General features: G+C 63.5%; 207 protein-coding genes, 1 tRNA gene, 1 other RNA gene and 1 pseudogene (2 of these 210 running past the window's edge). 107 read left to right on the top strand and 103 right to left on the bottom strand.

The features are described 5' to 3' along the window. Positions 1-736, top strand: partial view of a uroporphyrinogen-III C-methyltransferase gene (gene cobA, locus BWP39_RS11525; protein WP_096720228.1) — the 3' portion only. It extends 26 nt beyond the left edge of the window; only the last 736 of its 762 coding nucleotides appear in the window; its start codon lies off the left edge, out of view; it ends in the stop codon at positions 734-736. Between the two features lie 93 nt (positions 737-829). Here cobA and BWP39_RS11520 read toward each other — a convergent pair whose 3' ends face one another. Genes BWP39_RS11520 through lptF form a run of 3 tightly spaced genes read right to left on the bottom strand, consistent with a single transcriptional unit; the run spans position 830 to position 3,482 of the window. Then, a complete protein-coding gene (locus tag BWP39_RS11520; RefSeq protein ID WP_096720226.1) occupies positions 830-1,210 on the bottom strand; it encodes a sirohydrochlorin chelatase in 381 nt (126 codons plus the stop codon). Between the two features lie 10 nt (positions 1,211-1,220). After that, positions 1,221-2,378 (bottom strand): LPS export ABC transporter permease LptG, encoded by a 1,158-nt coding sequence (lptG, locus tag BWP39_RS11515; RefSeq protein ID WP_096720224.1) that lies wholly within the window; start codon positions 2,376-2,378, stop codon positions 1,221-1,223. A 3-nt stretch (positions 2,379-2,381) separates the two neighbouring features. Beyond that, on the bottom strand, positions 2,382-3,482 hold the full coding sequence (gene lptF / locus BWP39_RS11510) for an LPS export ABC transporter permease LptF (RefSeq protein ID WP_096720222.1): 1,101 nt from the start codon (positions 3,480-3,482) through the stop codon (positions 2,382-2,384). A gap of 125 nt (positions 3,483-3,607) precedes the next feature. Between lptF and BWP39_RS11505 the strand changes: the two genes are divergently transcribed. The 3 genes from BWP39_RS11505 to BWP39_RS11495 all read left to right on the top strand — a co-directional run bounded on the left by BWP39_RS11505 (position 3,608) and on the right by BWP39_RS11495 (position 6,185). Then, positions 3,608-5,116, top strand: coding sequence for a leucyl aminopeptidase (locus tag BWP39_RS11505; RefSeq protein WP_096720220.1), 1,509 nt, complete (start codon positions 3,608-3,610; stop codon positions 5,114-5,116). Positions 5,117-5,162: 46 nt separating this feature from the next. Next, on the top strand, positions 5,163-5,579 hold the full coding sequence (locus tag BWP39_RS11500; protein WP_096720218.1) for a DNA polymerase III subunit chi: 417 nt from the start codon (positions 5,163-5,165) through the stop codon (positions 5,577-5,579). 87 nt (positions 5,580-5,666) lie between these two features. Further along, a complete protein-coding gene (locus BWP39_RS11495) occupies positions 5,667-6,185 on the top strand; it encodes a DUF2486 family protein (RefSeq protein ID WP_096720216.1) in 519 nt (172 codons plus the stop codon). Between the two features lie 43 nt (positions 6,186-6,228). Here BWP39_RS11495 and BWP39_RS11490 read toward each other — a convergent pair whose 3' ends face one another. Then, positions 6,229-6,561 carry a c-type cytochrome gene (locus BWP39_RS11490; protein ID WP_096720214.1) on the bottom strand — a complete coding sequence of 111 codons (333 nt, stop codon included), beginning with the start codon at positions 6,559-6,561 and terminating at the stop codon, positions 6,229-6,231. A gap of 122 nt (positions 6,562-6,683) precedes the next feature. Further along, positions 6,684-8,357: a dihydroxy-acid dehydratase gene (gene ilvD, locus BWP39_RS11485; RefSeq protein WP_096720212.1), complete on the bottom strand. Its 1,674-nt coding sequence runs from the start codon at positions 8,355-8,357 to the stop codon at positions 6,684-6,686. Between the two features lie 132 nt (positions 8,358-8,489). Here ilvD and BWP39_RS11480 point away from each other — a divergent pair, with 132 nt between their 5' ends. Then, positions 8,490-9,485 (top strand): LysR family transcriptional regulator, encoded by a 996-nt coding sequence (locus BWP39_RS11480; protein ID WP_096720210.1) that lies wholly within the window; start codon positions 8,490-8,492, stop codon positions 9,483-9,485. 64 nt (positions 9,486-9,549) lie between these two features. After that, a complete protein-coding gene (gene lgt, locus BWP39_RS11475; RefSeq protein ID WP_096720208.1) occupies positions 9,550-10,455 on the top strand; it encodes a prolipoprotein diacylglyceryl transferase in 906 nt (301 codons plus the stop codon). A gap of 139 nt (positions 10,456-10,594) precedes the next feature. Here the strand turns inward: lgt and BWP39_RS11470 are convergent, their stop codons facing one another. From BWP39_RS11470 to BWP39_RS11450, 5 genes are all read right to left on the bottom strand, one after another. Beyond that, a complete protein-coding gene (locus BWP39_RS11470; RefSeq protein ID WP_096720206.1) occupies positions 10,595-11,326 on the bottom strand; it encodes an SIMPL domain-containing protein in 732 nt (243 codons plus the stop codon). A 226-nt stretch (positions 11,327-11,552) separates the two neighbouring features. Continuing rightward, positions 11,553-12,011, bottom strand: coding sequence for an EVE domain-containing protein (locus BWP39_RS11465; RefSeq protein ID WP_096720203.1), 459 nt, complete (start codon positions 12,009-12,011; stop codon positions 11,553-11,555). Positions 12,012-12,136: 125 nt separating this feature from the next. After that, positions 12,137-12,318: non-coding RNA, 6S RNA (gene ssrS, locus BWP39_RS11460), on the bottom strand. Positions 12,319-12,401: 83 nt separating this feature from the next. Beyond that, entirely contained in the window at positions 12,402-12,716 is a 315-nt protein-coding gene (locus BWP39_RS11455; protein WP_096720201.1) for a cell division protein ZapA, read from the bottom strand. Further along, positions 12,713-13,084 (bottom strand): ATPase, encoded by a 372-nt coding sequence (locus tag BWP39_RS11450; RefSeq protein WP_096720199.1) that lies wholly within the window; start codon positions 13,082-13,084, stop codon positions 12,713-12,715. Before BWP39_RS11450 ends, BWP39_RS11455 begins: the two co-directional genes overlap by 4 nt. Before the next feature lie 458 nt (positions 13,085-13,542). On the opposite strand from BWP39_RS11450, the gene BWP39_RS11445 reads away from it, so the two are divergent. The 5 genes from BWP39_RS11445 to cobC are packed head-to-tail and all read left to right on the top strand — an operon-like array spanning position 13,543 to position 17,886. After that, entirely contained in the window at positions 13,543-14,580 is a 1,038-nt protein-coding gene (locus BWP39_RS11445) for a FecCD family ABC transporter permease (protein WP_096720197.1), read from the top strand. After that, complete coding sequence (locus BWP39_RS11440; protein ID WP_096720195.1) at positions 14,577-15,428, top strand: ABC transporter ATP-binding protein; 852 nt, start codon at positions 14,577-14,579, stop codon at positions 15,426-15,428. Before BWP39_RS11445 ends, BWP39_RS11440 begins: the two co-directional genes overlap by 4 nt. 34 nt (positions 15,429-15,462) lie before the next feature. Continuing rightward, positions 15,463-16,518: a nicotinate-nucleotide--dimethylbenzimidazole phosphoribosyltransferase gene (gene cobT / locus BWP39_RS11435; protein WP_096720193.1), complete on the top strand. Its 1,056-nt coding sequence runs from the start codon at positions 15,463-15,465 to the stop codon at positions 16,516-16,518. A 28-nt stretch (positions 16,519-16,546) separates the two neighbouring features. Then, entirely contained in the window at positions 16,547-17,305 is a 759-nt protein-coding gene (locus BWP39_RS11430; RefSeq protein ID WP_096720191.1) for an adenosylcobinamide-GDP ribazoletransferase, read from the top strand. Next, a complete protein-coding gene (gene cobC, locus BWP39_RS11425) occupies positions 17,290-17,886 on the top strand; it encodes an alpha-ribazole phosphatase (RefSeq protein WP_096720189.1) in 597 nt (198 codons plus the stop codon). Before BWP39_RS11430 ends, cobC begins: the two co-directional genes overlap by 16 nt. 43 nt (positions 17,887-17,929) lie before the next feature. Here the strand turns inward: cobC and BWP39_RS11420 are convergent, their stop codons facing one another. The 4 genes from BWP39_RS11420 to cobU form a co-directional block, all read right to left on the bottom strand. Next, positions 17,930-18,868: a cobalamin-binding protein gene (locus BWP39_RS11420; RefSeq protein ID WP_207556758.1), complete on the bottom strand. Its 939-nt coding sequence runs from the start codon at positions 18,866-18,868 to the stop codon at positions 17,930-17,932. Between the two features lie 71 nt (positions 18,869-18,939). After that, positions 18,940-20,070: a threonine-phosphate decarboxylase CobD gene (gene cobD, locus BWP39_RS11415; protein WP_096720185.1), complete on the bottom strand. Its 1,131-nt coding sequence runs from the start codon at positions 20,068-20,070 to the stop codon at positions 18,940-18,942. Next, entirely contained in the window at positions 20,063-21,004 is a 942-nt protein-coding gene (gene cbiB / locus BWP39_RS11410) for an adenosylcobinamide-phosphate synthase CbiB (RefSeq protein ID WP_096720183.1), read from the bottom strand. Before cbiB ends, cobD begins: the two co-directional genes overlap by 8 nt. Continuing rightward, positions 21,001-21,546, bottom strand: coding sequence for a bifunctional adenosylcobinamide kinase/adenosylcobinamide-phosphate guanylyltransferase (cobU, locus tag BWP39_RS11405; RefSeq protein WP_096720181.1), 546 nt, complete (start codon positions 21,544-21,546; stop codon positions 21,001-21,003). The genes cbiB and cobU overlap by 4 nt, the downstream gene beginning before the upstream one ends. A 175-nt stretch (positions 21,547-21,721) precedes the next feature. On the opposite strand from cobU, the gene BWP39_RS11400 reads away from it, so the two are divergent. Further along, a complete protein-coding gene (locus BWP39_RS11400) occupies positions 21,722-23,218 on the top strand; it encodes a cobyric acid synthase (RefSeq protein ID WP_096722448.1) in 1,497 nt (498 codons plus the stop codon). A gap of 117 nt (positions 23,219-23,335) precedes the next feature. Further along, positions 23,336-23,752: a DoxX family protein gene (locus tag BWP39_RS11395; RefSeq protein WP_096720179.1), complete on the top strand. Its 417-nt coding sequence runs from the start codon at positions 23,336-23,338 to the stop codon at positions 23,750-23,752. 93 nt (positions 23,753-23,845) lie between these two features. Here BWP39_RS11395 and BWP39_RS11390 read toward each other — a convergent pair whose 3' ends face one another. Further along, positions 23,846-24,265, bottom strand: coding sequence for a PaaI family thioesterase (locus BWP39_RS11390; protein WP_096720177.1), 420 nt, complete (start codon positions 24,263-24,265; stop codon positions 23,846-23,848). 153 nt (positions 24,266-24,418) lie between these two features. On the opposite strand from BWP39_RS11390, the gene BWP39_RS11385 reads away from it, so the two are divergent. Then, on the top strand, positions 24,419-25,048 hold the full coding sequence (locus BWP39_RS11385) for a ParA family protein (protein ID WP_096720175.1): 630 nt from the start codon (positions 24,419-24,421) through the stop codon (positions 25,046-25,048). Between the two features lie 60 nt (positions 25,049-25,108). On the opposite strand, the gene panD is transcribed toward BWP39_RS11385, so the two are convergent. The 4 genes from panD to BWP39_RS11365 form a co-directional block, all read right to left on the bottom strand. After that, complete coding sequence (panD, locus tag BWP39_RS11380; protein ID WP_096720173.1) at positions 25,109-25,495, bottom strand: aspartate 1-decarboxylase; 387 nt, start codon at positions 25,493-25,495, stop codon at positions 25,109-25,111. Between the two features lie 98 nt (positions 25,496-25,593). Next, on the bottom strand, positions 25,594-26,427 hold the full coding sequence (gene panC, locus BWP39_RS11375) for a pantoate--beta-alanine ligase (protein WP_096720171.1): 834 nt from the start codon (positions 26,425-26,427) through the stop codon (positions 25,594-25,596). An 81-nt stretch (positions 26,428-26,508) separates the two neighbouring features. Then, complete coding sequence (locus tag BWP39_RS11370; RefSeq protein WP_096720169.1) at positions 26,509-27,381, bottom strand: segregation and condensation protein A; 873 nt, start codon at positions 27,379-27,381, stop codon at positions 26,509-26,511. Between the two features lie 2 nt (positions 27,382-27,383). Then, entirely contained in the window at positions 27,384-27,569 is a 186-nt protein-coding gene (locus BWP39_RS11365) for a DUF3460 family protein (RefSeq protein ID WP_091010846.1), read from the bottom strand. Positions 27,570-27,879: 310 nt separating this feature from the next. Between BWP39_RS11365 and BWP39_RS11360 the strand changes: the two genes are divergently transcribed. Then, positions 27,880-29,733 carry an autotransporter assembly complex protein TamA gene (locus BWP39_RS11360; RefSeq protein ID WP_207556756.1) on the top strand — a complete coding sequence of 618 codons (1,854 nt, stop codon included), beginning with the start codon at positions 27,880-27,882 and terminating at the stop codon, positions 29,731-29,733. Between the two features lie 40 nt (positions 29,734-29,773). Continuing rightward, positions 29,774-34,006, top strand: coding sequence for a translocation/assembly module TamB domain-containing protein (locus tag BWP39_RS11355; RefSeq protein ID WP_096720167.1), 4,233 nt, complete (start codon positions 29,774-29,776; stop codon positions 34,004-34,006). A gap of 75 nt (positions 34,007-34,081) precedes the next feature. Here BWP39_RS11355 and metG read toward each other — a convergent pair whose 3' ends face one another. Together metG and BWP39_RS11345 are read right to left on the bottom strand one after the other, a co-directional pair. After that, positions 34,082-36,223, bottom strand: a complete 2,142-nt coding sequence (gene metG, locus BWP39_RS11350) for a methionine--tRNA ligase (RefSeq protein ID WP_096720165.1) — start codon at positions 36,221-36,223, stop codon at positions 34,082-34,084. Positions 36,224-36,726: 503 nt separating this feature from the next. After that, positions 36,727-37,377: an OmpA family protein gene (locus BWP39_RS11345; protein WP_096720163.1), complete on the bottom strand. Its 651-nt coding sequence runs from the start codon at positions 37,375-37,377 to the stop codon at positions 36,727-36,729. A 289-nt stretch (positions 37,378-37,666) separates the two neighbouring features. Between BWP39_RS11345 and apbC the strand changes: the two genes are divergently transcribed. From apbC to BWP39_RS11320, 5 genes are all read left to right on the top strand, one after another. Continuing rightward, entirely contained in the window at positions 37,667-38,755 is a 1,089-nt protein-coding gene (gene apbC, locus BWP39_RS11340; RefSeq protein WP_096720161.1) for an iron-sulfur cluster carrier protein ApbC, read from the top strand. Positions 38,756-38,876: 121 nt separating this feature from the next. Then, positions 38,877-39,410, top strand: coding sequence for a superoxide dismutase family protein (locus BWP39_RS11335; RefSeq protein WP_096720159.1), 534 nt, complete (start codon positions 38,877-38,879; stop codon positions 39,408-39,410). Between the two features lie 202 nt (positions 39,411-39,612). Continuing rightward, entirely contained in the window at positions 39,613-40,182 is a 570-nt protein-coding gene (gene dcd, locus BWP39_RS11330; protein WP_096720157.1) for a dCTP deaminase, read from the top strand. A gap of 82 nt (positions 40,183-40,264) precedes the next feature. Beyond that, positions 40,265-42,550: an arginine/lysine/ornithine decarboxylase gene (locus tag BWP39_RS11325; RefSeq protein WP_096720155.1), complete on the top strand. Its 2,286-nt coding sequence runs from the start codon at positions 40,265-40,267 to the stop codon at positions 42,548-42,550. A 2-nt stretch (positions 42,551-42,552) separates the two neighbouring features. Further along, the gene (locus BWP39_RS11320; protein ID WP_096720153.1) at positions 42,553-43,263 is read left to right on the top strand and encodes a lysozyme inhibitor LprI family protein; all 711 of its coding nucleotides are present in this window, start codon (positions 42,553-42,555) and stop codon (positions 43,261-43,263) included. A gap of 33 nt (positions 43,264-43,296) precedes the next feature. Here the strand turns inward: BWP39_RS11320 and BWP39_RS11315 are convergent, their stop codons facing one another. Beyond that, on the bottom strand, positions 43,297-44,238 hold the full coding sequence (locus BWP39_RS11315; RefSeq protein ID WP_096720151.1) for a bestrophin family protein: 942 nt from the start codon (positions 44,236-44,238) through the stop codon (positions 43,297-43,299). 286 nt (positions 44,239-44,524) lie between these two features. On the opposite strand from BWP39_RS11315, the gene BWP39_RS11310 reads away from it, so the two are divergent. After that, on the top strand, positions 44,525-45,340 hold the full coding sequence (locus BWP39_RS11310; protein WP_096722444.1) for a helix-turn-helix transcriptional regulator: 816 nt from the start codon (positions 44,525-44,527) through the stop codon (positions 45,338-45,340). Between the two features lie 113 nt (positions 45,341-45,453). Then, complete coding sequence (gene argH, locus BWP39_RS11305; protein ID WP_096720149.1) at positions 45,454-46,860, top strand: argininosuccinate lyase; 1,407 nt, start codon at positions 45,454-45,456, stop codon at positions 46,858-46,860. A 75-nt stretch (positions 46,861-46,935) separates the two neighbouring features. Here argH and BWP39_RS11300 read toward each other — a convergent pair whose 3' ends face one another. From BWP39_RS11300 to BWP39_RS11285, 4 genes are all read right to left on the bottom strand, one after another. Further along, complete coding sequence (locus BWP39_RS11300) at positions 46,936-47,913, bottom strand: class I SAM-dependent methyltransferase (protein ID WP_133116858.1); 978 nt, start codon at positions 47,911-47,913, stop codon at positions 46,936-46,938. Between the two features lie 59 nt (positions 47,914-47,972). Then, the gene (locus BWP39_RS11295) at positions 47,973-49,040 is read right to left on the bottom strand and encodes a hypothetical protein (protein ID WP_133116857.1); all 1,068 of its coding nucleotides are present in this window, start codon (positions 49,038-49,040) and stop codon (positions 47,973-47,975) included. Positions 49,041-49,709: 669 nt separating this feature from the next. Continuing rightward, positions 49,710-50,354: a response regulator gene (locus BWP39_RS11290; RefSeq protein ID WP_096720143.1), complete on the bottom strand. Its 645-nt coding sequence runs from the start codon at positions 50,352-50,354 to the stop codon at positions 49,710-49,712. 12 nt (positions 50,355-50,366) lie between these two features. Beyond that, complete coding sequence (locus BWP39_RS11285) at positions 50,367-51,764, bottom strand: cache domain-containing protein (RefSeq protein ID WP_096720141.1); 1,398 nt, start codon at positions 51,762-51,764, stop codon at positions 50,367-50,369. Positions 51,765-52,012: 248 nt separating this feature from the next. Between BWP39_RS11285 and BWP39_RS11280 the strand changes: the two genes are divergently transcribed. Together BWP39_RS11280 and mctP (BWP39_RS11275) are read left to right on the top strand one after the other, a co-directional pair. After that, on the top strand, positions 52,013-52,210 hold the full coding sequence (locus BWP39_RS11280) for a DUF3311 domain-containing protein (protein ID WP_096720139.1): 198 nt from the start codon (positions 52,013-52,015) through the stop codon (positions 52,208-52,210). After that, complete coding sequence (gene mctP / locus BWP39_RS11275) at positions 52,207-53,685, top strand: monocarboxylate uptake permease MctP (RefSeq protein ID WP_096720137.1); 1,479 nt, start codon at positions 52,207-52,209, stop codon at positions 53,683-53,685. The genes BWP39_RS11280 and mctP (BWP39_RS11275) overlap by 4 nt, the downstream gene beginning before the upstream one ends. A gap of 63 nt (positions 53,686-53,748) precedes the next feature. Here mctP (BWP39_RS11275) and ppc read toward each other — a convergent pair whose 3' ends face one another. After that, the gene (ppc, locus tag BWP39_RS11270) at positions 53,749-56,904 is read right to left on the bottom strand and encodes a phosphoenolpyruvate carboxylase (protein WP_096720135.1); all 3,156 of its coding nucleotides are present in this window, start codon (positions 56,902-56,904) and stop codon (positions 53,749-53,751) included. 394 nt (positions 56,905-57,298) lie between these two features. Here ppc and hemC point away from each other — a divergent pair, with 394 nt between their 5' ends. Genes hemC through BWP39_RS11250 form a run of 3 tightly spaced genes read left to right on the top strand, consistent with a single transcriptional unit; the run spans position 57,299 to position 61,595 of the window. Continuing rightward, positions 57,299-58,282, top strand: a complete 984-nt coding sequence (gene hemC / locus BWP39_RS11260) for a hydroxymethylbilane synthase (RefSeq protein ID WP_096720131.1) — start codon at positions 57,299-57,301, stop codon at positions 58,280-58,282. Positions 58,283-58,338: 56 nt separating this feature from the next. Further along, entirely contained in the window at positions 58,339-60,402 is a 2,064-nt protein-coding gene (gene hemDX, locus BWP39_RS11255) for a fused uroporphyrinogen-III synthase HemD/membrane protein HemX (RefSeq protein ID WP_407944797.1), read from the top strand. Between the two features lie 2 nt (positions 60,403-60,404). Continuing rightward, positions 60,405-61,595, top strand: a complete 1,191-nt coding sequence (locus BWP39_RS11250; protein WP_096720127.1) for a heme biosynthesis protein HemY — start codon at positions 60,405-60,407, stop codon at positions 61,593-61,595. A gap of 85 nt (positions 61,596-61,680) precedes the next feature. Here BWP39_RS11250 and BWP39_RS11245 read toward each other — a convergent pair whose 3' ends face one another. The 3 genes from BWP39_RS11245 to BWP39_RS11235 form a co-directional block, all read right to left on the bottom strand. Then, positions 61,681-63,000 carry an MFS transporter gene (locus tag BWP39_RS11245; RefSeq protein WP_096720125.1) on the bottom strand — a complete coding sequence of 440 codons (1,320 nt, stop codon included), beginning with the start codon at positions 62,998-63,000 and terminating at the stop codon, positions 61,681-61,683. Between the two features lie 156 nt (positions 63,001-63,156). Then, complete coding sequence (locus tag BWP39_RS11240) at positions 63,157-63,915, bottom strand: SDR family oxidoreductase (protein WP_096720123.1); 759 nt, start codon at positions 63,913-63,915, stop codon at positions 63,157-63,159. A gap of 66 nt (positions 63,916-63,981) precedes the next feature. Further along, the gene (locus BWP39_RS11235; protein WP_096720121.1) at positions 63,982-65,421 is read right to left on the bottom strand and encodes an aldehyde dehydrogenase family protein; all 1,440 of its coding nucleotides are present in this window, start codon (positions 65,419-65,421) and stop codon (positions 63,982-63,984) included. 173 nt (positions 65,422-65,594) lie between these two features. On the opposite strand from BWP39_RS11235, the gene ppa reads away from it, so the two are divergent. The 4 genes from ppa (at position 65,595) to BWP39_RS11215 (ending at position 68,728) form a co-directional block, all read left to right on the top strand. Beyond that, positions 65,595-66,122, top strand: coding sequence for an inorganic diphosphatase (ppa, locus tag BWP39_RS11230; RefSeq protein WP_096720119.1), 528 nt, complete (start codon positions 65,595-65,597; stop codon positions 66,120-66,122). Positions 66,123-66,307: 185 nt separating this feature from the next. Continuing rightward, positions 66,308-66,568 carry a hypothetical protein gene (locus tag BWP39_RS11225; protein WP_096720117.1) on the top strand — a complete coding sequence of 87 codons (261 nt, stop codon included), beginning with the start codon at positions 66,308-66,310 and terminating at the stop codon, positions 66,566-66,568. 353 nt (positions 66,569-66,921) lie between these two features. Further along, on the top strand, positions 66,922-67,125 hold the full coding sequence (locus tag BWP39_RS11220) for a hypothetical protein (protein WP_096720115.1): 204 nt from the start codon (positions 66,922-66,924) through the stop codon (positions 67,123-67,125). A gap of 100 nt (positions 67,126-67,225) precedes the next feature. Further along, positions 67,226-68,728, top strand: a complete 1,503-nt coding sequence (locus BWP39_RS11215) for a carbohydrate porin (RefSeq protein WP_096720113.1) — start codon at positions 67,226-67,228, stop codon at positions 68,726-68,728. Positions 68,729-68,815: 87 nt separating this feature from the next. Here the strand turns inward: BWP39_RS11215 and BWP39_RS11210 are convergent, their stop codons facing one another. From BWP39_RS11210 to BWP39_RS11190, 5 genes are all read right to left on the bottom strand, one after another. Further along, the gene (locus tag BWP39_RS11210) at positions 68,816-70,714 is read right to left on the bottom strand and encodes a potassium transporter Kup (protein WP_096720111.1); all 1,899 of its coding nucleotides are present in this window, start codon (positions 70,712-70,714) and stop codon (positions 68,816-68,818) included. A gap of 304 nt (positions 70,715-71,018) precedes the next feature. After that, entirely contained in the window at positions 71,019-71,630 is a 612-nt protein-coding gene (locus tag BWP39_RS11205) for a ParB-like protein (protein WP_096720109.1), read from the bottom strand. A gap of 125 nt (positions 71,631-71,755) precedes the next feature. After that, positions 71,756-72,079, bottom strand: coding sequence for a GIY-YIG nuclease family protein (locus tag BWP39_RS11200; protein WP_096720107.1), 324 nt, complete (start codon positions 72,077-72,079; stop codon positions 71,756-71,758). Between the two features lie 126 nt (positions 72,080-72,205). Next, a complete protein-coding gene (locus BWP39_RS11195) occupies positions 72,206-73,231 on the bottom strand; it encodes an aldo/keto reductase (protein ID WP_096720105.1) in 1,026 nt (341 codons plus the stop codon). A gap of 64 nt (positions 73,232-73,295) precedes the next feature. Continuing rightward, positions 73,296-74,477, bottom strand: a complete 1,182-nt coding sequence (locus BWP39_RS11190; RefSeq protein ID WP_096720103.1) for a GNAT family N-acetyltransferase — start codon at positions 74,475-74,477, stop codon at positions 73,296-73,298. 146 nt (positions 74,478-74,623) lie between these two features. Between BWP39_RS11190 and BWP39_RS11185 the strand changes: the two genes are divergently transcribed. Both BWP39_RS11185 and glnK read left to right on the top strand, forming a co-directional pair. Beyond that, the gene (locus BWP39_RS11185; RefSeq protein WP_096720101.1) at positions 74,624-76,312 is read left to right on the top strand and encodes an NAD+ synthase; all 1,689 of its coding nucleotides are present in this window, start codon (positions 74,624-74,626) and stop codon (positions 76,310-76,312) included. A 98-nt stretch (positions 76,313-76,410) separates the two neighbouring features. Next, the gene (gene glnK / locus BWP39_RS11180) at positions 76,411-76,749 is read left to right on the top strand and encodes a P-II family nitrogen regulator (protein WP_074265470.1); all 339 of its coding nucleotides are present in this window, start codon (positions 76,411-76,413) and stop codon (positions 76,747-76,749) included. A 172-nt stretch (positions 76,750-76,921) separates the two neighbouring features. Here glnK and BWP39_RS11175 read toward each other — a convergent pair whose 3' ends face one another. The 4 genes from BWP39_RS11175 to BWP39_RS11160 form a co-directional block, all read right to left on the bottom strand. After that, complete coding sequence (locus BWP39_RS11175; protein ID WP_096722442.1) at positions 76,922-78,052, bottom strand: porin; 1,131 nt, start codon at positions 78,050-78,052, stop codon at positions 76,922-76,924. Positions 78,053-78,646: 594 nt separating this feature from the next. Further along, a complete protein-coding gene (locus BWP39_RS11170; RefSeq protein ID WP_096720099.1) occupies positions 78,647-79,426 on the bottom strand; it encodes an ABC transporter ATP-binding protein in 780 nt (259 codons plus the stop codon). A 5-nt stretch (positions 79,427-79,431) separates the two neighbouring features. Beyond that, the gene (locus BWP39_RS11165) at positions 79,432-80,145 is read right to left on the bottom strand and encodes an ABC transporter permease (protein ID WP_096720097.1); all 714 of its coding nucleotides are present in this window, start codon (positions 80,143-80,145) and stop codon (positions 79,432-79,434) included. Next, complete coding sequence (locus BWP39_RS11160; RefSeq protein WP_096720095.1) at positions 80,142-80,831, bottom strand: ABC transporter permease; 690 nt, start codon at positions 80,829-80,831, stop codon at positions 80,142-80,144. The genes BWP39_RS11165 and BWP39_RS11160 overlap by 4 nt, the downstream gene beginning before the upstream one ends. Before the next feature lie 531 nt (positions 80,832-81,362). Here BWP39_RS11160 and BWP39_RS11155 point away from each other — a divergent pair. After that, a complete protein-coding gene (locus tag BWP39_RS11155; protein ID WP_096720093.1) occupies positions 81,363-82,061 on the top strand; it encodes a pirin family protein in 699 nt (232 codons plus the stop codon). Positions 82,062-82,169: 108 nt separating this feature from the next. On the opposite strand, the gene BWP39_RS11150 is transcribed toward BWP39_RS11155, so the two are convergent. Then, on the bottom strand, positions 82,170-82,712 hold the full coding sequence (locus BWP39_RS11150; protein WP_207556753.1) for a periplasmic heavy metal sensor: 543 nt from the start codon (positions 82,710-82,712) through the stop codon (positions 82,170-82,172). A gap of 223 nt (positions 82,713-82,935) precedes the next feature. Between BWP39_RS11150 and BWP39_RS11145 the strand changes: the two genes are divergently transcribed. Continuing rightward, complete coding sequence (locus BWP39_RS11145; RefSeq protein WP_096720089.1) at positions 82,936-83,661, top strand: response regulator; 726 nt, start codon at positions 82,936-82,938, stop codon at positions 83,659-83,661. After that, complete coding sequence (locus BWP39_RS11140; protein WP_096720087.1) at positions 83,645-84,961, top strand: ATP-binding protein; 1,317 nt, start codon at positions 83,645-83,647, stop codon at positions 84,959-84,961. The genes BWP39_RS11145 and BWP39_RS11140 overlap by 17 nt, the downstream gene beginning before the upstream one ends. Positions 84,962-84,996: 35 nt before the next feature. Here BWP39_RS11140 and BWP39_RS11135 read toward each other — a convergent pair whose 3' ends face one another. Together BWP39_RS11135 and BWP39_RS11130 are read right to left on the bottom strand one after the other, a co-directional pair. Next, the gene (locus BWP39_RS11135; protein ID WP_096722440.1) at positions 84,997-85,263 is read right to left on the bottom strand and encodes a double-stranded DNA-specific endonuclease; all 267 of its coding nucleotides are present in this window, start codon (positions 85,261-85,263) and stop codon (positions 84,997-84,999) included. Between the two features lie 154 nt (positions 85,264-85,417). Further along, entirely contained in the window at positions 85,418-87,094 is a 1,677-nt protein-coding gene (locus BWP39_RS11130) for a sensor domain-containing diguanylate cyclase (RefSeq protein ID WP_096720084.1), read from the bottom strand. Between the two features lie 559 nt (positions 87,095-87,653). On the opposite strand from BWP39_RS11130, the gene BWP39_RS11125 reads away from it, so the two are divergent. Next, on the top strand, positions 87,654-89,405 hold the full coding sequence (locus tag BWP39_RS11125) for an ABC transporter permease (protein ID WP_096720082.1): 1,752 nt from the start codon (positions 87,654-87,656) through the stop codon (positions 89,403-89,405). Between the two features lie 23 nt (positions 89,406-89,428). Continuing rightward, on the top strand, positions 89,429-90,772 hold the full coding sequence (locus BWP39_RS11120) for an ABC transporter ATP-binding protein (protein WP_096720080.1): 1,344 nt from the start codon (positions 89,429-89,431) through the stop codon (positions 90,770-90,772). Between the two features lie 67 nt (positions 90,773-90,839). Here BWP39_RS11120 and BWP39_RS11115 read toward each other — a convergent pair whose 3' ends face one another. The 3 genes from BWP39_RS11115 to BWP39_RS11105 all read right to left on the bottom strand — a co-directional run bounded on the left by BWP39_RS11115 (position 90,840) and on the right by BWP39_RS11105 (position 93,262). Then, the gene (locus BWP39_RS11115) at positions 90,840-91,376 is read right to left on the bottom strand and encodes a hypothetical protein (RefSeq protein ID WP_096720078.1); all 537 of its coding nucleotides are present in this window, start codon (positions 91,374-91,376) and stop codon (positions 90,840-90,842) included. Next, positions 91,373-91,942, bottom strand: coding sequence for a hypothetical protein (locus BWP39_RS11110; protein WP_207556752.1), 570 nt, complete (start codon positions 91,940-91,942; stop codon positions 91,373-91,375). Before BWP39_RS11110 ends, BWP39_RS11115 begins: the two co-directional genes overlap by 4 nt. 261 nt (positions 91,943-92,203) lie before the next feature. Next, the gene (locus tag BWP39_RS11105; protein ID WP_096720076.1) at positions 92,204-93,262 is read right to left on the bottom strand and encodes a sigma-54 interaction domain-containing protein; all 1,059 of its coding nucleotides are present in this window, start codon (positions 93,260-93,262) and stop codon (positions 92,204-92,206) included. 262 nt (positions 93,263-93,524) lie between these two features. On the opposite strand from BWP39_RS11105, the gene BWP39_RS11100 reads away from it, so the two are divergent. The 6 genes from BWP39_RS11100 to otsA all read left to right on the top strand — a co-directional run bounded on the left by BWP39_RS11100 (position 93,525) and on the right by otsA (position 98,089). Beyond that, the gene (locus BWP39_RS11100; protein WP_096720074.1) at positions 93,525-93,842 is read left to right on the top strand and encodes a DUF883 family protein; all 318 of its coding nucleotides are present in this window, start codon (positions 93,525-93,527) and stop codon (positions 93,840-93,842) included. A gap of 36 nt (positions 93,843-93,878) precedes the next feature. Continuing rightward, positions 93,879-94,118, top strand: a complete 240-nt coding sequence (locus BWP39_RS11095) for a hypothetical protein (protein WP_096720072.1) — start codon at positions 93,879-93,881, stop codon at positions 94,116-94,118. Between the two features lie 279 nt (positions 94,119-94,397). Then, the gene (locus tag BWP39_RS11090; protein ID WP_096720070.1) at positions 94,398-95,804 is read left to right on the top strand and encodes a sigma-54-dependent transcriptional regulator; all 1,407 of its coding nucleotides are present in this window, start codon (positions 94,398-94,400) and stop codon (positions 95,802-95,804) included. Between the two features lie 67 nt (positions 95,805-95,871). Beyond that, a complete protein-coding gene (locus BWP39_RS11085; protein WP_096720068.1) occupies positions 95,872-96,084 on the top strand; it encodes a hypothetical protein in 213 nt (70 codons plus the stop codon). A 159-nt stretch (positions 96,085-96,243) separates the two neighbouring features. After that, positions 96,244-96,456 carry a hypothetical protein gene (locus tag BWP39_RS11080; protein ID WP_096720066.1) on the top strand — a complete coding sequence of 71 codons (213 nt, stop codon included), beginning with the start codon at positions 96,244-96,246 and terminating at the stop codon, positions 96,454-96,456. Between the two features lie 208 nt (positions 96,457-96,664). Next, the gene (gene otsA, locus BWP39_RS11075; protein WP_096720064.1) at positions 96,665-98,089 is read left to right on the top strand and encodes an alpha,alpha-trehalose-phosphate synthase (UDP-forming); all 1,425 of its coding nucleotides are present in this window, start codon (positions 96,665-96,667) and stop codon (positions 98,087-98,089) included. 67 nt (positions 98,090-98,156) lie between these two features. Here otsA and BWP39_RS11070 read toward each other — a convergent pair whose 3' ends face one another. From BWP39_RS11070 to BWP39_RS31955, 6 genes are all read right to left on the bottom strand, one after another. Then, the gene (locus BWP39_RS11070) at positions 98,157-99,527 is read right to left on the bottom strand and encodes an MFS transporter (protein WP_096720062.1); all 1,371 of its coding nucleotides are present in this window, start codon (positions 99,525-99,527) and stop codon (positions 98,157-98,159) included. 115 nt (positions 99,528-99,642) lie between these two features. Further along, the gene (locus BWP39_RS11065; RefSeq protein ID WP_096720060.1) at positions 99,643-100,146 is read right to left on the bottom strand and encodes a YbhB/YbcL family Raf kinase inhibitor-like protein; all 504 of its coding nucleotides are present in this window, start codon (positions 100,144-100,146) and stop codon (positions 99,643-99,645) included. 145 nt (positions 100,147-100,291) lie between these two features. Next, positions 100,292-100,786, bottom strand: coding sequence for a very short patch repair endonuclease (locus tag BWP39_RS11060; protein ID WP_096720058.1), 495 nt, complete (start codon positions 100,784-100,786; stop codon positions 100,292-100,294). Beyond that, complete coding sequence (dcm, locus tag BWP39_RS11055) at positions 100,786-102,045, bottom strand: DNA (cytosine-5-)-methyltransferase (RefSeq protein ID WP_096720056.1); 1,260 nt, start codon at positions 102,043-102,045, stop codon at positions 100,786-100,788. Before dcm ends, BWP39_RS11060 begins: the two co-directional genes overlap by 1 nt. Positions 102,046-102,373: 328 nt before the next feature. Then, positions 102,374-102,658, bottom strand: coding sequence for a hypothetical protein (locus BWP39_RS11050; RefSeq protein WP_096720054.1), 285 nt, complete (start codon positions 102,656-102,658; stop codon positions 102,374-102,376). 101 nt (positions 102,659-102,759) lie between these two features. Beyond that, entirely contained in the window at positions 102,760-102,897 is a 138-nt protein-coding gene (locus BWP39_RS31955) for a hypothetical protein (RefSeq protein WP_170043851.1), read from the bottom strand. A gap of 273 nt (positions 102,898-103,170) precedes the next feature. Between BWP39_RS31955 and BWP39_RS11045 the strand changes: the two genes are divergently transcribed. The 3 genes from BWP39_RS11045 (at position 103,171) to BWP39_RS11035 (ending at position 104,436) form a co-directional block, all read left to right on the top strand. Further along, the gene (locus BWP39_RS11045; protein WP_096720052.1) at positions 103,171-103,497 is read left to right on the top strand and encodes a DUF4148 domain-containing protein; all 327 of its coding nucleotides are present in this window, start codon (positions 103,171-103,173) and stop codon (positions 103,495-103,497) included. Positions 103,498-103,845: 348 nt separating this feature from the next. Next, positions 103,846-104,142, top strand: a complete 297-nt coding sequence (locus BWP39_RS11040) for a transposase (protein ID WP_207556751.1) — start codon at positions 103,846-103,848, stop codon at positions 104,140-104,142. 111 nt (positions 104,143-104,253) lie between these two features. Continuing rightward, positions 104,254-104,436 carry a rubredoxin gene (locus BWP39_RS11035; RefSeq protein WP_096720050.1) on the top strand — a complete coding sequence of 61 codons (183 nt, stop codon included), beginning with the start codon at positions 104,254-104,256 and terminating at the stop codon, positions 104,434-104,436. Positions 104,437-104,466: 30 nt separating this feature from the next. Here BWP39_RS11035 and BWP39_RS11030 read toward each other — a convergent pair whose 3' ends face one another. Then, a complete protein-coding gene (locus tag BWP39_RS11030) occupies positions 104,467-105,213 on the bottom strand; it encodes a class I SAM-dependent methyltransferase (protein ID WP_096720048.1) in 747 nt (248 codons plus the stop codon). Between the two features lie 224 nt (positions 105,214-105,437). On the opposite strand from BWP39_RS11030, the gene BWP39_RS11025 reads away from it, so the two are divergent. Next, positions 105,438-105,512, top strand: a tRNA-Arg gene (locus BWP39_RS11025). A gap of 128 nt (positions 105,513-105,640) precedes the next feature. On the opposite strand, the gene BWP39_RS11020 is transcribed toward BWP39_RS11025, so the two are convergent. Continuing rightward, a complete protein-coding gene (locus tag BWP39_RS11020; protein WP_096722436.1) occupies positions 105,641-105,940 on the bottom strand; it encodes an addiction module antidote protein in 300 nt (99 codons plus the stop codon). A gap of 24 nt (positions 105,941-105,964) precedes the next feature. Continuing rightward, positions 105,965-106,261 (bottom strand): type II toxin-antitoxin system RelE/ParE family toxin, encoded by a 297-nt coding sequence (locus BWP39_RS11015; RefSeq protein WP_096722434.1) that lies wholly within the window; start codon positions 106,259-106,261, stop codon positions 105,965-105,967. A gap of 271 nt (positions 106,262-106,532) precedes the next feature. Between BWP39_RS11015 and BWP39_RS11010 the strand changes: the two genes are divergently transcribed. The 5 genes from BWP39_RS11010 (at position 106,533) to BWP39_RS10990 (ending at position 114,685) form a co-directional block, all read left to right on the top strand. Beyond that, entirely contained in the window at positions 106,533-106,934 is a 402-nt protein-coding gene (locus BWP39_RS11010; protein WP_096720046.1) for a DUF4399 domain-containing protein, read from the top strand. Between the two features lie 232 nt (positions 106,935-107,166). Further along, positions 107,167-109,101 carry an ATP-binding cassette domain-containing protein gene (locus BWP39_RS11005; RefSeq protein ID WP_096720044.1) on the top strand — a complete coding sequence of 645 codons (1,935 nt, stop codon included), beginning with the start codon at positions 107,167-107,169 and terminating at the stop codon, positions 109,099-109,101. 190 nt (positions 109,102-109,291) lie between these two features. Then, positions 109,292-111,277, top strand: a complete 1,986-nt coding sequence (locus BWP39_RS11000) for a DNA topoisomerase IV subunit B (protein WP_096720042.1) — start codon at positions 109,292-109,294, stop codon at positions 111,275-111,277. Positions 111,278-111,353: 76 nt separating this feature from the next. Next, positions 111,354-113,678, top strand: a complete 2,325-nt coding sequence (parC, locus tag BWP39_RS10995) for a DNA topoisomerase IV subunit A (RefSeq protein WP_096720040.1) — start codon at positions 111,354-111,356, stop codon at positions 113,676-113,678. Between the two features lie 548 nt (positions 113,679-114,226). After that, complete coding sequence (locus tag BWP39_RS10990) at positions 114,227-114,685, top strand: CopD family protein (RefSeq protein ID WP_096722432.1); 459 nt, start codon at positions 114,227-114,229, stop codon at positions 114,683-114,685. A gap of 119 nt (positions 114,686-114,804) precedes the next feature. On the opposite strand, the gene BWP39_RS10985 is transcribed toward BWP39_RS10990, so the two are convergent. Beyond that, the gene (locus tag BWP39_RS10985) at positions 114,805-115,767 is read right to left on the bottom strand and encodes a LysR family transcriptional regulator (RefSeq protein WP_096720038.1); all 963 of its coding nucleotides are present in this window, start codon (positions 115,765-115,767) and stop codon (positions 114,805-114,807) included. Between the two features lie 169 nt (positions 115,768-115,936). On the opposite strand from BWP39_RS10985, the gene BWP39_RS10980 reads away from it, so the two are divergent. The 3 genes from BWP39_RS10980 to BWP39_RS10970 all read left to right on the top strand — a co-directional run bounded on the left by BWP39_RS10980 (position 115,937) and on the right by BWP39_RS10970 (position 119,682). Continuing rightward, positions 115,937-117,283, top strand: a complete 1,347-nt coding sequence (locus tag BWP39_RS10980) for an MFS transporter (RefSeq protein ID WP_207556750.1) — start codon at positions 115,937-115,939, stop codon at positions 117,281-117,283. A gap of 29 nt (positions 117,284-117,312) precedes the next feature. After that, positions 117,313-118,572 carry a Zn-dependent hydrolase gene (locus BWP39_RS10975; RefSeq protein WP_096720036.1) on the top strand — a complete coding sequence of 420 codons (1,260 nt, stop codon included), beginning with the start codon at positions 117,313-117,315 and terminating at the stop codon, positions 118,570-118,572. 81 nt (positions 118,573-118,653) lie between these two features. Next, positions 118,654-119,682 carry a histone deacetylase family protein gene (locus BWP39_RS10970; protein ID WP_096720033.1) on the top strand — a complete coding sequence of 343 codons (1,029 nt, stop codon included), beginning with the start codon at positions 118,654-118,656 and terminating at the stop codon, positions 119,680-119,682. A gap of 73 nt (positions 119,683-119,755) precedes the next feature. Here BWP39_RS10970 and BWP39_RS10965 read toward each other — a convergent pair whose 3' ends face one another. The 6 genes from BWP39_RS10965 to BWP39_RS10940 form a co-directional block, all read right to left on the bottom strand. Beyond that, the gene (locus BWP39_RS10965) at positions 119,756-120,967 is read right to left on the bottom strand and encodes a chromate transporter (RefSeq protein ID WP_096720031.1); all 1,212 of its coding nucleotides are present in this window, start codon (positions 120,965-120,967) and stop codon (positions 119,756-119,758) included. Positions 120,968-121,134: 167 nt separating this feature from the next. Then, positions 121,135-123,513 (bottom strand): putative bifunctional diguanylate cyclase/phosphodiesterase, encoded by a 2,379-nt coding sequence (locus tag BWP39_RS10960; RefSeq protein WP_096720029.1) that lies wholly within the window; start codon positions 123,511-123,513, stop codon positions 121,135-121,137. 401 nt (positions 123,514-123,914) lie between these two features. After that, the gene (locus BWP39_RS10955) at positions 123,915-124,814 is read right to left on the bottom strand and encodes a PhzF family phenazine biosynthesis protein (protein WP_096722430.1); all 900 of its coding nucleotides are present in this window, start codon (positions 124,812-124,814) and stop codon (positions 123,915-123,917) included. 160 nt (positions 124,815-124,974) lie between these two features. Next, complete coding sequence (locus BWP39_RS10950) at positions 124,975-125,448, bottom strand: RidA family protein (RefSeq protein WP_096720026.1); 474 nt, start codon at positions 125,446-125,448, stop codon at positions 124,975-124,977. 46 nt (positions 125,449-125,494) lie between these two features. Next, positions 125,495-126,691 (bottom strand): aminotransferase-like domain-containing protein, encoded by a 1,197-nt coding sequence (locus BWP39_RS10945; protein WP_096720024.1) that lies wholly within the window; start codon positions 126,689-126,691, stop codon positions 125,495-125,497. 86 nt (positions 126,692-126,777) lie between these two features. Further along, positions 126,778-127,467, bottom strand: coding sequence for a VOC family protein (locus BWP39_RS10940; RefSeq protein WP_096720022.1), 690 nt, complete (start codon positions 127,465-127,467; stop codon positions 126,778-126,780). A 299-nt stretch (positions 127,468-127,766) separates the two neighbouring features. Between BWP39_RS10940 and BWP39_RS10935 the strand changes: the two genes are divergently transcribed. From BWP39_RS10935 to BWP39_RS10920, 4 genes are all read left to right on the top strand, one after another. Then, the gene (locus BWP39_RS10935) at positions 127,767-129,233 is read left to right on the top strand and encodes an aminotransferase-like domain-containing protein (protein ID WP_096720020.1); all 1,467 of its coding nucleotides are present in this window, start codon (positions 127,767-127,769) and stop codon (positions 129,231-129,233) included. A gap of 88 nt (positions 129,234-129,321) precedes the next feature. After that, positions 129,322-131,220, top strand: coding sequence for a molecular chaperone HtpG (gene htpG / locus BWP39_RS10930; protein ID WP_096720018.1), 1,899 nt, complete (start codon positions 129,322-129,324; stop codon positions 131,218-131,220). Positions 131,221-131,413: 193 nt separating this feature from the next. Then, on the top strand, positions 131,414-132,097 hold the full coding sequence (locus BWP39_RS10925) for a chorismate--pyruvate lyase family protein (protein WP_096722428.1): 684 nt from the start codon (positions 131,414-131,416) through the stop codon (positions 132,095-132,097). After that, positions 132,097-132,582, top strand: a complete 486-nt coding sequence (locus BWP39_RS10920) for a DNA-deoxyinosine glycosylase (RefSeq protein ID WP_096720016.1) — start codon at positions 132,097-132,099, stop codon at positions 132,580-132,582. Before BWP39_RS10925 ends, BWP39_RS10920 begins: the two co-directional genes overlap by 1 nt. Positions 132,583-132,613: 31 nt before the next feature. On the opposite strand, the gene BWP39_RS10915 is transcribed toward BWP39_RS10920, so the two are convergent. The 3 genes from BWP39_RS10915 to BWP39_RS10905 all read right to left on the bottom strand — a co-directional run bounded on the left by BWP39_RS10915 (position 132,614) and on the right by BWP39_RS10905 (position 134,208). Next, a complete protein-coding gene (locus BWP39_RS10915; RefSeq protein WP_096720014.1) occupies positions 132,614-132,892 on the bottom strand; it encodes a YlcI/YnfO family protein in 279 nt (92 codons plus the stop codon). A gap of 82 nt (positions 132,893-132,974) precedes the next feature. Beyond that, on the bottom strand, positions 132,975-133,670 hold the full coding sequence (locus BWP39_RS10910; protein WP_096720012.1) for a P-loop NTPase family protein: 696 nt from the start codon (positions 133,668-133,670) through the stop codon (positions 132,975-132,977). A gap of 247 nt (positions 133,671-133,917) precedes the next feature. Beyond that, positions 133,918-134,208, bottom strand: coding sequence for a DUF1330 domain-containing protein (locus tag BWP39_RS10905; protein ID WP_096720010.1), 291 nt, complete (start codon positions 134,206-134,208; stop codon positions 133,918-133,920). A gap of 333 nt (positions 134,209-134,541) precedes the next feature. On the opposite strand from BWP39_RS10905, the gene BWP39_RS10900 reads away from it, so the two are divergent. Together BWP39_RS10900 and BWP39_RS10895 are read left to right on the top strand one after the other, a co-directional pair. Then, complete coding sequence (locus tag BWP39_RS10900; RefSeq protein WP_096722426.1) at positions 134,542-135,636, top strand: porin; 1,095 nt, start codon at positions 134,542-134,544, stop codon at positions 135,634-135,636. 108 nt (positions 135,637-135,744) lie between these two features. Then, complete coding sequence (locus tag BWP39_RS10895) at positions 135,745-136,668, top strand: class I SAM-dependent methyltransferase (protein ID WP_096720008.1); 924 nt, start codon at positions 135,745-135,747, stop codon at positions 136,666-136,668. A 16-nt stretch (positions 136,669-136,684) separates the two neighbouring features. On the opposite strand, the gene BWP39_RS10890 is transcribed toward BWP39_RS10895, so the two are convergent. Beyond that, positions 136,685-137,419, bottom strand: a complete 735-nt coding sequence (locus BWP39_RS10890) for an SDR family oxidoreductase (RefSeq protein ID WP_096720006.1) — start codon at positions 137,417-137,419, stop codon at positions 136,685-136,687. A gap of 112 nt (positions 137,420-137,531) precedes the next feature. Between BWP39_RS10890 and BWP39_RS10885 the strand changes: the two genes are divergently transcribed. The 4 genes from BWP39_RS10885 (at position 137,532) to BWP39_RS10870 (ending at position 141,831) form a co-directional block, all read left to right on the top strand. Beyond that, positions 137,532-138,443 carry a LysR family transcriptional regulator gene (locus BWP39_RS10885; protein WP_096720004.1) on the top strand — a complete coding sequence of 304 codons (912 nt, stop codon included), beginning with the start codon at positions 137,532-137,534 and terminating at the stop codon, positions 138,441-138,443. 226 nt (positions 138,444-138,669) lie between these two features. Beyond that, positions 138,670-138,918 (top strand): DUF3311 domain-containing protein, encoded by a 249-nt coding sequence (locus tag BWP39_RS10880; RefSeq protein ID WP_096720002.1) that lies wholly within the window; start codon positions 138,670-138,672, stop codon positions 138,916-138,918. Next, entirely contained in the window at positions 138,918-140,468 is a 1,551-nt protein-coding gene (gene mctP, locus BWP39_RS10875) for a monocarboxylate uptake permease MctP (protein WP_096720000.1), read from the top strand. The genes BWP39_RS10880 and mctP (BWP39_RS10875) overlap by 1 nt, the downstream gene beginning before the upstream one ends. Before the next feature lie 124 nt (positions 140,469-140,592). Continuing rightward, positions 140,593-141,831 (top strand): FUSC family protein, encoded by a 1,239-nt coding sequence (locus BWP39_RS10870; RefSeq protein ID WP_096719998.1) that lies wholly within the window; start codon positions 140,593-140,595, stop codon positions 141,829-141,831. 12 nt (positions 141,832-141,843) lie between these two features. Here the strand turns inward: BWP39_RS10870 and BWP39_RS10865 are convergent, their stop codons facing one another. From BWP39_RS10865 to BWP39_RS10850, 4 genes are all read right to left on the bottom strand, one after another. After that, positions 141,844-142,263 (bottom strand): VOC family protein, encoded by a 420-nt coding sequence (locus BWP39_RS10865; protein WP_096722424.1) that lies wholly within the window; start codon positions 142,261-142,263, stop codon positions 141,844-141,846. Positions 142,264-142,509: 246 nt separating this feature from the next. Further along, on the bottom strand, positions 142,510-143,460 hold the full coding sequence (gene tal / locus BWP39_RS10860; RefSeq protein ID WP_096719996.1) for a transaldolase: 951 nt from the start codon (positions 143,458-143,460) through the stop codon (positions 142,510-142,512). A 249-nt stretch (positions 143,461-143,709) separates the two neighbouring features. After that, positions 143,710-144,885, bottom strand: a complete 1,176-nt coding sequence (locus tag BWP39_RS10855; protein WP_096719994.1) for a vWA domain-containing protein — start codon at positions 144,883-144,885, stop codon at positions 143,710-143,712. 20 nt (positions 144,886-144,905) lie between these two features. Next, the gene (locus tag BWP39_RS10850; protein WP_096719992.1) at positions 144,906-145,748 is read right to left on the bottom strand and encodes an AAA family ATPase; all 843 of its coding nucleotides are present in this window, start codon (positions 145,746-145,748) and stop codon (positions 144,906-144,908) included. A gap of 320 nt (positions 145,749-146,068) precedes the next feature. Between BWP39_RS10850 and BWP39_RS10845 the strand changes: the two genes are divergently transcribed. After that, on the top strand, positions 146,069-146,437 hold the full coding sequence (locus BWP39_RS10845) for a c-type cytochrome (RefSeq protein WP_096719990.1): 369 nt from the start codon (positions 146,069-146,071) through the stop codon (positions 146,435-146,437). Between the two features lie 60 nt (positions 146,438-146,497). Further along, entirely contained in the window at positions 146,498-146,878 is a 381-nt protein-coding gene (locus BWP39_RS10840) for a c-type cytochrome (RefSeq protein WP_096719955.1), read from the top strand. A gap of 212 nt (positions 146,879-147,090) precedes the next feature. Here BWP39_RS10840 and BWP39_RS10835 read toward each other — a convergent pair whose 3' ends face one another. The 3 genes from BWP39_RS10835 to rsxB form a co-directional block, all read right to left on the bottom strand. Beyond that, positions 147,091-147,525, bottom strand: a complete 435-nt coding sequence (locus BWP39_RS10835) for a DUF1841 family protein (protein WP_096719953.1) — start codon at positions 147,523-147,525, stop codon at positions 147,091-147,093. A 97-nt stretch (positions 147,526-147,622) separates the two neighbouring features. Then, complete coding sequence (gene nth, locus BWP39_RS10830; protein ID WP_096719951.1) at positions 147,623-148,267, bottom strand: endonuclease III; 645 nt, start codon at positions 148,265-148,267, stop codon at positions 147,623-147,625. A gap of 10 nt (positions 148,268-148,277) precedes the next feature. After that, entirely contained in the window at positions 148,278-149,198 is a 921-nt protein-coding gene (gene rsxB / locus BWP39_RS10825; RefSeq protein ID WP_096719949.1) for an electron transport complex subunit RsxB, read from the bottom strand. A 325-nt stretch (positions 149,199-149,523) separates the two neighbouring features. Between rsxB and BWP39_RS10820 the strand changes: the two genes are divergently transcribed. Beyond that, on the top strand, positions 149,524-150,156 hold the full coding sequence (locus tag BWP39_RS10820) for a TetR/AcrR family transcriptional regulator (protein ID WP_096719946.1): 633 nt from the start codon (positions 149,524-149,526) through the stop codon (positions 150,154-150,156). A gap of 81 nt (positions 150,157-150,237) precedes the next feature. Here the strand turns inward: BWP39_RS10820 and BWP39_RS10815 are convergent, their stop codons facing one another. After that, positions 150,238-151,524: a polyhydroxyalkanoate depolymerase gene (locus BWP39_RS10815; RefSeq protein ID WP_096719944.1), complete on the bottom strand. Its 1,287-nt coding sequence runs from the start codon at positions 151,522-151,524 to the stop codon at positions 150,238-150,240. A 194-nt stretch (positions 151,525-151,718) separates the two neighbouring features. After that, positions 151,719-153,596: a glycoside hydrolase family 15 protein gene (locus BWP39_RS10810; protein WP_096719942.1), complete on the bottom strand. Its 1,878-nt coding sequence runs from the start codon at positions 153,594-153,596 to the stop codon at positions 151,719-151,721. 157 nt (positions 153,597-153,753) lie between these two features. Here BWP39_RS10810 and BWP39_RS10805 point away from each other — a divergent pair, with 157 nt between their 5' ends. Continuing rightward, a complete protein-coding gene (locus BWP39_RS10805) occupies positions 153,754-153,999 on the top strand; it encodes a hypothetical protein (RefSeq protein WP_096719940.1) in 246 nt (81 codons plus the stop codon). A 107-nt stretch (positions 154,000-154,106) separates the two neighbouring features. On the opposite strand, the gene BWP39_RS10800 is transcribed toward BWP39_RS10805, so the two are convergent. Continuing rightward, on the bottom strand, positions 154,107-154,265 hold the full coding sequence (locus BWP39_RS10800) for a DUF3096 domain-containing protein (protein WP_096719938.1): 159 nt from the start codon (positions 154,263-154,265) through the stop codon (positions 154,107-154,109). Between the two features lie 337 nt (positions 154,266-154,602). On the opposite strand from BWP39_RS10800, the gene BWP39_RS10795 reads away from it, so the two are divergent. Beyond that, the gene (locus BWP39_RS10795; protein WP_096719936.1) at positions 154,603-155,763 is read left to right on the top strand and encodes a lactonase family protein; all 1,161 of its coding nucleotides are present in this window, start codon (positions 154,603-154,605) and stop codon (positions 155,761-155,763) included. Between the two features lie 61 nt (positions 155,764-155,824). On the opposite strand, the gene BWP39_RS10790 is transcribed toward BWP39_RS10795, so the two are convergent. Both BWP39_RS10790 and BWP39_RS10785 read right to left on the bottom strand, forming a co-directional pair. After that, a complete protein-coding gene (locus tag BWP39_RS10790) occupies positions 155,825-159,730 on the bottom strand; it encodes an FtsK/SpoIIIE family DNA translocase (protein WP_096719934.1) in 3,906 nt (1,301 codons plus the stop codon). Positions 159,731-159,891: 161 nt separating this feature from the next. After that, positions 159,892-160,419, bottom strand: a complete 528-nt coding sequence (locus tag BWP39_RS10785; RefSeq protein WP_096719932.1) for an META domain-containing protein — start codon at positions 160,417-160,419, stop codon at positions 159,892-159,894. Positions 160,420-160,726: 307 nt separating this feature from the next. Here BWP39_RS10785 and purT point away from each other — a divergent pair, with 307 nt between their 5' ends. The 3 genes from purT (at position 160,727) to BWP39_RS10770 (ending at position 162,677) form a co-directional block, all read left to right on the top strand. Next, positions 160,727-161,950, top strand: a complete 1,224-nt coding sequence (gene purT / locus BWP39_RS10780) for a formate-dependent phosphoribosylglycinamide formyltransferase (RefSeq protein WP_096719930.1) — start codon at positions 160,727-160,729, stop codon at positions 161,948-161,950. A gap of 95 nt (positions 161,951-162,045) precedes the next feature. Then, the gene (locus BWP39_RS10775; protein WP_096722422.1) at positions 162,046-162,228 is read left to right on the top strand and encodes a DUF6726 family protein; all 183 of its coding nucleotides are present in this window, start codon (positions 162,046-162,048) and stop codon (positions 162,226-162,228) included. Positions 162,229-162,308: 80 nt separating this feature from the next. After that, a complete protein-coding gene (locus BWP39_RS10770) occupies positions 162,309-162,677 on the top strand; it encodes an MliC family protein (RefSeq protein WP_096719928.1) in 369 nt (122 codons plus the stop codon). Positions 162,678-162,700: 23 nt separating this feature from the next. Here BWP39_RS10770 and BWP39_RS10765 read toward each other — a convergent pair whose 3' ends face one another. Further along, positions 162,701-165,367 (bottom strand): hypothetical protein, encoded by a 2,667-nt coding sequence (locus tag BWP39_RS10765; protein WP_133116856.1) that lies wholly within the window; start codon positions 165,365-165,367, stop codon positions 162,701-162,703. A gap of 589 nt (positions 165,368-165,956) precedes the next feature. On the opposite strand from BWP39_RS10765, the gene BWP39_RS10760 reads away from it, so the two are divergent. The 3 genes from BWP39_RS10760 (at position 165,957) to BWP39_RS10750 (ending at position 171,133) form a co-directional block, all read left to right on the top strand. Next, complete coding sequence (locus BWP39_RS10760) at positions 165,957-167,609, top strand: acetolactate synthase large subunit (protein WP_096719924.1); 1,653 nt, start codon at positions 165,957-165,959, stop codon at positions 167,607-167,609. Positions 167,610-167,777: 168 nt separating this feature from the next. Further along, on the top strand, positions 167,778-169,214 hold the full coding sequence (locus tag BWP39_RS10755; protein WP_096719922.1) for an aldehyde dehydrogenase family protein: 1,437 nt from the start codon (positions 167,778-167,780) through the stop codon (positions 169,212-169,214). Positions 169,215-169,660: 446 nt separating this feature from the next. After that, complete coding sequence (locus tag BWP39_RS10750) at positions 169,661-171,133, top strand: DEAD/DEAH box helicase (RefSeq protein ID WP_096719920.1); 1,473 nt, start codon at positions 169,661-169,663, stop codon at positions 171,131-171,133. Between the two features lie 26 nt (positions 171,134-171,159). Here the strand turns inward: BWP39_RS10750 and gluQRS are convergent, their stop codons facing one another. Next, positions 171,160-172,059, bottom strand: coding sequence for a tRNA glutamyl-Q(34) synthetase GluQRS (gene gluQRS, locus BWP39_RS10745; protein WP_096719918.1), 900 nt, complete (start codon positions 172,057-172,059; stop codon positions 171,160-171,162). A gap of 172 nt (positions 172,060-172,231) precedes the next feature. After that, complete coding sequence (locus tag BWP39_RS10740; RefSeq protein WP_096719916.1) at positions 172,232-173,095, bottom strand: sulfurtransferase; 864 nt, start codon at positions 173,093-173,095, stop codon at positions 172,232-172,234. 272 nt (positions 173,096-173,367) lie between these two features. Here BWP39_RS10740 and dnaE point away from each other — a divergent pair, with 272 nt between their 5' ends. Together dnaE and BWP39_RS10730 are read left to right on the top strand one after the other, a co-directional pair. After that, positions 173,368-176,967, top strand: a complete 3,600-nt coding sequence (gene dnaE / locus BWP39_RS10735) for a DNA polymerase III subunit alpha (protein ID WP_096719915.1) — start codon at positions 173,368-173,370, stop codon at positions 176,965-176,967. 58 nt (positions 176,968-177,025) lie between these two features. Continuing rightward, positions 177,026-178,096: a glycosyltransferase family 4 protein gene (locus BWP39_RS10730; protein WP_096719913.1), complete on the top strand. Its 1,071-nt coding sequence runs from the start codon at positions 177,026-177,028 to the stop codon at positions 178,094-178,096. A gap of 10 nt (positions 178,097-178,106) precedes the next feature. On the opposite strand, the gene BWP39_RS10725 is transcribed toward BWP39_RS10730, so the two are convergent. Together BWP39_RS10725 and BWP39_RS10720 are read right to left on the bottom strand one after the other, a co-directional pair. Continuing rightward, positions 178,107-178,883 carry a glycosyltransferase family 2 protein gene (locus tag BWP39_RS10725; RefSeq protein WP_096719911.1) on the bottom strand — a complete coding sequence of 259 codons (777 nt, stop codon included), beginning with the start codon at positions 178,881-178,883 and terminating at the stop codon, positions 178,107-178,109. Between the two features lie 55 nt (positions 178,884-178,938). Beyond that, entirely contained in the window at positions 178,939-179,934 is a 996-nt protein-coding gene (locus BWP39_RS10720) for a glycosyltransferase family 2 protein (protein WP_096719909.1), read from the bottom strand. A gap of 150 nt (positions 179,935-180,084) precedes the next feature. Between BWP39_RS10720 and BWP39_RS10715 the strand changes: the two genes are divergently transcribed. Together BWP39_RS10715 and msbA are read left to right on the top strand one after the other, a co-directional pair. Continuing rightward, entirely contained in the window at positions 180,085-181,356 is a 1,272-nt protein-coding gene (locus BWP39_RS10715) for an O-antigen ligase family protein (RefSeq protein WP_096719907.1), read from the top strand. Positions 181,357-181,492: 136 nt separating this feature from the next. Beyond that, on the top strand, positions 181,493-183,274 hold the full coding sequence (gene msbA, locus BWP39_RS10710) for a lipid A export permease/ATP-binding protein MsbA (protein ID WP_096719905.1): 1,782 nt from the start codon (positions 181,493-181,495) through the stop codon (positions 183,272-183,274). A gap of 93 nt (positions 183,275-183,367) precedes the next feature. On the opposite strand, the gene BWP39_RS10705 is transcribed toward msbA, so the two are convergent. The 3 genes from BWP39_RS10705 to BWP39_RS31950 form a co-directional block, all read right to left on the bottom strand. Next, on the bottom strand, positions 183,368-184,285 hold the full coding sequence (locus tag BWP39_RS10705) for a glycosyltransferase family 9 protein (protein WP_157915136.1): 918 nt from the start codon (positions 184,283-184,285) through the stop codon (positions 183,368-183,370). 392 nt (positions 184,286-184,677) lie between these two features. After that, positions 184,678-185,001, bottom strand: a complete 324-nt coding sequence (locus BWP39_RS32295; RefSeq protein WP_096719901.1) for a hypothetical protein — start codon at positions 184,999-185,001, stop codon at positions 184,678-184,680. 47 nt (positions 185,002-185,048) lie between these two features. Further along, the gene (locus tag BWP39_RS31950; protein ID WP_170043850.1) at positions 185,049-185,201 is read right to left on the bottom strand and encodes a hypothetical protein; all 153 of its coding nucleotides are present in this window, start codon (positions 185,199-185,201) and stop codon (positions 185,049-185,051) included. 189 nt (positions 185,202-185,390) lie between these two features. Between BWP39_RS31950 and BWP39_RS10695 the strand changes: the two genes are divergently transcribed. From BWP39_RS10695 to BWP39_RS10675, 5 genes are all read left to right on the top strand, one after another. Further along, the gene (locus tag BWP39_RS10695; protein ID WP_207556745.1) at positions 185,391-186,653 is read left to right on the top strand and encodes a type II toxin-antitoxin system HipA family toxin; all 1,263 of its coding nucleotides are present in this window, start codon (positions 185,391-185,393) and stop codon (positions 186,651-186,653) included. 19 nt (positions 186,654-186,672) lie between these two features. Next, positions 186,673-186,978 (top strand): helix-turn-helix domain-containing protein, encoded by a 306-nt coding sequence (locus tag BWP39_RS10690; protein ID WP_096719899.1) that lies wholly within the window; start codon positions 186,673-186,675, stop codon positions 186,976-186,978. Positions 186,979-187,137: 159 nt separating this feature from the next. Further along, on the top strand, positions 187,138-188,157 hold the full coding sequence (locus BWP39_RS10685; RefSeq protein ID WP_096719897.1) for a hypothetical protein: 1,020 nt from the start codon (positions 187,138-187,140) through the stop codon (positions 188,155-188,157). A gap of 58 nt (positions 188,158-188,215) precedes the next feature. Then, positions 188,216-188,512 carry a DNA-binding protein gene (locus tag BWP39_RS10680; RefSeq protein WP_096719895.1) on the top strand — a complete coding sequence of 99 codons (297 nt, stop codon included), beginning with the start codon at positions 188,216-188,218 and terminating at the stop codon, positions 188,510-188,512. Further along, positions 188,512-188,817, top strand: coding sequence for a helix-turn-helix domain-containing protein (locus tag BWP39_RS10675; protein WP_096719893.1), 306 nt, complete (start codon positions 188,512-188,514; stop codon positions 188,815-188,817). Before BWP39_RS10680 ends, BWP39_RS10675 begins: the two co-directional genes overlap by 1 nt. A gap of 20 nt (positions 188,818-188,837) precedes the next feature. On the opposite strand, the gene rng is transcribed toward BWP39_RS10675, so the two are convergent. The 9 genes from rng to upp form a co-directional block, all read right to left on the bottom strand. Further along, positions 188,838-190,307, bottom strand: a complete 1,470-nt coding sequence (gene rng / locus BWP39_RS10670) for a ribonuclease G (RefSeq protein ID WP_096719891.1) — start codon at positions 190,305-190,307, stop codon at positions 188,838-188,840. Between the two features lie 9 nt (positions 190,308-190,316). Continuing rightward, positions 190,317-190,940 carry a Maf family protein gene (locus BWP39_RS10665; protein ID WP_096722418.1) on the bottom strand — a complete coding sequence of 208 codons (624 nt, stop codon included), beginning with the start codon at positions 190,938-190,940 and terminating at the stop codon, positions 190,317-190,319. Between the two features lie 99 nt (positions 190,941-191,039). After that, entirely contained in the window at positions 191,040-191,510 is a 471-nt protein-coding gene (rlmH, locus tag BWP39_RS10660) for a 23S rRNA (pseudouridine(1915)-N(3))-methyltransferase RlmH (protein ID WP_096719889.1), read from the bottom strand. A gap of 86 nt (positions 191,511-191,596) precedes the next feature. Continuing rightward, complete coding sequence (gene rsfS / locus BWP39_RS10655; RefSeq protein WP_096719887.1) at positions 191,597-192,100, bottom strand: ribosome silencing factor; 504 nt, start codon at positions 192,098-192,100, stop codon at positions 191,597-191,599. A gap of 2 nt (positions 192,101-192,102) precedes the next feature. After that, positions 192,103-192,816, bottom strand: a complete 714-nt coding sequence (locus BWP39_RS10650) for a nicotinate-nucleotide adenylyltransferase (protein ID WP_096722416.1) — start codon at positions 192,814-192,816, stop codon at positions 192,103-192,105. A 94-nt stretch (positions 192,817-192,910) separates the two neighbouring features. Further along, positions 192,911-193,834: an oxygen-dependent coproporphyrinogen oxidase gene (hemF, locus tag BWP39_RS10645; protein WP_096719885.1), complete on the bottom strand. Its 924-nt coding sequence runs from the start codon at positions 193,832-193,834 to the stop codon at positions 192,911-192,913. Positions 193,835-194,033: 199 nt separating this feature from the next. Beyond that, entirely contained in the window at positions 194,034-195,308 is a 1,275-nt protein-coding gene (gene purD / locus BWP39_RS10640) for a phosphoribosylamine--glycine ligase (RefSeq protein WP_096719883.1), read from the bottom strand. 168 nt (positions 195,309-195,476) lie between these two features. Further along, a complete protein-coding gene (locus BWP39_RS10635) occupies positions 195,477-196,205 on the bottom strand; it encodes a YebC/PmpR family DNA-binding transcriptional regulator (RefSeq protein WP_096722414.1) in 729 nt (242 codons plus the stop codon). Between the two features lie 184 nt (positions 196,206-196,389). Continuing rightward, positions 196,390-197,040, bottom strand: coding sequence for a uracil phosphoribosyltransferase (upp, locus tag BWP39_RS10630; RefSeq protein WP_091018431.1), 651 nt, complete (start codon positions 197,038-197,040; stop codon positions 196,390-196,392). Between the two features lie 246 nt (positions 197,041-197,286). Here upp and BWP39_RS10625 point away from each other — a divergent pair, with 246 nt between their 5' ends. From BWP39_RS10625 to sugE, 11 genes and pseudogenes are all read left to right on the top strand, one after another. Beyond that, on the top strand, positions 197,287-198,066 hold the full coding sequence (locus BWP39_RS10625) for an SDR family oxidoreductase (protein ID WP_096719881.1): 780 nt from the start codon (positions 197,287-197,289) through the stop codon (positions 198,064-198,066). 83 nt (positions 198,067-198,149) lie between these two features. Next, positions 198,150-198,445 (top strand): annotated as a pseudogene (locus BWP39_RS10620) (methylglyoxal synthase). Positions 198,446-198,522: 77 nt separating this feature from the next. Next, on the top strand, positions 198,523-199,497 hold the full coding sequence (locus BWP39_RS10615; protein WP_096719879.1) for a quinone oxidoreductase family protein: 975 nt from the start codon (positions 198,523-198,525) through the stop codon (positions 199,495-199,497). 174 nt (positions 199,498-199,671) lie between these two features. Next, positions 199,672-199,785: a potassium ABC transporter ATPase gene (locus BWP39_RS32290; RefSeq protein ID WP_096722412.1), complete on the top strand. Its 114-nt coding sequence runs from the start codon at positions 199,672-199,674 to the stop codon at positions 199,783-199,785. Continuing rightward, complete coding sequence (gene kdpF, locus BWP39_RS10605) at positions 199,782-199,874, top strand: K(+)-transporting ATPase subunit F (RefSeq protein ID WP_011487462.1); 93 nt, start codon at positions 199,782-199,784, stop codon at positions 199,872-199,874. Before BWP39_RS32290 ends, kdpF begins: the two co-directional genes overlap by 4 nt. Continuing rightward, positions 199,871-201,676, top strand: a complete 1,806-nt coding sequence (gene kdpA, locus BWP39_RS10600) for a potassium-transporting ATPase subunit KdpA (RefSeq protein ID WP_096719877.1) — start codon at positions 199,871-199,873, stop codon at positions 201,674-201,676. The genes kdpF and kdpA overlap by 4 nt, the downstream gene beginning before the upstream one ends. Positions 201,677-201,695: 19 nt before the next feature. Further along, positions 201,696-203,780 carry a potassium-transporting ATPase subunit KdpB gene (gene kdpB / locus BWP39_RS10595; protein WP_096719875.1) on the top strand — a complete coding sequence of 695 codons (2,085 nt, stop codon included), beginning with the start codon at positions 201,696-201,698 and terminating at the stop codon, positions 203,778-203,780. A gap of 54 nt (positions 203,781-203,834) precedes the next feature. Continuing rightward, positions 203,835-204,410, top strand: a complete 576-nt coding sequence (gene kdpC, locus BWP39_RS10590; protein WP_407944789.1) for a potassium-transporting ATPase subunit KdpC — start codon at positions 203,835-203,837, stop codon at positions 204,408-204,410. A gap of 218 nt (positions 204,411-204,628) precedes the next feature. Further along, positions 204,629-207,529 carry a DUF4118 domain-containing protein gene (locus BWP39_RS10585; RefSeq protein ID WP_096719873.1) on the top strand — a complete coding sequence of 967 codons (2,901 nt, stop codon included), beginning with the start codon at positions 204,629-204,631 and terminating at the stop codon, positions 207,527-207,529. Continuing rightward, the gene (kdpE, locus tag BWP39_RS10580; RefSeq protein ID WP_091018417.1) at positions 207,522-208,220 is read left to right on the top strand and encodes a two-component system response regulator KdpE; all 699 of its coding nucleotides are present in this window, start codon (positions 207,522-207,524) and stop codon (positions 208,218-208,220) included. The genes BWP39_RS10585 and kdpE overlap by 8 nt, the downstream gene beginning before the upstream one ends. Before the next feature lie 124 nt (positions 208,221-208,344). Next, positions 208,345-208,665, top strand: a complete 321-nt coding sequence (gene sugE / locus BWP39_RS10575) for a quaternary ammonium compound efflux SMR transporter SugE (RefSeq protein ID WP_096719871.1) — start codon at positions 208,345-208,347, stop codon at positions 208,663-208,665. Between the two features lie 144 nt (positions 208,666-208,809). On the opposite strand, the gene BWP39_RS10570 is transcribed toward sugE, so the two are convergent. Beyond that, positions 208,810-209,235 carry a PRC-barrel domain-containing protein gene (locus tag BWP39_RS10570; protein WP_096722408.1) on the bottom strand — a complete coding sequence of 142 codons (426 nt, stop codon included), beginning with the start codon at positions 209,233-209,235 and terminating at the stop codon, positions 208,810-208,812. A 316-nt stretch (positions 209,236-209,551) separates the two neighbouring features. Between BWP39_RS10570 and BWP39_RS10565 the strand changes: the two genes are divergently transcribed. From BWP39_RS10565 to BWP39_RS10520, 9 genes are all read left to right on the top strand, one after another. After that, complete coding sequence (locus BWP39_RS10565) at positions 209,552-211,270, top strand: NAD-dependent malic enzyme (protein ID WP_096719869.1); 1,719 nt, start codon at positions 209,552-209,554, stop codon at positions 211,268-211,270. 64 nt (positions 211,271-211,334) lie between these two features. Further along, positions 211,335-212,279: an AEC family transporter gene (locus BWP39_RS10560; RefSeq protein WP_096719867.1), complete on the top strand. Its 945-nt coding sequence runs from the start codon at positions 211,335-211,337 to the stop codon at positions 212,277-212,279. 359 nt (positions 212,280-212,638) lie between these two features. Continuing rightward, positions 212,639-213,841 (top strand): glycosyltransferase family 4 protein, encoded by a 1,203-nt coding sequence (locus tag BWP39_RS10555; RefSeq protein WP_096719865.1) that lies wholly within the window; start codon positions 212,639-212,641, stop codon positions 213,839-213,841. A 463-nt stretch (positions 213,842-214,304) separates the two neighbouring features. Further along, on the top strand, positions 214,305-214,922 hold the full coding sequence (locus BWP39_RS10545; protein WP_096719861.1) for a DUF4126 domain-containing protein: 618 nt from the start codon (positions 214,305-214,307) through the stop codon (positions 214,920-214,922). 80 nt (positions 214,923-215,002) lie between these two features. After that, positions 215,003-217,492 (top strand): ABC transporter permease, encoded by a 2,490-nt coding sequence (locus BWP39_RS10540; protein ID WP_096722406.1) that lies wholly within the window; start codon positions 215,003-215,005, stop codon positions 217,490-217,492. 36 nt (positions 217,493-217,528) lie between these two features. Then, entirely contained in the window at positions 217,529-217,963 is a 435-nt protein-coding gene (locus BWP39_RS10535) for a group II truncated hemoglobin (protein WP_096719859.1), read from the top strand. Between the two features lie 58 nt (positions 217,964-218,021). Then, positions 218,022-219,692 carry an FAD-dependent oxidoreductase gene (locus BWP39_RS10530; protein WP_096719857.1) on the top strand — a complete coding sequence of 557 codons (1,671 nt, stop codon included), beginning with the start codon at positions 218,022-218,024 and terminating at the stop codon, positions 219,690-219,692. 196 nt (positions 219,693-219,888) lie between these two features. Then, positions 219,889-220,620 carry an alanyl-tRNA editing protein gene (locus BWP39_RS10525; RefSeq protein WP_096719855.1) on the top strand — a complete coding sequence of 244 codons (732 nt, stop codon included), beginning with the start codon at positions 219,889-219,891 and terminating at the stop codon, positions 220,618-220,620. Beyond that, positions 220,617-221,261, top strand: coding sequence for a DUF924 family protein (locus BWP39_RS10520; protein WP_096719853.1), 645 nt, complete (start codon positions 220,617-220,619; stop codon positions 221,259-221,261). The genes BWP39_RS10525 and BWP39_RS10520 overlap by 4 nt, the downstream gene beginning before the upstream one ends. A gap of 85 nt (positions 221,262-221,346) precedes the next feature. Here BWP39_RS10520 and BWP39_RS10515 read toward each other — a convergent pair whose 3' ends face one another. The 8 genes from BWP39_RS10515 to BWP39_RS10480 form a co-directional block, all read right to left on the bottom strand. Next, positions 221,347-223,251 carry an ArnT family glycosyltransferase gene (locus BWP39_RS10515; RefSeq protein ID WP_235851413.1) on the bottom strand — a complete coding sequence of 635 codons (1,905 nt, stop codon included), beginning with the start codon at positions 223,249-223,251 and terminating at the stop codon, positions 221,347-221,349. A 270-nt stretch (positions 223,252-223,521) separates the two neighbouring features. Further along, on the bottom strand, positions 223,522-224,268 hold the full coding sequence (locus BWP39_RS10510; RefSeq protein WP_096719849.1) for an SDR family oxidoreductase: 747 nt from the start codon (positions 224,266-224,268) through the stop codon (positions 223,522-223,524). Positions 224,269-224,351: 83 nt separating this feature from the next. After that, positions 224,352-224,936: an LOG family protein gene (locus BWP39_RS10505; RefSeq protein ID WP_096719847.1), complete on the bottom strand. Its 585-nt coding sequence runs from the start codon at positions 224,934-224,936 to the stop codon at positions 224,352-224,354. 3 nt (positions 224,937-224,939) lie between these two features. Beyond that, a complete protein-coding gene (locus BWP39_RS10500; protein WP_096719845.1) occupies positions 224,940-225,665 on the bottom strand; it encodes a TetR/AcrR family transcriptional regulator in 726 nt (241 codons plus the stop codon). A 223-nt stretch (positions 225,666-225,888) separates the two neighbouring features. After that, entirely contained in the window at positions 225,889-226,533 is a 645-nt protein-coding gene (locus BWP39_RS10495; protein ID WP_235851412.1) for a diacylglycerol kinase, read from the bottom strand. 14 nt (positions 226,534-226,547) lie between these two features. Beyond that, on the bottom strand, positions 226,548-227,579 hold the full coding sequence (locus BWP39_RS10490; protein WP_091018354.1) for a glycosyltransferase family 4 protein: 1,032 nt from the start codon (positions 227,577-227,579) through the stop codon (positions 226,548-226,550). 53 nt (positions 227,580-227,632) lie between these two features. Beyond that, a complete protein-coding gene (locus tag BWP39_RS10485; protein WP_096719843.1) occupies positions 227,633-228,574 on the bottom strand; it encodes a UDP-2,3-diacylglucosamine diphosphatase in 942 nt (313 codons plus the stop codon). A gap of 178 nt (positions 228,575-228,752) precedes the next feature. After that, positions 228,753-228,769 carry the final stretch of an RDD family protein gene (locus tag BWP39_RS10480; RefSeq protein WP_207556739.1) on the bottom strand. 505 nt of this gene lie beyond the right edge of the window, so only the last 17 of its 522 coding nucleotides appear in the window; the start codon falls outside the window, past its right edge; it ends in the stop codon at positions 228,753-228,755.

The raw sequence follows: 228,769 nt of genomic DNA, 5'->3' as shown, positions 1-228,769 counted from the left end.
AGGACCCGGCGCTGCGGACCTCATCACGGTGCGCGGCGCACGGCTCATGGGCATCGCGGATGTCGTGCTGCACGACGCGCTGGTCGAACCGGCGATGCTCGATCATGCGCCGCCGCATGCGCGCAGGATCGCGGTCGGCAAGCGTTGCGGTCAGCGCTCGACGGCGCAGCACTTCATCAACAAGCAGATCGTCGATGCGGCACTCGAGCATGACGTCGTCGTCCGCCTGAAGGGCGGCGATCCGATGCTGTTCGGTCGTGCCGACGAGGAGATGCGCGCGCTCGAAGCCGCGGGCATCGAATACGAAGTGGTGCCGGGTATCACGGCAGCGCTCGCGGGTGCCGCAACGTTGCAACGTTCGCTGACGCTGCGCGGCGTCTCGCGCAGTGTGGCGCTGGCCACGCACAGTCGCGCGCCCGACAGCGCCGCGATCCGTGAGCAGGTCAATGCGGATTCGCTGGTGTTCTACATGGGCCGCGACAGCGCGCCGGAAATCGCCCAGGAACTGATCGACGCCGGACGTCCTGCTGCAACCCCGGTCGCGATCGTCGAAGCATGCAGCACGTCGCGCGAGCGCTCGCTCACATTGACGCTCGCAGCACTCGCAGCCGGCGATGCACAGTCGTGGCTCGATCCGGCCCAACCGAGCCTGCTGATGATCGGCGCAGCATTCGGCGAGCGCGATGCGCAGCAAGCCGAGCCGGAACAGAACGGCGATTTGCTGAACGCCGCCTGACACGACGAACATCGAATCATCGTATGAAAAAAAACGCGCCGGCAGGCGCGTTTTGCTTTGTATCGATTGAAACGATTGCTGCAGTCGCTTCGGCTATCTACTGGCAATCTGCCGCAAGCAGTAATCTGCCACCGCATCGAGCACACCGTCATCTTCGCCGGCAGCAGTCGCGCAATGTATCGTCACGCCCGGGTGCGCCGCGCGGCAGGCATCGACGATAACCGGTAGATCGCGTCGCACGTGCCCGCCCTGACCGAAGAAAACCGGCACGACGCTGATCACGGTGCAACCAGCGGCGGCCTGTGCGGCGATGGCGGCGGGCAGGTCGGGCGTCATCAGTTCGAGGAAGGCGAGTGAAACCGGCCCAGCGTTGCCGTGCCGGGCCCGCAGTTTCCCGGCCAGCCGCTCGAACGGCTCAGCCCAGCGCGGATCGCGTGCGCCGTGACCAAACAGGACGATGCCATGCGCGCTCATCGCTTCGCTCCTAATGCCGGTCGACCCACTTCAACCCGACCAGACCCAGCACCAGATAAATCAACCCCGGCGTTGCCGCCGTGAGCGGCGCGGGCCACGTGTTCAACGTACCGATGTGCGAGAACAGCGTGTTGAAGAGCTGGAAGCTCATCCCGAGCATGATCCCGCCGAACACCTTCACGCCGACCACGCCCGCACGCGTATGCAGATAGGCGAACGGCAGCGACAGCACCAGCATCACGAATACCGCGAACGGGTAGAGCAGCTTGCGCCACAGGGCGATCTCGTAGCGCTGCGAATCCTGATGATTCTCGGTCAGATGCTGGATATAGCGGAACAGGTTGAACATCGACATCCGTTCCGGCGACACCAGCAGCACCGACAGAATTTGCGGCGTCAGCTCCGAGCGCAGCGAGTATTCCGGCAACGTAACCTGCTCCGCGCGATACACCGGGTTCAGCGCGTCGGCGGGTTTGGCGCCGGAGCCTGTTGGCGGGGGAACGTCGATCAGTTGCGTATCGGTTACATCGGTCAGCAGCCAGTGGCCGGGCGGTTGATACTTGCCGCTCTTCGCAATGCGTACGTTGGAGAGCCGGAATTTCGCATCGAACTCGTAGATGCGCACGTCGCTGATCGTCGCGTCCGGTTGCAGCTTGCCGACGTTGACGAAGCGCGTGACCTGCTCGCCGTCCGCGCGTGCAGTGAGCGTGTCCTTCACCCACACGCCCGATTCGAAGTTGCTCGATACCGATGACCCGAGCGCTTCGAGGCGCACGCGCTCCGACAGCTGGTCGGTGTACGGACCGACCACTTCGCCGATCAGGTAGGTGACGATCACGAGCGGAATGCCGATCTTCAACAGCGAGCGCAACGCCTGGTTGGTCGCGAGACCGGAGACGCGAAAGATCGTGTACTCGGAGTTCGCGGCCATCTGCGCGAACACATAGATCGAGCTGATCAGTGCGGCAACTGGAATGATTTCGTAGAAACGCGAGGGCGTCTGCAGCGCGACGCGCAGCACCGCATACGTAAACTTGTAGTTACCGTGTCCAACCGAATTCAGTTCGTTGATCAGGTCGAAGAAGAAAAACAGGCCCGAGAACGCGAACAGAATGAAGACGAAGGTGAGGTAGATCTGGCGCGCGAAGTACCGTTCATAGATGCGCATCGATCACGCTCCCTGCGACGAACGGCGGAACATCGCCCACGTGAACAGCGGCCGGTTGCGCACGCGCATCCAGAAGATGAACACGACGACCGCGGCGACCACGATATGCAGCCCGATCAGACCGACGACGAACGACATCTTGCCCTGCTCGATCCACGACTGGATGACGTTCAGCAGGTTCGAGTACGTCAGGTAGATCAGCACGGCCATTACCAGGTTGATCGTGCGACCGCGGCGCGGGTTCTGGTGGGCGAGCGGAATGGCGAGCAGCATCAGGTTGATCGCGATGAGCGGCAGACCGATGCGCCACGCCAGCTCGGCGAGGTTGTCCCGGGTCGGGTCGCGGATCAGGTCGAGCGTGGAGGTACCCGTCGTGCTCGGCGTGCTCACGACCGGCTGGCTCTGGATCTTCACCCCATAGCGCTCGAATTCCATGATGCGGAAATCCGGATGACCCGGCTCGCCGTCATAGCGCCGGCCGTTCTCGAGCACGACGAAACGGTCGCCGTTCTTGTGGGTTTCCGTGTGGCCCGTCTTCGACACGACCACGTTGACCTTGCCGCCTTCGGTGCTGGTAACGAACACGTTCTCGACGCGCGCCTGGTCCGGCGTCATCTTTTCGATGAAGAACACGCGGTGACTTACCGCCGATTCGCGGAACTGGCCCGGTGCCAGCAGCGAGACTTCGTCGCGCTGCTGGAAGCGCGCGCGAATCAGCTTGTTCTGCTGGTTCGACCACGGCCAGCCGACGAACACGAAGAACATGATGAGGATGATGATCGGTGTAGCGAATACGCCGACCGGCTTGATGAACTGGGTGAGGCTCACGCCGGACGCGAGCCATACCACCATTTCGGAGTCGCGGTACCAGCGTGTCAGGACGAACAGGATCGACACGAACAGGGTCGCGACGAGCATGATCGCCAGGTAGCCGATCACAGTGAGGCCGATCAGGACCAGCACGTCGCGCGGATCGATTTCGCCCGAGGCCGCGAAGCCGACGATGCGGATCATCATCGTCGTCAGTACGAGCGTGAGCAGAACCATGAACACGGCACCAGCCGTATACGCGAGTTCGCGCTGGAGGGAGCGTTCGAAGATCATTGTTGATGACGAGAAGGCGTGCTCCAGATGGTACCCGTTGCACCATCCTTGCAGCCGCCGCGGGAAAAATAGCGGATAATTGCGGCTTTCATCCTAAGCCCAGATTTTATCCGAGGACAAGCGCGATGGACTTTAGCATAAAAGCCTGTGATTGGAGCAAAGGCTCGTCAACCGGGTTCCCGACCGGCAAATCGGATTGCATCGTGATCGGTGTGTTCGAATCGCAGACGCTGTCGGGCGCGGCGCTGGAAATCGATGCGGCCACCAAAGGCCTGCTGACACGCATCATCAAGGCCGGCGACATGGACGGCAAGAGCGGTACGACGCTGGTTCTGCACGAAGTGTCCGGCATCGGCGCATCCCGCGTGCTGCTGGTCGGTCTTGGCAAGCAGGACAAATTCACCCAGAAAGCGTACGGCGATGCAGCACGCGCCGCATGGCGCGCGATTCTCGGCACGAAGATCGTTCAGGTCGCCTTCACGCTGGCCCAGTTGCCGGTGCTCGAGCGCTCGGCCGACTGGGCCGTGCGCGCCGCCATTCTCGCGCTGCGCGAACAGACCTACCGCTTCACGCAGATGAAGAGCAAGCCCGACCACAGCACGCGCGCGCTGAAGCGCGTCGTGTTCAGCGTCGATACCGTCGACGAAAAGGCCGCGAAAATTGCTGCGAAGCAAGGCGCGGCACTGGCCAACGGCATGGACCTCACGCGCGATCTCGGCAATCTGCCGGGTAACGTGTGTACGCCGACCTACCTCGCGAACACCGCGAAGAAGCTCGGTAAGGACTGGAAGCTGAAGGTCGACGTACTCGGCCAGAAGCAGCTCGAAGCGCTGAAGATGGGTTCGTTCCTGTCGGTCACGCGTGGTTCGGTCGAACCGCCCCAGTTCATCGTGATGCAGTACCAGGGCGGCGCTGCGAAGGCCGCGCCGATCGTGCTGGTCGGCAAGGGCATTACGTTCGACACGGGTGGTATTTCGCTGAAGCCCGGCGACAGCATGGACGAGATGAAGTACGACATGTGCGGCGCGGGTTCGGTGTTCGGCACGCTGCGAGCGGTCGCCGAAATGGGCCTGAAGATCAACGTGGTCGGCATCATCCCGACCTGCGAGAACATGCCCGCGGGCAACGCGACGAAGCCGGGCGACATCGTCACCAGCATGGCCGGTCTCACGATCGAAGTGCTGAACACCGATGCCGAAGGCCGTCTGATCCTGTGTGATGCGCTGACCTACGCCGAGCGTTTCAAGCCGGCCGCGGTGATCGACATCGCGACGCTGACCGGCGCTTGTGTGATCGCGCTGGGCCATCACAACAGCGGCTTGTTCTCGAAGGACGATGCGCTGGTGGGCGAACTGCTCGATGCCTCGAAGGAAGCGTCGGACCCGACGTGGCGCATGCCGCTCGACGAGGAGTACCACGAACAGCTGAAGTCGAATTTCGCGGATCTCGCGAACATCGGCGGCCGTCCGGGCGGCAGTATCACCGCCGCGTGCTTCCTGTCGCGCTTTACCGAAGCGTATCCGTGGGCCCACCTGGATATCGCGGGTACGGCCTGGAAGAGCGGTGCAGCGAAGGGCGCGACGGGACGGCCGGTGCCGCTCCTCACGCAGTTCCTGATCGACCGCTCGGCTTAATGAAGCAGCGCAACGGCGGGGCGCCTGCCCCGCGGTGGAGCGGGCCATGACGCGGATCGACTTTCATACGAACGTAGGCGACGCGCTGCTGTACGCGTGCCGCCTCGTACGCAAGGCGTATCAGGCCGGCCAGCCGACGGTGGTGCTGGCCGAAGCGCCGCGTCTGCGTGCGTTCGACGAGCAGTTGTGGACGTTTTCACCGCTCGACTTCGTGCCGCACTGCATGGCCGGCGCGGCCGTGGTGGCGCAGACACCGATCGTGCTGACCTCGAACCTCGACGATGCACCGCATCATCAGGTGCTGCTGAATCTGGGGGCGGAGGTGCCGGCGCAGTTTGCGCGCTTCGAGCGCTTGCTGGAGATCGTCGGCAATGCGCCCGACGAACTCGCGGCAGGCCGCGAGCGCTACCGCTTCTACCGCGACCGCGGCTATGCTCTGAACAATCACAAGCAGGGCGGTTGAGTTCCGGTCTGCACATCGTGCGCCGGCCATGCCGGGCAGCCTGAAGCTGGGCGGCCGGCTCGCTCGATCTTTCGACGGAGTGCTCACGTGTCCGATCTTGACGACCATTCGATCCCGCTTCTGACCGACATTCTGGTGCCCGGCAACCCTACACATGCGCGGGCGCCGCAATGGGCGCCGGCTGGCCATGCGCCATTCGAGGCCAGCAGCGCGTTTGCCACCGATTCCGCCATCGGCCCGCTCAGCGCCAGTGCGGCACCCGCTGCCGTGCCGGACGCGCCGGTGGCGAGCTTTGTTGCGCCGCCATCGGTGGCGCCCGCGCTGGTCGCCGCCGATCTGCGCAATTCCTACGATTCCCACGATGCCTACGCCTACGACCCCGAAGCACTGGCCGAGCGGCTCCGAGGCCGGTTCGCCAGCTATCTGACCGGCGAAGGGCGCAGCGTGATCGAGACGCGTTGCCGCGATGCGTTGCAGGAGCACTCCACCTGGCTCGTGAACCAGATCACGCGCGAAGTGGCGCTTGCGCTCGAAACGGAGCTGACCGGCTGGGTACGCGATGCGGTCAGGGACGAGATGGCGCGGCGTGGCGCAGACCGCTACTGAGCGGCTGCGTGTCTGACCGTACCGCGCAACCGTATGGCGAAGGTTATTTCAGCGTCAGAATCCAGCCGGCGAGGCTGGCGGCCTGGTCGGGCGTGAGTTGCGTATTGGCGGGCATCGGCACCGGACCCCAGACACCCGTGCTGCCTTCAAGGATCTTGTGGGCGAGATAGCTTGCCGCATCGCTGCGATCCACATATTTCGCTGCCACGTCATGCAGCGCCGGCCCCATGAACGGACGTTTCACTGAATGACAGCTCATGCAGTTCTGCTGCTGGGCAAGCGCGAGACCGCTGGCCGGTTCCGCATGCGCGGCGCCTGCGGTCGCGGTTGCGAGGGCAGCCGCGAGAGCGAGTGCCGCATACATCGTTGATGTCATTCTGGTCTCTGCCGGTACGGATGCCCGGTTGGGCGGGGGTGTGGTGGACGCATTATAAGCAGAGGGGCGCACGAAGAATAACCGTGCGCCCCTCTGCATTTACGGCACGTGCCTGCCGCGCTTTAACCGGTCACGGCGCCCTTGTGAGCCGGCAGTGCGAGCGCCGCGTACTTCGCCATCACGCCGCGCGTGTAGCGCGGCTTCGGTTGCTGCCATGCGGCGCGGCGGCGTGCGAGTTCGGCGTCGTCGATGTTCAGTTGCAGCAGCAACTGGTGTGCATCGATCGTGATCGAATCGCCTTCCTCGACGAGCGCGATCGTGCCGCCGACAAACGCTTCCGGCGCCACGTGGCCGACCACCATGCCCCATGTGCCACCTGAGAAGCGCCCGTCGGTGATCAGACCGACCGTCTCTCCAAGCCCCTTGCCGATGATCGCCGAAGTCGGTGCGAGCATTTCCGGCATGCCAGGGCCGCCTTTCGGGCCGAGGTAGCGCAGCACGACGACATCGCCGGCCTTGATCTGGTCCGCGAGAATCGCGGCGAGCGCGCTCTGTTCGTCCTCGAACACGCGTGCCGGACCCGTGATGACCGGGTTCTTCAGGCCGGTGATCTTCGCCACGGCGCCGTCGGTGGCCAGGTTGCCCTTCAGGATGGCGAGGTGGCCTTCCTTGTAGAGCGCCTTATCGATCGGGAAGATCACCTGCTGGTCCGCGCGCGGCACCGACGGTACGTCCTTCAGCGCTTCGGCCATCGTCTGGCCTGTGATCGTCATGCAGTCGCCGTGCAGCAGGCCCGCGTCGAGCAGCAGCTTGAGCACCTGCGGAATGCCGCCGGCCTTGTGCAGATCGGTCGCGACGTACTGGCCCGACGGCTTCAGGTTGCACAGCACTGGTACGCGGCGACGGATGCGTTCGAAGTCGTCGATGGTCCATTCGATTTCGGCGGTATGCGCGATCGCGAGATAGTGCAGCACGGCGTTCGTCGAACCGCCCGTCGCCATGATCAGCGCGACCGCGTTTTCGATCGATTTCTTCGTGATGATGTCGCGCGGCTTCAGGTCCTTCTTCACCGCTTCGACGAGCACGCGGGCCGATTCCGCGGCGGAATGCACCTTTTCCTCGTCCGGATTGGCCATCGTCGACGAATACAGCAACGACATGCCGAGCGCCTCGAACGACGAACTCATCGTGTTGGCCGTGTACATGCCGCCGCACGAACCCGACGACGGGCACGCGTTCTTCTCGATGCCTTCGAAGTCTTCGTCGCTCATGCGCCCGGCCGTGAACTCGCCGACCGCTTCGAACGACGACACGATCGTCAGATCCTTGCCCTTCCAGTTGCCCGGCCGGATCGTGCCGCCGTACACGTAGATGCCGGGCACGTTCAGGCGGGCCAGCGCCATCATGCCGCCGGGCATGTTCTTGTCGCAGCCGCCGATCACAACCACGCCGTCCATCCACTGGCCCTGCACGCAGGTCTCGATGCAGTCCGAGATCACTTCGCGCGAGACGAGCGAGTACTTCATGCCTTCGGTGCCCATCGACATGCCGTCGGAGATCGTCGGTGTGCCGAAGATCTGCGGATTCGCGTCGGCGTCGCGGATCGCGCCGACCGCCGCGTCGGCGAGGCGCTGCAGGCCCGAGTTGCACGGCGTGATGGTCGAATGACCGTTGGCGATACCGATCATCGGCTTGTCGAAGTCTTCCTTCTGATAGCCGAGCGCGTAATACATCGAGCGGTTCGGGGACCGCGCGACGCCTTGCGTGATGTTCTTCGAACGACGGTTGTACGGCATGGGGAGCTCCATCCAGTTTGTTTTGATCGGTACCCACGAGGCATGGGGTGCGGTGTCTCGCGCAAGAATGCAATGTCCTGAGAGGTGTGTCTAATATATTATTAGCGGCTTATTAGGTCGAAAAACATATCGATGTCACGTGTCACGCCCGCTGTCCTACCTGCTGTTACGCCCGATCTGCGGCAGTTGCGCTATTTCATTGCCGTTGCCGAGGAAAAACACTTCGGCCGGGCCGCTGCGCGCCTGTCGATGACGCAACCGCCGCTATCGCAGGCGATCCGCGCGCTCGAGGAAACGCTCGGCGTCGAACTGTTCGCCCGCACCAAACGCTCCGTCGAGCTTACGCCGGTGGGTGCCGATCTGCTGCCCGAAGTGCGCCGGTTACTGGCCGCCGCCGAGAGCCTGCGACCGTTCGCCCAGAGTCTCGCACGCGGCGAGGCGGGGGTGCTATCGCTCGCGTTCGTCTCGACCGCCGACTACGGCCTGCTGCCGCCGCTGCTGCGCGATTTCGGCGTGCGCCATCCGCGCGTGCGATTACAGCTCACCGAAGCGACCAGCGACGTGCAGATCGACGAACTCGTCGCCGGCCGCATCGATGCGGGGCTCGTCATCGCCCCGTTGCCGCCGCGTCACGCGGCGCAGCTGTCGTGGCTGCCGATCGTACGCGAGCCGCTGGTCATTGCGATGTCATCGGCGCTGGCGGCGCGTCTCGACGGAACCGCCGGCGCTGCGGGCACGCTCGAGACAGGGTGGCATCCGCATCCGGTCAGCCTCGCTGATCTCGCCGATGAGCCGCTCGTCGTCTTCCCCCGCCGTTTGGCGCCAGGCTTTTATGACATCATTATGGATTGCTACGGCGTAGCCGGCCTTGCGCCGCGCATCGGCCAGGAAGCGATCCAGATGCAGACCATCGTGAGCCTCGTTTCGGCGGGCATGGGGGTCGCACTGGTGCCGCAGTCGCTGCGTAACCTGCGGCGTACTGGCGTCGTGTACCGGCCGCTGCGCGAATCGGTGCCGGCGATCGAAACGGGACTGGTGTGGCGTACGGCTGAAGTCAGCCCGGTGCTTGCCGGTTTCATCGAAATCGTGCGGGCTTATGCTGCGGCGGTTGCCGATCCGGTCGCGTAGCGCGGCAAAAGCACGGTAAAACCCAGAAAGCACTCCGAAGAACCCGAACCTCTACCACCACACGATGCTCATTCACCCGAATTTCGATCCTGTCGCCATCCATCTGGGGCCGCTCGCCGTGCGCTGGTACGGCCTGATGTACCTCGTCGCGTTTATCGCGGCGATCGTCGTGGGGCGGTTGCGCCTGCGCCTGCCCTATGTGGCCGCGCAAGGCTGGACCGTGAAGGACATCGACGACATGCTGTTCTACGGCGTGCTCGGCACGATACTCGGCGGCCGGCTTGGTTATGTGCTGTTCTACAAGGCGAGCTGGTACTTCGCGCATCCGCTCGACATCTTCAAGGTGTGGGAAGGCGGCATGTCGTTCCACGGCGGCTTTCTCGGCGTGCTGTTCGCGATGATGCTGTTCGCGTATCAGCGCAAGCGCACGTGGATGCAGGTCACCGATTTCGTCGCGCCGATGGTGCCGACCGGTCTGGCCGCCGGCCGCCTCGGCAACTTCATCAACGGTGAGCTGTGGGGCCGCGTGACCGATCCGTCCGCACCGTGGGCGATGTTGTTTCCGGGCGCCGCGAATGAAGATGCCGCATGGCTGGCCGCTCATCCGGCGAAGGCTGCGCAGTGGCATCTCGGCGAGGTGTTCGCGCAGTACCACATGCTGCCACGTCATCCGTCGGAGCTGTATGAGATCGCGCTCGAAGGTATCGCGCTGTTTCTCGTGCTGTGGTTCTTCGCGCGCAAGCCGCGGCCGGTCGGCGCGATTTCAGCGGTGTTCCTGATCGGTTATGGCCTCGCGCGCTTTACCATCGAATTCGCCCGTGAGCCGGACGACTTTCTCGGCCTGCTCGCGCTGGGGCTGTCGATGGGGCAGTGGCTCTCGCTGCCGATGATCATCGCTGGTATCGCGATGCTGGTCTGGGCCTATCGGCGCGGTGGCAAGGCCGCATCGCAGGCGGTTGGGGCGCGCTGAGCGGCGCCGTTACAGCTTAAAAAGTTAAAGCCCCTGTATTGCTTGCAATACAGGGGCTTCGGTCACACGACGCCACGGCATGCCGTGGCGTTTTTCGTCGCACGTGCGGTTGTGAACACCGTGCGAGCGACCTGCGACATCACTTCATCTGCACCGACCCCGACACATTCACCGTAACCGTCGACGTCCCAGCCTCGATCGGCACCGGCGCGGAGTCGGATTTCGCCTCGAAACTGGCGGCGCGGGCCATCATCATCATCGGGCGCGGCATCACGCCGTTGCGGCCGATGTTGACTTCGCGGATCGTATAGCTGCTATAGCCGAACGCCTGCGCCGAGGCGGTGGCCTGCTGGCGGAACGTGGCGATCGCTTCGCCGGCGAGCTTCTGTTCGGCGGCGCGCTGCGCTTCCGGCGACAGCGAGAACTGCACATCGCCGACCTGCATGTTCGCGGCAATCTGACCCGCGAGCTTCGACGCCGCGGCGAAATCGTGTGATTCGAGGATGATTTCCGTCCGGCCGCGCCAGCCGGAGATGCGCCCGTTGCGATCCGTCGACGGGCTGATCGAGAACGAACCCGTGCGTGCCGTTACACCGCTGACACCCTTGGCCTGATGCAGCGCGGCATCCGCGTGCTGGTTCAGCGCGGTTGTGAGCGAAGAGGGATCGTTGGCTTGCTGCTCGTAAAACAGCGTGATGTTCACCACGTCCTGCGGCACGTCGGCACTCGCCTGCGCGTTCAGCGACAACACGCCCGACGGTTGATACGGCGCGGCACTCTGGGCGTGTGCGGCGGACGGTACGAGCGACAGCAGGAGGGGGGCGGCCGAAGCCATGGCGAGCGCGAACGCGATGGTGGTTTTTCTGGTCATTGTGTGACTCCTTCCGTGAACAGGGTATGCGCGCAGCCGGCTGGTCGCCGCTGCGCGCTCGCGTAACAACTTCATGCCCATGACGGAGACGCGGTCCGGCACGCCGAATGGCACGACGCTTGCGAGTCACTTAGGTGCGAATTCATACCGACAGGTTCCCGTCGTCCGGTAGTTTCGTCACTCAATTTCGTTACTCGGTTTTGCCACCCGACACTGTGGCGCGGCCTTACATCAGCCGCTTGAGGATGAAACGCCATTCCTCGCTCGTCACCGGTGTGATCGACAGGCGGTTGCCTTTTGCGAGCACGCGCATCTGCGCGAGTTCCGGGTGATCGCGCAGTGCGGCGAGTGGCACCAACGGCGTTTTTTTCTTGAACACCACGTCGACGAGCACCCAGCGTGGCTCCTCCTGCTTCGACTTCGGATCGTAGTACGGGCTCTTCGGATCGAACTGGGTCGGGTCGGGGTAAGCCGTCGACGACACTTCCGCCAGCCCCGCGATACCGGGCTCCGGACAACTCGAGTGATAGAAGAGCACACCGTCGCCGAGCTGCATCGTGTCACGCATGAAGTTGCGCGCCTGATAGTTGCGCACGCCCGTCCAGGGCAGCGTGTGCTGCGGGGCGTGGGCGAGATCGTCGATGCTTGCTTCGTCCGGTTCGGACTTCATTAGCCAGTAGCGCATATGAATCGAATGAACGTGAGGGTGGATGGGAGAACGACAACGACAGCGACTACGACAGCGACAGCGGCCAGACAAACCGCTGCACAAAGAAAAACGGCACCGGACAGTGTCCGATGCCGTTCGAATAAGTCCCCGCCATAGCCGCTAGGCCGGCATCCTGAACCGGAGATTCAGAATTGGTCGCAGTTAGCAGCACTTCGGGTACATCAGACAGAGTGACGCGCACACCCGTGCTGCAAATTTCCACAACCGTGCACATGGCATTGGTTCAAGGAATATATGACCTTGGCGAACCAGGCAGGGAAGCTAACAACTGGGCCGGTATGTTCCACCAACCCACTAAACCGTTTGAATCGAGATGCTTGCCAGACTCGAACTACGCTGATGCGACTACTGCACGCCGTACTGGCTAATGACTGTATCAAGCTGCTCGTTCATCTGGTGCATTGTACGCCGGATTTCTTCGGCGGGAAACGATTCTCCATGACGCACACTGGCTTGCAGCTTCAGCAGTTCCGATGCGAGCGACAGCGCGGCCATCACCGCAATGCGATCCATGCCGCGCACGTTGCTGTGCGTACGGATTTTTGACATTTCCGCATCGACCCGCGCAACCGCTTCGAGCAGCGCCGCTTCGGTTTCCGGCGAGCAGGCGAGACGATAGGTCTGGCCGAGAATCGCGACTTCGATCTGCTTCGTGGTCATGCGTTTTCTCCGTGGCGGGCCGCATCGCTGCGGGTCGCTTCCTGGGACTCTTGCTCTTCGTGCTGCGCGGTGGCGAGCAGGTCGAGTTGACTGTCCTGTTCGGATTGGCCTTTCGCACGTGGCAATTTTTCGAGGATCGCGTTGAGTCTGACCTGCGCGTCGTCGATCTTCGCCGACAGCGCGTCGCGTTCGGCCTGCAGCGCGTTACGCTCTTCGCGCATGTGTTCGAGTTCGGCGCGCGTTGCGTCGCAATCCGAGCGCGCCTGCGTGAGCTGCTCTTCGAGCGCCTGGCGTGCTGCGTAGTGACGCTGGCTGACCGCAATCAGCCGTCCAATATTCTGTGAGAGTGTTTCGAGTTCGGTGAGCATGTGCTGCGTCCTCTAAAGACGGGACATTTTAGCGCGGAATGCCGCGGGTTCCGACAATTGTCTCGTTTCGAGACGTAACAGCAGTGCTTTTTACAGGTTTTTCGCGGGGTTTTGTCATGTTGTTTGCCGATGTCCGGCGGTTTTTCAGTCGCCGCGGCACCCGATGCGCAACCGGAATTGCCGTTTCTTGACGCGACATCGTACGCGCTCCTACACTTGCGGCACTTTGGCGCCCACGCGTTTTTTTCGCATCGCGCGTAGTTAAACGGGAAAACAGGAAGGATTTTCGAAACCTGTTCGACAAGGACTATGAACTCGCCTCTATCTACAACACATCGCGGCGCGGCGTCTGTCAGACGAATCTCGCGACTCTCACGATTGGCGGGCAGCAGCAGTCCGGTATGCGCTGCAAGCCCAACGCCGTCGATGAGCCCGTCCGCCTCCATCATGCTGCACGGATGAACCGCATCGCGACGCGCACCGTTCGACGCATGAGCGCGCAACGCGCGGCCGTCATCTGGGCCGCGCTCGCCGCATGCACGGCCGCCGTGTTCGTCGCGTCGCTATCGCTTGGCAGCGTATCGGTGCCGCTTGGCCGTGTCTTCGCCGCGCTGTTACCCGCGCACGCAATGCCCGCCGATCTCGGCATCGAGATCGTCCGCTCATTGCGGCTGCCGCGCGCGCTCGCCGGGTTTTCGTGCGGCGCGCTGCTCGCGCTCGGCGGTGCGTTGTTGCAGGTGTTGCTGCGCAATCCGCTTGCCGAACCGTATGTGCTCGGCGTGTCCGGCGGCGCCGCGAGTTTTGCCTTGCTGGCGATGAGCGCCGGCTGCGCAATATGGCTCGTCGATGCAAGTGCATTCGCGGGCGCGCTTGCATCGATCCTGCTCGTGCTCGGTCTCGCCCGTCGCGAACTGTGGCGCGGCGAGCCGCAGGACACCTCACCGCGCCTGCTGCTGACCGGCGCCGTAGTCGCGGCGGGCTGGGGCGCGGCGATCACACTACTGTTGACCGTTGCGCCGGAGAACCGTCTGCGCGGCATGCTGTTCTGGCTGACCGGCGACCTGAACGGCGGCGGCATGCCGTGGACCGCGCTCGCCGCACTTGTCGTCGCGCTCCTCGCAATCGTGCCCGCCGCGCCGCAACTGAACGTTTTGCTGCGCGGCGATGCAGCCGCGCAGGCGCTCGGCGTTGCCGTCGTGCCGCTGCGCTTGCGCATCTATCTGGTGGCATCGCTGGCGGCGGCGGCCGCCGTGACGACGGGCGGCACGATTGGCTTCGTCGGTCTGGTCGTGCCGCATATGGTGCGGCTCGCGTTCGGCAATGATCAGCGGATGCTGCTGCCGGCCGCGGCGTTAGGCGGGGGTGTGGCCGTGATGGGTGCTGACCTGGTCGCGCGCACCGTGATTGCGCCTGCGCAACTGCCGGTCGGTGTGATTACCGCGCTGATCGGCGTGCCCGTGTTTCTCTGGATGCTGTTGCACAGGCGGCGCGGATGACCGGCCACCACGCGACCTCCAAAGCTACATCGCAGGCGACCACGCTTGCGATGCACCACGTCACCCTGCGCGCCGGCGAACGCGTCCTGCTCGACGACGTCACGCAGACCTTCGGCCCCGGCGAGCTGTGGTGCATCGCCGGGCCGAACGGCGCAGGCAAGACGACGTTGCTATCGGTGCTGGCCGGTTTGTTGCGACCTGCTGCCGGACACGTCGAGATCGACGGTGTTCTGCTCGACCGTTGGCCCGCTGTACCGCTCGCGCAACGGCGCGCGCTGATGCCGCAGAGCCTGCACGACGCGTTCAGCGCGAGCGTGCTCGATATCGTGATGCTGAATCGCTTTCCGCATCTGGCGGGCTGGGGCTGGGAACGCGCAGACGACCTTGCCGCCGCACAATCCGCGCTCGCGATGCTCGGCCTCACCGCGCTCGCTTCGCGCGACGTGCTGTCCTTGTCGGGCGGCGAACGGCAACGGGTGTCGCTGGCCGCCGTGCTGTGCCAGAATGCGCCGCTGCTGTTGCTCGACGAACCGCTCGCGCATCTCGATCTGCATCATCAGATCGAGTGTCTCGACGTGCTGGCGGCATGGACACGTGAGGCCGCGCGCACGATCGTGTTCTCGTGCCACGACCTGAACCTCGCGCGCCGTTACGCGACGCATGCGTTGCTGCTCGATGGCAACGGTCGTGCGCAGGCAGGTCCGGCGCGCGACGTGCTGACGCCCGAGCTGGCGAGCCGCGCGTTCGGCTATCCGTTGATATTGATTCGCGAAGGGGAGCACGAAGCGCTGATCCCCGCGGTACAGTCCCGTTATTCGTCCGACGACGCCCGACCTTCATCGCGGTGATCGGCGCAGACGGTTTTCCTTTCAACCGGACAACATGATCTTTTCACCTCTTGTCTTGCCCGTCGTCGAGCCGCTCGACTCCTCGCTGCGCGACGAACTTCAACGAATCATCGATGCGAGGACCAAGCCGCCCGGCAGCCTGGGGCGCCTTGAGACGCTCGCGCGTCAGATCGGATTGATCCAGCAGACCACGCAGCCGAGTGTGCGCCGCGCGACGATGATCGTCTTCGCGGGCGACCACGGCATCGCCGCCGAGGGCGTGAGCCCCTATCCGCAGGCGGTGACCGCGCAGATGGTCGCGAACTTCCTTGCGGGCGGCGCGGCAATCAATGCGCTGAGCCGGGTTGCCGACATGACGCTCGAAATCGTCAACGCCGGCATCGCCACACCGTTGCCCGACAGCGAAGGGCTCGTCAATATTCCAGTCGCATACGGCACGCGCAATTTCATGCACGAACCCGCGATGACGCGCGACCAGGTCATCGTGGCATTGCAGGCGGGCATGACGCGCGTGCGGCACCATGCAGCGCTCGGCACCAACGTGATCGGCTTCGGCGAGATGGGGATTGCGAATACGTCGTCGGCTGCGTGTCTGATGAGCCGGCTGTGCGGCGTATCGATCGACGAATGTGTCGGGCGCGGCACCGGGCTCGATAACGCGGGACTCGCGAAGAAGCGCAACGTACTCGCCTCGGCGCTCGCGCTTTACCCGACGTCAAACCATCCACTCGATGTGCTCGCAACCTTCGGCGGCTTCGAGATCGCGATGATGGCGGGCGCCTATATGGCCGCGGCGGAAGCGCGCATGGTGACGCTGGTCGACGGCTTCATCGCGACGGCGGCGCTGCTGGTCGCCGATGCACTGGTGCCGGGCGTGCGCGAGTATTGCGTGTTTGCGCATGCGTCGAACGAAGCAGGGCACCGGCGCATGCTCGATCACTTCGGCGCGATGCCGCTGCTCGCGCTCGATATGCGGCTCGGCGAGGGCACGGGCGCCGCGGTCGCGGTGCCGCTGCTGCGTGCGGCGGTCGCGATCGTCAATGAGATGGCGAGCTTCGAGTCGGCCGGTGTTGCCACCCGCCGGCCCTGAACGCAGCGCTCATTCGAGGCAGGCATCGATGCATCCGCTGACCGAACTGCGCTACTTCTTCACCGCGCTCGGCTATTTCACGCGCGTGCCGGTGCCGCGCTGGGTCGGCTACGAGCCGCATTATCTGAATGCGGCGGCGCGTTATTTTCCGCTCATCGGCGCGATGGTGGGGGCGCTCGGCGCGCTCGTGTATCTGGCTGCGCTGCATCTGTTTCCGGCGAGTGTGGCGGTGCTGCTGTCGATGGTCGTGACGCTCGTCGTCACCGGTGCGTTTCATGAGGACGGACTAGCCGATTGCTGCGATGGATTCGGCGGCGGCTATACCCGCGACGATGTGCTGCGCATCATGCAGGATTCGCGGATCGGTGCGTTCGGCGCGATTGGGTTGGTGATCGCGCTGGCATTGAAGTGGCAGACGCTCGCGGCGTTGCCGCCGGTACATGCCGCGTGGCTGATGATCGCGGCGCATGCGGCGAGCCGCACGGGCGCGATCAGCTATCTGACGACACTCGATTACGTACGCGCCGAAGGCAAGGCAAAACCGGTGGCGCAGCGCATGGGCGTGGCGGCTTTTGTCGTGGCTGCCGTGTTCGGTTTGCCGTGGCTGTTGTGGCCGGACTGGCGCTGTGGCCTCGCGATGCTCGCGGTGCTCGTCGTACTGCGCGTTTTAATCGGTCGCTACTGGGTGCGGCGCATCGGTGGTTATACCGGTGACTGCCTTGGGTTCGCGCAGCAGATTTTCGAACTGGCCATTTATCTGACGGGGCTCGCGTGGATCTCGTCCTGATCCGTCATGCGACCGTTTCGGTTGCTGCGGGCGTGTGCTATGGACGCAGCGATGTGCCGCTCGCGGACGAGCCGGCCACTGCGGCGGCGGCTGTTGTCGCGCGTCTGGCTGCGCTGCGCGCGCCGCAGCCCGGCGACACGCTATTCACGAGTCCGCTGACGCGGTGCGCGAGCATCGCTAATTTGCTTGCTGCACATTTTGACTGCGCCTGCCGTATCGATACGCGTCTCGAAGAGATGAACTTCGGCGCATGGGAAATGCAGCGCTGGGATGCGATCGATCGCGCGCAACTCGATGCATGGACCGCCGATTTCGAGCATGCGCAGCCGCACGGTGGCGAGAGCGTTGCGCAGTTTGCGGCGCGCGTTGGGGCGTGGCTCGATGATGTTGTGGTCGCGCGCAAAACGTCGCCCGTCGCCTACGTTGTTACGCATGCCGGTGTGATGCGTGTCGTTACAGCGCTCGCGCTGGAACTGCCGGTCGAGCGCTGCGTGCAGTGGGCGCTCGAGATGGCCGCTATCGTCTGGTTGCGGCGCGACGAGGTGAGTGGGCGCTGGACACTGGTGCGGTGGAACGCGTAAGCGTGCAGCGCTAGCAGTCAGTAATGGCCTTGCCCAGGCGTTGTTACTGCGCGCTGCCAGCCACTCCAGCCGCTCGACGCGAGCGCACCGTTTCGAGGTCCTCACACAACTGCGCAGCGCCCTCTGCGATACGCGGTGCGGGTCGGTTGATCAGATCGCCGTCGATCGCAAACAGGTTGTCGCGCGCCACCGCTGTCAGCGCCGGCCACGCGCGCCACGTATCGAGTTGCGGCAAAGGATGGTCCGGCGCCGTCGCGCCCTGCGATGCCGTGACGATTGCCTCAGGATTTGCCGCGAGCACCGCTTCCGTCGATACGGTTGGCACCAGCGGTTCGAGCTGCGCGAATACATTGCGCCCGCCGCACAGCGCGATCACGTCGCTGATCATGTGCGTACCGTTGAGCGTCATCAGCGGTTTGTCCCATACCTGGTAGAACACGCTCACGGGCGGTCGCGTCGCGTAACGCGTGCGCAACTGCGCGATGCGTTGACGGAACGCGGCGGCGGCTGCATCGGCGGTCTGCTGCGTGTCGAGCAACACGCCGAGTTTCGTCAGCGTGCTCGCGATGTCGTCGAGATGTTTGGGCTCGCTGAAGAAGAGCGGGATATGCAGCTCGCGTAGCCGCTCGAGTTGAGCTTGTGCATTCCCGTGCCGCCACACGACGATCAGATCCGGCTTCAGCGCGACGATGCGTTCGAGGTCAAGCGCCTTGTTGTCGCCGACGCGCGGCAACTGCTTCGCCTCGGGCGGGTAGTCGCTGTACGTGACCGCGCCGACGAGCTTCGCGCCGCCGCCCGCGGCATACAGCAGCTCGGTGACGTGCGGCGCGAGACTGATCACGCGTTGTGCGGGCGCTGCGAGTGTGACGGTTGCGCCGCTGTCGTCGGTGACGGTGATGGACGCGTGCGCTGCACGGCTGAAGGGCAGCAGGGCCGCGCAGGCCAACGTGAATACAGCGGCAAGTCGAACGGGTCGGGTCATTGTGATGAATACAGGAAGCAGGGTGGTTACGGCGTGGCCAACTGTATCGCGGGCAGTACGTGATTCGACGGTTATGCAGTCGCATCAATTGCTTCCACGCTTTCCCGCAATGCCAGCTCGAAACGTTGCCAGTCCGCGGGTGTAGCGGGCAAGCCGAAGCGCAGGCTGGCCGGTTGCGCGAACAGGCGGGTCCAGATACCACGTTCGGCAAGCGCGCGATGTAGCGCGGTGGCACGTGCGTCGTCGGTCCATGCGAAGAGCGGCGTGGCTCGCGACGCGAAGCGATGTGCATGCAGCAACTCCACGAGCCGGGCACTGTCAGCCGCCAGGCGGTCGCGCATCTGCTCTTGCCATGCACGATCGGCGAACGCCGCCGTCACTGCATGACGCGCCGGACCGCTGACCGTCCACGCGCCGAGCACGTCGCGCAGTGCACGAAGCTGCGCCGGCGCAGCCAGCACGAAGCCCGCGCGTACGCCTGCGAGGCCGAAGAACTTCCCCGGCGAGCGCAATACGACGAGACCGGGCAACGCAACGCGATCGGCCAGCGATGCACGCGGCGTGACATCCGGCATCGCGTCGGCGAACGCTTCATCGACGATCAGAGTGCCGCCGCGTGCTGACAATTGCGCGTGCCAGCGTAGAAGTTTTGCCGCATCGAGGTACGCAGCGGTCGGGTTGTTCGGATTGACGACGACTGCGTGAGTGAGCGTGTCGGGCAGGTTCTCGCACGCTACATCGAGTGCGCTCACTACGTAGCCGGCGCGTGCGAACGCCGGCGCGTATTCGCTATACGTGAGCGGTGCGATACCGACGGTTGCGCGTGTCGACGACTCGGGTCGTGATTCGGGCGATGAAGCAGGCTGCGTAGGTAGGGCAGGCAGCGCAGGCAACACCGCAGGCAACGCACGGATCGCCGCCTGGCTGCCAGCCACCGGCAACACATGCTCCGCATCCGGCGCGCCGTAATAGCGCGCGGCGCACGCAGCGAAATCGTCGCCTTCATCGGGCAAACGCCGCCACGCATCGGGCGGTACGGGCGGCACCGGATAGCCGTGCGGATTGATGCCAGTCGACAGATCGAGCCACGCGGCGTACGCAATGCCATACAGTCGCGCCGCCTCATGCAGATTGCCGCCGTGCGTTACCACGCTGGGCGCGGCACCTGGGCTCGAAGTAGCAACACCGATCTCGCTATGCATGAAACGGCACACTCAGTAGCGCCAGCACAATCAATACAGCCAGCCAGAGCGTGACGGTTCGCTCAACCAGTTGCAGCGCGGCCGGAACATGCCGGGCGGCGGCGGCCTCGCCGGCACCGAGTGTCGGACGTTGCTCGAGTGCGCCGTGATACACAGCCGCTCCGCCGATCCGCACATTCAGACTGCCTGCGCCCGCCGCCATCACCGGCCCCGCGTTCGGGCTGTCCCAGCGCCGCGCCTGATCGCGCCAGCAGCGCCACGCGGTGCGCGTATCGCCGAGCAGCGCGTAGCTCGTCGCCGTCAGCCGCGCGGGAATCCAGTTGAGTACATCGTCGATGCGTGCCGCGGCCCAGCCGTAGCGCAGATAGCGCGGCGTGCGGTAGCCCCACATCGCGTCGAGCGTATTGGCAAGACGGAACGCGAGCGCGCCAGGACCACCCGCGATCGCGAACCAGAACAGCGCGCCGAAGATCGCATCGTTGCCGTTCTCGAGTGCCGATTCGACGGCGGCGCGCGCGAGTGCGGCTTCGTCGGCGGTCGCGGTTTCGCGCGAGACGATGCGCGACGTCAGTACGCGCGCCTGCGCCAGATCGCGCCGCGCGAGCGCCGCAGCAATCGGCGCGATGTGGTCGTGCAGGCTGCGCGCGCCGAGTGCGAACCACAGCAGCGCGACATGGACCGCACACGCGAGCGGCAACGGCAGCACCGCGACGAGCCACGCGGCGATAGCCACCGGCGGCGCGACCGCAAGCAGCCAGCCGAGCAGCCCCGCGAGCCGGCCGCGCCGACCGGTGTTCAGGCGCGCTTCGAGTGCGCTAGCCAGCTTGCCGAAACCGACCAGCGGATGAGCGGTGTGGGGCTCGCCGGTCCAGCGGTCGATGGCGACGGCAAGCGTCGCGAGCGCAGCGGTCAGCGGGAGGGACAGCATGATCATGGGCGCGCGGTCTTAAGCGTGAGCGGCAGGCCCGCGACCATCATCGTGACTTCGCTACTCAGCGCAGCGATCCGTTGATTGAGCCGGCCGAGTTCGTCCACATAGAGACGCGTCGCCGCGCCGAGCGGCACGACGCCGAGGCCGATCTCGTTGCTCACGATGATGATCTTGCCTGCCGCCTGGGCGAGCGCGTGTTCGAAGGCGGCGAGGCGTTGCGCGCTGTCATCGGAGGCGGGAGTACCGTCGGGTGGACACAGCAGGTTGGCGAGCCACAGCGTCAGGCAATCGATCAGGATGCATTGCCCAGGCGCATCGGTGGCGGTGACAGCGCCGGCCAGATCGAGCGGCGCTTCGAGCAAACGCCAGTGCGCAGGACGTCGCTCGCGATGATGCGCGACTCGCTCCGCGAATTCGGCATCCGCGATGCGTGCGGTGGCAATGTAGGTGACCGGGAGCGCGCTGTCGCTTGCGAGCTGTTCGGCGTGCGCGCTCTTGCCCGAGCGGGCACCGCCGAGCACGAAGGTGAGGTCGGGGGAAATCATCGCGTGATTGTACCGGCTTGGGTTCGCGTTCAGCCGCGTCGCGGGCGCATGCGATGGGATAATGCGCGGTCTTTCCTGTTCGCCTCATTACCACCTGGCCCACTCCGTGACTGCGCTATCCGACTCCCCGCCGCCCGCAGGTTTAACCGTGCCAACCGTGCCGCGCGGCACGCTGATGATCCAGGGCACGACCTCCGATGCCGGCAAGAGCACACTCGTCGCGGGCCTGTGCAGGCTCGCCCGCCGCGCCGGTGCGAAGGTCGCGCCGTTCAAGCCGCAGAACATGGCGCTCAACAGCGCAGTCACGGTGGACGGCGGCGAGATCGGCCGCGCGCAGGCGTTGCAGGCAGTCGCCGCGGGGATCGACGCGCACACCGATCTGAACCCCGTGCTGCTCAAGCCGACCAGCGACCGCGGCGCGCAGGTGATCATCCACGGCAAGGCGCGCATGAATCTCGATGCGCGCGCCTATCACGACTACAAGCCAATCGCGTTCGATGCAGTGCTCGCGTCGTACCGGCGTCTGCAGGCGCGCTTCGAAACGATTTTCGTCGAAGGCGCGGGCAGTCCCGCCGAGATCAATCTGCGTGATCGCGATATCGCGAACATGGGTTTTGCGGAAGCGGTCGATTGCCCGGTGGTGCTGGTGGCCGACATCGATCGCGGCGGGGTGTTCGCGCATCTGACGGGGACGCTCGCGTGTCTGTCGGCCAGCGAACGGGCACGAGTGCAGGGCTTCGTGATCAACCGGTTTCGTGGCGATATCGGACTGCTGCAGCCGGGGCTCGACTGGCTCGAAGCGCAGACCGGCAAGCCGGTGTTCGGCGTGCTGCCGTATCTGCATGGCCTGACACTCGATGCCGAGGACATGCTGCCGCGCGAATTGCGGGCCGCCCACGCGGGCGCGGGCATGGGCACGGCAGACGGCGTACTGCGCGTCGTGGTACCGGTGCTGCCGCACATCAGCAACCACACTGATTTCGATGCGTTGCGCGCGCATCCGCAGGTCGATTTCCACTATGTACGCAGCGGCAGTATGCCGCCGCCCGCCGATTTGATCGTGTTGCCAGGCTCGAAGAACGTGCAGGGCGATCTCGCGTTTCTGCGCGCGCAGGGTTGGGACGCGGTGTTGCAACGGCATCTGCGCTATGGCGGCAAGGTGATCGGCATCTGCGGCGGCATGCAGATGCTGGGGCGCGAAGTGGCTGACCCGCATGGCGTCGAAGGGACGCCGGGCACGGTGGCCGGGCTCGGCTGGCTCGACTTTTCGACGACGCTGACGCGCGAGAAAACGCTCGCCAACGTAACCGGCACGCTGGCGCTGCCGGGCGCGCCGGCTGCGGCCGGCTACGAAATCCACATGGGCGAGACCGAGGGACCGGCGCTCACCTCGCCGGCATTACATCTCGCCAGCGTGACCGGACCGCGTCCCGACGGCGCCCGTTCCGCCGACGACCAGATTCTCGCCACCTATGTCCACGGCCTGTTCGATACGCCGGCTGCCTGCGCGGCGTTGCTCGCGTGGGCCGGTCTCGGCGCCGCGGAGGAAATCGACTACCCGGCGCTGCGGGAAGCCTCGCTGGACCGCCTCGCCGATACGCTCGACGAGCATCTGGACCTGCCCCGCCTGTTCGCGGCGATGCGCGAGACCGCGAATGGAAGAATCGATTAAATCCTGTCAGGAAATAATCTAAGCGCCAGAGCCGGTTTTTCCACCTTATTAGTTCGAATATAGTGCGACCCAACGACGGCACCGTCTGCTGTCCGTTCAACCCATCAAGGAGTCGCCATGCATTCGAACCGTTCCGCCGATGCGGCCGCGCTGCTGCTGCGCGTGGCGTTAGGCGTGCTGTATCTCGCCCACAGCCTGCAAAAGATCTTTGTGTTCACGCTGCCGGGCACCGCGCAGTTTTTCGTCTCGCTGGGCCTGCCGGGCTGGCTGGGCTACGTGACGGCGTTCGTCGAGCTGTTCGGCGGCATCGCCTTGCTGCTCGGCGTGCAGGTGCGCTGGGTTGCGCTGGTGCTGCTGCCGTTCATGCTGGGCGCGATGTCCACCCATTTGCACAACGGCTGGGGCTTCGCCTCGCCGAACGGCGGTTGGGAATATCCGGCGTTCTGGGCGGTGACGCTGGTGGTGCAGTCGTTGCTGGGCAACGGTCTCTTCGCAGCCACCGGGGTGAAGGCGGCACGTCCTGCGGTGGCCTGAGATTGCTGAATCAGCTTGCTGGATAGGGCGGCCTGCCTGGGCCACCCTGAATCGCTGCCTGGGCGAGGCGCAAGGCGCCTCGCCACTCTCTTCTCAATACAAGACCATCTGCGTGCAGCGGAATAGCGCAATGGTCTTGCCGTTCGGGTCGAACACCGTCGCATCCCAGACCTGCGTGGTACGCCCAATATGGACGCCCTTCGCCACCGCCCGGATCGTGCCTTCCCGCGCGGTGCCGAGGAAATTGCTCTTCAGCTCGATGGTCGTGAAACTCTGGGCTTTCTCCGGCAGGTGGGAGAGGCACGCATAGCCGCAGGCGGTATCGGCGAGGGCGACCACGGTTGCAGCATGCAGGAAGCCGTTGGGCGCCAGCAGGTTGGGGCGTACCGTCAGTTCGGCGGTCAATGAGCCTTCTTCCAGCGAAATAGCCCGAAAACCGATCAGTTCGGGAAGGGTGCCGCGCTGCCGTTCCTGCATGCGCTCAAGGGTGTATTCGGGGCGAAGCTTCGTCATGGTCTGGTGTCCTCGTAGAAAGAAATGCACACCGAATGGTCGTTCTTGTTTCGGTGCGGCGGGTTTTGCCGATATTATCAACGGCTGGATCGACTTTTGACGGCAAGAAACGGCAAACCGGCTGGCCGCGCCAGCCATCTTCCGGGGGCATTCATGACGGTAATCGTGGTGGCGAATCCGAAGGGCGGCGTAGGCAAGAGCACGCTGTCGACCAATCTGGCGGGCTATTTCGCCGCCGCGGGCGAGTGGGTTGCGCTCGCGGATCTGGACAAACAGCATTCAGCGCATGCGTGGCTCGAGCTGCGGCCCGCCACGCTCCCGCCGATCGAAATCTGGGAGGTCGACCCCGACGCGCCGGCCAAACCGCCCAAGGGCCTCGAACACGCAATTATCGATACACCCGCCGGCTTGCACGGCAACCGTCTCAGTGTTGCCCTCGATCTGGCCGACAAGGTCATCGTGCCGCTGCAGCCGTCGTTGTTCGATATTCTCGCCACCCAGGAATTTCTCGAACACCTCGCGAAAGAAAAAGCCATCCGGAAAGGCCGCATCGAGGTCGGTGTGGTGGGGATGCGCGTCGATGCGCGTACGCGCTCGGCGGATCAGTTGCATCGTTTTGTCGAGGGACTGAAGCTGCCGGTGCTCGGCTTTGTGCGTGATACGCAGAACTATGTGCAACTCGCCGCGCACGGCCTCACGCTGTGGGACGTCGCGAAGAGCCGGGTCGAGAAGGACCTCGAGCAGTGGCAATCGATCATCGATTGGGCCAGCAAGAAAACCTGACGCCGCCACGCGCGGCACGGTGAAGCGTTCGGGCCACGATCGGCCCGACGCGCAAGATCATCAGGTCCAGCTTTGCGTCGGCACGTGGTCGCGACTGCCCTTGATGCGGTTGTCGCCGTCAACGAACACCAGGTCCGGTTTCCATCCCGCCTTCAGCTCGGCCTCGTCGACCGTGGCAAACGCCGCGATGATCACGAGGTCGCCCAGTTGCGCCCGGCGCGCCGCCGAACCATTCAGCGAAATCATGCCGCTACCGCGCTCGCCCTTGATTGCGTAGGTCGAAAAACGCTCGCCGTTATTGATGTTCCAGATGTCGATGCGTTCGTTTTCGATGATGTTCGCGGCTTCGAGCAGGTTCTCGTCGATCGCGCACGAGCCTTCGTAGTGCAGTTCGCAGTGCGTGACGGCGGCGCGATGGATCTTCGACTTCAGCATGTGGCGTTGCATGGGCGGGCGTTCCGTGGACAAGTAGTCGCGCGGCCCGGGCGCATGGGGTGCATGCGGCGCGCCGGGCCGGTGACAGGTTCAGGCGGGTTCAGACGGTTTCAGATTTCGAGGTTGTCGATCAGGCGCGTCGCGCCGAGCTTCGCGGCGGCGAGCACGACGAGCGGTGCGTCGGTTTCATGCGCGGCCGGAGCCTGCAGGTTCACGCGTTTGCGCACGGCGATGTAGTCGGGCTGCCAGCCGCGCGCGGCGAGCGTGGCCATTGCCTGCTGCTCGATCTTCGCGAAGTCGCGCTCGCCGGCCAGCACCGCGGTGCGCACACCGTTCAGCGCGATGGCGAGCTGCGGCGCTTCGGCGCGCTCGGTGGGCTGCAGATAGCGGTTACGCGAGCTGAGCGCGAGCCCGTCGGCGTCGCGCACGGTGTCTGCGGCGATGATGTCGGTCGGGAGCGCGAACTGGTGGCACATCTGCCGCACGATCATCAACTGCTGATAGTCCTTCTTGCCGAACACCGCGACGCGCGGCTGCACGCACGACATCAGCTTCATCACCACCGTGCACACGCCCTGGAAGAAGCCCGGCCGGAACTCGCCTTCAAGGATGTCGCCGAGATCCTGCGGCGGATGCACGCGATATTGCTGCGGCTCCGGATACAGATCGCGCTCGGTTGGCGCGAACAGCACATAGACGTTTTCCTTGCGCAGCTTCTCGATGTCCTCTTCGAACGTGCGCGGGTACTTGTCGAAGTCTTCGTTCGGGCCGAATTGCAGCCGGTTGACGAAGATGCTCGCCACGACCGGGTCGCCATGCTGGCGCGCAAGACGCATCAGCGAAAGATGGCCTTCGTGCAGATTGCCCATCGTCGGGACGAACGCAGTGCGATTCTGGCCGCGCAACTGGTCGCGCAATTCGTGGATCGAGCTGATGATTTTCATGATCGGCGGTGCACTCCTCGCATGGGGCGGGGTGGCGGGTCTCCGGATTCTTTGGATTCTTCGGGTTTCTCGGACTTCTGCCTATGCCGGCAGGTAGGCGAGGCGCACGTAGATCGGCGCAAACGGCTCGGCCTGGGTGATCTCGATCAGCGATTCGCGCGACAGCTCCAGCATCGCGATGAAGTTCACCACGACCACCGGCACGCCGCGCGATACATCGAACAGATCCGAGAATTCCATGAAGCGCGCATTCTGCAGTCGACGCAGGATCGTGCTCATGTGCTCGCGCACCGACAGTTCTTCGCGTGAGATGCGGTGATGCTGGACGAGCTTCGCCCGCTTGATCACATCCGCCCATGCCGTGCGCAGATCGTCGCTGTTCACGTCCGGAAAGCGCGGCGTCATGCTCTGCTCGATGTACACCTCGGCGCGCAGGAAGTCGCGACCGAGTTGCGGCAACTGGTCCAGACGCTGCGCCGCGAGCTTCATCTGCTCGTACTCGAGCAGGCGCCGCACGAGTTCGGCGCGCGGATCTTCCGCTTCTTCGCCGCTATCGGCCTTTCTGACCGGCAGCAACATGCGCGACTTGATCTCGATCAGCATCGCGGCCATCAGCAGGTATTCGGATGCCAGTTCGAGGTTCGACTCGCGCAGCTGTTCGACGTAACCGAGGTACTGCACCGTGACGTCGGCCATCGGGATGTCGAGCACGTTGAAGTTCTGCTTGCGGATCAGGTACAGCAGCAGATCGAGCGGACCTTCGAACGTTTCGAGAAAGACTTCGAGCGCATCCGGCGGGATGTAGAGGTCTTGCGGGAGCTTGAAGAGCGGTTCGCCGTACAGGCGCGCGAACGCGATACCGTCGACGGTATCGGGCGTCGTATCGGTTACGGGCGCAGCGAGCGCGGCGTCGGACTGATCCTGCGCCGGGCGGGCCTCGTCGGCGGTCGTCACGCTCAGAAGTTCTGGTAGTAGACGTAAGGCGTTTGTTCTACGCGCGAGGCTTGCTGGTGCGCGCGTTCGTCGAGATCGACCGGCTGTTTGTCCCACAGCAGCGAACGGCCGCGGCGCTGTTCCGCTTCGAGTGCGGGCTTTTGTTCTTTCAGCTGGTTCAGAAACTGGGTGATGTCCGATTGATACATGGCTCGACGTCCGTGAGGGTGAGGGCGGCAGCGGGGCGGGAGGTCTGCCCGGCGGCTTTTCGCGCGGTTTGGCGGAATTTTACAGCATGCGAAAGCGGGCGGTCGAATTTGCGGGCTGCCTTGAGCGCGGTTTGCCCGCGGGCGCGTATGCGGTTTGCGGAACATCGGCCCGGGGCGCGCGTCCAAGGCGGGCAGCGCACACAGGTTCGAGGAGGCCAGGCCCTGCCGATGTGGTCAAATAGCGAGCTTCGGCCCATGCTCGTAGCGCCGAATTAACCATTCATATCAACCACGGCCCGGGAGGTCCTGTTTGGCGGGGTGTCCGATCGAACCGTCGTACGTGCGCCGCCCTGGCTGGGGGGCCGGTCACGCCAGCCTGCAGCGGTGCGGGACGGCACGCCGTGCGCCGTGGCCGCTGCGCGCGTGGTTTGCCGGATGCCTGCTGGTCCTCGCATTCACGTTTGGCATAAGCAACGCACATGCGGCGCGCGCGGCCTACAAGGTCGACATCGAGACCTCGCCGCGCTCGCTGCGCAAGCTGCTCGAAGCGCATCTGGACATCGCGCGCTTCGCGAAGCGCGACGACATCAGCGACGACCAGTTCCAGTTTCTCGTCACCGCGACGCCGCAGCAGGTGCGCGATCTCACCGCCACGCAGGGCTATTTTTCGCCGGTCGTGCGCACCGACGTACGTAACGTCGACGGCAAGAAAAGCGTGACGGTCAGCGTCGATCCCGGTCCGCGTACGACGATCTCGGCCATCACACTGACGTTTCGCGGCGCCGTGCTAACCGAAGACCCTACCCAGGAAAACGCCACCCGTTTCGCCTTTTCGCTGCGCGAAGGCGACCCGTTCTCGCAGTCCGGCTGGGACGATGCGAAGAGCGCGTCGCTGAGGGCACTGCAGGCACGCCGCTACCTTGGGGCGAAAATCGCGCAGTCGGAAGCACGTATCGATCCGCGCACGCACCGCGCAACGCTCAGCGTCCTGTACGACAGCGGCCCGACGTTCACGATGGGCAAGCTCGACGTGTCGGGCACGCGGCGCTATCCGGAGAAGATCGTCGATAACGTGAATCCGGTGTCGGTCGGCGAGATCTACGACGTGCAGCGCATCAACGAACTGCAGCGCCAGTTGCAGAGCACGCCGTACTACGCGAGCGTCGCGATCGACGTCGACAACGACCCCACGAAACCCGCCGATACGCCTATCCACGTGAAGGTCAGCGAGTATCCGTACAACAGCGTGCGCGGCGGCGTCGGTTATTCGACCGATACCGGTCCGCATGTGCAGGGTTCCTATTCGTACCTCGACACGTTCGGCCATGCGTACCCGTTCTCGATCCAGGGGCGGGTCGATCGCATCCAGCGCTACGGCCAGATCCAGCTCTCGATGCCGCCCGGCGAGCGCGCGTGGACCAACAGCGTGCTCGCGTCGTACACCAGCACCGACGTGTCGGACACGACGATCTATAGTGCGCGCGTCGGCGTGCAGCGAACCCGCACGTCGCAGAACATCGACTACTCCTACTCGATCCTCTACTACCAGGACCGGCTCGAGCAGAACAACGGTAACCCGACCACGAGCCACGCGCTCGTGCCGTCATGGTCGTGGACCCGCCGCAATACCGACGACCCGCTGTTTCCGCGCTCCGGCAACCTGATTCACGCGGAAGCGGGGTTTGCGGTGAAGGGCGCGGCAACCGAACAGAGCTTCGTTCGCGGCTATGCGCGCGGCCAGCAATACCTGCCGCTCGGCAAGACCGACCTGCTGGTATTTCGCGCGGAACTCGGCGGTGTGTTCACGGGCAGCAGTTCCTCGGGCGTGCCCGCGTCACTGCTGTTTCGCGCGGGCGGGTCGAACTCGGTGCGTGGGTACAGCTTCCAGAGTATCGGTGACCAGGTCGACGGCTCGACCCTGCCGACCAAATACCTGATGACGGGCAGCGCCGAATACCAGCACTGGTTCAGCCACGACTGGGGCGCTGCGACGTTCTTCGATATCGGCACTGCCACCGATACCTGGGCCGAAAAGGTCTTCTTCTCCGGTGTCGGTGTCGGGGCGCGCTGGCGCAGCCCGGTCGGACCGGTGAACATCGACGTCGCGTACGGGATTCGCAACCGCAGCGTGCGGCCTTACCTGACGCTCGGGATTGCCTTCTGATGACTTCCACCACTGCATTGCCCATTCACATGTATCGAGCATGACCACGGATTCGTCAGCACTTCCGCCACAGCCCACCCCGGACGACGCGTCGCCTGACGGCACTGGCACGCCGCCGCCGTCAGGGCGTCCGCGCGGCCGGCGTCTGCGGAAGGTGCTGGCGTGGACGGTTGGTGTGCTGGTGCTGCTCGCGGCGCTCGCGGTCGGTCTGGTGTACGGCGCGCTCGCGACCGAACGCGGTACCGGCTACGTCTGGCGCGTCGCGGTGAAGCTGCTGGGCGGCCAGTTGTCCGGCACGCTCGACGGCGGCGCGATTGCTACTGGCGTGCGTTTGCGCCACGTCGAATGGCGTGGCGCCGATGGCACCGACATCAAGGTCGACAGCGTGGCGGGCAAGTGGGCGCTCACGCGAGCGCCGTGGCGTTACTCGATCGACTACCTGCACATCGGCACGATCGACGCGCGGCTCGTGCCATCGGCGTCTTCTTCTTCGGAGCCGATGAAGTTGCCGCAGGATCTGCAACTGCCGATGCAGCTCGAAGTGCGTGACCTGCGCGTCGACCGGCTGTTGCTGCACGAAGGCACATCGACGACTGAATTCTCCCGGCTGCTGTTTCACGGGCGTAGCGACGGGCGGCATCACGAGGCGGCGGTGGAGCGGCTCGATACGCCGTTCGGCGCGGTGACGGCGCGTGCGAAGCTCGATGGGGTGCGGCCGTTTCCGCTAACCGGTGAGATCGGTTATGCGGGCAAGGTCAATGACGAAGCGGTCGAGGTGCGCGGCAACCTGACGGGCTCGCTGGAAACGCTCGTCGCCGAACTCGATGCGAGCGGGATGAAGCTCACCGGACATGCGCACGTGGAAGCGACGCCGTTTGGCGCGGTGCCGTTGCAACGCGCGACGCTGACTTTCGATCATGTGAATCCGCAGGCGTTTGCGCCGGGCGCGCCGCAGGCGGATCTGGCGGTGCGGGCGGAGTTGCAGCCGGCGAGTGGGGGAGCGGCTGGTGATGTATCGGGTGCGGTGAGTGTGGGTGGGGTGGTTGCTTCTGCAGCGCTGGCAAGCACGGCAGCCGGTCAGATAAACACCGCAAGCGCATCGACCACCGCTCAGAAAAACAACGCCGCACCCGCCTTCGCCGTAGCCGGCACCGTCTCGATCGTCAACGCGAAACCCGGCGCGATCGACCAGCATCTGCTGCCGCTCATCGATGCCCACGCCGACATTCGTCTCGACGCCGCGAGCCAGCGCCTGTCGAACCTGAACGTGCGGCTCGTGAAGAACGCGACCATCACCGGTGGCGGTGCGCTCAAGGGGAAGTACGGGCAGTTCGATCTGAAGGTCGCCAACCTCGATCTGAACGCACTCGAAGCGACCGTACGCCCGACGCAGTTGAGCGGCCCGGTCGGCATCCGCCTGAACGACGATGTGCAGAGCATCACGCTCGATCTCGCCGACCCGAAGGCCGCGCTTCGCGCGCAGGGCAAGATAACGTTCGATCCCGCGCGGATGAGCTTCAACGACGTGAAGGTTAGCGCGGGCAAGGGCCGCATCGATCTGTCGGGCGTGATCAAGCACGACGCGAATTCCACCTACAACCTGAAGGCTGCACTGACCGATTTCGATCCGTTTTCGCTGACTGTGCAGACGCCGTCGCGTGCTGCACCGACCGGTGCGCGGCTAGGCGCGAGATCGAACACAGAACTCGCCGCGAAATCCGCGGCGAAGACTGCCGCCAACACCGCCGCCAACACCGCAAAACGCAGCGCAGCTCCAACCCCAGCGCCGACGCGCAAGATCGAAGCCCGCGTCACCGGCACGCTAAACGCAGCAGGCGTACTCGCACCGGGCTTCACGACGAAGGCCGATTTCAAGCTCGGCGACAGCGTCTACGACGGCCTGCCGCTCACAGGCGGCGGCACGATCCAGCTGGCCGGTATGCGGCTGTTGCCGAGCCGCGCGAACCTGTCGGTGGCGGGCAACCAGGTGGATCTGCAGGGCAGCTTCGGTGCGCCCAGCGACCGGCTGCGCTTTCGCATCGACGCGCCGCAGCTGGAGCGCCTCGGCTTCGGCCTCGCAGGTGTCGTGGCGGCGAACGGCGATCTGACCGGTTCGTTTGCTCATCCGAACGTCGTGCTCGACTACAACGCAGACAGCGTCGCGTTCGGCACGACCCGGCTCGGTCACGCGCAGGGCCACGCGGAACTGCGCGACGGCGCGAACGGCGCCCTCGTCTTCACCACCGATGCCCGCAATCTCAGCGCCGCCGGCGTCGATCTCGCGACGCTGACCGCGCGCCTCGGCGGCACCCGCGCGAATCACACGCTCGAAGCCGCAGCGTCCGGCAAGGTGGAGGGCCGCACAGTCGAGCTGACGCTCGGCGCCAACGGCCACCTGACCGAAGCACGCGACGGCACGCGCTGGGACGGCACAGTCACGCGTCTGCAGAATCGCGGCACGCCAGCGGTGAATCTCGACACGCCCCTCACGGTCAGCGCCGGTGCGGGACGCGTGACGTTGGGTGCGACGCGGCTCACGCTCGAAGGCGCGGTGCTCGATCTGAAGTCGTTCGCGCTCGATCACGGGCGCATTCGCTCGGCGGGCACGTTAACGGATGTGTCGCTCGCGCGGTTGCTGGCGCTGCGCGAGGAGATCACCGGTGATGCGTCGCCGGTGAAGACCGATCTCGTGTTCGATGGCGACTGGGATTTCGCGCTAGGCGACACGGCGAGCGGCCACGTCCAGTTGAAGCGGCGCGGCGGCGATGTGACGGTTGAAGTGGGCCGCGGCATCGCATCGCTGGGCATTACCGATATGGCCGCGCGTGCCGAGTTCAGCGGCGGCAATCGCGTCAATGCGACGGTGCATGCGCAGGCGAGCCGGCTCGGCGTGATCGATGCCGACGCGCACACGGCGCTGACGTTACGCGATGGCGCACTTGCCGTCGATGATGAGGCGCCGCTCACCGGCAAGGTCGATGCAGACTTGCCATCGTTGAAAACGACGGGCGGATTGTTCGGACCCAGCTATCTGCTCGATGGTCACCTTGCGTTGAAGCTCGCGCTCGGCGGGACCGTGGCGAAACCGAACCTGTCAGGCTCGCTGACCGGCGACGATCTGTCGGCAACGCTCGTCGATCAAGGCGTCCAACTGAAGGGCGGCGTGGTCCGCATCGCGCTGTCGGAGAATCTCGTCGATTTCCAGCAGGTCGAATTCCATGGCGCGAGCGGTACGCTACGCGCGACCGGTCGCGTGCGGCTCGACGGCGCGGAACCCGATCTCACCGCGAGCATCGTCGCCGACAAGCTCGAACTGTTCGCGGCACCGGACCGCGAGCTGTCGCTGTCGGGCAGCGCGAGCGTTGCGAATGCGGGGCCGCAGGGCGGCATGGCGATCAACGGCAAATTTAACGTCGACCACGCGCTCTTCGACCTGCCCGAAGAAGCCTCGCCGAGCCTCGGCGACGATGTCGTGATCGTGCGCGCGGATGGCACCGTGCGCGGCGAGAAGAAACCCGATGCGGTGGCTGGCACCGACAAGCCAGTCGGCCGTTTTGCGCCGCGCGCGAACATCGATCTCGACCTCGGCAACAACTTCCGCTTCCGCGGTCAGGGCGCGGACCTCGGCCTGCGCGGCACGATCACCGCGATGAGCGCGCCGAACCAGCCGCTGCGCGCGGTCGGCAATGTACGCGTGACGGAAGGCTCGACCTACACGGCGTTTGGTCGCAAGCTGGCGATCGAGAACGGCTTCTTCACGTTCAACGGACCGGTGTCGAATCCGGGTATCAACATTCTCGCGATGCGCCGTAACCAGCAGGTCGAAGCCGGCGTGCAGGTGACCGGCACGGTCCAGGCGCCGAACGCGAAGCTCGTCTCGGAGCCGAACGTGCCCGACAACGAAAAGCTGTCATGGCTGCTGTTCGGCCACGGCACCGACCAGGGCAACAACCTCGGCCAGCAGAGCACGATGACGACTGCGCTGGCGCTGCTCGGCAGTGTGAGCGGCAAGCGGATCGCGCAGACGTTCGGGCTCGACGAGGTGACGGTGGGGCGCAGCGAAGTGGGCTTGACGGACCCGCAGGTCGTGATGGTGTCGAAGGCGATCAGCGAATGGCTCGTGCTCGGCTACGAACAGGGCCTGCAGTCGGCGGCGAACGCGATCAAGGCAACCGTCAACCTGACGCGCTTCTGGTCGATCGCCGCGTATGGCGGGACGTTCCAGGGTGTGGATCTGTTGTACACGCGGCGTTTCGATCGATTTCACTGGTAGCGCCGTTGCACCCGTGAAAAAAATCGGCGGGCTTTTTTAGAGCCCGCCGATTTTTACTGCTTTGCTCTACGCGATTTACTTCACGCGCATGCCCGGTTTCGCACCGCTATCGGGTTCGAGCAGGTAAAGACCCGGCTCGGCTTTTTCATCGGTTGCCGACGCCGCGAGCACCATCCCTTCCGACAGACCGAATTTCATCTTCCGCGGCGCGAGGTTCGCGACCATCACAGTGAATTTGCCGACCAGTTGCTCCGGCTGGTACGCGGATTTAATGCCGGAAAACACGTTGCGCGTCTTCTCCTCGCCGACGTCGAGCGTCAGTTGCAGCAACTTGTCCGATCCTTCAACCGCACGGCAATCGACGATCTTCGCAATGCGCAGATCGATCTTCGCGAAATCGTCGATCGAGATGACGTCCGGCGTGTCCGCTCCGGCCTGAGCGGCTTTCGCCGACGTTTTTGCGCCGGCCGCAGCGGCAGGTGCCGCAGCCGTGGCCGCGCCGGTTGCTTGCAGCGACTCGCGATTCGCTGCGAGCAACGCATCGATCTGCTTCGGATCGACGCGCGTCATCAGATGCTGATACGCGTTGATCGGACGTTGCGATGTGAGCGGCGTGTTCGCGTCGGCCCACATCTGTGGTGCGATATCGAGGAACGCTTCGACCGATTGCGCAAGCTTCGGCAGCACCGGCTTCAGTGCCAGCGACAGCAGACGGAACGCTTCGATGCTGACGCTGCAGGTTTCATGCAGCGCGACTGCGTTCGCCGGGTCTTTCGCCTGATCCCAGGGCTTCGCAGTATCCACATAGGCATTGACGCTGTCGGCGAGTTCCATCGTCGTGCGCAGCGCGCGGCCGTAGTCGCGTGCTTCGTAATGCGCGGCGATCTGCGGAATCGCTGCACGCAGTGTATCGAGCAGCGGATGACGCATCGCGCTGTCCAGGATGCGGCCGTCGAAACGTTTGATCAGGAAGCCCGCCGCGCGGCTCGCGATGTTCACGTACTTGCCGACGAGATCGCTGTTCACGCGTGCCTGGAAATCGCCGAGGTTCAGGTCGATGTCTTCCATCGTGCTATTCAGCTTCGCGGCGTAGTAATAGCGCAGCCACTCGGGGTTCAGGCCCGTGTCGATATAGCTTTTCGCGGTGATGAACGTGCCGCGCGACTTCGACATCTTCGTACCGTCCACCGTCAGGAAGCCGTGCGCGAACACGTTGGTCGGCGTGCGATGGCCCGAGAACTCGAGCATGGCCGGCCAGAACAGCGTGTGGAAATACAGGATGTCCTTGCCGATGAAGTGATACTGCTCGGTGGTCGAATCCTTGCGCACCCACGCGTCGAAGTCGATGCCGCGCTGCTCGCACAGGTTCTTGAAGCTTGCGTAGTAGCCGACCGGCGCGTCGAGCCACACATAGAAGTATTTGCCGGGCGCGCCCGGAATCTCGAAGCCGAAGTACGGCGCATCGCGCGAGATGTCCCAGTCGGCGAGCTTCGCGTCGCCCGCATCGCCGAGCCATTCGCGCATCTTGTTGGTGGCTTCCTGTTGCGCCAGACCGCCGACCCAGCCGCGCAGGAAATTCTCGCAGCGCGGATCGGACAGGCGGAAGAAGTAGTGCGTCGAGATCTTGCGGATCGGCGTCGCACCCGAGACGACCGAATACGGATTGATCAGGTCGGTCGGCTGATAGGTCGAACCGCAGACCTCGCAGCTATCGCCGTACTGATCCTTCGCGCCGCACTTCGGGCACTCGCCCTTGATGAAGCGGTCCGGCAGGAACATTTCCTTGACCGGGTCGTACGCCTGTTCGATGTCCCGCGCCTCGATCAGGCCGGCGGCCTGCAACGAGGTGTAGATCGACTCCGACAGCACACGGTTCTCTTCCGAATGGGTCGTGTAGTAATTGTCGTATTGCACGCCGAAGCTGGCGAAATCGCGCGTGCGCTCTTGCCACACGCGGTCGATCAGCTGCTTCGGTGTGATGCCCTCCCGCTCTGCGCTCAGCATGATCGCCGTGCCGTGCGTATCGTCGCCGCCGACGTAGTAGACCTCGTGTCCGTGCATCCGCAGCGTCCGGACCCAGATATCCGTCTGGATATGCTCGACCATATGGCCGATGTGGATCTGCCCGTTCGCATATGGCAGCGCGGACGTGACGAGGATCTGACGGGGCTGCGACGGCGCGTCGACGGCGCTGGGGTCGTTGGCGGGTGCTGACATGGATATTCCGGGGCTTGGCGGGGGACGAAACAGCGATTCTAGCAGGGCGGCCGCACAACGCGGGTGGGGCTCACCGGGACCCGGAGTGCGCTTGTCGGGGTCGGCGACGTTGATGCAGCGGGCCGGAAACGTGCGGTAATGCCACGCACGATAACGCTATGCGCCATGTGACAAAACGGCGACTCAGCGTGGAGAACCAGGAAATACCGGCGGGAAATACCGACGGGAAACGCTAACGAGAAACGCCAACGGAACAAGACCAGTAAAAAACGACAGGCAAAAAAAAACCGGGGCGATTCGGCCCCGGAGCAACAACGACAAGAGGAGAATGGTGACGCGCCGGCATCGCCAGCCACGTACCGTAAATACAGACACGGTCAGATCGCAAGAGTTCGAAAAATTTTTCGTTTCGTCCGGTGCGATTTTTTCTGCGCTCGTTACGGACCCGATCAGCCGGGCTCCGCAACGATCATCCCCCTCTTTCGATCAGTTGCAGGCGCGCGTTACTGCGCGTGCTGAGCCGTAGCGCGCAGATAGACTTCGACGCGACGATTTTGTGCGCGACCCGCTTCCGTGTTGTTATCGGCAACCGGATTGGACGCGCCGCGGCCATCCGCCGACAGGCGTTGCCCCGCAACGCCGCGCTGCGCGAGGTAGTTCGTGACGCTCTGCGCACGATTCACCGACAGCGTCTGGTTGTAGGCCGCCTGACCCGTGCTGTCCGTATAGCCGATGACCTGGGCGATCACTTCAGGATTCTGGTTGAGCGTCTGTGCGACCTGATCGAGCACCGGTGCGAAGCTCGGCTTGATCGCGTACTGGTTGGTGTCGAACGTCACCGAACTCGGGATGTTCAGCTTGAGCGAGCCGTCCGGCTGCTCGGTGATCTGTGTGCCGGTACCGGCGGTCGCGCCGGTCAGCTTGTTGTGGATGGCCTGCCAGTTGTAGCCGGTGATGCCGCCGGCCGCCGCGCCTACACCTGCGCCGATCGCCGCACCCTTGCCGCCGCCAATCAGCGCACCGATACCGGCGCCGAGACCGGCGCCCACACCGGTACCGACTGCGGTGTTGGTGCCCTGCGGAGTGGCACAGCCGGCAAGCAGCGCGCCGACGAGGGTGAGTACCGACATGCGAGTCATGATTTTTGCATTCATTTTTGATTCCTCTCTTGAGTAAGACGGCTCGACGACGACAGAAGCCGGACCGCCGATACACCACGCAACAGGGTCTTCCGGCAGCGGCACGCGGCAGCCACTACAATGACGGCTTAAGCCTGCAGCGGCAAAGCCTCGAGGCACCCGGGCAAGGCCCTATAGCTTGCTGCTCGCGAAGGGTGCCTGGCAAGCCTGTTTTGCGCAATGGCGACTAACAATTTCTTTCAATTTCCGGCGGCTGGCGGAAGCTTCGATTCCCCCGCGCCGCAAGCGTTCCCACGGAGTTTCAATGAGTATCGATCGGGCATTGGTCGACGCCGCCCTCTCGGCTGTCACCGACCCCAACACTGGCCGCCCGTTTGCGGCGGCAAAAAATTTCCGCAATGTGGCAATCGATGGTTCGACGGTCAGTGTCGACCTCGTGCTGGGCTATCCGGCCAAACGCCAGTTTGAAGCGCTGAACGCGCTCGTCACCGAGGCATTGCGTGCCGTGCCGGGTGTCGCTGAAGCCCGTGTGACGGTGTCGCAGCAAATCGCGGCGCATACGGTGCAGCGCGGCGTGAAACTGCTGCCGAACGTGAAGAACATCGTCGCGGTTGCGTCGGGCAAGGGCGGTGTCGGCAAGAGCACGACCGCCGTGAACCTCGCGCTTGCGCTGGCGAGCGAGGGCGCGTCGGTCGGCATACTCGATGCGGACATCTACGGTCCGTCGCTGCCGATGATGCTCGGCATCGACGGTCGCCCCGAATCGCCCGACGGCAAATCGATGATTCCGCTCGTCGGCCACGGTATGCAGGCCAATTCGATTGGTTTTCTGATCGAACAGGACAATCCGATGGTCTGGCGCGGCCCGATGGCGACTTCCGCGCTCGAACAGCTGCTGCGGCAGACGAACTGGCAGGATCTCGACTACCTGATCGTCGATATGCCGCCCGGCACCGGCGATATCCAGCTCACGCTGTCGCAGCGCGTGCCTGTCACCGGCGCGGTGATCGTGACGACGCCGCAGGACATCGCGCTGCTCGACGCGAAGAAAGGTCTGAAGATGTTCGAGAAGGTCGGGATTCCGATTCTCGGCATCGTCGAGAACATGAGCACGCATATCTGCTCGAACTGCGGTCATGAGGAGCATGTCTTCGGCGCCGGCGGCGGCGACCGGATGGCGCGCGAATACGGCGTGGAACTGCTCGGCAGCCTGCCGCTCGATATCGCGATCCGCGAGCAGACCGACTCGGGCCGGCCCACTGTCGCAGCCGACCCGGACGGCCGCATCGCCGAGGTTTACCGGGCGATCGCGCGCAAGGTTGCGATCCACATTGCCGAGCGCGCACGCGACATGACCTCGAAGTTTCCGAACATCGTGATCCAGAACACCTGAGCGCGCCTTAGGCACGGCCGCCGAAGGCGTCAATCCGGGCCGTCGCTCGCGGTATCATGTGGGCTTCGTCAGGTCTGGCAGACTGGCCGCAGGGGCGGCCAGCGGCCGACAAGAGGATCGCATGAGAAAACGAATCGACGGGCACGCGGCACATGCGTTCATCGTGATGGCTGCGAGCGGGTTGCTACTGTGCGGCTGCTCGGCTTTCCTGCGGCCGCAGGAAAAGCGCGCGGACGCACAGTTGCTGCCGACCGTGGGGAGCATGGCGCGCGGCACGGTGACCTTCATCGAGCGTTCGGACGGCGTGCAGGTCACTTACAACCTGTCCGGCCTGCCCGCGAACTCCGACCACGCGCTGCAGGTACACGAACGCGGCGACTGCAACTCCGTGGATGGCTCGGCGGCCGGCCCGGTGTTTTCCCCCGCGGCCGAGCGCCTGAAGGCGGGCGCCCGGGTCGAGGGCGATCTCGGCAACATTCACGCGGACGCGAACGGTGTCGCGGCCGGCTTCATCGTCGCGCCGGATGTTTCGCTCGACGGCATCCGCTCGGTATTGCAGCGGTCCGTGCTGGTCCATCGCGATGCGGGCGATCCTTACGCGTATCCTCTGCACAGCGCGGGTCCCGCGCTCGCGTGCGGCGCGATCCGTCAGTGAGTGCAGTCGATAGTGCCGCACGACCCACGTGGCGCACCTGTCCGGCTCGCCGGCCCGATGAGCAGCAGCTTTCTCCCGATCGCGTAAAATAACCGCCTTTCGTCCGGCAACCCGCGCCCCACGGGCGCGTCAGCCGGTCTCCATGTCACCGTAGCGACCCGGCATCACCCGGTAGCGACCAACCAGCGTTCAACCCGACTCTATGGCAATCAAATCCGACAAGTGGATCCGGCGTATGGCCGAGGGACATCAGATGATCGAGCCGTTTGTTCGCGATCAGGTGCGGGTGTCTGAGGATGGCCGCAAGATCGTCAGCTACGGGACCTCGAGCTACGGCTACGACATCCGCTGCGCGGACGAATTCAAGATCTTCACGAACATCAATTCCACGATCGTCGACCCGAAGAACTTCGACGAGAAGTCGTTTGTCGACTTCAAGGGTGACGTCTGCATCATCCCGCCGAACTCGTTCGCGCTTGCCCGCACGGTCGAATATTTCCGTATCCCGCGCAGCGTGCTGACGGTCTGCCTCGGCAAATCGACCTATGCGCGCTGCGGCATTATCGTCAACGTGACACCGTTCGAGCCGGAATGGGAAGGGTATGTCACGCTCGAATTCTCGAATACGACACCTTTGCCTGCCAAAATCTACGCGAACGAAGGCGTCGCGCAGGTGTTGTTCTTTGAAAGCGACGAAATTTGTGAGGTGTCGTACGCGGATCGCGGCGGCAAATATCAAGGTCAACGTGGCGTGACGTTGCCTAAAACGTGACGCTCGAGCGCATTGACTCACCGGATTGCCGGGTGACCGCTGCGCAACACAAGCAGCGGTCGTTCTTTTTGGAGAATCGCCCATGAAGTTTCGTTTTCCCGTCGTCATCATCGACGAAGATTTCCGTTCCGAGAACATCTCGGGTTCCGGCATCCGGGCGCTCGCGGAAGCGATCGAGAAGGAAGGCGTCGAAGTGCTCGGGCTGACGAGCTACGGCGATCTCACGTCGTTTGCACAGCAATCGAGCCGCGCGTCGTGCTTCATCCTGTCGATCGACGACGACGAACTGCTGCCGTTCATCGAAAACCCCGGCAACGAAGACGACACGCCCGAACTCGCGTCGGCGATCATCGACCTGCGCGCGTTCGTGACCGAAGTGCGCCGCCGCAACTCGGATATCCCGATCTTCCTGTACGGCGAAACACGCACGTCGCGGCACATTCCGAACGACATCCTGCGCGAGCTGCACGGCTTCATCCACATGTTCGAGGACACGCCGGAGTTCGTCGCGCGCCATATCATCCGCGAGACCAAGGTGTATCTCGACGCGCTCGCGCCGCCGTTCTTCAAGGAACTCGTGAAGTACGCGGACGAAGGCTCATATTCGTGGCACTGCCCGGGCCACTCGGGCGGCGTTGCGTTCCTGAAGAATCCGCTTGGCCAGATGTTCCACCAGTTCTTCGGCGAGAACATGCTGCGCGCGGACGTCTGCAATGCCGTCGACGAACTCGGCCAGCTGCTTGATCACACAGGCCCGGTCGCCGCCTCCGAGCGCAACGCGGCGCGCATCTTCAGCGCGGATCATCTGTTCTTCGTCACCAACGGCACGTCGACGTCGAACAAGATCGTCTGGCACGCGACGGTCGCACCGGGCGACATCGTGCTGGTGGACCGTAACTGCCACAAGTCGATCCTGCACGCGATCACGATGACGGGTGCGATCCCCGTGTTCCTCACGCCGACGCGCAACCACTTCGGCATCATCGGGCCGATTCCGCGCGACGAGTTCAAGCCGGAGAACATTCGCAAGAAGATCGAGGCGAATCCGTTCGCGCGCGAAGCACTCGAGAAGAATCCGAACGCGAAGCCGCGCATCCTGACGATCACGCAAAGCACCTACGACGGCGTGATCTACAACGTCGAGATGATCAAGGACCTACTCGGCGATCTGCTCGACACGCTGCACTTCGACGAAGCGTGGCTGCCGCACGCCGAGTTCCACGAGTTCTATCAGGACATGCACGCCATCGGCGCGGGCCGTCCGCGTACCGGCGCGCTGGTGTTCGCGACGCATTCCACGCACAAGCTGCTCGCCGGTATTTCGCAGGCTTCGCAGATCGTCGTGCAGGACTCGGAGAACAGCACGTTCGACCGCCATCGTTTCAACGAGGCGTATCTGATGCACACGTCGACGAGCCCGCAGTACGCGATCATCGCGTCGTGCGACGTCGCCGCGGCGATGATGGAGCCGCCGGGCGGCACGGCGCTCGTTGAGGAATCGATTGCCGAGGCGCTCGATTTCCGCCGCGCGATGCGCAAGGTCGACAAGGAGTACGGCGACGACTGGTTCTTCGAAGTGTGGGGCCCGGAAGCACTCGCTGACGAAGGCATCGGTTCGCGCGAAGACTGGATACTGCGGCCGAACGAGCGCTGGCACGGCTTCGGTCCGCTCGCCGAAGGCTTCAACATGCTCGACCCGATCAAGGCGACGATCATCACGCCGGGGCTGAACGTGGACGGCGAATTTGGCGTGTCCGGCATTCCGGCCGCGATCGTCACGAAGTATCTGGCCGAGCACGGCATCATCGTCGAGAAGACCGGCTTGTACTCGTTCTTCATCATGTTCACGATCGGTATCACGAAGGGTCGCTGGAACTCGATGGTCACCGAGCTGCAGCAGTTCAAGGACGACTACGACAATAACCAGCCGCTGTGGCGCGTGCTGCCCGAATTCGTTGCGCACCATCCCGCGTACGAGCGCATGGGCCTGCGCGATCTGTGCGAGCAGATTCACAGCGTTTACCGTGCCAACGACATCGCGCGTCTGACCACCGAGATGTACCTGTCGAGTATGGAACCCGCGATGAAACCGTCCGAAGCGTTCGCGAAGCTCGCGCACCGCGAGGTCGATCGCGTGCCTATCGACGAACTCGAAGGCCGCGTGACGTCGATCCTGCTCACGCCGTATCCGCCGGGTATTCCGCTGCTCATTCCAGGCGAGCGCTTCAACCGCACGATCGTCAACTACCTGCGCTTTGCGCGCGAGTTCAACGAGCGCTTCCCGGGTTTTCATACGGACATTCACGGGCTCGTCGGCGAGACGATCAACGGGCGCGTCGAATACTTCGTCGATTGCGTACGCGGCTGACGATGGTGAACCGGAAGTTCGCGTCGATTGCGGCAGCGGCGATGCTCGCGCTAGCCGCGTTCGCCGCGCCACAGGTCGCGCGTGTCGCTCACGCAGAGGTTGCCGCTGCCGATCCGATCGACGCGGCAATGCGTACGTGTCTTGCGCGCAGCGATATGTCGTCGACGGCGGGGCAGGTGCAATGCATGAACACCGCGCGCACCGCGTGGCAGGCCGCGCTCGATATGGCGTATCAGCAGGTGCTCGCGAAGTCGTCGGGCGTGCAGCACAGGCGCTGGGAAACCAGCCAGAAGCGCTGGACCCAATGGCGCGATGCCGAAGCGAAGATGCAGCGCGCGGTCTTCGCAACGACGCACGGCACGATGTACGTGCTGTTTGAAGCCGATATGCAGTTGCAGCCGGTGCGCGACCGTGCGCTCGCGCTGCGGCGTGCGGCGCTGCGTGAAGGCAGTGACGATCCGTTGCCGCGTCTGCGCGCCTGTTCGGCCGATGCGCAATGCGAACACGCGATGTTCGATCTGAACCGCTACTACCGAAGGCTCAACGCGCGGATGCCGCCGGGCGCGCGAGTGACGCTCGTGCAGGCGCAGCGCGCGTGGGTTGGGTTCCGCGATGGGACTACGCCGGTGATCGATGCGCATAGCCGGATCGATATCATCGGTGCGCGGATCGCGACGCTCAAGCGGCTGTCGGAAACGGTTGGGAACGACTGAGCTGCGTGCGCAGAGTACGCAGTGGCGTAGGTCTCAATCGAGCACGAAAGTCGGCTTACGCGGCGATGCGTGAGCTTCGAGCGACGGTTCACCGAGCAGATCGCGCGTCGCGTCCTCGATCGACGCGGATAGCATGTTGAGCGCGAGATCGTTGTCTTCCATGCCGAAGGGGTCTTCGATCTGTGAGGCGATCGCTTCGTGCGCCATGAACGTGTACGCGACGAACACACTGAACACCGGCGTGAACAGGCCAATGCTGTCGACAAGGCCGAACGGTAGTGCCGCACAGAAAAAATAAACGGTGCGATGGATCATCACCGAGTACGCGAACGGCAGCGGCGTCGAAGCAATGCGCTCGCATCCGCCGATCACCTCCGACACACCATGCAGATTGCGATCGAACGCCAGCACGGCCCATGAGTCGAGCGTGCCTTCGCGCGCACGACGCTGTACCCATTCTCCGAGCCAGAGCATCAACGTCGCGGGACGGTAGCGCGAGGCCATCACGCGTTCGACGAGCGCTGCGGGTAGCCGGGCCGCGAGGTCGTCGCGTGGGTCGGTCTTGCGCAGCTGGTGTCGTAACGCATGCGGTAGCGCGCTCAGCACGGCGACGAATTCGCGCACCTCGGCTGCGTCGTTGGCGTTCGCGCTGGCATTGCTACGCGTCAGCGTCAGCACCTGGCGTGTCAGCGAGCGCGCGTCGATCAGCAACTGTCCCCACAGCTTGCGCGCTTCCCAGTAGCGGTCGTAGCTCGTGTTGTTGCGAAACCCGAGAAACACCGCGAGCGCGATGCCGATCAACGAGAACGGCGTGGGGCTCAGGTCGAGCCCGACCGCCAGCCGATGCGTATGCGCGACCACCGCAAGCACCGAGATGCAGAAAATCAGAAAGAGGCGCGGCAGTAGTTCCGGCAAGACGGAGCCACGCCACGCGAGCAGCATGCGGAACCAGTGCAGATGCGGACGGACGATCATGGGCGGGGGAGCAGGGCGAACGGTGAGAGACGATGGGGTCATTATCGCCGATGCGTTAGCGGCCGATGACCGGCTGGCGGTGCGTCGTTTGGGCGCGGCGCGGCCCGCGCTTCAGACCGCGACCGGCTTCGGCGGCGGGGGCGCGGGCGAAGCGTTTTGCGCCGCAACCGCTACAATGGAGCCCAAACCAGTACCGGTACTAGCCGCACAGTTATCCCGGTACTGGCGCTACTCGCCACCCCATTCACGATGCCTACGCGCACCCCGCCAGCGCGCCTGACCGATGATCCACACGCCGTCTCCCGCCGATTCACCGCCCCCGCTCGACGCGACACCTGCCCGCGCGCTCGGCGACTTCATCCGTGCGCATCGCGAGCGCCTGTCGCCGGCAGCGGTCGGTCTGCCGCCGGGGCCGCGGCGCCGCACGCCGGGCCTGCGCCGCGAAGAGGTCGCGCAGTTGTGCGGCGTGAGCCCGACCTGGTACACCTGGATCGAGCAGGGCCGCCCGGTGTCGGCTTCCGCGGATGCGCTCGCGCGGATCGCGGTGGCGTTGCAGCTTTCGCGTGCGGAGCGTGCGTATCTGTTCGAACTCGCGGCGCAGCGCGATCCGGCCGAGCCAGACCCGGCCGCCGCCGATGCTCCCGACACGCTGCTGCAAACCGTCCAGCTCGTCGACACGCCCGCCTATGTACTCGATCGACAGTGGAATGCGCTGGCGTGGAATGCACGTGCGGCGGACCTGTTCGTCGGCTGGCTCGACGGCACGCACGATCGCAACCTGCTGCGCTTCACGTTCACCGAGCCGGGCGCGCGCGATCTGATCGTCGACTGGGAAACGCGTGCGCGACGGCTGGCCGCCGAGTTTCGCGCCGATTCGATCCGCCATCTGAACGACGCGCCGACGCGCGGCCTGATCGACGCGCTCAGCGCCGCCAGCGATGCGTTCGCACGCTTCTGGGCGTCGCAGGACGTCGGCGAGCGCGAAGGCGGACGACGCGAATTCAATCATCCGCGCGACGGCCGCGTCGTCTACGACCAGATCACGTTCAAGCCCGCGCATCGCGACGACCTCAAGCTCGTCGTGCTGGTGCGCGAGGTATGACGGCTACGTGAGGTACCGCAACGGCCCCGGGTGTTAAAATCCTCGCTTTCCCCGGTTTGCGGCGGGCTCACGCCCACACAAACCGCTTCACCGCACGCTTACTGCTCATCACCATGACGTCCCAACTGCACAAAAAAGGCGAAGCCTGGTCGGCTCGCTTCTCGGAGCCGATGTCGGAGCTCGTCAAACGCTATACGTCGTCGGTCTTCTTCGACAAGCGGCTCGCACTCGTCGATATCGAAGGATCGCTGGCGCACGCGTCGATGCTGGCCGCGCAGAAGATCATCGCCGCCGCCGACCTCGCCGCCATCGAGCGCGGCTTGACGCAGATCAAGGGTGAAATCGAGCGGGGCGAGTTCGAGTGGCAACTCGATCTAGAAGACGTGCACCTGAACATCGAGGCGCGCCTGACCGCGCTGATCGGCGATGCGGGCAAGCGCCTGCATACCGGCCGCTCGCGCAACGACCAGGTCGCGACCGATATCCGTCTGTGGTTGCGTGGTGAGATCGACCGGATCGTCGGCTTGCTCGGCGAACTGCGCCGCGCGCTGATCGATCTCGCGGAACAGCATGCCGGGACGATCATGCCGGGCTTCACGCATCTGCAGGTCGCGCAGCCGGTCACGTTCGGCCACCATCTGCTCGCGTACGTCGAGATGTTTACGCGCGACACCAGTCGCATGCACGACTGCCGTGCCCGCCTGAACCGTCTGCCGCTCGGCGCCGCTGCGCTTGCGGGCACCAGCTATCCGATCGATCGTCACGCGGTCGCGAAGACGCTTGGCTTCGACGGCATCTGCACCAATTCGCTCGATGCGGTTTCCGATCGCGACTTCGCGATCGAATTCACCGCTGCTGCTGCGCTCGTGATGACCCACGTCTCGCGCTTCTCGGAGGAACTCGTGCTGTGGATGAGCCCGCGCGTCGGCTTCATCGATCTCGCGGACCGTTTCTGCACTGGCTCGTCGATCATGCCGCAGAAGAAGAACCCCGACGTGCCCGAACTCGCGCGCGGCAAAACGGGGCGCGTGAACGGTCACCTCATCGGTCTCTTGACGCTGATGAAGGGCCAGCCGCTCGCGTACAACAAGGACAATCAGGAAGACAAGGAACCGCTGTTCGACACCGTCGATACGGTGGCCGACACGCTGCGTATCTTTGCCGAGATGGCTGCGGGTATCACGGTGAAGCCGCAGGCGATGCGTGCGGCGGCGTTGCAGGGTTTTTCGACGGCGACCGATCTTGCCGATTATCTGGTCAAGCGCGGGCTTGCGTTCCGCGATGCGCACGAAGCGGTGGCACACGCGGTGCGCATCTGTGTGGATCGCGGCTGCGATCTCGCCGATCTGACGCTCGATGAAATGCGCAGCGAACTGCCGAACGTCGCGCATCTGCTCGGTGACGATGTGTTCGACTATCTGACGCTGGAAGGGTCGGTCGCGAGCCGCAATCATCCGGGCGGTACGGCGCCGGAGCAGGTGTTGGCGGCGGCGAAGGCGGCGCGCGTGGCGTTGGGCTGACGCGTTGCGCTAAAGCATTGCGCGTGACCGCAAGCGGTTTGCTGCGCGAGCATCGCTCGCGCAGCGTGGTGCAGATTACTCGTCCCGCACGCTATCGTCCTTCTTGAAGGTCAATTCCATCGTGTGCCACGCGTCGGCCTGACCGGGCTTGCCCATCGTTTTGTCGAGGTTGATCAGACTCTCCCGCGATGTGACGATTTGCGCATCGTTCTCCGGTGGGTTTTCTCTCGCGACACGTACCTGTGCCCGATCCAGCACGTAGCCGTTTTCCTTCGCCATATCGAGCAGATCGCTCGCCGACCGGATGTTCAGGTTTTTTGATTCGGTGTACGCGTGCTGCGAGCCGTACGTCGACAGAGAAAATCTGTCGCCGTCTTTCTGCACGTGAGCAGCATGGGCGAAGGTGTTCGCGAGTTCGTTATCGTTCATGTAGGGCGCCACGTAGGCCATCACGATGCGATCGGCTTCGCCTGGCTTCACGTGCCCATTCTGGACGGCACTCGAGAAGTCCATCGCGGCGGTGACCTCGATGTCCTTGTTGTTGCCAAGTCCGCTTTTCTCGTTCTTCGCATGGGCTACCGCTTCCGAATCCGTTTCGATGCCCTTGACCGCGGCGTTCGGATAGTGTGTCGTCGCGGCCAGCAATTCGTTGCCTTCCGCGTAACCGATTACCACCACATTGCGGACCGCCTTAGCCGACTCCGGCGTTTCGCTGGATGCGGCCCATTTCACGTTTTCGGACGTCGGCTGTGCCGGGCGATCCGGCATGGCGTTGAGACGTCCGAGTTTGCCGTAGCGGTTCGCCATTGCCGCGTACGGTTGCCTCGGCGACCCCGGCAGTGAGGACATCGGACGAGGGGCGCTTGACGACATCCGGCGCAAGCCTGCGCCCGTGCCGGAGATCCCGGCAAGCTGCGGCGGCACCGAGCTCGTTGGGCTTGTTGGACTTGTCGTCGGCACGCGCGTTGCTGTGGTCTGCGCCGCCGCTCTGGCGGTCGTGCTGGTGAGATTGGTCGCCAGGTTAGCGAGCTGGCGAGCCGGATTGGAACGCATGGTGTTTCTCCAATGAAGCGAATGTAAGGCGAAGCCGCGGCTAGACGCCGCAACCCCGGCTAGCGAGGTGCGGAATCGAGCTCCGCGGGCTCATCGGTAGCGGTTTCATTCGTAACGGGCGCAGGGTTTCGTTGCGGCAGCGTTGCGGCAACTTTGCCGAGCAAGGTGAAGTAGGTCGTCACGACCATGGCGAACCCGATCACATTCATCAAGGCGCTGGCGTTGCGGTTGGCTTCTTCCGCCGATTGCTTGTCCCCATTCATGAACGCCTGCTTGAGGGTGGGAATGACGGCCTGTGTTAAGCCCAACCCGATCGTTGAACCACCGACGATCCCATCGCGTTGTACGATCTGCCAAATCACGTGCGCGGCTGCCCGCGGGCCCACACGACCGCCCATAAAGCCTCGCACCGCGGTTGCGACCGCGTCGCCGACGTCCGGCGCAGGACTCGACGCTGGCCTGAACAGCAGCTTTCGCTGCGACTCGCCGTTAGGCCCCTGAATCTCGATCCGACTATTGGCCTGCACGGTCTGCAGCAGAATTGGCGTCAGCGCGCCAGCGAGGAGCGACGTCAGTATGGCTACGCCGTAGGTGGCGCTCACCGACAGATCCGCATTCGCGGTTAGTGCGCCGCGTGCCGCGTTGAGACCGCCGAAAGACAGGATGCCAGCCGCGATGTTTCTCCAGGAGTCGACACCATACTGCGACTGCGCTGTGCGGATCGCCGCGATCTGCGCGTCACGGTTTGGCGCGTCGTGCGGCACCATTTGTTCAGGGTCTTCGGGCACCAGCTTCGTGCTGCTGCCGAGAACCTTCGATGCTAGTGCCATGGCGGCGGGTGCCGCGGCCATGGCTGCCAGCGTATTGCCGAGACCCCCAAACCCGGCGCCGATCGCGACCGCCTCCATCTGTTTGGCCAGCTGCGGGTCGAAACCCGCGTCCGACGTGTGCTCGACGGCCGCTCCGACGCTGCGGAATACACCGAACGTAATCGCCGCAGTAATTCCGCCGCCGACCGCCGCCGTCAGTGCTGCCTTGATATAGTCCCAGAGGCGCTCGGGTGTATTCACATCCTGCGGAAGCGGTACGTTGACCAGGTCGGTCATTGCGCGTTCGATGTCGTCCATCGAGATACGTTCGGGGTCGATCGATGCCTCATCGGATGACTGCGGCTGCACGCTAGGCTGCATCTCCATGTCACCGGGCAGCATGCCTGGCGTCTCTTCACTTCTGCGCAGAGCCGGGGACTGTAGCGACTGCAGCGATGCCCGCCGCTGCGGTCCGGTCGCGACGCGCGATAGCGGCGGAGTGCCGTCGCTGCCGTGCTGTTGTGGCGCACCCGGGAGCGCCAGGCGTTCGTCCGTAAACTGGGTGGGCGACCGTGAGCCGGTGCGGCTCGGCTGCGCATCGGCCGGTGTATTGACAGTTTCCGGAAAATGAGTGGATGAAGGGCTGGGCGGCGTCGAGCCGATTCCGTTGCCGTGGGCCATGGTGCTCTCCTGATATGAATGACGAAAAAAGCCGGACCTTCGCATGTCATTCGGGGAGTGCGTGCTGCTCGTGCTACAAACGCTCGAACCTTTTGCAAGAGCTCTGACGCATGTGCGTGCGTTCGAAACACCGTGCCGCCGAACCATGGCATCCGTCTGTCTACCAGTACCCATTAGAGCAGCGCAGTGCGACGCCTGGCGGCACAACACGAAATGACGTCGCGTCACGCGAATGCGCGTACGCCGATTCATTCCGTGTACATATGAGGTGGGATAGCGGTCCGGCGATCGCGCCGCCGCGCAGCGCTAGTTCTTGCGTCGGTACTCGACTGCGAACTTGATCAGCTCGGCTTGTCCTTCGATATCGAGCTTACGTTTGAGATTGAGCCGGTGCGTCTCCACCGTGCGTACCGATAGCCCATTGCGCTGCGCGATCTGCTTGCTCGACAGGCCGTCAGCGAGCGCGTCGAGAATCTCGCGCTCGCGCGGTGTCAACTGTTCGACCGGCATCTGCATCGCGGACGCCTGGATCATGCGCGCGCCGAGCTCCGTGCTGAAGAACCGCTCGCCGCGCAGCACCGCATCGATTGCATGGATGATCTCCGTCGCAGGCGAGTCCTTCAGCACGTACCCGCTTGCACCGGCGCGCACTGCCTGCGTCACGTACTGAACGTTGTCGTGCATCGAGAGCATCAGCACGCGGATCGCAGGGAAGCGCTCGTGAAAGACGGCTGCCAGTTCGATACCGTTCATTCCCTTCATGCCGACATCCATCAGGACGAGATCGGGTTCATGTTGCGCGGCGAGCGCGAGCGCCTCGTCGGCATTGCCCGCTTCGCCGACAACTGTGAAAGTCGGCACCGCATCGAGCCGCGCACGCAAACCATCGCGCACGAGCGGATGATCGTCGACCAGCATCAGACGCGCAGGGGAGGACGAAATGTCGTTCATGTTGAATGTCCTTCAGACCGGTAGACGCTGCGCGCCATTTGCGAGCGGCACGCGCGCGGTGAGGATCGTATGACCCGCCTGCGACGCCAGCGACAAGGTGCCGGCGAGCCGCTCGAGCCGCTCGCGCATGTTGCGCAGTCCCACGCCGCCACGCGAACCGGCAAATGCATAGGCGACGTCGAAGCCGCACCCGTTGTCGAACATCGACAGCGTGACTGCATCGGCCGAGATGTCGAGCGAGAGCGTTGCGCGGGTGGCCCGCGAGTGACGCACGACGTTGGTCAGCGCTTCCTGCGCGATGCGGAACAGCACGATGTTGACGGCGTCCGGCAGCGGTGTCGCGCTCGTCTGGCCGGTCTGCGAAAAGCCGATACCCATGCCGGCTTCGTCGCTGAGTTCTCGCGTCAGCTGTTCGAGCGCGGCAGCGAGGCCGAGATCGTCGAGCATCGCGGGCCGCAACGCGTGCGAGATGCGACGCACTTCGCGCAGTGTGTCGCCGAGTCGCGTGAGGCTCGTCGAGAGTGCGGTTTGCGCCGCCGGTATGCGGACGTCGCTGCGTTCGAGATGCGCCATCGCCGATTCGAGCAGCAATTTTACGGACACCATCATCTGGCTGATGCCGTCGTGCAGTTCGCGCGACAGCCGGGCGCGTTCGGTCTCCTGCGACTCGACCACCTGCTGCGCAAGCCGTTTCAGTTTCGCGTCGGCGCTGCGGTATTCGCTGACGTTCAGCACCAGCGCGCAGGCTGCGATTACGCCGAGACCCGCAAGTGCAATCGCACCGATCCACATCATCGTGTGATCGATGTTCGCCGACGCGCGCTGATCGATCCGCGCGAGGGCCGTGTTGACGTCGTCCAGATAGATGCCGGTGCCGATCATCCATCCCCAGCGCTCGAGCGGCACCACATAGCCGAGCTTCGGCTCGAGCCGGCCCGTCGACGGACGATTCCACACGTAACGCACATAGCCGCCGCCGCGCGCTGCCGCTGCAACTAGCTGCTGGATCGGCAGCGCGCCTTGCGGATCGCGCATGGTCCACAGGTCCTGACCCACCAGGTCCGATTGACGTGGATGCATCAGCGATCGCCCATGCATGTCGTAGACGAAGAAATAGCCGTCCGGGCCGAAGTCCATCTTTTTCAGCACGTCGAGCGCCCGCAGGCGCAGCATCGCGTCGTCGCGCGCATTGTTGTGATCGGTGTCGTAGAGCGGGGCGATCGCGCTGGTTGCGAGCTCGACGTAGTGCTTCAGTTCGATCTGCTTGCTCGACAGGTACGCGGCCTGCGTCGTCGCGTGCTGTGTGTCGGCGAGCACCCGCGCCTGCTCGCGCACGCCGAATTCGATACCCGCGATCGCCGCCAGGAACGGCACGATGGCGAGCAGAAACATCTTCGCTTTGAGGTTCATCGCTGAAAAGAGGCAACAGATTGGCTGCGTAGTACTACGTAGCCGGGTTACGTATTCGTGCGCTTGTCGCGACGGCGGCAACAGCGAATACTACGCCGCCGGGGATTGCATGCTTCCCACTGTGTGCCCCGGCTTGCGTGTCGTCGCAGAGAAACAGCTCGACGACCCGCGCGAATCATCGCACGCCCTGGCGGACGCCGCAGTGTACGGCCCAGGTACCCCGATTCAATAAACCAGAGGAGACAATCATGGAGTCTACCGATCAGCCCGGCCGTTCATGGCTATGGCTCATCTTGCTCATTCCGTACATCGCGCTGTTGTGGCTGCCGTTCTATAACGACGCGCGTCCTTCATTTGCGGGCTTTCCGTTCTTCTACTGGTATCAGTTCCTCTGGGTGCCGTTGACGTCGCTCCTGATCTACGTCGTCTACCGGAGGATCAAATGAGCGATCTGAATCCTGTCAATCCGGTGGCGATGAGTGTTTTCATCGCGTTCTTTCTGCTGGTCACCGTGGTCGGCTTCTTCGCCGCGCGCTGGAAACGGGGCGACCTGACGCAATTGCACGAATGGGGGCTCGGCGGACGACAGTTCGGCACCGTCATCTCGTGGTTCCTCGTCGGTGGCGACTTCTATACGGCGTACACCGTGATCGCTGTGCCGGCGTTGGTGTATTCGGTGGGCGCGTACGGGTTTTTTGCGCTGCCCTATACGATCATCGTGTACCCGTTCGTGTTTGCCGTGATGCCGAGACTGTGGAAGATCGCGAAGGCGAAGGACCACATCACCGCGGCCGATTACGTGCAAGGTGAATACGGCGGCAAGTGGTTCCCCGCCGCGGTTGCGCTGACCGGCATCATCGCGACGATGCCGTACATCGCGCTGCAGCTGGTAGGCATGCAGGTCGTGATCAAGGGGCTCGGCGTGACGGGCGAACTGCCACTGATCGTCGCGTTCGTGATCCTCGCGCTCTACACGTATACGAGCGGCCTGCGCGCACCGGCGATGATCGCGTTCGTCAAGGACATCATGATCTACATCGTCGTGATCGCGGCGATCTGGCTGATTCCGGTGAAGCTCGGTGGCTATGGTCATGTGTTCGATGCCGCCGACCAGTACTTCCAGGCGAAGGGCGGTGCAACCGGCATCCTGCTCAAGCCGACGCAGTTCACCGCGTATGCATCGCTGGCGCTAGGTTCGGCGCTTGCCGCGTTCATGTATCCACACACGATGACGGCGGTGCTGTCGTCGTCGTCCGCTGCGACGGTGCGCAAGAACGCGATCTTTCTGCCTGCCTATACGTTGCTGCTCGGTCTGATTGCGCTGCTCGGCTATATGGCGATCGCGGCTGGCGTACACGTGAAGTCGGCCTCGGATGTCGTGCCGGCGCTGTTCACCACGCTGTTTCCGTCGTGGTTCGTCGGCTTCGCGGCGGCGGCGATTGCCATCAGCGCGCTGGTGCCCGCGGCGATCATGTCGATTGGTGCGGCCAATCTGTTCACGCGCAACCTGTGGCGCCCGCTCGTGTCGCCGGATATGACATCGCAGGCGGAAGCGTCGACGGCGAAGATCGTGTCGCTCGCAGTGAAGTTCGGCGCGCTGGTGTTTATCGTCGTGCTGCCGACGCAGTATGCGATCGACCTGCAACTGCTGGGCGGCGTGTGGATCCTGCAGATCTTCCCGGCGATCGTGTTCTCGCTGTATACGCGACGGCTGAATACACCTGGGTTGTTCCTCGGCTGGCTGGTGGGCATTGTGACCGGCACGGGACTCGCGATCGTGCAGGGGCTCAAGCCGGTGTTCGCGCTGCATGTGGGCGGCGCCACGTATCCGCTGTATATCGGCTTGATCGCGCTGGTGCTGAATATCGTCGTGACGTTTGTGGTGTCGATGGTGACGCCGAAGCGCGCAGCCGCCGTTTAGGCATGCTGTGTCGATCGGGCTGGCTCGCGATGTTAGCGAGCCAGCCCGGTGACGATATTTCTGCTACCCAGTATTCCGCAACCCCGCCGCAATCCCATTGATCGTCAGATGAATCCCGCGCCGCAGCCGCGCGTTTGTATCGCCTGCGCGGTGTCGCTTGAGCAACTCCACCTGCAAGTGATTCAACGGATCGAGATACGGAAACCGGTTCTTGATCGACCGTGCGAGTAGCGGGTTATCCGCAAGACGCTCATTCTTGCCCGTGATTTCCGACAACACCTTCGACGTCCGCTCCCACTCCGCGACGATCCGCTCGAACACATGCTTGCGCAGCTTCTTGTCGGTGACGAGATGCGCGTAGCGCGAGGCGACTGCGAGGTCGGTCTTGGCGAGCACCATGTCCATGTTCGACAGCAGGTTCGCGAAGAACGGCCAGGTCTTGTGCATCTTCTTCAGTACGGCGAGACGGCGGTTGCGCTCGGCATCGCTCGGCGCGCTATCGAGGTGAGCGGCGACCGCGCTGCCGAAGCCGTACCAACCGGTCAGCAGCAACCGGCATTGACCCCACGAAAACCCCCACGGAATCGCACGCAGGTCTTCGATCTTGCGTTGCTTCGGATCCTGCAGTTTGCGTGACGCGGGCCGGCTACCGATGTTCAGCTCGGCGATTTCCGCGATCGGTGTCGACGAGAAGAAATAGTCGGTGAAACCCGGCGTCTCATAGACCAGCGCACGATAGGAGGCCATCGCCGCGTCAGACAGGCTCTGCATCGTTTCTTCGAACGCGGGCAACTGCGCGGGCGCGTTGCCGTGCGGCAGCAGCGATGCTTCGAGCGTCGCGGCCACCACTGTTTCCAGATTGCGCCGGCCGATCTCCGGATTGCCGAACTTGCTCGCGATCACTTCGCCTTGCTCAGTCAGACGGATCTGGCCGTCGACGGTGCCGGGCGGCTGCGACAGAATCGCCTGATAGGTCGGACCGCCGCCGCGCCCAACCGTACCGCCGCGGCCGTGAAAGAGCCGCAGCGTGACGCCGCGCTGGTTGAACAGCGACACGAGTGCCAGTTCCGCGCGATACAGCTCCCAGTTCGACGTGAGGAAGCCGCCATCCTTGTTACTGTCCGAGTAGCCGAGCATGACTTCCTGCTCGCCGCCCTGATGTTCGATTAGCGCATCGACGCCAGGCAGCGCGATCAGATCGCGCATGATGTGCGGTGCGTTGCGCAGATCGGGGATCGTCTCGAACAGCGGAATGACCATCAGGCCAGCACGCGCCGGTTCGTGCACATCGCCCAGGCGCCCTTGCAGCAGGCCGGTTTCCTTCTGCAACAACATCACTTCGACCAGATCGCTGACGGTTTCCGTGTGCGAGATGATGTAGTTGCGCACGGCGCGCGGGCCGAACTTCTCGCGCGTGACGCGCGCGGCTTCGAGCACGCCCAGTTCGCTCTTCGCGAGATCCGAGTACTCGATATAGGCCGAGCGCAGTGGCCGTGGTTGTGCAAGCTCGGCGAGCAGCACGCGCAGCTTGTCGGCTTCGGGTAGCGCTGCGTAGTCGGCTTCGACGCCCGCGCGCTTGAGCAGTTCGGCGACGACCGCTTCGTGAATGTCCGAGCTTTGCCGCAGATCGATGCTCGCGAGATGGAAGCCGAAGACTTCGGCGGCACGTGCGAGCGGTGACAGGCGCGGCGTGGCCAGCGAGGCACCGTGATGCTCCGCCAGCGAGTCGAGCAGCACCTGCAGATCGCGCGCGAATTCCGCTGCATCCTCGTACGGCTGCGCGCGTACCGGTTGCGTGCCACGGCCCGCGCTGCGCACCGGCACGGCACCTTCGCCAAGCCGTACGCGCGCGCTTGCCGCGAGCCGCGTGTACATGCCGATCAGCGCGCGGCGATACGGTTCGTCGACACGATGCGGTGACTGGTCCGGCGAGAGCGCGGCGAGTTTCTTCAGATCGTCGCTGGCGCCGGTCAGCAGGTTCGAGATCGACAGTTCGGCGCCGAGTTTGTGTACCTGTTCCAGGTAGTGTTCGAAGATCACCTGGGCCTGGCGCGTAATCGCTTCTTCGAGCGTCGCGGCGGTGACGTTCGGATTGCCGTCGCGATCGCCGCCGATCCAGCTACCCATCTGGAAGAACGGCGGCAGGCGCGCGGGCAGGCCGTGTTCGGCGAGCGCGGCTTCGATGTCCGCATACAGCGCGGGAATTTCCTCGAGGAACGTCGCGCGGTAGTACGACAGCGCGTTTTCGATTTCGTCGGCGACGGTCAGGCGTGCATCGCGCAGCATCCGCGTTTGCCACAGCGACGTGACGCGGGCGCGCAGCAGCGACTCGTTGTGCGCGCGTTCGCGCACCGTGAGCGGCTGGTCGCGCTCGGCAAGCAGCCGCGCGATGTCGTGCTGCGCATCGAGAATGCTCTTGCGCTGCACTTCGGTCGGGTGGGCGGTCAGCACCGGCACGATCAGCGCGTCGTTGAAGAACTGCTGTAGCACGGGGGTGGCCGCCGCGCCGGCTTCCACCAGCCGTTCGAGCGCGTACGCGATGGTGCCCGCCTGCGACTGCGAACCAGCAAGCGCATGGATGCGGTGGCGGCGGTTGCGATGGCGGTCTTCGGCGATGTTCGCCAGATGCGAGAAGTAACTAAACGCGCGCACGACGCTCACCGTCTGCTCCGGGCTCAGCGAGCGCAGCTTCTTGTCGAGCGCCTGGGAGGCGGCACTGTCGTCCTCGCGACGAAAGCGCACCGCGGTCTGCCGGATCGTCTCGACGACATCGAACACTTCGCTGCCTTCCTGCTCGCGCACGACGTCGCCGAGCAGGCGTCCCAGATAGCGGATGTCCTGGAAGAGCGGCTGGTCCTTGTCTTCGCGTGTGCGCCCGCTGGTTTTCGAGGCGGGTTTTGCATCGCTTGCAGACGCGGCTGGCGGTGCGGTTTGCGCAATCCCCGCCGCACCATTCAGTGCGGCTTCAATCGCAACGGCTTGAGCCGCCTCTGCTTTCGACCGCTTGCCGGCCTTGACCGGGCGGGTCGCCGCCGCGGTTTTGCTGGCCTTGCCGCTCTTGCCGCCTTTATGCAGGCTGGCGTTTTTGCTGGTTTTACCGGGCGCGGCCGCCTTTGCGCCCTTCGGCGCGCGGGCAGGAGCGGCAGCCGGGGCAGCCGCAGAAGCGTTGAGCGATGCAGTATTGCGGCGGGCAGGGCGCGCCGATCCGGAAGACGTCACGATGGGTTTCCTCGGGGAAGCCAGGGTCTAAAGAAGATGGACTGCTACTACTTGACTGCTCGAACTACGTGCCGGACTGCGCATGCGCTTCGGTGCCGAGGCCTGTCGGGCTACAGCATACGGCGCGAAAACGGCGGGGACTACCTCAAAACGCACGCGACTTGCGTGGGAACGACATACATGACACGCGCGATCCGCCGCATTGCATCATCGCGCGCGCTGCTGCGCTGTGTACGAACGACCGTGCGCGAATGGTGAAGCGCACAGCCATGAGCGTCTCCGTCCGCCGCCTGCCACCGGCACCCGCCTTGCACGGCCGCCGGAGCGGGCGGACGTGGCCGGAGCGCGTGCTAACATTGTTGGTCATTACATCCTGTCATTCGACTACCCAGGAATGAATCCCGAGACGCCTTCCGCGCCGCCCCCCCGCACTCTGGTCATTGCCTCACGCGAGAGCCGCCTTGCGATGTGGCAAGCCGAACACGTGCGGTGTGCGCTGCACAAATTATATCCATCTTGCGACGTAAAAATCCTCGGAATCACGACACGCGGCGATCAGATTCTCGATCGCACCTTGTCGAAGGTTGGTGGTAAGGGACTGTTCGTCAAGGAACTCGAGAACGCGCTGGCCGACGGTCGCGCGGATCTCGCGGTGCATTCGCTCAAGGATGTGCCGATGGAACTGCCGCCGGGCTTTGCACTGTCGACGGTGATGGAGCGCGAGGACCCGCGCGATGCGTTCGTGTCGAACAGCTACGATTCGCTGGCTGCGCTGCCGGCCGGCAGCGTGGTGGGCACATCGAGCCTGCGTCGTGAAGCGATGGTGCGCACGCGTTATCCGCAGCTTGTCGTGAAGCCGCTGCGCGGCAATCTCGATACGCGGCTCGGCAAGCTGGATCGCGGCGATTACGCGGCGATCATCCTTGCGGCCGCCGGGCTGAAGCGGCTCGGTCTCGAGCAGCGCATCACCGCATGGCTCGATCCGCAGGACTGCCTGCCTGCCGCAGGGCAAGGCGCGCTCGGCATCGAGATTCGCGCGGACCGCGCCGATCTCGCGGCATGGCTCGCGCCGCTGCATCACGAGCATACGTCGCTCGCCGTCGAGGCAGAGCGCATGGTGTCGCGTGCGCTTGGCGGTAGCTGCGAGGTTCCGCTCGCCGCGTATGCACTGTGGCACGACGGTGCGCTGCATCTGCGCGGCATCGTCGCCACGCCCGATGGGCAACGCGTGCTGCATGCACATGCGTCGTCGCCGGCGGCGACTGTCGCGGCGGCGCTCGAACTGGGCAATGAGGTTGCGAGCCAACTGGTGGCGCAGGGTGCACTCGATATCGTCCGCGCGCTGAGCATCGCGAGCGGCAAGCCGGCCGATACCTGATGACCGCCGACCGTTCTTCCGACCCGACCGCCGGTGCGGCAGCGACCGCGCCCACCGTGCCAGCTGCGCCGACGAGGTTCACCGTCGTCCTGACACGGCCCGCCGTGCCGGCCGCTGACGCTTCGGCAGCCGCGCAGGGCGACACCGCGGCGAACCCGCTCGCGTCGCAACTCGCCGCGGCCGGGGCCGGTATCGCGACATTCGACTTCCCGCTCATCGAGATCGCCGATGTGGTCGACGATGCACCGCTGCGTGCCGCACTCGCATCGCTCGAACAGTACGTGCTCGTCGTCTTCGTTTCGCCGAACGCCGTCGATCACGCCTTCGCGCGCTACAACGCGATTTGGCCACATGCATTGCCGGTCGGCGTCGTCGGGCCGGGTAGCGTGGCAGCGCTGGCACGCCACGGCGTCGAAGCGCCGTCCTGCACCGTGATCTGCCCGGCCCCGGCCGTTTCCACCGATGAAGACACCGCGCGTTTCGATTCCGAAGCGCTGTATGCGTCGCTAGAAGCGGCGCTCGGCGAGCGTGCGTTCGAAGGCCGGCGCGTGCTGATCGTGCGTGGCGACGGTGGCCGTGAGTGGCTGGCTGACCGGCTGCGTGAAGCGGGCGCCGAAGTCGATACCGTCGCCGCTTACCGGCGCCTCGTGCCGGAGCCGCCCATCGGCGCGTGGGCGCGTGTGCATGCGTTGCTCGCGGGCGAGCCGCATGCGTGGCTCATCACGAGTTCGGAGGGCGTGCGCAACCTGATCGAACTCGCGCAGGAGCATCTCACCGCCGACGAGCTCGTCCAGCTAAAGCACGCGCCGCTCGTCGCACCCCACCCACGCATCGCGGAAACCGCGCGGGGACTCGGTTTTGATAGCATTACGGTGTCCGGCGCGGGTACCGAACGCATTGCGCGCACCCTGCTTGCCTCCGCAGCTTCCGTCGTTCAACCGGTAGCGACAACTTCGACTACTCCGGCTCATTCACGGGCTGATTTACGGGCTGACTCACGCATGACTGATTCGAACGCTTCCACGAACGCCTCTCCCCAGCCGGCCGCAACGCCTCCGTTGCCGCCGAATCCCCCTTTTACGCCCTACGAAGCGCAGTCGCAGCGGCGCAGCATCAGCGGGCCGCTGCTGTGGTTTGTCGTCGTGGTGATCGCGTGTGCGGCGGGCGTCGGGGCGTTTGCGCTGAATCGCAAGGTGATCCGTCTCGACCAGCAACTGACGCAGCGTCAGCAGGCCAACGACACGCAAACCAGCGAGCTGCGCGTGAAGACCGAGCAGGCGGTAGCGACCGTGCATCAGATGGACTCGCAGATCTCGCAGCTCGAAGGCAAGCTCGCGGATGCGCAGACTTCGCAGCAGGCGCTGCAGCAACAATATGCGGATCTCGCGCGCAATCGCGATGACTGGACGCTCGCCGAAGTCGGACAGATGCTCTCGAGCGCAAGCGAACAGTTGCAACTGACCGGCAACACGCAGCTGGCGTTGTTCGCGTTGCAAAGTGCGGACACGCGGCTCGCGGCCTCCGACGGCGCGCAGGTGCTGCTGGTTCGCAAGGCGATCGCGCAGGACATCGACAAGCTGAAGTCCGCGCCGTCCACCGATCTGACCGGTCTCGCGATCAAGCTCGATAACGCTATCGATCAGGTCGATACGCTGCCGCTGTCGGGCGAAGCGCCGATCGCGCACGCCACGCCACATGCACCGGCACCCGGCGACACCGCGAAGGTTGCGGCCGCCACCGGCGAGCCGCGCTGGAAAGTGTGGTGGCAGCAGTTTTCGGCGGGGGTCGGTGAACAGTTGACGAGCCTCGTGCAGGTGCGCCGGCTCGATCATGCCGACTCGATGCTCGTCGCGCCCGACCAGGGCTACTTCCTGCGTGAGAACCTGAAGCTGCGGTTGCTGTCGGCGCGTCTCGCGCTGCTGTCGCGCAATCAGACGACGCTCAAGTCCGACCTGCATGCCGCCGATACGGCGCTCGCGCGTTACTTCGATCCGTCGTCGAAGGCGACGCAGACGGTGCGCGATCTCGTGAAGCAGGTCGACGCTGGTTCGGCGGCTGTTCAGTTGCCGGATCTGAGCACGAGCTTGCAGGCCGTTCACCAATACCATAGCCGGGGTTAATCATGGCACTCCGGGGACTCATCTGGCTGGCCCTTCTGTTCGCGATCGCGGTCGTGCTCGCGATCGTCGGACGCTTCGACGCAGGACAGGTGCTGCTCGTCTATCCGCCGTATCGGGTCGATATTTCGTTGAACCTGTTTATCGTCGGTCTGATCGTGCTGTTCATTCTTGTGTATGCGCTGCTGCGTATCGTGCGCAACATCTGGCGCATGCCGCAGCGCGTGGCGGCGTACCGGGCGAAATCGCGGGTCGCGAAGGCCCATGCGGCGCTGCGCGACGCGATCGGCAATCTGTATGCGGGCCGTTTCTCGCGAGCCGAGAAGTCCGCTCGCGATTCGCTGGCGAATGGCGATAACAAGGGCGCGGCCGGTCTGATCGCCGCCAATGCGGCGCACCGGATGCACGAGTACGCGCGTCGCGACGAGTGGCTCGCGCAGATCGACGGAGCCGACTGGCAGGACGCACGTTTGATGGCGACCGCCGACATGCGTGCCGATGCGCGCGATGCCGACGGTGCGCTCGCGGCGCTCACTGAGATGCAATCGCAGGGCGGCCGGCGCATTCACGCGCAGCAGATTGCGCTGCGCGCGCAGCAGCAGTTGAAGAACTGGAGCGAAGTGCTGAAGCTCGTCAAGACGCTCGAAAAGCGCGAGGCGATTCATCCGGCGGTGGCGGTGCGTCTGCGGCAACTCGCAGCGGAAAACCTGTTGCGCGATCGCCGTCACAACGCCGATGCACTGCTCGAGCTGTGGCATTCGCTCACACCGGTGGAGCGGCACTCGCCGCGTCTCGCCGATCTCGCGGCCGAACTGCTGATCGCGCTGAACCGTCCGCAGGACGCGCGCAAGATCGTCGAAGAGGCGCTTGCGCAGAACTGGGACGCGCGACTGCTGCGCCGTTACCCGGAGACCGCGGGTGGCGATGCGCTGCCGCTGATCCAGAAAGCCGAAGGGTGGAAGAACGATCGCCCGGACGATGCCGATCTGCTGTTCGCGCTCGGTCGTCTGTGTCTGCATCAGCAGTTGTGGGGCAAGGCGCAGTTGTTCCTCGAGGCCGCGTTGAAGATCGCCGACAACGAGCCGCTGAAGATCCGCACGCATCGTGCGCTGGCACGTCTGCATGAACAGCTTGGCGATGCGGACAAGGCGAGCCAGCACTATCGCGAGAGTGCGCTGGCGATGAACGTGGTGTGATTTTCTGGCGTTAGCAGGCTGTCGTGTCGAAAGCCCTTGCAGTTGCTGCAAGGGTTTTTTTCTTGCGCCTGTTACTTTTTACTTTTTATTTGTTCACGAGCCGCGCCGGCACACTCACCGCCAGCAGGCCGCCCAGGATCATGAACGCGGCCAGCATATACATGCCCGAGTCGTTGGCGGCCGTCGCCTGCTTGAGCCAACCCACTGCGTACGGGCTCAGAAAGCCAGCCAGATTGCCGAGCGAGTTGATCATCGCAATGCCTGCGGCCGCACCCGTACCGGCGAGGAACGACGTCGGCAGACTCCAGAACAGCGGCAGCGTGGTGAGGATGCCCATCGTCGCGAGCGTGAGCGCGGCCATCGCGAGCACGGTGTTGTGCGCCCAGGTCACCGAGAGCACCAACCCGATCGCGCCTGCCAAAGCCGGTAGCGCGACGTGCCAGCGCCGCTCGCGGGAGCGGTCGGCGCTGCGCGCGACGAGCACCATCGCGACCACCGCGGCGGCGAACGGAATCGCCGATAGCAGACCGATCATGAATGCATCGGTCACGCCGGTGGCCTTGATGATGGTCGGTAGCCAGAAGCTCACACCGTAGAGCCCCATCACGAACGAAAAATAGATCAGGCTCATCAGCCAGACGCGTGCGCTGGACAACACCGCGCCGATGGACAGATCGTGCTTTTCGGCATCTTCGGCGGCGATGTTGCGCTCGAGCAGCGCGCGTTCGTCGTTGGTGAGCCAGGTTGCTTTGGCGATCCGGTCGTCGAGCACGAAGAACACGAGCACGCCGACGAGGATCGACGGGATGCCTTCGAGCAGAAACAGCCACTGCCAGCCGTGCCAGCCGTTCATGCCGTTGAAGGTCTTCAGGATATAGCCCGACAACGGCCCGCCGATCACCCCCGACAGCGCGATCGCCGTCATGAACCACGTGGTCATGCGCCCCCGCCGGTTCGCCGGATACCAGTAGGTCAGATACAGGATGATGCCGGGGAAGAAGCCCGCTTCTGCGAGACCGAGCAGAAAGCGCATCACGTAGAACATCGTGGGTGTGGTGACGAACATTGTCAGCATCGAGATCACGCCCCACGACGCCATGATCCGCGCGATCCATACACGCGCGCCGACACGATGCAGGATCACATTGCTGGGAATCTCGAAGACGAAATAGCCGAGGAAGAAGATACCCGCGCCGAGACCGTAGACCGCATCGGAGAGATTGAGGTCGGTGGTCATCTGCAGCTTCGCGAAGCCGACGTTCACCCGATCGAGATAGGCGACGACGTAGCACAGCATCAAGAGCGGCACGAGCCGCTTCGAGACCTTGCGGTAGGTTGCCTCTTCGAAGCTGGACGGCGGCGCCCCTGCGCCGGGATGGGGAAGCGGATTCGCTGGTCCGGACATCGTTGTCTCCTTATTTTACATATTGAAAGCCTTGGTGCCGTTCGCGATTCTAGTCGCGCCTGGCGCGTGCCGGCGCGCTATTTGACCGAGGGGAAACACCGAGCACAGCTGCGACGCGACGCACGAGATGGTCTGCTCGTATATCGCGCTGCCGGGTCAGACGCAGCGTCCACCGTCCACTTCGAGACAGACGCCGGTGATGAACTCCGCCTCGTCGGAGGCCAGATACAGGCAGGCGTTCGCGATGTCCTGCGGCGTCGAGAAGCGGCCCAGCGGAATGCCGGCGAGAAAACGCTTGCGGTTTTCCGGCGTGTCTTCGACGCCCATGAATTCGGAGGTGAGCGCGGTTTCGCCGATCACCGGGTTCACGCAGTTCACGCGAATCCGGTCGGGGCCGAGTTCGACGGCGAGCGTCTTGCTCGCGATGATGACCGCGCCTTTGCTGCCGTTGTACCAGACGAGCCCGGGCCGCGGCCGCACGCCGGCGGTGGAGGCAATGTTCACGAACACGCCACCGCCCTGCTCGCGAAAGTACGGCACGAACGTCTGCACACTCCAGTAGATGCTTTTCAGGTTCACTGCGAGGACGCGGTCGAATTCGCTTTCGCTGATGTCGAGCACCGGCTTGTTGCGATGCGTGATACCCGCGTTGTTGACGACGATCTGCACGCTGCCGAAGTCTTCGAGTGCGGCGTCGCGCAGGTGTTGCCAGTCGGCGGCGCGCGTGACGTCGCCGGTTACGGCGATGGCCTTGCCGCCGGCGAGCGCGATTTCGCTTGCTACGCGCTCTGCTGCGGCACCGTTCAGATCGTTGACGACGACGTTCGCGCCTTCGCGCGCATAGGTTTTGGCGATGCCTTCGCCGAAGCCCGAACCGCCACCTGTGATGAGCGCCGTTTTGCCGGTCAACCGCATGGGTGTCTCCTGTTTTGTAATGGACGTGATGAGTGTCGCTGTGCCGCTATGCCGTGGCTAGCCGCGCTAGCCGTGGCGGATCGCGATCGTCTTCAGCGTCGTGAAACCGTATAGCGCTTCGAAGCCTTTCTCGCGCCCGTGACCGGAATGGCCCACACCGCCAAACGGCAGTTCGACGCCGCCACCTGCGCCATAGTTGTTGATGAACACCTGGCCGGAACGCACGCGCCGTGCGACGCGTAGTTGCCGCGCGCCGTCGCGCGTCCAGATACCGGCAACGAGCCCGTACAGGGTGCCGTTGGCGAGCGCGATCGCTTCGGCTTCGTCGGAAAAGGGAAGGGCCGCGAGCACCGGACCGAACACTTCCTCGCGAGCGAGACGATGCGTGGGCGGGACATCGCGCAGCAGCGTCGGCGCCTGGTAGAAGCCGCTTTCCGGCGCCTCGGCGATCACCTCGCCGTGGGCCGCCATCGCAATGCCGTCGTGCTGCGCATCGGACAGGAAGTCCCACACGCGCTGCTGCTGTTTCGCGTTGATCAACGGCCCGCAATCGAGATCCGCCTGCGACGGTCCGACACGCAGCGCCTGGAACGCCGTGGCGAGCCGGTCGAGCAGCGGTTCGTAGATGCTCCGTTCGATCAGCACGCGGCTGCCCGCCGAGCAGGTTTGCCCCGCGTTCTGCACGATCGCGGACACGAGCATGGGCAGGGCAGCATCGAGATCGGCGTCGGCGAAGACGATCTGCGGCGACTTGCCACCGAGTTCGAGCGTGACGGGTACGTGGTTCTCGGCAGCCATCTGCGTGACGAGCTTGCCGGTTTCGGGCGAACCGGTGAACGAGATGTGATCGATGCCGGGATGGCGGGCGAGCGCCGCGCCCGCTTCGTGACCGAAGCCCGTGACGATGTTCAGCGCGCCAGCTGGCAAGCCGGCATCGGCGGCGAGTTCCGCGACGCGCAGCACGGACAGGCAGGCGTCTTCGGCGGGTTTGACGACGCACGCGTTGCCTGCGGCAAGCGCCGCGCCGGCGCTGCGGCCGAAGATCTGCATCGGATAGTTCCACGGCACGATATGACCGGTGACGCCGTGCGGCTCGCGCAGCGTCAGCACCGTGTAACCGGCCTGATAGGGGAGGGTTTCGCCATGCAGTTTGTCGGCGGCGCCGGCGTAGAACTCAAAGTAGCGTGCCAGCGCTGCGGCGTCGGCACGGGCTTGCCGTAGTGGCTTGCCGGTGTCGCGCGCTTCGAGTTGCGCGAGTTCCTCGTGGCGGGCGGCGACGAGCAGCGACAACCGCTGCAGCACGCGCCCGCGCTCGGCGGCGCTGGCCGCGCCCCACGAACCTTCGAAGGTGCGCCGGGCGGCCTGCACCGCGGCGTCGATGTCGGCCGCATTGCCGCGCGCGAGGCGAGCGAACGGCTGGCCATCCGACGGATCGAGCACCGGCAGCGTCTCGCCGCCCGCAGGCGACACCCATTCGTTGCCGATGAAGTGCTTTGCTTCTTCCATGCGTGCTCCTTGCTGAAAGGCGGGCCACGGCCATTATCGCGCCGATCGTCCGGCGGATGCCATCGGCCGATTGGCTATAATGGCGCATTCCATTTTCGCTGGCCGTGCCGCCGCACCCCCGTTCGCCGCGTCGCGTGCCTTCCTTCGAATTTCACCCTGATCAGAGAGCGCTCATGAGCTTTAGTCACGTCCCCGCAGGTAAAGACCTGCCGCAAGATTTCAACGTCATCATCGAGATTCCGGCGCAAAGCGACCCGGTGAAGTACGAGGCCGACAAGGACCTGGGCCTGCTGGTCGTCGACCGCTTCATCAGCACCGGCATGCGCTACCCGGCGAACTACGGCTTCATCCCGCAAACACTGTCCGGCGACGGCGACCCCGTCGACGTGCTGGTGATCACACCGTTCCCGCTGCTGGCGGGTTCCGTGGTCCGCGCCCGCGCGCTCGGCATGCTGCAGATGACCGACGAATCCGGTGTCGATGCGAAGCTGGTCGCCGTGCCGCACGACAAGGTCTGCCCGATGACCGCCAGCCTGAAGTCGCTCGACGACGTGCCGCAGTACCTGAAAGACCAGATCAAGCATTTCTTCGAGCAGTACAAGGCGCTCGAGAAGGGCAAGTGGGTGAAGGTCGAGGGCTGGGCGGACATCGAGGCCGCGCACAAGGAAATCACGGAAGGCGTCGCGAACTTCAAGAAGTAAGGGAGCGCGAATGCAGGTTGCGGGACGCCGCTGTTGCCGGGTTTGAGTGGGTGAAGGCGGCGGCCGGCGACCGGCAAACAATGGGGAGGCAGGCCGTCCGGCTTGCCTCTTTGTATTTGCGGGGTTGATTCACTACGCGGCTTGCCCGCAGCAGACCTGCCGCGATTGCAGTTAGACTAATCGCTATGAACCGGTGCCGTTACTGCGAAAAGATTCGTGACGAATGGGATTGCCACGGGCAGGAATGCCGGCGGGCAATCGCCAAGGCTGTGCGCAGGCACCAGGCCGGCCTGCCGATGGTGCCGGATATCATCCGCAACGAAATCCCGCCCGGCGCGACCACGCGCGAGGTCATCACCGTTCTGTCGCGCCAGCGTCTGCGGGCCCGCCGGGGTAACGAGGAACGCCGGGACCGCAAGGAAGTCGAGGGCGGCGACGGAGATTGACGCAAAGATTCGCAGTGCGACATCTTGATGCTTTTTTTACTTGCAGTTTCGTCCGTCCGCCGAATACAATCCGCCCGTCTCATTCTAAGGAGTCCCTCGTGGACGAGTGTTCCAGTAGTGGAAGTCCGATGCCGGCCTGTGCCGGCGCAACATCCGCGAGCTAGCGACCGCAGGTACACTCCTTCGCCGCTAACTCGCCCCTGGTCGGGTTAGCGCGCTTCACACTGACTGGCTTACGCCGGTCTGTCCGCAGCACGCTCTCTCTGTTCGACTGCCTGTCGCAAGTCCGCTTGCGAGGTGCCGTCACGTCTTCACACGTCGCCCGTTTTATCGGGCTGGACGGGAGTGAGCTTATGTTCGTCAAATCGTTTGTTATGCCGTTTTGCATGGCGCGCAGGGTGTGTCGCGTCGCGCCGGGTCGCGATCCGTTCACACCGATGGCTTTCGCCATTCTCGCCGTCACTCTCGTCGCGATCGCTCTGGTCGCGATGCTGTCGGCTTCCCAGGTCGGCAGCGAACTCAGTCGTGCAATGCGGCTGAGCTGGTGGTTCTCCTGAGCAGGGCAAGGCTACCGCCTTGCTGCTGCATTTCGCATTTCGTCTTTCGCATCCGTCGACGAAACGCGCTTCATGCCACACAACCTTGTCGCGATCTCCCATGAAGAAAAAACTCAAGACCCCATTGCTGCAATCAGGTGTTTTCGCTGGACTGACCGTCTCGCTGTCGATCGGTGTCGCGCCGCTCGCATTCGCGCAGACCGCATCGTCTGCTGTGCCTGCGCAGGCTGACAGTCCACCGTCTACACAACCGCCTGCTACTACTGTCGTCGCCGCAGACACTGCCGTGCCCACACCCCCACCAACCGGATTCTGGGACCGCGCGAACCTGTTCGGCGACATGGGTGGCCTGCGCCCGTGGCTCGGCAACTACGGCATCACATTCAACCTGCAGGAAACCAGCGAGTATCTGAACAACCTGTCCGGCGGCGTCAGGCGCGGCGGAACCTATGACGGGCTGACACAGTTCAGCGTCGTCGTCGACACGGCAAAAGCAATTGGGTTGCCGGGCGGCACCTTCAACGTGTCCGGCCTGCAGATTCACGGCACCAACCTGACCCAGCGCAATCTGCTGACGCTGCAGGGCGCAAGCGGCATCGAAGCCAACGATACGACGCGTCTATGGGAGCTGTGGTACCAGCAGTCGCTGCTCGCGGGCAAGGTCGACGTCAAGGTCGGCCAGCAGAGTCTCGACCAGGAATTCATGGTGAGCCAGTACGCGAACACCTTCATCAATCAGACCTTCGGTTGGCCCGTGCTGCCGTCGGTCGATCTGCCCGCAGGCGGCCCGGCTTATCCGCTTTCTTCACTCGGCGCGCGCGTGCGCGTGAAGCCGTCCGATTCGTGGACCGTGCTGGCTGGTGTCTTCGATGGCAATCCTGCGGGCAGCGATGTGGGCGATCCGCAGCAACAGAACCACCACGGTACGAACTTCAATCTGCACAACGGTGCGCTTTTCATCGGTGAGGTTCAGTACGCGCTCAATCCTCCACCGGCCAATGCGTTGGACCCACAACCCGCGGGATTGCCGGGCACCTACAAGCTGGGCTTCTGGTACAACACGCAGCGCTTTGCAGATCAGCGCTTCGACAACACCGGTCTATCGCTGGCGAGTTCCGACAGCACGGGGATCGCGCGCAGTCATCGCGGCGACTACAGCTTCTATGCCGTCGCCGATCAGATGGTGTGGCGTCCGTCTGCCGATAGCCCGCGATCGGTTGGCGTGTTCGCGCGCATCATGGGCGCGCCGGGGGATCGCAATCTCGTCAATTTCGGTGTGAATGCGGGCGTGACGCTGAAGGCGCCGTTCAACGGACGCGACAACGATGTGGCGGGACTCGCCATCGGTTACGCGCAGATCGGATCGCGTGCACGCGATCTTGCCAGCGACACCGCCGCACTCGCTACACCGGGTTATCCGTCGCGTAGCGCCGAGACGGTTATCGAGGCGACGTACCTGTATCAGGTCACGCCGTGGTGGCAACTACAGGCTGATTTCCAGTACGCGTTCCGGCCGGCCGGCGGTATTCCGGATCCGGAGAATCCGGCGCAGCGCGTGGGCAACGAAGCCGTGGTGGGCTTACGGACCAACATCGTTTTCTGAGCGGAACGTGCTCAGGAAATACGCGTGAAGCATCCGGGCGTTCAGGCTTGTCGGTGAAGCCCGGAGCGCCCGCGCGTACCCGTCCGCTCAGATGTTGATCTGACCACCCAGTTCGACGACGCGATTGGCCGGCAAGCTGTAGTACTCGGCCGCCTGCGCCGCATTGCGACCGAGAAAGGCGAACAGCTTCTCGCGCCAGAGCGGCATCGCCTTGCTTGCTCCGGTGGCGAGAATCGTGTCGCGTGCAAGGAAGAACGAGGTATCGGCAGGTTCGTACTGCCAGTTCGGCATCTGCGTTTTCGCGAGTTCGAGTATCGCGGGGACGTTGGGAATTTCCATGAAACCGTGACGCACCACGACCGAATAGCATCCGTGGCCGAGATCTTCCACGACGACTTTGCGGTCGTTCGGAACATGCGGCACGTTGTCGGTTGTGCCAGCGAGGAAGATGTTGGTCTGATGCATCACGCCGTTGTGCTTCAGGTTGTGCAGGAACGCAGTTGGCGCCATACCCGCAACGCCTCCCGGAAACACGGCCGTACCGTTCACGCGCGGCGGCGCGTGACTGCTCTCGCATAGCGAGCGAATCAGTCCGGGAAGCGGCAGGTTGTCGCTCTTCATCTTCTCGACGAGTGTTTCGCGGCCCTTGTACCACGTGGTCATCACGGTAAACAGCAGGCCACCCGCGAGCAGCGGGAACCAGCCGCCATCGAGTACCTTGCCGATATTGCTCGAGACGAACACCGCATCGACGAGCGCCAGCGGACCGACAACTGCGATTGACGCGAGCGGCTTCCAGTGCCACAGGTTATGGGTGATGAAATACATCAGCAGGGTGGTCAGCAACATGGTCGACGCGACGGCAATGCCGTAGGCCGCTGCCAGATTGTCGGAGGACTTGAAGAACACGACGAGAAACACGACCGCTGCATACAGCGTGATGTTGATGAACGGCACATACACCTGGCCGATTTCGTGCGTCGACGTATGGACGACCGGAATACGCGGCAGAAAACCGAGCTGAACCGCCTGCTTGGTCATCGAGAACGCGCCGGAAATTACCGCCTGCGACGCGATGATGGTGGCGGCCGTCGCCAGCAGCACGAGCGGAATCAGCGCCCAGCCTGGTGCGGATTGAAAGAACGGCTGCGCGACCGCGGCAGGTTTCTCGAGCACGAGCGCGGCCTGGCCGAAGTAGTTGAGGATCAGGCTCGGCAGCACGAGCAGGAGCCAGGCCGCGCGGATCGGGCGCTTACCGAAGTGGCCCATGTCGGCATACAGCGCTTCGCCGCCAGTCAGCGCGAGAAACACCGAGCCGAGCACGACGAACGCGGTGCCCGGCGCGTGCGTGACAAAGGTCAGCGCATAGAGCGGCGATGCCGCGCGCACGATGCTGACGTGCGTGACGATATGCAGGATGCCGAGTGCGGCCAGTGTCAGGAACCACACGACCATCACCGGCCCGAACACCTTGCCGACGGTGCCGGTACCGCGTTTCTGTATCTTGAACAGGCCCGTCAGAATGACCAGCGAGATCGGTACGATCCACGCGGTGAGGTTCGGGTCCACGAGTGTCACACCCTCGACGGCGGAGATCACCGAGATGGCCGGTGTGATCATCGAGTCGCCATAGAACATGGCTGCCCCGAATACACCTAAGGTCAGCAGCAGATGGCGTAGCCGCTGCGGCGCGACGCCGGATGCAAGCGCGGTGAGCGCCAGGATGCCGCCTTCGCCTTCGTTGTCCGCGCGCATCACGAAGCTGACATATTTCAGCGTGACGACAATGATGATCGACCAGAGGATCAGCGACACGATGCCGAACACATTGGTCTGGCTAATGCCACCCGCGGCCTTCAGGCACTCGCGCAGCGTGTAGAGCGGGCTCGTGCCGATATCGCCGAAGACCACGCCGATCGCACCCAGTACGAGACCGGGTGCGGCTTTGGTGGCAGGCGTCGTGGCGCGGTTCGCGGAAGAGGACATAGGGCGTCGAAGGTCGAAGGTAGACGGAGGCGCCACACGAAGCGGCCTGTCGAGGCTCGAAAGCCGGTGCTATTTCAGGCGCCAGATGCCCCACACAGCGATGAGCAAACCCAGTGCTAAAACGCCACCCAGCAGGAGGTATGTTTCCATGCGAACCCAAAGTCGTCTTGATTGCGCAGGCGTGGGCGCGAACGTGAACATGAGCAACTCATCCGGCCGCCTTGCCGCGCGAGAAATGCAGCGTCGTGGCCGATATGCTACCTGCGCTTCCTTTCAGAACCGTAGCAGCCGGTTCTGCGACTCATCATGTGGGCTTGCCGCCGTGCAATCTGAATCCCGGTAGCGTGCGTGCGTCGGGGCTCCATGCAAGATGGACGCCTTGCTCGACCGCTGCGTTGAACTGGAATTCGTTTGTCCACATCGGAATGCGGGTCCGGTAAAACGCTGCCCACTGGAACTCGGCGAACGGCTCCGGCGTCTTGATGTAGCCGCCGGCGTCGCGCACGAACGCAGCGAGACTGCGATAGGGATCGTCAGTGAGACCCGACACCTTGTCGGGAATCGCGGACAGCGCGCGCAGGATGCCGCGTTCGTCGTAAGGGTGAACCCAGCTTCGTTCGATGAGTGTGTCCCAGAACCGGTCGGTGGAGAGCGACGACAGGTCCTTTACGACGGCGGCGTAGACCTCGGTGATGCCTGCATCCCATAGCGCACGCGCCAGGTGATGATGATCGATCACGTAGTGCAGGTCGCGCTTGCCGATGACAGTCGGAATCGGCGCGCTGCGCATGAATGCCTGCAGTTTCCTTGCATCCATTGCGGCGACGCGTTTGTGTTTTGCGTTGACTTCGAGCATGCCGACTGTTGCCTGCAACGGTCGCAACTGGTCGACGTGAATGCTGAGTCTTTTTGCCATGGGTCAGTGCCTCCCTCGCTACGTTGTCGTTGTACTCAGGCCGCACCGCCGGTGCCTGAGGTTTTTTTAGTGTAGTCGACGGATGTCGATCCATCGAAGGGAAAAGCGTTGGGCGCGCGAACCTTTCAAACCTTGTCGCTTGCCGAGGTTGCGTCGGTTTCTTCCTGCGCAGGTGCGGGTGCGGGTAATACCGATTCGAGCGTACGCGTACCCGCGGCGAGCGCGCGTTTTTCCGTGGCGGTGAGTTGCTTCACGCGGTACTCGGCGCGCAATGCGCTCGACCGGTCAGCGAGTGCGAACGATGCCAGTACACGCAAGGGTTTGCGCGAGCGCGTATAGCGCGCGCCGGTACCGTTGACGTGTTTGTCGAATCGCGCGTCGACATCGGTGGCAATGCCGGTGTAGATGCTGCCGTCCGCGCATTCGATCAGGTACAGGAACCACGGCATGGAGCGAAGGGATGGGTTGCGTTGCGCAGGAGTGTCGCACAAAAAAGTGGCCCGGCATGCTGCGCGATCGATAGCGATACCGATCGCGTCATGCCGGGCCGCTGCATCACATCACGTTACGCCATGTCACACCGGCGACGGATTGCGTTCTTCGAAACCGCGTTGATGCCAGTAGGGATACGGCAGCGCCAGGTTGCTTGCCTTGTCGAGCTGCGCGATCTGCTCAGCAGTCAGCGCCCAGCCGAGGCTGCCCAGGTTCTCGCGGAACTGCGCTTCATCACGCGCACCGACGATCACGTTAGCCACAGTCGGTCGTTGCAGCAACCAGTTCAGTGCGATCTGCGGGATGCTCTTGCCGGTTTCTTTTGCAACCGCGTCGAGTGCATCGACAACGCGATAGACGTATTCGTCGTCAACCGGCGGTCCGAAGTCTGCCGTTTTGTGCAGACGGCTCGTCTGCGGCAGCGGGCTGCCGCGCCGGATTTTTCCCGTCAATCGTCCCCAGCCGAGCGGGCTCCAGACGATCGTCGACACACCTTGATCGAGTCCGAGCGGCATCAACTCATGCTCGAAGTCGCGGCCGATCAGCGAGTAGTACGCCTGGTTCGCCGAGTGACGCACGAGCCCTTCGCGATCCGATGCGGAGAGCGATTTCATCAGATGCCAGCCCGAAAAATTCGAGCAACCGACCACGCGGATCTTGCCCGCGCGCACGAAATCGTCGAGCGTACGCAGCGTTTCTTCGACGCTTGTCAGCGCATCGAAACCATGCAACTGATACACATCGATGTAGTCGGTGCCGAGGCGCTTCAAGCTATTGTTGATCGACTCGGTGAGATGGTGGCGCGTCGAACCGACGTCGTTCGGACCGTCGCCGAGCCGGAACGTACCTTTGGTCGAGATGATGACCTGCGAACGGCGTCCGGCGATCGCCTTGCCCAGAATGGTTTCGGCGAGACCGTCGGAGTAGATGTCCGCGCTGTCGAACATCGACACGCCCGCATCGAGCGCGATATCGACGAGCTTGCGTGCGCCGTTGGCATCGGTTGAGCCCCACGCCTTGAAAAAATCGTTGCCACCGCCGAAGGTGCCGGTGCCGAGACTCAGTACCGGGACCTTGAAGCCGCTTTGTCCAAGCAGGCGATATTCCATGTTGACTCCTTCGAACAGAAAGTGAGGTTGCCTACGCCACGTTGTGTTGCATGGTCCCGTGGCATCAGGTTCTAAAAGGATTGTGTTCGCGCAGTTCGTCGACGTACGCATGCATGTTCGTCGTCTCGCTGTCGAGAAACCGCGCCACCGCATCCGCGAAGGCCGGATGCGCGAGCCAGTGCGCGGAATGCGTGACGGTGGGCAGAAATCCGCGCGCCATCTTGTGCTCGCCTTGCGCACCGCCTTCGAACGTTGAAAGTTTTTCCTCGATGCAGAATTCGAGCGGCTGGTAGTACGCGGTTTCGAAGTGCAGGCACGGCACGTGTTCGAGCGCACCCCAGTAGCGGCCGTATAGCGTGCCGCCGGTCGTGCTGTTGGTCACGTTATCGCGCTGATAGACGACCAGCGAACTCGCGATCGGTTTGCCTTCGAATTCGGCGAGCACGAGCATCAGGTTCTCGGGCATCGTCGCACCGATCGTGCGGAAGAAGTTCAGATTCAGATACGGGCTCGAAAAGTGCTCGCTGTACGTCTGCCGGTAGCACTTGCTAAAAAAACGCCAGTCTTCATCAGTGATGTCTTCGCCGCGCACGCGGCGCATCACGATGCCCGCTTCGTGCACTTTGCGTCGTTCCGCACGGATGTTCTTGCGCTTCTTCTGTTCGAGCGTCGAGAGGAATTCGTCGAAGTCGCGGTAGCCGTCGTTCAGCCAGTGAAACTGCACGCCTTCGCGACGCATCATGCCGAGTTCGGCGAGCACGTCGGCTTCGTCGGCGGTCGGGAACAACACGTGGAGCGACGACACATCCGCCTGCTCCGCGAACGCAAGGAGCGTCGCGGCGAGGTGGCGGCGCGCGTGTTCGTCGGTGGCGAGCAGGCGCGTGCCCTGGACCGGCGTGAACGGCACGCCGCACAGCAGCTTCGGGTAGTACTCGATGCCGTTGCGTTTGTACGCATCGGCCCATGCCCAGTCGAACACATACTCGCCGTATGAATGCCCTTTTGCATAGACCGGCGCGGCCGCCGCGAGCTTGCCGGTGCGCGGGTCGGTCAGCGTGACGAACTGCGGCGCCCAGCCGGTCTCGGCCACCGCGCATTGCGTCGCGTGCAGCGCGCTCAGGAATTCGTGGCGCAAAAACGGCGTGGGTTGAGCCTGCCGGGCGAGGAGGGCGTTCCACTCGGCTGCGTCGATCTCCGACGGCGATGCCAGAATGCCCGTGCGATAATCAAAACGTTCCTGATTCAATCTGTGTGATTGTTCCGGTCTGCCCGGCGCATCGCGATTGGCGGCGCGCCGTTCGTTGTTCTGGTGTTTGATCCGTTTCTGTCCATCTTGCCGAGCCACTGAAGCTGTTGCAGCCGGCAAGCCGCACGGCTTGCCACTATCCCGCCATGAAGACCCGAATCGCTCTTGCCCAACTCAATGTCACCGTCGGCGATTTCGCCGGCAATGTCGCGAAGATCGTCGCCGCGGCACGCGCAGCGCACAACGATGGTGCGAAGCTGCTGATCGCCCCGGAACTCGCGCTCTCCGGCTATCCGCCCGAAGACCTGTTGCTGCGTCCCGCGTTCTACGCGGCGAGTGCCGTGGCGCTCGCCGATCTCGCTGAACAACTGCAGCCGTTCAAGGGCCTGCATGTGGTGGTCGGGCATCCGCATCGCGACACGGGGCTCGGCCATGGTAATGCAAACGCGCCGATCGAGCGCGGACTGCCACCGGTCGACACCTTCAACGCCGCATCGCTGATCGTCGACGGCAAGGTGGCCGGCACCTATCTGAAGCAGGATCTGCCGAATACCGAGGTCTTCGACGAGAAGCGCTACTTCGCATCGAGCCCGAAGCCGTTCGTGTTCGAACTCGATGGCGTGAAGTACGGCATCGTGATCTGCGAGGACGTGTGGCATGCCTCGGCGGCACAGCTCGCGAAAGCGGCTGGTGCCCAGGTGCTGCTGATTCCAAACGGCTCGCCGTATCACCTGAACAAGGAGGCGGTGCGCATCGACATCCTGCGTGCGCGGATCCGCGAGACCGGCCTGCCGATGATCTACGTGAACATGGTCGGCGCACAGGACGAGCTGGTGTTCGACGGTGGCTCGTTCGTACTCGACGCGCAGGGCGAACTCGTGGCGAAGATGGCGCAGTTCGAGGAGGGTCATACGATCGTCGAGTTCGACGGCGCGACACCCGTGCGTGCCGCAGTCGCGCCCGAGCAGTCGCTCGAAGCGCAGGTGTACGCGGCGCTCGTCCTGGGCGTGCGCGACTACATCAACAAGAACGGTTTTCCGGGCGCGTTGATTGGTCTGTCGGGCGGTGTCGATTCCGCGCTGGTGCTGGCGGTGGCGTGCGATGCGCTCGGTCCCGACCGCGTGCGCGCCGTGATGATGCCGTCGCGCTACACCGCGGATATTTCAACCACCGATGCCGCCGAAATGGCGCGCCGCGTCGGCGTGCGTTACGACGAAATCGCGATTGCGCCGATGTTCGACGCGTTTCGCACGTCGCTTGCCGGCGAGTTCGCCGGCCGCGCCGAAGATGCCACCGAAGAGAACATTCAGGCGCGCATCCGCGGCACGCTGCTGATGGCGCTGTCGAACAAGTTCGGCGCGATCGTGCTGACCACCGGCAACAAGAGCGAGATGGCGGTCGGTTATTGCACGCTGTACGGCGACATGGCCGGCGGTTTCGCGGTGCTCAAGGACATTGCGAAGACGCTGGTGTATCGGTTGTGCCGCTATCGCAACGCGGCGACCTCATTCGCGACGCGCGATGTGATTCCCGAGCGCATCCTGACGCGCGCGCCATCGGCGGAACTGCGCGATAACCAGACCGACCAGGACAGCCTGCCGCCATACGAAGTGCTCGATGCGATCATGCGCATGTATATGGAAGAGGATCGATCGCTGGCGGAAATCGTCGCGGCCGGGTTTGCTGTCGACGACGTCAAGCGCGTCACGCGTCTGATCAAGATCAACGAATACAAGCGTCGTCAGGCGCCGATCGGCATTCGCGTGACGCATCGTGCGTTTGGGCGCGACTGGCGCTATCCGATCACATCGCGCTATACGGAGCCCACCGAATAACGTCGTAGCCAGTTTCCGGTGCGTGAGCAACGCGCCCGGTGCGGCGTAGAATCGGCAGCATCCCTAGTTCTGTTTTTCGACACCGAAAGAGGTCCGCCATGAAACGCATCACTGCAGTCATCAAACCATTCAAGCTCGACGAAGTGCGTGAGGCGCTTGCGGAAGTCGGTCTGACAGGACTGACGGTCACCGAAGTCAAAGGCTTCGGCCGTCAGAAAGGGCACACCGAGCTGTATCGCGGCGCGGAATATGTGGTCGATTTCCTGCCGAAAGTGAAGATCGAAGTCGTGGTGGCGAACGACCAGTGCGATCAGGTGATCGACGCGATCATCGGCGCGGCGCGTACTGGCAAGATCGGCGACGGCAAGATTTTCGTCGCGGAAGTCGAACGTGTGATTCGCATCCGCACCGGCGAAGAAAACGAAGCAGCCGTTTGAGCAGCGTGTTTCGCAGGCCGTGATGGTCCGGCATTGCACCGTACCGGTGCGTGCAGCACATGCGGCTCTAAAATAAAAAACGGTGCGATCCCCTTGACGGACATCGCACCGATACGCGCCTCTCGCAGCAGCGTGAAAACGTTTCTACATCTGTTCTGTCAGCAACGTCCGATTAGAACGAGTGCTGGATACCTGCGTACACGCCGGTCTGGCTCTTGCCCGGCAGCGGGTTTTCGTTGTAGCCGGCGGAGGTTTGACCACCAGGGCCCGCGTTGTTGGCATCGAGGCCAAAGTTAGCGTTCTTGCTGTTACGCACCGACGCGATCTGGATGTCCAGCAGCGTGCGCTTGGACAGGTTGTACGAACCGCCAACCGTGTAGATCGTCGCGTTGCCAGCACCGTTGTTGGCGTTCACGTGATACACGGCTGCGATCAGTGCAGCGGCCGGCGTGGCTTGCCACGTTACGCCGCCCCATGCCTGGTTGGTCGTTGTCGGCGTGCCGAACGGAACGTTCGTCTCGCCTGACGTGCGGACCACCTGGTAGACGCCCTGCAGCTTGAACTGACCGAGGAACACGTTCACACCGGCGAAGTATTCACGGCCGAAGGCAAACGGGCCATTGATGCTGCCTGCTGTCGGGTCGCCGAGGCTACCGGTCGTCGCGTTGCGGATTTCGTCGTACAGGCCACGAATCTGGAACAGCGAGTTCGTGTAGGTAATCTGCAGACCGTCCTGACGACCTTGGGCTGCACCATTGCCACCGTTCCAGCTCGTCGAGTTCGACAGCGAGTACTGGCCGTACACGTCAAAGCCACCGAACTTCGGCGACTGGTACGACACGTTGTTGCTCGATTGCGTCCAGTTACGGCCGCGTACCAGCGATGCCGACGACCAGTTCGACTGGCCAAACGGATCGAAGTCCCACACGCCGTTGGCGATGAAGAGTTCACGACCGAGGAGCAGGGTACCGAACTGGTCGTTCGCTACACCGACCGTTGCCCAACGATTGAAGATACCGTTGTTGCCCGGGCCTTGACCGTTCATCGTGTTGAAGCTGCCTTCCAGCTGGAACAGCACCTTGTTGCCGCCACCGATGTCTTCAACACCCTTCATGCCCCAGAGGCTCGTACCCCAGTCGCCGCTCTCAGCTCTGAAACGGCTGGTGGATCCGCCGCTGCTGTTCTGAAGGCCGCTGATGTATTCGAGACCAGCGTCGAGGCGTCCATACAGCGTGACGCTACTCTGTGCCTGTGCCGCTACGCCGATCGTCAGCAGCGAAGCCGCGAGCAATACTTTCTTCATCTTCTCCTCCATACCCTGTCAAAAAGTAAACCCAGTTACTGCAAGAGTGTCCGGACGCGCGAACGCCGAACAGAAATCTTGTTTTGGGGAGATTCGCGGACGGGTCGGACGCGATGGGGGACGAGCAGCCGCGCGGGCTGTCTATTCGTCTTTCCGATCCCTCGCGACCGGTATCTCCTGTGTGGTTTGAAGTGAAACTACTTTTAATGAACTTTGTTTTGCTACTTTGGTTACTAATTTAGCAAAAATAGCCTGGCGTGGGCGAAGAAATTAGAACCCCTCCGAACAATTGTCGCCAAATTGCAATACTGTCATGCGCAGCAACACTAAACACACCCTCTATTTATCCTGAAAACCCTTGTCCAGTAAGGGAAACACGGATCGGCGCAAGCAATCCTAAGGATTGCCACTATTGACGCTGAAAATCGACGGGAGTAATGCGTTTTGTGCGGGATTTTGTGCACATTGCGGGACGCGGAGGCTCGAAATGTGTACCTGGCGGACAAAATAAGAAAGGCGCTGTAAGCGCCTTGTAAAACTACATTAACTACATTCGCGAGTTGGGCCGCGTATTTACCACGGTCATCATCGCTTTCATTTAAGACTGCCGGCAAGAAACTGCCGAAGTCGCTCGCTTTTCGTCCGGCCAAATACCTCGTCCGGCGGACCTTCTTCCTCGACGCGCCCCTGATGCAGGAACATCACGTGGTTCGACACGTTGCGTGCGAACGCCATTTCGTGTGTGACGACGATCATCGTGCAGCCTTCTTCGGCGAGCGTCTGCATCACCTTCAGCACTTCGCCGACCAGTTCGGGATCGAGCGCGGAGGTCGGCTCGTCGAACAGCATCACGTCCGGATGCATCGCGAGCGCCCGGGCGATCGCCACCCGCTGCTGCTGGCCGCCCGACAGATGCGACGGATACTGCTTTTCCACACGCGGCGCGAGGCCCACCTTTTCCAGGTAGGTGCGGGCGCGCTCTTCCGCTTCCTTGCGCGACAGGCCGAGCACGTGACGCGGCGCCTCGATGACGTTTTCCAGCACGTTCATGTGCGCCCACAGGTTGAAGTGCTGGAACACCATCGCGAGCTTGGTGCGCACGCGCTGCAACTGCTTGTGATCGGCCACGCGCAGCGCGCCGTGCTTGTCCTTCGCCGTGCGCACTTCCTCGCTGTCGACGAAGATGCGGCCCGCGTTCGGTTGTTCGAGAAAATTGATGCAGCGAAGCATCGTGCTCTTGCCCGAGCCCGACGAGCCGATCACGCTGATCACATCGCCGCGGTTCGCCCGCAGCGACACGCCCTTGAGCACTTCGTTGTCGCCGTACTGCTTGTGCAGGTTGTCGATAAACAGCTTTTGCGTCGGGGTACTCATTTGACTCATTTCCCTTGCGGCCGCAGATAGGCGAGCCAGCGGCGTTCGGCACGCCGGAACAGGCCGACGAGCGTGAACGAAATAGCGAGGTACAGCAGGGCGGCAATGCCGAATGCGCCGAACGATTGATACGTGGCGGAGTTCACGTCGCGCGCGATCTTGAGGATGTCCGGCACGGTCGCGGTGAATGCCACGGTCGTCGCGTGCAGCATCAGGATCACTTCGTTGCTGTAGTAGGGCAGTGCGCGGCGCAGCGCGGACGGCAGGATCACGCGCCGGTACAGCGTGAACGACGACATGCCGTAGGCGCGGGCCGCTTCGATCTCGCCGTACGGCGTGGCCCTGATCGCGCCGGCGAAGATTTCGGTGGTGTACGCGCAGGTGTTCAGCGTGAAGGCGAGCAGCGTGCAGTGCATGCCGTCGCGGAAGAATGCGTTGGTCAGTTCGTGATTGCGGATCACTTCGAGGCTGTAGAGGCCGGTATAGCAGAGCAGCAGTTGCACATACAGCGGCGTGCCGCGGAACACGTACGTATAAAGCCACACCAGCGATGACAGCCACTTCTTCTTCGACACGCGTGCAACCGAGAGCGGAATCGACAGGCAGAAGCCCAGTCCGATCGACACGGCGAGCAGCCACAGCGTGATCGCGACGCCGGTGAACCGATAGCCGTCGGTGTACAGATAGTTGCGCCAGTACTCCTGAAACAGCTCGATCATAGGTCCGCCTTGCGTACGCCGGTGGAGTAGCGCTTTTCGAGGTACATCAGCACGAAGTTCGACACCGTCGTAATGCCCAGATAGATCGCACCCGCGAGCAGGGTGAAGAAGAAGAACCGCAGCGTGCCCTTGCCGGCATCCTGCGAGGCCTTGACGACATCGGCGAGACCGATGATCGACACCAGCGCGGTCGCCTTCACCATCACCTGCCAGTTGTTGCCGATGCCGGGCAGCGCGAAGCGCATCATCTGCGGGAACATGATCCGTGAGAACACCTGCCAGCCGCTCATTCCGTAGGCCGAGCCCGCCTCCAGCTGGCCGCGCGGCACCGCAAGGAACGCGCCGCGGAAGGTTTCGGTGAAATACGCGCCGTAGATGAAGCCGAGCACCGCGACGCCCGCGACAAACGGATCGATATCGATTTGATCCCAGCCGAGCAGGTCGGTCAGGTTGTTGAGCCAGATCTGGATGCTGTAGAACAGCAGCAGCATCAGTACGAGATCGGGCACGCCGCGGATCAGCGTCGTATACAGCGTGCCGACGCCGTTGGTCAGCCGGTTCTTCGACAGCTTCGCCGCTGCGCCGAGCAGGCCGAGCAGGAAGGCGAAGGCAAGCGACAAGACCGCCAGCTTGACGGTTTGCCACGTGCCGGAGAGGATCAGCGGGCCGTAGCCTTGAAGAAACATAAGGGTCCCTGACGGTGCGCCGTTGCGCCCCGCGAAAGACGCGGCTACCAGTGCGCGCGTACCGCGGAGTCCCGGTGAACTCCAGCGATGCGCGCGGTGTGGTGTGCCGCTGTGCAAATCATGACTGCCTTGCCGTTGCCGGCCCGACAGCGCGTTTTCCGACTGACTACGATTGCTTTTGACTGCGTGTGATCCGCGTGTACCCGTTAGCGCCTGTAGTCTAGGCGGCCAAAAATGCGCCGCCGCTTTCATCTTTCGTACGCTGCATTTCCTCGCGCCGCCCGGTGGACAGGGCTGTGCGGGGAAGTGTCCCGATGCGGACCACCGGAAAAGCGCGGTATTTTACCCGAACAGACGGGGTGCGCCAGTCGGGTACACCATCACGGGTAGCGGGAAAAACCGCTATCGCTCGCGACATGACGCCGCGGATTGGGTGGATTTACGGAACGATCCGGTGCAGTGGCGCGGATTGTATGAGGGGCATGTCGGCCATACATTGTTGACATCGCACATTGATGACTGGAGATCGACATGATCGAGATTCGCCGCTCCGCCGAGCGAGGCCACGCAAACCACGGCTGGCTCGACTCGTATCACAGCTTTTCGTTTGCTGACTACTACGATGACGCACATACGCACTATGGCCCGCTGCGCGTGATCAACGAAGACCGCATTGCAGCCGGACAGGGTTTCGGCGCGCACGGCCATCGCGACATGGAAATCGTGACCTACGTGCTGGATGGTGCGTTATCGCATCGCGACAGCATGGGTAACGGCTCGACCATCCGCCCCGGCGACGTTCAGCGGATGAGCGCCGGTACCGGTGTCAAGCACAGCGAGTTCAATGCGTCGAAGGAAGCGCCGCTGCATCTGCTGCAGATCTGGGTGATGCCGAAGCGCGTCGGCGACCAGCCGGGCTACGAGGAAAAGCGCTTCGAGGATGCCGAGAAGCGCGGCCGTCTGCGCGTCGTCGCTTCGCCGGATGGGCACGATGGGTCGGTGACGATCCATGCGGACGCATCGATCCACGCGGGGCTGTTCGACGGCGCGGAAGAAGGGCAGTTCGCCCTGCCGGCGGGACGGCGCGCGTACGTGCACGTCGCGCGCGGTGCAGTGAGCGTGAACGGCACCGCGCTGCAGGCCGGCGACGCCGCGATGATCGAGGGTGTCGATAACGTGACGCTCACGAATGGCGAAGCGGCCGAAGTACTGCTGTTCGATCTTGCCTGACGCCGTTGCCGCCGTTGCGGCAGTAGTTGCAGATAGAAACAGACGCAGAAGCAGAAACGCCACGCGACGAATTGCCGCGTGGCGTTTTTTTATGCACACCGACCGCGCTTATGGTTTGAGGCCAATCGCCCCCGACGCGCCGTCATGCTGTTCCCAGCGTTCGTGCATCTTGTCGCGGCGTGCCGCCATCTTCGCGAAGTGCTGTTTCAGCGCAGTGCTAACGATGGTCTTCTGCTGATCGTTCAGGCCGTTGTAGAAGTTCAGCCAGGCGGTCGTGGTCTGCTCGCGCAGTTGCGCGTTCTGCTGTTCGACGCGCTGGTGCGCGTCATGCAGCGCGTTCAGATCGAGAATCGGCTGCTGCTGCAGCGCCTCGAACTGCTGCTTCATCTGCTGATGATTCGCACGTGCTGCGCTGCGATTCTGCTTCATCGTGTCGAGCGCGGCCTGCCATTGCTTTTCCTGATCGGCATTCAGGTTCAACTGGCTGTGCAACTGGTTCAACTGCTTCTCAAAGTGACCGTGGTGCCAGCCGGGGCCGCCCGCGGCGGCGTCGGACGGTCCTGCGGCGTAGGCGATGCCGACGCCCAGAGCGAGCGAGGCGGCAGCAACGGCGAGGAAGCGCGTGGGTTTGACGGACATACTGTTGGACATCGAGGTACTCCTTGTGATGAACTAGCCGGCGATGCGGCAGGTACGGAAACAGCGTCGCCGCATCCGGTAATGCACAGCGTAGAGGCGCACCCGGTGCGTCGTGTTACGCCGCATGCCGGCGGTGTTACGCGACGTTACGCGCGCCTTTCGCGGTAACACCCGGTAACCCTTTGACGACCGGCGGGGGCCGAAACGGCTGGTCTGGCGCGTTAAACTTCGCCCCATGACTACTCAAATCCTTGTCGTCGACGACGACGTCGAACTGCGCGACCTGCTGCGCGACTACCTTGCCCGTCAAGGGATCGAGGTTTCGGTGCTGCACGATGCCGGCTCGCTCGAACGCCGGCTCGAACGCGAGCGTCCCGATCTGATCGTGCTCGACCTGATGATGCCCGGCGTCGACGGGCTGACCGCGCTGCGCAAGCTGCGCGCGGCCGGCGACGATATTCCGGTGATCATGCTGACTGCCCGTGCGGACGACGTGGACCGTATCGTCGGTCTCGAACTCGGCGCGGACGACTACCTCGGCAAGCCGTTCAACCCGCGCGAACTGCTGGCGCGCGTGCAGGCGGTGCTGCGGCGGCGCCGTACGCTGCCGTCGGCGGCGGCGCCGGAGCAGCGCGAGCCGTTTACGTTCGGCCGCTTCACGCTCGATTTCCAGTCACGCACGCTGCATCAGGAAGGCCGACCGCTTACGCTGTCGGGCAGTGAATTCGCGCTACTGAAGATCTTCGTCAACCACCCCATGCGCACGCTCACGCGCGAACGCCTGCTCGAACTGCTGCACGGCCCGGAATACGACGGCACCGATCGCGGCATCGACGTGCAGGTGTGGCGTCTGCGGCGCATCCTCGAAACCGATCCTTCGGTGCCACGCTTCATCCAGACAGTGCGCGGGCGCGGTTACGTCTTTGTGCCTGACGGCGAGCAACATGCGCCGTCCCATTGATACGCTGTTCGGACGACTGACGTTCCTGGTCGTCGGCGTGCTGCTGATATCGCATTTCGCGGGCTATGTGCTGTTTCGCCTCGAACGCAACCAGTTTCAGAATCGCTACGCAGTAGAAGAGGCGGTGTTCCTCGTCGACGCCGTGCGCCAGCACGTCGTGCACGATCCCGATCAGCCGTTGCCGTCGCGGGTGCGGCTGGTCGATCCCAGCAGCGATGCCGTGCCGCCGGACAATCCGAATCTGCCGGCGTCGCTGCGCCGTTTTGTCGACGATGTGCGCGACCGGGTGCCGAACACAACCCAGGTGCGCATCGGCACACCGGGCAAGCCGCCCACGCTGTGGGTGCGCGCGGCTACCGACCCCAACTGGATCGTCGTGCCCGTGCAGCCGTTGCGACCGCCGCGCTCGTTCGACCGGATGGTGCTGTGGCTGACCATCATCTTTTCCGCTGGCGTGATGGCGGCGTTGCTGGCCGCCTGGCAGTTGCAGCAGCCGTTGCGCTCGCTGGCGCAGGCGGTTGCGCGCTTCGGCCGCGGTTTGCCCGTGCCGCCGCTACCGGAACGCGGGCCACGCGAACTGCGGCAACTCACGCATGGTTTCAACCAGATGGTTCAGGAAGTCGCGCGTACCGAGAACGACCGCGCGGTCATGCTCGCGGGTGTGGCGCATGACCTGAAGACGCCGCTCGCGCGGCTGCGGCTGCGCGCCGAGATGATGGACGAAGCGAAGACGCGCGACGGCGTCGTGCGCGACGTCGATTCGATGACCCATATCGTCGAGCAGTTTCTGGTGTTTGCGCACGACGGCGCGGATCGCAGCGAAGCGGTCGAGGTCGATACGCAGTGCGACCGCATCGTGCGCAGCTATCGTGCCGTGGCGGCCGGTGCGCCGGCTGTGCAGAGCGATCTGGCGGCAGGCGAGGGCTTCCGGCTGCCAGCCGCGACGCTCGACCGGATTCTGTCGAATCTGCTCGATAACGCACACGCGTACGGCGCACCGCCGATCGTCGTGGCGACTGCGCGCGTCGCGGGTGGATTCACGCTATCGGTCAGCGACAACGGTAAGGGGATTGCCGCTCAGGATTTGCTCAACGCGAGCCGGCCGTTCGTGCGGCTCGATCCGGCGCGCGGCGGCAACGGTCATAGCGGGCTCGGTCTCGCGATCGTCGAGCGACTGGTGCGTCGCGCGGGCGGCGAATGGGAAATCGGCAATCACGACGGAAGCGGTCTGCGGGTGCTGATGACGTTCCCGGACGAAGTCATGCCGAAGGTGGCCACGGCCGCGCAGAGCGCCTGGTAGACTGCGGCGCTTATCGTCTATTCGCGCCCGTTCGTCTATTCGGTGAAGAGCGTGTTGAGCGCGGCGGCGGCTTCACTGTCTACGGTGTTCCACGTCACCGTTTCCGCTTCGAAGATGTAATGCGTCGTGTATTTGCCGAGGCGCGCGAGGATTTCCTCCTGAATCAGTTCCGGCGCCACAGCCAGCTTCAGGTACCACGCGGTTGACGACAGGCGGGTCTGAAATGCGCCGTATTCGGCCAGCAGATGGTCGAACGCATCGGCATCGTGATCGCGGCAGACGATGACCAGATTTCCCTTCATGCAAACCTCCCGGTAGAGCAGTAACGACATCAACCTTCTGACGAAAGTCGCGAAGGGTGATGATACCTGCCTCGTCCGGAAGCGCTGAAGTCACGACGAATCGATCTACTCCGGCTTGCCGTGCCCGAGTGGCCGCATTCACCAGACCACCAGATCACCAGGTGATCGCAGCGGTGCGCGCGGGTGGCGTCGCATCGCCGGCACGCACCGCTTCGCTGCGATCGCGCCCGCCCGACTTCGCCGCGTAAAGCGCATGGTCCGCGCGGCTCATCAGCCGCTCTGCCGCATCGTCGGGGCCGAGTTCGGTGATCCCGATGCTTACGCTGAGCTTGACCGGCGCCGGTAGGGTTGTGGAAGGCACGCTCTTGAGCCGGGTGCGCAGCCGCTCGACGGTTTCGAAGCCGGCCGTGAGCGCGGTGGCCGGCAGCAGGATGCCGAACTCCTCGCCGCCCAGCCGGCCGATCGCATCGCCGTCGCGCAGCTCGATCCGGCAGGTATCGACGAAGTGTTCGAGCGCCCGGTCGCCGGCAGCATGGCCGAAGCGGTCGTTGATCTGCTTGAAATGGTCGAGATCGGCGATGGCCATGCATAGCGGTTCGCCGGCGCGCCGCGCGCGTTCGATCTCGTGGCGCAGCAGGTCGAGGAAATAGCGCCGCGAAAGTGCACCGGTCAGTGCATCATGGCGTGCCTCGGCGGAGAGCAGCGTATTGGCTGCTTGCAACTGTTCGGCAAGGTGACGCGTCGCGCCATGATGGCGGCGCTCGCGCAGGTACGACAGGGTGAGCACGCAAAGCAGGGCGGCGCCGCCCGCGAGCGTGACGAATACCAGCACACGGTCGCGCCGGTGCGTGTACACGAGCTCCGGCCACGCGGCGACCGGATCGACGATATGCGAGGCGAGTTTCGAGTTCAGACCGTCGCGTACCTCGTATAGCGCGGGTAACTGGTGGACGCGCGTCTGGAAGAACTGGCCCGCTAGCGCGTCCGGTACCCACGGCGCGTCGTCGTGCAACTGACTGACGGGACGAATGCTCAGGTCCGCAAAATTATCCCGTCGATACACCTCGCTACGTTCGGCGGCGCTCATCTGCGTCGCACGCGAACCTGGCAGTGCGTGGTTTTCGAGCGTGTTGTCGTGGGCCATGATGATCACGCCATTGCCGTCGGTCACGAAGGTGCCCGGGTGCGCGACCCAGTGCCGCAATCTCGCGATGCCCACCCGCGCGACGACCGCGCCGACCAGCGCGCCGTCGTCGTAAACCGGCACGGCGATGAAGATGCCGGGCTCGCGGTGCCTGGCCGTCACCCCGTAAATCTCCTCGAAGGCACCCAGTAACACATTCGTCAGCCAGGCGCGCGAGTGCATGTCGATACCGACCAGCGAGCGTTGCGCGGTCGCGTTGCTCGAGGCCACGCACAGGCCGTTGGCATTGACGAGCCAGATGTTGTCGAGCCCGGAGTAGCCCTGAGCGTTGCTCAGGAAGCGGCTGATCGCGGCCAGCGCAGGTTGCCTGAGCAGCGCGTCGCGTTGCGGCGGTTCCGTGCCGGCGCCGTTCGCGGCATAATCCTGCGACTGCGCGAGCGCGTGCTGGATCGTATCGAGTTCGGCCATCGTCGCGGGGACAGCGCGGAACATCGCGAAGTCGCTGGCGATCACCTGGGCCATGTTATCGACCACCGACGCGGACATCTGCCGCTGCGTGCGTACCGCGGCATTCAGTTCTTGCTGTACCATCCGGTCCGCGGCCAGGCCGGCCGCGAACCAGCAGACGAACGCAATCAGCAGAAGGCTGACGGGTCCGGCTGCCGCACGCAAGTTAGTCCTGTTCATCGACCCTCTGGTCCGTCGATTTTGTCTGGATGCCGCGAGGTCGTTTTTGGCGCGGCGGTTCGATTTTAACCGCCGGAGGTATGCGCGGATGTGTGCTCGCGCGCACGTACGTCGGCAGGTTCATCACGGTTGAGCGAGGCGTTGTCTGAATGCGTGGGCGCCGCGGGGGTGTGGCTCGCATGCGACGTTCAGACGATAGACGAGCGAGGCGGCCGCAGATTCAGCCGCTCCTTTGCCGCGAAAGGTTGTGCCTGAAACACAGGTTGTAGTAGTGTCGTGCCGTCCAAAACAAGGAAAGCTCGCCGGTTTCCGGACGCTCCGTTGCCCCGTCGTAACGAATGCGTTCTTCGTGCAGCAGGTGCCGGTGCTGTTCGCCGCGCCGGTTGCCACACCCGGCCACTGCGTCTTAACGCCAACGAATTACCGCGCACAAGCGTCCAGTCATGTCTGATTTCCGCTTTCCGGACCGATCCTTCCCCTGCCACCCGCGCTGGACGCGGCTTTCCACAGTCTGCACGGCGGGTCCGATCCCGGCTCGCCGCTATCGGGAGGGCATCTGATGGACTTCAGTTTCAATCTGAGTCGCACGGCCAATGCGTCCGCATGGCGGGTTCTGCCCAACCGCTGGGACTTCGTCGCGTTCCCGCTGATCATCTGCCTGATCGCGATGGCGGCGATCGGTTTTCATGAATCGATGGCGCCGATATCGACGCTGAAAACCCAGGTCATCTCGCTCGATCCGACCAATCTGCCCGAATACGCGATGCGCACGACACTGCGCATGCTTGCCGCAATGGTTGCTTCGCTGACCTTCACACTGGTTTACGGCACGCTTGCGGCGAAGAGCCGGCGCGCCGGTCTCGTGCTGGTGCCGATTCTCGACATCCTGCAGTCGGTGCCGGTGCTCGGCTACATTTCGTTTACGGTGACCTTCTTTCTGGCGCTGTTCCCGGGCCGTGTGCTCGGCGCCGAACTCGCGGCGATCTTCGCGATCTTCACGAGCCAGGCCTGGAACATGACGTTCAGCTTCTATCAGTCGCTGCGCACCGTGCCGCGCGATCTCGACGAAGTGTCGCGCGGTTTCCATCTGACGTCGTGGCAGCGTTTCTGGAAGCTCGAAGTCCCGTTCTCGATGCCCGGTCTCATCTGGAACATGATGATGTCGATGTCGGGCGGCTGGTTCTTCGTCGTTGCATCGGAAGCGATCACGGTCGGCAACAACACGATCACGCTGCCGGGCATCGGCGCGTTTCTCGCGCAGGCCATCTCCGAGAAGAACCTGCATGCGATCGGCTGGGTCATCCTGGCCATGACCGTCGTGATTCTTGCCTACGACCAACTGCTGTTCCGTCCGCTCGTCGCGTGGGCCGATAAGTTCCGCATGGAAAACACGAGTTCGGGCGATGCGCCGGAGTCGTGGCTGCTCGACCTGATCCGCCGCACGCGGCTGATTCACCGTCTGCTCGTGCCGCTCGGCTGGCTGTTCGCGAACGCGGCTCGTGTGCCGCTGCGTCTGCCGTCGTTCGACCGCGCGCGCTTCGCGATTCCGCAGCGGCAGAAATCGTCGCGCGTCGGCGACATCGTGTGGGCGATCTTCGTGATCCTGCTGACGGTGTACGTCGTGTATCGCGTGATCGAATACGTCAGCACCGGCGTGTCGCTCGGTGAAGTCGGGCATGTGATCGTACTCGGGCTCATCACGTTGCTGCGGGTGGCGCTGCTGATCGCGCTGTCGTCGGTGATCTGGGTACCGCTCGGTGTGCTGATCGGGCTGCGTCCGGCGCTCGCCGAGAAGATCCAGCCGCTGGCGCAGTTTCTGGCCGCGTTCCCGGCGAACCTGCTGTTCCCGGTATTCGTGATCGTGATCGTGCGTTTTCACCTGAACCCGGACATCTGGCTGTCGCCGCTGATCGTGCTCGGCACCCAGTGGTATATCCTTTTCAACGTGATTGCAGGCGCGAGTTCCTATCCGAACGACTATCGCGAGGTGGCGTCCAACTTCCGCATTCGCGGCTGGCAATGGTGGCGCCAGGTGATGTTGCCGGGCATCTTCCCGTACTACGTGACCGGTGCGATCACGGCGTCGGGCGGCGCGTGGAACGCCAGCATCGTGGCCGAATACGTGCAGTGGGGCGATACCCGGCTCTCGGCACACGGCCTCGGCTCGTATATCGCGCAAACCACGGCCGCCGGCGATTTCCCGAAGATCATCCTCGGCATCGCCGTGATGTCGCTGTTCGTGACCTTGTTCAACCGCCTGCTGTGGCGTCCGATGTACGCCTATGCTGAATCCAAGCTTCGGCTCGACTGACCGCTTCATTAAGGCCAAACGCGATGCAAAATCCTAAAGCTGCCGTAACCGCCGGGTCCACCGATATGCCGAGGCCGCCGCGCCTCGGCGACGAAATCCTGAACGTCAAGGAAGTGTGCCGCGGCTTCAACAAGTCGCAGGGCGAACTGCTGGTCCTCGACGGCGTGAACGTGGCGCTGCGCGAAGGCGAGATCGTCGGCCTGCTGGGTCGTTCGGGCTCGGGCAAGTCGACGCTGTTGCGTATCATCGCCGGACTGATCGAGCCGACCGGCGGCGACGTGACCTACATGGGCCAGCCGCTGGACGGCCCCGCCAAGGGCGTCGCGATGGTCTTCCAGACCTTCGCCTTGTTCCCGTGGCTGACCGTGCTGCAGAACGTGGAAGCGGGCCTCGAGGCGCAGGGCGTCGGAGCACGCGAGCGACGCGAACGGGCGCTTGCCGCGATCGATCTGATCGGTCTCGACGGGTTTGAAAACGCGTATCCGCGCGAGCTGTCCGGCGGTATGCGGCAGCGCGTCGGGTTCGCGCGCGCGCTCGTCGTCGATCCGACCTTGCTGCTGATGGACGAACCGTTCTCCGCACTCGACGTGCTGACCGCCGAAACCCTGCGTACCGATCTGCTCGATCTGTGGACGCAAGGGCGCATGCCGATCAAGTCGGTGCTGATCGTCACGCACAACATCGAAGAAGCGGTGTTCATGTGCGACCGGATTCTGGTGCTGTCGTCGAATCCGGGCCGCGTGATCGCGGAGATCAAGGTGCCGTTCAAGCATCCGCGCAACCGGCTCGACCCGGCCTTCCGCCGGCTCGTCGACGACATCTACGCGAAGATGACCGCGCGTCAGACCGACGAGGCGACGAAGAAGGGGCTGGAACTGGGCAGCTGGTTGCCGCAGGTGTCGACCAACCTGATGGCCGGTCTGATCGAAACACTCGCGGCGCCGCCGTATCACGGTCGCGCGGACATGCCGGAAATCGCCCGTTCGCTGCATCTCGAGGTCGATGATCTGTTCCCGATCGCCGAAGTGCTGCAGTACCTTGGGTTCGCCGACGTGCGCGAAGGCGACGTGTTCCTCACGCCGCCCGCGCGCGTGTTCTCGGAGTTCGGTACGCAGGAGCGCAAGATGATGTTCGCGGAACATCTGTTGCGCCATGTGCCGCTTGCCGCGCGGATCAAGAAGGTGCTCAACGAACGCCCCGGCCATCGCGCGCCGCGTGTGCGTTTCGAACAGGAGCTGGAAGATTTTCTGTCGGACAGCGCCGCGGAAGAGACGCTCGATTCCGTGATCGACTGGGGCCGTTACGGCGAGATCTTCTCGTATAACGACCAGACGGAAATTTTCAGTCTCGAGGACGTGGAGTCCTGAGCGACGGCAGTGTGCGCGTGGTGGTGTGGCACGGCGTCAGGCGGCGCGTGCCATGCCACTGCGAGCGTTACTGCAGGTTGCCCCAGCGATCGACGGCCGGTTCCGCCGACGCCCATTTCCATCCCTTGTCCTGACGGCAGGCGCTCGCGATGTACCAGCGAGCTGGCGCCTGCGGCCCGTCGCCATCCACCACCGAGAACACGAACTCCTTGCAGATCGCGAGCGCTGAGGCGAACGCGCGCGTCACGCGGACTTCGCCGTGACCGTTCTCGATCGGCAGGGTGTGCTTGACGCTCCATAGCCGCGCATCGCCGACCGGCATCGCACCGGCCAGCGCGGCGATCAGGTTCTGCTGATCGCTATGCATGTCGCGCATGAAGCCGTTGACGGCTTCGTCGGTGGCGGCCTGGACGGCGATGCCGACACCAATGCCGACCGCCGGGTTCACAGTCACGAGGCCCGTCGCGACACCGGCTGCCGCACCGCTCGCCGCACCCACCGACGAACAACCGTTCAGCAGCACACCGGCACCGATGCAGAGCACACCGGCCAGTGCCACGCGCGCTTTCACCCACATGCGACGGTGAGCAATGCGGCCGCTCATTGCAGCGCGCCCCAGCGCTCGGTAGCCGGTTCAGCCGAGGCCCATTTCCACGCGGCACCGTCGCGACAGATCGATGCGACATAGAACGCGCTCGCAGCGGGGACATTCTGCGTGGCGGTCCGATCGACCGAGAAGACGATTTCCTTGCAATCGAGTTCACCGCTGCTGATGGTCCGGCTCACGGTGACGCGGCCGTGTTCGTCGTCTTCGAGCGGGACGGAGTGGGTGACGCTCCACGGCGCGATGGCGCCGACATCGAGCGGACCGGCGATCTTCGCGATGCCATCCTGGGTATCGCGGTGGACGACGCGTTCTGTGTACTGGACGCCGGCTCGCGCGGCGGCGACTGCGCCGAGGCCGATGCCGGTGGCTACCGCAGCGTTGTGTGTGACCTTGCTGGCGAGTGCTGCGCCGCCGATGCCGGCGCCGGCGACTGCACCTTCGGAATAGAGTGAACTGCATCCGCCGAGACTGGCAGAGAGCGCTGCCAAAGCGAGGGTCAGCGCAGTGAGTGATGCGAGACCTGGAGGTAAGGCGCGGGCGGCCCGGTGCATTCTGTTTGGCATGTTCCCTGTCTGTGCTCCTGCATGCGCCACGCGCGATAACATTGCGCGGCGTGGCTTCTTTTATGCAGTGGCATTGTGCAGGATGCTTTTTGCAATTGGCATAGGAAAAGTGCAAACAATTGCAAAAGTGCGTGCAGTGCGTGGGTTCTTTTGTTTAAGCGTTGTGGTTTGAATCGTGGCGTCGCGTAGGTGGTCTATACGCGCTCGAACGTATCGGACGGTATCGCGAGAATGCATCGCCGCATGCCGCGGCCGCACGCATTACGCTTCGTCGCTGGTTGGTTCGTCAGCCGCTTCGTCACCGTAGGTGCTCAAGCGGTTGTAGAGCGTTTTCAGGCTCACGCCGAGCGCCTTGGCCGCGCGTCGCTTGTCGCCGCCGCAGTACTTCAGCGTGCCGAGGATGATCTGCTTCTGCGCATCCGCGAGCGGCGTGCCGATCCACACGCTCATCGAGTCGCCCTGGGTGAGCGGCTTTTTTATGCGCGCCGCGAGATGCGGATGCGGCAGTTCGACGACCGTTTCCGCGAGGATGAATGCGCGGTATATCGCGTTCTTCAGTTCGCGCACGTTGCCGGGCCACGACCACGTGCGCAGGGTGTCGAGCGCGCGTTTGCTGAACGTCTTGTTCGCGCCTTCCTGTTCGTTCAGTGCGGCGAGGAAGTATTGCGCGAGCAGTTCGCGATCGCCTTCGCGCTCGCGCAGCGGCGGCGCGCGCAACGGAAACACCGCGAGCCGGTACATCAGGTCTTCGCGCAGGCCGTTTTCCTTGACGGCCACGGCTGGGTCGCGATTGGTCGCGGCGATCACGCGCACATTCGAGTGAATCAGTTCCGTGCCGCCGACCCGAAAGAACGTGCCCGTCTCCAGCGCGCGCAGCAGTTTGACCTGGCGCACCGGCGACATCTCCGTGACCTCGTCGAGAAACAGCGTGCCGTTGTTCGCGTGCTCGAAGTAGCCGATCCGCCCTTGAACGGCACCGGTGAAACTGCCTTTCTCGTGGCCGAACAGTTCGGCCTCGATCAGTTCGTCGGGAATCGCGCCGCAGTTCACCGCGATAAACGGCGCTTCCTTGCGCGTGCTTTGATCGTGGATCGTCCGCGCGACCAGTTCTTTGCCGGTCCCCGATTCGCCGATGATCAGCGCGGTTGCATCGGTGGAGGCGACGCGCTCGATCTGCTCGTAGAGATCGAGCATCGCCGGCGACGAGCCATACAACAGACCATACGACCTGAGCCCCGCAACGTGCTGTGCGTTGCGAGGCTTCACCTGTGCCGCTGTGGTGCCGCCGGCAGTGGGCGAGTCCAGATCGATTGACGCCATAAACGGGTAGTCCTGTGCAAAAGTGGTTCGGTGTTCGATGAGTTCACTATCTCACAAAAAATGATTTAACCATCCAGGGATAGGGTGCGGCAATGCACACGAGCGTGCTTCGACCTGTTTGCCGGTGTTGGATTCAGTGTTCGTATCCAGGGCAGGTACGCGGCTTGCGCGGTGTAGACGTGAATGGCGGCGCTCGAAGCGAAAACCTGAAAGCCACGTAAAGCCCGATAGCCGCCGCGAATCCACGACCTTGGAGCGTTAGATGACAGAAACCACGGAACAACTGGCCCTCGGCCGGCAGAAGATCGTCGAGGATCTGCGCGTGCTGCTGACCGACTCGGAAGAGATGCTGCGGCTCGCGGGCGCGGTACCCGGCGAGGGCGTCGATGCGTTGCGCGAGCGTCTGCGCACGCATGTCGATGCGCTGCAGGACACGCTGTCCGATGCGCAGTCGGCGGCGCATCGGCGCTATCGGGCAGCGGCTATCAACACCGAACGTTATGTGCGCCACAACCCGTGGCAGGCCGTCGGCATTGCGGCTGGTATCGGCTTCGTGCTCGGTGCGCTGGCTGCGCGTTGATAGAGGCAAGGTTCCGCTTATCTACGGAGATTCGCGATGGCACGACATCGGATTGGACTATTCGGCGTACTGGTTGCGGTCGGCGGCATTCTCGCGCTGCGCTGCGTGCAGAAGAGCCGCGCTGCCCAGACAACGACGGCGCGCGAAGTCAGCCGCTGGGAGGGCGAGGGTGGCGCAATCGCGCGGGCTGCACCGGCGGCGCCGGCAGTAAAAGGCGCGAACGGCTTGCATCATCCGGGCGCCAACGGGAACGCGTGGCCATTTCCGCGCGGCTGACGCGTCCCAACCCATCGACGGCATGCGTCACTACCCCGGCGGTTGTTCGTCTATTCGTAATATCGCCGTATAATGATCAAATTCACAACAATCAAGTAATTTTTACTGCGCAAAAGCAGTAATTGTTGCGCGGTTGTGCTAAGTCGATGTGCAGGGAGCCGCGAGGGGAGCGGCTCGCAGGGTGAGCATCCACTTCTGTCGCGGTGCGTTTATCCCGCGTTTATCCCGTTTCCCCGCTGCATTTCGGCATTCCCATCCCATCCACGCTACTGAGGCGCGATGCCACACGTACTGATTGTCGATGACGATCCGGCGACCCGCGAGGCGCTGGCCGCCATCATCGGAGAAGACGGCTTGACCACTGCCACGGCGGGCGACTTGCGCGAGGCGCGCATCCAGCTCGTGCGGCAGATGCCGGATGTCGTGTTTACCGATCTCAAGCTGCCGGACGGCAGCGGCGTCGACCTGTTCGAAGATCTCGATCCGCGCTCGGGTGTCGAGGTGATCGTGATCACCGGTCATGCGACGGTCGAGTCTGCCGTGAGCGCGCTGAAAATGGGCGCCGCCGACTACCTCGTCAAGCCGATCAACATGCAGCGCGTGAAGGCGATCCTGTCGCGTTTGCCGCGCCCCGGCGACCTCAAGGCCGAGATCGGCACGCTGCGCGGCGAGTTGCGCCGGATGGGTCGCTTCGGCTCGATGCTGGGCAATTCGCCGGCGATGCAAGAGGTCTATGACCAGATCGGCCGGGTCGCGCCGACGGCGGCGTCCGTGATGCTGGTCGGCGAATCGGGCACCGGCAAGGAAGTGGCGGCACTGACCGTGCATGAGTTGAGCCTGCGCCGCAAGCATGCGTTTCTCGCGGTGAACTGCGGCGCGATTTCGCCGAACCTGATCGAGTCGGAGATGTTCGGCCACGAGCGCGGTTCGTTCACCGGGGCGGACCGTCAGCACAAGGGGTATTTCGAACGCGCGAACGGCGGCACGTTGTTTCTCGACGAAATCACCGAGATGCCGGTCGAGTTGCAGGTGAAACTGCTACGCGTGCTCGAGACCGGTATGTTCATGCGCGTCGGGACGACGAAGGAAATCGAGACCGACGTGCGCGTGATCGCCGCGACGAATCGCGACCCGGAGCAGGCGGTGCTCGAAGGCAAGCTGCGTCTCGATCTTTATCACCGCCTGAACGTGTTTCCGATCAGCCTGCCGCCGTTGCGCGAGCGCGGCAAGGACGTCGAACTGCTCGCGCAGGCGTTCCTCGAAGATCTCAACGAGCGACACAGCACGCGCAAGCATTTCCCGCCCGCGGTCAAGGAGATGCTGATGTCGTACCCGTGGCCGGGCAATGTGCGCGAGCTGAAGAACTACGTGCAGCGCGCGCACATCATGTCGGGCACGGATTCGGACAGTACCGCGACGGTGCCGTTGCAGATCACGCTGTCGAAACCCGCTACCGGAACCGCGGTGACGATTCCGTTCGGCACGTCGCTGGCCGAAGCGGACCGTCAGCTGATTCTTGCGACACTCGACCAGTGCGGCGGCGTCAAGACGCGCGCCGCGGAGATCCTCGGCATCAGTCTGAAGACGCTGTATAACCGCCTCGTTGAATACGGCAACGACGCGAACCGTGCCGACGAAGCAGACGCCACCGACGAGTCGCGTGCACTCGGCGGTGCGGATGCCTGAGTCTGGCTGCTGCGGCTGACGGCATAGCCCTTGCTGCGGCATAAGGAATCACACGACGGAGTTCTTTATGCCGCACCACGAGCCGCACAACCCGCCGCCCAGCAAGATCCATCCGATGATCGCGCATCGTCCCGAGCCGACCGATCCCCCGATGCCCGACGAGCCCTACGATCCCGACACCGAGCCGGGCCCGGCGCCCGAGCTGCCCGAGCCCGGTACGCTGCCGATCGGCGATCCGCCGCCGCAACCGAACCAGACGCCCCAGGCAGGCTACGCATAGGCTATCCGCGCAGTCTTTACGCGCGACACTTCGCCGCGCCGCCACGTTGATGTAGCCGTTACAAAAACGGCGCATCTTTTACCGGCAATTTGACGCGACGGGTTCTAGACTACGTGAGCGCCACCGCTACGGTGGCGGCCTTCCCCAGGAGGCACGGCCATGAGACACCCTGCATTGCGGCGCTCCGCGCGCCACTCGAAGCGCGATTCGCGCCCCGGCTCCGGATCGGACGGCCCGCCGCCGACCCCGGACCCCGCCGCACAGAACCGCATCGCGCCTGATGCGCCACCCGACGGCGAACACAATCAGGGCGGCGTGCGGCCGGAAGGGATCGAGTATCAGCGCGACCTCGGGTCCGAGCAGGACGCCTGAGCGCAACGCCGCACCGCGACCATCGGTCAGGTCGCGCGTAATCACCCCGGTGAAAAAATTCTGTGCGACGCGTGAGCGTGGCTGGCTTCTGCTCGTCCATCGCATGTGCATGCAGCATCACCGACTATTTTTGAGATGAGGCACGTCGTTTGCATACGTCGATCAGGCACATCCCGCATGCAATGACTATCAAACGAGGTGGAGCCGAATGAGTAGATTGATCGTGGTATCGAATCGCGTTGCGCCGACCCAGGAAGGTCGCCCTGCTGCCGGCGGACTCGCCATCGGTGTGCTGGACGCCCTAAAGGAGACCGGTGGCGTGTGGTTCGGCTGGAGCGGCGAGACCGTCGCGGAGCCGTCCGATCCGGTGATCGAGAAGCAGGGCAACGTCACCTACGCAACGGTCGGTCTCACGAAGCGCGATTACGATCAGTATTACCGCGGGTTTTCGAACGCGACGCTGTGGCCGGCCTTTCACTACCGGAACGATCTGTCGCGCTACGATCGACAGGAATATACGGGCTATCTGCGCGTGAACGAGACACTCGCGAAGCAGCTAAAAGCGCTGCTGCAGCCCGACGACATCATCTGGGTTCACGACTATCACCTGCTGCCGTTTGCGCGGTGCCTGCGCGATCTCGGCGTGAAGAATCCGATCGGTTTTTTCCTGCACATTCCGTTTCCGGTGCCCGAGGTGCTGCGCACCGTGCCGCCGCACGAGGAACTCGTGAGGAGCATGTGTAGCTATGACGTGATCGGTTTTCAGACCGATGCGGACCGGCAGTCGTTTGTCGACTACATCGAGCGCGGCGGTCACGGCAGCGCGAGCGACGACGGCATGCTGCACGCGTACAACCGCTTCATGAAGGTCGGTGCGTATCCGATCGGGATCTATCCCGATGCGATCGCGAAGGCGTCCGTGCAGTTCAGCGACCGCAAGGCGGTGAAGAGCCTGCGCGATGGTCTGCGCGGTCGCAAGCTGATCATGAGTGTCGACCGGCTCGATTATTCGAAGGGGCTCGTCGAGCGCTTCCAGGCATTCGAGCGACTGCTGTTGAGTGGGCCGGGCTGGCATGGTCGCGTGTCGCTGGTGCAGATCGCGCCGCCGACGCGCTCCGACGTGCAGACCTATCAGCGCATCCGTCAGACGCTCGAAGGGGAAGCGGGTCGGATCAACGGACGCTTCGCGCAACTCGACTGGACGCCGATCCAGTATCTGAATCGCAAGTACGAACGCAACTTACTGATGGCGCTGTTCCGGCAGGCGCAGGTCGGCTACGTGACGCCGTTGCGCGATGGCATGAATCTGGTCGCGAAGGAGTATGTCGCGTCGCAGGACCCGACCGATCCTGGTGTGCTCGTGCTGTCGCAGTTTGCCGGTGCAGCGGAACAATTGCCAGGCGCGCTCGTCGTCAATCCGTTCGATCTGTCGCAGATGGCCGAAGCGCTCGAGCGTGCACTGTCGATGCCGCTCGCGGAACGCCAGGCGCGCCACGCCGACATGATGGCGCCGATGCGCGAAAACAATCTGTCGGTCTGGCGCGATACGTTCCTCGCCGATCTGCGCAATGTCGCGACGGCTTCGTCGGTGGCGGAGAAGGCGGTGAAGCTTGCGGATGTGACGGCGTCGTAGCGGCTGCGCACCTTTGTGTTGGCGCGGGCGGGATTCAGGAGCAGACGAATGACGACGTCGCGTGTGCTCAGGCCGTCGCTGTGCCGCGCTGCGTAGTGCGCAGCATGCTGACGATCGCCGCGACCGCCGCAAAGCATGCCGCGACGTAGAGCGCGATGGTCGGTCCGTTCTGCGGCGCCAAGCCGAAGATCAACGCGACGAGCGCCGCGCCCAGCGTCTGCCCGGTGAGCCGGGCGGTACCGAGCATGCCGCTTGCGCCGCCGCTGCGCGCGCGTGGCGCGGCGGCAAGCATCGTGCGATTGTTCGGCGACTGGAAAATGCCGAAGCCCGCGCCGCACAGCGCCATGCGCCACGCGATCTCGAACGGCTCTGGATGAGCGCCCAGTGTAGCGAGCAGCAGGAGTCCGCAGGCCATCACGATCAGCCCGATGCCACCGAGCCATCCCGCCGACAGCTTGTCCGACAGCACTCCCGAGAGCGGCGCTGCGACGACGATGGCGAGCGGCCATGGCGTGATCAATAGCCCGGTCTGCACTTGCGAGAAGCCGAGCGTGTTCTGCAACAGGAACGGGAACGACACGAACGTCAGCATCTGCGCCGCGAACGAACACACGGACGTCCCCACCGAGAGCGCGAAGATCGGGATGCGCAGCAGATCGACCGGCAGTAGCGGTGCGGGTTGGGTCAGTTGCCGGCGCACGAAGATGTAGCCGATTGCGATCGCGCCGACGAGTTCGGCCGCGACGTACGCGTAGCGTTCGCCATGACCGAAACCGTCGAGGGCGAAGATCAGCAGACCGAATACGAGCGCGTTCATCACCGCGCTCGGATAGTCGTAGGGCGAGTCGTGCCGTGTGTTGGCGGGCAGTGCCTTCAAACCGACGGAGAGCGCGACGATGCCGATTGGCACGTTGATCGCGAACAGCCACGGCCACGTTGCAACTGACAGCACAGCTGACGCGACCGTCGGTCCCACCGCCGCCGATATCGCCACCACCATGGCGTTGATCGCGATACCGCGCCCGAGCTGCGAGGGCGGATAGATCATGCGCACGAGCGCCGTGTTCACGCTCATGATGCCGGCCGCGCCGAAACCCTGGAACACCCGCACGAGCGCGAGCATCGGCAGCGAAGTGGCCAGTGCGCAGCCGAGCGACGCGACGGTGAACAGGATCATTCCGCCGAGATAGACGCGCCGGTAGCCGATGCGATCGCCGAGCGACGCGAGCGGCAGCAGCGAGATCGTCACGGCGAGCTGGTAGGCGTTGACGACCCAGATCGAGGACGCGGCGCTGGCATTCAGATGACGCGCGATGGTCGGCAGCGCGACATTGGCGATGGCGCTGTCGAGTACCGCGAGCGTGACGCCGAGCGCGACCACGACGATCGCCCAGTAGCGGGCGGGCAGCGGGAGTCCTTGTTCTGTGGCGGTGGTCATCGGCGGGGAAGGGAGCGTGGCGGGAGCGGAAGACAGCAACAGAAACAACAAGCGAAAAGGGCCGGTCGGCGGGCTGCATGCGGCCCACCGACCGGCGCCGGCCATGGCGAGCCGGTTACTTCAGTTCGTACAGACCTGTGTGCGTCGCTGAATCGAGTTCGTTCAGATGCGTCATGAAGCGCGCGACCGCATTCGTTGTCTCGGCACTGATCGGCAGATGCGCGACCTTCAGCGCGTGCAGCCGGAAGATGTAGCGGTGCGGTTTGTCGCCGCGCGGCGGCGCAGCGCCACCGAAGCCCACCGTGCCGTAGTCATTGCGTACCTGCAGCGCGCCCGGTGGCAACAGACTGCCGTCGGCCTTGCCGGCGTTGCGCGGTAGTGAGCGGGTATCGGCGGGAAGATTGACGACGACCCAGTGCCAGAAGCCGCTGCCAGTCGGTGCGTCGGGATCGTAGACGGTGAGCGCGAAGCTTTGTGTATCGGCAGGCGGTGCATCCCATTGCAGCGCGGGCGACACGTTATCGCCGTCGACGCCAAACGATCGGTCGTCGAACTCGTGAGCTTTCGGCATGAAACCGTTGACGGGAAAGTCGTCGGACCAGAGTCGGAAATCGGCCATCGGATGCCTCCTTCGAAGAGGGTTCTGAAGACGGACGGGCGCGCTCAGCAGGCTCGTCCCATTAGCCAATCGAGTGTATCACCGGCGCATGAAGCGGTTATGCGAACCCGGCACGCGCGGGGCACTCCGGATTTCTTCAGAGCGTCTATCCGGCCGGCGTCTGGGCTGGCACCTGGACTCGAGCTGGCGGCGCGGCGCCACGCTCTTCGAACGTGAGCGCTTCGCCATGCAACCAGTCGATGAGACGTTGCAGCACACCATCGAGATCGCGGTGCGCGCCGCGCAATGCGCACTCCCACACGGTCGCGACACGCCATCCTTGTTCGAGTAGGAGGCGCTGTGCCTTTTCGTCGTTGCTGCGATTGCGGCCGATCTTGTCGCGCCAGAATTCGGGGCGCGTCTGCGGCCATTTGAAGAGGTGACAGTCGTGACCATGCCAGAAGCAGCCGTGCACGAACACCACGGCGCGAAAACGCGGCAACACGATATCGGGGCGTCCCGGCAGATCGCGAGCATCGAGGCGAAAGCGCAAGCCCTGCCGATGCAGCAAGCTGCGGATCAGAACCTCCGGCTTCGTGTTGCGCCCGCGAATGCCGGACATCATCCGGCTACGTGTGGCCGGGTCGACGACGTCGACCATTACGCGACGAGTGCGAGCGCCGGAGCCACTGGCGCAGCACCGAGCAGCGCATCGACGTGCGGCAACATGATGCGCGCGACCTCGCGCATCACCGGCATCACGACGCTGTTGCCGAACTGCCGGTACGCCTGCGTGTCGCTGACCGGAATCCGGAATGTGTCGGGAAAGCCCATCAACCGTGCGCACTCGCGCGGCGTGAGCCGCCGCGGACGTTTGCGCGAACCCTGATGCACGAGAATCTCCGAGCCGTCCTTGTGATAGCGCGCCGACAGCGTGCGCGTCACGCTGTCCGGATAGGCGAGCCCGAAACCGAAGCCGTTGCCCGCCGCACGATGCTTGTCCGCGTAATGCTGCAGGTACGCCCATAGCTTCGGCGTGAGCGTGTATTTCGGTTGCACGCGGCGTTTCGCGTGATCGAAGAAGCGGTCGCCATCCCACGGCAACAGCGGTTCACTACCATCGGTGCGATGCAGGATCGACGTGAGCCGCGGGCCATCGGTGGGCAATTGCAGATCGTCCCACGAGAACGCGGTCTTCTCGCGAAACCCGACCAGCAGAATCCGCTCGCGATGCTGCGGCGTGAAATGCTGCCCGTCGATCACGCGGTAATGCACGTCATAGCCGAGTTCGTCTCGCAGCGTCTGCAGGATCACCTCGAACGTGCGGCCTTTATCGTGCGACAGCAGGTTCTTGACGTTCTCCAGCAGAAACGCGGCCGGACGTCGCGCGGCGATGATCCGTGCGACGTCGAAGAAGAGCGTGCCCTGAGTCGTGCACTCGAAACCGTGCGGCCGCCCAAGCGCGTTCTTCTTGCTGACGCCGGCGATCGAGAACGGCTGACACGGAAAGCCGCCGAGCAGGATGTCGTGCTCGGGGACAGCATCGGCGGGACAGGACACGATGTCGCCGATGAACTCCCGCTCGGCGCCGAAGTTTTCGACGTAGGTTTTCTTCGAGAACGCGTTCCACTCGCTGGTGAATACGCAGGCGCCGCCGTGCGCTTCGAAGCCCATGCGGATCCCGCCGATGCCGGCGAACAGATCGATGAAGCGAAAGCGCGCGGGGGCGTCGACCGGGATTGTGGTGGCAGTTTGCAGCAACCCGTGCAGCGCCGGCTCAAGCATCGCTGGGCAAGGCGTTTCGCCTTTTTCCCAGCGCCGTACTGTCTTGATGTCCTTGCCGACGTAGGCGGCGATTTCTCGTTGTGTAAAGCGGATGCGCGCCTGTTTCAACAGATCGAGCGGGGCGGCCTGGGTCACGGATCGTCCTTGCTGGGAATTTTTGCGGACATTATGACCTATGGGTGACCCGGATGCGGAGCTGATTTTTCGTTGTAGTTGTCCGTGGGGCGCGCTTTGGGATGCGCTGGATCGGCCTGTGACGTATCAGTGCGATGTGCAATCAGGCAGCCCTGGCGACTGTGGAGCAAGCATCTCGGAGCAGCCGCCAGGTGTTCGCGCTGCGCGGCACAGCATCGGCGATCGTCGCCAGTGCGGTCAACGATTGTCAAATTTACGTTAGACGAAGCGGGGCGGCGCCTCGCTTGCGTCAATCCGGACTTACACAGATTTGACTGCGCACCGCAGCCTAATGCCCGTGCCCGCCACCGTGGCCGCCGCCGTTGCCACGCCCGCCGCCATGCTGCCAATAGCCGCCGCCGTAGTGGCCGTGGTCGCCCCAGCCGCGGCGCTCATAACCGCCCCTGCCTCCGCCGCCCCAGATATTGACCGTCCCGTAACCGTATGCCGGTGCGTAGTCGGGACCGTAGCCGGATCCGTAGGCGTAGCCTTGATCGTAGTACCCGTAACCCGGAGCCACCACGCAGCCCGCCAGCATAACGACTAGTCCTGCCGCTGCCATGAGCCTGAACATGATTCGCCCCTCCTTCCAGCTAAGAAAGGAAAGAGGGGCGTGAAGTTCGAGCTGAATTGTGTCCGCGGGTTACCGGTTCACCGATCGGACACGACGTGAGCCTAGCGGCAGAGCTTCTCCCAGTGATGGTGAACGCGCACGTTACGGCATACCGGCCGATGATGATCGTAGGCGAATGCCTGCGACGCGCTACCCAGGCTGGCAGCCACGGCAACCAGCAGCAGAAGGTTTTTTTTCATGTGGAATCCTGGGTCTCTGTGATTGTGTGATTGTGTGATTGTGGACAAGCAGGTTCATCGTAACGGAGCCACATGACGAACAGCTGAATGGACAAACCCGCAAACCTCGCGAAATGGTAAAGACACCTCAGCCGATATTGGATACAACTTCAGCAACAATGATTTGTGATGTTAGGTATTAACCCTAGGTTCATTCCCTCCTAGACTGTTCTTAACGGATGCCGACGAAACGAAACGCGGTACCGCAAACAACAATCTCTGGAGGTAGTAATCATGAAATCACTTATCAAAGCTGTCGCGCTTGCCGCAATCCTCGCCGCTCCGGTGGTGTCGTTTGCTCAATCGAACCAACCGCTTACGCGCGCACAAGTTCGCGCCGAACTGGTTCAGATCGAAAAGGCCGGTTATAACCCCGCTACTGCCAACGACTACGATTACCCGGCCAATATCCAGGCTGCTGAAGCAAAGGTCGCTGCAGAAAACGGTGCCGCAGAAAACGGCGCCGCGCAAACGAGCTACGGCCCGTCGGTGAGCGGTTCGTCGGATGCGGGTCGCCCGGCCGCGGCAGCAGGCGCGAAGAGCATTTACTTCGGTCAGTAAGCCGAAACGACGCCGGCTTCGAGGCTGGCGCGAAGAATTCCATAGGGGTGGCTGTTGCATCCCACCACGCAACAGGCTCGCGTCTCATGTGGGACCCGGGCCTGTTTCGCAAGTGGTCAATCAAACCTCCGCTGCCGATGTCCGGTGGCTTTCGCCCAGGCTTCGCGGTCTGGGCGCTTTTCGTGGAATCTGCCCACAGCGGTTTCCGGCCCCTTCAGCAGACGAATTCACCGAAACATTTGGTAAATATTACTTTGTTTAGTTGAAAGAACATGGTGTTTTTTCTGATTTCGAATATTGTGAAAGACGTGGATACTTCCAGTCAGGCATTTCAGTTCGAGGTCATTTATGCCAACACTTCCTCTTTCAGACGACGCCTGGAGTCAGGTCAGGCATCTCTTCCCGCATAGCGACGCACGTCGTTTCGGGCGCGCGAGCCGTGATCCGCGGGAAGTGCTCAATGCCGTCCTGTGGGTGGTCACCCAGCACGAGCGCTGGCAGCATCTGCCCGCCGATTACCCGCCGTCGCAGACCTGCTACATCAAGTGGCTGCAATGGACGCGCGCCGGAATCATGTCCGAAGCGCTCCTGCTGCTCGACCTTTACGGCGAAACCGAGCAACTAGAAGAAGAGCAGACGGCGTGAGGCTGGGCTTGGCGGTTCAATAGCGAATTCCGGTAAGATTGCGGCTCGCCGCGCCCCCTGAAAAGGCGCGGCGCGGCCGGATATTGTCTTGAACCGATATAAGAGTGCGCTGTGAGCGAAGTGATCGAATATAAAAACTGGGTCTGCCTGATTTGCGGCTGGATTTATAACGAAGAAGAAGGGTTGCCTGAGGAAGGTATTGCGGCAGGCACTCGCTTTGCCGATATTCCCGAGGACTGGCGCTGCCCGCTGTGCGATGTGGGCAAGGCCGAATTTGCTGCGGTGGAGTTTTAAGTCTCGCGTTTTTGACGTGGACGTGGTGCTTTAATCGCGCACTGCAATCACGATCAATTCGCGGCTCTGCTCGTCGACCGGCGCGCCCGACCAGTCGCCGTACCAATGCGCGATCGAGAAACCTGAATCCGTGAGCGTCTGCGCGAGCGTGGACTGCGAGCGAAAGCGCAATTCGCTGGCCGAGACCAGCTCCTCTCCGGTCGCATCGAACTGATAGTGCGTGACAAAGCGCACGCACTCGCCGCTTACCTCGATGAGTTCGTGCCATACCTTGACCGTGTTGTCGCCGTCGACGCTGATCCGACGTAGCGACGCTTCCGGCGTCCATGCCTTCCATGGCGCGGATTGCGGATGACGGCTTTCGAATGCGAGACGGCCGCCCGGCCGTAACGTACGATATGCGGCGGCAAGGGTTGCCCGCCAGTCCAGATCGTCAACGAATACCTGCGCGACGTGACCTGTCATTAACGCGAGGTCGGCCTGCGTATCGCTGGCTTGCTGTGCGTCACCTTCTATCCATTGCACACGCTCGCCGCCCGGGCGACGACGCGCGACGTCGAGCATGGCGCGCGCCGGATCGATACCCGTCACCGCATGGCCGCGCCGCGCGAGTTCGCAGGTGAGAAGGCCCGTGCCGCAGCCGATGTCGACGATATGGCTTGCTCGCAGCGACGCGGCGAGCGCCAGATAGAACCCGGTGTCGGCGCCGAAGGGATTGAGCGTGTCGTAAAGCGCGACGAGACGTGGGTCGGTATAGAGCGTATTGGTCGCTGTCATGCTGCGGATGGTAGCGGTGAAGTGTGCGTGTCGGGTGCCATTTTCGTGTGCGGGCGCGTTTGCTATACTCTGGCCCCTGCGGCGCGATTCGCGTTCGGTGCGGTCTCTTCCCGCCGACACGAAGCTGTCCCACGCTACGATGATGCACTTAGGAACGTAGCTGTTTATCCGGGACGCAGGGCATCTGGTTTTCGTCGCCCGGTGCTCTTGCTCGCTGTGGTTTTCTCCCCGTAGTTCAATGGATAGAACAAGTGCCTCCTAAGCGCTAGATACAGGTTCGATTCCTGTCGGGGGGACCAGTCTGACTCTCAACATCTCCCAAGTTTGCCGAGAAAAGCACTGTATCCGTTGCACTACGGTGCTTTTTTGCCGCCGTCATTTCCCATGGTTGCTCAGGAGAAGCCAGATTTTTGGGGTATCGGTGGTGTCAGGTGTGCGAGGCCTCTGGCAACGCGTTCAGCTTGATCCCAAGTGCACGCAGGAGCTTCAGGACGGTCCCGAGTTGTGGCTTCGAGCCAGGTTTCAGCGTCTTGTATAAGCTCTCGCGACCTAGCCCGGCGTCCTCGGCCACTTTTGCCACGCCGCGGGCTTTCGCCACGTCGGCAATTGCAGCCATGAGAAGGTCAGAATCTCCTTCTTCCAGAGCGGCATTAAGGTATGCGGCGATCATCTCCTCGCTATCGAGATGTTCAGCAACGTCGAAACGTGAAATTTTAACTTTGGTCATATCGCACTCCATTGCGAAACCACATTACTCTTGAATTTCCTTCCACAGCTTCACGGCATGTTTGATGTCTGCTTTTTGCGTTGACTTGTCGCCACCGCAAAGCAGGAGATAGGTGACCCGTCCCTCGCGAGCAAAGTACACGCGATACCCCTGACCGACGTCGATTTTCATTTCCGAAACGCCATCGGTCAAAACCTTGAATTCGCCGAAATTTCCTGCCTCTGCACGTCGGATGCGCACATAGATCGCAGCACGTGCTTTCAAGTCCTTGATGCCGTCAACCCATGCATTGAATTCGTCGGTACTGTGGATCGTGTTCATGTGATGCATTGTATCCCTATGGATACATGAAAGTCAAAGACATGCTCAGCCTACCCGACGATGCGTTCCGGGCGCACGTTGTTGCATATCTGGTTGTCCACGATGCCGCGATTACCGAAAACACTAACCATCCTCGGTACGCCGATCCCCGCCACATCCCCGGTGTATCCTGTGCGGCGCGGCCTCTCGCAACGATCGCCCATGTGTGCTGCCTACGCGCCTCTACGGCGGACACGCAAGGCGCAACGCCGCTTTCCTACAGGAGAAGAACATGTTCAACAACAAATGGTTGGCCAGTGCTGCGCTCGCCGGCTTGCTCGCTGTGTCGGGCGTTGCGCAGGCTGAAGGCGTCTTCTTTGTCGCGCCGAAGGACGGCGCCACCGTGAGCAATCCGGTGCATGTGCAGTTCGGTATCGATGGCATGAAAGTCGTGCCGGCCGGGACTATCGCGGAAGGCACCGGCCATCATCATCTGCTGATCGACGGTCAGCCGTTGCCGAAGGATCAGGTGATTCCCGCCACGGCCACGTCGCTGCATTTCGGCAAGGGCCAGACGGAAACCGATATTACGCTGCCGCCTGGCGACCACACATTGACCCTGCAATTCGGCGACGGCGCGCACCGGTCGTACGGCCCCGAGTGGAGCCAGACCATCACCGTGCACGTGCAGTAACACCGCTTTCCGCGGATAAGCCGCAACTCTGGCGTTGCGGCTTATCCCGTTGCAGTCTGGCGCACAATCCGCATAACGTCCCACCCACCGCCCGCAGAACCACCCCAACCGGAGCCCGCACGTATCCCCAATGGCCGCCCAGGCGACCCCGGCCTTTCGGACGAAGCGGCGGCGCCTCGCCCGACCGGTACAATGAGCGGTTCCGATTCATCGCAGGTTCTCTTAATTCTCCATGTCGCTTTACACCATTACCGGCGCGCAACTCGCGTTCGGTCACGTCGCATTGCTCGATCACGCCGATTTCTCGCTGGAAGCGGGGGAGCGCGTCGGTCTGATCGGCCGTAACGGCGCGGGCAAGTCGTCGCTGCTGAAAATCGTCGCGGATCTGACGAAGCCCGACGACGGCCTCATCACGCGTCAGCAGCATCTCACCACCGTCTATGTGCCGCAGGAGCCCGAGTTCGACATCGATGTGTCGGTGTTCGACGCGGTTGCCGCGGGGCTGACCGAGGCGCGCGCGCTGCTCGACGAATACGACGAGGTCGCGCACCGGCTCGCCGACGTGCCCGAGGGCGCGGAGCACGACGCACTGCTCGCACGCATGAACACGCTGCAGTCGTCGCTCGATTCAATCGATGCCTGGAACTGGCGCAATCGCGTCGAAACCACGCTTGCGCAGATCGGTCTCGACGGCGATGCGCGGGTCAGCGCGTTGTCTGGCGGCATGAAGAAGCGCGTCGCACTGGCGCGCGCACTTGTCGTGCAGCCCGATGTGCTGCTGCTCGACGAGCCGACCAACCATCTCGACTTTGAAGGCATCCGCTGGCTCGAGGATCTGCTGGTCTCGCAGCGCGCAGGACTGTTCTTCATTACCCACGATCGCGCGTTTCTCGATCGCGTCGCGACCCGCATCGTCGACCTGGACCGCGGCCGTCTGCTGTCGTATCCGGGTAATTTCTCCGCCTACCAGACGCGCAAGGCGCAGCAACTCGAAGTGGAGCGGGTCGAAAACGACAAGTTTGACAAGCTGCTCGCGCAGGAAGAAGTGTGGATTCGCAAGGGCGTCGAAGCGCGTCGCACACGCAGCGTCGGCCGGATCGCGCGGCTCGTGCAGATGCGTAACGAACGCGCGGATCGCCGCAATGTACAGGGCAATGTCAGGCTCGATGTCGGGCAAGGCGAGAAGTCCGGCAAGATCGTCGCGGAGCTGACCGACGTGACGAAGCGCTACGGCGCGCGCACGGTGATCGACGAATTCACCGCGACGGTGATGCGCGGCGACAAGATCGGTTTTGTCGGGCCGAACGGTGCGGGCAAGACGACGCTGCTGAAGCTGATCCTCGGTGAACTCACGCCGGACGACGGGACGGTGCGCATCGGTACCAACCTGCAGGTTGCTTACTTCGACCAGATGCGCGCGCAGCTCGATCTGGACAAGAGCGTTGCCGATACCATCAGCCCTGGTAGCGACTGGGTCGAGGTCAACGGCACGCGCAAGCACGTGATGAGCTATCTCGGCGATTTCCTGTTCGCACCCGAGCGTGCCCGTTCTCCGGTGCAGTCGTTGTCGGGCGGCGAGCGCAACCGCCTGCTGCTCGCGCGTCTGTTCGCGCGTCCCGCGAACGTGCTGGTGCTCGACGAACCGACCAACGATCTCGACATCCCCACCCTCGAGCTACTCGAAGAACTGCTCACGGACTATGACGGTACGGTGCTGCTCGTGAGCCACGATCGCGCGTTTCTCGACAACGTAGTGACTTCGGTGATTGCCTCGGAGGGCGAGGGGAAGTGGCGCGAATACGTTGGCGGCTTTACCGACTGGCAACTGCAGCGCGACCGGTCTGCGCAGATCGCGCGCGACGCGCTTAAGCAGCCGGCGAAGGAAGCCGCGCCGGAGTCGGCGCAGAAAGACAGTGCGACGGGTCGCAATGCGCAGCGCGTGGCGAAGCTCTCGTTCAAGGAGCAGCGCGAGCTGGAGGCGTTGCCCGCGCAGATCGCGGCGCTTGAGGCCGAGCAGAAAACCATCGGCGCGCAGCTTGAAGACGGTTCGATTTTTGCGAAGGATGCGTCGGAAGGCACGCGGCTGACTGAGCGCTACGGCGCAATCGACGGTGAGCTGCTGGCGGCGATGGAGCGCTGGGATGAGCTGGAGAGCCGGCGCAAGTGACAGGCAGTCGGGTTTAACCGTCTTTAATAGTCGAATTGCCCGTCGCATCGAAATCAGTAAAATACCCCGCGAACAGGCTGCCTCGCGTGCAGGCAGCCGGCAATGCAACAGTTTGCTCGCGCTGCGGGCACCCCATTTACTCCGTTGTTTCGTTTCGTTTTTTGAAAGCTCGACGGAACCCAAGCAAGCCATGTCTACGAAAAAGCCAAACGCGACTTATAGCGAAGCGTCGATCAAGGTGCTGAAGGGCCTGGAGCCGGTCAAGCAGCGGCCCGGCATGTACACGCGCACCGAAAATCCGCTGCACATCATCCAGGAAGTCATCGATAACGCGTCGGATGAAGCGCTCGGCGGCTTCGGCAAGGAGATCACGGTCACGCTGCACGCGGATCAATCGGTATCCGTCGACGATGACGGCCGCGGCATCCCGTTCGGCCTGCATCCCGAAGAAGGCGTGCCGGTCGTCGAAATTGTGTACACGCGGCTGCACGCTGGCGGCAAGTTCGACAAGGCTGCGGGCGGCGCGTACACGTTCTCGGGCGGTCTGCACGGCGTCGGGGTGTCGGTGACGAACGCGTTGTCCACGCGCCTCGATGTCACTGTCTGGCGCGATGGCAAGATCGCCGAACTCGGTTTCGCGAACGGCGATGTCGTGCGTCCGCTCGAAGTGCGCAACGCCAGCCGGAGCGACAAGAAATCGGGCACGCGCGTGACCGCATGGGCGAATCCGAAATACTTCGATTCACCGAATCTGCCGGTCGGCGAGTTGCAGCGCCTGCTGCGCTCGAAGGCGGTGCTGCTGCCCGGCGTCGAGGTGACACTCGTCATCGAAAAGACTGGCGAGCGGCAAACATGGAAATACGAAGACGGTTTGCGCGGCTATCTGCTGGAAGGACTGGATGGTAGCGATCTGCTGATTCCGGTCTTCGAAGGCGAGCGCTATGCGGAAAACTCGCGTTCGAACGAAGAAACGTTTGCTGAAGGCGAGGGCGCCGCGTGGGTCGTTGCGTGGAGCGAAGAAGGGCCGCTCACGCGCGAATCGTACGTGAACCTGATTCCGACGCCAGCCGGCGGCACGCACGAGTCCGGTCTGCGCGACGGTCTCTATCAGGCGGTAAAGAGCTTCGTCGAGTTGCACAACCTGCAGCCGAAAGGCGTGAAGCTGCTCGCCGAAGATGTGTTCGCGCGTGTGTCGTTTGTGTTGTCGGCGAAGGTGCTCGACCCGCAGTTCCAAGGTCAGATCAAGGAGCGCCTGAATAGTCGCGACGCGGTGAAACTCGTGTCGTCGTTCACGCGGCCGGCGCTCGAACTGTGGCTGAACCAGCACGTCGAACTCGGCAAAAAACTCGCCGATCTCGTCATCAAGCAGGCGCAGGCGCGCACCCGTGCCGGTCAGAAAGTCGAGAAACGCAAGAGCTCGGGTATTGCGGTGCTGCCTGGCAAGCTCGTCGATTGCGAAACGACTGATATCGCGCGTAACGAACTCTTTCTCGTCGAAGGCGATTCGGCGGGCGGCTCCGCGAAGATGGGGCGCGACAAGGAGTATCAGGCGATCCTGCCGCTGCGCGGCAAGGTGCTGAACACGTGGGAAACCGAGCGCGACCGGTTGTTCGCGAACAACGAAGTGCATGACATCTCGGTGGCGATCGGTGTCGATCCGCACAACCCCGATGACGTGGTCGACCTGTCCAATCTGCGTTACGGCAAGATCTGCATCCTGTCGGACGCGGACGTGGATGGCGCGCACATCCAGGTGTTGCTGCTCACGCTGTTCTTCAAGCACTTCCCACTGCTGATCGAGCGCGGTCACGTGCATGTCGCGCGGCCGCCGCTCTTTCGTGTCGACGCGCCCGCGCGTGGCAAGAAGCCCGCGCAGAAACTCTATGCGCTCGACGAAGGCGAACTTGAGGCGATTCTCGACAAGCTGCGCAAGGACGGTGTGCGCGAATCGCAATGGACGATCAGCCGCTTCAAGGGCCTCGGCGAAATGAGTGCCGAGCAGTTGTGGGACACGACGATGAATCCGGACACGCGGCGTCTGTCGCCGGTCGCGCTCGGCGAGCTCGACTTCGATGCGACTGTCGCGCGGATGACGATGCTGATGGGCAAGGGCGAAGCGGCGTCGCGGCGTACCTGGCTCGAAGAAAAAGGTAACGACGTCGAAGCGGATATCTGAGTACGGCGTGCCGGCCGCGCGAACACTGGCGCGCCGCATGCTCGGTACTCACAGCAAATACGGATACGGAATCTAGATGGACGACAACACGCCTGATCTTTTCACCGAACCTGTGGCGCCGCCCGACGGCGAATTTCTCACGCTCGGCAACTACGCGGAGCGTGCGTATCTCGACTACGCGGTAAGCGTCGTCAAGGGCCGCGCGCTGCCTGATGTCAGCGACGGCCAGAAGCCGGTGCAGCGCCGCATCCTGTTCGCCATGAACGAGATGGGACTGGCCGATAACGCGAAGCCGGTGAAGTCGGCGCGCGTCGTCGGCGATGTGCTCGGCAAGTATCACCCGCACGGCGACCAGTCTGCGTACGACGCGCTCGTGCGTCTCGCGCAGGACTTCTCGATGCGCTATCCGCTGATCGACGGCCAGGGTAACTTCGGCTCGCGTGACGGCGACGGCGCGGCGGCGATGCGCTATACCGAAGCACGCCTCACGCCGATCTCGAAGCTGCTGCTCGACGAAATCAATCAGGGCACCGTCGATTTCATGCCGAACTACGACGGCTCGTTCCAGGAACCGAAGCTGTTGCCCGCGCGCCTGCCGTTTCTGCTGCTGAACGGCGCATCGGGCATCGCGGTCGGCCTTGCTACCGAGATCCCGTCGCACAACCTGCGTGAAGTCGCCGCAGCGGCGGTGGCGATGATCCGCCAGCCGGCGTTGCAGCACGCGGAACTGATGCAGCTGGTACCGGGCCCGGACTTTCCGGGCGGCGGCCAAATCATTTCTAGCGAAGCTGAGATCGCTGCGGCTTACGAAACCGGCCGCGGCAGCCTGAAGGTGCGCGCACGCTGGAAGATCGAAGATCTCGCCCGCGGACAATGGCAGCTCGTTTTCACCGAACTGCCGCCGGGCACGTCGGCCCAGCGTGTGCTCGAAGAAATCGAAGAGCAGACCAATCCGAAGATCAAGCTCGGCAAGAAGACGCTTACGCCCGAACAGCTCCAGACGAAGCAGACGCTGCTCGCGCTGCTCGACGCGGTGCGCGACGAGTCGGGCAAGGACGCGCCGGTGCGTATCGTGTTCGAACCGAAGACGAGCCGCGTCGATCAGACCGAGTTCGTCAACACGTTGCTCGCGCATACGAGCCTCGAATCGAATACCTCGCTGAACCTGGTGATGGTCGGCGCAGACGGCCGACCGCGGCAGAAGGGTCTCGCGGAAATCCTGCGCGAGTGGATCGGTTTCCGTTTCGCCACGGTCACGCGCCGCACGCAGTATCGGCTGACCAAGGTCGACGACCGGATCCACATCCTCGAAGGGCGGATGATCGTCTTCCTCAATATCGATGAGGTGATTCGTATCATCCGTGAGTCGGACGAGCCAAAACCCGCGTTGATGGCCGCATTCGGTCTGAGCGACCGGCAGGCGGAAGACATTCTCGAAATCCGGCTGCGCCAGCTCGCGCGCCTCGAGAAGATCAAGATCGAGAAGGAATTGGGCGAGCTGCGCGACGAGAAAGCGAAGCTTGAGGAACTGCTCGGTAGCGAACCGGCGATGAAGCGGTTGATCATTCGTGAAATCGAAGGCGATGCGAAGCAGTACGGCGACGAGCGCCGTACGTTGATTCAGCAGGAAAAGCGCGCGGTCTTTGAAGTGCGCGTTGTCGATGAGCCGGTTACGGTCGTCGTGTCGCAGCGTGGCTGGGTTCGTGCGCTGAAGGGCCACGGTCTCGATGCGGCGAGCTTCACGTTCAAGGCCGGCGATGGTCTGTACGCGGCGTTCCAATGCCGGACGCCCGATACGCTCGTCGCGTGGGGTAGCAACGGACGTGTGTATTCGGTTGCTGTGGCGCTGTTGCCTGGCGGTCGCGGTGACGGCGTGCCGGTTACGTCGCTGATCGAGCTCGAATCGGGTTCTCATCTGATGCATTACTACGCGGCTCCCGCCGATCAGCAACTGCTGCTTGCTTCGAGCAATGGGTTCGGCTTTGTCGCGAAGGTTGGCGATATGGTCAGTCGTGTGAAGGCGGGTAAGTCGTTCATGACGATCGATGCGGGTGCTACGCCGCTCGTGCCGATGCCGATGTTGCCCGATGCGACGCGGGTTGCGTGTCTGTCGAGTGGCGGGCGGTTGCTGGTGTTTGGGCTTGATGAGATGAAGACGCTGTCGGGTGGGGGGCGTGGTGTGATCCTGATGGGGCTCGACGAGAATGAGTCGTTGGTGCAGGCACTGGCTATTGGGAAGGCGGGGCTGGTGTTGTCCGGCACCGGGCGCGGTGGCAAGGTCTATGAAGAGGTGTTTGCTGGTGCTGCCTTGACGCCGCACGTTGGGAAGCGGGCTCGGAAGGGGCGTTTGCCGGATACTAAGCTTAAGTTGTTGACGTTGCGACCGGTGGCGGCTGAGTAAGGGTTTGATTGGCATCGCCGGCGGCTAGTTGTTTGCTCGTCGCGGTCGGTTCTTGTTTGCCTGTGCAGGCGGCTCTTTGTTAGCGCCTCGCGGCGCAGGCGTTGCCCCTGTGCGGGGCGGCACTTACTTTCTTTGCGCGCGCCCCGAAGGAAGTCCCCTTGGGGGAGCAAAGAAAGTAAGCAAAGAAAGCCGCTTGAGACGTTACCTGGTCTTTTCCGCGTGTAGCCTTCGTGGCCCGCACCTAAGTGTCGTCCTCGCACTGAAACGTTAGTGGTCCGAGACGAGATCATCCGTCGCATCTTTGGCGGTAGTGACAAGGCAGTCATTCATCCCGCTCGCACTGCGTGCTCGCGGTTGGGTGACCACGTGGGAAGGCGGGGGTGGGGTGATCCGCACGTGGGCGTCTGCGTCGCGAGGGCAAAATCGCAGTTGTTGGTCCAGGCACTGAGCATTTACCTGGTAAAGATCGAACCGAATACATACACTGCGGTCGAATGCCTGCAACAACGAACGGCGTCGCAGCCAAAAACAAAAAGGGATCACCCATCATGAACAAAGCGATCGAAGTCGCACTCTTTCTACACCTGCTCGCCGTCGCCGTCTGGATCGGTGGCATGGTCTTCGCACACTTCTGTCTGCGTCCGGCGCTCGCCGACCTCTCGCCTCAACTGCGACTGCCACTCTGGGAATCAGTGTTCGCACGCTTCTTCAACTGGGTCGCGGCATCAGTGCTGGTCATCCTGCTGACCGGCGGGTTCCTGCTCACTCAATTCGGCGGCGGTCACGCCGCGTGGCAACTCCACGCGATGGCCGGCCTCGGCGTCCTGATGATGCTGATCTTCGGCCATATCCGGTTTGCCGTGTTTCCGCGCATCCGCCGCGCCGTGCAGGCTCAGAACTGGCCCGACGGTGCGCGCGCAGTTGGCACCGTGCGACGTCTCGTGGTGATCAATCTCGTCCTTGGCGTCGTAACGATCGGTTTTGCGGTGCTCTCGCGCGGATTCTGATTGCGGCGCGGTGCCGCGCTGCTTCACGTTGCCACAATCACACGGCGCCGCCACTGCCACCGCACTGCGCCACAACCACACCGCGCCACCACTTCGCAGCGTCACCCCACAGCATTCCGCTAACGCACAGCACCCAGCCGCTCCGCCAGCGAATACCGCTGCATACACCGCTCCATACTGTCGAGAAACGCATTATCGGCCGCACTCATCTTGCGGTCGCGATGCCACAGTAGATGCACGTCGACATCGGCGAGTCCTTCGTCGGGTGGCAGGCGCCATAGCCGCTGCTGCGCGATGTCGTCGCGCACGATGTGCTCCGGCAGGCAGCCGATCCCATAGCCCGCGAAAATCAGCCGGCGCACTTCGTCGAGACTCGGCGACGACGCAACGATCCGCCCGGTAAAGCCCTTCTGATCGCGAAACACCGTCAGCGGCGACAGGCTGTCGCCGATCTGGTCGCTCGTGAACGACACGAAATTCTCCGCGAGCAGGTCTTGCATCGTCAGTTGCGACTGGCCAAACAACCGATGATGCTTGCCGCAAAAAATCGCATAACGCTGCCGCAAGAAGCAGCGCATCTCGAGCTTGTCGATCGGGCTGCGGCACAGGCTCAGACCCGCCGTCGCGGTTTTTTGCAGCAGCGACGAGATGATGTCCGACGAGCGCATCACTTCAATCTGCAGATCGATCCGCGGGTACGCGCGATGAAACTCCGCGAGAAACTCGTCGTACACCGGCGAATCGATCCGGCTCACACTGAGCAGTCGAATCGACCCGGTGATGTCGTCGGTGCGGTCGTCGAGCTCGGTTTCGAGCCGCGAGATGTTGCCGTAGATATCGCTGGCAATCCGGTACACCTCTTCGCCCGCGTGGGTCGGTGTGAAGACCGTCCCGCGCCGCTCGATCAGCTTGCGTCCCAGCGCTTCTTCAAGCCGCTTCAGCGCCTGGCTGACCGCCGGTTGCGTGACGTAGAGCCGCGCGGCCGCCCGGCTCACGCTGCGTTCCTGAATGATCACGAGGTAGGTGCGCAGCAGGTTCCAGTCGAGTCGGTCGTTCAGGAAGCGGGCGATGTCGGCGCGCATGGGCAGGGCTCCGGGATACTTATATTAGTGAAATTTATGCCGTGAATAATAACTGGAAATTTGACTAATGTATTGTGGCTGGCGATAAACAGGCTGTGCGCCGGATGCCGTGGCGCGACCACCACGCGCTAGACCACACGTCCGACCATCCGCCAGAGGAGCCCACCCCATGAGCCAGCCCGCCATTCCCGCCCGTCAGCCGGCGCGCGCCGCGACTGCGGCGTTCATCGGCACGATGATCGAGTGGTACGACTTCTATATCTATGCGACCGCCGCTGCGCTGGTGTTCGGCGAGTTGTATTTCCCGTCGCACGATCCGTTCGTCAGCACGATGGCCTCGTTCGCGACGTTCGCCGTGGGGTTCTTCGCAAGGCCGCTCGGTGGTTTGATCTTCGGCCACCTCGGCGACCGCATCGGCCGCAAGAAGGCGCTGATGACCACGCTGATGATGATGGGCGTTGCGACGGTCTGCGTCGGGCTGTTGCCCGATTTCTCGAAGGTCGGTTTGCTGGCGCCGGTGCTGCTCGTGCTGCTGCGCATCGTGCAGGGCATCGCGGTTGGCGGCGAATGGGGCGGGGCGGTGCTGATGGCGGGCGAGCACGCACCGCAGGGACGCCGGACCTTCTTCGCGTCGTTTGCGCAGCTCGGCAGTCCCGCAGGGCTCATCCTGTCGCTGGTCGCGTTTCGCGCGGTGACGTCGATGGACAAGGCCGATCTCATGTCCTGGGGCTGGCGTCTGCCGTTTCTCGCGAGCTCGGTGCTGCTCGTCGTCGGGATTCTGATTCGTCTCGGCGTCAACGAGTCGCCGGAGTTCCAGCGTGTCAAGGACACCAGCAAGACGCTCAAGTTGCCGATTGCTGAGGTGTTTCGTTCCGCGTGTGGCCTCGTACTGCTGTGCATCGGTGCGAACACGATCGGCATTGCCGGTGTGTACTTCACCAACACGTTCATGATCGCGTACACGACGCAGTACGTTGGCGTCGCGCGCTCGCTGATTCTCGATTGCCTGTTCGCGGTCGCGATCATCCAGTTCTGCGCGCAGCCGCTTGCCGCGTGGCTCGCCGAACGCATCGGCGCCGCGCGCTTTCTAAAGCTCGCCGCGCTGTGCGCGATGGTGTCGCCGTATCCGATGTTCCTGCTCGTGCAGCGCGGCAGCGTCGTGCCGATGGTGATCGGCATCGCGATCGCCGTGGTGTGCATGGCGAGTTTCTATTCGGTGATCGCGGGTTTTGTCAGCGGTGTGTTCGACACGCGCGTGCGTTACTCCGCGATCTCGCTGTCCTACCAGGTGTGCGGCGCGATTGCCGGCGGCCTCACGCCGCTCGTGGGCACGTGGCTCGCTCATCGATACGCCGGCGCGTGGTGGCCGCTCGCGGTGTTTTACACGTGCCTCGCGGGCATCTCGCTGCTGTGTATCGCCGCGCTCGACGCGCGGCGCGAACAGCGCGCCGATGTGCGCGACGAAGCATACGAAAAAGCACATGAAAAAGCGCGCGATCCGCTCGCCGCGAACTGATCGATTGATTCAGCCAATCTGAGGACACGATGAAAGACCTGTTGCACGTCGACGGCGCCCGGCTATGGGCGAGCCTGATGGAGATGGCCCAGGTAGGCGCGACACCGTGCGGCGGCGTGCGCCGTCTCGCACTCACCGACGAGGACAGACGCGGCCGCGATCTGTTCGCGCAGTGGTGCCGTGAAGCGGGCCTGCGCGTGAGCGTCGATGAAATCGGCAACCTGTTTGCGACCCGCGCGGGCACCGACGCGGATGCGGCGCCGGTGCTGATCGGCAGTCATCTGGATACGCAGCCAGAGGGCGGGCGCTTCGATGGCGTCTACGGCGTATTGGCCGCACTCGAAGTCGTACGCGCGCTGAACGATGCGGACCTCGCGACCGAAAAACCGATCGAGATCGTTTCGTGGACCAACGAAGAAGGCGCCCGCTTTACTCCGGCGATGCTCGGTTCGGCGGTATTCACGGGGACGATCCCTCTGCAAGAAGCACTCGATAAACGCGATGCGCAGGACGTCATGCTCGCCGATGCGCTCACCGCAACCGGTTATCGCGGCACACGCCCGGTAAACGGCATCGCCGTCGATGCCTACTTCGAAGCCCATATCGAACAAGGCCCTGTGCTCGAAGCGAACGGCACGACGATCGGCATCGTGACCGGTGGCCAGGCGATCCGCTGGCTCGACGTGACGGTGACCGGCACGGCCGCGCATGCGGGCACGACGCCGATGCCGTATCGCCGCGACGCGTTGTTCGCGAGCGCGCAGATGGCGATCGAACTGGAGCGCATCGTCGAGCGCTATGCACCGCGCGCGCTCGCGACGATCGGTCAGGTCGAGATTCCGAACGCGTCGCGCAATACGATTGCCGGGCGCCTGATGTTCACCGTCGATCTGCGTCATCCCGACGACGCCCAGATCGATGCGATGGAACGCGATCTGCGCGACGCGTTCGCGCGACTTGCCGAGGCGCGCGGTGTGCAACTCGACATCGCAACACGCTGGGTCAGCCCGGCGACACCGTTCGACGGGCAGTGCGTGGCGCTCGTCGCCGACGCGGTGGGTGCGCTAGGCTATACGCATGAGCGCATCGTCAGCGGCGCTGGTCACGACGCGATTCATCTCGCCCGCTATTGCCCGACGGCGATGGTGTTTATTCCGTGCGTCGATGGTTTGTCGCACAACGAAGCCGAAGACGCATTGCCCGACGATGTGACACGCGGCGCCGACGTGTTGCTCAACGCGGTGCTCGCACGCGCCGGCGTTGCACAGAAAGTGGCGGCGCACGGCTGAAGATACTGCGCGAACAGCGGGTGACGCGATTGCAACGCGCCGCGCGCACGTCGACTTCAACACTCGAGGCAAGACACCGACATGCTGACTTTCTTCCATCCCGACCAATTGCTGCATCATCCGCGCAGCTACCTGTCGCGCGGGCAGATGCGCTCGCCGCAGGAAGTATCCGAACGCGCGATGCGTCTCGTCGCCGCCGCGCAGACACTCGGCTTCGACGTACGCGAACCCGCCGATGCCGGTGCCGCGCCGCTCGCAGCCGTACACGACACGCACTACCTGCGCTTTCTCGAAGAAGCGCATCGCGAATGGAAAAAGATCCCTGCCGACTGGGGCGACGAAGTGATGTCGAACGTCTATGTGCGCGAGCCCAACCCGTTGCGCGGTGTGCTGGCCCAGGCGGCGCGCTATCTCGCCGACGGTAGCTGTCCGGTCGGCGCACAGACCTGGCGCTCGGCGTACTGGTCGGCACAATCGGCGGTGGCTGCGGCCGCTGCCGTCAACAGCGGTGTGCGCGAAACGTGGGCGTTGTGCCGACCGCCCGGTCATCACGCGCGCACCGATGCGGCCGGCGGCTTCTGCTACCTGAACAACGCGGCGATTGCGGCGCAGGCGCTACGCAGCCGCTACGGACGTGTCGCGATTCTCGATACCGACATGCATCACGGTCAGGGCGTGCAGGAAATCTTCTATGGACGCAACGATGTGCTGTACGTGTCGGTCCACGGCGATCCGACCAACTTCTATCCGGTGGTCGCGGGTTTCGAGGACGAGCACGGGGCTGGGGCGGGCGCGGGCTTCAACGTCAATCTGCCGATGCCGCATGGTTCGTCGGAAGCGACGTTCTTTGCGCATGTCGACGAAGCGTTGCAGGCGTTGCAGCGCTTCGAGCCCGATGCGCTGGTGCTCGCACTCGGTTTCGATATCTACCGGGAGGACCCGCAGTCGCAGGTGGCGGTGACGACCGAAGGGTTCGGCCGACTCGGCGAAGCAATCGGTGCGCTCGGTCTGCCGTCGGTGATCGTGCAGGAGGGCGGCTACCACCTCGCGAGCCTCGAAGCGAACGCGCGCGCGTTCTTCGGTGGCTTCGCGGGGGCGCGGGGCGGTTAGTGCGCGTTGTGGTTGCACTGCGGGTTGCACAGACGTGCCTTGACGTCGCCGTCAAGGCACGTTGCCACCGCCGCTACGACATCCCGTGGCCGTACACGAGCCACAACCCACAGGCAATCGCGACCGTCCCGTACACCGCATACACCGGCAACTTCAACTTCGCGAAGCATAGGGCGGCGAACGCCGCGGTGAGCAGATACGCGGGCTCGAACGGTACGTGAGCGGCGATGCGCAGCACCGCGACCGCGAGAAACGCCGTCGTCACGGCGCGCAACATCCGCATGCCATGTTCGAAGCGCGGATGGGTCTGCAACTGATGCAGGTGCCGCTGTGCGAACACCACGAGGAATCCCGATGGCACGAACAGCGCCAGGGTCGCGACCAGCGCACCGAGCCAGCCGTTCACGAGATAGCCGAAGAACGGCACCACGTTCAACAACGGTCCCGGCGACAGCGGCGACAACGAGAACGCCAGTGTGAAGTCGTTATCGGTCACGCCGATCGCCGGTGTGACGAACAGCGTCTTCAGCACCGGCAACGCGGAGAAGCCGCCGCCGAACAGCGTCATCCCCGCCCCGGCGAGGCGCGGCCATAGCAACGCGAGCTCGTACTCGTGCGGCAATGGAATGGCGAACAGTGCGAGCAGCAAGCCAAGACCGGCGAGCAACTGCCAGTCGCGCGGTGCGATCTTCAGCACGAGCGGCTGACGGCGGACCGGACTGGCGATCCAGCCCACCGCGAATGCGCCGCCGAGGATCGCGACATACACGGCCGGACTGTGCGCCCATGCGAGCCCGATACAGCCGAGAATTGCCACGAGCCATTCGAGTTTGCCGCGTACCAGCGTGCGCGTCTGCCGGTACCAGGTGACGGCGATCAGCATCGCCAGCACGACGCTGAAATGATTGAGCAGGGTTTGCGATGCGACCGCGCGCACGATCGGTGTGCGATAGAAGATCGCGAATAGCGTCATCAGCGTGAAGAACGGCAACACGCTCGCGACACCCGCGATCCATGCGCCGGCGCGCCCGCGCAACGCATGCCCGAGCTGCACGGCGACATTGCAGCCGACCGGCCCCGGGACCATCCACGCCAGCGCGATCAGGTCGGCGAAGGCGATCCGCGACAGCCGTCCTTCGCGCTCCACATAGTGATTCTCCAGCTGGGCCATTAGCGCGAGACCGCCCCACGACAGCGCCGATAAACCCAATATCACCCGAAACAGCGCCCATAGCGGTTCCCGTTCGCCGCGGCGTGTTGCTTCCCTGCTGCTAGTTATTTGCATTGCTCATGCGCGTCGGAACAAGCCCGCCTCCGCGCCCCTCTTTGGCCGTGTAGTTCGCGGGTGCGCGCCGCATGGCCTTAGACGCTGCGTGCCCCGTTGTCGGTGATGCCGTAGCGGGCTGTGTGAACAACCGGCTGCGGCGATTCCGTCTTATATAGTGTTACTGCTCATGCGGACAGTCCGCTCTCGCTCGATGCCGCACTCGTGCTGTCAGCATCGCGCTCCGGTCCACCGCGCTTCTCCGGCATGCCACACACACCGAAGCGATCGAGCAACGCCGCAATCGCTTCGGCTGGTACCGGCCGCGAGAACAGGAAGCCCTGTGCTTCGATGTGGCCGAGCGCGGCGAGCCACGCAATCTGTTCTTCCGTCTCGGTGCCTTCCACCACGACCGTCAGTCCAAGCGAACGCGCGAGATTGACGATCGCCGTCACCATCACGCAGACGCTGCGGTCGCCGGGGATCGCCTGGACAAACGAGCGATCCACCTTCAGCGTGTCCACCGAGAAGCGGTTCAGATACGACAGCGACGAATAGCCGGTGCCGAAGTCGTCGAGTGCGATGCGCACACCGAGACGCTTCAACGCGAAGATCTTCTCCGACACGAGTTCGGGGTATTCCATCATCGCCGTCTCGGTGATCTCGAGTTCGAGGCGGCGCGCGGAGATACCGGTTTCCTCGATCGCGCGCGAGATGGTTTCGAACAGATCGCCGCGCCAGAACTGTACGGCCGAAATATTCACTGCCAGCGACAGCGTGTCGTAACCCTGCTGCTGCCATAGCGCGAGCTGCCGGCAGGCGGTCTGGATCACGAAGTCGCCGATCGGTACGATCAAGCCGGTCGATTCAGCGACCGGGATGAATTCGCTCGCCGGAATCAGCCCGTGCTGCGGATGGTTCCAGCGCGCGAGCGCTTCGAACCCGGTAATACAGCGGCGCGTCAGATCGATCTTCGGCTGGTAGGCGAGAAACAGCTGACCTTCGGCAAGCGCGACACGCAACTGCTGTTCCCATTTCATCAGGTGGTCCGCGCGATGCGACAGCTGCGGCGAATAGAACTGGTAACAGTTCTTGCCCGCATCCTTGGCGCTGTACATCGCGAGGTCGGCTTTTTTCAGCAGATCGATCTCGCTTTCGTTGACGACCGAATAGAGCGCGATGCCGATGCTCGCATGCAGCACGAACGAACTGCCGCGCACTTCGAACGGCCGCGAAAAGACATCGGCGGCGGCTTCGGCGAGATCGACCGCGCGCTTCTCGACGTTGTCGCCCTTCACGACCACGACGAACTCATCGCCGCCGATGCGCGACAGCGCGCCCGCTTCGCCGACCGCATCGGCGAGTCGTGCGGAGGTCATCTGCAGCACGATGTCGCCGGCGTTGTGGCCAAGCGTGTCGTTAACGGCCTTGAAGTTATCGAGGTCGATGAAGAGGATCGCGAGGCGTCCGAGGTTGGACTGCTGGCTCACGTCGTAGCGCAGGCTCTGCAGCGTGGCGTAGCGATTGCGCAGACCGGTCAACAGGTCGTACTCGACGAGGTGCGTCATTTCCCGCTCGCGGCCGAGCAGTTTGCCGATTAATCCGGTGGCGACGGCGAAGAAGCTGAGCATCGCCAGCGAGATGAAACTCGCCATCAGCAGATAGACGTTGCGTGTGTGGTTGTAGTCGGCGAATTCCTCTGCCTGCGACAGACCGACCAGCACGCCGAGCGGATAGCCGTCGATATGACGGTACGACACGATGCGCGGCACGCGATCGATCGAGTCGACGTAGGTCCCCGACACATGCGATGAAGTCGGATACGTACCGCTCGCGGTGAACGAGCCGTTCGCGCTCTCGGCACTGCTGGCGCTGCCGGTGCGGCGTGCGAGCACGGTGCCGGTGTCGGAGATCACCGCGATCACACCATCGCGGCCGATCGCTGCGTTGTTATAGAAGTCGCTCGTGAAGTAGCTCGGGTCTTCGGACACGACAACCACGCCGGCAAACGAGCCGTCCGGATGGTTCAGGCGACGGGTCATCTGCAGCGTCCAGTGGCCCGACACGCGACCGAGCACCGGCTTGCTGATGTACAGCTGATCGTCGTTCTCGTGTTCGTGAACCCTGAAGTGCTCGCGATCGGACAGGTCGATATGCGCCGGATTGAGTTCCGCGGTATTCGCGATCAGTCTGCCGTGCTCGTCGATCAGCGATACCTGCACGAGGGTCTCGCTCTGCACGACGCCTTTCTCCACCGTGCTGGCCAGATCGAAATGCCCAGGCGATTTTTCGTACTCGTACTTCACGAAACGCGTGATCTGGTCGACCTGATGAATGGCCTTCACCGTGTGTTGTTCGAGCGCTGCCGAGAGAATTGCCGCCGACGCCATCGCCTCGCGATACGTGGCTTCCTTTTCTACCGACAGCCGCGCAAAGATAACTGCCCACAGCAGGATCAGCACGAGCACGCCAAGCGACGGGATCGCCAGCAACGCGCGACGGCGCGATACGGCCTGGTCGGAACGGTGTCTTGCGTCGCGAGCGGAAGAATGCCGGAACGGATTCATCGGGCGGGCCGGGTCCCTGCGCCGTCCGGCTGCGGCCCCGGGTACATCGACATCGATGGTTTCGAAGTTGGCTGCATGATGAACTGTGTGTGACCGCGCAGAAGATAAGAATGGGTCGCGCGAAGACATCCGTAAAGCACCGGATTTTGTCTCGATATTACTGAATGACGATAGATTAAGGAAGGGCCGGAACCACGGGTATACGCTGCCGCGGGCAGGCACGTAAAGGCCAATTGCGCGCCCTTGCGGGTATCGGCGTGCTTCTGGTGCGGTTCCTCGAGTCCTGGCCGGTTTTATCGCGGAAATAAAAAGAATGCGTTTGGCGCATGACCGGTGGTGCATCCATGCGCGACGCATGATCGGGCGCGAAAGAGTGCGCCGCCACCGGGCGCCTGCTCGCTTTAGCGAGCAGGCGCGTGCTGCAGATTGATCGTGCCGTCGACGATCGTTACCGCCGGCCCGCCGATCCATATCTTGTCCACCGCGTCGTCGTAGCGGACGACGACATCGCCCGCGCGACCGAGCGCGGTACCCTGGCGCACCGTGTAGCGGATGCCGGGCCGCTTCTGCTGCTTGAGCAGCAAACTGGCCAGCGCCGCATTGGCACTGCCGGTCACAGGGTCTTCGCCGACACCGAAGCTGGTACCGGACATCAGGCAGCGTACTTCGAACGTTGCAGGCTCAGCGGTTTCGTGAGGACCGTACACCGCGATGCCGATCGCCTTCGCAGCCTGGGCGACGCGTGTCAGCGCGACCGTGTCGGCTTCGATCGCGAGGCAGTCCTGCGCCGAGTTCACGCGCACGACGAGCCATGGCACGCCGTTGTTGACCGCGCACGGCGGCGCGCTGAAATCGATCGTGGCGCCGTGCAGGGCTGCCCGCAATACGTCATGCTCGCTCTGCGGCAGTGCTTCGATTCGGGCCGGTGGGGCCGCGAACGCCCAGCTGCCGTCTGTTTGCTCGACGAGTTCCATGAGACCGACACCACACTGCTGGATCAGCTTGCCGGGCTGCTTCGGCCGGTAGCCGCTTTCGAGCAAGGCATGCGCGGTGCCGAGCGTCGGGTGACCGGCGAACGGCAGCTCGAATTGCGTCGTGAAGATGCGCACGTGGTAGTCGGCGGCGGGGTCGGTCGGAGTGACGAGGAAGGTCGTTTCCGACAGGTTGGTCCAGTGGGCAATCGCCTGCATCTGCGCAGTGTCGAGCCCATCGGCATCGAACACGACCGCAAGCGGATTACCTTTGAACGGTACCGCGGTGAAGACGTCGACCTGCTTGAAGGGAACGGTGTGCGTGGTCATCGTTGGCGATTGGTCGAACAGTCTGGAAAGGGTGGACAGCACAGCGCCGGTGTAGCGTGTATCCACAGCCGTGCCGCAATGAAAAACGCCGCGGGCGGACTAGCCGCCGGCGGCGCCGCCAACAGAACACATGCGCCGCGACCCGCAGGTCGCGCGTCGCTTATTTCGCGTCGCCCACTTCGGCAATCATCTCGATCTCGACACACGCGCCAAGCGGAATCTGCGCGACGCCGAACGCCGAGCGCGCATGCTTGCCGCGCTCGCCGAACACGTCGGCGATCAGCTCGGAGGCACCGTTGGTGACGAGGTGCTGCTCGGTGAATTCGAGCGTCGAGTTGACAAGGCTCATCACCTTGACGATGCGGGTCACGCGGTTCAGATCGCCGACATGCGTATGCAGCGTGGCGAGCAGATCGATTGCAATCGAACGTGCGGCGGCCTTGCCTTCTTCAGTCGTGATCGACGCACCGAGTTTGCCGGCCCACACCTTGCCGTCCTTCTTCGCGATGTGGCCCGACAGGAACACCGTGTTGCCGGTCTGCGCGCTCATCACATAGGCAGCAGCAGGCGCACCCGCGACGGGCAGTTCGATGCCGAGTTCCTTCAGCTTGTCGTATACGTTGGCTTGAGTCATGAGAGGTCCTTATGCAGTGAAAGAGTGTGCAGGGTGTGCGGGCCGCTTACACCTTGGCGCGCAGCAGCGCGCCAAGACGTGCGATGCCTTCGTCGATTTTAGCGGGCGGCACCGTCACGAACGAAAGCCGCAGCGTGTGGTGCTGAGCATCGCTCGCGAAGAACGGCGCGCCCGGCACGAACGCGACATTCTGCGCAACGGCTTCGTCGAGCAGCTTCATGCTGTCGATGTGTGCCGGCAGCGTCACCCAGATGAACATGCCGCCTTCCGGCTTGTTCCAGCTCACGCCCTCGGGCATATAGCGCTCGAGCGCGGCGAGCATGGCCGTGCACTGGTCGCGGTACAGCGTGCGAATAGTCGGCACGTGCGTGTCGAGGAAACCGTCCTTCACCACTTCGTGCACGATGCGCTGCGTGAAGCTCGGCGTGTGCAGATCGGTGGCCTGTTTGGCCTGCACGAGCTTGAAGTGCAGTTCTTCGGGCGCAATGATGTAGCCGACCCGCAGGCCCGGCGCGAGCACCTTCGAGAACGAACCGAGATGCACGATGTGATCGGGTGCCATCGACAGCATGGTTGGCAGCGGCTCGCCTGCGTAGTCGAGTGCGCCGTACGGATCGTCCTCGATAACCGGGAACGGTGCGCCTTGCGCGAATGCCGCCAGTGCACGGCGCCGTTCGATCGGCAGACGGCGGCCGGTCGGATTCTGGAAGTTGGGCTGGGCGTACAGCACGCGCGCACCGGCCGTGAGTTCGGGCGTGAGGGCTGCGGGGATCAGGCCGTTGTCGTCAGTCGGCACCTGGACGTAGCGCGGCTCGTACATCGAGAACGATTGCAGTGCGCCGAGATACGTCGGCGTTTCGACGAGCACCGGGCTTTCCGGGCAGATCAGTACCTTGCCGAGCAGATCGAGCGCCTGCTGCGAGCCGGTCGTGATCAGCACCTGGCTCGGCCGGATCTGCGCGCCGTTCACCGAATAGCGGGTGGCGACCCATTCGCGCAGCGGCAGATAGCCTTCGGTCGCGCTGTATTGCAGCGCCGCGCCCGGGGTATCGCGCAGGATGCGGTCGGATGCTTCGCGCATCCGTTCGGCCGGGAACGTGACCGGCGCGGGCAGGCCGCCCGCAAACGAGATGACTTCGGGCCGCTCCGTAACCTTCAGGATCTCGCGGATCGCCGAACTGGTGAGCTTGCGCGCGCGCTCTGAGAATTGCCACTTCGGGGCATGAAGGTCGCTTTGATCCATAGTCTCCTCGATCTGTTTCGCTGGAACGGTTTGGTAGAAAGAATGCAATTATCGCGTGACTTGAGATTGCCGTGGATGGCCGCCCGCTAGCCGAGCGTGCGCGGACCATCCGGTGTATCGAATTCGGCGACGAGGGCGGGGGCGCCTTCAGTCGGCTCTATATGCAGCAGGTGGATGGCGCCGAGCCACTGCAGGTGGTTGCGCACGGTTTCCGCCTGCGGATGGACGGCTTTCAGCTTTTTCAGCGCCAGCCCCATTTCCGGCAGCACCGCCGACGGATGATGCGGCGTATCCCACTGGATCAGCGTCGGCACGATACCGTCGCCGGCGCCTTGCCATGCCGGGAACGCACCGTCGTCGGGTACGGCGAGCCCCCAGGTGAAGTCGCCACGCGTCATCGGAACCACGGGCGCGATGCGCTGCGGATACTGCGCCTGCCACGTGGCAAGCTGCTTCGGGCGCTCTACGCGCACGACCCAGTGCGACAGATACGGGCCGTTCGCAAGACGCGCCTGCGTGGCCGGGTCGTCGAGCGCGAAGACGCGTGGCCGCGGTGGTGTGTCGGACGGCGCGGCGGGCGCGTCCGGATCGACCGCGATGACCTCGAGATACACGCCGCCCCACAGGTTCAGCAGCCGGTTGTGCGTGCGCATCAGCGGGTGCGCGCCGCCACCAGCCGGTGCTACACCGAGCGCATCGGCGACGTACTGTGTGCCTTCGTCGAGCGTGCGGGCGGAGATCACGAGATGGTCGAGGTAGAGCGAGTGAGCAGTCATGGCGGATCGGTAAGACGGTTTCTGACGACGGGGTGGTGCGTGTACGGCTGCTTCCGGTTGCTGGCGCCTGATTCAGGCGTCGCGGACCGTAGCGAAGCAAGTTCAGCATGCGGAACCAGCATGACAGCAGTACCGGGGCCGCTAGCATAACCGTTCGCCCCAGCGCAGGCCATGCGTGCCCGCGGGAGGCGTCGCGTCACCGCGCACTATCCGCATCCTCCGCGCCAATGTATCGCGTGGCACCGGCACAGTAACGGTACAATTGCCCAGATAACGTTCGGTACAGTCGGAGAGTGCCCATGTCCGTCCCGCTCGACCAGATTCCCGCTCCCCACGATGCATCGTCGACGACGCTTGTCGACCAGCTTGTGCAATGGGGCCGCCGCCGCATCGAGGAGCGCGTGTTCCGCCCCGGCATGCGCATGCCGTCCATCCGTAAGCTCGCGCTCGACAAGGGTGTGTCCCGTTTCACGGTGGTCGAGGCGTATGAGCGGCTGGTCGCGCAGGGCTATCTGGATTCGCGCCGCGGCTCGGGCTTCTATGTACGCGAACGGCTCGCAGCGCCGATGCCGGGCGAACGCCGCCTCGCCGCCGTTGCAGTCGAAGCGGTGGCGCCCGCGCCCAGTACGCTCGACGTCGTCTGGCTGCTGCGCAACATGCTGCAAACGTCGATGCGGCCCGAAAAGAGCCCCGGCCACGGCTTTCTGCCGAACCGTTGGCTCGACGGCGAACTGATCACCGGTGCCCTGCGCACGCTGGGGCGGCAGAGCGGGGCGCAAATGCTCGGCATTGGCACGCCGCTCGGTTTTCTGCCGCTGCGGCAGCAACTGCAAACAAAGCTCGAAGAACGCGAAGTCGGCGTGTCGCCCGAGCAGATCGTGCTCGTCTCTGGCATCACCCAGGCCATCGATCTGATCTCGCGCATCTACGTGCAGCCTGGCGATGCGGTTATCGTCGGCGATCCGGCGTGGTTCCAGATGTTCGGCCGCTTCGCCTCGCAGGGTGCGCGGCTGCTCGGCATGCCCTACACGCCGGAAGGCCCCGATCTAGATGCACTGGAAGCGCTCGTGCAGACCTGGCGGCCGAAAATGCTGGTGATCAACTCCGTGCTGCAGAACCCGACCGGCACTTCGCTGACGGCCGCGCAGGCGTTCCGCATCCTGCGTCTCGCGGAAGAATACGATTTCATCGTCGTCGAAGACGATGTGTATGGCGACCTCTGTCCGCCCGGCTATCCGGCGACGCGGCTCGCGAGTCTCGATCAGCTCAAGCGGGTCATTTACCTCGGCAGTTTCTCGAAGACGCTCGCGGCGAACCTGCGCGTGGGTTTCGTCGCCTGCGCGCCGGCGGTGGCGAACGCGATTACCGACCAGAAGATGCTGGTCGGCATGACATCGCCGGAACTGAACGAGCGCGTGCTTTACAAGATCCTCACGGAAGGCCACTACCGGCGTCACGTGGAGCGGCTGCGCTCGCGGCTCGACGGCGTGCGCGACAAGACTGCGCGGATGCTCGAGAAGACCGGGTTGCGCCTGTTCCAGTCGCCGGGGGCGGGCATGTTCATGTGGGCCGACACCGGCGTCGACTCGGACGGGCTGGCTGCCGCGGGGCATGAGGCCGGTTTTCTGCTGACGCCCGGCAGCCTGTTCTCGCCGCACCAGGCGCCGACCACGTGGATGCGTTTCAATATCGCGAACTGCGGCGATCCGGCGCTGTCGGCGTTTCTGTGCCGCTATCTCGACGGGGCCGCCAGGCGCGCCTCTTGAAACTGCGCAGATCGTCCCTATCTGCGCGGACGGTCTGCACCGAATAGTTTCCACCGAATAAACCAGCAATACACAGAGGAAGTCCGACATGGCCCAGGAAACCATGAGCTTTCAGGCAGAAGTGAAACAGCTTCTCCACCTGATGATTCATTCGCTGTACAGCAACAAGGAAATTTTCCTGCGCGAGCTGATTTCGAACGCATCCGATGCGGCCGACAAGCTGCGCTTCGAAGCGATCGAAAACGCTGCGTTGTACGAGAACGATCCGACCTTGCGCATTCGCGTGTCGTTCGACAAGGCTGCACGCACCATCACGCTCGACGACAACGGTATCGGCATGAGCCGCGACGAAGCGGTCTCGAATCTCGGCACGATCGCGCGCTCGGGCACCAAGGAGTTCTTCGGCAAGCTGTCCGGCGATCAGCAGAAAGATGCGGCGCTGATCGGCCAGTTCGGTGTCGGTTTCTATTCGGGCTTCATCGTCGCCGACCGCATCACGGTCGAAACCCGTCGCGCGGGTGTGCCCGCCAGCGAAGGCGTGCGCTGGGAAAGCGCAGGCGAAGGCGATTTCGCGGTAGAAACGATCGAGCGTGCCGCACGCGGTACGACGATCACGCTGCATCTGCGCCCTGAAGAAGACGAGCTGCTGTCGTCGTATCGACTGAAATCGATCATCCAGAAGTATTCGGACCACGTCGCGCTGCCCATCCTGATGCAGAAGGAAGAGTGGGACGCGGAAAAGAGCGAGATGGTCGCGAAGGACGAAGACGAGACCGTCAATCAGGCCAGCGCACTGTGGACGCGCGCGAAGAACGACATCACCGACGAGCAGTATCAGCAGTTCTATCAGCATCTCGCGCACGATCACGAGAATCCGCTTGCCTGGACGCATAACCGCGTCGAAGGTCGCAGCGAATATACGCAACTGCTGTATGTGCCTGCGCGCGCGCCGTTCGATATGTTGAACCGCGATCATCGCAGCGGGCTGAAGCTGTACGTGAAGCGCGTCTTCATCATGGACGAAGCGGAGCAATTGCTGCCGTCGTATCTGCGCTTTGTGAAGGGCGTGGTCGATTCGAGCGATCTGCCGCTTAACGTCTCGCGCGAAATCCTGCAGGAAAGCCGCGATGTGAAGGCGATCCGCGAAGGCGTGACGAAGCGCACGCTGTCGATGCTCGAAGAATTCGCGAACGCCGAGGACGATGCCGGCAAGGACAAGTACAAGACGTTCTGGAATGAGTTCGGCCAGGTGCTGAAGGAAGGTGTCGGCGAAGACTCCGCGAACCGTGAACGCGTGGCGAAACTGGTGCGCTTTGCATCGACGCACGCCGATACCGCCGAGCAGAACGTCGCGCTTGCCGATTACGTCGCGCGGATGAAGCCCGAGCAGACGAAGATCTACTACGTCACCGCCGATACACTCCAGGCCGCGAAGAACAGCCCGCATCTCGAAGTGTTCCGCAAGAAGGGCGTCGAAGTGCTGCTGCTCACCGATCGCGTCGATGAGTGGATGCTGTCGTATCTGAACGAGTTCGATGGCAAGCCGCTGGCTAGCGTTGCACGTGGTGACCTCGACCTGGGCGCGCTGAACGACGAGGAGAAAGAAGCTCAGGAAAAGGTCGGCGAGGAACTGAAGCCGCTCGTGGAACGGATGAAGGAAGCGCTGAAGGACAAGGCGAAGGACGTGCGGCTCACGTTCCGTCTGACCGATTCGCCGTCATGCCTCGTTGCCGACGATGGCGATATGAGCGGCTATCTGCAACGCATGCTGAAGGCCGCGGGGCAGAACGCACCGGCCGCGCAGCCGATCCTCGAAGTCAATCCGGAGCACGCGCTGGTGAAGGGGCTGCATGCGGAGAATGCTGATTTCGCTGATTGGTGTCATCTGTTGTTCGATCAGGCGTTGCTCGCTGAAGGCGGCTCGCTCGACGATCCGGCGAGCTTCGTGAAGCGGACCAACGCGTTGCTGCTGGCGCGGGCGGGTTGAGCGTCATGTCTTAAGCGGAGCGGACGCGTTGTGCCGCTCCGCGCCGCTCGTGACGTGAGCTTCGTCGATCTGCTGTACTTCGAAAACGCTGCCCCAGGGGCAGCGTTTTTTGTATCGATCGCGTACGTGCGAGTGTGTTCGACAGCGTCGCGTTCGCTGCGCGCGCCCAGGCGGTCACCCTATAATGGCGGCCATGATCCTTCGTTTCGATGCAGCCGACGCGCACTGGCGCGTCACGCCGCTGCCCTGTTTCAGTACCGATCAGAAAGACTGGCTCACGCGCGGCGGCTCGCTGACCGCGCATCTGCGCACGCTCGGCGAGGTGGCCGTGCGCGTCACGCGTGAGGCAGTCGCGCAACCGTGGGTCGATGAACATACGGCGCTCGCGGTTGTGCAGCGCGCGCCGGTGTGGGTGCGCGAAGTGGTGCTCTCAGTGGATGGCCTGCCGTTCGTCGCCGCGCATAGCATCGTGCCGCTTGCCGCGAGCGTCGGTGTGTGGAAGTCGATTCGGCGGCTGCGCACGCGCCCGCTCGCCGAGCTGCTGTATAGCGACAGCACGGTTGCGCGCTCGTCGCTTGTGAACCGTAAGCTGGTTGCGCGGCATCCGCTGTATCGGCTGGCAGCGCAGGCGAGCGAGGAGGTGTTGCCGCATGCGCTGGTTGCGCGTCGCTCGGTGTTCGAACGATACGGTGCACCGCTGATGGTCACCGAGTGCATGTTGCCTGCGCTGTGGCGACATCTCGCCGCCAGGTCGCAAGGGCATGTCGAGCGCGCGCAGACGCATTCGCGCGACCATGGACGTGCGGTTGGGCATACGGCATCGCGTGCTCACCACGCAGTGCCGCCGCGGGACGCTCGCCAGGGCGAGGGTTCCTGATGCAGAAGCGTTGCTTCCCGCCGGTCGTCGATGCAAACACGCGGGTGCTGGTGCTGGGTAGCCTGCCGGGGGAAGTGTCGTTGGCGCAGTCGCAGTACTACGCGCACAAGCAGAACAAGTTCTGGCTTCTTGTCGGTGATGTGATCGAACGGGATCTGGTGGGTATGGACTATCACGCTCGGCTCGATGCGTTGCTCGAACATCACATCGGGTTATGGGATGTCGTTGCTGAAGCGCAGCGCGTTGGAAGTCTGGATAGCCGGATACGGGACCATGCCAGTAACGATCTGATTGCTCTTATCGATACGTTGCCGAGTCTGGACACGATTGCCTTCAATGGCGGGACCGCGGCCAGAATCGGCGTGAAATCGCTGGGTGAACGCGCGGAACGGTATCGGCTTCTACGTCTGCCGTCGAGCAGTCCCGCACATGCTTCGGTTCCCTACGCGGAGAAGCTGGTGTTTTGGCGGCAGCTGCGGCAATAGAATGCTGCCCGCGTAAACCGGACCTCGTAGGTCATCGAGGTATTGGCTTCGTATCGCGAACGGCGTCGAGCCGCCGTTTCAGTGTCTGCAGCACTTCGGACGCGGGGAGATAGTCGCCGGTACATCGAACCGCTTCGCGCGAGGCGATGCCGCGGGCAATGAACTTGCTTTGGTTCCGACGGCGTTCGATGCCTTCCCGGATCGATTGCACGACGAAATCCGCCAGCGTTTCTCCTTCACCGAGGACACTTTCGGCGGTATCGCGCAGTTCTGGTTCAACCCGGATGGATGGAAAGGTGGCGGATTTCATCACGGCTCCTGCGGCATTGCAATTGCAGTGCATTGTCCGTCGCCGACCGGGCTAGTGCAACTCAACCGGGTCGGTTCAGCGCCTACAAAGCAAGCCTACCCATCTCCCCATGCACGCGCTGCAACCACACCTTCACGCGCTGCCGCTCTAGCACCCCGAACCCGACGCTGTCACGATCCGGATGATTGACCGCGGCCCAAAAGCTCGCACTATGCCGATCGATTTTCTGCATCGTCGTATCCGGTAAACGACGCAGCGAAATCACATCTGCTCCCAGCGCTTCGGCGCGCTCGCGCTCGCCGGATGCGTTCAGAATCTCGAAGCGATCGCCGCGCAGTTCGTTGAGGACGAGCACCAGTTTCACGCGTCCGCCAAACTGATCGAGCCACTGCCGCAACAGATCCACCGAATCGCGCCCGGTATCCATGACATGCCACCAGGTCAGCGTGAGCCCGTGTTCTTCTGCGAGCGCGATCACATCGGAATCGTCGAGCCATGTGGCAAGCGAGTGCTGCGTCTGGGCCGCGAGGTCGACCAGAATGCGCCGCTGCGGATCTTCGAGCGCGTGTTCGATGATCGGATCGAGACTGTCGTGCCGGTCAGTCGCGACCGGTGCTGCATAGTCGGAATAAAACCGTAACAGCGCACCATGCGACTTGTCGGTGTCGAAGCCCAGGAAGGGCACGTTCCGATCGATGAAATGCTGGGCCAGCACACGGGCGACAAGCGATTTGCCGACGCCACCTTTTTCCCCACCAATGAAGTGGATGTAGCTCATTTCTACAGGTCCTTTGTTGTGGAGTCGATCTGGCCGAAGATGAAAGTGTCACGTTTCGATGACGCAGCCGTGAAACAGGCTACACGGAAAAAAATGGTGTGCCCGCCGTGCGCCGTGCAGTGAGTCATCGTGTCGAATGGAATACGGCATCGACCCGATCAGCTAGCAACCGGAGAGCAATCGGAGTCGCGAATCGGTATGGGGAAAATTCGCGCCGGGAGCGGCCGGAGCGAACCTTTTAAGGCGCTTAACGCACGCCTTCGACGAGCACCGCGCGATAACGCGATCCCTTGAAGCGATGCTGCACGACCTCCTGATAGGCCGGGCTGTCGTACCAGGCCCGCGCTTCTGCCGTCGATGGAAACTCGACGATCACGACCCCCTCCGGCGCATCGCCTTCGAGTACCTGCTGCGGGCCGTAAGCGGCGAGAACCTTGACCGGGTGACCTTTGAAGGTCTCGCCGACCTTGCGCATGTAAGTGTCGAGTTCCGCTTGATCCTGCGTGCTTTCCCGTGTGAAAACCATGTAAGTCGCCATGTCGTACGCTCCTGCAGCGGTGTGAAGGTGCGTGTGATGATGCCACGAAACGGTGGCACGTTCAGGGCGTGAAGGGTGGCGCAGGCACTCGTGCGCGCCTTGCGTCAGGTGACGCAACGGCAATGCGCGACCGGCAGGGAATACCCTCGATCCTCGCTTTGTCACTGTGACAAATCACTTTCAAACATACTTTCATTTAAATAAAAATCAGGTTGCGTTTACCCAACAACTTTATTGTCAGAGGTTCGTTCACGGTTATTCTGCGCTCCGCCCTTTCACTAAAAAACCAAGGACGCGCTCGTGAAGACCACACTGACTACCCTGACTCTGGCAATGCTTGGCATCAGCGGCATTGCTCATGCACAAAATACCGTAACGCTGTACGGCATCATCGATACCGGCCTGACCTACGTGTCCAACCAGGGCGGCGGCCGCTTCGTCGGCATGACGTCGGGCAACGAGTCCGGTAGCCGCTGGGGCCTGAAAGGCTCCGAAGATCTCGGCGGTGGTCTGAAAGCCGTCTTCCAGTTGGAGAACGGTTTTAACTCGACGAACGGCAAGCTGGGTCAAGGTAGCCGGGAGTTTGGCCGCCAGGCGTTTGTTGGCCTGAGCAGCGACAAGTGGGGGACGCTCACGGCCGGTCGTCAATACGATCCGCTGGTCGACCTGATTCAGCCGTTCCAGGGCGATGGTTTCCTCGGTGGCATCTTCATCTCGCCGGGCGATATCGACAACTCCGACAACAGCGCGCGCGTCAATAACTCGCTCAAGTACGCGTCACCGTCCTTGTACGGTTTCCAGTTTGAACTCATGTACTCGCTGGGTGGCGTGGCCGGTTCAACCGGATCGGGTCAGAGCTATGCCGCAGCCGCTGCGTATACCTCGGGTCCCGTCAACGTGGCCGCAGGCTACTTTCACATCAGCAACGGCAGCGGCGCGAACCGCGGCACCACGACCTGGGATTCGCTGTTCAACACGTCGGTTAACGGTGCGTATTCCACCGCTGCGTCGATCAACGATGCGCGTATCGCCGGTAACTATATTTTCGGTTCGGTGACACTGGGCGGTTACTACAGCTACGCGGAATACACGAGAGACGCAAACTCGACCTTCACGCGCGCAGAAAAGTACAACACGGCTTCGGTTTATGCCGTGTGGCAGGCGACACCGGCGCTGCAGACCCAGGTCGGCTATGTGTATCTGAAGTCGAGCGGCAGCTCGTCGGCGAAGTACAACCAGTTCGCCGTTGCAGCGGATTATTCGCTGAGCAAGCGTACCGATCTGTACGCGTGGGTGGCTTACACGGCCGCATCGGGCAAGCAGGACCCGGCGGGCACGCCGGCGGTTGCCGTCATCGGCTCGGCCACGGGGGATTCCAGCTCCAACCGCCAGGCCACCGCAACCGTGGGCATTCGCCACCGGTTCTGACATCGCGTCAAGACAGCCCGGCGCAAGCCGGGCGGTACGGGGTGGGTCGGACGCGAGATGCTATGCTCTCGTTCGACTAAAAATTACGCCTCCGGCACACCCCCTTTCATGACCAAACTCATCAAACGTGCTTCAGCCGAAGCGCGCGCCTTCCGCCGCAACCAGAACGAACTCGCGCAAACCCGGCAGAAAATCGCACGCACGAAGCCGCGTGCATCGCGCGACGAAGCATTCGACGAAGCGCTGGACCGCGCGCCGAAGATCGACGTGCCGCGCAAGCCGCGTTTCGCTCCGGTGACGTTCTCGGAAGAGGGCGGTGTGCGCTATCTGCACTTCGGTACCGAATGGGTGCAAGGCGCAATGCGCCTGAAAAAGCCGCAGCATCTCGAACTCGAATACGCGCAGCAGATGATGGCCTGGCTGCTGTTTCTCGAAACGCCGCGCCGTATCGTGCAACTCGGTCTCGGCGCCGCTGCGCTGACGAAGTTCGCGCATCGCTTTCTGAAGCGCGCGCAGGTTGAAGCCGTCGAACTGAATCCGGCCGTCGTCGTCGCTGCGCGCACGATGTTCGAACTGCCGTCCGACGACGCGCGCCTCACGGTGCACGAAACCGACGCATGGGACTTCGTCAACGATCGCGCGAACCACGGCACGATCGGTGCGCTGCAGATCGACGTCTACGATGCGACCGCGCGCGGCCCGGTGCTCGACAGCGTTGCGTTCTATCGCGCGGTGCGGGCGTGCCTTGCCGATGCAGGCATCGCGACTATCAACCTGTTCGGCGATCATCCGAGCTTCGTGCGCAACATGAAGCGTCTGAACGAAGCCTTCGAAGGTCGCGTGATCGCGCTGCCCGAGGTGCACGAAGGCAACCGCATTGCGCTCGCATTCTCGGGCCCGGCGCTCGACGTGCCGTTCGCACAGTTGCAGCAGCGCGCGAAGCTGATCGAGAAGAAGCTCGACCTGCCGGCCCGCAAGTGGGTGAAGGGGCTGAAGGAATCGTCGGGGCAGGACGTTACGTTTTCGATCTGATCGGTAAAATGTCGCTTCAGACGAAGCGGCCGCCGCCGTCGATGTGCAGCACTTCGGCGTTGACGTAGGCGTTGCGCAGCAGGAAGACGATTGCGTCGCCGACTTCGTCTGCACGCCCGATCCGGCCGCCGGGCAACGCACGCGCAGCCTGCTCGAGAATCGCAGCGCGGCCTTCTGCGCCGAACGCGTCGAACAGCGGCGTATCGACGTAACCCGGCGAAACGACGTTGACGCGGATCGGCTGGAGTTCGAGCGCAAGCGAGCGCGCGAACGCTTCCACGCCACGCACGGCCGCGGCAATCACCGATGTGCCGTTGCCCGACGGACGATCGGATAACTGACCACCGGTCAGCACGATCGATCCTGTGGGCGACATCAGATGCAAGGCCGCTTTGATCGCATAGAGCGGCCCCGCGATGCGCTCACTGAGCGCAGCCAGCAAAACATCCGGATCGGTATCGGCCAGCTTGCCCGTGCGCAGGCTGCCGGCCGTGATCACGAGATGATCGACCCGCGTCATGCCGGCAAAGACGGCTTCGACGCTGCCTCTGTCCATCATGTCGGCAACCGCCGTTGCCGCGCCGCCGAGTGCGCTGCCCGCAGCATCGAGCCTGGCGCGCGTTCGTCCCACGAGCGTCACCTCGGCGCCCTGTGCCTTCGCGGCCTGGGCGGTCGCGAATCCAATGCCGGTACTGCCGCCGAATACAACAACATGAGCGCCATCGAGCGAGGTTTGCGTTGCGGTGTTCATCGGGTATCCCTGTTCGTTGTGAGAGGTGAAAGAGCCGGACGAACGTTATGTCATTCCACCAGGCACAGGAACGCGCGAGAATTGCATATAACCCATGCCATAGGGGAATGACTTGGATTCACTTCAATCGATGCGGTTATTCACGCGGGTGGTCGAGCTAGGCAGTTTTTCGGCCGCGGCGCGCGAAGAAGACATGAGCCAGCCGACGATGAGCAAGATCATCGCTGCGCTCGAACGTAGCCTTGGCGTCCGGTTGCTCGAAAGAACGACGACGAGCCTGACGCCGACCGAGGAGGGCAAGCGGTTCTACGAACGCAGCAAGCGCGTGATCGAGGAATACGTCGACGCCGTGGCGGATGCACAAGGCCGCACGCAACGCCTCGCCGGTACGCTGATCGTCAATGCGCCGGTGGGCCTGGGCGAGTTGCATCTCAACGGGTTGTTCCTCGAATTTCTCGCGCAGTATCCCGAGATCGAGATCGAACTGATCCTCAACGACCGGGTGGTCGATCTGGTCGAGGAAGGTGTCGATGTGGCGATACGGCTTGGCAGCGTTCTTCCGCCGAATGTCGTGGCGCGCCAGATCGCCTCGTCGCCGCGTGTGCTGGTGGCGTCGCCGGACTACATCGAGCGCAATCCGAAGGTGCGCCGACCCGAAGACCTGGTGAAGCACGAGTACCTGCGTTTTGCTGGCGTCAGTTTCGGCGCGCAGATGGAGTTCTCCCGTGCAGCGGAGAAAGTGGTCGTCGAGGTTGGAGGCCGTTATCGCGTGAACAGTTCGCTGGCGCTGCGTCAGTGTTTTCTCGCCGGGGCGGGGCTGGGGACCGCCGGTGCGTGGCTCGTTCAGGATCTGATCGACACGGGGGCGCTCGTTCGGTTATTGCCCAAATGGCAAATGGCGTCCCAGCCGGTCCACCTGGTGTATCCGTCCCGCCGCTATCAACCGCTGCGTACGCGGACCCTGCTGCAGTTCCTCGCTGCACGGCTTCCGCTGCTTCCCGGGCTGTACGGACCGGCAGCGTAGTGCGAGATGTGCGCCGCAAGCATCTGCCGATGCCGCCTGCGGCGTTCCACATGCTGCACCGCTCACCCTTGTCCGGCGGGCTTTGTCCGGGTCGCCCCGGCTTGACCGCGCGTTCGTGACTCCTATACTCTTTCGAAGCTTTCGGGGAGCCCGTGAGCTATCCATTCTCGGGTCGTGTGCCCGTCGGACACGGGCCACAATTCAATAAAAGGTAAGAGGAGACGTCATGGCTCACGATGCCGACGCGAAGAAGCCGGGCCGGCACTGGCTCTGGCTGTTGTTGCTTCCATGGATCGCGATGATCTGGGTGCCGTCCTACAACAAGGTCGAACCGCAACTTTTCGACTTTCCGTTTTTCTACTGGTACCAGCTGCTGTGGGTGCTCATCAGCGCCGTGATTACCGCAGTCGTGTACTTCAAGACCAAGACCCGTTCCGGCAACGGCAATAACGGTAATACGAGGGGCGGCGCATGATGAATACCACCGCAACCTTCGTTTTCGTCCTGTTCTTTATCGGCGTGACGATTCTCGGCTTTATCGCGGCGCACTGGCGGCGCGGCGATCTTGCCCATCTTGAGGAGTGGGGCCTGGGCGGCCGGCGCTTCGGCACGATCGTCACGTGGTTCCTGCTGGGCGGTGACCTGTATACCGCTTACACCTTCGTCGCGGTGCCGGCGCTCGTGTTCGGTGCGGGCGCAACCGGTTTCTTCGCGCTGCCCTACACGATCCTGATCTATCCGTTCGCGTTCGTTGTGTTTCCGAAGCTGTGGAGCATCGCGAAGCGCCAGGGCTATGTGACTTCCGCGGACTTCGTTAACGCCCGCTATGGCAGCCGCATGCTCGCACTGGCGATCGCCGTCACCGGCATCGTCGCAACGATGCCGTACATCGCGTTGCAGCTGGTCGGTATCGAAGTGGTGATCGGTGCGCTCGGTTTCGATACGACGGGCTTCGTTGGCGATCTGCCTTTGATCATCGCGTTCGCGATTCTCGCGGCCTACACGTACACGTCGGGCCTGCGCGCGCCGGCGATGATCGCGGTCGTCAAGGATCTGCTGATCTACATCACGATCGCGGTCGCGATCATCGTGATTCCCGCGCAGATGGGCGGCTTCGGCCACATCTTCAGCATGGTGCCGCCGGCCAAGCTGCTGCTGAAGGCCCCCGATGCATCGAGCCTGAATGGCTATAGCGCGTATGCAACGCTCGCGGTCGGTTCGGCGCTCGCGCTGTTCCTGTATCCGCATTCGATCACCGCGGTGTTGTCGTCGAAATCGGGCAATACGATCCGCCGCAACATGGCGATGCTGCCGGCGTATTCGCTGGTGCTCGGCCTGCTCGCGCTGCTCGGCTATATGGCGCTGGCGTCCGGTGTGAAGGACATGCCGGAGTTCGCGCCGTACTTCAAGGCGTTCGGTCCGAACTTCGCGGTGCCCGCGCTGTTCCTGCACTTCTTCCCGTCGTGGTTCGTCGGCGTCGCGTTCGCGGCGATCGGTATTGGCGCACTGGTGCCCGCGGCGATCATGTCGATTGCGGCGGCTAACCTGTACACGCGCAACATCCACAAGGAGTTCATCAACCGCAACATGACCCACGAGCAGGAAACCGGCGTCGCCAAGCTGGTATCGCTGATCGTCAAGGTCGGCGCGGTTGCGTTCATCCTTGGCTTGCCGCTCACGTATGCGATCCAGTTGCAGTTGCTGGGCGGCATCTGGATCATCCAGACGCTGCCGGCCATCGTGCTCGGTCTGTATACGCGCATGCTCGACCACCGTGGCCTGCTGGTCGGCTGGGCGGTCGGTATAGGTGTGGGCACGTGGATGGCCGTATCGCTGAGCCTGAAGAGCTCGATCTATACGATCCATATCGGCGATCTCGCGATTCCTGGCTATGCAGCGGTGTGGTCGCTGATCGTGAATCTCGTGGTCGCGGTTGTCGTGAGCGTGCTGGTGCGGGTGGTCGGCATGAAACGTGCGGAAGACCGCACGCGGCCTGAGGACTATCTGGACGTGGTCGAAAGCTGAGCATTAGCGCAGCGGCGATGAGTCGCTGAGCACGAGGCATACAGGCCCGCGACGAAAGTTGCGGGCTTTTCTTTTACCGGGCGCGATAATTGGCCTTATCGTCCACGCGTCACCGGTTCGCCTCATGGCTTCACCCGATCCCGATCCTGATCGTTCAAGTTCTGCCGCCGCTCCTGTGGTGCCTGCGCCCCCCTCGTCGCGCCCACCGCGCTCGCGCGTTGCGCGGCTCTGGCGCATCGTGACGTCGCCGTTCTATCGCTACCGGCACGCCAAGCTGATTCACGGCGTGCGTGTTGGTCTCGCCATGCTCGTGTCGATTCTCGCCACGACCGGCATCAACATTCCGAACGGCGTCTGGGCGTCGGTGACATTGCTGGTCGTGATCGGCGGTTTGCAGCACCAGGGCAATATCCGCAAGAAAGCCGCCGAGCGTGCGGCGGGCACACTGCTCGGCGCAACGATTGGACTTGGGCTGATCGTCCAGGGGCATCTGGTCGGTTCCCTGCCGCTCACTTATCTATTGATGTCGGTGATCGCAGGTATCTGCAGCTGGTATGCGATCGGCAAGGCGGGCTACGTTGCACTGCTCACTGCGATCACGATGGTGATCGTCGCGGGCCACGGCCACAATGCCATCGACGTCGGCCTGTGGCGCACGGCGAACGTGCTGATCGGCATCGTTATCGCACTCGCGTTTTCGTTCGCGTTGCCGCTCTATGCGACGTACTCGTGGCGCTATCTGCTTGCCGATAACCTGCGTGAATGCGCACGCATCTATACGCGGATGGTGGGCGCTGGTGCCGATAGTGCGGACACTGCAGCGTTGTCCGCGGATGAGCAGACCCGCACGTTCCTGCGGCTTGGCACGCGGCTCGTGCAGTTGCGCGCGCTGATACCGTCGGTGGCGAAGGAAATCGATGTGCCGCAATCGACGCTGGAAGACATCCAGCGGCTGCATCGTTCGATGCTGAGCGCGCTCGAGATGATGACGACCGGCACGCTCACGCACGTCGACGCGGCGGCGCGTGCTGCGTTCGCGCAGCAGTGCGGCCCGCAGTGGCATCGGGTGCGCGGCGTGCTGTTGGGTACGGCGCGTGCGTTGCGCTTCGCGGGGACGACGCGCTTCAGGATGCCGGACCGGCCGCTGGCGCGAGACACGGTCGGCAGCACACCGATCGATCCCGCGACGAACCTGCCGGCCGATCCGCAGCCCGATCTGCCCGCCGACCTGCAGGGGCCGTACTGGCTCGGGCTGCGGCTTGCGGAGCAGGTCGAGCAGTTGCGCGCGCTGCTCGCGCAGACCGAGGCGCACTGGAACATCGACGGGCACACGAAGCCGTCCGCACCGGCGCCGCCGCAGTAAGGTCGTCGTCGGCTATTGATGTTCCGGCGCGGAGACCATCCACGCAATGCCGAAGCGATCCACCAGCATCCCGAAACCCTTGCTCCAGAAGGTTTCCTGGAACGGCATCATTACCTTGCCGTCCTGCGCCAGTGCGTCGTAGTAGCGCTTCGCGGAGGCGGCGTCGTCGGTGGTCAGCGACAGCGAGAAGCCTGCCGGCTGGGGCGCCGCAGCGTTGCAGTCGCCGTCGGATGCCATCAGCGTGGTCGAACCGATCTGAAACGACGTATGCATGACCTTGTCCGCCATGTCGGGGTTGATCGGCTGGTCGGGGTTCGGCGGCGCATCGCGAAAGTGCATCTTGAGCAGCAACTGCGCTCCGAGCTTGTCGCGGTAGTACTCGAGCGCTTCTTCGCAGCGGCCATTGAAGAACAGATAAGGCTGGACGTGCATGATCGTCTCCTGGATCGTTGACGTGACGGTATGCGCGGCGTCGATGCACCGTGCATCCGAGTCCACGATTGTAGGCTGCGTCGTGGTACGTCCCGTGACGAAACTTCGGAGGTAGCGTGGGGATTCGTACGAAACGCAGGCGCGCTGCTACGAGGAAACCACGGGGTAACTTCAGGTAACTACAAAGAAAAACCGCGCACGGCCTGTGAGACCGTGCGCGGCGCAGGGGAGAAGCCGCTGTAACGTTTAACGCAGCGCTTCGATCAGCTTTTCCAGCTTGACCGCGTCGGCGGCGAAAGTACGAATGCCTTCCGCGAGCTTTTCGGTGGCCATTGCGTCGTCGTTGAGCTGGAAGCGGAACGACGATTCGTCGACCGCTACGCGCGTTGCGTCGGCATCTTTCGCGTCCGGTAGCAGCTTGCGCTCGAGCGTGTCGTTGCTGTCCTGCAGCTTTTGCAGCAGGTCGGGGCTGATAGTCAGCAGGTCGCAACCGGCGAGTTCGGTGATCTGCGAGACCGTGCGGAAGCTCGCGCCCATCACTTCGGTCTTGTAACCGAACGTCTTGTAGTAACCATAGATGCGGCGCACCGACTTCACGCCCGGATCGTTCGCGCCGCCGTCCTTGGCTTCATCCCACGCGCTGCCCGCCGACTTCTTGTACCAGTCGTAGATACGGCCGACGAACGGCGAGATCAGCTGTGCGCCCGCTTCCGCGCAGGCGGCCGCCTGGGCAAGTGAGAACAGCAGCGTCATGTTGCAATGGATGCCTTCTTTTTGCAGGACCTCGGCGGCGCGGATGCCTTCCCACGTCGACGCGAGCTTGATCAGGATGCGTTCGCGGCCGATGCCGGCGTCCTGATACAGCTTGATGATTTCGCGACCTTTGTCGATCGAGGCCTGGGTGTCGAACGACAACCGTGCATCGACTTCCGTCGATACGCGACCCGGGATGATCTTCAGGATTTCGGTGCCGAACGCGATCAGCAGACGGTCGATGATCGCGCCGACCGGTTTCGACGCGTGGTCGCGCACGGTTTTTTCGAGCAGCGGCTTGTAGTCGTCCTTCTGTACGGCCTTGAGGATCAGCGACGGGTTGGTGGTTGCGTCGCGCGGCTTGTACTGGGCAAGCTGCTGGAAGTCGCCGGTATCGGCGACGACGACGGTGTACTGCTTGAGTTGATCGAGTGCGGTAGTCATATCGGGCCTTCCAGGCGCGTGGGCGCGTGGTCAAAAAGGGTGATGTTGCCGAACCGATGACCGGCAGGCGTGCCTGCCGGTCATCCCGAAGCGCTCACGTGGCATCGCGTTCGATGTTACCGCGAAGCGCGGCTCCCGGCCTCTATTCTATGGCGGATCGGGTGATGTGTTTTTGACTTGTGCAGAGGCGGGCCTGTTTGCCGCGCGCTTGATGGGGCACTTTATTGGCCACTTCGCAGCACGGGGCGCCTATTTGCTCAACGCGCGCATCGACGCTTCGAGCCCGGCGAGCGTGAGCGGGTACATCTTGTAGCCGAGCACTTCGCGAATCACCGCCACCGATTGCCGGTATTCCCACAGCCCTTCCGGCTCCGGATTCAGCCACGCGTGATGCGGGAACTGGTCGGCGAGCCGGCGCAACCAGACCGCGCCGGCTTCGGCGTTGTTGTATTCGACGGAACCGCCGGCCTGCAGGACCTCGTAAGGGCTCATGGTCGCGTCGCCGACGAAGATCAGTTTGTAGTCGGGTGTGAACTTGTGCAGCACGTCCCACGTCGCGGTGCGCTCGGCGTGGCGGCGGCGATTGTTCTTCCACAGGAAGTCGTACACGCAGTTGTGGAAGTAGTAGAACTCGAGATGCTTGAATTCGGCCTTGGCGGCGGAGAACAGTTCTTCGGTGCGCTTGATGTGGTCATCCATCGATCCACCCACATCGAGCAACATCAGCACCTTCACGTTGTTGTGCCGCTCGGGGACCATCTTGATGTCGAGCCAGCCCGCATTCGCGGCGGTGCTGCGAATCGTGTCCGGCAAATCGAGTTCTTCGGCGGCGCCTTCGCGCGCGAAGCGGCGCAGGCGACGCAACGCGACCTTGATGTTGCGCGTGCCGATTTCGACCTGATCGTCGTAGTCGCGATACGCGCGCGCTTCCCACACCTTGACCGCCGAGCGATTACCCGACGCTTCACCGCCGATGCGAATGCCCTCGGGGTTATAGCCGCCGTTGCCGAACGGCGACGTGCCGCCAGTGCCGATCCACTTGCTGCCGCCTTCGTGGCGCTCCTTCTGTTCTTCGAAGAGCTGCTTCAGGCGCTCCATCAGCTTGTCGAGCCCGCCCATCGCTTCGATCTGCGCTTTTTCTTCCGGCGACAGGTCGCGCTGCAGTTTCTTCTTCAGCCAGTCGAGCGGCACGTCGAAGGCCAGTTCCGACTTCTGCTCGATACCGTTGAAATACGCGCCGAACGCCTGGTCGAACTTGTCGAAGTATTGTTCGTCCTTCACGAGCGTCATGCGCGCGAGGTAATAGAACTCGTCGAGCGACGGCGCGATTACGCTGGCCTTCAACGCTTCGAGCAGCGTCAGGTATTCCTTCACCGACACCGGCAGTTTGGCGGAACGCAGCGTGTAGAAGAAATCGATCAGCATGCGAGGCTCTCAGCGGATGATCAACGGTTGTTGCGGTTCATGAAGATCAGCCGCTCGAACAGGCTCACGTCCTGTTCGTTTTTCAGCAGCGCGCCATGCAGCGGCGGAATGATCTGCTTGTGATCCGTCGAACGCAGCGCTTCGGGCGGGATGTCTTCCGCGAGCAGCAGCTTCAACCAGTCGAGCAGTTCCGACGTGGATGGTTTCTTCTTCAGACCCGACACGTTGCGCAGCGCGAAGAAACTCTCAAGAGCTGCGCGCAGCAGTTCCTGCTTGATGCCGGGGTAGTGCACCTCGACGATCTGCTGCATCGTCGACGGCTCGGGAAACTTGATGTAATGAAAGAAACACCGGCGCAGGAATGCGTCGGGTAGTTCCTTTTCGTTATTCGACGTGATGATGACGAGCGGCCGTTCCTTGGCCTTGACCAGTTCGCGCGTCTCGTACACATAGAACTCCATGCGGTCGAGTTCGCGCAGCAGGTCGTTGGGAAACTCGATGTCGGCCTTGTCGATCTCGTCGATCAGCAGTACGGTCTGCTGGTCCGACTCGAACGCCTGCCACAGCACGCCCTTGACGATGTAGTTGCGGATGTCCTGCACGCGCTCGTCGCCGAGTTGCGAATCGCGCAGCCGCGAGACCGCGTCGTATTCGTAGAGGCCCTGCTGCGCCTTGGTCGTGGACTTGATGTGCCACTGCATGAGCGGCATGCCGAGCGCGCTGGCGACCTCTTCGGCCAGCATCGTCTTGCCGGTGCCGGGCTCGCCCTTGATGAGCAGCGGGCGCCGCAATGTCATGGCGGCGTTGACGGCGAGCTTGAGGTCGTCGGTGGCGACGTACTGCGAGGAACCTTCGAAACGCATGGCGACAGGCTCTGTGGGAGGAAAAGTCCAGTATAAGTCAGAAGCCCTTTTGTGCTGAAACCAGCTCGTGTAGGGTGTCGAACGGGTGGTCAGTGCGGCGTGTCATGCCCGGTTGCGGCCGGCCAGGCGGATGACCGGGTCACGCGTGCGACTCCGGGAATACGCCGACCGATGGCCCCGCCCGCGCTGTGGACGTCCGGCGTAGCGTCGCGGTACAATTAGCCCGATTTTTTTGGCCTGCGTGGCATCTCAACAAGAATAACGGCGCAGGCCGTTGCCTTTTTTGGGCGCCCGTTTCCCCTCATGCCAGGTTACATGCTATGAATAAATTCGTCGGCAAACATGTCGTGATCGCAGCGTTGTTCGCGCTTGCGGGCTTCGCGGCCACCGCGCAGGCAGCGGACGTCGTGGGCAACGCGAAAGCGGGCCAGGGCAAGGTCGCGATGTGTATCGGCTGCCACGGCATCCCCGGCTACCGCACCGCGTACCCGGAGGTCTACCGGGTCCCCGAGCTTGGCGGGCAGAACCGGCAGTACATTGAAAACGCGTTGCACGCCTACAAGAAGGGCGACCGTCATTTCGAAACCATGCGCGCCATCGCGACCTCGCTGTCGGATCAGGACATCGCCGACATCGCGGCATACTACGCGGCGCAAACATCCTCTTCGAAGAACAATCCCGACAAGTGACCGGCTGAGCCTTTCTGTCCAGTCATCCGGTTTACCCACATTCGCGGGATAGGAGAATTCATGAAGAAGCCCCAACAGGCACTCCACACAGTGTTCAAGGCCGCATGCGCTGCTGCGCTGCTTGGCCTTGCCGCGGCGCCGGCAGCCTACGCGGCCGATGCGGCCAACGGCAAGGTGATTGCCGATGCGCATAACTGCGCGTCCTGCCATGGTCCCGGCTTGAACAATCCGGTGAGCCCGGAGTATCCGAAGCTCGCGGGTCAGCATGCTGATTACATCTTTTGGGCGCTCAGGCAGTATCAGATGGGCACCAGCAATCCGCATCTCGGCCGCAGCAATCCGATCATGCAGGCTCAGGTGCAGAGCCTGTCGCCGAGCGATATGAAGGACCTCGGCGCCTATATCGAATCGCTGAACGGCGATCTCGTGCAGAAGAAGTAATGCGCGACGCTGGCTACGGCTGGCTTTGAATAGCTCTGTGTTAAAGCAAACACCCCGCTGCGGCGGGGTGTTTGCTTTTCAGGGTATGCAGCGCCGCGCTGTTGATGCGGTGCGTGTCGAGACTGGGGTGGCCGTACAGGCGCGACGTTTTGCCGCACCGGAGGAGCCCATGCCGTTTCTGGCCGGTCTTTACATGCAGATGGCGTGATGATTCAGTCCCGCGACGCGCGTCGTTCGATGCGCGCCAGATACGCGTCCGTATCCGGCGGTGTGCCGGTACGCTGCGCTTCCCAGATCGTTTCGCCGAGGCATTCCATGATCGCGTGCTGCGCGTCGTGCGTCGAGCCGAGGCGCGCCGCCAGGCGTTCGTGTGCGGCGCGAATGCCTGGCGGCTGATCGATCGACAGTTGCTCGCTGATCGCGAGGTGCATCGACAGATGCAGGAACGGATTGGTCTTGCCGCCCTCGGGGGAGTAATCCTGGCTCGCCGCGGTGTCGGCGTCCGCGAGTTCCGCATGGTATTCGGGATGCTCGACGATCCAGTCGGCGGCGATCGCTTCGAGCGGTGTCAGGATTTCGCCTGCGCGCTGCTTGCGCCAGGTGTCGGTGAAGAAGCGTCGGACTTCGTCGCGGCTGGGATTGAACATCGTGGACTGGGGGCAGAGTGGGGCGGCTGTCGATGCAGCGGCAAGCGCGTATTTTACGCCGCCGCGCCACACGACGCAGGCGGGTGCCGGGTCGGGCTCACAGGTCTGGTGGCGGCGTTTTCGGTCTGAATTCGCAGAGCGGCTCGATCACGCAGTGCCAGCACTCGGGGCGACGCGCCTTGCATACGTAGCGACCGTGCAGGATCAGCCAGTGGTGCGCGTCGAGGCGGAATTCCTCGGGCGTGAATTTCTCAAGCGCTGCTTCGACTGCGCGCACGTCCTTGCCTGGCGCGAGTCCGGTGCGATTCGCGACGCGGAAAATATGCGTATCGACGGCGATGGTCGGCTGGCCGAATGCCGTGTTCAGGATGACATTCGCCGTCTTGCGACCCACCCCCGGCAAGCTTTCGAGCGCTTCGCGATCGGCCGGCACCGCGCCGTCGTAGCGCTCGAGCAGGATGCGGCAGGTCGCGACGACGTTCTTCGCCTTGGTCCGGAACAGGCCGATCGTCTTGATGTAGCCGGTCACGCCTTCTTCGCCGAGTGCCACGATCTGCTGCGGCGTGTTCGCCACCGGAAACATCTTGCGCATCGCCTTGTTCACCGACACGTCGGTGGCTTGCGCCGACAACATCACGGCGATCAGCAGTTCGAACGGTGTGGTGTATTCGAGCTCGGTGGTCGGATGCGGATTGAGGCTCTGGAGCGCTTCATAGATGGCGCGGCGTTTGTTCGCGTTCATGCGGGGGCGGTCAGCGCTTTGTGGGAGGGAGGTCGGATTTGTCGCCGGTGGTTTTGTCGGCGGCTGACGACGCATCTTCACCCGCGGCAATGCCGAGCCGGCGACGGCGTGCTTCCGCCGCATCGATCTGTGCCTGCACTTCGGGGCTGACGCTCGCGGTGTTCTTCGGCGCGTGGCCCTGAGCGGCCAGTTCTTCTTTCTTCTTGCGCGCGCGGTCGAGCGCGGCCTGGATCACCGCGCGTTTTTTCGCTTCGGCGTCGTCGGGGCTGCTCGCTGCAGCGGATGTCGCACCTGCAGATGCGGTCGTTGCCGTTGCACTGGTGTCTGCCGCGCGGCCGCTTGCTGCGTCTGTGTCTGCTGCTGCATGTGCAGCCGCGCCGCTCGCGTTGCGCCGCGCGGCTGCACGCGCCTCGGCCGCTTCGCGCTCCTGTGCGAGGCGCGCCGTATGCTGGTCGTGATGCGCGCGTGCATCGTCGGCTTGCTGCTGGGTCCAGGCGTCCCAGCCGGTACGTTCGCCGGTGACCGGGAGCATATCGATGCAGTCGACGGGGCAGGGCGGCACGCACAGGTCGCAACCGGTGCATAGCGAGGCGACGACCGTATGCATCTGCTTGGCCGCACCGACGATCGCATCGACCGGACAGGCCTGCGCGCACAACGTGCAACCGATGCACAGACTTTCTTCGATCACCGCGATCGGCCGCGGGCGTTCGACACCGTTGACAGGATTGATCGGGATAACGCGCTTGCCGAGCAATGTGGCGAGGCGCGCGACGCCCTCGGCGCCGCCAGGTGGGCACTGGTTGTAGTTTGCGGTGCCTTGCGCGATTGCTTCGGCGTACGGACGGCAACCGTCGTAGCCGCACTTCGTGCACTGCGTCTGGGGCAGCAGATCTTCGATGCGGTCTGCGAGTGTTCTGGAGTCGGTCACGGTGACAACGTCGGGGCGGGCCACGGGCTGGGGCGCGGCGTGGACCCATTATGCGCGGCAGGGATCCGGCGAGACTGCCCGAGACCTGCACCGGGCAGGCCAGGCGGTGCTGCTGTGCGCCGCCGCAGCGCTTCGGCCAAAGCGGGATTATCGCCGATTTCCCCAATTGCCATCGTCAAACCATGTGCCATAATCGAGGCGCTTTTTTGAAAGACCGCAGGAGGGTGTCCCCCAACCATGGCGCGCCCGTACAGTGCTGTCGGTGCACGGTCCGAGGAGGCCGGCGGCGCGATCCGGAAACGCGGCTCACGAAGCACATGCCACCATGAATCAGCCGAAAATCAAAAGAGATCCTGAAGGCACCCGGCGCCGCATCCTGCTCGCGGCGGCCGAAGAGTTTGCAAACGGAGGTCTGTTCGGCGCACGTGTCGATCAGATTGCCCGTCGTGCGGAGACAAACGAACGCATGCTCTACTACTACTTCGGTAGCAAGGAGCAGCTTTTCACCGCAGTACTCGAACACGCATTCACCGCACTGACCGAAGCGGAGCGCACGCTCGATCTCGGTGGCGTTGCGCCCGTCGAAGCCATCACGCGGCTCGCGCATTTCGTCTGGGACTACTATCGCGACCATCCCGAACTGCTGCGTCTCATTAACAACGAGAACCTGCACGAAGCGCGCTACATGAAGAAGTCGACGCGCATTCGCGAAATGATCTCGCCGATCGTCGCCACGCTCGGCAGCATTCTCGAACGCGGGCAGCGTGCCGGACTGTTTCGCACGAACGTCGATCCGCTGCGCCTGTATATGACGCTGTCGGGCATGGGCTACTACAGCGTGTCGAATCGTTTCACGCTCGAAGCGACGCTCGGCCGCGACTTCAGCGCGCCCGGTGAGCGCAGCGAGATCGTGCAGATGAATACCGACATCCTGCTGGCTTATCTGTTGCGGCGCTAACGCTTATCGCTGGATATGAGCCGCATATGACAACGGCGCCCCTCGGGGCGCCGTCTGTTTACCGCAACGAAGCGACGAAAATTACGCTTCGATTTTTTCCTTCTCGCTCTTCGAAGACTTCGTGCTCTTGTTGTGCGCGAGGATGAAGTCACGCAGCTGCGGGTAAATGATCGTGCGCCAGCGGCGACCGGAGAAGATGCCGTAGTGGCCGCATTTTTCCGCGGTGAACTGCTGCTTGTTCTTTGCCGCGATGCCGCTGCATAGATCGAGCGCAGCGTGCGTCTGGCCGCTACCGGAGATGTCGTCGAGCTCGCCTTCGATCGTGAAGAGCGCGGTCTTCTTGATGTCCTGCGGACGCACTGGCTCACCGTCCACGACCCACGTGCCCTCGGCAAGCTGGAATTCCTGGAACACGATGCGAATCGTCTCCAGGTAGTATTCGGCGGCCATGTCGAGTACGGCGTTGTACTCGTCGTAGAAGCGGCGATGTGCATCCGCATCTTCTTCGTCGCCGCGCATCAGGCTCTGGTAGTAGTCCCAGTGCGAGGCCGCGTGACGTTCCGGATTCATCGCGACGAAGCCGGTGTGCTGCAGGAAGCCCGGATACACCTTGCGGCCGACGCCCGGATAGTTAGGCGGCACCGTGTAGATCACGTTGTTGTCGAACCATTCGAACGAACGCTGCGTAGCCAGCGAATTCACCGCAGTCGGGCTCTTGCGGGCGTCGATCGGGCCACCCATCATCGTCATCGTGCGCGGCGTGTCTTCGCCGCGGCTCGCCATCAGCGAGATCGCCGCGAGCACCGGCACGGTGGGCTGGCAGACCGAGATGACGTGCAGCTCTTTCGCGCCGATATGGCGGATGAATTCCTGGATGTACGCGATGTAGTCGTCGAGACCGAACGCGCCGTTTTCGAGCGGCACCATCCGCGCATCGATCCAGTCGGTGATGTAGACCTTGTGATCCTGCAGCAGCGTGCGCACGGTGTCGCGCAGCAGCGTGGAATGATGGCCGGACAGCGGTGCACAGACCAGTACGACCGGTTCGTCTTTCAGTTGCGTGACGGCGTCGCTGTCGTCGGCGTAGCGCTTGAAGCGCAGCAGGCGGCAGAACGGTTTTTCGATGATCGTCTGTTCGACGATCGGAATGTTGTGTCCGTCCTTGACGATCTGGTGCAGATTGAATTCGGGCTTCTCGTAGTCCTTGCCGAGCCGGTACAGCAGTTCGTAGCCGGCGGACAGGCGCGTGGCGCCGGGAACATACGCAAGCGGGCTGGCGGGATTCGCGAACGATTTCGACGCAGCCTGGGCCCAGGCGGTAAGCGGGCTCAGCATCGCGCGCTGGAATTCATGCAACTGATAGAGCATGGGGGCTCCGGCTTTGGAACGGTTCGCACAGGCTGCGCGTCGCGCGCGTAGCGTTGGAGCGGGCCGTAATGGGGTTGACGACAACAGGGTATCGGCCGTTATTGGCTGGAGATGATATCGGACGTCGTCTGTTTGTGCAATGCAACAATTGTCAAGCCTGTCGTCACTTTGGGGGACTGCCGGCCGCTGTAATTTCAGATGGAGGTCTGGCTGAGATCCGGGTCCGGTGCGGTCGCGGAGGGCGTGAGGCCCGCCGGCTGGCCGTCGTGGACCGGCTGGCCGGTTGCTTTGGCCATTTCCTGCTCGTGTTTCATCAGGTTTAAACCGGTATGCACGAGCGCAACGTGCGAAAACGCCTGAGGGAAATTACCGACGAGCCGCCCCGCCGCCGGATCGTATTCCTCGGCGAGAAGTCCGACGTCGTTCGCGAGGGCGAGCAGCCGCTCGTACATCTCGTGAGCTTCCGCGACGCGGCCTTGCAGCGCGAGGTTGTCGACCATCCAGAAACTGCATGCGAGGAACGTGCCTTCGCCGGGCGGCAGGCCGTCGTCGAACTCGGTGGTGCGGTAGCGCATCACGAAGCCGTCGTGCATCAAGGTTTTCTCGATGGCCGCGACCGTGCCCGCGATGCGCGGATCGGACGGCGGCAGGAAGCCGAGGAGCGGGATCAGCAGCGTGCTCGCGTCGAGATCGTCGCCGCCGTACACCTGGGTGAACGCATTCAGTGTCGGATTCCAGCTTTTCTCGCACACCTCGGCGTGAATCCGCTCGCGCATCTCGTGCCAGTGCTCGAGTGGTGCAGGCAGATTGAAAGTTTCCGCCGACTGGATCGCGCGATCGAACGCGACCCACGCCATGACTTTCGAAAACGTGAAGTGCTGGCGCCCGCCGCGCGTTTCCCAGATGCCTTCGTCGGGTTCCGTCCAGATCGTCTCGAGATGCTTGAGCATCGTGCACTGCACGGTCCACGCAGTTTCGTCGGCCTGCAGGCCGCCTACGCGAGCAAGGTGCAGCGCGTTCATCACTTCGCCGTACACGTCGAGTTGCAACTGTCCGACCGCGTTGTTGCCGATGCGTACCGGCTTCGCGCCTTCGTAGCCCGCCAGCCAGTCGAGTTCGACCTCCGGCAAGCGGCGCTCACCGCCGATGCCATACATGATCTGCAACTGCTCGGGTGAGCCTGCCATGACACGGCCGAGCCACGTGCGCCAGGCACGCGCTTCGTCGTAGTAGCCGCCGCGCATCATCGCGAGCAGCGTAATCGTCGCGTCGCGCAACCAGCAGTAGCGATAGTCCCAGTTACGTGTACCGCCGAGCTGTTCGGGTAGCGACGTGGTCGGTGCCGCTACGATGCCGCCGGTCGGTTCGTACGCGAGCGCTTTCAGTGTGATCAGCGAGCGGCGGATCGGCTCCGCCCAGCGGCCTTCGATCGTGCTGCGCGCCGACCATTCGAGCCAGTGGTTCTCGGTGCGCGCGAGCGACGTGTGCGGATCGCGCGCGGGCGGCACGCGCAGATGCGATGCCGCGTACGCGAGCGAGAACGGCACGCGCTCGCCGGCCGTGACGGTGAATTCGGCCATCGTGCGCATGTTCTCGCCGCGCAGCTCGACCGGTGTGCGCAGCACCGCCGTATCGGGTCCGACGATCGCCTGCACGCCGCTGTCGTTCGGGAGGCGGCTGACCCACGGTATCGAAAAGCCGTAATCGAAGCGCAGCACGAGTTCCATCTGCATGCGCACCGTGCCGCGCCGGCCGACCACGATACGCACCAGTTCCGACCAGCCGTTGCCGGGCGGCATGAAGTCGATCACGGTGACCGCGCCTTCGGCCGTTTCGAAATCGGTTTCAAGGATCAGCGTCTCACCGCGGTAGCGGCGCGTGATAACCGGCGGCTCGTCGCTGACCGGTGCGATCAGCCACCGGCCGTTGTCTTCGTTGCCGAGCAGTGCGGCGAAACACGCGCCGGAGTCGAAACGCGGCCAGCAGAGCCAGTCGACGGAACCGCTGCGGGAAATCAGCGCGGCCGTGTGGCCGTCGCCGACCAGTGCGTAATCTTCGATGGGTGAGGGCATGGTTCTGCGGTCAGCTCCGTGGGGGAAAAGGTCATTGGCATTCTGCGCGCGCGCTACCTACAATCAGAAGTCCGGGGATTGTCGACAGATGTTGCGCACCGTTTGCGTAACGCTCGTCGGCCGCCGCACCGCCAGTTGCCGTTTCGAGGATCACGCCATGCTGAACCCGTCGAAATCCGATTGCGTCACGATACTCTCCGCTGCGAGCCAGCTCACCGACGACTCCCTGCTGCCACTCGACCCACACCGGCTCGGCCTGTCCCGCAACGGGATGGAGACCGCGGCCGCGTTCCTGATCGAGCGCGCGTGCTTCAAGCGGCATCACGACGGCGACGGTCATTATGCCGTCGGCGGTCTGTCGCTGCAGGGACGCCTGCGGCTCGACCAGCTGTCTAACGGCTGAGCGGCTGAGCACCGCCGGACCTCGCGTCCGATCCGGGCGCGTTCCTGCCAGGGAAATGGGTGGCGCGTGAGCGTCGGTGCGCGCCTGTCTGCGGCATCCGCGATACGTCAGAAATGCATATGCGAGCTGCCGACCCCGAACAGACCGATCAGTCCGATGATGATCAGGTACAGCGCGACGATGAAGTTGAGCAGACGCGGCATCACGAGGATCAGGATGCCGGCGATCAGCGAGACGAGGGGACCGAGACTCAGTGTGATGTTCATGGCGACTCCGTAGGTTGAACTTGCGGTGAGGCGAAGCAATTCGCACAGGTTGCGCGGCCATCGACGGCGCGCGTGGCCTAAATCCGCGACGAACCCCGCGCGACGCTTTTATACTGTTCGCACCGTTCGACGCAGACCGGTCGAACGATAACAGCCGCGCGGCAGACCAGCGATACACATCACAACCCCAAAAACCGCTGTTGAGGAGGCATTCATGCATCGCAGCAACCAAGCTGTAGCAATCGCCGCGCCACAGTCTGACGAAGTGCCTGGCCACCAGGCCATACCTGTTCGATCCGCCCGATCCGTCCGCTCGATAATCAAAGGTTTTGCCCTCATGGCTTCGATTGTTGCTACTCATGCGTTTGCTCAAACACCGGCCGCGCCGGCACCTGCCAACGGCGTCTATGACCTGCTGATCGGTACCTACACCGGCGGCAAGAGCGAAGGGCTTTACGTCTATCGCTTCGACACGAAAACCGGCGATGCGACGCCCGTTTCCGTCGCGAAAACGGTAAACCCGTCGTACCTCGTCGTGAGCGGCGATCGTCGCTATGTGTACGCGGTCAACGAAGGGCCCGGCGACAACGGCCCGGCGACGCAACGCGGCGGCATCAGCGCGTTCCGCTTCGATGCGCCGAGCGGACAACTCACTTTTCTCAACACGGTTTCGTCCGAGGGTAACGATCCGTGCTATCTGAGCCTGTCGCCGGACGGCAAGTATCTGCTCACCGCGAATTACTCGGTGGCGGCCGACCCGGGCGGCAGCTTCGCCGTGTTCCCGCTGCAGGCAGATGGCCAGGTCGGTACGTCGGTGCTAACCGTGCATCACGAAGGCGGTGGTCCGGTGAAGGGGCGCCAGGATAATTCGCACGTGCACTCGACGGTGTTCTCGCCGGACGGGCACTACCTGTTCACCCAGGACCTCGGTGCCGACAAGCTCTATTCGTATCGCTACACACCGGATGGCAGTCGTGGCCTGTTCGGTCCGACCGAAGTGCGCTACACCGACGTGAAAGCGGGTAGCGGTCCGCGCCATCTGGTGTTCGGCGCCGACGGCCGTCACGCCTATCTGACGAGCGAACTCGCCGCGACGGTCAGCGTGTTCGATTACGACGACGGCAAGCTGAAGCTCGCGCAGGTCGTGCCGTTGACCGAGGCGGGCTTCAAGGGGCAGGTGGGGGCGGCGGCGATTCATCTGTCGCCGGACGGACGTTTTGTCTACGCGAGCAATCGCGGCGACGCGAACGAGATCGTGATCTTCGCAGTCGACGCCGCCAATGGCCATCTGAAGCTGGTCGGGCGTCAGTCAAGCCTCGGCAAGTCGCCGCGCGAATTTGCGATCGACCCGACCGGGCAATGGCTGATCGTCGGCAATCAGGGCAGCGATACGATGTACGTGTTCCGGCGCAATCAGCAGACGGGGTTGCTCGAAGCGAATCCGAAACGCGTCGATATCGGCTCGCCGGTCGACTTCAAGCTGGTTTCGCCGTCGTGATGTTTTGAGCGAACGCGGCGCGCGGAGTGTGCGCGCCGCGGTTGTGTGCGTGGTTGTGTAATTATTCCGCGGGGCCAGGAGCCAGCACTTCGCGGCTACCGTTGATGCCCATCGACGACACCAGCCCCGCCGCTTCCATCTGCTCGACGAGCCGCGCCGCGCGGTTATAACCGATGCGCAACTGCCGCTGTACCGACGAGATCGACGCGCGCCGCGTGCGCACGACGAACGCGACCGCTTCGTCGTAGAGCGGATCGGCTTCGGCATCGGGCGCATCGCCGAACAGATCCTGCGCCGCGCCTTCGGAGGCCGGGCCATCGAGGATGCCTTCTTCGTACTGCGGCTCGCCGAACTGCTTCAGGTACTCGACTATCCGGTGCACTTCTTCGTCGGCGACGAACGCGCCGTGTACGCGCTGCGGGTAGCCGGTGCCCGGCGGCAGGAACAGCATGTCGCCCTGGCCGAGCAGCGACTCCGCGCCCATCTGGTCGAGAATCGTGCGCGAGTCGATCTTCGAAGACACCTGGAACGCGACGCGCGTCGGGATGTTCGCCTTGATCAACCCGGTGATCACATCGACTGACGGGCGCTGCGTCGCGAGGATCAGGTGGATGCCGGCGGCGCGTGCTTTCTGTGCGAGCCGCGCGATCAACTCTTCGATTTTCTTGCCCGCCACCATCATCAGATCGGCGAGTTCGTCGATCACGACGACGATCAGCGGCAGCTTCGCGAGCGGTTCGGGCGCTTCGGGCGTAAGCGAGAACGGGTTGCCGAGTTTCTTGCCGGCTGCGTCGGCATCGCGCACCTTCTGATTGAACCCGGCGAGGTTACGCACGCCGACCGCCGACATCAGCCGATAACGCTTCTCCATTTCGCCGACGCACCAGTTCAACGCGTTCGCGGCGAGCTTCATATCGGTGACGACCGGCGCCAGCAGATGCGGGATGCCCTCGTACACGGAGAGCTCGAGCATCTTCGGATCGATCATGATCAGGCGCACGTCTTCGGGCGCGGCCTTGTAGAGCAGCGAGACGATCATCGCGTTGATTGCGACGGATTTGCCCGAACCGGTGGTGCCGGCCACCAGCATGTGCGGCGCTTTGGCGAGGTCGGCAACGACCGGGTGACCGGTGATGTCCTTGCCCATCGCGAGCGTGAGCATCGAGTGCGAGTGCTGATAGACATCGGCTTCGAGGATTTCGGAGAGCCGGATGGTCTGGCGTTTCGCGTTCGGCAGTTCGAGGCCCATGCAGGTCTTGCCGGGGATCGTCTCGACGACGCGGATCGACGTGAGGCCGAGGCCGCGTGACAGATCCTTCATCAACCCGACGATCTGGCTGCCGCGCACGCCGAGTGCCGGCTCGACTTCGAAGCGCGTGATGACCGGTCCCGCCGAGGCACCGACCACGGTCACCGGCACCTTGAATTCCTGCAGACGCTGCTCGATCAGCGCGCCGGTTTCGGCGAGGCGCGCTTCGGAGACGGGCTCGACGTCGGTCGAGGCGCGTGCGAGCAGATCGAGCGTCGGCAGTTCGACCGACGATGCAGCCGGCGCGTGAAATTCGAAGCTGGTTGGGGCGTGGCCGAGTGGTGCGCGGACGACGGGGTCGTCTTGCGGCGTGGTGGGTGCGCGATGTGGGCGTTCTTCGAGCGGTTCGTCGGTTGATTCTTCGATTGATTCTTCGAGCGATGTGGCGGTGGTTGTCGGATCGAACGCATCGGTTGCTACCTGGCGTGTGGCAGGCAGGCCGGGGAAGCGGACTACGTTCGATGGCGGCGGTGGTGTGGCGTCGTCTGTGAACGGAGCGGCTTCGGACGCGAACGTGTCGTCGGCAGGTTCGGTTGCTGGGTGGAAGCTTGTTGTGACGGTGTGCAGCGGGGTGCTGGCTGCTGCGGATGCGTCGTATGTGTTCGGCGCGACCGACTCGCGAGCGATGGCAGGGCTTGCATTGTGAGCGACGCCGCCCGTCGTTTGCGGGCTGGTTGTGATGATGCTCGTCACGGGCGCGACAGGTACGACCGGCGTAGCGTGTGTAACCGATGTGGTGGGCGATGCGTCTTCCGTTGTTGCAACGAATTCCCACGGCGGCACGGAAGCCTGCGCGGTATGTGATGCAACAGAGGCGGTCGATACCGCTGCGACCGGGCCGCTACCTGGGTTGATTTCCACCGGATGGTTCGCTGCAACGCTCGTGGCTGGCGGTGTTGGCGGCACGGGTGAGACATCGGTAGAGGTGTTCAGGTGTTCGAGCGCCAGCGATGCCGCGGAAATAGTGCCCACCAAAGGTACGTGCGTCGCTGTGGCCGCAATTGTCGTTGCCGGTGGAGCGGCGAGTGTCGCTGCGGACGTCACCGCGGATCTTGTCGCAGAGGTAACGGTGGCTGCTGTCGTAGGCGTGGCGATGGGTGTTGCTGCGGACGTATCGGCGGATGTTGTCGCAGGCGCAATGGCTGCCGTCGTAGGCGTGATGATGGGTGTTGCTGAGGACGTAGCGGCGGGCGTCGTCGTAGACGCAATGGTGGCCGCTGTCGTGGGCGTAACGGTGAGTGTTGGCGCAGACGTAGCGATGGCTGCAGCCGCAGGCGTAAAAGTAGGTGTTGCAGCAGGCGTGACGACGGGCGTTGCAGCAGACGTTACGATCGCCGTCGCCCCAGGCGCAACGGCGGATACACCATTCGGCGATCCGACCGCACCACTATTTTCATCCGGCACACGTGGTTCCAAGGCCTGCTGATGAACGACACTCGCACCCGCAAGCGTGGCCCAGCTTGCAGTGTTCTCTTCGATACTGCGCAGCGTGTCCTGCACGCTCGGCGGTGGAGTGACGCGCGGTGCAGTGAGTGTCGGCGCCACAGGGTGCGAGAGCGTGGGGGCCTGCGAACCGCGCTGGCTCTCGCCCGGATATTGCGGCGTGCGGTTTGCAACCGCCGGTCGCACGGCCGGTGCAGTAGTTCGCACGACGCTGCGTGGCGGCGGCGTGATCGGGCGCGGTGCCGGTGTCGCGCGCGGCACGGCGGGAGCAGGGGAGAGGCCATTGCGTCCCGCCTGCGATACCGGATCGGCGAACGGCGCACGAGGCCGTGCAACCGGGGACGCCGTCGCGCTATTCACGACCGGCGGCGCAGTGCCTGACACTTTCGCGCTACGCGCTATCGAACCCGCCGTACCCACGGTACCCGCAACACTGGCAACGCCACTGCCACCAGCCGGCGGCAAGCCACGCGTTACACCACCGGTGCCCGTTTCACCGCCCAACCAACCGACAGGGGCGACGGGTTCGGCAGGCATCCACGGTGCCGGTTTACCCGTCGCGGGCGGCGCGTAGGTCCGCCGGCCGGTTCCTGCCGCGGTACCGCGCAACACCGGCGAGATAACCGTAGCCGGTGCCGGCTGGTTTGCACCGTCACCGGTCGTGCCTTTCTTCGCGATGCGTGTAACAGGCGGCCGCCAGACAGTCGGCCGTGCATAACGTCCCTGTGTTTTTGGCGCCATCGGATTGACGCCCGTATTGCCCGTACCGACCTCGTACGAAGATGAAGCCGGCATCCCCTCATCGATCCCACGCCGCCCGCGCGCGTCGTCGCCATCGCGTTTCACACGCGACAGACCGAGCCCGAACGCCGCATCGGCCCAGCGCGCGACCTGGCTCCAGCGAAAGCCGATCAGCCACGGCAGGCTCACGAGGAACAGCGCCAGCATGACGAGCGGCGTACCGATGTGCCCGAGCAGCCGGGCGAACCCGCCCGCCAGCGCGTGGCCGAAGCGGTCGACACCGTCGATATCGACGAGCGATGCCTCCAGCGCGCAACTGGCCACCAGCACGCAGCCGAAGCCGAGCCATAGCCGGATCGTGCCGGGACCACGCAGGCCGGCGCCGCCGGGCAGCGCGGCTTTGATGAGACGCCAGAACAGAGGAATGAACCAGACGGCCGACGCGCCGAACCAGCCGAAAACTACCGTGTGCATGCTAGACATCGATGAAGGACAGACGCGCGGACGCGCAACCCGTCGAGTTTAAACCGGCAAAGCAAGATGCTTCGAAGACGAGTGTTAAAGATGTCACAGGTGTTAGGTCGCGCAGTGGCGCGTCGTCGGCAGGGTACCGGACGCGGCCTGCGCAGACACGATCATGGATTGTCGCGCGCGAACACCAGTGTGTCGCCGTTCTCGAGCGTCAACTGGAGTTGCTGCGGCGCGCGCATCTGCACGCCGGTTCGCGCGATATGCTCTAGCGCGTCGAGATAGGCGGGTTCCAGTGCGCCGCCCGGCGACTGACATGCCTTGCGCGTACCGGCCAGCAACCCGAACGACAGCTTGCCGTCCTTCAACCCATAGGTGCCCAGGTAGCGATTGCAACCCGAGAAGCCACTGGCACGCCGTTGACCGGTTGCCGTCGAGAGCGTCAGTGTGATCGGCGCAGCGCTGCCTGCTTGCGGTACGTTGCGGGCCGTGCCGTGGGCATCGGTCCAACTGCTCAGTTGCCACGCGGTGTCGTCGAGCAACTGGGTGGCCGCCGGGTTGAACGGATCGGGTGGCGCGGCGGAGGCATCGGTATGAACCGGCATCGAGCATGCGGCGAGCAGCACGGCAACGGTCAGCGCGGCGAGCGGTGCAACGAAGCGCGCAACGCGTCGCGCGGAAGACGTTGAAGGCATGGCGTCGTTCCTCTTCAAACTGGCGAAGGCGTAAGGGTAACGCACTCCGTGTGCCGCACGCGAGCGCCACAGTGCTTTGCCGCGCTCGATGCAATGGTCCGGGCACGGCTTGACGTGACGTGATGCAGCACGGACCTCCGCCACGCATGGCACGCGACGCAACTCCGACCCAACCTCGCCGCAACCCGCCAGCGCCGGCAAAAACGGCGAAATCGCGGGCAAGGTCAGCGTGTTAACATTGCTCGTCCTCATGGCAGGCCTTCATTGCCTGCGCTTTCTCATCCGACTTGAATTTTCTGGAGACCTCATGCAGATCGGCCAACGGATCGGCACTCCGCTCTCGGCATCGGCGACGCGCGTCATGCTGCTCGGTGCCGGCGAACTCGGTAAGGAAGTGATCATCGCGTTGCAGCGGCTCGGCATCGAAGTGATCGCCGTCGACCGTTATGCCGATGCGCCGGGTCACCAGGTCGCGCATCGCGCGCACGTGATCGACATGACCGATGCCGCCGCACTGCGCGCGCTGGTCGAAGCCGAACGCCCGCACCTGATCGTCCCCGAGATCGAGGCGATCGCCACCGATGCGCTCGCCGCCATCGAAGCCGACGGCCTCGCCGAAGTGATTCCGACCGCGCGCGCCACCCAGCTGACGATGAACCGCGAAGGCATCCGCCGCCTCGCCGCCGAAGAACTCGGCCTGCCTACGTCGCCCTACGCATTCGCCGATTCGCTCGACGAGTTGCGCACCGGCATCGCGAAGGTTGGCTATCCGTGCGTCGTGAAACCGGTGATGTCGTCGTCGGGGAAGGGGCAGTCGGTATTGAAGAGCGACGCCGACGTCGAGCCCGCCTGGCAGTACGCGCTGGCGGGCGGACGGGTGAATCGCGGCCGTGTGATCGTTGAAGGATTTATCGATTTCGACTACGAGATCACGCAGCTCACCGTGCGCGCGATCGATCCAGCGAACGGCGAAACGCGCACGTATTTCTGCGACCCGATCGGTCACGTGCAGGTAGCCGGCGACTACGTCGAATCGTGGCAACCGCAACCGATGAGCGCACTCGCACTCGAGCGTTCGCGCGACGTTGCGCACAAGGTAACGACCGCACTGGGCGGTCGCGGTCTCTTTGGCGTGGAACTTTTCGTGCGGGGCGATGACGTATGGTTTTCGGAAGTGAGTCCACGTCCGCACGATACGGGCCTCGTCACACTGTGTACGCAGCGTCTGTCGGAGTTTGAACTGCACGCGCGTGCGATTCTCGGCTTGCCGGTCGATACGTCGTTGCGGGCGCCGGGTGCATCGGCGGTGATTTACGGCGGGCTCGACGAAACCGCCATCGCATTTGAAGGCGTCGCGCAGGCACTGGCGTTGCCCGACACGGATTTGCGGCTGTTCGGCAAGCCCGAAAGCTTCGCGAAGCGCCGCATGGGTGTGGCGCTTGCTACGGGCGCGAGCACCGACGAAGCGCGGTCCCGCGCGAAGCAGGCCGCTGCCGCAGTGCGCCCGGTTTCTACGGGTTCGGCGGGCTGAGTATCACCAGGTATTGCCGCGCGACGACAATCAGGCCGGCGCGCGGGGTAGAGAGGCACACCATGAATCAGCAGGTTGGGTTGGACATCGGCGCAATGACAGGACGCGCTCGATGGGGCAGATGGGTCGCGCTCGGTACGTTGTGCGTTGCCCTTAGCGGGTGCGGGCTGGCCGCTGCACCGTGCCGTATTGCATCGGCGGGGCTGAAGATCGTGCCGGTGGTCGGCCACGTCGCTGCCGCGCCGACCGATGCGTGTGCAGGCGTGATCGATCCTTGAGTGTTCGTCACGTGCGGCGCCGGTCGATACATCAACAGTCAATTGCATATGAAATTGCACATGAGTTCGCGGGGAAGACGATGAGAACATGGCTGGTCGCAGCAACTGGCGTGCTGGGTTTATTGTCGGTGGGTAGCGCGGCGTGGGCCGCGCCACAGCCGCTCGTAGACATTCAGCCGAAACAACGCCAGACCCAGAAGTACACCTGTGCGACCGGCAAGATCCTGCAGGTCACCTACCTGAACGCCGCCAACGGGCAGAGCTTCGCGCTCGTGCCGGTCAAAGGTCAGCCGCTGCTGTTCGTCAGCACCATCGCCGCATCGGGCGTGAAGTACCAGGCTGGCAGCTACACATGGTGGACCAAAGGGCCGCGCGCCGATCTCTACGATGCGACAGGCGGCGCCGACGCATCGCCTGTGATGTCCGACTGCGTCACGATGATCCGCTAGGCGGCATGTGACATTGCCGGTGCTCAGGCGAAGCGCCGGGGAGCTGGCATGTTCCGCAACGCCGATCTCGTCGGTGCAGCCGGCGTGCCTGCAACGGGTAAATTCATCGGCGCAGGAGATTCCTGCGCAAATGTCTTGATCTGCTCGATCACCGTTTCTGTTGTCGCAGGGTTGAAAATCGGACCGCGATACACGGGTAGAGGCCGCTCCTCGATGTTGCCGTAACGCCGCTCCTCCCACCGTTTGAAATGGCAGGCGAGCGGCTTACCGTTCTTGTCGCGATGAACATGAAGCAGGAAGCGGTCCTCGTTTTTTTCTCTTTCTATCATCTGTAGCTCGCCGGATGACCAGTCCTCGTCGAGATACCTGATCCGTTGCGGTGTCTTTAGCCGCAGCAGATATTCCTGAACGGTTTCACCTTCCTCGCGGGTACCGCCTTGTGCTGTTTCGACACCCAGTGGACGAGGCTCGCCGAGCACGGCAGCGCTCTTGATCTGAGCATTTTCGCGCAGGCATTCATAGATTTCCCACGTCGGCTTCTTGACGGCCATCGTCATTTGTCGCGCGACATACATCGCTTCGGCTTTCTCCATTAACGCCGATGCCTTTTCTTCAAGCACTACGGCTGCTTCTGTCAGACGTGTCTTCGATTGCTCAGCAACGCGCAGGGTCGCAGCGGCTTTCGCCGGATCGACTTCGTCGTCCTTGACGAGATCGACGTCGGCATTGACGGTATCGACATCCTTGCGCAAGCCGGACGCCACATTACGTAGTTGCTGGGCGGCTTCCCTGAGTTGCTCCGAGATCGAGTGACCACTTTTCAGCTTGAGACTGACCTCATTCAGTTCAAGCTGCATTCGCGCGACGACCGCATCCGCTGCCGATCCCTCGACGGCGACCTTCGTGTCGAGGTCATAGTTTGCGATCGTATGAACGCGCTGATGCGCCGTTGCTAACGCTTTGGCGTCTTCGCCCGCTGCTTGCGCGCGCCGTTGGACCTCCGCCGCCTTCAACTTTTTCTGCTTTTCTTTCCATGCCTTCTTTTGCCCCGTGCTGAGACCTGCAGGCAAAGTTTGATTCAGCGCCTCCTTTCTGCTCTTTCGATCCGCGGCGGCCTTGATTGCCAGCTCGGCTTCTTCGTCCGCAATCGTGACGCTATGCGGCATCTCGTTCGACTGCGGCGTCCGAAACGTATCGAGATGTGCGGCTGCGTATTCGCGCGCCCGCTGCCTCGATTGTGGCCCGTCGCCCCTGATTCCAGACTGGCGTCGTTCGCGGATTGCTTCGTCAACGTAGCCCGACAGGCATTCCTCGATATCGCCGACATTGATGCGCATCGCTTTCAGGGCGTCTAATGCCTCGTTCTCCATCGGCAGGCCGACCGGATTTGATGCGATCTCGCTTTCATCAAGTTCGATGTCGGTCCTGATATCGGATGCAGCTTCGGCCATCAACCGCAGTATGGGTATGTCCAGTTCAGGTTCTGGCCTATGCGCGTATGCGTTGCTACCCGGACAAATTTTCGTGATGTCCTCGAGCAGGCAATAGACATCCTGTGCGATATCGCTGTAGTGGTACCTGCGCTGCCATTTTGCGTCGAGTGACTTTTCGTCGCCTTGTCCGGACTCTTCTTCGTCCACACAAATCGCTTCATACAGAAAGCCCAGCCGTGTCAGCTTCGTATTCTGAGCCCGCACGGCCAGATCGATAGCCGACAACTGAAGCCCCTTGAGCTTCTCGTGGTTCGTCTTGAGATCGTTCTCCAGTTTGTTGCAGTCCGGCCGACGCAGCGCCTCTCTCGTCCACGACAGATGGGCGTGGACCGATTGCAGCCAGTCTCCGGCGAACTGCGTCAATTCCAGCAGCGCCTGTTCCGCATTGCCCGTGATCGTCCGCAGCTCATGCTCGGACATGCGTGGCCCGCTCCGTTGCTCCGCCCCGTGGTCGATGCCTTCGTAACGCTTCTCGGTACTTGCGGCGAGACGCTCCCGAAGGCCTTGACGCGATACGGCGGAGCATGTCATCGAACTGACCGTTCTGGTCAGTTCGTCCGTCAAGCTGATGCCGTTGCTGCGGACATGCAGCTTGAACTCATCGGGTAAGCGATCGAGGCGTTTCAGCACGTCGCGTCCACAGTCGTCTATGAGACGGCCATCGTCACTGTCAAGCAGTTGCCGGATCTGACGCGTTTGTTCTTCCGATGGCGCATGGGTGCCGCTATACAGAGGTAGCGACGCTTGATACAACCTGCTCTCGGCTGCGGATACCTGACTGGCTTGCGCAGCGATTGCTGTGAGATGGTCGAGACACGACGCCATGCCGGTCAAGCCGCTTAACACTTTTGCGATTGCGTCCGGTTCTCCTGTCCACTTTGCCGTGTGGTCGGTGCGTAGCCTTGCGTAAGTCGTTTCCACGGTCTGCAGGAAATGCTCTTTCTTTGAATCCGCAGCGGCGAATAGTGCGGGCTGCTGATCCACAGGGGCGTCCATCGCTTTGGCATACATCCCATGCACTTGCTTGAATCCACCGAGGATCGCAAGATCGACGCGCTTCTTGTCGGTTAAGCAGGCGTTTTCCCATACCTGAAAATTGGCGATGGGTCGCATTGCTACTGAGACCGGCTTCGCAGATGTTCCTTGCGCGACCGTGCCGGCCGGTTTTGACGACAACCCGGACAAAGACGGCGACATCCCCGGGAGCCGGGAGGTGTTGTCAAGCGGAGTTGCCTTATCGGCGATATTGCCGGCGGCTGACAGTGGTGCGGGGTTGCCTGTTACAGGAGATTTAGCTGGAAGGGGCGGTGGTCGCAATGTGTATTCCTCGTGTGGCCAATTGCGCAAAGCGGCTGGTGCTAGCCCGGTTCAGCAATCTCAATGCGAATGACGATGCACTCACGATGTATTCGCTCCCGACGAAGCTTCAAAAAGGTCGTGGTCGAGAAGCGTATGAATCGCTCATTCCTGGTTGCATGAGAATTATTCATGTAGATCCGAAGGCATTGATGTGCCATGCGAATTCATGTGTGCATATCCGAAGTGGGCGGCGTAAACAATGCACACGCGTCTCTTTGAGCGACCGGCGCTGCCTCGCCTGGAAAAATTTTCGGCAGCCCTGGTGCAGTTACGCGCATCTTTTCCCGCCAGGTAGTAAGCTGTCTGGCGCGTCCGCCGCCAGCTAAGCAGGATGCGGCACCAGGGTCTTCACCGTCTTCGAACGTTCTTTCCCGGAACCCCTCGCGCAGGCAGCTTGCCTGCGTCAGTCCGTCAAGCGAGATTCTCCATGAAAGCATCGGATCTATTCGTCAAATCGCTGGAAGCTGAAGGTGTCGAGTATATTTTCGGCATCCCCGGCGAAGAAAATCTCGACCTCCTCGAGTCGCTGCGGCGCTCGAAAATCAAGCTGATTCTCACGCGTCACGAGCAGGCCGCCGGCTTCATGGCCGCGACCTACGGTCGTCTGACCGGCCGCACGGGTGTGTGCCTGTCGACCCTCGGCCCGGGCGCCACGAACTTCGTCACCGCGGCTGCCTACGCGCAGTTGGGCGCCATGCCGATGCTGATGGTCACCGGCCAGAAGCCGATCAAGACCAGCAAGCAGGGCCACTTCCAGATCGTCGATGTCGTGCGGATGATGGAACCGCTCACCAAATACACACGACAGATTGTCTCGATCGGCAATATTCCGGCGCTGGTGCGTGAAGCGTTCCGCCAGGCCGAAGAAGAGCGGCCCGGCGCGGCCCACCTCGAACTGCCTGAAGACGTGGCTGACGAAGAGGGCGACGGCAAGCCGATCCCGAAGAGCTATAGCCGTCGCCCGGTCGCCGAAGAAAAGGCGGTCGCGAATGCGGTCGCGGCGATCGCCGGCGCGAAGCATCCGCTGCTGATGATCGGCGCAGGCGGCAATCGCAAGACGACGACGAAGATGCTGCGCGAATTCGTCGACCAGATCGGCATCCCGTTTTTCACGACGCAGATGGGCAAGGGTGTGATCGACGAATCGCATCCGCTGTGGCTCGGCAATGCGACGCTGTCGGATGGCGACTTCGTGCACCGCGCGATCGATCACGCGGACTGCATCATCAACGTCGGCCACGACGTGATCGAAAAACCGCCGTTCTTCATGCGCAGCGCCGACACGGGCGACAAGACCGTGATCCACGTGAACTTTCTCGGCGCCGAAGTCGATCCAGTGTATTTCCCGCAGATCGAAGTGGTCGGCGACATCGCGAATGCGGTGTGGCAATTGAAGGAAAGTCTGAAGGACCAGGAGAAGCACTGGGATTTCACGCGCTTCACCGAGATCAAGCAGCACTTCGAAGAGCATCTCGCGAAGGGTCAGCACGACGCACGGTTTCCGATGTACCCGGTGCGCATCGTCAAGGATGTGTACGACACGACGCCGGTGGACGGCATCGTCTGTCTCGACAACGGCATGTACAAGATCTGGTTCGCGCGCTACTACCGCGCGCACGAACCGAACTCGCTGCTGCTCGATAACGCGCTGGCTTCGATGGGCGCCGGTCTGCCGTCGGCGATCGCGACGAAGATCGTCCATCCGGATCGCAAGGTGATGGCCGTGTGTGGCGACGGCGGCTTCATGATGAATTCGCAGGAAGTGGAAACGGCGGTGCGGCTCAAGCTCGATCTGGTCGTGCTGATCCTGCGCGACGACGCGTTCGGGATGATTCGCTGGAAGCAGGAGAACATGAATTTCCCCGACTACGGCATGACCTTGCAGAACCCCGATTTCGTCGCCTACGCGGAGAGTTACGGGGCGCATGGGCATCGCATTGCGTCGGCGGACGAGTTCGCGCCGCTGTTGCGCGACTGCTTCGCGACGCCGGGCGTGCATGTGATCGACCTGCCGATCGACTACTCGGACAACGAGCGTGTGCTGAACCGCGAGATCAAGCGGCTGAGCGCGCAACTGTAAGCGGGCCGGCCGGTTGCACGATCTTTTGACACGGCGCCTGCGCGGCGCCCGTCATCCCAACGTCACCTGGTCGTGTTAAAGCCACGCTAAGGGAAAGCAAGAGCGCAGGCGCGTGCGCCGTGACGTATCTGCGCCGAACTGGATGGATCGCCCCAAGGAGAACGTGTCATGTTGCAGAAGACTTACCCGTACTACCTCGCGAACGAGCCGGTCGCGGCGAACACCGATCTCGAAGTCACCGACAAGTTCAGCGGCGAAGTGGCCACGCGCGTAGCACTCGCCGATGCCGCCACGATCGACAAGGCGATCGCCGCCGCCGTCGACGCCATGCCCGCCTTGCGCGCCTACCCGCCGTTCAAACGCCAGGCCGTGCTCGAACATTGCGTGAAGCGCTTTCGCGAGCGTTACGACGAACTGGCGATGGCGCTGTGCATCGAAGCCGGCAAGCCGATCAACGATTCGCGCGGCGAAGTCACGCGGCTGATCGATACGTTCAAGATCGCAGCGGAAGAGTCGGTGCGTATCAATGGCGAAATCGTCAACCTCGAAATCTCGCCGCGCGCGAAGGGTTATCACGCGTATGTCAAGCGTGTGCCTATCGGGCCGTGCTCGTTCATCTCGCCGTTCAACTTTCCGCTCAATCTTGCCGCGCACAAGGTCGCACCCGCGCTGGCGGCCGGTGTGCCGTTCGTGCTGAAGCCGGCGAGCCGCACGCCGGTCGGTGCGTTGATCATCGGCGAGATTCTGGCCGAGACCGATCTGCCGAAGGGTGCCTTCTCGGTGCTGCCCGCGCATCGCGACGGCGCCGATCTGTTCACCACCGACGAGCGCTTCAAGCTGCTGTCGTTCACGGGCTCACCGGCGGTGGGCTGGGACCTGAAGAAGAAGGCCGGCAAGAAGAAGGTGATACTCGAACTGGGCGGCAATGCGGCGGCGATCGTCGATGGCGATCAGGGCGGCAAGCTCGATTACGTCGTCGACCGGCTAGCGTTTGGCGCGTTCTACCAGTCGGGTCAGAGCTGTATCGGCGTGCAGCGCATCCTCGTGCATGGGTCGATCTACGACGCGCTGCGCGAGAAGCTGATCGCCAAAACGAAATCGCTGAAGATGGGGGACCCGAAGGACGAGAAGACTTTCGTCGGGCCGATGATCTCCGAATCGGAGTCGAAGCGCCTTGCCGGCTGGATGGACAGCGCGGTGCAGGCGGGCGCGAAGATCGTTGCGGGCGGCACTGTCGATGGCGCGATGTTCGAGGCGACGCTGCTCGAAAGCGTGGGACGCGACACCGACCTGTACCGCAAGGAAGCGTTCGGACCGGTTGCGATCCTCGAGCGCTTCGACGACTTTGCCGCTGCGCTCGCCACTGTCAACAACAGCGACTTCGGGCTGCAGGCCGGCGTGTTCACCGATTCGCTGGCGCATGCGCATCAGGCATGGGACGTCCTCGAAGTGGGTGGTGTCGTGATCAACGACGTGCCGTCGTTCCGTGTCGACAACATGCCGTATGGCGGCGTGAAGGATTCGGGCCTGGGCCGCGAGGGAATACGCTATGCGATCGAGGACATGACGGAGCTTCGTCTGATGGTGATGCGTGAGACCTGGTAAGGCTTGTGTAGGGTAGCCCCGTCCGGTACGGCGAGATCTCGTGCCGTGCTGGAAGACGGGTGGCTGGGCGGGCCAGCTGGCCGCGGGTGGCTGCAGCCCCGGGGCATGCTGAGGGACCCGCCCGGGCCTACCCGCCTGGGGCCCTCCGGCCCGAGGCGACCGCCCGGGGCGGCCCGCAGCCCATGTCATGAGTGTTTACGCTGGGGTGCTACAATACCGGCCTTTCCGGCGGGTGTTTCCGCCGGCCGGGGTCGGTCGATCGTTTTGCCCGCAATTTTGTACTTGTCCGCGCGACTCGCGCAGCAGTCTCGACCCGGCCCAGGCGGCGCGTATGGCGCGTGCAGGGTTCTTGTTGCACGCCGGGCTCCGCCTTCATCATTGCCCTCCGCGGTCTTCCGGCCGCAGCCGCACGCCACGCGCCGCGCGCATTTTTAGCGAAAGCCACCATGTCCGACACAGCAGTCACGCCCAGCAACGCGACTTTCGACCAGTTCGGTCTATCGCCCGATATCCTGAAAGCGATCGCGGAGCAGGGCTACACGACACCTACGCCGATCCAGGCGCAGGCGATTCCCGTCGTGCTGTCCGGCCGCGACGTGATGGGCGCCGCCCAGACCGGCACCGGCAAGACCGCGAGCTTCTCGCTGCCGATCATCCAGCGGCTGCTGCCGCTTGCCAGCACCAGCGCGTCGCCCGCGCGGCATCCGGTGCGCGCACTGATCCTCACGCCGACCCGCGAACTCGCCGACCAGGTGGCGGCCAACGTGCAGGCGTACGCGAAGCACACGCCGCTGCGCAGCGCGGTGGTGTTCGGCGGTGTGGACATGAACCCGCAATCCGCGGAACTGCGGCGCGGCGTCGAAGTGCTGATCGCGACACCGGGCCGGCTGCTCGATCACGTGCAGCAGAAAACCGCGAATCTCGGCCAGGTGCAGATGCTCGTGCTCGACGAAGCGGACCGTATGCTCGACATGGGCTTCCTGCCCGATCTGCAACGCATCCTGAATCTGCTGCCGAAAGAGCGCCAGACGCTGCTGTTTTCGGCGACGTTCTCGGGTGAAATCAAGAAGCTCGCGGCGACTTATCTGCGCAACCCGCAGACCATTGAAGTCGCGCGCAGTAACTCGACCGCGACCAACGTCACGCAGACCGTCTATGAAGTGCCGGAAGGCGACAAGACCGGCGCGGTCGTCCAACTGATCCGCGAACGCAGCCTGAAACAGGTGCTGGTGTTCTGCAACAGCAAGATCGGCGCGAGCCGGCTGGCCCGTTCGCTCGAAAAGAGCGGCGTGGTGGCGACCGCGATTCACGGTGACCGGACCCAGAACGAACGGATGCAGGCGCTCGAAGCATTCAAGCGCGGCGAGATCGAAGCACTGGTGGCCACCGATGTGGCTGCGCGCGGACTCGACATCGTCGAGTTGCCCACGGTGATCAACTTCGACCTGCCGTTCAACGCGGAAGATTACGTGCACCGCATCGGCCGTACGGGTCGTGCGGGCGCATCCGGCGATGCGCTGTCGCTGTGCAGCCCGAACGAGCGCAAGCAACTGGCCGATATCGAGAAGCTGATCAAGCGGCCGCTCGACGTTGGGCATCTAACCGTTGATGTGCCTGTGCGGCATCACGAAGAACGTGGTCCGCGGCGCGAAGGTCGGGATGGACGTGACGGGCGCGACGAGCGGCCGGCTCGCCGGCGTTCGGGTGGTCCGTCGTTCGATCGTCCGCATGGCTCGCACCGTCAGCAACCCATCGACGATTTCTTCCTCAAGCCGTACGAGCCGTCTCCGTCGGCTCACAAGTCCGACGAAGCCGCGGCGGCCGATGCGGCGTCGGCGCAGCAGCAGAAGGGTGCGGCGAAGCAGCCGCTCGCTGCGCTGCTCGGCGGTTTTGGTATGCCGCGCAAGTCTTCTTCGTAATTTCTGGCGTCGCGGCGCGGGCGAACTTACTGCCCGTGCGTTCCCACACGACGCACCCATGCTGTCGTCGCGGCGGCGTAGAAGGCCGCGAGCGATGTGGCCGCACCTCCATCCAATACCAGCCCCAGATAGTCCGCCGCGTCATGCAGCGCGGCTAGCGGCTGCGCGCTGTCGAGCGCCTGCGCGCCGGTCTGCTTGCTGAGTTTTTCGCCGTCGTCGGTCGTGACGACCGGCACGTGCAAATAAGCGGGCGTGGGCACGTCGAGACAACGCTGCAGGTAGATCTGCCGCGCCGTCGAATCGAGCAGATCCGCGCCGCGCACCACGTGCGTAATCCCCGCATCGGCATCGTCGACGACGACCGCCAGTTGATATGCCCATTGATCGTCGGCACGCCGCAGCACGAAGTCGCCGACCTCGGTGGCGAGGTTCTGCGTTTGTGGGCCTTGCCAGCGGTCCTCGAATTCGATCATCCCAGCGTCGCCGTCCGGTACGCGCAGGCGCCATGCGCGCGCGGGTTTGCCGTGCAGGCCGCTGCGGCAGGTGCCGGGATAGGCGAGCGTCGTGTGGCGCGCGTGCGCATGCAGCAGTGAGTCCGAGATTTCCTTGCGCGTGCAGCCGCACGGATAGACGATGCCCGCAGCTTTGAGCCGGTCGAATGCGTTTGCGTAGTGGGTGCTGCGCGCGCTTTGCCAGACCGGCGTTTCATCGGCGTGCATGCCGAAACGGGCCAGCGTCGCGAGTATGTCTTCGGCGGCGCCAGGTACCGTGCGTGGTGCATCGACATCTTCGATACGCACGAGCCACGCGCCAGCATGTGCGCGCGCGTCCAGCCAGCTTGCGAGCGCGCTGACAAGCGAGCCGAAATGCAGCGGTCCGGTTGGCGAGGGGGCGAAGCGTCCTCGGTATGGGGGAGGGACGCTCATGGTAGCGGTGCGGGCAGGTGCAGGTGTAGTTCGACCTGTGTCGCGCAGCGGGTTGAGAGTGCAATCGCAATCACGGTCGCTTTCGCAGCCGCAGCCGTGGTCGCAATCACAGTCGCACGAACGATCAGACCCGTGACCAAAGCCACCGCCCCCCGAACGCGCGCCCCGTTCATCACGCGGCGTGTGCCGCGTCCCGTTGCGGATGGCACGCGGGGCAGGTCTTGCCCGGCACGTACAGCGGCGAACGCTGCGCGTCGGGACTGACGACCGCGCGGCAACCAAAGCACTGCGCAGTTGCCGTCGGTTCGAGCGCCGGGTTCAGCGCCGTCCGGTAATCGAAGACGAAACACTCACCGTGATAGTGCGCGCCGCCCACTTCCTCGAAGTACTTGAGAATGCCGCCTTCGAGCTGGTACACGTTCTCGATGCCGACTTCCTTCATATGGATCGCTGCCTTCTCGCAGCGAATCCCGCCCGTGCAGAACGACACAACCGTCTTGCCTTCGAGATCCGCGCGATGCGCCTCGATCACCGCCGGGAATTCGCTGAACTTGCTGATCCGGTAGTCGAGTGCGTCGTCGAACGTACCGACATCGACCTCGAACGCATTACGCGTGTCGAGCATCACAACCGGGCGCCCCGCATCGTCGTGGCCGCGATCGAGCCATGCCTTCAGCGTCGGTGCATCGACCGAGGGCGCGCGGCCGAGTTCGGGGCGGACGGCCGGCTTCTTCATCGTGATGATTTCGCGCTTGAGCTTGACGAGCATGCGCCGGAACGGCTGCTTCTCGGACAGGCTTTCCTTGAACTGCAGCGTCGTGAATTTGCCTTCGAACAGCGGATCGTGACGGAGGTACTCGATAAATCCGCTCGCTGCATCCGGCTCGCCCGCGACGAACAGGTTGATGCCTTCGGGCGCAAGCAGGATGGTGCCGCGCAGGCCGAGCGCCTCACAGCGTTCGGTGACGAGCGGGCGCCAGGCGGCGGTCGCGTCGAGGGTCACGAAATGATAGGCGGCGAGATTGACGATACTCATGATGATTCAGCGGTAAGGCGGCCGGGCAGACCCGTACAGGCGGCGTTACAGGCATTTACAAGGATGCGCTGCGTGCTCGCGGATGGCGCCGGCGGAATGGGCGAAAACCGTATTATCGCTCAACCGGCGCGGCGGCCTTCGCTGGCCGAATGGCATAAGACACGCCGTGCGGCGCCGGGAGTCCCGCGGAGCGGCCGTACACGGTCCATGCCCTCGGCCGGATGGCGAATCCGGCAAGTCTCGATGCGAAGGTTCGCCGGTGCAGTTGTACAATGACGCCCATGTCAGATCCTCGCTTCGTTCATCTCCGCGTTCACTCCGAATTCTCGATTGCCGATGGCATCGTGCGCCTCGACGACATCGTCGCGGCGGCGGCCAAAGACGGTCAGGGCGCGCTCGCGCTCACCGATCTCGGCAACGCATTCGGCCTCGTCCGTTTCTACCAGGAAGCACGTGGCAAAGGCGTCAAGCCGATTGCCGGCTGCGATGTCTGGATCACCAATCCCGACGACCGCGACAAACCCTCGCGTCTCCTGCTGCTGGTGAAAAACCAGCGCGGCTATCTGAATCTGTGCGAGCTGCTGACCAAGGCGTGGCTCACCAATCAATACCGCGGTCGCGCGGAAGTCGAAGCGGGCTGGCTCGAGTCGGGCATGGGAGAAGGCTTGCTCGCCCTGTCGGGCGCGCAGTACGGCGACGTCGGCCTCGCGTTCGCGGCCGGCAATACGGAAGCGGCGAAGCGCAACGCGCAGCATTGGGCGAAGGTGTTCCCGGGCGGCTTCTATATCGAACTGCAGCGCTGCGGGCAACCGGGCAGCGAGGCGTACGTGCAGCAGGCCGTGGCGCTTGCGGTGGCGCTGAAGCTGCCGGTGGTCGCCACGCATCCGCTGCAGTACATGACTTCCGATGACTTCACCGCGCACGAAGCGCGCGTCTGTATTTCGGAAGGCGACATGCTGGCGAACCCACGTCGCCAGAGGCGCTTCACAACCGAACAGTATTTCCGCAGCCAGGACGACATGACGGCGCTGTTCGCCGATCTGCCGTCGGCGCTGGCCAACACCGTCGAAATCGCGAAGCGCTGCAATCTCACGCTCGAACTCGGCAAGCCGAAGCTGCCGCTGTTCCCGACGCCCGACGGCATGTCGCTCGACGACTACCTCGTGCAACTGTCGAAGGACGGTCTCGAAACGCGGCTGCAGCAACTGTTTCCCGACACAGCCGAGCGCGAACAGAAACGCGACACGTATTACAAGCGGCTCGATTTCGAGTGCGGCACGATCATCAAGATGGGCTTTCCCGGCTACTTCCTGATCGTCGCGGACTTCATCAACTGGGCGAAGAACAACGGCGTGCCGGTCGGGCCGGGGCGGGGCTCGGGTGCGGGTTCGCTGGTTGCGTATGCGCTCGGCGTGACCGACCTCGATCCGTTGCGCTACAACCTGCTGTTCGAGCGCTTCCTGAATCCGGAACGGGTATCGATGCCCGACTTCGACATCGACTTTTGCCAGCACGGCCGCGATCGCGTGATCCAGTACGTGAAGGAAAAGTACGGTGCGGACGCGGTATCGCAGATTGCGACGTTCGGCACGATGGCCGCCAAGGCGGCGGTGCGCGATGTCGGCCGCGTGCTCGATCTCGGCTACAACTTCACCGATGGCATTGCCAAGCTGATCCCGTTCAAGCCGGGCAAGCACGTCACGATCGCCGACGCGATGAAGGAAGAACCGCTGCTGCAGGAGCGCTTCGACAACGAAGACGAAGTGCGCCAGCTGCTGGAACTTGCGCAGCGTGTCGAAGGGATCACGCGTAACGTCGGCATGCACGCGGGCGGCGTACTGATCGCGCCTGGCAAGCTGACTGATTTCTGTCCGCTGTACACGCAGGGCGACGAAGGCGGCGTCGTGAGTCAGTACGACAAGGACGACGTCGAAGCGGTTGGGCTCGTCAAGTTCGACTTCTTGGGCCTGACCACGCTGACCATTCTCGACTGGGCCGAACGGTATATCCGCAGGCTCGATCCGTCGAAGGCCGACTGGTCGCTCGCCCAGGTGCCGCTCGACGACCCCGCGTCGTTCTCGATCCTCAAGAAGGCCAACACGGTTGCGGTGTTCCAGCTGGAAAGCCGCGGCATGCAAGGCATGCTGAAGGACGCGCAGCCTGACCGCTTCGAGGACATCATCGCGCTGGTGGCGTTGTACCGGCCAGGTCCGATGGATCTGATCCCGAGTTTCTGCGCCCGTAAGCATGGCCGCGAAGTGGTCGACTATCCGGATCCGCGCGTCGAAACTGTTCTGAAAGAGACCTACGGCATCATGGTCTACCAGGAGCAGGTGATGCAGATGGCGCAGATCATCGGCGGTTACTCGCTCGGTGGCGCCGACTTGCTGCGTCGCGCGATGGGCAAGAAGAAGCCCGAGGAAATGGCCAAACATCGCGAGCTGTTCCGCGAAGGGGCCGCGACGAACGGGCTGACCGGCGAGAAAGCCGACGAAATCTTCGACTTGATGGAGAAGTTCGCGGGCTACGGCTTCAACAAGTCGCACGCGGCCGCGTATGCCCTGCTCGCGTATCACACCGCATGGCTGAAGGCGCACCATCCGGCGGAATTCATGGCGGCCAACATGTCGCTCGCCATGGACGACACCGACAAGGTCAAGATCCTGTTCGAGGATTGCCGGACCAACGGGATGGCGGTACTGCCTCCCGATATCAACCAGTCGGCCTATCGCTTCGAGCCGGTTGCGGAATCGGGCGGCAAGCGTTCGAAAACCATACGCTACGGTCTCGGTGCCGTGAAGGGCAGCGGCCAGAGCGCGATCGAAGAAATCCTGCGGGCACGCGAAGACGGGCCGTTTATCGATCTGTTCGATTTCTGCAACCGCATCGACCGGCGCATCGTCAATCGTCGCACGGTGGAAGCGTTGATCCGCGCGGGCGCGTTCGACACGCTGCACGACAATCGCGCGCAGCTGATCGCCTCGGTTTCGCTCGCGATGGAAGCCGCCGACCAGGCCAGCGCCAACGCGATGCAGGCGGGTCTGTTCGATATGGGCGATGCGCCGTCGCAAGGTCACGAGCTGGTCGACGAGCCCGCATGGGCCGAGAAGCGCAAGCTACAGGAAGAGAAGGGTGCGCTCGGCTTCTACCTGTCGGGCCATCTGTTCGATGCATACCGGGAAGAAGTGCGCCGCTTCGTGCGGCTGAAGCTGAGCGAGCTGAAAGAAGGTCGCGAGAAACTGGTGGCGGGTGTGATCGCGTCGCTGCGTACGCAGATGACCCAGCGCGGCAAGATGCTGATCGCGCTGCTCGACGACGGCACCGGCCAGTGCGAGGTCACCGTCTTCAACGAACAGTTCGAGGCGAACAAGCATCTCTTCAAGGAAGATGAGCTGCTCGTCGTCCAGGGGCAGGCGCGCAACGATGCGTTCACGGGCGGCATCCGCTTCACCGTCGATACCGTGATGGATCTCGAACGCGCGCGCAGCCGTTATGCGCAGGCCGTGAAGGTACAGATGAACGGCAATGCCGATGCAGGCGCCTTGCGCCGCGTGCTCGAAGCGTATTGCGCCGGCCCCGACGAGGTGCTGGCCGCGCCCGCGCCGTCCGCTTCGCGCGGCGGCAATGGCAATGGCAACGGCCGTGGCGGCGGTTACGGTGGCGGGGGAGGCTACGGCGGCAACGATGGCGGTGGCAGGCAGCGCGCGCCCGTGCAGATACCGGGCGGCCTCGCGGTGCAGATCGTTTATCGCAGTGAACACGCGGAAGGCGAAGTCCGCCTTGGCGATGCCTGGCGGGTCAAGCCCACCGACGAACTGCTCAGTGCATTGCGCGGTGAGTTTGCCGGCAGTTCGATCGAAATCGTGTACTGACGACAGTGCCCGGTGCCCGGCGTGAATTGCGCCGGGTGTTTTCGTCCCGTGGAAACCCATGACCAGAATCGGACTGTCCTGCAACGCGTTCCGGCACAGCGGCGGCCTCGAACGTTATGCCATGGATCTCGTGCGCGGTTTGCACAAAACCGGCATCACGCCTGCGGTGTTCGCGCGCCGTTTCGATCGCTCGTTACCGGAAATCGAACTCGTGGAGCCGCACCGCATCGCGGTGAACTGGCTGCCCGGCAAGCTGCGCGATGCGTGGTTCTCATGGCGGTTGCGGCGCGCGCGCGTGGCAGCCGGTATCGATGTGCTGATCGGCTGCAATCGGGTCGATTCGTCGGAGATCGCGATTTGCGGCGGCACGCATCGCGGCTTTCTACGCGCGGGTCGACGTGACACGCGGCCGTCCGATCATCGGCAGATCGTGCTCGAGCAGCGTCAGTACGATCGCGCCCAGTTCATCGTCGCGCACTCGGGGCTGATGCGCGACGAACTGATCAAACTCTATGGCGTGCCGCCGGAAAAAATCCAGCTGCTCTATCCGCCCGTCGATGCGCAACGCTTCACGCCGGTCAGTCGCGACGCACGTGCGCAGTTGCGGCAGCAGTTCGGTTTCGCGGACCACGAAGTCGTGCTGCTGTTTCCGTCGAGCAGCCACGAACGCAAGGGCTTGCCGCTAATCGAAGCGGCGCTGAAAGACAATCCGCTGCCGGTCGTAGTAGCAGTGGCCGGACGGCCGCCCGAACGCACCTCGCCGCAGATCCGCTACATCGGCTACGCGAAGCAGATCGAAGACTGCTACCGCGCCGCGGACTACACGATCCTCGCGTCGAACTACGAGCCGTTTGGCCTCGTCGGAATCGAGTCCGTGCTGTGCGGCACGCCCGTGATTTTTTCGTCGAATATCGCTTGCTGCGAAGTGCTCGCGGATGAAGCGCGCATTACGTTCGCGCCTGGCGATGTCGATGGATTGCGCGCGGCATTGGCGCAGGCTGTCAAGGCGGCAACCGATCCCGCGCGCAGTGCGCCGGGCAAGGATGCGATTCATTACGACATGAGCATCGGCGCGCATGTGAATGCGCTGCTAAAGCTTGTCGAACAGGTACGCAGCCAGCCGCGCTAAGGCGTGGCGCTTACAACTGCCCGTCACGCTCCCGATTCAGCCGATCAAGCTTGAGAAAACGGTAATAAACCGTCTCCGCATTGAACAGCGCAATCATGAATCCCGTGCGCCCATCGAGAAACCCGCGGCGCAGCAGATACGTGCGCAAAAAGGCCCACACACCACGGCCCAGTGCCTTACCGAAACTCGCCCGCTGGCCCGCCGCGTGCCGCTGCTGCGCACCCGCGCTCGAATAGGCGTCGAGCTTGCGCAGCACCGCCTCGAAGTCTTCATACGAGTAATGCAGAAGCTTGCCGTCGAGGCGCACCACCGGCTGCCCGGCGTTCTCGAAGATCAGCCGCTCGTGCACGAGATCGTCGGAGAAGCGCGCCGCGCCACGTTTGAAGAGCCGCGGAATCCAGTCCGGATACCAGCCGCTGTGATGAACCCATTGGCCGCAGAAACTCGACAACCGGTCGATTGCATAGACTTCTGCGCGCGGGTTGCGGATCGCGTCGCGAATCGACGCGGCCAGTTCCGGCGAGAGCACTTCGTCGGTGTCGATCGACAGGACCCAGTCGGTGGCGAGCGCATCGAGCGCGCGATTTTTCTGCGGACCGAAGCCAGGCCAGTCGGCGGCGACGATCACGCGTGCGTTGTGCGCGCGTGCGATCGCAACGGTGTCGTCGGTGCTGCCGCCGTCGACGACGACGATGTCATCGGCGAACGAAACCGCCGCGAGGCACTGCGCGAGCCGTGCGGCTGCGTTGTGTGCGATCAGCGCTACGCCGAGAGTAGGTTCCGCCATAAGCAGTCGTTGCGATTGAAGCAGCGTGAAGGAATCGACATCGATGACACCGCGGCTAGCGGCGCAGGTGCCACTTGACGAACAGAACGGGTTTGTACAGCGACGGAAAGGTCGCATACAGAAACACACGCAGCCGGTAACCGAACGACACGTCGTGGCTGCGTCCGAACAGCGCGAGCTTCGCCCCTACCGATGCGCTCGCGAAGATCGCGCTCGCATACTGTTCGCGAGCCGACTTGCGGGCGAGCGCGACGCGCATACCTTCGCCGACACCGACGTGTTCGGCGTCGCGGATCAACTGACGCGTCTCGCCGAGCCCATTGCGATTGGCGAGCCGGAAGCGCGCCACGAATTCGTCGGACGAGCGCCACGCGCGCTTGCGCGACAGGCCGCCGCGCCGGTATTTGACGAGCGGTTCGTGCAGCGTCAGTGCGCCGCCGCTCATGATCGCGCGGAACGTCATGATCTGGTCCTCGCCGTAAATGCCGGCTTCCATCTCGCCGAACCGGTCGAACAGACGTCGCGACCAGGTGTGCGCGGCGCCGACCACGTGGGGGCGCTTATCGGCCCAGTCCTGGAAGGTTTTGTAAGAACCCAGATCGGTGACTTCGAGCACACCGTGCACGTCGCCATCGGTGTCGAGATCGTAGAGGTCGGTGGCGATCAGGTCGGGGCGACGTCCGGCTTTCAGCCACGCGCCGACCACCGCGCGGCAGCGTTCGGGTAGCGAAACGTCGTCGCCGGCTGCGATGAACAGCAATTCGCCCCGGCTCTCGCGCACGAGCAGGCTCAGATGCGCGCTGATGCCGAGGTTCGACGGATTGCGTCGCATCCGCACGGTATGCGGCCCGGTGTAGCGTGCGACGCAGCGCTCGGCGGCGGCGTAGGTGCCGTCGCTGGATGCGTCGTCGGAGATGATGATTTCGAGTGGGGTGTAGGTTTGCCGCAGCGCGCCTTCGATAGCCGCTGCGACGGTCGCTTCCTGGTTATAGGTGATCAACAGCAGGCTGACGAGCGGAAACGCGGATCCGTCAGGTACGACGTTAACCATTGTGAAATCGCATGATTGGGAGGTTCCGCGGAGCATATCATCTTCGTCTTTCGATCCGGACAAAACCCGTGGTGGCGGGGGACGGACCGTTATAATGAGACAAATTTTCCGGACGTCCTGTGGTTACTACATGGTTTCTTTCGCTGCACTATGACCGCTAACAGAACTACCACCGTTGCGGCCGCTGTGCTGCTGTTTCTCGCGCCCGCGACGATGCTGACGTTGCGTGGCGGTACCGGCTACTGCTTTTTCCTGCTGCTCGCTGTCGCACTCGTCAACCTCGCGGTGATGCGCGGTCAGCGCGGCTATCTGGAACCGTTGCGCAAGTACCCGTTGTACACGGCGAGCATGCTGGCGTTCACGCTGTACCTGCCGTTGCAGCAACTGCTCGAGCATTACTATCTGCCCCGTCAATTCGACGCAATGTCGCGGCTCGTGCTGAGTCTGCCGATCTTCCTGCTGTTCTGCACCGTGTCGAGCCGCAGCCTTGCGTTCGTCGGCTGGGGATGTGCGGCGGGGGCGGTGGGGGCGGGCGCGTGGGCGTTCATCAGCGGCATCAACGCGAGCTGGGGCGACCTGAATCGCCTCGGCAACTACTACACGAACCCGATCCCGTTCGGCAACACGGCGCTGCTGCTCGGTTTTCTCGCCGTGCTGTCGATCCGCTGGGACTCCCGCCTCGCACGGCGCGTGTCGATTCCGGTAAAGCTGTTTGCGCTGCTCGCGGGCGGCTATGCGTCGTATCTGTCGGGCACGCGCGGCGGCTGGCTCGCGCTGCCGCTGTTCGCATGGCTCGTGGCGGCGAACTTCGGCTGGTTGCGGCACCGGGCGCGCCTCGCGATTGTCGGCGCCGTACTGGTGGTCGGCGTAGTGGCGCTGTTGTCGACCCATGTCGTGCAGCAGCGCCTGCGCGATACGGCGTCCGATCTGCACCAGCTCGAACACGGCAATGCCGATACGTCGATTGGCTTGCGCTTGCAATTGTGGAATGCGTCGTCACATCTGTTCCTGCAGAACCCGGTGCTGGGCGTCGGCAAGGGCAAGCTGGAAAGTTCGCTGCAAACGCTGGCGAATAACCACGAAGCGTCGCAGGCGATCGTCAACGAACGCGCGCATAGCGAATTCTTCTCGACGATCGCCGAACTGGGCACGTTCGGCGTCGCCTGTCTGCTGCTCTTATACTGGGGGCCGCTCGCGTATTTTCTGCGCCATTTCCGCTCGGCGGATGCGACGGTGTCTACGGCGGCCTATTGCGGGATCGCGATCAGCGGTTCGGCGATCATCTTCGGCCTGAGCATCGATATATTGTCTTCGGTCATGAACGTCGCGCTGATCGCGCTGCTATGGGCGACAATGATGGCCATTATTTACCGCGGGACGCGCGGCGAAGCCGTGTCGGCCAAACCGCAGACGGCCATTTGATCCCGGCCGTTTGATTCACCGCCCCGTAGCCCGGCTGCGGGGCCGCACCACTGCCGGGCTGCGCCAGGTTACGCCAGGCTGTTTGGCGCTGCCAGCGAGCGTTTGCCAGGGCTATTGCCCGATACAAGGACACTTCTTGGAAACCAGGAACACATTGCGCAAGGAAATCGGTGACGACGGTACCTCGTCGACCGACGTTCTGGACCGTCTCTGGCCGTATATCAAACCGGTTCTCGCCGTTCTGCTGTTGGGGATCGGCGCGATGGCCATCGTTGCCGCAACCGAAACCGGCATTCCGGCGCTGCTCAAGCCGCTGCTCGATCGTGGCTTCGGCACACGCGGTAACGTCGATGCGAAATGGCTGGTGCCGCTCGCCGTGATTGGACTCGCCATCGTGCGGGGCGTCGCGCAATACCTGTCCGGCTATCTGCTCGCCTACGTGTCGAACCGCATCCTGCTGCAGTTGCGACTCGACATGTTCCAGCGGATGCTCCACACCAGCGCCTCGTTCTTCCAGCGCGAAACGGCGAGCACGGTCATCAACGCGGTCGTCTTCGAGGTCAACCAGATCCTCAACGTGCTGCTGGGCGTGATGGTCACGCTGGTGCGCGATTCGCTGACGGTGGTTGGCCTGCTCGGCTGGCTGTTCTACCTGAACTGGCGCCTGACGCTGATCGTCGCCGTGGTCCTGCCTCCTATCGGCTGGGTGGTGAGCAAGATCAACCGGCGCCTACGGCACCTGAACCGCGAACAACAAACGCTCACGAACGAGCTGTCGTACATCGTCGAAGAGACCGTGGCGGGCTACAAGGTCGTCAAGGTCCATAACGGCGAGAAGTACGAGATGCACCGTTTCACCGAGATGAGCCGGCGCCTCAAAGGCTACGCGATGCGCCTGACGATCTCGGGTGGGCTCGCGCAGCCGCTCACGCAGTTTCTCGCGTCGATCGCACTGGCTATCGTGATCACGATAGCCGTGGTGCAGTCGTCCCACGACCAGACCACAGTGGGCGGTTTCGTCTCGTTTGTCACGGCGATGCTGCTGATCATCTCGCCGCTCAAGCACCTGATCGACGTCAATCAACCGCTGCAACGCGGCATGACCGCTGCAGAATTTATCTTCGGCCTGATCGACGAGCCGACCGAATCACAGGGCGGCGAACGCCGGCTCGAACACGCGCGCGGCGAAATCGAGTTCCGCCAGGTGTCGTTCAACTACGGCACCACCGAGCGGCCGACACTCGACCGCGTATCGTTCAAGGTGTCGCCGGGCGAAATGGTGGCGCTGGCCGGGCCCTCGGGCAGCGGCAAGACCACACTCGTCAATCTCCTGCCGCGTTTCTTCGATCCGGCCGGCGGCGAAATACTCGTCGATGGCGTGCCGATCAACGACTACGATCTGCACGACCTGCGCAGCCAGATGGCGATGGTGAGCCAGGACGTGGTGCTGTTCAACGATACGATCGCCGCCAACGTCGCGTACGGCCAGACGCCGGATCGCGAACGCGTCGAAGCGGCGCTGCGCGCGGCGAATCTGATGGATACGGTGAACGCGATGCCGAACGGTATCGATACGCTGGTCGGTGGGAACGGTATGCGTCTGTCGGGCGGGCAGCGTCAGCGTCTCGCGATTGCACGCGCGATCTACAAGGACGCGCCGATCCTGATTCTCGACGAGGCGACCTCGGCACTCGATTCCGAATCCGAACGCCATGTGCAGGTCGCACTCGAAACGCTGATGAAGGGACGTACGACGCTGGTGATCGCGCACCGCCTGTCGACGATCGAGCGCGCGGATCGCATTCTCGTGCTGGAAGGCGGGAAGATCGCGGAGCAGGGTAGTCACGACGAACTGCTGATGCAGGGCGGCCTGTATGCGCATCTGCACAAGATCCAGTATCAGCAGCAGGCGGCGTGAGCGGGTCGCGCGGTTAACCGCGGTGCTGGCGGACTGTACGCATCACGCATCACAGATACACATCGCGAAAGCGGCGCAGCTCAACTGAATAACTCAACTGCGCTGCTGAACGCCCCGCGTCTGATCCGCCTCACGTGCTGTCGTCGCCGCGTCACCCGCTTCCGCACGCAGCTCGGCGAACGCCTTGAGCACACGCGACACCGGCAGGAAGTGTTTCCATAGCCGGTCTTTCGCGATCTTCCCCGGCAACACCGGCAGCGGTAGAACCGCGCGGCTCGGTGCCCAGCCCGGCCGCCAACGCAGCGCGATCTTGCGTCGTACCGCAAGCGAGACCGCGGGCACCCCGAGATTCGACGCCAGATGCGCGATGCCCGAATCGTTGCCGATGAACCATCCCGACTCGTAGATCCACGCGGCGACATCAGCAAGCGTAGCGAATGCCGGCCGCGGCAAACCATGCTCGTCGAGTACGTTCCAGTCCTTGCGTTCGTGTGCGGCCATCACGAACTCGGGCTCGAAGCCCGCGTTGCGTAGTTGCAGCGCCAGCGCGATAAAGCGCTGCGGAAGCCAGCTTTTGCGCGGCAGGTTTGCGGTTGGGTGAATCACGACACGACGTGTATGAGTGCGTGCGTGCAGATGCGGCGGCGGGACGAGTCCGTTATCCGGCACCACGTCGGCAAGGCCGAGATCGAGCGAACACAGTTCCATCTGGATCCGCACCATGGTTTTCACCTGCCGGTAGCGCGGCCACTCGTCCATCACGAGTACACACGGATGCCAGTCGCGCGTGCCTTCGATCACGTCGGGTGGATACGCATGCAGCAACACGTCGAATCCGCCGAGCAGGCTGCGCGCCTCGTCCGGACGCACGGTCGGATGCACCTCGAACGATGCGAACCAGTCCTTCAGCGAATAGATGTAGTCGCCGAATACGGCAACGCGATGACCGTTGCGCACGAGATTGTGTGCAACGACCATGGTGAGCAGCGAATCGCCGAGGCGGGGGGACATCAGGAGCGCGACGGATTGTCCGGAAGCAAGACGCATGGAGCAATAACCTGGAATTTCGTTTGACTGGCGTAGTGCGCAGACCCGCTTGCGGGCGAACGGCGTGAGGTGAACCGATGGAGTAGTTGGAGTATGGCCGGTCCGGATGGTTCTCTACGATGACGCGTTGCGGCTCAGGAATGTCCGGGTGCAAGCGCGGGTTGAGTGTTGCGGTGGTTGCGGATGGCCGCGTGGGTTGCATCGCGTCCAGCGACTAAAGGCCGAATTGTACAGTGGGGTAAGCCCGCAGCCGTGTGGCGGGGCACGTAGCGCGAGGCTGCGGCGTCGATGACCTTGAAGAACGCCGGCTGGCAATTGGCAGCGCCGGCGCGGTATCGCGTGCGCCCGCAGTGCTGTCACACGCCACTGGTCACGAGCGCCAGCACCGACAGATCCGGATGCGTGCCGTCGACAATGCTCCGTCCCACGTGCACGCCTTCGAACAGTGCATCGGCGGCGCTCGCAAAGCTCACGTCGCCATCCGGATGAAACGGCACCGCATGCCCCGGAATTGCCGGATCCGCTCCGGGATGACAGACGTAGCCGATGTACGTGTAGCGCAGCGGTTTCGCGTCGGGTGGAACCGTGGGCGGATCTTGCGGAAACGGTGCGACGTGGACCTCGAAGCCTTCGTACTCCGCTGTTTGCCAGCATGCATATTCGCGGTACTCGTCGATCATGGTCGTCTCCGTCGGTCAGGGCGCCTTGGCGCGTTTGCGGCGCGGCTTCAATGCCGGTGTCGCATCCTGTCCCAGAGCCGGTGACCGTCATGACGCATCGCGCCTGTCCGGTGTTCTCGGCGGTGGTGCGAACCGAGCACCATCACCGCAATGGCGATGACCATGAGCCCCACCACGATGCTGACCATCGATTCAGCCATGGCAGCCTCCCTTCACGTCGTATTGCATCCTAGAAATTCTAGGCGATGCGGATGAAAAGGCGCTGGGCAAACGGGGGAGGTGTTGTTCCGGGTTTGGGTGCGTCGAGTCATTAAAAAGCACTTATAAGAGGCGTATATGGAGATTTCTGTGTCATTGTGCTACATTTATGAGGCACAAGGAGTTCTCTCATGGATTGCACCCTGCAGATATTCCTGGATGATCGCTGGATCGACTGCGCTGAGGTCGAACTCAACGGTGGGCTATGCCAGTGGAATCATCTGGTGATCTATGCCGTCGAGCACGCGGATGCCCCGTTATCACTGGCCGAGCCAGTAGATATGGACATCCGCGCGGCCCGGGCCATGCCCGCCTTCCTCTATGACCTCGTTCCGCAAGGGGCTGGCCGTCGCTTCCTGCTGAGCCAGTTGCAACTACCGGATGGTCCCGATGCGGACTTTCCGCTGATCTGTGCGGGTGCCTTTAATCCGGTGGGGCGTATTCGGGTTGCCGAAGCAGTCGATTATCTTGGGGCGCACCTGACACGGCACGCGGATGCGCGCAATCTGCCGGGACTGACAATTGACGATGTCGCCGGGCGTAGCGCGGAATTCGCAGAAAGGATGCATCTGCACGGGATGTTGGGCACAGGTACCACAGGCGTTCAGGGCGCCGCGCCGAAGTACCTGCTGACACGGGACCGGGCAGGCCTGTTGCACGGCGATGCCGTACTCCCCGACGCCGACGCTACCCAGCATCTGATCGTGAAACTACCGCGCGGCAATAGTGCAGCCGACCACAAGGTCCTGCGCAATGAAGCCGCATATATGCGGGTAGCCGCTGCACTCGGTATCCGCACGCACATGGATTTACCCACGCTTCACGGAGATGTTCTGCTGATCCCCCGCTTTGACCGGATCGTGCGCGACGGGAAAGTCGTGCGTCTCCATCAGGAAAGCGTGGCATCCATCCTGGGGCTGTCCGGCTTTGACCGGCGCCCGAGCCTTTTCGACGTCACGGCCGGAATCCGCAAGGTGGCGACCGATCCCGCAGCCGAGACGCTCGAATTCATCAAGCGCGACGTGCTCAATCTGGCGATGCGCAACACGGACAATCACGCACGCAATACGGCCGTACAACTTGTCGACGGCAAGGTCCAACTCACGCCTTTATTCGATTTCGCTCCGATGTATCTGGACCCCGAAGGGATTGCCCGAACGCTCAGGTGGTATCGACCCGATACCAGGGTTGAGTTGACGGACTGGGCCGACATCGTTGCCGCGCTACCTGTTCCTGACCAGGAGCGCAAGCTACTCGCTCAGGGATTGAATCAGTTTGCCGCACAGATCGAGCGCCTGCCGGACATCCTGGAAGCGCAGGGCGTCGATCACGACATCGTCGATTTCCTGGCGCTTTCGGTCGATACGCAGACCCGCCAACTGAAAACCCTTTAATAACCGCCAGAGACCCATCATGCCCCGTCGGAACCGACCCACCCGTGACGAGCAGAATGCCTTGCGCAAAGCGTTCTACGAAAGAATCGAGCGGGGCGACATGACCATTCCCGAGGCCATGAAAGCGATGCGCGAGATGACGGGCCTGACTCAGGCGGAATTCGCCGCGCACCGGGGCGTCAGCCGCCGGGTCGTCCAGGACACCGAGCGCGGAGCCGGCAACCCAACCGTTGATTCGCTCAACAGCATTGCGAAGCTCTTCGGGCTGCGCGTTGGATTCGTTTCGATCAGACCCAAAACCCCGGTTTCACCGGCCACGAGCTAACGGCTTTGATCGGCAATCGCGACGGATCACATCGCGCAGGTAACCTGTAACGATATGTAAAGCTTTGAGATTTAGCCGTAACCTGCGTAATCCCTCGCAGAACTAGACTGGTCGCCGGTTAATCGGGCAATGGTCCGATGCATCCTGGACGACCTCTCTATGCTTTCAGTGGAACGGGCAACGCCGGCGCTCCCCGCGATCGAATTGCCGTCAAAGCCTCATCGCTATACATGGCCCGGCCCGATCCGGCGCATCCGGGGCACGATGCTCAAGCTGCTGTATCGCTGGACGCACTCCCGCGCATTTCGTCACAACGAACGCTTATGGGGAGCCGTCGCTGTCGAGCGACATGAAAGCGGATACCTGCGGCGCATGCGGGTCGGGCGTCACGAACTGCCGATTGAAAATGCGGACACGCTGCTCGGTGCATTCAACGGCGCCTGTCATCTGATTGCGACCGGTCCTTCAATCAACGATATCGACTACGCGTCGCTCGATCTCGATCACGTCATGGGTGTGAACGGCGCGATTGCATTGCAGGACCGGCACCCGGTGCAGTTCGACTACTACTGCATCGTGGACGCCGGGTTCGCGAGAAACCGTCCCGACCTGGTGGCCCGCGTGATGCAGCAGCGCCTTGTCCTGTTCGCTACGCCGCTGGTCCTCTGGTACATCGCGCAGTACTTCCCGCTCGAACAGATGCAGTGCCGGATCTTTCCCATCGAGGACGTTCGCTACCCTGCATGCCGGCGCGCGTTGCGTCGTCAGGAACTGCGCGCTGCACAGACCCGCGATGGCCTCGTCGTGTTTGACGAAGCGCGTGCACTCGGTTTTAGCCTCGATATCCGGCGCGGTACATTCGACGGTCGCACCGTGGCGTACACGGGTCTGCAGATCCTTCATTCGCTGGGCTTCGACACGCTCTATCTGCACGGGCTCGATTTTCGTCACGCCGCGCGCACACCGCGCTTTTACGAAACCGCCAATACGATGCAGCCCAGTTCGCTCGACGATCATTTCGATGCGTTCATCGCGCCATCGTTTCGCGAGGCAGCGGCGTTGCTCGAGCGTCGTGGAGTGCGTATGGTGAACCTGTCGCCGCATGGCGCGCTTGATACGCAGATCGCCGAAAAGGGCGACTGGCGGCAGTTGCGTCGGGCGTCGATGGCGTATGGGTAAGTGGCGATCCGCGCGATGCGGCGCTTGATGTTATACGGGAATCCCGTATAATTCGCGCATGCGGACTGTGATTGAAACCCCGACTTTCCAGAAGCAGGCCGAGCGTATTTGGTCCGACGCCGAACGTCTCGACTTTATTACGTGGATTGCCGTGAATCCGGATGCGGGAGATGTGATCCCGGGTGCCGACGGCGCTCGCAAAGTCCGCTGGAAGCGCGCAGGCACGGGGAAGTCCGGTGGCGCGCGAGTAATCTACTTCAACCTCACCGATGAGGAAATCGTGTTGCTCGTGGCGGTCTATGCCAAGACTGAGCGCGAGAACATGCTCCCCCGGGACATTCGAAAGGTGCTGTGATGGACATCGAGAAAATCGCTAAGGCCATCGAGGCCGACGCCGGTGAGTCGCTGCCGGATCTGCGCCAGGCGCTTGCAGAAGCCAAGGCGCGAGCTGGCCGCGTGACAACGCCCGAGCAAATGCTTGTGCGCCAGGCACGCGAAGCGTCGGGCTTGACTCAACCTGCGTTCGCAGAGCGGATCGGTACGCCGGTTGCGACGCTGCGCGACTGGGAACAAGGTCGGTTTTCTCCCTCGGGCGCAGTGCTGTGCCTTCTCCGTTTGATTATTCGACATCCTGAGTTGACCGCGGAGCTTGCGGCATAACATAGCGGCCCTTAGTGGGCTTACATCAGCACGATATCGTACTGCTCCTGACTCAGATTCGACTCCACCTGCAACGACACCGGCTTGCCGATGAAATCGATCAACATCGCGAGATGCTGCGATTCCTCTTCGAGGAACAGATCGATCACCTGCTGCGACGCGACCACGCGAAACTCACGCGGATTGAACTGCCGCGATTCGCGCAAGATCTCGCGCAGCACGTCGTAGCAGACAGTGCGCGACGTCTTGACCTGGCCTTTACCCTGGCACACCGGGCAAGGTTCGCAGAGCACATGCGCGAGCGATTCACGCGTGCGCTTGCGCGTCATCTCGACGAGCCCAAGCTGCGAAAAACCGTTCACGGTCACGCGCGTGCGATCGCGCGACAACGCTTTCTTCAATTCGCCGAGCACCTGGTCGCGGTGCTCGACGTTCTCCATATCGATGAAGTCGATGATGATCACGCCGCCCAGATTGCGTAGCCGCAACTGGCGCGCGATCGTATGCGCGGCTTCCAGATTCGTCTTGAAGATCGTGTCGTCGAAATTGCGTGCGCCGACGTAGCCACCGGTGTTGACATCGATGGTCGTCATCGCTTCGGTCTGGTCGATGACCAGATAGCCGCCCGACTTCAGATCGACGCGCCGCGACAGCGCCCGCTGGATTTCCGTCTCGATGTTGTACAAATCGAAGAGCGGCCGCTCGCCGGTGTAGTGATGCAGTTTCGGCGACACCGTGGGCGTGAATTCTGCCGCGAAGTCGGACAGCATCTGGAAGGTCTCGCGCGAATCGACCTGGATGCGCGTCGTCTCGTCGTTGACGAAATCGCGCAGCACGCGCTGCGCAAGATTCAGGTCCTGGTAGAGCAGGGTGGTGGGCGGCATGCGTTGCGATTGCGACTGGATCGTTGCCCACGTCTTGCGCAGATAGGCGACATCGGAGGCGAGTTCCTCGCTGGTCGCATCTTCGGCGATCGTGCGTACGATATAGCCGCCTTTCTCGTCCACCGGCAGCACGGCCGTCAGGCGCGCGCGTACCGCTTCGCGTTCGGTCTCGCTCTCGATCTTCTGCGAGATGCCGATATGCGGCTCCTGCGGCAGATAGACAAGCGTGCGTCCCGCGATGCTGACCTGGGTCGACAGGCGTGCGCCCTTGGTGCCGATCGGATCCTTGACCACCTGCACCATCAGCGTCTGTCCTTCGAACACGATCTTCTCGATCGGTTGATGCGGTACAGGACGTTGCGGGTCACCTTCGGTGCGCGGATGCCAGATGTCGGCGACATGCAGGAACGCGGCACGCTCGAGACCGATATCGATGAAGGCCGATTGCATGCCGGGCAGCACACGCACGACCTTGCCGAGATAGACGTTGCCGACCCGTCCGCGCGATAGCGTGCGTTCGACATGAAGCTCCTGGACCGAGCCCTGCTGGACGAGCGCGACGCGCGTTTCCTGAGGGGTGACGTTGATCAGGATTTCTTCGTTCATGGTTTTGTTCTAGAAGTCGATGCGCACTGCGCGTAACAGCGCAGCGGTCTCAAAAAGCGGCAAACCCATGATACCTGAATAGGACCCGTCGATATGTTCGACGAACTCCGCGGCGCGTCCCTGGATGCCATAAGCGCCTGCCTTGCCCGTTGGTTCGCCGGTCGCTATGTAGCGGCGCAGCATCTGCCCGGAGGCCGCAGCGAAGCGTACGCGCGAGCGGGACAGCACGGTGGGTAATAGCGCGCCGTCGGCAGTGACTGCAGCGACTGCTGTCAGCACGTCGTGGTCGCGGCCAGCGAGGCGCGCGAGCATCGCGAGCGCATCGTCGGCGTCGACGGGCTTGCCGAGGATCGCATCGTCGATCGTGACGGTTGTGTCCGCAACGAGGATCGGCGCATGCGTAAGGCTGCTTGCCACGAGGCGCGCGCGTGCGGCTTGCGCCTTCGCTGCGCAGACACGCACGACGTAGTCGTGGGCGGCTTCGCCGGGCAGTTCGGCTTCGAGCGCTTCGGCATCTTCATCAGGACGCGGCAGCAGCAGTTCGAAGCGCACGCCGAGCTGTTGCAGCAATTCCTGACGGCGCGGACTCTGCGAGGCGAGATAGACGAATGGGTACAGTGCAGCAGATGACATGGCGGCGTTTCCGGAGGACGCGTGACGGTTGCGGCGCAGCACAACTGCGCGGCGCAACCGCGCAGTACGCACGGGATGCGCCGCGCGGCGGAGCCCGCACTACGCGCGATGATAAGGATGATTCTGCGTAATGGTCCACGCGCGATACAACTGCTCGGCGAGCAGCACGCGCACCATCGCATGTGGCAGCGTCAGGCTGGAGAGCCGCAGCAGCATATCGGCGCGCGCCTTCAGCGCCGGGTCGAGCCCGTCCGCGCCGCCGATCAGGAACACCACGTCGCGTCCGCCCTGCTGCCAGTCTGGCAACGCGGCGGCGAGCTGCATCGTGGTCCAGTCTTTGCCATGTTCATCGAGTGCGACGATGCGCGCCTGCTTCGGCAGGGCGGCTTCGATGCGCTGGCGTTCGGCAGCCATCACGCTGTCGGCGGAACGGCCCGACGAGCGTTGCTCGGGCTTCAACTCGCGCAACTCGATGCGCAGCTCGGGCGGCATGCGCTTCGTGTATTCGTCGAAGCCGGCTGCGATCCAGTCGGGCATCTTGTGACCGACCGCGAGGATGTGCAGTTTCATGATGGCGTACGTGAGGCTACGCTGGCGCGCGCCACGCGGCGGTCCGCATGGCGCGCCAGCGCGGCTGCCTGCGTGACCACAATGAGCTAGCTACGCCGCGCGGGCGTCTTGCGAGCGGGCTTGGGCTTCGCGACCTTCGCAGCCTTGGCGACCTTCGCGGTCTTTGCCACCTTCGCGACCGGCTCATCGTCCTCGTCCTCATCGTCGAGCGGCTCGCTCGCCTGCGCACCGCCGAACGGGTTCGGCGTCGACAGCTTGATGCGCACCGGCTTGTCACCCCAGATCTCTTCGAGGTTGTAGTACTGACGCAGCGCCGGCTGCAGGATGTGGACGACCGCGTCGGCGCAGTCCACCAGCACCCATTCGCCGATGTCTTCGCCCTCGGTGCTGATCACTTCGCCGCCGGCTTCCTTGACCTTGTCGCGCACATTCGACGCGAGTGCCTTGGTTTGCCGGTTCGACGTGCCGCTCGCGACGATCACGCGATCGAACAGCGAGGTCAGGTGGGTGGTGTTGAACACCCGGATGTCTTGCGCTTTCACGTCTTCGAGAGCGTCGACGATCGCGCGTTGCAGTTTGCGTATATCCATATTTACTGGTGGTACAGATGATGTTGAAGAATATAGTCCCACACGGCTGCGGGAACGTGGCTGGCTGGTTGGCCAACCTCGTTGTCCGCACGGTTCGCATGATGTGCGACCCGTTCGCGCAGATGTGCGCGGATGTCCGTGGCCGAGACGTCGAATGCCAGTGTCGTATCGATCAGCAGATGCCCGCAGGGTGTTGCCTGCAATACGTCGGCGCTCGCTGCGCGCGCCGCAATTTCAGCCGCCACGACGGGCGGAATCGAACCCAGATCGAAACCGGGCCGCGTCGACGCGCACACGTGCGCGAACTCGAACAGTTTGCGCCAGTCGCGCCAGGTGTCGAGCTTGACCAGTTGATCCGCGCCGATCAGCAGCGCCAGCGACGTTTGCGATCCTTCTCGCTCGCGCCAGCGGGCGAGGGTTTCGACGGTATAGGTCGGGCCGTCATGTTCGATTTCGTCGGTGGCGACGCTGACTGTCACGCCAGGTATCGTCAGGGTCCGGGCCGCGATGCGCGTCATCGCGAGGCGATGCTGGGCTGCCGTGACGTCGGTTTTCTGCCACGGCTGGCCGGCGGGCAGCAGCACGAGCTCGGTCAGTTGCAGCACGTCGGCGAACCGTCGCGCCAGCGCGAGGTGGCCGTCGTGGACCGGATCGAACGTGCCGCCGAGCAGACCGATCCGGCGGGGCAGGGCAGCGGAAAGAACGGGCGGATTCAGATCGTGATCCTTTGTCGTGACAAGGCGTGCGCCGGGGTGCGTCTGGCGGCCGCGAGGCGGGCAGTCTTCACCCGGCACTCATGTTCGGCGGCCATCACACCCACTCGCGCGGCACGAGGAAGTCGCTCTGCAAGCGTGCTTCCGGCGTGCCGGGCTCAGGATGCCAGTTATAGCGCCAGTTGGCGACGGGCGGCATCGACATCAGGATCGACTCGGTGCGTCCGCCGCTTTGCAGCCCGAACAGTGTGCCACGGTCGAACACCAGGTTGAACTCGACATAACGGCCACGCCGGTAGGCCTGGAAATCGCGCTCGGCCTGGGTGTACGGCTGGTTGCGGCGTTTCTCGACGATCGGCAGATAGGCCTTGAGAAACGCGTCGCCGACGCTTTGTACCATTTCGAACGAACGCTCGAAGCCTGGCGCCGAGAAATCGTCGAAGAAAATCCCGCCGATACCGCGTGTCTCGTTGCGATGCTTGAGGAAGAAATACTCGTCGCACCAGCGCTTGAAGCTCGGGTACAGGTCTGCGCCGAACGGCTGCAGCGCGTCGCGACACACGCGATGAAAATGCTGCGCGTCTTCTTCGTAGCCGTAGCACGGCGTGAGATCCATGCCGCCGCCGAACCAGAACACCGGCGCTTCGTTTGGCTTGGTGGCCATCAGCAGGCGCACGTTCATGTGCACGGTCGGGCAGTGCGGATTGTGCGGATGCAGCACGAGCGACACGCCCATCGCCTCGAAACTGCGCCCCGCGAGCTGCGGCCGCGCTGCGCTCGCCGACGCGGGCAGTGCGTCGCCGGCGACGTCCGACAGGCCGATGCCGGCCCGTTCGAAAAATTCGCCGCCTTCGAGAATGCGCGTGCAACCGCCGCCGCGCAGCTTCTCGCCGGGGCCGCGCTGCCATGCGTCGGTGGCGAACGGCTTGCCGTCGAAGGCGCCGAGCGTATCGGCGATGCTGGCCTGCAACTGCTGCAGCCAGCTACGGACGGCCTGGACGTTATAGGTCGGATCGGTCATGAATACGGGGCTGCTGGGCGGCCCGGTTGGGTGGCCGCGGGTTCAGGGGAGTGCCGGCCGGCGGGCCGTCATGGCAACAAGCGGGCCGAAATCCCGCCGTTTGCCGCGTCGCGGGCGGCCAGCACCGGACGCCCGCGGCAATACCCGAAGTGTAGCGCCGAAGCCGGCCGGCGCCCGCGCGAGGCGCCGCACCGGTCGCTCAATGCTTGCGGTTGAGCGCGCGATAACCGATGTCGCGGCGATACTGCATGCCGTCGAAGGAGATCTGGTTGATCGTCTCGTACGCAACCGATTGCGCACTGCGCACCGAATCCGCGAGCCCGACCACGCACAGCACGCGACCGCCCGACGTGAGCAGCTTGCCGTCCACGAGCGTCGTGCCCGCGTGGAACGTCACCGATTCTTCGGTGGCAGCCGGGATATCGCTGATGCGGTCGCCCTTGCGCGGCGTCTCCGGATAGTTGTGCGCGGCGAGCACGACGCCGAGCGCGGTGCGGCGATCCCAGTCGAGTTCGACGGTATCGAGCGTTCCGGCGATCGCCTGTTCGACGACCTTCGAGAAATCGCCCTTGAGCCGCGCCATGATCGGCTGCGTTTCCGGGTCGCCCATCCGGCAGTTGAATTCGAGCGTCTTCGGGTTGCCTTGCGCGTCGATCATCAGACCGGCGTACAGGAAGCCGGTGAAGCGCACGCCTTCCTTTTCCATGCCGCGCACAGTAGGCAGGATGATTTCGCGCATCACGCGTGCATGCAGTTGCGGCGTGACGATCGGCGCGGGCGAGTAGGCGCCCATTCCGCCGGTGTTCGGCCCCTGATCGCCGTCGAGCAAACGCTTGTGATCCTGGCTCGACGCAAGCGCCAGCACGTGCTTGCCGTCGACCATCACGATGAAGCTCGCTTCCTCGCCGGTCAGAAACTCTTCGATGACGACACGCGCGCCCGCATCGCCGAGCTTGTTGCCGGACAGCATCATGTCCACGGCGGCGTGCGCTTCTTCGAGCGTCTGCGCGACCACCACGCCCTTGCCGGCAGCGAGGCCGTCGGCCTTGACCACGATCGGTGCGCCTTTCGCGTCGAGGTACGCATGCGCCGCGGCCGGTTCGGTGAAGGTTTCGTATTCGGCGGTGGGGATCGCGTGACGTTTCATGAACGCCTTCGCAAAGTCCTTCGAACTTTCCAGTTGCGCGGCTTCTTTGCTCGGCCCGAAGATCTTCAGACCGCGCGAGCGGAACAGATTGACGATGCCGGCCGCGAGCGGGCCTTCCGGGCCGACCAGCGTGAACGCGATCTGCTCGCGCTCGGCGAAATCGGCGAGCGCAGCCGGCTCGGTGATGTCGATGTTGAGCAGCCGCTCGTCGTGCGCGGTGCCGCCGTTGCCGGGCGCGACGTAGACGAGCTGCACGCGCGGCGACTGCGCGAGCTTCCATGCGAGCGCATGTTCGCGACCGCCGGAACCGACGACGAGTAACTTCATGTGTTTCCCCGAAGACTAAAAACCGTGAACGGCTGACGCGCGAGCGTTAGATCGTCAGCCGTGAATCTGTGAATATTCAGTCGCGAGGTTCGCACAGCGCGAACCGGCGCGCCTGCCACTGCCACGCGAGCCCGCCTGGGCAACCTCGGTCAGCGCAACGCAGCGCGCTCACTCGTCGGCGATTGCTGCGTTTGTATAGACTTCCTGCACGTCGTCGAGATTTTCGAGCGCATCGAGCAGCTTCTGCATTTTGAGCGCGTCGTCGCCGGTGAACTCGATTTCCGTCTGCGGTTTCATCGTCACTTCGGCCATTTCGGCCTTGAAGCCGGCCGCTTCGAGCGCGGACTTCACCTTCGGGAAATCGTTGGCCGGACACAGCACTTCGATGCTGCCGTCGTCGTTCGTCACGATGTCTTCGGCGCCGGCTTCGAGCGCCGCGTCCATCAGCTTGTCTTCGGGCGTGCCCGGCGCGAACAGGAACTGGCCGACGTGATCGAACATGAACGACACCGAGCCGTCGGTGCCCATATTGCCGCCGAACTTCGAAAACGCGTGACGCACTTCCGCGACGGTGCGGATGCGGTTGTCGGTCATCGTGTCGACGATGATGGCCGCGCCGCTGATGCCATAGCCTTCGTAGCGGATTTCCTCGTAGTTCGCGCCGTCCACACCGCCGGTACCGCGCTGGATCGCGCGGTTGATGTTGTCCTTCGGCATGTTGGCGTCGTACGCCTTCTCGACGGCGAGCCGCAGACGCGGGTTCGTATCCATCTCTCCGCCGCCCATGCGGGCAGCGACCTGAATTTCCTTGATGAGCCGCGTCCAGATCTTGCCGCGCTTTGCGTCGGTCGCTGCTTTCTTATGCTTGATGTTGGCCCATTTCGAATGACCCGCCATACCTTTCTCCAGCGCATGCGCCTTGAGGCGCACACATAGTGCAATTGTCGTTGCGATGTCGGGCGCTCGCCCGGTCAGCAGACGCGAATTTTATCACGCCGCCGACCGTCGGCCTGCGCCTGAAAACCGCGTACAGCCTTGGTGACCGCCCAGGCTGGCGCTCTCGCGCCGGCCCGCGCGGCGCTCAGTTCTTCGTGCCGAACAGCCGGTCGCCGGCGTCGCCGAGGCCGGGCACGATGTACGCGTGCTCGTTCAGATGCGAATCGAGCGACGCCACGTACAGCTTCACGTCCGGGTGCGCGTCCTGGAACACCTGTACGCCCTCGGGCGCCGCCACCAGCGCGAGGAACATGATGCTGGAGCCTTCCACACCACGGCGTTTGAGCACATCCACGGCATGCACGGCCGAGTAGCCGGTCGCGACCATCGGATCGCACAGGATGAAGTTGCGGTCCTCGAGATCGGGCAACCGCACCAGATATTCGACCGGCCGGTGATCGTCGGCCCGGTAGACGCCGATATGGCCGACGCGCGCCGACGGGATCAGCTCAAGCAGTCCGTCCGACATGCCGACGCCCGCGCGCAGCACCGGCACGATCGCGAGTTTCTTGCCCGCAATGACCGGCGCGTCGATATCGACGAGCGGGGTCGAGACGGGCCGAGTGGTCATCGGCAGGTTGCGGGTGATTTCGTAGCCCATCAGCAGCGTGATCTCGCGCAGCAGTTCGCGGAACGTGCGCGTCGACGTGTCGCGGTCGCGCATATGCGAGAGCTTGTGCTGGATCAGCGGGTGATCGAGGATGAAAAGATTGGGAAAGCGGCTGTCCTGGGTCATGGCTTATGCGCAAGCGCTGCGAAAAGGTGGCGGGGTGGCGGGCGGAAGCTCGGGGAATGGCAGGCTGGTTCGCGCCGGACAGACCGGTCAGGCGAACCACGGCTGCAAGTTTACCGAAAGTCCAGGCCGAAGATAGCGGAGATTATGCGCGGGGCGGCGGGCGAGGCCGTGCGTGGCCTCCGGCAGTGCGGCGGCGATTCTTCTAGAATCGAGGGAAATTTCGTTCGCACCCAAAGGGAAACGCACATGGATATGGGAATCGCTGGACGCACCGCGCTGGTTTGCGCGGCAAGCAAGGGGCTCGGCCGAGGCTGTGCCGAGGCGCTCGCCGCCGAAGGTGTGGCGCTGACGATCGTGGCCCGCACCGCGCAGACGCTCGAAGCCACCGCTGCGGAAATTCGCGCGCAGACCGGCGTCGAGGTCAAGACGGTAGCCTGCGATATCACCACCCCCGAAGGCCGCGCCGCAGCGCTCGCCGCCTGTCCGCAGCCGGACATTCTCGTCAATAACGCGGGCGGGCCGCCGCCGGGAGACTTCCGTTCGTTCACTCACGACGACTGGATCAGCGCCCTCGAAGCCAACATGCTGACGCCGATCGCGCTGATCCAGGCGACCATCGACGGCATGATGGCGCGCGGTTTTGGCCGCATCGTCAATATCACGAGTTCGTCGGTGAAGGCGCCGATCGATGTGCTGGGGCTGTCGAACGGCGCGCGCTCGGGGCTGACGGGGTTCGTTGCCGGCGTGGCGCGCAAGGTCGCGGGGCAGGGCGTGACGATCAATAACCTGCTGCCGGGCTCGTTCGATACGGATCGTGTGAACGCAGCCATCGCCGCGCAGGCCAAAGCGCAGGATGTGTCGATCGAGGAGTCGCGGCGCCGGCGCATGGCGTCGATTCCCGCAGGCCGGCTGGGGACCCCCGACGAGTTCGGCCGCGCCTGCGCGTTCCTGTGCAGCGTGCATGGCGGCTATATCACCGGACAGAACTGGTTGATCGACGGTGGCACGTACCCCGGAACGTACTGAGTGCAACGCGAGCCCCGCAGCGTGTGGGCCCGCGAAATCAGGCAAAACCGGACAAAAACAGACCCATTCAGGAGACCGCAGTCATGAGCACCCGCGTCGCGCTGATCGCGCACGACCACAAGAAGGACGACATCTCGAGGTACAGCGGATGCTGTCCGGCCCGCACGGCGGCGACCTGCAGATCGGTGCGCAACTGGCCGAGGGTAACGTCGACATGGTGATCTTCCTGCGCGACCCGATGACACCGCAGCCGCACGAGCCCGACATCAATGCGTTGGTGCGCGCGTGCGATGTGCACAACGTACCGTGCGCGACCAATATTTCGACGGCACGCATGATCCTCGACGCGCTCACGCTGCGCGTCGCCGGGCGTGTGTGACGTAACGCTTCGCCAGTCACACTGACACAGTTCGCATCGAAAACGTATCGAGAACGCATCGGAAACCAGGAGAGAAGATGGTCAAGGCAACACGATTCGACAAAACCGGCGGCCCCGAAGTCATGAAGTGGGTCGACGTCGAAGTAGGCGAACCGGGCGCGGGCGAAATCCGCGTGAAGCAGCATGCGGTCGGTCTGAACTATATCGATGTGTATTTCCGCACGGGTCTGTATCCGTTGCCGTTGCCGGGCGGTCTCGGCATGGAGGCCGCAGGCGAGGTGAGCGCGGTCGGTGCGGGCGTCGAGAACCTGCAGGTGGGCGATCGCATTGCCTATGTCGCGCGGCCGCCGGGCGCCTATGCGCAGGAGCGCGTGCTGCTTGCGGAAAAGGTCGTGAAACTGCCTGACGGAATCAGCTACGAACAGGCGGCTTCGGTGATGCTGCAGGGGCTCACTGCGCAATACCTGTTGCGCCGTACCTATCCGGTCAAGGCGGGCGATACGATCCTGATCCAGGCCGCCGCGGGTGGCGTCGGGCTGCTGGCGTGCCAGTGGGCGAAAGCGCTTGGCGCGACCGTGATCGGTACGGTCGGCTCGGATGAGAAAGCGGAGATCGCGAAGGCGCACGGTTGCGATCACCCGATCGTCTACACGCGCGAAGACTTCACGAAGCGCGTGCGCGAGATTACCAACGGCGCGGGCGTGCCGGTCGTCTACGACTCGATCGGCAAGGACACCTTTACGGCATCGCTCGACTGCCTCGCACCGCTTGGGTTGTTCGTCAGCTTCGGCAATGCATCGGGACCGCTGCCGCCGATCGACTCGTCCGAATTCGCGGGCCGCGGTTCATTGTTCTTTACGCGACCGACACTGTTTACATACATAGCGAAGCGTAGCGATTACGATGCGATGTCGAACGAGCTGTTCGACGTGCTGCTGTCGGGCAAGGTGAAGACCAGCATTAACCAGCGCTACGCGCTGCCCGATGCAGGACAGGCGCATGTGGACCTCGAAGCGCGCCGCACGACGGGTTCGACGATCCTGCTGCCCTGATCCCGGCCAGGCCCGGTAATACCCGGACACCCCCGTAGAAAGCCGTTCCCCGCCAGGGAACGGCTTTTTTTGTTTACGCCATTTTTACACCCCCCTCCCGACCTTTGACCTGACCTTTACGCGGATCAGCATATCGTTGCACGCATCCAAAGTCCGCATATGGAGAACACCAAAATGGATGTGCTGTACATCGGGGGAATGGTGCTGTTTGCAGCGCTTACCTTTGCATTGATTGCCGGCTGCGAGAAGCTCATGCAGTTCCGGCGTGGTCAGGGAGCGCGCTCATGAACTGGATTCTGTGGTTGTCCGGTGCCGCGACCGCGCTACTGTTCGTCTACCTCGTCTATGCGCTGCTGCGCGCGGAGGACATTGAATGAACTCGAACAATGTCCTGCAAATTGGCATTTACATTGTCGTGCTGCTCGCGGGCGCCATTCCCGTCTCACGCTATCTGACCGGTGTGATGGATGGCACGTCTCGCGTGGTCCGCTTCGGCGGTCCGCTCGAGCGCTTGCTGTACCGCATCGCGGGGGTCGACTCGTCGACCGAAATGAGCTGGAAGCACTACGCCATCGCCACCGTCGCATTCAACGTGCTCGGCGTACTGTTCCTGTATCTCCTGCTGCGTATTCAAGGCTGGCTGCCGGGCAACCCGCAGCAGTTTGGTCCGATGTCGGTCGACAGCGCCTTCAATACGGCTGTCAGCTTCGTCACCAACACGAACTGGCAGGATTACACGCCTGAGCAGACCGTCGGTTATCTGACGCAGATGCTCGGCCTGACGGTGCAGAACTTCCTGTCTGCTGCCACCGGCATCGTCGTGGTCATCGCGATGATCCGCGGCTTCGCACGTCATTCGGCGAAGACCATCGGCAACTTCTGGGTCGACATCACGCGCGTCACGCTGTACGTGCTGCTGCCGATGGCCGCCATCGTCGCTGCATTGCTGATGAGCCAGGGTGTGATCCAGAACTTCAAGGCCTATCAGGACGTGCCGACGCTGCAAACCACGACCTATGCGGCGCCGAAGCTCGATGCACAAGGTAACCCGGTGAAGGACGCGAAGGGCAACGCGGTAACCGTCGACACGAAGCTGACGACGCAGACCATCGCCATGGGCCCGGTTGCGACACAGGAAGCGATCAAGATGCTCGGCACCAATGGTGGCGGCTTCTTCAACGGGAACTCGGCACACCCGTACGAAAACCCGACCCCGTTCAGCAACTTCCTGCAGATCTTCTCGATGCTGATCATCCCGGCGGCGCTCGCCCTGGTGTTCGGCCGGATGATCATGGACCGCAAGCAGGGTGTCGCCGTACTGGCCGTGATGACGATTGCATTCGCCGCTTGCGTGCTGGGTGAAGTCAGCAGCGAGCAGGCTGGCAACCCGGCGTTCACCGCGCTGCACGTCGACCAGTCCGCTAACGACCTGCAGTCGGGCGGCAACACGGAAGGTAAGGAAACGCGCTTCGGTATCGCGCAGTCGGGCATCTTCACGATCGCCACGACGGCGGCGTCGTGCGGTGCCGTCGATAACACGCACGACTCGCTGACGCCGCTCGGCGGCCTCTATCCGATGCTGCTGATCCAGCTGGGTGAAGTGATCTTCGGCGGTGTGGGCTCCGGTATGTACGGGATGCTCGTGTTCGCGATGCTCGCCGTGTTCGTGGCAGGCCTGATGATTGGCCGCACGCCTGAATATGTCGGCAAGAAGATTGAAGCGTACGAGATGAAGATGGTGTCGATCGTGGTGCTGCTGACGCCGCTGCTGGTGCTGGTCGGTACCTCGATCGCGGTGCTGAGCGATGCGGGCAAGGCGGGTATTTCCAACCCCGGTCCGCACGGCTTCTCGGAAATTCTCTATGCGTTCAGCTCGGCAGGGAACAACAACGGTAGCGCGTTTGCCGGCCTGTCTGTGAACACACCGTTCTACAACTGGTTGACCGCGATTGCGATGTGGTTTGGCCGCTTCGGCTCGCTGGTTCCGGTACTGGCTATCGCCGGCTCGCTGGCAGCCAAGAAGCGCCTGGCGGTCACCGCCGGAACGCTGCCTACGCATGGCCCGCTGTTCGTTGTACTGCTGCTTGGCACGGTGCTGCTGGTTGGCGCACTGACTTACGTGCCTGCACTCGCTCTCGGCCCTGGCGTCGAACATCTGTTGATGATCGCTGGCCACTAACGGGAAAATCGGGGATCCAATGACTGTTCATACTGCAACACGGTCCATGTTCGATCCGGCGCTGGTGCGTCCGGCGATCGTGGACTCATTCAAGAAACTCACGCCGCGCACGCAGTTCCGTAATCCGGTGATGTTCTGCGTCTACGTCGGCAGCATCCTGACGACGATCCTCTGGATCGCCGCGCTGGCTGGTCAGGCCGAAGCGCCTGCGGGGTTCATCCTCGCGGTCGCGCTGTGGCTGTGGTTCACGGTGCTGTTCGCCAACTTCGCGGAAGCGCTCGCTGAAGGCCGTTCGAAGGCCCAGGCCGCGTCACTGCGCAGCGCGAAGAAAGACGTGATGGCCAAGAAGCTCAACGAGCCGCATCCGAAGGCGCCGATCCGCATCACGACGGCGTCCGATCTGCGCAAGGGCGACGTCGTGCTGGTGGAAACCGGCGACGTGATCCCGGCTGACGGCGAAGTGATCGAAGGCGTGGCGTCGGTGGACGAATCGGCGATTACCGGCGAATCCGCACCGGTGATCCGCGAATCGGGCGGCGACTTCTCGTCGGTAACGGGCGGCACGCGCGTGCTGTCGGACTGGATCGTCGTGCGCGTTTCGGTGAATCCGGGCGAAGCGTTCCTCGACCGCATGATTGCGATGGTCGAAGGCGCGAAGCGTCAAAAGACGCCGAACGAAATCGCGCTGACCATTCTGCTGGTCGCACTGACGATCGTGATGCTGCTCGCTACCGCGACGCTGCTGCCGTTCTCGATGTTCTCCGTTGAAGCCGTCAAGGCCGGCCATGTGGTGAGCATTACGGCGCTCGTGGCCCTGCTGGTATGTCTGATTCCGACGACGATTGGTGGCCTGCTGTCCGCGATTGGCGTGGCCGGTATGAGCCGCATGATGCAGGCCAACGTGATTGCCACGTCGGGCCGCGCCGTAGAAGCGGCCGGCGACGTCGATGTGCTGCTGCTCGACAAGACTGGCACGATCACGCTCGGTAACCGTCAGGCTTCGACCTTCGTGCCGGCGCCGGGCGTGACTGAAGAAGCGCTCGCCGATGCGGCACAACTGTCGTCGCTGTCGGACGAAACGCCGGAAGGGCGCAGCATCGTCGTACTCGCCAAGCAGCGTTTCAACATCCGCGCTCGCGACATGGCGTCGCTGCAGGCGGTGTTCCTCGCCTTCACGGCACAGACGCGCATGAGTGGTGTCGATCTGCCGGGTCGCGAGATCCGCAAGGGCGCCGCCGATGCGGTCAAGACCTACGTCGAAGCGAACGGCGGCCGCTATCCGGCAGAAGTGAACAACGCTGTGAGCGAAGTGGCACGCCGCGGTAGCACACCGCTGGTGGTCGCCGAGAAGGGCGAGCACGGCGCACGTGTGCTCGGCGTGATCGAGCTGAAGGACATCGTCAAGGGTGGCATCAAGGAGCGTTTCGCCGAACTGCGCAAGATGGGTATCAAGACCATCATGGTGACGGGCGACAACCGTTTGACCGCAGCCGCGATTGCAGCCGAAGCCGGCGTGGACGACTTCCTCGCGGAAGCGACCCCGGAAGCCAAGCTGACGACGATTCGCTCGTATCAGAGCGAAGGCAAGCTGGTGGCGATGACCGGTGACGGTACCAACGACGCTCCCGCGCTGGCGCAAGCCGACGTGGCCGTGGCGATGAATACCGGCACGCAGGCGGCGAAGGAAGCCGGCAACATGGTCGACCTCGATTCGAACCCGACCAAGCTGATCGAGATCGTCGAAATCGGCAAGCAGATGCTGATGACGCGCGGCTCGCTGACGACGTTCTCGATTGCCAACGACGTCTCCAAGTACTTCGCCATCATCCCGGCCGCGTTTGCGAGCACCTATCCGGTGCTGAACAAGCTGAACGTGATGCATCTGGCTACGCCGGCTTCGGCGATCATGTCGGCGGTGATCTTCAACGCACTGATCATCGTCGCGCTGATTCCGCTGGCGCTGAAGGGTGTGAAGTACCGGCCGCTCGGCGCCTCGATTCTGCTGCGCCGCAATCTGCTGATCTATGGCCTTGGCGGGATCATCGTGCCGTTTATCGGCATCAAGCTGATCGATATGGTGCTGGCCGCGCTCGGCTGGGTTTAACAGGCTGTGTCCGGTGGCATGGGCCGCCGGACACGTCTAACAGGATTGCCAATCATGAAACTTTTTCGTCCGCTTATCGTGCTCTTCGTCGTGCTGTCGGCGATCACGGGACTCGCGTACCCGGCCGTGATGACGGCCATCGGCCAGGGTGTGTTCCACAGCCAGGTCAACGGCAGCATGATCGAACAGAACGGCAAGGTGGTCGGCTCGAAGCTGATCGGCCAGCAGTTCGATGCACCGCAGTATTTCTGGGGCCGTCTGTCGGCCATCAGTCCGAAACCGTATGACTCGACGAGCTCCGGCGGCTCGAACATCGGCCCGACCAATCCGGCGCTGCTGGACGAGGTCAAAGGACGCATCGATGCGCTGAAGGCCGCCGGTACCGATATGTCGAAGCCGGTGCCGGTCGACCTCGTGACATCGTCGGGTAGCGGCCTCGATCCGGAAATCAGCCCGGCTGCCGCTGCGTATCAGGTCGACCGCGTGGCAAAAGCACGCAAGATGAGCGCCAACGATGTCACGGCGCTGGTCGATCGTTATACGACCGGACGCCAGTTCGGCGTGCTCGGCGAGCCGCGTGTGAACGTGCTGGAGCTGAATCTCGCGCTGGATGCCGCAGCGCACGGCTAAGCCGCGTTGTCTCCCCCAAGGCGGCGCCCTGCTGGGCGCCGCTGCTTTTTGCTCTTGTGCCACTGCGTACCCCAGCCATTGCCGATGCGTCCGGCATCCAGCGCCCCCTCGGGCGTTTGCGGATCGCGTGCCGCCGTGCGACCATCGCGCCATGACGGACTGCGCACCTGCATCCGCGGTGCCGCGTCCGCTCTCTATCGACACCCTCGCCACCCTCGATGAACCGACCCAATCCCGACGAACTGCTCGACAAACTGCAGCGCGATGAAGAAAAGCAGCAGCGCGGCAAGCTGAAGATATTTTTCGGTGCGTCGGCGGGCGTGGGCAAGACCTACGCCATGCTGCTGGCGGCGCGCCGTCGCATGGAAGACGACGCCGATGTGCTGGTCGGCATCGCGGAGACGCATGGTCGTAGCGAGACCGCGGCACTGCTCGACGGGCTCGACGTGCTGCCGCTCGCGCATATCGAATACCGCGGCCGCAAGCTCGGCGAATTCGATCTCGACGCGGCGCTCGCGCGCGCACCGCAACTGATCCTCGTCGACGAACTCGCGCATTCGAACGTGCAGGGCGCGCGGCATCTGAAGCGCTGGCAGGACGTCTATGAACTGCTCGATGCGGGCATCGACGTGTACACAACGGTCAACGTCCAGCATCTGGAGAGTCTGAACGACGTGGTCGGACAGATCACCGGCATCCGCGTGTGGGAGACGGTGCCTGACCGCGTATTCGACCGGGCCGATGAAATCACGCTGGTCGATCTGCCCGCCGAAGAACTGCTCGGCCGCATGCGCGACGGCAAGGTGTATATGCCCGCGCAGGCGGAGCGCGCGGTGCGCAATTTCTTTCGCAAGGGCAACCTGATTGCGCTGCGCGAACTGGCGTTGCGACGTACCGCCGACCGTGTCGACGCGCAGATGCGCGAGTACCGCGCCGATCGTTCGATCCAGCGCATCTGGCAGGCACGCGAACGACTGCTGGTGTGCGTCGGTCCTGGTCCCGAAGCGCCGACGCTGGTGCGCGCGGCCGCGCGTCTCGCGGCGAGCTTGAAGGCGGACTGGATCGCCGTGTATGTCGAGACACCGCGACTGCAGCAACTGCCCGCCGCGCGCCGCGAACGCACGCTCGGCGCGTTGCATCTCGCCGCCGAACTGGGCGCCGAAACGGCGACGCTCGCGGGCGCCGATGCGGTCGCCACGCTGGTCAGTTATGCGCGGGTGCGCAATGTGTCGAAGCTCGTCGCGGGTGGCTCGATGCGCACCGGGGTGTCGCGCTGGCTGCGGCGGCCGCTCGGCGAGCGCATCGCGGAGCGCGCCGGCGATCTCGACCTCACGCTGATCCGCGCATTCGAAGAGCGCAGCAGTGACGGCGCGGCGCGCGGTCCGCTCGACGTGGGGGTGCAGACATGGCGCGAAGCGCTGGGTGCCGCCCGCGAACGACGTTCGCCGCCGCGTGCGTACGCATGGGCGCTCACGCTGTGCGCGGTGATTACGCTGGTCGCGAGCCAGTTGATCAATCACATCGATCTGACCAACCTCGTGATGCTGTATCTGCTCGGCGTCATTTTCGCGGCCGTGCGGCTCGGGCGCGGACCGGGCGTCGTGCTGTCGTTCGTCAGTGTCGCGGCGTTCGATTTCTTCTTCGTGCCGCCACGCATGTCGCTGTCCGTATCGGACACGCAGTATCTGTTGACCTTCGTCGGCATGCTGCTGACCTCGCTCGTCATCAGCCATCTGACGTCGAGCCTGCGTCGCGAGGCGAGCGTCGCGCAGCGGCGCGAAGCGCGCACCGGTGCGATGTACGCGATGGCGGGCGAACTGGCCGCGGCGCTCACGACCGAACAGATCGTTGGCATTGGTAGCCGCCATGTCAACGAAGTGTTCCGCGCACGCGTGGCGATGCTGCTGCCGGACAGCGCGGACCAGGTGCGGCAGAAGATCGAAGACCCCGACGCCGAGGTCACGCTCGAAGGCGCGGATCTCGACAGCGACGTTGGCCAGTGGGTCTACGATCAGCAGAAGCCGGCCGGACGCGGTACCGACACGCTGCCTGCCGCGATTGCGCTGTATCTGCCGCTGAAGGCGCCGATGCGCACGCGCGGCGTGCTTGCGGTTGCGACCCGCGATCCGCACGAACTCGATGTGCCCGAACAGCAGCGCATGCTCGATGCGTTTGCTGCGCAGATCGCACTTGCGCTCGAGCGCGTGCATTACGTCGACATTGCCCGCGACGCGCTCGTCAACATGGAATCAGAGCGCCTGCGCAATTCGCTGCTGTCGGCGATTTCGCACGATCTGCGCACGCCACTCACGACGATCGTCGGCTTCGCGTCGATGCTCGCGCAGACCCGTACCGGTACGCCGCAACCTGGCGACGACCTGGTCGAGGCCATTCACGAAGAAGCGCTGCGCATGGCGGGCATCGTCACCAACCTGCTCGATATGGCGCGGCTGCAGGCCGGTGGTCTGCAATTGAACCGCCAATGGTCGCTACTCGAAGAGACCGTGGGCGCCGCGCTGCGCGCATGCCGGCGCGTGCTGGCGCGGCATCCGGCCCAGGTGCGTTTACCTGCCGATCTGCCGCTGCTGCAACTCGACGCGGTCTTGATGGAGCGCCTGTTCGCGAACCTGTTCGAAAACGCCGCCAAGTACGCGCCACCCGATACGCCGCTCGCGATCGGCGCACAGCGCATCGATAGCGCAGACGGCACGCCGTTCGTACGCGTCACCGTCGACGACGCAGGCCCAGGCTTGCCACCGGGCATGGAAACGCGCATCTTCGACAAATTCACACGCGGCGAGAAGGAGTCCGCGAAGCCGGGCATCGGGCTCGGACTCGCGATCTGCCGCGCGATCGTCGAAGCGCACGGCGGTACAATCGGCGCGCTCAACCGGGTGGCCGCGGATGGGCATGTCGAAGGCGCGCGCTTCTGGTTCACGCTGCCGGTCGAGACGCCGCCGCCGGTGCCCGATGTGGGCGATGACACCGATGCGGCTCACGAGAGCGATGAAGACTACCTGACGCCTCTGCCCGACGAGGACATCGATGAAACGCATGAGTCAAACGAACCGCGTGCGCTGCCTCGCCCGAAACCCGTAGCAGGACCCACCGATGAATGAGCCGAGCATCACCGTCGTTCTGATCGAAGACGAAAAGCAGATTCGCCGTTTCGTGCGCACGTCGCTGGAAGGCGAGGGCATCACCGTGTACGACGCGGAAACGGGCAAGCAGGGCCTCATCGAGGCGGCGACCCGCAAACCTGATCTCGTGATCGTCGATCTTGGCTTGCCCGATACCGACGGTCTCGACGTGATCCGCGAACTGCGCGGCTGGAGCGAACTGCCAGTCATCGTGCTGTCGGCGCGTACCCAGGAAAGCGAGAAGGTTGCCGCCCTCGATGCCGGTGCCGACGACTATCTGACCAAACCATTCGGCGTTTCCGAACTGCTCGCGCGGATTCGCGCCCACATGCGCCGGCGCAATCAGGGCGGTGCTAACGAATCACCTCAGGTGCATTTCGGCGCGGTCACCGTCGATCTCGCCCTGCGCCAGGTGTCGCGCGATGGTGCCGCCATTCATCTGACGCCGATCGAATACCGGCTGCTGGCGACGCTCGTGCGGCACGCTGGCCGCGTGCTCACGCACCGGCAACTGCTGCGTGACGTGTGGGGGCCGTCGCATGTCGAGAGCCATCACTATTTGCGCATCTACATGGCGCATCTGCGGCAAAAGCTGGAGCGCGACCCTGCGCAGCCGGAGCATATCGTCACGGAGACGGGGGTGGGTTACCGGCTTGTTGGTGCAACGTGAGCGGCCAGCGTGATCGGCCTGCCAGCCCGATAAAGGCATTTTTGATATAATTACGGTTCGTAAGGACGGCCTTACGTATCCGCAACAACCGGGGACGGCCCCATCTAAACCATGGAGTCGTCACATGTCCTGGATTCTTCTTTTCATCGCCGGCCTGCTCGAAGTCGCATGGGCCGCCGGACTCAAAACCTCTGAAGGTTTCACTCGCCTGTGGCCGTCGGTGTTCACCATCGTCACGGCGCTCGGCAGCTTCATCCTGCTCGCGATGGCCATGCGCCAGTTGCCGCTCGGCACCGCTTACGCAGTCTGGACCGGGATCGGCGCGGTCGGCGCGTTCGTATTTGGGATCGTGATGATGGGCGAGGCGGTGACGCTCGCGCGGGTCGCTAGCGCAGTGTTGATCGTCATCGGCCTGATCGGTCTGAAACTTTCTTCAGGTCACTGACTCGGGTCACTGACTCAGGTCACTTAGCATGCCGCAACGGTGGCCGTGATAAAGCGATTTCGATTGCCCGATCGTCTTCATCACGGTGCCCTGCGAGACCGTCCCGTCACGCTGACGGGTTGCGGTCGAATGGCTGAATCCCACTCAATGCTTCTGATCGCTCTTCGGCTTGGGCGGCGTCTGTACCTTGGTGTACTGGAACGCAGGCGTTGCCTTCAGCGCTTCCTTCGTCGCGCCCGCCAGATACAGATTGCCGTCGCGGATATCTAGCGCGCCGACCGGCACCGCGACATCGTGTGTGGCAACACCCAGAAAGCCGCCCGCAGCAACGATAGCCGCACTGACCGTACCGTCGGGTGCCACGATCAGGTCGCGGATCGAACCGATTTTCTGGTTCTGATCGTTGTAGACCGCCTTGCCGAGAATGCTCTTCTTGACGCTCCAGCCCTGCAGGAGGGCCTGCGATTGCTCGACGGTGACGCTGAGCGGTTGCGTGCCAGCGACCTGCGCGTGAGCGCCGATGCTGGATGCGAGTGCGACCGTAATCAATATTGCCTTGCGCAAAATCATGTTTGTTCGCTCCGTATCGGGATCTCTGCTGTCAGGCACATCTTCTGTGCCGCATAGGACCGCTTCCGACCGTCGGTAGTGCGCGATGCGCATTCCGTGAAGCTGTCACCATCGGTCGCGGCTCGTTGCATCATACCGACTCCCGGATCAGCATGCAGTCAAGTGGGACTGACCCTGCATCACGGCGCTGTCACACGAATGCACCGTTTGTCGTTCATCGTTGCGTCATGGATGCCATGCGAACGCGCGGTGCAGCTTAAATGCGCCGATTATCGCGATCGCTTATCCTTCCGTTGATCCATTCGAGGAGATTACGATGCCCAACGCTTCTATCAACGCAGCGGCTTCATCCGACCTGACGACGTCTCTCTCCGGTTATGAATTGCTCGCCGATCCCCTGCTCAACAAAGGCACGGCATTCACCGAAGCCGAGCGCGATCTCTTCGATCTGCACGGCCTCCTGCCGCCGAATATCGGCACGCTCGAAGAACAGGTTTCGCGGCGCCTGCAGGTGTTGCGCAGTTTCGCCACCGATCTCGAACGCTACGCGTTTCTCAGAGAACTGCAGGACAGCAATGAAACGCTGTTCTTCGCACTGCTGGTGCAGAACCTCGAGGAGCTGTTGCCGGTCGTGTACACACCGACAGTCGGCGCCGGCTGCCAGCAATTCAGCAAGTTGTTCCGCAAGCCGCGTGGGCTGTTCCTGAGTTTGCCGCACAAGAACCGTATCGAAGCGATCCTCGCGCATCCGCGTTTCGATAACGTCGAGGCGATCGTCGTCACCGACGGCGAGCGCATTCTCGGCCTCGGCGATCAGGGTGCGGGCGGCATGGGTATTCCGATCGGCAAGCTCGCGCTCTATACGGGCTGCGGCGGGCTTCACCCGGCCACCACGCTACCGATCATGCTCGACGTCGGCACCGACAATCCCGATTGCCTGAGCGATCCGCTCTATATCGGCTGGCGCCACGAACGCGTGCGTGGGCAGGAGTACGACGATTTCATCGACGCGTTTGTCCAGGCGGTGATCAAGCGGTGGCCGCACGTGCTGCTGCAATGGGAAGATTTCGCGAAGAACAACGCGACCCGTATGCTCGAGCGCTACCGCGACAGCCTCTGCACATTCAACGACGATGTCCAGGGCACCGCGGCCGTCGCGACCGGCACGCTGCTGTCGGCGATCAACGTCACCGGTGTGCCGCTCACCGAGCAACGTATTGCCGTGATGGGCGCCGGTTCGGCCGGCTGCGGGATTGCGAGTCTGATCCGTCAGGCGATGACGGATGCGGGTCTGTCGGACAGCGAAGCCGGCCGGCGCTTCTTCATGGTCGATCGCGATGGCTTGCTGGTCGAGGGCATGGAGGGTCTGGCTTCGTTCCAGCAACCGTTCGTGCAGCAGAAGGCGGCGGTTGGCGGCTGGACGCTCGATCACCCGGACAAGATCGCACTGCTCGATGTCGTGCGCAACGCGAAGCCAACGGTGCTGATCGGCGTGTCGGGGCAACCGGGCGCGTTTTCCGAACCGGTGGTGCGCGCGATGGCCGAGTTCAACAAGCGGCCGGTCATTTTCCCGCTCTCGAATCCGACCTCGCGCGCCGAGGCAACCCCCGAAGACCTCGAAGCATGGAGCGAGGGCAGGGCTGTCATCGGCACGGGTAGCCCGTTCCCGCCGCTGACCCGCAATGGCGCGAGATTCAAGGTCGACCAGACCAACAACTCCTATATCTTCCCTGGCGTCGGGCTCGGGGCCATTGCCGTGAAGGCCGAACGCGTCACCGACGCCATGTTCATGGTCGCAGCCAAAGCGCTGGCCGGGGCTTCGCCCGCGCGCAACGATCCGCGCAGCAATCTGCTGCCGCCTGTCACTTCGCTGCGCGAGGTGTCGGTGACGGTGGCGCTTGCGGTGGCCCTTCAGGCGCATAAGGAAGGACTGACCAAGGGCATCGATACCGATCAGATAGAAGGTTTGATCCGCGCGAAGATCTGGGCCCCGCACTACGTCCCGTTCAGCCGGACCAGAAGCAGCGTCGCCTGACCCAGCCCGAACCAATCCGAACCCGCCAGGATAGCCAGAGCAGCCATAAAAAGGGGGTATTGCTGTGCTCAACACCATTCTCAATGGGTTGTTGCCGATCGCGTTCGTCATCGGGCTCGGCTGGCTATCGTGCCGGCTCGGCCTGCTGAAGCACGCCGATGCGGGCGTGCTTGCCACACTGGTCATTCGTTTCGCACTGCCTTTTGCGCTGTTCGAAGGGGCAGTCAAGACCTCGCCGGACAAACTGCAGAACGTGGGCTTTGCCGCCTGCCTGACGCTGGGGTTGATGGGCACCTATGTGATTGCGTTGCTCGTGGGCCGCTATGTGTTCAAGCACGATCTGCGTACGGCCACGATGCAGGCGCTGGTCTGCGCGTTTCCCGATATGGCTTACTTCGGCGCGCCCATTCTGGCGGCAGTATTTGGGCCTGAGGGGTTTCTCGCCGTGCTGGTCGGCAATCTGATCACCAGCATCTTCATGCTGCCGCTCACTATTGTGCTGACGAATCTGCACGGCAAGGGCACTGAAGGAAACGGCTGGCAGGAGGCGCTGCATGTGTTCGGGCAGAGCATTGTGCGAGCGGTGATCAATCCGATTGTCTGGCTGCCTATCCTCGGCATGGTGCTGAGCTTCGCGCACGTCACCTTGCCTGGACCGGTGCTCACATCCGTCGATCTGATCGCGAAGGCCGCCGGTGGGACGTCGCTATTTGCACTTGGACTGATGTTGTACGGCGAGCGCTTCGTCATCAATGCCAATGTGCTGACCAACCTCGGGATCAAGAATGTGCTGCAGCCGGCACTGATGGCGCTCGGTGCGGTGCTGTTCGGTGTGGTCGGTGCGCCTGCACACCAGGCGGTCATCACGGGCGCTGTGCCGACTGCAACGGCCGCTGCAATGTTCGCGCTGAAGAGCAACACCTACACCACCGATGCAACCGCCACGATTCTGGTCAGTACTCTGCTCGGTGTGCTGACAGAAGGCTTGCTGATTGCTTACTTTTTCTGATCTTCTTCTGATCGACAGCGTCCTGCTGCGACACTGCAAACGCCTGGCGCGACAGCGCCAGGCAAGCCTCCCCGCCACGTTCGGCGCGCCTCACATCATGCTGGTGGAATAACGGTCTGGACATCGGGGCCATCGGTCGAGCAGACTGTGCGTGCGCGTTCGACGGATCGCTACAAATCGCGACAAACAATATCGGCTCCTGTGATTACGCTTCTACCCGGCCGCTGACGCTTGCCCTGATGGAGCGGGTGAATCAGTCAGCATTGTCGGAGTAAAGCGAACGCATGATCCGCGATGAGAGCGCTCGGTGATGCATCGTGTTCGCGAGAAACGGCTTACCTGTTCGCACCGGAACCGTTATGAACCAACCCCGGCGTGCCGCGGATTCCAGCGCCCAGACGCTCACGGTATTGTTTGTCGATCAGAGCGGCCAGCTCGGTGGGGCAGAGTTTGCGCTGCTGTCGCTGGCTGGCCGGTACGCGTCTCGTGGCAAGGTCGTGTTGCTGTCGGAGGGACCCTTTCGCGCGCGACTCGAAGCGCTCGGCGTGCACGTGCAGGTGATCGGCAACGAACGCGTGTCGAGCATCCACCGGCAATCGATACGATTCGGCTGGTTGCGCGCACTACCGGGTATCGTGAGCCAGGTGCGGGCCATCGCCGCAGAGGCAAAACGTTTCGATGTTCTGTTTCTAAACACACAAAAGGCACTCGTGCTCGGCGCACTGGGTAAGCCGCTTCATCGTCGGCCCGTCATCTGGTATCTGCACGACATCATGTCGTCGCAACACTTCGGTTTCGCCCAGCGCGTCATCGTCAGATGGATCGTTTGCCATGTGGTCGATCGTGTAGTCGCGAATTCGCGCGCGTCCGCACAGGCGCTTGCGGCACTCACCGGCGGGGCGGCCGACAGACTGACCGTCGTGCATAACGGCATCGACACGAGCATCTTCGATAGTTTCGGCTCGCTCGACGCCAGCGACATTGCCGTATTGCGGCGGCGCCTCGGTTTGCCCGAACACACCTGGCTCGCGGGACTGTTCGGCCGGATCGCACCGTGGAAGGGGCAGCACGTTGCCATTGCCGCACTGGCCCATTTGCCCGACGTGCATCTGGTACTCGTCGGCGATGCGCTGTATGGCGAGCACGCCTACGCGCAGGAACTGCGCGATCTCGCGAAGCGCATCGGCGTCACCGAACGCGTACACTTCGTCGGCTTTCGCGACGAGATACCGGCGTGGATGAAAGCGATGGACGTCATCCTGCATACATCGACAGAACCGGAGCCGTTTGGGCGCGTGATTGTCGAGGGGATGGCGGCTGCGAAGCCGGTCATCGCGACTGCGGCCGGCGGCGTTACCGAAATCATCCAGCACCAGCGCAATGGCTGGCTGGTGCAGCCTGGTGACGAGAAGGAACTCGCCGATGCGGTGAGTACCTTGCGTGCATCGCCGGACCTCGCGCAGCGTCTCGCCGAACAGGGCCATGCCGATGCGCAGTGCGATTTTTCGCTCGATGGTTTTCTGCGCAAGATGGCGCAAGAGATTGCGAATACCGCGCGATGAGGATGTCGCGCGTCGCGGATCAGGCCCACTTCGCATGGGTTTGCCTATCGTTTTCCCGTTAGTGCGATGGCTCGACTGGGTCGAAACCCCCTGCCTGTGCGCTGTGGTGCGACAAGGTTAAATCGCCGGAAGGCCTGTCGCCATTGACGGGAAGGGTAGTGGCCGAAGCCAGCGCGCCAGGCTGCAAGCGGATTATGAGTCCGCTGCTCACACTGCCCGCCAGCCGTTCTCCAGTGGGCCGCGAATTAACGTGGCTATAATGAAAGCCATATTTACCTGAACAACCTGAACTTCCCCGCGCTCGCGGTCCGCTATAGCAGACGGGCTTTGCGCGGGATCGGCGGCTTCGGCGCGGCGGATTCCACGCGGTTCCACGCTATTCGATGCGATTCCATGCACGAGCAGCGCAGATCCAGCGAACCTACCGAAGCACCCGGCATGCAGCGCGCGCCAGGAGGCGGCCATGCTTGAACCTCTTTCTCTTGCAGCAGGGTTGTCGTGGGGCAGCGGTCTGCGCCTCTATCTGACGGTCCTGCTTGCCGGCGTGCTCGAACGCCTCGGCTTCATCCATCTGCCCGATACGCTGTCCGTGCTGTCGTCGCCGTGGGTCATCGGTGTCGCAGCCGTCCTCACCGTCACCGAATTTCTCGCCGACAAGATCCCCGCTTTCGATTCCCTCTGGGACGCCGTGCACACGTTTATCCGCATTCCCGCTGGCGCCGTGCTCGCGGTCGGCGCGTTCGGTCATGCCGATCCGGCACTGCTGACGGTCGCGGCGCTGGCCGGCGGTACGCTCGCCGGCACGGCCCATCTCGCGAAGGCGGGCACGCGGGCCCTGATCAACCTGTCACCGGAACCGGTGTCGAACATCGTGACATCGACCGCCGAAGACGGCCTGGTGTTCGGCGGCCTGCTGCTCGCGCTGTTCGTCCCGCTGCTGTTCCTCGTGCTGCTGATCGGCTTCCTCGCGCTGGCCGGCTGGGCGCTGCCGCGTCTGTGGCGCGGTGTGCAGGGCAGTTATCGCGGGATGGCGACGCATATGGTGACGCGCTTCGGCTCGCTCAGAGGCAGGCACGATTGAGCGACGCTGCGCAGACCTCCTTGCCGCGCACCGCGGCGCATCGCCTTGCATGGCCCGATCTGCTGCGTCAGGCGTGGCGGATGACCGCGCGCGACTGGCGCGCGGGCGAACTCACGATGCTGCTGCTCGCGCTCGTGCTGGCCGTCGCCGCGCTCGCCAGCGTGGGTTTTCTGGGTGACCGGCTGCAGAAGGGGCTGGAGCGCGATGCACGGAAGATGCTCGCGGCCGACTTCATCGTGCGCGCCGATCATCCGGTCGAACCGAAATTCTTCCAGCAGGCGAAGGCGCTCGATCTCGAGACCGCTACCACCGCAATCTTTCCGAGCATGGTCGGTACGGCCGGCGCGCAACCGCTGTCGCGTCTCGCAGCGCTGAAAGCCGTCTCGTCCGGCTATCCACTGCGCGGCGAACTGCGCATTGCCTCTTCACCGACCGCTGCCGATCATCCCGCCACATCGATTCCACCGCCCGGTGTCGTCTGGGTCGATCCCGCGCTGCTCGAGTCGCTGAAGCTGCATGTCGGCGACGCGGTGCGGGTCGGCAGTCGCAGCTTCACGATCGGCGCGGTGATCACGCGCGAACTCGATCGCGGTTTCGCCTTCGTCAATTTCTCGCCGCGCCTGATGCTGCGTTTCGACGATCTGCCGTCGACCGGTCTCATCACCTACGGCAGCCGTGTCACCTACCGGCTGCTGGTGGCCGGCGCCGAACCGGCAGTCACGACGTTCTCGCAATGGGCGCATCAACAGACCGATGGCGGCAAGCTGCGCGGCGTCGCGCTCGGATCGCTGCAGGACGGCCAGCCGCAGGTCCGGCAAACGCTCGATCGCGCGAGTCACTTCCTCACGCTCGTCTCGCTGCTGACCGCGCTGCTCGCGGCGGTCGCGATCGCGATGGCCGCGCATCGCTACATGCGTCGGCATCTCGATGGCTGCGCGGCGATGCGTTGTCTCGGTGTGAGCCAGCGCACGCTGCGCGCGCTCTTCACGATCGAATTCGTGGCGCTCGGCCTGCTCGGTGGCGCGGTCGGTGTTGCGCTCGGCTACGCAGGGCATCTTGTGCTGTTGTGGTGGCTCGGCAGCCTGATCGATGTCATGCTGCCGCAGCCTGGCGTATTGCCCGCGCTCGAAGGAATTGCGGCGGGCCTCGTGCTGCTGCTCGGCTTCGCGTTGCCGCCGTTGTTGCCGCTCACACGCGTGCCGCCGGTGCGCGTGTTGCGGCGCGAGTGGGGCGAAGCGGAACGCACCGCATGGGCCGCGTATGCGCTCGGCGTCGTGCTGTTCGCGGCGCTGCTGATCGTCGCGGCGGGCGAGTTGAAGCTCGGCGGTATTGTCGCGGGCGGTTTTGCAGGCGGGCTGCTGGTGTTCATGTGCGTGGCGCGTGTGGCGTTGTGGGCATCGGCACGACTCGTGCGGAGCGAGCGCCTGAATGCGGGAATCGGCTGGCGTTATGCGCTTGCCTCGCTCGAACGGCGCAGCGGTGCGAGCGCGCTGCAGATCACGGCGTTGAGCATCGGCCTGATGTGTCTGCTGCTGATCGCGATGACACGCAACGATCTGGTCAACGGCTGGCGCAAGTCGACACCGCCCGATGCACCGAACGAATTCATCATCGACATCCAGCCCGATCAGCGCGCGGCCATCACGCAGTATCTGACGACACACGGCTGGCCCGACGCAACGCTGTCGCCGATGGTGCGCGGCCGGCTCGTCGCGATCAACGGTAAAGCGGTGAACCCGGATTCGTACAAGAGCGAAGATGCGCGCCGGCTGGTCGATCGCGAGTTCAACCTGTCGTACACGACGACACTGCCGGGCGACAATCGCATCGAGGCGGGCGAGTGGTACGGCAACAGCGACAAGCCGCAAATCTCGATCGAGCAGGGCCTCGCGAAGCTGATCAACGTGAAGCCCGGCGACGTGCTGCGTTTCGACGTGACGGGTCTGACCGTCGATGCGCCGGTGACGAGTGTGCGTAAGCTCGACTGGGGTTCGTTCAAGGTGAACTTCTTCGTGCTGATGCCGCCTGCCGCGCTGCGCGATTTTCCGGCGACGTTCATCACGAGTTTCCATCTGGCGCCCAGCCAGCAGAGTGTGATCGACAACCTGATTGCGACCTGGCCGGGGCTCACCGCGATCGATATGGGGCCGATCCTGGCCCAGGTGCAGAACGTCCTCGAACAGGTGATCGGCGCCGTGCAGTTCCTGTTTGCGTTCACGCTTGCAGCAGGTGTGCTCGTTCTGTACGCGGCGCTTGCCGGTACACGCGACGAACGCATGCGAGAATCCGCGCTGCTGCGCGCGCTCGGCGCATCGCATCGCCAGGTGCGGGCGGTCCAGGTCGCGGAGTTCGTCGCGGTGGGCGCGCTATCGGGATTGATGGCGGCCATCGGTGCGCAGGTGATCGGCTGGGTGCTGGCCACGCGCGTTTTCGAGTTCTATCTGTCGTTCGATCCGTGGCTGCTGCCGGCCGGTGTGGCGGCAGGTGTCGTGTGCGCGGCGCTTGGCGGATGGCTGAGCCTGCGGCATGTGCTGTCGCGTCCCGCGCTGCAGTCGCTGCGCGACGCGTGATTTTTTGTTCCTCCGTGTTGCCGAGTAGAAAACTGTATGACTGAACCCATCGAAACAACTGAAACAGCGGCCGCCGAGAAGACCGCGTTCGAACTCGTAGGCGGCGAGGCGCGCGTGCGCGAACTGATCGACCGCTTCTACGACCTGATGGATATCGAGCCAGAATTCGCGGGCATTCGCTCGCTGCATCCGCCCACACTGGATGGCTCACGCGACAAGTTTTTCTGGTTTCTGTGCGGCTGGCTGGGCGGCCCGGACCACTACATCAGCCGCTTTGGCCATCCGCGATTGCGCGCGCGTCACCTGCCGTTTGCGATCGGCGAGAGCGAGCGCGACCAGTGGCTGCACTGCATGGCGTGGGCAATGGAAGACGTGGGCCTCGACGCCGTGTTACGCGAACGGCTTCTACATTCGTTCTTCGATACGGCAGACTGGATGCGCAACCAGCCTTCACCAGTACAGAAGATTTAGGCCCGGTGGATGCAGCAGGTCCACGACAGGGCCTTGTGTTGATTCGATGAAATCCACCATGAACAAAGACTCTTTAGGCAAACCCAGTGATCTGTTGTCAGGCGGTAGCCGCCATCATCAGATCCATCCCACGCTCGACGAAGCGCAACTGACGATAGTGGAGCGCTACGGCGAGCGGCGCAAGCTGAAGGCCGGCGATGTCCTTTATTCCGAAGGCGACCGGCACACGAGCATGTTCGCCATTCTGTCCGGCACTATCGAAGGGAGCAGGGGGTCCATTGACGGCCCCCGACTGCTTGGCATACATGGTCCCGGCAGTTTCACCGGCGAGGTTGGCACGCTCGCTGGCCGGGCAGCGGTGGCGACGGTGCGCGCCATCAGCGATTGCGAGGTCATCGTGATCGATGAGGAATCGCTGCACGCGCTCGTCATTGCGGAGGCGGAGTTGAGCGAGACGATCATGCGCGCCTATATCCTGCGCCGGGTCGCTTTCATCCAGGGCCAGCAAGTGGGCCTGATGGTGATTGGCAGTACGTCTTCGATCACCACGTTACGACTACGTCATTTTCTGAGCCGCAATGGTCAACCTGCGGCTTACTTCGATATCGTCGATCACAGCGAGGCCCAGGAACTGCTGACGCGCTATGACGCCACGGAAGCCGACATTCCGGTCGTGATCACACTGCAAGGCGTGGTGCTGAAGCAACCGAGCCATCGCGCTGTTGCGGATGCGATCGGCCTGAGTCCGGACCGGCTCGACGGCGAGCACTTCGACCTCGTGGTGGTGGGGGCGGGACCGGCAGGACTTGCTGCTGCGGTGTACGCCGCGTCGGAAGGATTGAAGGTCGCAGTGCTCGATGCCAAGGCCCCGGGCGGCCAGGCTGGCATGAGTTCGAAGATCGAGAACTACTTTGGTTTTCCTACGGGCATTTCCGGGCAGGCGCTGGCCGGCCGCGGCCTGTCGCAATGCCGCAAGTTCGGTGCCGAGGTGGGTGTGCCGATCGAGGCACTGACGATCGACTGTACCGATACCCAATCGTTTCACGTCGGTCTCAATCACAACGAGAGCGTTCACGCCCGCGCGATCGTGATTGCCACCGGTGCGCGCTACAGGAAGCCGGACCTTCCCCGTCTCGAGCATTTTGAGGGTCGCGGCGTCTACTACAGCGCGACCTTCATGGAAGGTGGGTTCTGCAAGAACGAAGAGTTGATCATCGTGGGTGGCGGGAATTCGGCGGGACAGGCTGCGGTATTCCTCGCGAGATTCGCGCGTCATGTGCATGTGGTGGTGCGTGGCGAAGGGCTCAGCGCGAGCATGTCGACGTATCTGATCCGGCGGATCGATGCGGCGGCCAACATCACGCTGCATACGAGAACGCGGATCGTCGAGTTGTGCGGCGAGTCGAGACTCGAGGGGATCCGGTGGGACCGGCAGGGGCAGATCGAAGATAAGCCTGTGCGGCACGTGTTCCTGTTCCTGGGCGCCGAACCCAACACTCGCTGGCTCGGCGATTGTGTCGCCGTGGACAAGGACGGGTTTGTGCTGACCGGTGCCGATACCGGCGAACACTGGACCGCAGACCGGCCACCGCACGATCTCGAGACCAGCCGGCCCGGCGTGTTTTCGGTGGGCGATGTGCGTAGCGGTTCGGTCAAGCGAGTGGCGGCCGCGGTGGGGGAAGGGGCGGCAGCGATTCAGGCGGTGCATCAATATCTTGCCCGGCCCTGACAACGTGGGTCGAGCATCGCGGGCGACAGGAGCGGCTGCGTGGCGCGCGCGATGTCTGCGTTCTCCTGCGCCCTGATCGATTGGCCCGGCAAATCGCCCGGTACAGTCCTGACGTGGGCGGCTGCGGTTGCCTTCCTCGCTGCAGCGCCGGGTCGGCATAATAACCGTCTGCATCAAAAACACGGAGACCCCACCGATGACCACACGCGCACTCTTTCGCGAAGACGCCTATCTCACGCACTGCGACGCCGCGATTACCGCGATCGACGAGCAGGGCATCCATCTCGATCAGACGGTGTTCTATCCGCTCGGCGGCGGCCAGGCCGGCGATGCCGGCACCCTGACGCTTGCCGACGGTACGCCCATCGCGATCGCCGATACGCGTAAGGCGAAGTTCGAAGGCGCGACCCCGGACGACGCAGTACATGTGCCCGCTCCGGATCAGGATGGATTGCTTGCGCGCCTGGCCGTCGGCGATCGCGTGACCGCGACGCTCGACTGGGCGCGCCGCTACCGGCACATGCGTCTGCATACCGCGAGCCATCTGATGTGCGCGGTACTGCCGTATCCGGTCGACGGTTGCAGCATCACGATCGACTATGCGCGGCTCGATTTCGCCACCGTCGAGCCGATCGAACGCGAGCTCGTCGAAGCGCGGCTCGCGGAACTGGTGGGCGGCGCGCACAGCGTCGCGACCGAATGGATCACCGATGAAGAAATGCAGCAGCGTCCCGAACTCGTGCGCACGATGAGCGTGAAGCCGCCGATGGGCCTCGGGCGTGTGCGGCTTCTGCGTATCGAAGGTATCGATCTGCAGCCGTGCGGCGGCACGCATGTGCGCAACACGCAGGAGATCGGCGCGTTGCGGGTCGCGAAGCTGGAGAAGAAGAGCGCGCGCACGCGTCGTCTCGTGCTGGAGTTCGCATGAGCAGCGATAGCGATGCTTTGCGGCCGGCGCACGCCGAGCGCATCGACGCTGCGCTCGATCCGCGTGCGCGCGACGTGCTCGAATGCTGGTTCGGTGCACCCGATGCCGCCGGTTTCGGCGAGCCGCGCAAGCAATGGTTCGCGCGCGATGCAGCCTTCGATACGATGCTGCGCGAACGCTTCGGCGTGTTGATCGATGCGGCCCGTGAAGGCGTGCTCGATGACTGGACGCGCACACCCTCCGGTGCGCTTGCGCTCGTCATCGTGCTTGACCAGTTCTCGCGCAATTGCCATCGCGGCACGGCGCTTGCATTCGCTGGGGATACGAAGGCGTTGCAAGTCGCAACCGCGATGGTGGCGCGCGGCGACGACCGGCAACTGCCGACCGTACATCACCGGGCGTTCGCTTATCTGCCGTTCGAACATGATGAATCGATGGCGAGCCAGCGCGAGTCGCTGCGGCTTTTCAAAGAACTCGACGCGCAGCCCGACGGTGCACGTGCCGAGTACTACCGGTTCGCGGTGCGCCATGCGGATGTGATCGAGCGGTTCGGACGCTTTCCGCATCGCAATGTGTCGCTCGGACGTTCTTCTACCGAAGCGGAAATTGCGTTCTTGCGGGAGCCGGGTTCTTCGTTCTAACCGGTTAGCCGTTTGCGTGCTTCGTGGTGTGTGCACGAAGACGCGTGGCGATTCGCCGGTGGCGCGTGCACGGGCGTGTCTGCGATCAGCCGCCCGCTGTAGTGCCGCGCGGTGTGCGCACGAACACGCGAAGTAACTCGTCGGCGTCGCTAGGGCGCGCACCCGACCAGAACAGTCGCCAGTCGCCAACCGGCGGCTGCGCGCCCGAACGAGGGCTATCCACGATGAGCCAGGTGCAGCCGGTAGCGTTGGTATCGGCAACCGGCACGTGCTCGATGCCGGCGAAGTAATACAGCATCGGTGCTTCCGATTCTCCGAGCCCGGCGCTCGCCATACAGTCGCCGTCGTGCCACTCGACTGCGAGTTTCGCGTGCAGGTCTTCGAACACCGAGCGATAGCTCTTCGCGACATCGAGCCACGGCAGCAGCAGTGTGCTCACGAGTCCCCACGCGACGATCGCGCCCAGACACCAGCTGAATACGCCGCGCCACTTGCCCGCGTGGCGGATGAACGGCAACAGCCACAGCCAGCCGATCGTCAATGCGAGTGCGCCGGCGATCAGACCCGGATGCATCGGCAGCACCCAGTCGAGCGGCAGCCAGCGACCGAGCCAGGCTAGCGAGGTGTGGGTATCGACGGGCCCGGTCACGATCGACCATACGATCCACACGAGCAACGCGAAGCCGCCGAACAGGATGCGGCTCGCCCCATCCCACACATCGTGCACGCGTTGCGGCAGGCGCTCGATGCCCTGGGCGGCGAGCAGCGCCAGCGGTGCGATGAACGGCAGGATATACAGCTCGCGTACGGTTGCCGACATCTGCAGCACAAGCAGACCGATGCCTGCGAACAGCAGCGGCAGCGCAACCTGCGGTTCGCGCACACGCCGCCATGCGCCCCGCGTAAGCGCGACGAGTGCGAATGGAATGACCGGGAAGCCGACGGTGAGCGCAGTACGCAGCACGAACCAGCGGCTGTCGGTTTCCGAGCCCAGCTGGTGCACCGAGAAGCCGAGGAAGCGCCCGATGTTGTTGTCCCACAGCCAGACCCTGAACAGCGTCTCCGACTGCAGATAGAAGAGCGTCGGCCAGATCAGTGCGAACGGCGCGAAAGCGAGTGCGGCGAGCGCAAGCGATCTGACGAAGCGGCGGCTGCGGCAGCCGGGACACAGCGCCACGATCGCGCAGAGCGTTGCGCCGAACACCAGCGGGACGAAGAGGCCTTTCGTCATCAGCGCGATGCCGACACCGGTGCCGAACATCAGCGCGGCGATGCGGCGTTTGCGTGACAGCGCAGTCGCTGACGCGTGCTGAAGCTCCACATCGGGCGATGTCTGTCGATGCAGCATCACCAGTTCGAACAGCCCGCAGAAGCCCAGCGCGGCTCCCGCCATCAACGCGACGTCGGTCATCATGTCGTGCGAATGTTTGACGACGACGAGCGAACTCGCGAACAGCGCAACGGTGCCGATCACGCGCAGGTCGAGCCAGTGCACGGCGCCGCTCGCGCGCCTGGCAAGACGCGCTGTGCAGCCAAGCGTCAGTGCGGCAAACAACGCGCTAGCGAGACGCGCGGCGTCATGCAGCGGCAGATAGCGGCCGAACATCCACGCGAGGCCCGCGGCGACCCAGTCATAGAGCGGCGGCTTTTCGACGAACGGTTGGCCCGCATTGGTGGGGATCACGAGGTCGCCCGTGTCGAGCATGTGCTGGACGATGCCGAACGTGTAGGTCTCGTCCTGCTTCCACGGATCGTGGCCGAGCGTGCCCGGCAGCAGCCAGGCGCAAACGATGGCGAGTACGGCAACCCACACGAACAGGCGCGATGCGGCGAGCGAGCGCAGCTGCTGCAGGCTCCACGGTCCAGCATCGGCTGGCAGCGATGACACGGGGGCAGCAAGTCGAACGTTAGCGGTACTTGCGGCGGCCGGTAGGTTTTCCGGCGCGCGGCGGGCAGCGCGTCTGCCTGCGCCGGATCGGTTGTCGGGCATCGAAAGATCTCGGGGCGGGGCGCGCAGTGGCATCGGCTGCGGTCCCCAGATGTTGCTGGCGTGTGCGCAAGACGCTGCGCTAGCGCAAAGATACGTATTTTAGGTGCGTGCCATTACCGATAATTGCAAATATCGTAATAATTGGATTGAAATTGGCAATTTCAGCGGCCTATTAGGCCTTTGAGAGACGCGAGTCGGTCTGTAGCCGACACAGCAAGGCGCGGGCAACCGCAGACACGGTCGCCGCAAACGAAGGGAAAGGAGAATGAATCAGCGGCCGCCGCTGACGTCGAGCAGCGTACCGCTCACGTAGGACGACGCATCGGTCAGCAGCCAGACAATCGCTTCAGCGACCTCGTCTGCGCTGCCGGGCCGTCCAAGCGGCGTCTGTGCGCCGAGTTGCGCGGCGCGCTCGGGCTTGCCGCCGCTTGCGTGAATCTCGGTATCGATGAGACCGGGGCGCACCGCGTTGACTCGCACGCCGCGCGGCCCGAGTTCTTTCGCGAGGCCGAGCGTCAGCGTATCGATCGCGCCTTTGGAGCCCGCGTAATCGACATATTCGTTCGGCGATCCAAGGCGCGCAGCCGCCGACGACAGATTGACGATCGCACCCCCCGCGCCGCCACGATCGGTCGACATGCGACGCGCGGCTTCGCGGGCGCACAGATAGGCGCCAAACACATTGACGTCGAACATGCGCTTCAGGCGTGCCGCGTCCATGTCGGCTAGCGGCATCGACGGGGCGACGATGCCGGCATTGTTGACGAGTGCGCTGATGCGGCCAAAGGCGTTTTCGGTTGCATCGAACATCGCGATGACGGCGGCTTCATCGGCCACGTCGCCGGCAATCGCCACGGCCTGGCCACCGGCGCGCTCGACTTCCTCGACCGTGACCCGCGCAGCGTCGGCATCGTGCCGATAGTTGACCCCGACCGACCATCCGAGCGCACCGAGCGCGCGTGCCGTCGCACGGCCGATACCGCGGCTCGCACCGGTGATCAGAACAACCTTGGACATGAGCGATCTCGCTGGAGAAGGAAAGGGAGAGGAAGCGGAGAGGGGCACATCGAGCGCCCCGTGCCGTGCGCAGCCGTCGCGGCTTATACCGCGTTACGCGTTTGAACCCACTTGTCGGCCACGATCGGCTGATGGTGCTGCAGCTTGCCGATCAGCGCTGTCGGGTCGCTGTCGACCTGCAGCATATCGAGGTAGGTCTGCCGCATGAAGCCTTCCTGCACCGTGTGCTCGAGCATCGCGATCAGCGGATCGTAGAAGCCGTCGATGTTCAGCACCGCGACCGGCTTCTGGTGATAGCCAAGCTGCGCCCACGTATAAGCCTCGAACAGCTCTTCGAGCGTGCCCACACCGCCCGGCATCGCGACGAACGCATCCGAGAGATCGGCCATCATCTTCTTGCGATGATGCATGTCGGGCACGACGTGCAACTCGGTCAGGCCCCGGTGGCCGATTTCCTTGCTGACCAGCAGTTCGGGAATGATGCCGATCGCGCGGCCACCTGCTTCCATCACCGTATCGGCGATTGTCCCCATCAGGCCGACCTTGCCGCCGCCATAGATGAGCGCGAGATCGTGCTCGACGAGCGCGCGGCCGAACGCACGGGCCGCCTCGACATACAGCGGGCGGGCGCCGCTCGATGAGCCGCAATACACACACACTGACTTCATGTTCTACACATCCTTCGGTTCGTTACGCGGTGCCGCGCCTTCCTTGGGCGGCAGATAGTCGTAGAACTCACGCTTGGGCAGTTTGCCCGACACCAGATCGTCGAAGATCTGCCGCGAGCGGCCGCGCAGATACGGCGCCATCAGCGAGACCACCTGCACGCTCACCTGGTCGAGTTCGTTGCGGATCGCCTGCTGGTCGTTGTACTTGCGCGGATTCATCACGAACTGATACGACAGCCAGTAGGTGGCGATGACGCCGATATTGGTGGCGATCACCTGAATCTCTTCGGGTGTCGCGATCATTTCGCCGTCGGTGACGAGCTGTTCGCAGAACTGGCTCGCGAAGCGCACCTTGTGACTGATGATCTGCTTGAAGTGGGTTTCGAGGGTCCGGTTGCGCGCGAGGAGGTCGTTCAGATCGCGATACAGGAAGCGATAACGCCATGTGAAATCGCTCATGTACTGGAGATACGACCACATTTCATCGATAGTCGCGCGGTGATTGTCCGGAAAACGCAGACGCTTTTCGATCTCCTGCTCGAACTGGCTGAAGATGCTGTTGATGATGTCGTCTTTGTTGCGGAAGTGGTAGTACAGGTTGCCCGGACTGATCTCCATTTCCTCGGCGATCGTCGTCGTCGTGACGTTGGGCTCGCCAATGTCGTTGAAAAGCTTCAACGACAGTTCGAGAATCCGTTCTCGGGTGCGACGGGGAGGTTTGGCTTCCATGACGTCCGGCCCTGGTTTCGCCGGGCTGGCACGTAGCGGCGAGCCGTTGCTGCCGCTGTTGCAAAAGCCACCCGGACACGGTTGGTATGTAAGAGTATCGGACGATTATAAACCGACCGTTCTCTTTCCAGTCCGCGATTCCGGGTTTTCCTTCGACAACGTAGCCCACGGGTGTGCTTTAACGCATGTCAGCGCAGGGGCCCGTGCAGGGTCAGCGCAGATGTCACACCAGGCTCGCAATCCAGTGCCACGCCAGCGGGCCGACCAGCAGCGCCCACGTCATCACGCAGATGCACAGCGCGACCGTCACCGCAGCGCTACCGAAATCCTTCGCGCGTCGCGACAGTTCGTGGCGCTCGAGCGAGATGCGGTCGATGGCCGCTTCGACGCTCGAATTGAGCAACTCGACGATTAGCACCAGCAGCACCGAGCCGAGTAGCAGCACGCGCGCGACCGGCTCGACGGGCACCAGCACGCCGCACGGCAGCAGGATCGCGGCGAGCGTCAGCTCCTGGCGAAATGCGCTCTCCTCACGAATCGCCACCCGAAAGCCGGCCAGCGAATTTTTCAGCGCGTGCCAGGCGCGTGTGACGCCGCGGTTGCCTTTATACGGATTGAACGGCAACGGTGCGAGCGGATCGTCGGGGCCGAGGGGTTCGTGAGGGTCGTGTGCGTGGTGGGAGTCGGGCGTCGCTTGCGCGTGATTCGGGTCCGGCCGCGTGACCCGGTGTATCGACGCGACATGCGGTCGCGCCATCCCTTCGGCGGGTGCCGTACCGTTGGGCGCGTCGTCGCGCACATCGTCGAACGGCTCGGCAGCTTGCATGTCGCCCGTGTCACGTTGGGCCGGCGAAGTTCTGGCTCGCATCGAGGGCGCCTTGTTCACGCGGCGGCGCTATTCTCGGCGAACGATTCGCGCTGCAGCGGCTTCAGGTGCGCGGCGAACTGGGCCGACGCAGCGGCCCACGAGAAACGCTCGGCCCATGCGCGCGCATGCTGGCGATCGATCTTCAACGCTTCGAGGCACGCTTCGCGCAGATCCTCGTGCATCGCGCCCGCACCGCCGGTACCGAGCACGTCGATCGGACCCGTCACCGGGTAGGCCGCGACCGGCGTGCCGCACGCCAGCGCTTCGAGCAGCACGAGCCCGAACGTATCGGTGCGACTCGGGAACACGAACACATCCGCGGCGGCATACACCTTCGCGAGTTCCGCCTGGGTCAACACACCGAGATAGTTCGCCTGCGGGTAGCGCGACTTCAGCTCGGCCAGCGCGGGCCCTTCGCCGGCGACCCACTTCGAACCTGGCAGATCGAGCTTCAGGAAGGCTTCGACATTCTTCTCGACAGCAACGCGTCCGACGTACAGAAAGATCGGCCGTGCACTGTTGAGCACCTTCGACTCCATCTGATGAAAGATCTCGAGGTCGACGCCACGGGTCCACAGCACGACGTTGGTGAAGCCGAACTTTTCGAGGTCGGTCTTGACGACCGGCGTCGGTGCCATCACGGCGAGCGACGCCTTGTGAAACCAGTGCAGGAAGCGATACGTCGCGGCGAGCGGAATGCCGAAGCGGGCCTGCACGTACTCGGGAAAGCGCGTGTGATACGCGGTCGTGAAGGGCAGCTTGTGCGCGAGTGCATAGCGGCGCGCGGCGAGCCCGAGCGGTCCTTCGGTCGCGATGTGCAGCGCGTCCGGCGCGAACTCGTCGATGCGCCGGCTCAGCTTGCGCTTCGGGAACAGCGACAGCAGGATCTCCGGATACGTCGGGCACGGAATCGTTTTGAATTCGAGCGGCGTGAGCAGTTCGACGCGGTGGCCGAGCGCGATGAGTTCACGCGTGGTGTTCTTCAGCGTACGCACGACGCCGTTGACCTGCGGTTCCCACGCATCGGTGACGATCATGATCTTCATCGGTTCTGGCCCAGTCGAAGTGAATCGGGGTAAAGAGGAGTCACGCAGAAAAATCACGCAGTAGCGGTGGCCTTTTGCACGCTGGCTTCGGGCGAGCGCATCACGGTCCAGTAGATCACCTTGAGTTCGCCTTCGAACGTCTCGACGAGCGCGGACAGGCTTTCCACCCAGTCGCCGTCGTTGCAGTACAGGACCCCGTCGATGTCGCGGATCTCCGCCTTGTGGATGTGCCCGCAAACCACACCGTCGCAGCCGCGGCGACGTGCTTCGTCGGTCATCACGCGTTCGAATGACGAGATGAAGTTCACCGCGTTCTTCACCTGATGCTTCAGGTACTGCGACAGAGACCAGTACTGGAAGCCGAAGCGGCTGCGGATGCGGTTGAACCAGCGGTTCAGCACGAGGATCAGCGTGTACAGCGTGTCGCCGAGATAGGCGAGCCACTTCGCATGCTGGATCACGCCGTCGAACAGATCGCCGTGCACGATCCACAGGCGTTTGCCCGCGAGCGTCGTGTGGAACGCTTCGCCGCGCACGTGGATGTCGCCGAACGCGAGGTCGCAGAACTGCCGCGCGGCTTCGTCGTGATTGCCTGGAATGTAGACGACCTGGGTGCCCTTGCGCGCCTTGCGCAGGATCTTCTGCACGACGTCGTTGTGCGCCTGCGGCCAGTACCAGCCTTTCTTCAGCTGCCAGCCGTCGATGATGTCGCCGACGAGGTACAGGTACTCGGATTCGTTGTGGCGCAGGAAGTCGAGTACATAGGGTGCCTGGCAGCCGCTGGTGCCGAGGTGAAGGTCGGACAGCCAGATGGTCCGGTAGCGATGCGAGGCTTCGACGTCTTCGTCGTGATGCGCCTCATGCGCGGCGGGTATCTCGGGCGGAAGCGGCAGCGGCAGGGCGCTGCCAGGAGAGGAGTCTGGGCGGAACGCGACGGGGTCGACGCTCGGGCCAATCTGGCGGAACAGGGAAGTCGCGGACGTTTTGGAGTCCATGGCTCACGCGTCGAGTTGCAGTACCCGCATTGCGCCATTGACGCGTGACTGTGCCGTGACAGTCACGAGAAGTTCTTATTACGCTGTCGCGCCTGTGCGACGGTGCATCGAAGCGTGGATGCGTCGGGAAAGACGCGGACGCGTGAAACGCAGAGAGAGAACCGCGAACGACAGCAGGCTAACGCGTCACCGTCA

Origin of the sequence: Paraburkholderia acidicola, assembly GCF_002362315.1 — a bacterium.
Taxonomy (GTDB): Bacteria; Pseudomonadota; Gammaproteobacteria; order Burkholderiales; family Burkholderiaceae; genus Paraburkholderia; species Paraburkholderia acidicola.
Note: the sequence above shows the minus strand (reverse complement) of the source record. Positions and strands in the feature narration are given on the sequence as shown.

What these genes read in the sequence shown, in the direction of transcription:
- BWP39_RS11520 (WP_096720226.1), bottom strand. Translation starts at nt 1,210, where the DNA reads ATGAGCGCGCATGGCATCGTCCTGTTTGGTCACGGCGCACGCGATCCG.
- lptG (WP_096720224.1), bottom strand. Translation starts at nt 2,378, where the DNA reads ATGCGCATCTATGAACGGTACTTCGCGCGCCAGATCTACCTCACCTTC.
- lptF (WP_096720222.1), bottom strand. Translation starts at nt 3,482, where the DNA reads ATGATCTTCGAACGCTCCCTCCAGCGCGAACTCGCGTATACGGCTGGT.
- BWP39_RS11505 (WP_096720220.1), top strand. Translation starts at nt 3,608, where the DNA reads ATGGACTTTAGCATAAAAGCCTGTGATTGGAGCAAAGGCTCGTCAACC.
- BWP39_RS11500 (WP_096720218.1), top strand. Translation starts at nt 5,163, where the DNA reads ATGACGCGGATCGACTTTCATACGAACGTAGGCGACGCGCTGCTGTAC.
- BWP39_RS11490 (WP_096720214.1), bottom strand. Translation starts at nt 6,561, where the DNA reads ATGACATCAACGATGTATGCGGCACTCGCTCTCGCGGCTGCCCTCGCA.
- ilvD (WP_096720212.1), bottom strand. Translation starts at nt 8,357, where the DNA reads ATGCCGTACAACCGTCGTTCGAAGAACATCACGCAAGGCGTCGCGCGG.
- BWP39_RS11480 (WP_096720210.1), top strand. Translation starts at nt 8,490, where the DNA reads ATGTCACGTGTCACGCCCGCTGTCCTACCTGCTGTTACGCCCGATCTG.
- lgt (WP_096720208.1), top strand. Translation starts at nt 9,550, where the DNA reads ATGCTCATTCACCCGAATTTCGATCCTGTCGCCATCCATCTGGGGCCG.
- BWP39_RS11470 (WP_096720206.1), bottom strand. Translation starts at nt 11,326, where the DNA reads ATGACCAGAAAAACCACCATCGCGTTCGCGCTCGCCATGGCTTCGGCC.
- BWP39_RS11465 (WP_096720203.1), bottom strand. Translation starts at nt 12,011, where the DNA reads ATGCGCTACTGGCTAATGAAGTCCGAACCGGACGAAGCAAGCATCGAC.
- BWP39_RS11455 (WP_096720201.1), bottom strand. Translation starts at nt 12,716, where the DNA reads ATGACCACGAAGCAGATCGAAGTCGCGATTCTCGGCCAGACCTATCGT.
- BWP39_RS11450 (WP_096720199.1), bottom strand. Translation starts at nt 13,084, where the DNA reads ATGCTCACCGAACTCGAAACACTCTCACAGAATATTGGACGGCTGATT.
- BWP39_RS11445 (WP_096720197.1), top strand. Translation starts at nt 13,543, where the DNA reads ATGAACCGCATCGCGACGCGCACCGTTCGACGCATGAGCGCGCAACGC.
- BWP39_RS11440 (WP_096720195.1), top strand. Translation starts at nt 14,577, where the DNA reads ATGACCGGCCACCACGCGACCTCCAAAGCTACATCGCAGGCGACCACG.
- cobT (WP_096720193.1), top strand. Translation starts at nt 15,463, where the DNA reads ATGATCTTTTCACCTCTTGTCTTGCCCGTCGTCGAGCCGCTCGACTCC.
- BWP39_RS11430 (WP_096720191.1), top strand. Translation starts at nt 16,547, where the DNA reads ATGCATCCGCTGACCGAACTGCGCTACTTCTTCACCGCGCTCGGCTAT.
- BWP39_RS11420 (WP_207556758.1), bottom strand. Translation starts at nt 18,868, where the DNA reads ATGACCCGACCCGTTCGACTTGCCGCTGTATTCACGTTGGCCTGCGCG.
- cobD (WP_096720185.1), bottom strand. Translation starts at nt 20,070, where the DNA reads ATGCATAGCGAGATCGGTGTTGCTACTTCGAGCCCAGGTGCCGCGCCC.
- cbiB (WP_096720183.1), bottom strand. Translation starts at nt 21,004, where the DNA reads ATGATCATGCTGTCCCTCCCGCTGACCGCTGCGCTCGCGACGCTTGCC.
- cobU (WP_096720181.1), bottom strand. Translation starts at nt 21,546, where the DNA reads ATGATTTCCCCCGACCTCACCTTCGTGCTCGGCGGTGCCCGCTCGGGC.
- BWP39_RS11400 (WP_096722448.1), top strand. Translation starts at nt 21,722, where the DNA reads ATGATCCAGGGCACGACCTCCGATGCCGGCAAGAGCACACTCGTCGCG.
- BWP39_RS11395 (WP_096720179.1), top strand. Translation starts at nt 23,336, where the DNA reads ATGCATTCGAACCGTTCCGCCGATGCGGCCGCGCTGCTGCTGCGCGTG.
- BWP39_RS11390 (WP_096720177.1), bottom strand. Translation starts at nt 24,265, where the DNA reads ATGACGAAGCTTCGCCCCGAATACACCCTTGAGCGCATGCAGGAACGG.
- BWP39_RS11385 (WP_096720175.1), top strand. Translation starts at nt 24,419, where the DNA reads ATGACGGTAATCGTGGTGGCGAATCCGAAGGGCGGCGTAGGCAAGAGC.
- panD (WP_096720173.1), bottom strand. Translation starts at nt 25,495, where the DNA reads ATGCAACGCCACATGCTGAAGTCGAAGATCCATCGCGCCGCCGTCACG.
- panC (WP_096720171.1), bottom strand. Translation starts at nt 26,427, where the DNA reads ATGAAAATCATCAGCTCGATCCACGAATTGCGCGACCAGTTGCGCGGC.
- BWP39_RS11365 (WP_091010846.1), bottom strand. Translation starts at nt 27,569, where the DNA reads ATGTATCAATCGGACATCACCCAGTTTCTGAACCAGCTGAAAGAACAA.
- BWP39_RS11355 (WP_096720167.1), top strand. Translation starts at nt 29,774, where the DNA reads ATGACCACGGATTCGTCAGCACTTCCGCCACAGCCCACCCCGGACGAC.
- metG (WP_096720165.1), bottom strand. Translation starts at nt 36,223, where the DNA reads ATGTCAGCACCCGCCAACGACCCCAGCGCCGTCGACGCGCCGTCGCAG.
- BWP39_RS11345 (WP_096720163.1), bottom strand. Translation starts at nt 37,377, where the DNA reads ATGAATGCAAAAATCATGACTCGCATGTCGGTACTCACCCTCGTCGGC.
- apbC (WP_096720161.1), top strand. Translation starts at nt 37,667, where the DNA reads ATGAGTATCGATCGGGCATTGGTCGACGCCGCCCTCTCGGCTGTCACC.
- BWP39_RS11335 (WP_096720159.1), top strand. Translation starts at nt 38,877, where the DNA reads ATGAGAAAACGAATCGACGGGCACGCGGCACATGCGTTCATCGTGATG.
- dcd (WP_096720157.1), top strand. Translation starts at nt 39,613, where the DNA reads ATGGCAATCAAATCCGACAAGTGGATCCGGCGTATGGCCGAGGGACAT.
- BWP39_RS11325 (WP_096720155.1), top strand. Translation starts at nt 40,265, where the DNA reads ATGAAGTTTCGTTTTCCCGTCGTCATCATCGACGAAGATTTCCGTTCC.
- BWP39_RS11320 (WP_096720153.1), top strand. Translation starts at nt 42,553, where the DNA reads ATGGTGAACCGGAAGTTCGCGTCGATTGCGGCAGCGGCGATGCTCGCG.
- BWP39_RS11315 (WP_096720151.1), bottom strand. Translation starts at nt 44,238, where the DNA reads ATGATCGTCCGTCCGCATCTGCACTGGTTCCGCATGCTGCTCGCGTGG.
- argH (WP_096720149.1), top strand. Translation starts at nt 45,454, where the DNA reads ATGACGTCCCAACTGCACAAAAAAGGCGAAGCCTGGTCGGCTCGCTTC.
- BWP39_RS11300 (WP_133116858.1), bottom strand. Translation starts at nt 47,913, where the DNA reads ATGCGTTCCAATCCGGCTCGCCAGCTCGCTAACCTGGCGACCAATCTC.
- BWP39_RS11295 (WP_133116857.1), bottom strand. Translation starts at nt 49,040, where the DNA reads ATGGACGACATCGAACGCGCAATGACCGACCTGGTCAACGTACCGCTT.
- BWP39_RS11290 (WP_096720143.1), bottom strand. Translation starts at nt 50,354, where the DNA reads ATGAACGACATTTCGTCCTCCCCTGCGCGTCTGATGCTGGTCGACGAT.
- BWP39_RS11285 (WP_096720141.1), bottom strand. Translation starts at nt 51,764, where the DNA reads ATGAACCTCAAAGCGAAGATGTTTCTGCTCGCCATCGTGCCGTTCCTG.
- BWP39_RS11280 (WP_096720139.1), top strand. Translation starts at nt 52,013, where the DNA reads ATGGAGTCTACCGATCAGCCCGGCCGTTCATGGCTATGGCTCATCTTG.
- mctP (WP_096720137.1), top strand. Translation starts at nt 52,207, where the DNA reads ATGAGCGATCTGAATCCTGTCAATCCGGTGGCGATGAGTGTTTTCATC.
- hemC (WP_096720131.1), top strand. Translation starts at nt 57,299, where the DNA reads ATGAATCCCGAGACGCCTTCCGCGCCGCCCCCCCGCACTCTGGTCATT.
- BWP39_RS11250 (WP_096720127.1), top strand. Translation starts at nt 60,405, where the DNA reads ATGGCACTCCGGGGACTCATCTGGCTGGCCCTTCTGTTCGCGATCGCG.
- BWP39_RS11245 (WP_096720125.1), bottom strand. Translation starts at nt 63,000, where the DNA reads ATGTCCGGACCAGCGAATCCGCTTCCCCATCCCGGCGCAGGGGCGCCG.
- BWP39_RS11240 (WP_096720123.1), bottom strand. Translation starts at nt 63,915, where the DNA reads ATGCGGTTGACCGGCAAAACGGCGCTCATCACAGGTGGCGGTTCGGGC.
- BWP39_RS11235 (WP_096720121.1), bottom strand. Translation starts at nt 65,421, where the DNA reads ATGGAAGAAGCAAAGCACTTCATCGGCAACGAATGGGTGTCGCCTGCG.
- ppa (WP_096720119.1), top strand. Translation starts at nt 65,595, where the DNA reads ATGAGCTTTAGTCACGTCCCCGCAGGTAAAGACCTGCCGCAAGATTTC.
- BWP39_RS11225 (WP_096720117.1), top strand. Translation starts at nt 66,308, where the DNA reads ATGAACCGGTGCCGTTACTGCGAAAAGATTCGTGACGAATGGGATTGC.
- BWP39_RS11220 (WP_096720115.1), top strand. Translation starts at nt 66,922, where the DNA reads ATGTTCGTCAAATCGTTTGTTATGCCGTTTTGCATGGCGCGCAGGGTG.
- BWP39_RS11215 (WP_096720113.1), top strand. Translation starts at nt 67,226, where the DNA reads ATGAAGAAAAAACTCAAGACCCCATTGCTGCAATCAGGTGTTTTCGCT.
- BWP39_RS11210 (WP_096720111.1), bottom strand. Translation starts at nt 70,714, where the DNA reads ATGTCCTCTTCCGCGAACCGCGCCACGACGCCTGCCACCAAAGCCGCA.
- BWP39_RS11205 (WP_096720109.1), bottom strand. Translation starts at nt 71,630, where the DNA reads ATGGCAAAAAGACTCAGCATTCACGTCGACCAGTTGCGACCGTTGCAG.
- BWP39_RS11200 (WP_096720107.1), bottom strand. Translation starts at nt 72,079, where the DNA reads ATGCCGTGGTTCCTGTACCTGATCGAATGCGCGGACGGCAGCATCTAC.
- BWP39_RS11195 (WP_096720105.1), bottom strand. Translation starts at nt 73,231, where the DNA reads ATGGAATATCGCCTGCTTGGACAAAGCGGCTTCAAGGTCCCGGTACTG.
- BWP39_RS11185 (WP_096720101.1), top strand. Translation starts at nt 74,624, where the DNA reads ATGAAGACCCGAATCGCTCTTGCCCAACTCAATGTCACCGTCGGCGAT.
- glnK (WP_074265470.1), top strand. Translation starts at nt 76,411, where the DNA reads ATGAAACGCATCACTGCAGTCATCAAACCATTCAAGCTCGACGAAGTG.
- BWP39_RS11175 (WP_096722442.1), bottom strand. Translation starts at nt 78,052, where the DNA reads ATGAAGAAAGTATTGCTCGCGGCTTCGCTGCTGACGATCGGCGTAGCG.
- BWP39_RS11170 (WP_096720099.1), bottom strand. Translation starts at nt 79,426, where the DNA reads ATGAGTACCCCGACGCAAAAGCTGTTTATCGACAACCTGCACAAGCAG.
- BWP39_RS11165 (WP_096720097.1), bottom strand. Translation starts at nt 80,145, where the DNA reads ATGATCGAGCTGTTTCAGGAGTACTGGCGCAACTATCTGTACACCGAC.
- BWP39_RS11160 (WP_096720095.1), bottom strand. Translation starts at nt 80,831, where the DNA reads ATGTTTCTTCAAGGCTACGGCCCGCTGATCCTCTCCGGCACGTGGCAA.
- BWP39_RS11155 (WP_096720093.1), top strand. Translation starts at nt 81,363, where the DNA reads ATGATCGAGATTCGCCGCTCCGCCGAGCGAGGCCACGCAAACCACGGC.
- BWP39_RS11150 (WP_207556753.1), bottom strand. Translation starts at nt 82,712, where the DNA reads ATGTCCAACAGTATGTCCGTCAAACCCACGCGCTTCCTCGCCGTTGCT.
- BWP39_RS11145 (WP_096720089.1), top strand. Translation starts at nt 82,936, where the DNA reads ATGACTACTCAAATCCTTGTCGTCGACGACGACGTCGAACTGCGCGAC.
- BWP39_RS11140 (WP_096720087.1), top strand. Translation starts at nt 83,645, where the DNA reads ATGCGCCGTCCCATTGATACGCTGTTCGGACGACTGACGTTCCTGGTC.
- BWP39_RS11135 (WP_096722440.1), bottom strand. Translation starts at nt 85,263, where the DNA reads ATGAAGGGAAATCTGGTCATCGTCTGCCGCGATCACGATGCCGATGCG.
- BWP39_RS11130 (WP_096720084.1), bottom strand. Translation starts at nt 87,094, where the DNA reads ATGAACAGGACTAACTTGCGTGCGGCAGCCGGACCCGTCAGCCTTCTG.
- BWP39_RS11125 (WP_096720082.1), top strand. Translation starts at nt 87,654, where the DNA reads ATGGACTTCAGTTTCAATCTGAGTCGCACGGCCAATGCGTCCGCATGG.
- BWP39_RS11120 (WP_096720080.1), top strand. Translation starts at nt 89,429, where the DNA reads ATGCAAAATCCTAAAGCTGCCGTAACCGCCGGGTCCACCGATATGCCG.
- BWP39_RS11115 (WP_096720078.1), bottom strand. Translation starts at nt 91,376, where the DNA reads ATGAGCGGCCGCATTGCTCACCGTCGCATGTGGGTGAAAGCGCGCGTG.
- BWP39_RS11110 (WP_207556752.1), bottom strand. Translation starts at nt 91,942, where the DNA reads ATGCCAAACAGAATGCACCGGGCCGCCCGCGCCTTACCTCCAGGTCTC.
- BWP39_RS11105 (WP_096720076.1), bottom strand. Translation starts at nt 93,262, where the DNA reads ATGGCGTCAATCGATCTGGACTCGCCCACTGCCGGCGGCACCACAGCG.
- BWP39_RS11100 (WP_096720074.1), top strand. Translation starts at nt 93,525, where the DNA reads ATGACAGAAACCACGGAACAACTGGCCCTCGGCCGGCAGAAGATCGTC.
- BWP39_RS11095 (WP_096720072.1), top strand. Translation starts at nt 93,879, where the DNA reads ATGGCACGACATCGGATTGGACTATTCGGCGTACTGGTTGCGGTCGGC.
- BWP39_RS11090 (WP_096720070.1), top strand. Translation starts at nt 94,398, where the DNA reads ATGCCACACGTACTGATTGTCGATGACGATCCGGCGACCCGCGAGGCG.
- BWP39_RS11085 (WP_096720068.1), top strand. Translation starts at nt 95,872, where the DNA reads ATGCCGCACCACGAGCCGCACAACCCGCCGCCCAGCAAGATCCATCCG.
- BWP39_RS11080 (WP_096720066.1), top strand. Translation starts at nt 96,244, where the DNA reads ATGAGACACCCTGCATTGCGGCGCTCCGCGCGCCACTCGAAGCGCGAT.
- otsA (WP_096720064.1), top strand. Translation starts at nt 96,665, where the DNA reads ATGAGTAGATTGATCGTGGTATCGAATCGCGTTGCGCCGACCCAGGAA.
- BWP39_RS11070 (WP_096720062.1), bottom strand. Translation starts at nt 99,527, where the DNA reads ATGACCACCGCCACAGAACAAGGACTCCCGCTGCCCGCCCGCTACTGG.
- BWP39_RS11065 (WP_096720060.1), bottom strand. Translation starts at nt 100,146, where the DNA reads ATGGCCGATTTCCGACTCTGGTCCGACGACTTTCCCGTCAACGGTTTC.
- BWP39_RS11060 (WP_096720058.1), bottom strand. Translation starts at nt 100,786, where the DNA reads ATGGTCGACGTCGTCGACCCGGCCACACGTAGCCGGATGATGTCCGGC.
- BWP39_RS11050 (WP_096720054.1), bottom strand. Translation starts at nt 102,658, where the DNA reads ATGTTCAGGCTCATGGCAGCGGCAGGACTAGTCGTTATGCTGGCGGGC.
- BWP39_RS31955 (WP_170043851.1), bottom strand. Translation starts at nt 102,897, where the DNA reads ATGAAAAAAAACCTTCTGCTGCTGGTTGCCGTGGCTGCCAGCCTGGGT.
- BWP39_RS11045 (WP_096720052.1), top strand. Translation starts at nt 103,171, where the DNA reads ATGAAATCACTTATCAAAGCTGTCGCGCTTGCCGCAATCCTCGCCGCT.
- BWP39_RS11040 (WP_207556751.1), top strand. Translation starts at nt 103,846, where the DNA reads ATGCCAACACTTCCTCTTTCAGACGACGCCTGGAGTCAGGTCAGGCAT.
- BWP39_RS11030 (WP_096720048.1), bottom strand. Translation starts at nt 105,213, where the DNA reads ATGACAGCGACCAATACGCTCTATACCGACCCACGTCTCGTCGCGCTT.
- BWP39_RS11020 (WP_096722436.1), bottom strand. Translation starts at nt 105,940, where the DNA reads ATGACCAAAGTTAAAATTTCACGTTTCGACGTTGCTGAACATCTCGAT.
- BWP39_RS11015 (WP_096722434.1), bottom strand. Translation starts at nt 106,261, where the DNA reads ATGAACACGATCCACAGTACCGACGAATTCAATGCATGGGTTGACGGC.
- BWP39_RS11010 (WP_096720046.1), top strand. Translation starts at nt 106,533, where the DNA reads ATGTTCAACAACAAATGGTTGGCCAGTGCTGCGCTCGCCGGCTTGCTC.
- BWP39_RS11005 (WP_096720044.1), top strand. Translation starts at nt 107,167, where the DNA reads ATGTCGCTTTACACCATTACCGGCGCGCAACTCGCGTTCGGTCACGTC.
- BWP39_RS11000 (WP_096720042.1), top strand. Translation starts at nt 109,292, where the DNA reads ATGTCTACGAAAAAGCCAAACGCGACTTATAGCGAAGCGTCGATCAAG.
- parC (WP_096720040.1), top strand. Translation starts at nt 111,354, where the DNA reads ATGGACGACAACACGCCTGATCTTTTCACCGAACCTGTGGCGCCGCCC.
- BWP39_RS10990 (WP_096722432.1), top strand. Translation starts at nt 114,227, where the DNA reads ATGAACAAAGCGATCGAAGTCGCACTCTTTCTACACCTGCTCGCCGTC.
- BWP39_RS10985 (WP_096720038.1), bottom strand. Translation starts at nt 115,767, where the DNA reads ATGCGCGCCGACATCGCCCGCTTCCTGAACGACCGACTCGACTGGAAC.
- BWP39_RS10980 (WP_207556750.1), top strand. Translation starts at nt 115,937, where the DNA reads ATGAGCCAGCCCGCCATTCCCGCCCGTCAGCCGGCGCGCGCCGCGACT.
- BWP39_RS10975 (WP_096720036.1), top strand. Translation starts at nt 117,313, where the DNA reads ATGAAAGACCTGTTGCACGTCGACGGCGCCCGGCTATGGGCGAGCCTG.
- BWP39_RS10970 (WP_096720033.1), top strand. Translation starts at nt 118,654, where the DNA reads ATGCTGACTTTCTTCCATCCCGACCAATTGCTGCATCATCCGCGCAGC.
- BWP39_RS10965 (WP_096720031.1), bottom strand. Translation starts at nt 120,967, where the DNA reads ATGCAAATAACTAGCAGCAGGGAAGCAACACGCCGCGGCGAACGGGAA.
- BWP39_RS10960 (WP_096720029.1), bottom strand. Translation starts at nt 123,513, where the DNA reads ATGAATCCGTTCCGGCATTCTTCCGCTCGCGACGCAAGACACCGTTCC.
- BWP39_RS10955 (WP_096722430.1), bottom strand. Translation starts at nt 124,814, where the DNA reads ATGACCACGCACACCGTTCCCTTCAAGCAGGTCGACGTCTTCACCGCG.
- BWP39_RS10950 (WP_096720026.1), bottom strand. Translation starts at nt 125,448, where the DNA reads ATGACTCAAGCCAACGTATACGACAAGCTGAAGGAACTCGGCATCGAA.
- BWP39_RS10945 (WP_096720024.1), bottom strand. Translation starts at nt 126,691, where the DNA reads ATGGATCAAAGCGACCTTCATGCCCCGAAGTGGCAATTCTCAGAGCGC.
- BWP39_RS10940 (WP_096720022.1), bottom strand. Translation starts at nt 127,467, where the DNA reads ATGACTGCTCACTCGCTCTACCTCGACCATCTCGTGATCTCCGCCCGC.
- BWP39_RS10935 (WP_096720020.1), top strand. Translation starts at nt 127,767, where the DNA reads ATGTCCGTCCCGCTCGACCAGATTCCCGCTCCCCACGATGCATCGTCG.
- htpG (WP_096720018.1), top strand. Translation starts at nt 129,322, where the DNA reads ATGGCCCAGGAAACCATGAGCTTTCAGGCAGAAGTGAAACAGCTTCTC.
- BWP39_RS10925 (WP_096722428.1), top strand. Translation starts at nt 131,414, where the DNA reads ATGATCCTTCGTTTCGATGCAGCCGACGCGCACTGGCGCGTCACGCCG.
- BWP39_RS10920 (WP_096720016.1), top strand. Translation starts at nt 132,097, where the DNA reads ATGCAGAAGCGTTGCTTCCCGCCGGTCGTCGATGCAAACACGCGGGTG.
- BWP39_RS10915 (WP_096720014.1), bottom strand. Translation starts at nt 132,892, where the DNA reads ATGAAATCCGCCACCTTTCCATCCATCCGGGTTGAACCAGAACTGCGC.
- BWP39_RS10910 (WP_096720012.1), bottom strand. Translation starts at nt 133,670, where the DNA reads ATGAGCTACATCCACTTCATTGGTGGGGAAAAAGGTGGCGTCGGCAAA.
- BWP39_RS10905 (WP_096720010.1), bottom strand. Translation starts at nt 134,208, where the DNA reads ATGGCGACTTACATGGTTTTCACACGGGAAAGCACGCAGGATCAAGCG.
- BWP39_RS10900 (WP_096722426.1), top strand. Translation starts at nt 134,542, where the DNA reads ATGCTTGGCATCAGCGGCATTGCTCATGCACAAAATACCGTAACGCTG.
- BWP39_RS10895 (WP_096720008.1), top strand. Translation starts at nt 135,745, where the DNA reads ATGACCAAACTCATCAAACGTGCTTCAGCCGAAGCGCGCGCCTTCCGC.
- BWP39_RS10890 (WP_096720006.1), bottom strand. Translation starts at nt 137,419, where the DNA reads ATGAACACCGCAACGCAAACCTCGCTCGATGGCGCTCATGTTGTTGTA.
- BWP39_RS10880 (WP_096720002.1), top strand. Translation starts at nt 138,670, where the DNA reads ATGGCTCACGATGCCGACGCGAAGAAGCCGGGCCGGCACTGGCTCTGG.
- mctP (WP_096720000.1), top strand. Translation starts at nt 138,918, where the DNA reads ATGAATACCACCGCAACCTTCGTTTTCGTCCTGTTCTTTATCGGCGTG.
- BWP39_RS10870 (WP_096719998.1), top strand. Translation starts at nt 140,593, where the DNA reads ATGGCTTCACCCGATCCCGATCCTGATCGTTCAAGTTCTGCCGCCGCT.
- BWP39_RS10865 (WP_096722424.1), bottom strand. Translation starts at nt 142,263, where the DNA reads ATGCACGTCCAGCCTTATCTGTTCTTCAATGGCCGCTGCGAAGAAGCG.
- tal (WP_096719996.1), bottom strand. Translation starts at nt 143,460, where the DNA reads ATGACTACCGCACTCGATCAACTCAAGCAGTACACCGTCGTCGTCGCC.
- BWP39_RS10855 (WP_096719994.1), bottom strand. Translation starts at nt 144,885, where the DNA reads ATGCTGATCGATTTCTTCTACACGCTGCGTTCCGCCAAACTGCCGGTG.
- BWP39_RS10850 (WP_096719992.1), bottom strand. Translation starts at nt 145,748, where the DNA reads ATGCGTTTCGAAGGTTCCTCGCAGTACGTCGCCACCGACGACCTCAAG.
- BWP39_RS10845 (WP_096719990.1), top strand. Translation starts at nt 146,069, where the DNA reads ATGAATAAATTCGTCGGCAAACATGTCGTGATCGCAGCGTTGTTCGCG.
- BWP39_RS10840 (WP_096719955.1), top strand. Translation starts at nt 146,498, where the DNA reads ATGAAGAAGCCCCAACAGGCACTCCACACAGTGTTCAAGGCCGCATGC.
- BWP39_RS10835 (WP_096719953.1), bottom strand. Translation starts at nt 147,525, where the DNA reads ATGTTCAATCCCAGCCGCGACGAAGTCCGACGCTTCTTCACCGACACC.
- nth (WP_096719951.1), bottom strand. Translation starts at nt 148,267, where the DNA reads ATGAACGCGAACAAACGCCGCGCCATCTATGAAGCGCTCCAGAGCCTC.
- BWP39_RS10820 (WP_096719946.1), top strand. Translation starts at nt 149,524, where the DNA reads ATGAATCAGCCGAAAATCAAAAGAGATCCTGAAGGCACCCGGCGCCGC.
- BWP39_RS10815 (WP_096719944.1), bottom strand. Translation starts at nt 151,524, where the DNA reads ATGCTCTATCAGTTGCATGAATTCCAGCGCGCGATGCTGAGCCCGCTT.
- BWP39_RS10810 (WP_096719942.1), bottom strand. Translation starts at nt 153,596, where the DNA reads ATGCCCTCACCCATCGAAGATTACGCACTGGTCGGCGACGGCCACACG.
- BWP39_RS10805 (WP_096719940.1), top strand. Translation starts at nt 153,754, where the DNA reads ATGCTGAACCCGTCGAAATCCGATTGCGTCACGATACTCTCCGCTGCG.
- BWP39_RS10800 (WP_096719938.1), bottom strand. Translation starts at nt 154,265, where the DNA reads ATGAACATCACACTGAGTCTCGGTCCCCTCGTCTCGCTGATCGCCGGC.
- BWP39_RS10795 (WP_096719936.1), top strand. Translation starts at nt 154,603, where the DNA reads ATGGCTTCGATTGTTGCTACTCATGCGTTTGCTCAAACACCGGCCGCG.
- BWP39_RS10790 (WP_096719934.1), bottom strand. Translation starts at nt 159,730, where the DNA reads ATGCACACGGTAGTTTTCGGCTGGTTCGGCGCGTCGGCCGTCTGGTTC.
- BWP39_RS10785 (WP_096719932.1), bottom strand. Translation starts at nt 160,419, where the DNA reads ATGCCTTCAACGTCTTCCGCGCGACGCGTTGCGCGCTTCGTTGCACCG.
- purT (WP_096719930.1), top strand. Translation starts at nt 160,727, where the DNA reads ATGCAGATCGGCCAACGGATCGGCACTCCGCTCTCGGCATCGGCGACG.
- BWP39_RS10775 (WP_096722422.1), top strand. Translation starts at nt 162,046, where the DNA reads ATGACAGGACGCGCTCGATGGGGCAGATGGGTCGCGCTCGGTACGTTG.
- BWP39_RS10770 (WP_096719928.1), top strand. Translation starts at nt 162,309, where the DNA reads ATGAGAACATGGCTGGTCGCAGCAACTGGCGTGCTGGGTTTATTGTCG.
- BWP39_RS10765 (WP_133116856.1), bottom strand. Translation starts at nt 165,367, where the DNA reads ATGTCGCCGTCTTTGTCCGGGTTGTCGTCAAAACCGGCCGGCACGGTC.
- BWP39_RS10760 (WP_096719924.1), top strand. Translation starts at nt 165,957, where the DNA reads ATGAAAGCATCGGATCTATTCGTCAAATCGCTGGAAGCTGAAGGTGTC.
- BWP39_RS10755 (WP_096719922.1), top strand. Translation starts at nt 167,778, where the DNA reads ATGTTGCAGAAGACTTACCCGTACTACCTCGCGAACGAGCCGGTCGCG.
- BWP39_RS10750 (WP_096719920.1), top strand. Translation starts at nt 169,661, where the DNA reads ATGTCCGACACAGCAGTCACGCCCAGCAACGCGACTTTCGACCAGTTC.
- gluQRS (WP_096719918.1), bottom strand. Translation starts at nt 172,059, where the DNA reads ATGAGCGTCCCTCCCCCATACCGAGGACGCTTCGCCCCCTCGCCAACC.
- BWP39_RS10740 (WP_096719916.1), bottom strand. Translation starts at nt 173,095, where the DNA reads ATGAGTATCGTCAATCTCGCCGCCTATCATTTCGTGACCCTCGACGCG.
- dnaE (WP_096719915.1), top strand. Translation starts at nt 173,368, where the DNA reads ATGACGCCCATGTCAGATCCTCGCTTCGTTCATCTCCGCGTTCACTCC.
- BWP39_RS10730 (WP_096719913.1), top strand. Translation starts at nt 177,026, where the DNA reads ATGACCAGAATCGGACTGTCCTGCAACGCGTTCCGGCACAGCGGCGGC.
- BWP39_RS10725 (WP_096719911.1), bottom strand. Translation starts at nt 178,883, where the DNA reads ATGGCGGAACCTACTCTCGGCGTAGCGCTGATCGCACACAACGCAGCC.
- BWP39_RS10720 (WP_096719909.1), bottom strand. Translation starts at nt 179,934, where the DNA reads ATGGTTAACGTCGTACCTGACGGATCCGCGTTTCCGCTCGTCAGCCTG.
- BWP39_RS10715 (WP_096719907.1), top strand. Translation starts at nt 180,085, where the DNA reads ATGACCGCTAACAGAACTACCACCGTTGCGGCCGCTGTGCTGCTGTTT.
- BWP39_RS10705 (WP_157915136.1), bottom strand. Translation starts at nt 184,285, where the DNA reads ATGTCCCCCCGCCTCGGCGATTCGCTGCTCACCATGGTCGTTGCACAC.
- BWP39_RS32295 (WP_096719901.1), bottom strand. Translation starts at nt 185,001, where the DNA reads ATGATCGACGAGTACCGCGAATATGCATGCTGGCAAACAGCGGAGTAC.
- BWP39_RS31950 (WP_170043850.1), bottom strand. Translation starts at nt 185,201, where the DNA reads ATGGCTGAATCGATGGTCAGCATCGTGGTGGGGCTCATGGTCATCGCC.
- BWP39_RS10695 (WP_207556745.1), top strand. Translation starts at nt 185,391, where the DNA reads ATGGATTGCACCCTGCAGATATTCCTGGATGATCGCTGGATCGACTGC.
- BWP39_RS10690 (WP_096719899.1), top strand. Translation starts at nt 186,673, where the DNA reads ATGCCCCGTCGGAACCGACCCACCCGTGACGAGCAGAATGCCTTGCGC.
- BWP39_RS10685 (WP_096719897.1), top strand. Translation starts at nt 187,138, where the DNA reads ATGCTTTCAGTGGAACGGGCAACGCCGGCGCTCCCCGCGATCGAATTG.
- BWP39_RS10680 (WP_096719895.1), top strand. Translation starts at nt 188,216, where the DNA reads ATGCGGACTGTGATTGAAACCCCGACTTTCCAGAAGCAGGCCGAGCGT.
- BWP39_RS10675 (WP_096719893.1), top strand. Translation starts at nt 188,512, where the DNA reads ATGGACATCGAGAAAATCGCTAAGGCCATCGAGGCCGACGCCGGTGAG.
- rng (WP_096719891.1), bottom strand. Translation starts at nt 190,307, where the DNA reads ATGAACGAAGAAATCCTGATCAACGTCACCCCTCAGGAAACGCGCGTC.
- BWP39_RS10665 (WP_096722418.1), bottom strand. Translation starts at nt 190,940, where the DNA reads ATGTCATCTGCTGCACTGTACCCATTCGTCTATCTCGCCTCGCAGAGT.
- rlmH (WP_096719889.1), bottom strand. Translation starts at nt 191,510, where the DNA reads ATGAAACTGCACATCCTCGCGGTCGGTCACAAGATGCCCGACTGGATC.
- rsfS (WP_096719887.1), bottom strand. Translation starts at nt 192,100, where the DNA reads ATGGATATACGCAAACTGCAACGCGCGATCGTCGACGCTCTCGAAGAC.
- hemF (WP_096719885.1), bottom strand. Translation starts at nt 193,834, where the DNA reads ATGACCGATCCGACCTATAACGTCCAGGCCGTCCGTAGCTGGCTGCAG.
- purD (WP_096719883.1), bottom strand. Translation starts at nt 195,308, where the DNA reads ATGAAGTTACTCGTCGTCGGTTCCGGCGGTCGCGAACATGCGCTCGCA.
- BWP39_RS10635 (WP_096722414.1), bottom strand. Translation starts at nt 196,205, where the DNA reads ATGGCGGGTCATTCGAAATGGGCCAACATCAAGCATAAGAAAGCAGCG.
- upp (WP_091018431.1), bottom strand. Translation starts at nt 197,040, where the DNA reads ATGACCCAGGACAGCCGCTTTCCCAATCTTTTCATCCTCGATCACCCG.
- BWP39_RS10625 (WP_096719881.1), top strand. Translation starts at nt 197,287, where the DNA reads ATGGATATGGGAATCGCTGGACGCACCGCGCTGGTTTGCGCGGCAAGC.
- BWP39_RS10615 (WP_096719879.1), top strand. Translation starts at nt 198,523, where the DNA reads ATGGTCAAGGCAACACGATTCGACAAAACCGGCGGCCCCGAAGTCATG.
- BWP39_RS32290 (WP_096722412.1), top strand. Translation starts at nt 199,672, where the DNA reads ATGGATGTGCTGTACATCGGGGGAATGGTGCTGTTTGCAGCGCTTACC.
- kdpF (WP_011487462.1), top strand. Translation starts at nt 199,782, where the DNA reads ATGAACTGGATTCTGTGGTTGTCCGGTGCCGCGACCGCGCTACTGTTC.
- kdpA (WP_096719877.1), top strand. Translation starts at nt 199,871, where the DNA reads ATGAACTCGAACAATGTCCTGCAAATTGGCATTTACATTGTCGTGCTG.
- kdpB (WP_096719875.1), top strand. Translation starts at nt 201,696, where the DNA reads ATGACTGTTCATACTGCAACACGGTCCATGTTCGATCCGGCGCTGGTG.
- kdpC (WP_407944789.1), top strand. Translation starts at nt 203,835, where the DNA reads ATGAAACTTTTTCGTCCGCTTATCGTGCTCTTCGTCGTGCTGTCGGCG.
- BWP39_RS10585 (WP_096719873.1), top strand. Translation starts at nt 204,629, where the DNA reads ATGAACCGACCCAATCCCGACGAACTGCTCGACAAACTGCAGCGCGAT.
- kdpE (WP_091018417.1), top strand. Translation starts at nt 207,522, where the DNA reads ATGAATGAGCCGAGCATCACCGTCGTTCTGATCGAAGACGAAAAGCAG.
- sugE (WP_096719871.1), top strand. Translation starts at nt 208,345, where the DNA reads ATGTCCTGGATTCTTCTTTTCATCGCCGGCCTGCTCGAAGTCGCATGG.
- BWP39_RS10570 (WP_096722408.1), bottom strand. Translation starts at nt 209,235, where the DNA reads ATGATTTTGCGCAAGGCAATATTGATTACGGTCGCACTCGCATCCAGC.
- BWP39_RS10565 (WP_096719869.1), top strand. Translation starts at nt 209,552, where the DNA reads ATGCCCAACGCTTCTATCAACGCAGCGGCTTCATCCGACCTGACGACG.
- BWP39_RS10555 (WP_096719865.1), top strand. Translation starts at nt 212,639, where the DNA reads ATGAACCAACCCCGGCGTGCCGCGGATTCCAGCGCCCAGACGCTCACG.
- BWP39_RS10545 (WP_096719861.1), top strand. Translation starts at nt 214,305, where the DNA reads ATGCTTGAACCTCTTTCTCTTGCAGCAGGGTTGTCGTGGGGCAGCGGT.
- BWP39_RS10540 (WP_096722406.1), top strand. Translation starts at nt 215,003, where the DNA reads ATGACCGCGCGCGACTGGCGCGCGGGCGAACTCACGATGCTGCTGCTC.
- BWP39_RS10535 (WP_096719859.1), top strand. Translation starts at nt 217,529, where the DNA reads ATGACTGAACCCATCGAAACAACTGAAACAGCGGCCGCCGAGAAGACC.
- BWP39_RS10530 (WP_096719857.1), top strand. Translation starts at nt 218,022, where the DNA reads ATGAACAAAGACTCTTTAGGCAAACCCAGTGATCTGTTGTCAGGCGGT.
- BWP39_RS10525 (WP_096719855.1), top strand. Translation starts at nt 219,889, where the DNA reads ATGACCACACGCGCACTCTTTCGCGAAGACGCCTATCTCACGCACTGC.
- BWP39_RS10520 (WP_096719853.1), top strand. Translation starts at nt 220,617, where the DNA reads ATGAGCAGCGATAGCGATGCTTTGCGGCCGGCGCACGCCGAGCGCATC.
- BWP39_RS10515 (WP_235851413.1), bottom strand. Translation starts at nt 223,251, where the DNA reads ATGCCCGACAACCGATCCGGCGCAGGCAGACGCGCTGCCCGCCGCGCG.
- BWP39_RS10510 (WP_096719849.1), bottom strand. Translation starts at nt 224,268, where the DNA reads ATGTCCAAGGTTGTTCTGATCACCGGTGCGAGCCGCGGTATCGGCCGT.
- BWP39_RS10505 (WP_096719847.1), bottom strand. Translation starts at nt 224,936, where the DNA reads ATGAAGTCAGTGTGTGTGTATTGCGGCTCATCGAGCGGCGCCCGCCCG.
- BWP39_RS10500 (WP_096719845.1), bottom strand. Translation starts at nt 225,665, where the DNA reads ATGGAAGCCAAACCTCCCCGTCGCACCCGAGAACGGATTCTCGAACTG.
- BWP39_RS10495 (WP_235851412.1), bottom strand. Translation starts at nt 226,533, where the DNA reads ATGCGAGCCAGAACTTCGCCGGCCCAACGTGACACGGGCGACATGCAA.
- BWP39_RS10490 (WP_091018354.1), bottom strand. Translation starts at nt 227,579, where the DNA reads ATGAAGATCATGATCGTCACCGATGCGTGGGAACCGCAGGTCAACGGC.
- BWP39_RS10485 (WP_096719843.1), bottom strand. Translation starts at nt 228,574, where the DNA reads ATGGACTCCAAAACGTCCGCGACTTCCCTGTTCCGCCAGATTGGCCCG.